Source organism: Aeromonas sp. ASNIH2, assembly GCF_002934795.1.
In the GTDB taxonomy this organism is placed as follows: domain Bacteria; phylum Pseudomonadota; class Gammaproteobacteria; order Enterobacterales; family Aeromonadaceae; genus Aeromonas; species Aeromonas caviae.
Genome location: NZ_CP026406.1, coordinates 1,872,501 through 2,092,500 on the forward strand (window position 1 = coordinate 1,872,501; position 220,000 = coordinate 2,092,500).

Sequence of the window (220,000 nt, forward strand, 5' to 3'; positions counted from 1 at the left end):
CACCAGCACGACCTTCGTCCAGCAGTTTGCGGAACATTTCAACGCCAGTACAGGTGGTCTTGGTGGTATCTTTGATACCCACGATTTCCACTTCTTCACCAACCTTGACGATACCGCGCTCTACACGACCGGTTACTACGGTACCACGGCCTGCGATGGAGAAGACGTCTTCGATAGGCATCAGGAACGGCTGGTCAATGGCACGCTCCGGCTCCGGAATGTAGGTGTCCAGGTGGCCAGCCAGTTCCAGGATCTTCTCTTCCCACTGAGCTTCGCCTTCCAGCGCTTTCAGTGCGGAACCACGGACTACCGGCAGGTCATCACCCGGGAAGTCGTACTCGGACAGCAGTTCGCGAACTTCCATCTCGACCAGTTCCAGCAGCTCTTCGTCATCTACCATGTCGCACTTGTTCATGAACACGATGATGTACGGAACGCCTACCTGACGACCCAGCAGGATGTGCTCACGAGTCTGCGGCATCGGGCCGTCAGTCGCTGCTACTACCAGGATTGCGCCGTCCATCTGGGCAGCACCGGTGATCATGTTTTTAACGTAGTCGGCGTGACCCGGGCAATCTACGTGGGCGTAGTGGCGGGTTGCAGTGTCGTATTCTACGTGGGAGGTGTTGATGGTGATACCACGCTCACGCTCTTCCGGTGCCTTGTCGATCTGGTCGAAGGCGAAAGCTTTACCACCGAAGTGCTTGGCCAGCACGTTGGTGATGGCGGCGGTCAGGGTGGTTTTACCGTGGTCAACGTGGCCGATGGTGCCGACGTTTACGTGCGGTTTATTACGCTCAAATTTTTCTTTAGACACGACGTAGTCCTTCTAGGTTAAACCCGCCTACCGTCGTAGGCGGGGAATCTTAAATTACTTGGATTTGCGCTCTTCGATCACGGCCTGGGCGACGTTGGTCGGGGCATCGTGATACTTGGCGAATTCCATGGCGTAGGAAGCACGACCCTGGGTAGCAGAACGCAGGGAGGTGGCGTAACCGAACATTTCGGCCAGCGGCACCAGCGCACGTACGATCTTGCCGGACGGGCCATCTTCCATGCCTTCGATCAGGCCGCGACGACGGTTCAGGTCACCGATCACGTCGCCCATGTAGTCTTCCGGAGTCTCGACTTCGACCTTCATGATCGGTTCGAGCAGTACCGGGTTGGCCTTCATGAAGCCAGCCTTGAACGCCAGAGAAGCAGCGATCTTGAACGCCAGTTCGGAAGAGTCGACATCGTGGTAGGAACCGAAGTGCAGACGCACACCCAGATCCATTACCGGATAGCCTGCCAGCGGGCCGGACTTCAGCTGCTCGCGGATACCCTTGTCAACACCCGGGATGAATTCGCCCGGAATCACGCCACCCTTGATGTCGTTGACGAATTCGTAGGCTTTGCCTTCTTCCAGCGGGTACATGTCGATAACGACGTGACCGTACTGACCACGACCACCGGACTGCTTGGCATGCTTGCCTTCGATGTCCTTGACGGTGTTGCGGATGGTTTCACGGTAGGCAACCTGCGGCTTACCTACGTTGGCTTCTACCTTGAACTCGCGACGCATACGGTCAACGATGATGTCCAGGTGCAGCTCACCCATACCGGCGATGATGGTTTGACCAGATTCTTCGTCGGTCCATACGCGGAAGGACGGATCTTCCTGAGCCAGACGGCCCAGAGCCAGACCCATCTTCTCCTGGTCAGCCTTGGATTTCGGCTCAACGGCGATGGAGATTACCGGCTCCGGGAATTCCATACGCTCCAGGATGATCGGTGCGCTTTCGTCACACAGGGTATCACCGGTGGTGACGTCCTTCAGGCCGATGGCAGCAGCGATGTCGCCTGCGCGAACTTCTTTGATCTCTTCACGCTTGTTGGCATGCATCTGAACAATACGGCCGAAACGCTCGCGCTTCTCTTTAACGGAGTTCAGCACGGAGTCACCGGAGTTGACCACACCGGAGTAAACACGGAAGAAGGTCAGGTTGCCCACGAACGGGTCGGTAGCAATCTTGAATGCCAGAGCAGAGAACGGCTCGTCATCGGAAGCGTGACGCTCGTCCTTGGTCTCGCCATCCAGCTTCAGACCGTCGATAGCAGCAACGTCGGTCGGAGCCGGCAGATACTCGACCACGGCATCCAGCATGGCCTGTACGCCCTTGTTCTTGAACGCGGAGCCACAGGTAACCAGGATGATTTCGTTGTTCAGAACACGCTGACGCAGAGCTTTCTTGATCTCTTCTTCAGTCAGTTCTTCACCACCCAGGTATTTTTCCATCAGGTCTTCAGACGCTTCAGCAGCGGCTTCAACCAGGTTCATGCGCATTTCTTGCGCCTGTTCCAGCAGCTCGGCCGGGACGTCTTCGTAGTCGAAGGATACGCCCTGGTCAGCTTCGCTCCAGTTGATGGCTTTCATCTTGACCAGGTCGATAACGCCCTTGAAGTTCTCTTCGGAACCGATGTTCAGTTGCAGAGGAACCGGGTTACCTTTCAGACGGGTCTTGATGTGCTCAACGCAGCGCAGGAAGTTAGCACCGGTACGGTCCATCTTGTTGACGAACGCGATACGGGGAACCTTGTACTTGTTAGCCTGACGCCATACGGTTTCAGACTGGGGCTGTACGCCACCTACGGCACAGTACACCATCACGGCGCCATCCAGAACACGCATGGAACGCTCTACTTCGATAGTAAAGTCAACGTGGCCCGGGGTATCGATGATGTTGATACGGTGCGGTTGGAACTGTTTACCCATACCGGACCAGAAAGCGGTGGTCGCGGCGGAGGTGATGGTGATACCACGCTCTTGTTCCTGTTCCATCCAGTCCATGGTGGCGGCGCCATCGTGAACTTCACCGATCTTGTGACTTACACCGGTGTAAAACAGAACGCGCTCGGTAGTAGTAGTCTTACCGGCGTCGATGTGAGCGGAGATACCGATATTACGATAACGCTCAATGGGGGTTGTACGAGCCATTGTCATCCTCTTACTAGGGCGCTTGTCCCCAGATAATTAAAGGTGCGCAGAGTCATAAGACCCTGCGCAAGCGGATTACCAGCGGAAGTGAGCGAAGGCCTTGTTCGCTTCAGCCATACGGTGAACGTCTTCACGTTTCTTGACAGACGAACCCTTATTGTCAGCGGCATCCAGCAGCTCGCCAGCCAAACGCTGAGCCATTGATTTTTCACCACGTTTACGAGCGGCATCAACCAACCAGCGCATTGCCAGAGCATTGCGACGTACCGGACGAACTTCTACCGGCACCTGATAGGTTGCACCACCGACGCGACGAGATTTAACCTCGACCGCCGGACGAATGTTGTCCAGAGCGACTTCGAACAGGGCCAGGTGCTCTTTGCCAGATTTGGTGGCAATGATGTCCAGGGCGCCATAAACGATGGCTTCTGCAACAGATTTCTTACCGTCAACCATTACTACGTTGACAAATTTAGCCAGCAGCTCAGATCCGAACTTGGGATCCGGCAGGATTTTACGCTGACCAACAACACGACGTCTTGGCATTTCAAATTCTCCGTAACTTCAGGGGTTACCCAAAACTAGAAAGTTATCTAACTAGAAACGAATTAACGTTTGGCCTTACTTAACGGAGAACCATTAAGCTTTCGGACGCTTCACGCCGTACTTGGAGCGAGCCTGCTTACGGTCTTTAACACCGGCACAGTCCAACGCACCACGAACGGTGTGATAACGAACACCTGGCAAGTCTTTTACACGACCGCCACGGATCAGAACAACAGAGTGCTCTTGCAGGTTGTGACCTTCACCACCGATGTAGGAGGTGACTTCGAAGCCGTTGGTCAGACGTACACGGCATACTTTACGCAGTGCAGAGTTAGGCTTCTTCGGGGTGGTGGTGTATACACGGGTGCATACGCCACGCTTCTGAGGGCACGCTTCCAGCGCCGGCACGTTGCTTTTCACAACGAGCTTGATGCGTGGCTTGCGAACCAACTGGTTAATAGTTGCCATCAAAAGGCTCCTGATAATGACTTCATAAACGTGTGAAAAATCCTCCCCGCAGATACGGGGACGCGAAATTTTATGCCCTGTTGTCTGGGGAGTCAAGATTTATACAATTTGCACACCGAAATGGCAAATGACAGTCGAATGACATTATGCTAAGCAACTGAGATAAAAAGGAAAAACCAAACCTAAGCGCCCCAGGTCTGCGGTGATCCGTGCTCGGCGATCAACCTGATCAAACCCGGCATATCGAGTTCCATACCGATCCCGGGTGACAAACCTCTCGCTTGCAGGTCTTCCTTCATGACGTACAGGGGGACCTCTGCCAAGCGCTCGCACCACCCGGGGGCAGCAGCCGCCATCACGGCATCCTGCATCAACACCACCAGATCCCCTTCCATGCGGTAACGCAACGCCAACTCGAGATCCTGGCTCATGAAGGGAGAGTTCAATATCAGCTGTATCACGGGCACCTCAGAAGCAGATGTGGGTGGTGAAACCCGCCCAGCTACGGCGAATTTCCGCAGGAGAGAGCGGAATAACTGGGATTAGCAGATCCGCCGCCGTCAGTCCTCGCTCAGCCAGTGACACCGCACAGACATAGACCTCCTCGATGTCATACAGCTCCAGCATCTTGAAGGTCGGGGCGTAGTGACGCTGCAATATGGCGTGTGGTGATTGCTCCCTCACCAGTTGCATCACGCCATCCCCCACCAGAAAGAGTGCCAAGGACTCCGTCAATGCAGAGGTTGCCAGCAGAGCATCCAGCCCCTCCCGACCACTCGCCAAACCATGGGGACCACGCCGTGAGATAAACGCTATTCTGGTCATTTTGTCCCCCTAGAACTGAACGAAGCGATCAGCGGTCAGTGCGGCTTCCGCCAACTGACCGAGCCCGCTCAGGCAGAATGGCGCTTCCAGATTGAAATGCTCCCGTCCCATTCCCTTGGCCTCCTGCTCATCCAGCACGCCACGGCGCATGGCCGCAGCCACACACACATCGATGCGGATACCCTGCTGGATGGCCAACTCGCGCCACAGTGCCACCAGGTCGGTCTCATCGCTGGCTGGCGCATGGAGGCCATTGGCATTGCACACCCCCTCCTGATAGAAGAAGAGGTGGGACAAGCGGTGTCCCTGCTCGACCAGACTCAGGGCAAAACGATAGGCCGTGCTGGCCGTCTGGGTGCCATAGGCGGGCCCGGTGACCAGCAGAGCAAAATTCAGACTCATGATCGCACTCCTGCACAGCGGTGCATCCATTCTACCTCACAGACGCAAAAGCCCCTCCTGGGAGGGGCTTTTCCAATGAAACAGGCTCAGACGTAAGCGATGGCTTCGACTTCGACCAGTACATCCTTGGGCAGACGAGCAACTTCCACGCAGGAACGTGCCGGGGCGGACTCGCCAAAGTAGCGGGCATACACCTGGTTGAAGGCCACAAAGTTGTTCATGTCACTCAGGAAGCAGGTGGTCTTCAGCACCTTGCTGGTATCGGCCCCTGCGGCTTTCAAGACGGCAACCAGATTCTTCATCACCTGCTCTGCCTGAGCCTCGATGCCACCGGCAACGATGTCCATGGTGGCCGGATCGAGCGGGATCTGCCCGGAGGTAAAGACCAGCTCACCCAGCTTGGTAGCCTGGACATAAGGGCCAATTGCGGCAGGCGCCTTGTCGGTTGCAATCACTTCTTTAGCCATTGTTATCTATCCCCTATCTATGGCGCTTACTCGCTCTCTTCTTCACCCTGCTTGCGCTGTCGGATGTAGAGATACACGGTATGTTTGGAAATATTCAGCTTGTCGGCGACCAGGTTGATCGAATCCTTGATATCAAATATGCCCTTCTCGAACAACTGGGTCACGATAAAACGGTTCTTGGCATTGTTGGCCACGGAGGGATCACGATTGATCTCGTCGATGGTGTTGTCCACCGTCTGGGCAACCAGCTCTTCGACGCTGTTGGCGAAGGTCTCCGGCGATTGCCGCTCCACCTGCTGTGGTGTCGGGAAGAATTCGGCCACGAACTCGTGGAAAGGCGCATTGATGTGCAAATTGATGCAGATAAGGCCGATCACCTGCTTGTCGCGGTTACGGATGGCGATGGTGCTCGACTTCATCAAGGCACCGGTCCGACTGCGGGCAAAATAACTCTGGGTGTGATCCTGACCCGTGCTCTCGATGTCCTTGAGCATCCGCAGGGCGAGATCGGTGATCGGCGCCCCCAGAGTTCGACCCGTATTGAAACCATTCGCGATTTGGATCACGGACTCATGCAGATTTTCCAGGGAGTGGAGCACCACCTCGCAGTGCTTGCCGAACAGATCGGCCAGGCCTTCGATAAGGCCCCCATATGAACGCAACAGCTCCCTGTCTTCGTCTGTAAAAGCGCGACCGCTCAGTTGCTCTTCGGGAAGCAGTACTTCCTCGATACCGACAGCCATGTTCTACCCCTGTAATACCCATTCAACTTTCCCGAGTTTTCAGTTGCGACGGGGCAATGTCAACTTTTTTTGATTTTTTGCTCTATAACCTTGCACTGGATCATCCCCCTGCCCCAGCCCAGTGCATGCTGGGCGCCGGATGGGAAATAAAAAAAGGGCCCCTAGAAGGGGCCCTTTTCGATCACTGCAGCGGAAGATTACTCTTCGTCAAAACTGCCGGCTGCGTTGAGCAGATCCGCCAGGTTTTGCTGAGCTTCATCGGCAGTCACCTGCGGCACACCGACAGCACGGGCTGCGGCGGCACGCTGGTTGATGCGGCTGTGGTGGTAGGCAAAGCCGGTACCAGCCGGGATCAGACGACCCACGATCACGTTCTCTTTCAGGCCGCGCAGTTCATCACGCTTGCCACCAACGGCTGCTTCGGTCAGCACGCGGGTGGTCTCCTGGAAGGAAGCTGCGGAGATGAAGGACTCGGTGCTCAGAGATGCCTTGGTAATACCCATCAGGATATGACGGTAGGTAGCCGGGGTCTTCCCTTCGGCAACCAGTTTACGGTTGGCAATCTTCACACGGGCCACTTCAACCTGCTCACCTTCGATCAGGTCGGTGTCGCCAGCGCTCAGGATCTCGCACTTGCGAAGCATCTGACGCACGATGACTTCGATGTGTTTGTCGTTGATCTTAACGCCTTGCAGACGGTAAACGTCCTGCACTTCGTTGGCGATGTAGTTGGCGACCGGGCTGATACCGCGCAGACGCAGGATGTCGTGAGCAGACTCGGGACCGTCCGCCAGCACTTCACCCTTCTCAACTTTTTCACCTTCGAACACGTTGAGGTGACGCCATTTCGGAATCATCTCTTCATAGATCTCGCCACCATCGGTCGGGGTGATGACCAGACGGCGTTTGCCCTTGGTCTCTTTCCCGAAGGAGATGGTACCGGAGATCTCGGCCAAGATGGCCGGCTCTTTCGGCTGACGTGCTTCGAACAGATCCGCAACGCGCGGCAGACCACCGGTGATGTCCTTGGTACCGCTGGACTCTTGCGGGATACGCGCAACCGCGTCACCCACGCCCACGTTGGCACCATCTTCCAGGTTCACGATCGCCTTGCCCGGCAGGAAGTACTGGGCGGGAACGTCGGTGCCCGGGATCATCACATCCTTGCCGTTCAGATCGACCAGTTTCACGGTCGGACGCATCTCTTTACCGGCGCTCGGACGCTCGTTGACATCCAGCACGACGATGGAAGAGAGACCAGTCAGCTCGTCGGTCTGACGAGTGATGGTCACACCGTCGATCATGTGTTCGAAGTGCAGGCGACCCGCTACTTCGGTGATGATCGGGTGGGTGTGCGGGTCCCAGTTCGCGACGGTATCACCGGCGTTCACCGCTTCGCCATCCTTCACTTCCAGCACGGAACCGTAAGGCAGCTTGTGGCTTTCCTTGGTACGGCCCATCTCGTCCATGATGGTCAGCTCGGTAGAACGGGAGGTAATAACCAGCTTGTCAGAGTTGTTCAGAACGAACTTGGCGTTCTGCAACTTGATGCTACCGGTGTTCTTCACCTGGATGCTGCTCTCGGCAGCCGCTCGGGATGCGGCACCACCGATGTGGAAGGTACGCATCGTCAGCTGGGTGCCCGGTTCACCGATGGACTGAGCGGCGATAACACCGACAGCCTCACCCTTGTTAACCAGGTGACCACGGGCCAGATCACGGCCGTAGCAGTGAGCACAGTTACCGAAGTCGGTCTCACAGGTGATGGCAGAACGTACCTTCACGCGGTCGACGGAGTTGCGCTCCAGCAGGTCACACAGCTGCTCGTCGAGCAGGGTGTTGCGCGCTACCAGCACTTCATCCTCGGTACCCGGCTTGATCACGTCTTCGGCCACCACACGACCCAACACGCGCTCACGCAGCGGCTCGACCACGTCGCCACCCTCGATCAGCGGAGTCATCCACAGACCGTCGGTAGTGCCGCAATCGTCCTCGGTGATCACCATGTCCTGGGCCACGTCAACCAGACGACGGGTCAGGTAACCGGAGTTCGCTGTCTTCAGCGCGGTATCCGCCAGACCTTTACGAGCACCGTGAGTGGAGATGAAGTACTGCAGTACGTTCAGACCTTCGCGGAAGTTCGCCACGATCGGCGTTTCGATGATGGAGCCATCCGGCTTCGCCATCAGGCCACGCATACCGGCCAGCTGACGGATCTGGGCGGCGGAACCCCGCGCACCAGAGTCGGCCATCATGAAGATGCTGTTGAAGGAGGCTTGCTCTTCCTCATCGCCCAGGGAGTTGACGTTACGCTCCTTGGAAAGGTTGTCCATCATGGCCTTGGAGACGCGATCGTTCGCGCTGGCCCAGATATCGATAACCTTGTTGTAGCGTTCGCCCGCGGTCACCAGACCGGACAGGAACTGGTCCTGGATCTCGGCAACTTCAGCTTCTGCAGCAGCGATGATGTCTTTCTTGGCATCCGGGATGACCATGTCATCGATACCAACAGAGGCACCGGACAGGGCCGCGTAGTGGAAACCGGTATACATCAGCTGGTCAGCGAAGATGACGGTATCCTTCAGGCCCTGCTTGCGATAGCAGGTGTTCAGCAGACGGGAGATGAGCTTTTTGCCCAGCGCCTTGTTGGAGACGCACTTGATCCAGTTCTGCGGGTTGGCGTCCAGGTCAGCCTGCTCTGCAGCAGTCAGTACCTTCGGCTCGTCGATCAGAGCGTATTCCATGCCTTTGGGCAGGATCAGGCTCAAGATCGCACGACCAACGGTGGTATTCTTCATCTCGGTCTTGGCAACCAGCTCACCGGCTTCGTTCTTCACGTACTCGGTGATGCGGCACTTGACGCGAGCATGCAGGTCGGCCAGACCGGCACGGTAGACCTTCTCGGCCTCTTTCGGGCCGGACAGCACCATACCTTCGCCCTTGGCGTTGATACGGGCACGGGTCATGTAGTACAGACCCAAGACCACGTCCTGGGAAGGAACGATGATCGGCTCACCGGAGGCAGGCGACAGGATGTTGTTGGTGGACATCATCAGGGCGCGCGCTTCCAGCTGGGCTTCCAGGGTCAGCGGTACGTGGACCGCCATCTGGTCACCGTCGAAGTCCGCGTTATAGGCGGCACAGACGAGCGGGTGCAGCTGGATGGCCTTGCCTTCGATCAGGGTCGGTTCAAACGCCTGGATACCCAGACGGTGCAGGGTCGGTGCACGGTTCAGCAGAACCGGGTGTTCGCGGATCACTTCGTCCAGGATGTCCCAGACGACGGCTTCTTCGCGCTCCACCATCTTCTTGGCGGCCTTGATGGTGGTCGCCAGACCGCGGGATTCCAGCTTGCCGTAGATGAAGGGCTTGAACAGCTCAAGTGCCATCTTCTTCGGCAGACCGCACTGATGCAGACGCAGGGTCGGACCTACGGTGATAACGGAACGACCGGAGTAGTCGACACGCTTACCCAGCAGGTTCTGACGGAAACGACCTTGCTTACCCTTGATCATGTCGGCCAGGGATTTCAGCGGGCGCTTGTTGGAACCGGTGATGGCACGACCACGACGGCCGTTGTCCAGCAGGGCATCCACGGACTCTTGCAGCATGCGCTTTTCGTTGCGCACGATGATGTCCGGCGCAGCCAGATCCAGCAGACGCTTCAAGCGGTTGTTACGGTTGATCACGCGACGGTACAGATCGTTCAGATCGGAGGTCGCGAAACGACCGCCGTCCAGCGGTACCAGCGGACGCAGGTCCGGCGGCAGCACGGGCAGCACTGTCATGATCATCCACTCCGGCTTGTTGCCGGATTGCAGGAAGGCTTCCATCAGCTTCAGACGCTTGGTGGTCTTCTTGCGCTTGGTCTCGGAGTTGGTCTGATCCAGCTCCTCACGCATGGCTTTGACTTCACCTTCCAGATCGATGGCGCGCAGCAGGGCCAGAATGGCCTCGGCACCCATCTTGGCGTCGAATTCGTCGCCCCACTCTTCCAGTGCGTCCAGATAGTTCTCTTCGGAGAGCATCTGGCTGCGCTCGAGGTTGGTCATGCCGGGTTCGATCACTACATAGGATTCGAAATACAGCACGCGCTCGATGTCACGCAGGGTCATGTCCAGCAGCAGACCGATACGGGACGGCAGGGACTTCAGGAACCAGATGTGGGCAGTCGGGCTGGCCAGCTCGATGTGGCCCATGCGCTCACGACGGACCTTGGTCTGGGTCACTTCTACACCGCACTTCTCGCAGATCACACCACGGTGTTTCAGGCGCTTGTACTTGCCGCACAGACACTCGTAGTCCTTCACCGGTCCGAAGATACGGGCGCAGAACAGACCATCACGCTCCGGCTTGAAAGTCCGGTAGTTGATGGTCTCAGGCTTTTTGACCTCACCGAATGACCAGGAGCGGATCATGTCAGGAGAGGCCAGACCGATCTTGATACTGTCAAACTCTTCGGTCTTGGTCTGAGCCTTCAAAAACTTGAGTAAGTCTTTCACGTGTTTCCCCTGTCAGGAGTCTAACCTCGGCGCCCCGGCTGCCGAAACAGCGGGGCGCCCACGTCAATTCTCGAACAATAAGAGCGAGCTCTTACTCTTCGTCCAGCTCGATGTTGATACCCAGAGAGCGGATTTCCTTCAGCAATACGTTGAAGGATTCGGGCATGCCCGGCTCCATACGGTGGTCGCCATCCACGATGTTCTTGTACATCTTGGTACGGCCGTTCACATCGTCAGACTTGACGGTCAGCATCTCCTGCAGGGTATATGCCGCACCGTAAGCCTCCAGGGCCCACACTTCCATCTCACCGAACCGCTGACCACCGAACTGCGCCTTACCACCCAGCGGCTGCTGGGTAACCAAGCTGTAGGAACCGGTAGAACGCGCGTGCATCTTGTCGTCTACCAGGTGGTTCAGCTTCAGCATGTACATGTAACCCACGGTGACCTTGCGCTCGAAGGCGTTACCGGTACGACCGTCGAACAGGGAGATCTGACCGGATTCCGGCAGATCGGCCAGCTTCAGCAAGGCTTTGATTTCGCGCTCTTTGGCACCATCAAAGACAGGTGTAGCCACCGGCAGACCTTTACGCAGGTTACCCACCAGGGTACGCACGTCGTCGTCAGACAGTTCAGCAATGTTCACTTGCTGGGAGTCCTTCTCGCCCAGGTCATAGACCTGTTGCAGGAACTCGCGCATCTCGTGCAGCTCGCGCTGTTCTTTGATCATGCGGTCGATCTTCTCGCCGATGCCCTTGGCCGCGAGGCCCAGGTGCACTTCGAGGATCTGACCGATGTTCATACGAGACGGTACACCCAGCGGGTTCAGTACGATGTCGACCGGACGGCCGTACTCGTCATGGGGCATATCCTCGACCGGACAGATCTTGGAAATAACACCCTTGTTACCGTGACGGCCCGCCATCTTGTCACCCGGCTGGATGCGACGCTTGACGGCCAGATAGACCTTGACGATCTTCAGTACGCCCGGCGCCAGGTCATCGCCCTGGATGATCTTGCGACGCTTGTTCTCGAATTTCTTGTCGAACTCGGCCTTCAGCTCAACGTGCTGTTCAGCGATCTGCTCCAGCTCGATTTGCTTGGCTTCATCTTCGATGGCCAGCTCAAACCACTTGGAACGATCGAGCTTGTTCAGACGATCTTCGCTGTAACCGGCAGCCAGCAGCAGGTTGCGGGAACGGCCGAAAATGCCGTCTTCCAGGATCTTGAACTCTTCGGTCAAGTCCTTCTTCGCTTCCTTCAGCTGCATCTCTTCGATTTCTTTGGCGCGCTTGTCTTTTTCCACGCCATCGCGGGTAAAGACCTGCACGTCAACCACGGTACCGTACACACCGTTTGGTACACGCAGGGAAGAGTCCTTCACGTCGGACGCCTTCTCACCGAAGATGGCGCGCAGCAGCTTCTCTTCCGGAGTCAGCTGGGTTTCACCTTTCGGAGTCACCTTGCCGACCAGGATATCGCCGCCCTTCACTTCGGCACCCACGTAGACGATACCGGACTCGTCCAGCTTGGACAGTGCGGCTTCACCCACGTTCGGGATGTCAGCAGTGATCTCTTCCGGACCCAGCTTGGTGTCACGGGAGATACAGGCCAGTTCCTGGATGTGAATGGTGGTCAGGCGATCTTCCTGAACAACACGCTCGTTCACCAGGATCGAGTCTTCGAAGTTGTAACCGTTCCACGGCATGAACGCGACGCGCAGGTTCTGACCCAGCGCCAGTTCACCGAGATCGGTGGACGGGCCGTCAGCCAGTACGTCGCCAGCCATCACCGGCTCACCCAACATCACGCACGGACGCTGGTTGATACAGGTGTTCTGGTTGGAACGGGTGTATTTGGTCAGGCTGTAGATGTCGATGCCGGCTTCGCCAGGCAGCAGCTCATCTTCGTTGACCTTGATAACGATACGGGAGGCATCGACATAGTCGATCATGCCGCCACGCTTGGCCACTACGGTCACACCGGAGTCAACGGCCACTGCGCGTTCCATACCGGTACCAACCAGCGGCTTGTCGGCGCGCAGGGTCGGTACAGCCTGACGTTGCATGTTTGAACCCATCAATGCGCGGTTCGCGTCATCGTGTTCCAGGAACGGGATCAGGGCCGCTGCCACAGAGACGATCTGTTGCGGGCTCACGTCCATGTACTGGATCTGGTCGGCGTTCATAAAGGTGGATTCACCTTTGTGACGGCACGGGATCAATTCATCTTTCAGACGGCCATCTTCGGTGGTCGCGGCGTTGGCCTGTGCGATCACGTACTTGCCTTCTTCAATCGCAGACAGGTAATCCACTTCGTCGGTGATCACACCGTCGATCACCTTGCGGTACGGGGTTTCGAGGAAACCGTACTCATTGGTGCGGGAATACACGGATAGCGAGTTGATCAGACCGATGTTCGGACCTTCCGGCGTTTCGATGGGGCACAGACGACCGTAGTGGGTCGGGTGTACGTCTCGAACTTCGAAACCGGCACGCTCACGGGTCAGACCGCCCGGGCCCAGCGCGGAGATACGGCGCTTGTGGGTCACTTCGGACAGCGGGTTGTTCTGGTCCATGAACTGGGACAGCTGGCTGGAACCGAAGAACTCTTTGACCGCGGCGGAGATCGGTTTGGCGTTGATCAGATCCTGCGGCATCAGGGTGTCCAGATCGCCCAGAGACAGGCGCTCCTTCACCGCACGCTCGACACGGACCAGACCGACACGGAACTGGTTCTCGGCCATTTCACCGACGGAACGAATACGACGGTTACCAAGGTGGTCGATATCGTCCACTTCGTCGTTACCGTTACGGATGTCGATCAGGCGCTTCATGACCTCGACGATATCGTCCTTGGTCAGCACGCCAACGCCAGTCTCGTCTTCACGACCCAAACGGCGGTTGAACTTCATCCGACCTACGGTAGAAAGGTCGTAACGCTCGGAAGAGAAGAACAGGTTCTCGAACAGCTGCTCGGCCGCTTCGCGAGTGGGCGGCTCGCCCGGACGCATCATGCGATAGATCTCGACCAGGGCTTCCAGGCGGCTGGAGCTGGAGTCGATACGCAGGGTCTCGGACATGTAGGCACCGTGATCCAGTTCGTTGGTGAACAGAACCTCGAAGTGCTTGAAGCCGGCTTGGGACAGGTTGGCAACCGCTTCCAGGCTCAGCGCCTGGTTGGCAGTGACAACCATTTCACCAGTCTGCGGGTGCGCGTAGTTCTTGGCTGCAACTTTGCCAACAACATACTCTACCGGCACCTCGATCTGGGTGATGCCGTCTTTTTCCAGCTGACGGATGTGACGGGCAGTGACACGACGACCGGTTTCAACCACCACGGCGCCATTGGCAATGATGTCGAAGGTCGCGGTCTCGCCACGCAGGCGCTCGGGCACCAGATCCATCATCAACTTGCCATCCTTGACTTCGAAACCGATGGTCTCGAAGAAGGTGGCCAGGATTTCTTCGGAACTGAAGTCCAGGGCGCGCAGAATAATGGAGGCTGGCAGTTTACGACGACGGTCGATACGGACAAACAGGTTGTCTTTCGCATCGAACTCGAAGTCCAGCCAGGAGCCACGGTAGGGGATAACGCGAGCGTTATAAAGCACCTTACCGGATGAATGTGTTTTGCCTTTATCGTGGTCGAAGAAGACGCCCGGGCTGCGGTGCAGCTGGGAGACGATGACCCGCTCGGTACCATTGATGACAAAGGTGCCGTTTTCGGTCATGAGCGGGATTTCGCCCATGTAAACTTCTTGTTCCTTGATGTCTTTGACGGTGCCGGCAGCTGCTTCACGGTCGTACAGAACCATACGAAGCTTGACACGCAGCGGCGCGGAGTAGGTCACTCCACGGATCTGGCATTCTTTTACGTCAAATACCGGCTCACCCAGGCGATAGCTGACATACTGAAGCTCAGCACTACCGGAGTAACTGGTGATCGGGAAAACGCTACGGAAGGCGGCTTCTAGGCCGTACTCACCTTCCGGGTCAGCCTCGATGAACTGCTTGAAGGAGTCCAGCTGAATGGACAACAGATAAGGCGTGTCCAGTACCTGGTCTCGCTTACCGAAGTCCTTACGTATGCGTTTTTTTTCGGTATAAGAGTAAACCATAGGGTTCCTCAGCTCGCTGATAAGTGACCCACTCTGTCCCCACGGGACAGCTCTGTCTCAACACCGTTTTGTGTTGGCCCGGACAATGAGGCGGTCCGGATTGCTGGTGCACCGAGAGTCGTGAACGGTGTGAAATACTCTCAGTCTACAGCGCAAAAAGGCTGGTGAATAAAGATTCACCAGCCTTAGCCTGTTTTATCAGGCTAATCTACATAAATGCAGATTATTTGATCTCAACAGAAGCACCGGCAGCTTCCAGCTCTTTCTTCAGAGCTTCAGCTTCGTCCTTGGACACGGCTTCTTTCAGATTGGTCGGAGCAGCTTCTACCAGGTCCTTGGCTTCTTTCAGGCCCAGACCGGTAGCGCCACGAACGGCCTTGATGACGGCAACTTTGTTGGCGCCAGCAGCAGTCAGAACTACGTCGAACTCGGTCTTCTCTTCTACTGCTTCAGCAGCAGCCGGGCCGGCCATGACGGCAGCAGCGGCAGAAACACCGAACTTCTCTTCCATAGCTTCGATCAGCTCAACAACTTCCATTACGGACATGGAAGCAACGGCTTCGATGATTTGGTCTTTAGTGATAGACATGACAAAAATTCCTGATGTTGAATAAACTCAAACAGCCTAGATAGGCGAGAATCAAGCAGCAGCTTGTTTCTGGTCGCGAACAGCAGCGATAGTACGAACCAGCTTGCCAGCAGAGGCTTCCTTCATGGTAGCCATCAACTTCGCAATTGCTTCTTCGTAAGTCGGCAGCGTGGCCAGACGATCAATTTGTGCTGCGGCGATAAACTCACCGTTAAAAGCGCCAGCCTTGATTTCGAACTTTTGGTTCGCTTTGGCAAACTCTTTGAACAGACGAGCGGCAGCGCCCGGGTGTTCGTTAGAGAAAGCAATCAAGGTAGGACCGGTAAATGCGTCGTTCAGGCACTCGTATTCGGTACCTTCTACCGCGCGACGCAGCAGGGTGTTACGCACAACGCGCATGTACACACCAGCTTCACGAGCGGTCTTACGCAGGACGGTCATCTTGTCTACAGTGACGCCGCGAGAATCGGCTACAACTGCAGAAAGAGCGCCTTTGGCAGCTTCGTTGACTTCAGCAACAATTGCCTTTTTGTCTTCGAGTCCCAATGCCATTGGCTTAACTCCTGGATTGAATCCGGGTCTGTTGACCCAGTACTGACACATCCCCCCTACCTTTACAACAGAGGGGAACGATGCGGTAGCAGGATTCCAGAAGAGAAAGAATCTTTCTCGCTGGGTTTCCGGCACCGTCTACGCAGGAAGAATTAAGGCTTTGCGGCCTCCTGCGGTCTTGGACGGAGGTCGAAACCCCCAACCAATCAAGGCGCAAAATTATAGATTAAATTTTGCGCCTTGTAAAACCCATCAATTAGGCCTGAGCTTCCAGGGAAGCTTGGTCTACGGCAACACCGGCACCCATGGTGGTGGAGATGCTGACTTTCTTGATGAATACACCCTTGGCGGAGGACGGCTTGGCCTTCTTCAAGGCAACCAGCAGCGCTTCCAGGTTTTCTTTCAGCTGAACTTCGTTGAAAGAGACCTTGCCCAGAGTGGTATGAATGATACCGTTCTTGTCGTTACGGTAACGAACCTGACCAGCCTTGGCGTTCTTGACGGCTTCGGCTACGTTCGGAGTGACGGTACCCACTTTCGGGTTCGGCATCAGACCGCGCGGGCCCAGGATTTGACCCAGTTGACCAACAACACGCATGGCATCCGGGGATGCGATGACGACGTCGAAGTTCATCTCGCCTTTCTTGACCAGCTCGGCCAGGTCGTCCATACCAACCAGTTCAGCACCGGCAGCCTTGGCGGCTTCGGCGTTGGCACCCTGGGTGAACACGGCGACACGGATGTCACGACCGGTACCGTGCGGCAGTACAGTTGCACCACGTACGTTCTGATCGGATTTACGAGCATCGATACCCAGGTTAACGGCAACGTCAACGCTTTCAACGAACTTGGCAGTAGCCAGTTCTTTCAGCAGGGCAATGGCTTCGTTGATGGAGTACTCTTTGGTACCGTCAACTTTTTCGCGAATAACGCGCATACGCTTGGACAGTTTAGCCATTGTCTTACTCCTCCACTACCAGGCCCATGGAACGAGCGGAACCGGCGATGCAACGTACTTTTGCATCCAGATCGGCACCAGTCATATCCGGCTCTTTGGTCTTGGCGATTTCTTGCAGCTGAGCCACAGTCACCTTACCAACCTTGTCTTTGTTCGGCTTGGCAGAACCAGACTGGATACCAGCGGCTTTCTTCAGCAGGAAGGAAGCGGGCGGAGTCTTGGTTTCGAAGGTGAAGGAACGGTCGCTGTAAACGGTGATCACGACCGGAGTCGGAGAACCTTTTTCCAGCTTTTCTGTACGGGCGTTGAACGCCTTACAGAATTCCATGATGTTCACGCCGTGCTGACCCAGAGCGGGACCAACGGGAGGGCTGGGGTTAGCACTGCCAGCCTTAACTTGCAGCTTGATATAAGCTGTGACTTTCTTAGCCATTACAAAAATACCTCAAAAATGGGTTCTAACGCCTCGGAGACATGCTCCTGCAAACGGCTCCCCAACAAATAAAGGGGCAGCGAATTATAGAGATAATCGCTGCCCCTGACAACCGTTAAACGTACAGAGATTAATCAGCCTTTTTCGACCTGACCAAAATCCAGTTCTACCGGCGTTGAGCGGCCGAAGATCAGTACGGAGACCTTCACGCGGCTCTTTTCGTAGTCCACCTCTTCAACGGTACCGTTGAAGTCGGCGAACGGACCATCGGCAACCCGGACCATCTCACCCGGTTCAAACAGGGTTTTCGGACGCGGCTTGTCGTGGGCATCTTGCAGACGATTGAGGATGGCATCCGCTTCCTTATCGGAGATAGGAGCAGGGCGATCGGAGGTACCGCCGATGAAACCCATTACACGTGGTACATTGCGTACCAGGTGCCATGTGGTTTCATCCATCACCATCTGGACCAGGACGTATCCCGGGAAAAATTTGCGCTCACTCTTGCGCTTCTGGCCAGCACGCATCTCGACCACTTCTTCGGTCGGGACCAGCACTTCACCAAACAGCTCTTCCATGCCATGCATCTTGATATGTTCACGCAGGGATTTGGCAACACGGCCTTCGTAGCCGGAAAATGCCTGCACGACATACCATCTCATACGCTGTTCACGTTGTTCAGTCATGGCTTATCCTTACACACCGGTAATCAGGTTGACCAACCAGACCAAGGCGCCGTCCAACACGAACAGCAGCAGCCCCATCACGGCAGTCACCGCCAGCACAATCAGGGTTGTCTGAATGGCTTCCTGACGGGTCGGCCATACGACCTTGCGGACTTCCAGGCGAGACTCACGGGCAAACGCCAGTGTTGCCTTGCCCTTGGTGGTTTGCAGGGCCACTGCACCGGCAGCAGCGATGACAACGACCACACCCAGGGCGCGGACGGCAGCAATAACGTCGCTCAGCAGGTAATTGCCCACTACAGCGGCCGCCAGGATGATGAAAACCAGGCCCCAAAGCAGGGTATCCTTGCTTCCGCCCTGACCCTCAGAACTAACACTCATACAACCCACCTGTATCTGACGTAACCAAAGACACAAAAGCCCCGTACGAGACGAGGTATATGGCAGGGGCGGCAGGACTCGAACCCGCAACCATCGGTTTTGGAGACCGCTGTTCTACCAATTCGAACTACGCCCCTGCATAAGAAAGCCCCTATTATAGGGGCTTTGCTTTATTTATGTAAGCCAAGATTAAGCGATAACTTTGGCTACAACCCCAGCACCTACGGTACGGCCACCTTCACGGATGGCGAAACGCAGGCCGTCGTCCATCGCGATCGGCGCAATCAGGGTAACAACCATCTTGATGTTGTCGCCCGGCATGACCATCTCTACGCCTTCCGGCAGTTCGATGGTACCGGTCACGTCGGTAGTACGGAAGTAGAACTGCGGACGGTAGCCCTTGAAGAACGGGGTATGACGACCACCTTCTTCCTTGGACAGCACGTACACTTCAGATTCAAACTTGGTGTGCGGCTTGATGGTGCCCGGCTTGGCCAGTACCTGACCACGCTCTACGTCTTCACGCTTCACGCCACGCAGCAGTGCGCCAACGTTCTCACCTGCACGACCTTCGTCCAGCAGTTTGCGGAACATTTCAACGCCGGTACAGGTGGTCTTGGTGGTATCTTTGATACCAACGATTTCCACTTCTTCACCAACTTTGACGATACCGCGCTCTACACGACCGGTTACTACGGTACCACGGCCTGCGATGGAGAAGACGTCTTCGATAGGCATCAGGAACGGCTGGTCAATGGCACGCTCCGGCTCCGGAATGTAGGTGTCCAGGTGGCCAGCCAGTTCCAGGATCTTCTCTTCCCACTGAGCTTCGCCTTCCAGCGCTTTCAGTGCGGAACCACGGACTACCGGCAGGTCATCACCCGGGAAGTCGTACTCGGACAGCAGTTCGCGAACTTCCATCTCGACCAGTTCCAGCAGCTCTTCGTCATCTACCATGTCGCACTTGTTCATGAACACGATGATGTACGGAACGCCTACCTGACGACCCAGCAGGATGTGCTCACGAGTCTGCGGCATCGGGCCGTCAGTCGCTGCTACTACCAGGATTGCGCCGTCCATCTGGGCAGCACCGGTGATCATGTTTTTAACGTAGTCGGCGTGACCCGGGCAATCTACGTGGGCGTAGTGGCGGGTTGCAGTGTCGTATTCTACGTGGGAGGTGTTGATGGTGATACCACGCTCACGCTCTTCCGGTGCCTTGTCGATCTGGTCGAAGGCGAAAGCTTTACCACCGAAGTGCTTGGCCAGCACGTTGGTGATGGCGGCGGTCAGGGTGGTTTTACCGTGGTCAACGTGGCCGATGGTACCCACGTTAACGTGCGGTTTATTACGCTCAAATTTTTCTTTAGACATGATCGTCCCTCTAAACTAACGCTGAGTACGCGGTGGCAAGCTAACCACAGAACAGTTTATATGATGGATTTGAATCAAGGGGAGTAGAGAGGTTGGTGCTGACAGGCTGGTTCGATTGCCGAACTCACCCTAAGGTGTGGCTCTCAGAATTACCTGAGCCATATCAGCATCTTGGAGCGGGCAGCGGGAATCGAACCCGCATCATCAGCTTGGAAGGCTGAGGTAATAGCCATTATACGATGCCCGCATTTCTCTAACCCAAAGAACTCAAACCGCAGAGAAATATGGTGGAGGGAGAAGGATTCGAACCTTCGAAGGCAGAGCCGTCAGATTTACAGTCTGATCCCTTTGGCCGCTCGGGAACCCCTCCAGTTGCATAAATGCCACAACGGTAATTCTGCTTGCACCCGTTGTTTTTGTCGCTTTTGCTGGGCAAATAGACGACAGACATCCAAGCGTCGCGCATTTTATGGTAAGGATTTTGGGGATGCAACCATTGCACCTTGCAAAATGTGCATTTATGCCGGGATCCAGGCAAAAAAACGCTCCTTCTCCGTCCCGACCGGACGCGTCCCTTGTCGCTCCCGATCCCTTGGTGTATGGTCGCCCTGCCCAAGAAACAGTGATGACACCATGACGACAGAGCATAACCCCTATTTGCAATTCACCCGCGAACAATGGGCGTTATTGCGCGATGCGGTCCCCCTGACCCTGACCGAGCACGATCTGCAGACCCTGCGCGGGATCAACGAGAAGGTGTCATTGCGGGAAGTGGAAGAGATCTATCTGCCCCTCTCCCGTCTCCTCAATCTCTACGTCAAGGCCAAGCAGCGCCGCAGCCGGGTGTTGGAACAGTTTCTCGGTCAGTCCCGCGGCAAGGGCACCTATATCATCAGTATCGCCGGCAGCGTGGCGGGGGGAAAGAGCACCACGGCCCGTATCCTTCAGGCACTGCTGGAGCGCTGGCCGGAGCACCCCAGGGTGGAGCTGGTCACCACCGACGGCTTCCTGTTTCCCAACAAGGAGCTGGAAGCCCGTGGCCTGATGCGCCGCAAGGGGTTCCCCGAGTCTTATGACATCCGCCATCTGGTGGAGTTTGTCGCCAATATCCGCGCCGGCCACGAGAAGGTCGAGGCCCCCGTCTACTCCCACCTCATCTATGACATCCTGCCCGACGAGAAGAAGGTGGTGGAGCAGCCGGACATCCTGATCCTGGAAGGGCTCAATGTGCTGCAAAGCGGCATGGACTATCCCCAGGACCCTCATCGCGTGTTCGTGTCGGACTTCGTCGACTTCTCCATCTATGTGGATGCTGACGCCGAGCTGCTGCGCACCTGGTACATCGATCGTTTTCTCAAATTCCGCAGCGGCGCCTTCTCGGATCCCGACTCCTATTTCCACCACTACGCCAAGCTGGCCGAGAGCGAGGCGACCGAGATCGCCAACAACATCTGGCTGGATATCAACTACCTGAACCTGCAAGAGAACATCTTGCCGACCCGGGAGCGGGCCAACCTCATCCTCACCAAGGGCAACGAGCACGCCATCGAGCAGATCAAGCTGCGCAAGTGACCACTGTCGCAGTGCATACATGAAAGAGGGGGCCCGCAGGCCCCCTCTTTCATTCAGTCCTCATGAGCGTACGAGGTCAGTCACCCCGCCGCAGGGAGAGTTCCCCTCCCAGATAGAGCTTGAGCCCCTCTTCCGTCTCCAGACGCAGGGCTCCGCGTTCGTCGATCCCCCGGGCAATCCCGCGGATCACCTGCTCTCCCATCAGCAGCTTCACCGGCTGGCCGGCGAAGTGGTCAAGCCGATTCCAGCTCTCGACGAAACTCGCCAGTCCCGTCTGTTCGAAGGTCTGCATGGCCTGCTGCAGGTGCAGCAGCACGCAGGCGGCCAGCTCGTTGCGATCCACCAGCTCGGGCTGGATATGGCGCAGCTCGGACCAGGCCTGATCGATCTTCTCCCCCTCCCGACTCGGCATCGCCAGATTGAGGCCGACCCCGATCACCAGATGGCAGCTGGCACCCGCACTGCCGCTCATCTCCACCAGGATGCCCGCCAGCTTGCGGCCCTGGTAATAGAGGTCGTTCGGCCACTTGAGCTCCACCCCGGGATAACCGAGGGACTCCAGCGCCTCGACCACCGCCACGCCGACCGCGAGACTCAGTCCCATGGCGGCCGCCATGCCCTGCTCAAGCCGCCAGTACATGCTCAGGATCAGCTGGCAACCGAAGGGAGAAACCCAGGGTTTGCCACGACGTCCCCGCCCGGCGGTCTGGCACTCGGCCAGACAGCTTTCCCCGGAGCTCAGGGTGTTGACCCGCTCCAGCAGGTACTGGTTGGTGGAGTCGATGACAGGGAAGCAGTGCACCGGTGCCATCGGTGCCTCTGCCTGCAGCCGCCCCTCGTCATAGAGGGCCATGGGCACCGCCAGCCGATAGCCCTTGCCGGTCAGGCTGAAGAGATCCAGCCCCAGATCCTTGAGCGCGGCCATGTGCTTGCTCACCGCCGCCCGGCTGATGCCAAGGCGCTCGCCCAGCTGCTCGCCGGAATGAAACTGGCCGTCGCTGAGCAGGGTGATCAGGGTCTGTCTGACGGGGGTCAGGGTCATGCCAGTACCTCGTCGAGCCAGGTTTCACCGCTGCGCCCCATGAAGCGCACCTCGTGTTCCAGCACCACACCGAACTGGTGCTCCACGCTGTCGCGGACATGGGCAGCCAGCGCGATGAGCTCCATGGCGCTGGCGCCCCCCAGATTGACCAGCACCAGCGCCTGCTCCTGATGCACGGCGGCACGACCGATGGCAAACCCCTTGAGACCGCACTGATCGATGAGCCAGCCAGCCGCCAGCTTGGCCTGCCCTTCTGCCGCAGGGTAGCAGGGCATCTGCGGGTATTGCTGTTTCAGGGTCTCGGCCAGGGCGGCGGGCACCACAGGGTTTTTGAAGAAACTGCCCGCGTTGCCCAGCACCGCCGGATCCGGCAGCTTGGCCATGCGGGTGGCACAGACGGTGTCGAAAATGGCCTGTGGCGAAGGGGCATCCCCCAGCGCCGCCAGCGGGCCATAACCGGCGACCGGGCGCCATGCCTTGGGCAGGCGCAGACCGACGGCGATGATGAAGTGGGAGTCCTGATAGTCGTGCTTGAAGATGCTGTCACGGTAACCGAACCGGCAGTCGGCCGCCGCGATGCGCTCAACCTCGCCACTCTGCCAGTTGAACGCCTCCACGTAGGCACAGACGCTGGCCAGCTCGACCCCGTAGGCACCGATGTTCTGTACCGGGGCCGCCCCGACCGTCCCGGGAATGAGTGCCAGGTTCTCCAGCCCGTGCCAGCCCTGTTGCAGGGCGTGACATACCAGCTCGTGCCAGTTTTCACCTGCCGCCACGTGTAGCAGCCAGTGCTCGGACTCCTCGTGCAGCGTGATCCCTTTCAGGCCGTTGTGGACCACCAGACCGGCAAAGTCATCGCAGAACAGGATGTTGCTTCCTCCTCCCAGCACCAGGCGCGGCAAGGTGGCCAACTCCGGGTTGGTCCGCAGTTGCGCGAGATCATCCGGCCGGGTCACATCGGCCAGCCAGAGGCAGTGTGCGTCCAGGCCCATAGTATTGAGGGTCGACAGGGAGGCGTGGGGGGTGAGTTTCATCTGTGTGTTCCGACAAGGACAAGGGCGCAGTTTACCCCAGATCCCCCGGGACAAAAAACCCGGACACTTTTCGGACTCAGGGCTCTGGAGTAGAGTAACCCCTTCATCCCGCTGAGGAAGCATGCATGAACAATCAATTCGCCGTCATCGGCCTGGGCCTGTTTGGCAGCGCCTTGTGCGAAGAGTTGCAGCGCCAGAATGCCGAGGTACTGGCCATCGACATCGACGAGAGCAAGACCCGCCAGATAGCCACCCTCTGCAACCACGTCATCGTGGCCGATGCCACCGACGAGGCCACGGTCGCCGAACTGGGCCTGGCGAATTTCGACATCGTCTTTGTCGCCATCGGCGACAACCTGGAGACCAGCATTCTGACCACGCTGGTGCTGAAAGAGGCGGGCGTGAAGAAGGTCTGGGTCAAGGCCCGCGACAAGTTCCACGCCAAGATCCTGCAGAAGGTGGGCGCGGACAAGGTGATCAACCCGGAGTGGGACATGGGCCGCCGGGTGGCCCAGAGCATGCTGGACAACCGGCTGTTCGACTACCTGGAGCTGGGTCACGACATGGTGCTGACCGAGTTCGTGATCGGCTTGCAGCAAAACACCCGCACCCTGGCCGACTTGCGCCTGCTGCAGCAAAGCGATTTCCAGCTGTTGGCCATCAAGCGGGGTGAGGTGCTCCACAACGTCCTGACCGGCAAGATGGAGCTGCAACTCGGTGACATCCTGATTCTGGCCGGCAACAAGCACGCCATCGATCACTGGCTCGACACCCTATGATCAACTGGCGCAGCAACTACGCCTTCACCCTGCATCGGGAAGACAACTCCCGCTGGAGCGAGGCCAAGCTCATCCTGGGCAGTTTCCTCATCATCCTGCTGGTTGGCACCCTGTTTCTGGTCCAGCCCTCCAGCCACAAGGGTGAGGTCACCGTCATCAACGCCCTGTTCACCGCCACCTCCGCCATCAGCGTGACCGGCCTCGGGGTGGTGGATACCGGTACCGCCTTCACCCTGCAGGGGCAGATCATCCTGTTGATATTGATGGAGATTGGTGGTCTCGGCCAGATGACCATGACACTGCTGCTCATCGCCATGTTCAGCAAGCGGGTCGGGCTGCGCCAGCAGGTGCTGGCCAAGGAGGCACTGGGCCAGGAGGGATCCGTCAACATCGTCCAGCTGGTGAAACGCATCGTCCTGTTCGCCCTGATTGCCCAGCTGATCGGCACCGCCATCATGGCCATTCGCTGGGTGCCCGACATGGGCTGGGGTCACGGCCTCTACGTCAGCTTCTTCCACGCGGTGTCGGCTTTCAACAACGCCGGCTTCTCGCTGTTTGCCAACAACCTCATGGACTACCGGGATGACCCCGTCATCAGCCTGACCATACCGGCCCTGCTGATCCTGGGGGGGGTAGGCTTCACCGTCATCGTCGACCTGGTGCGCAACCGCCGCTGGCGCAAGCTGAAACTGCACAGCAAGCTGATGCTGCTGATGACCCCTGCCCTGCTGCTGCTGGGGACCCTGATGTTCTGGCTGCTGGAGCACAACAACCCGGGCACCCTGGGCAACGCCTCCTTCGGGAGCCAGTGGCTGGCAGCCTTCTTCCAGTCGGCCACCGCGCGCACGGCGGGCTTCAACACGGTGGATATCGGCCAGATGGTACCGGCCTCCCTGCTGTTCATGATGATGCTGATGTTCATCGGTGCCGGGGCAACCTCCACCGGGGGCGGTATCAAGGTCACCACCTTTGCCGTCGTTCTGCTGGCGACCCGGGCGTTTCTGACCAAGCGCCCCCATGTCACCGCCTTCGGCCGCACCCTGTCACCCCAGATAGTGACCCGCTCCCTGGCCATCATCATCGTCAGTACCATGGTGCTGATGCTGGCGATGTTCCTGTTGATGCTCACGGAGTCGCAATCATTCGACAAGATCATGTTCGAGACCATCTCGGCCTTTGCCACCGTGGGACTGTCCACCGGCATCACCGCTTCTCTGAGCGAACCGGGCAAACTGATCCTGGTGCTGGTGATGATCTGCGGCCGTCTGGGGCCCCTCACCCTGGCCATCATGCTGGCCCGCCCGGTGGAGACCCGCATCCGTTATCCGGAAGAGAGCGTCTACACGGGGTAAGCCGCTCCATCCATGCAAAGAGGGGCCACTGGCCCCTCTTCTTATTTTTATGTGATCACGGCGCTCGCCAGCCTCAGGCAGCCTTGCCCCTGGTCGTCCCCTTACCAGTGCACTTTCCAGGACTCTTCCCCGCACGAGCACTCTTGCCCGTGCTCGTGCGGGGGCGTGCGGCGGTGGACCCAGTCCGCTTGCGGCGGGCAAAGCGTTGCTTGCTGTCACCGGGCGCCGCCTTGGGCAGCGCGCTGAAGCTGGCGCCGGAATCCTGCCGCGCCCCCTCGATCAGGCCGTTGAGCTGCTCGGTGAGCGGCCCCATGAACTGCTGGTAGCTGCCGTGACGTTCGGCGATCTGACCCAGACTCTGCTCCCACAGTGCCGTCATGTCCGGTGTCGTGGCGGTCGTGGGCAGCGCCTGGACCAGGGCTCGCCCGGTCGGGGTGGCCTTGATGCTCTTGCCCTGGCGCACCAGGAAGCGGCGCTTGAACAGCAGATCGATGATCCCGGCCCGGGTCGCCTCGGTGCCGAGGCCATCGGTCTCCCGCAGGGTCTTGCGGATCTCGGGATCTTGCACATAACGGGCGATGCCGGTCATGGCGGCCAGCAGGGTGGCATCGGTAAACGGCTTGGGGGGCTGGGTCATCTTCTCCAGCAGCTCCCCCCGCTCGCACAGCAGTTCCTCCCCCTCTTTCAGGGCAGGCAGGGTTCCCGCCTCCTCCTCGTCATCCTCTTCCACTCCGAGCAGCGCCTTCCAGCCCGCCTTGAGGATGCGGCGCGCCTTGGCCTGGAACAGCCCTCCGGCGATGCGCAGCAACACCTTGCTGTCGTTGTACTCGAACGGTGGGTAGAACTGCAGCAGATACTGGCGGGCAATCAGGCCGTAAAGCTTCGCCTCGTCGGCCCCCAGGCTCCCCTCGTTCCCCCTCTTCTCGGTGGGAATGATGGCGTGGTGGGCATCCACCTTGCTGTCGTTCCACGCCTTGCTGCGGATCCTGCCATCCGCTTCGGCGACCGCCCTGGCCAGCGCAGGGGCCGTGCTGGCGATGGCCTCCCGCACCTGGCCGGCCCGGTTGAAGTGCTCGCTCGGCAGATGGCGGCTGTCGGATCTGGGATAGGTGATGAGCTTGTGCCGCTCGTAGAGGCTCTGGCAGATATCCAGCACCCGCTTGGCATCCATGCCAAAGCGCTTGGCCGCGTCGATCTGCAGGCTGGAGAGGTTGTAGGGGAGCGGCGCCGCCTGCTTGCGCGCCTGCTCCTCCACCGCCTCCACCCGGGCGGGTTGCCCCTGGATCCGCTCCACCACCTTGGCGGCCAGCGCCCGGTTGAGCACCCGTCCCTCCTCATCCTGCCAGGGCAGACAGGCCTCCGATGGCAGCCACCTGGCGGTGAAGCGTTCGTTGCCCTGGGTCAACAGATGGGCCATCACCTCGTAGAACGGCTTGGGAACGAAGGCCTCGATCTCGAGATCCCGACGCACCACCAGACCGAGCAAGGGGGTCTGTACCCGACCCACCGACAGCAGTTCGCTGCAGCCCCCCTTGCGGCCAAGCAGGGTATAGGCCCGGGTCATGTTGATGCCATAGAGCCAGTCGGCACGGCTACGGGCCAGCGCCGACACCGCCAGCGGCACGAACTCCTTGTTGTCTCTGAGCTTGTCGAGGGCGCGGCGCACGGCGGGGGGATTGAGATCGCTGATGAGGCAGCGCTGAACCGGTTTGGTCTTGGGATAGCCGAGAAAGTCGATCACCTCGTCCACCAGCAGTTGCCCTTCCCTGTCCGGGTCACCGGCGTTGACCACGCAGTCCGCCTGTTTGATGAGCCCCTTGATGACGGCCAGCTGGGCCTTGGTCTTGGGTTTGGCCACCAGCTGCCACTGGGTCGGGACAATGGGAAGGGATTCCATGCGCCACTGCTTGTAGGCGGCATCGTAGGCATCGGGCTCGGCCTGCTCCAGCAGGTGGCCGATGCACCAGGTCACCACGTCTCCCTGCGCCGTCTCGATGAAACCATCCCCCTTCTTGTGCGGTTTGGGGAGGACATCGGCGATGGCGCGGCCAAGGCTGGGTTTCTCGGCGATAAAGAGTCGCATGATGGATACACCTGAATACTGTATATGTGAACAGTATACAATCCTCTCACCGCAAACCCCAAGCCCCGGGGTTGTGCGCGGCCTCCCCGCCCCGGCTTGGGCATCGCCCCCATCACAGGACATCCCGCTCCCGTTGAAGGGTAAAAGTGCGATTAAAATTCAAAAAAGCATGTCCAAACAAAAAATAAAACCAAAAATTACTTACATGTCGAAATAAAAATCATGACCGAGGTCAACCCTTTGAATCTTGGGACTACTACTATATTGGTAATACCCGAATTCGAAGGACACCGTCACCATGCTTGGAAAACTGTTGAGAAAGACCTGGTTCTGGCTTCTGCTGCTCGGGGCCCTGCTGGGGGTCGCTGCACTGGGCGTCACCGTCACCGTGCTGCACAAGACCAGCTCCACCGAGTTCTGCGTCTCCTGCCACTCCATGCAGACCCCGCTGGCCGAGTATCAGGGCAGCGTCCACTTCCAGAACGTGAAGGGCATCCGCGCCGAGTGCGCAGACTGCCACATTCCGGGTGATCCTACCTCCTATCTGTGGACCAAGATCCGCGCCGTGAAGGACATCTATCACGAGGCGCTCGGCACCCTCGACACCCCTGAGAAATACGAGGCTCACAAGCTGCGCATGGCGCAGTCGGTGTGGGACGAGCTGAAAGCCAACGACTCCGCCACCTGCCGCAGCTGCCACAGCTACGCGGCGATGGACATCCTGGCCCAGCGCCCCAACGCCCGTGCCGAGCACCCGGTCGCCATCAAGGAGGGCCAGACCTGCATCGACTGCCACCGCGGCGTCGCCCACATCATGCCCGACATGAGCGGCCTGGCCGCCGCCGGTGCCAGCGAGCTGGCGCAAGCCGCCGCCCAGACCCCGGCCACCGTCACCACCCGCTATGCCATCGCCACCACCCCGCTCTATCTGGATGCCAGCGCCAAGACCGACGAAGGCACCCTGATGCCCTCCACCCAGGTGGAAGTACTGGCCAACGACAACGGTCGCGCCCAGGTGCGCATCGACGGTTGGCAGCAGGATGGGGTGAGCGAGGTGTTCTACGCCGCTCCCGGCAAGCGCATCCTGAGCACCCTGCTCGGCGACAAGGCCAAGGCGCAGCTCACCACCGGCAAGAGCGAAACCGACAGCGCCACCAACCTCACCTGGCATCAAGTCAGCCTGACCGCCTGGGTGGATCAGAGCCAGCTCATCGGCGATCAGGGCAAGCTGTGGCAGTACGCCTCCACCCTGATGTCCAACAACTGTACCGGCTGCCACGGCCTCACCGCACTGGATCACTTCAACGCCAACCAGTGGATCGGCGTCATCAAGGGGATGGAATCACGCACCTCCCTGACCCCGGAACAGGCACGCATGTTGACCCAATACGTCCAGAAACATGCCAGTGACATGAACGCGGCGCACTAAGGCTGGCACAGAGGAAATCGTCATGACTTTTTTTACCGATAAGCAAACCAATCTCTCCCGCCGCAACCTGCTCAAGGGGCTGGGCGCCTGCGCCGCCCTGCCGCTGCTGGCCGGCGTCTTCCCGAAGAGCGCGCTGGCCCAGGCCATCAGCACGGCGCTTGAACAGTTTCCGACCCTGGTGCCGGCCCAGAAAGGCATCCTGACCGGCGCCCACTGGGGAGCTTTCGAAGCCATCGTCGAAGAGGGCCGCATGGTACGGGTCCAGCCGGTGGCCGATGATCCGGCCCCCAACGATCTCATCGACATGGCGCCGTTCCAGGTCCACGCCAAAAACCGCATCAAGTACCCCATGGTGCGCAAGAGCTGGCTGGAACAGGGTCCGGGCGCCAAGCCCGAGCTGCGTGGCGCCGACGAGTGGGTGCGGGTGAGCTGGGAGAAAGCCATTGAACTGGTGGCCGGCGAGATAGGCCGGGTGCAGAGCGACTTCGGCCCGCAGGCGATCCACGCCGGTTCCTACGGCTGGAAGAGCGTCGGCATGTTCCACAACAGCCGCACCCTGTTGCACCGCCTGATGAACCTGGCGGGCGGCTTCACCGGCTATGCCGGCGACTACTCCGCCGGCGCCGCCCAGGTGATCATGTCCCACGTGATGGGCTCCATCGAGGTGTATGAGCAGCAGACCGCCTGGCCGAACGTCATCGAGCACGCCGAACTGGTGGTGCTGTGGGGGGTCAACGCCCAGGTGACCCTGAAGAACAGCTGGAACATGCCGGATCACGAGGGGCAGGCCGGCTTCAAGGCGCTGAAAGAGAAAGGCACCCGGGTCATCAGCATCGATCCCGTCTACAACGAGACCGCCAAGCAGGCCAATGCCGAGTGGATTGCCCCGAACGCCTATACCGACGTGGCCATGATGCTGGGGGTGGCCCACACCCTCTACAGCGAGAAGAAGCACGATCAGGCCTTCCTCGATCGCTACACCGTGGGCTTCGACACCTTCCTCGCCTACCTGCTCGGCAAGGAGGACGGCCAGCCCAAGAGCGCCGAGTGGGCGAGCGCCATCTGCGGCGTCGAGGCCAAGGTGATTCGCCAGCTGGCCCTCGACATGGCCGCCAAGCGCACCATGATCATGGCCGGTTGGGGCATGCAGCGTCAGCACCACGGGGAGCAGCCCAACTGGATGCTGGTCACTCTGGCCGCCATGCTGGGCCAGATCGGCCTGCCGGGGGGCGGCTACGGCTTCAGTTACCACTACTCCTCCGGTGGCAGCCCCACCGCCAAGGGCGGCATTCTGGCGGGCATCTCCGCTGGCAGCGCACCGAAGAACAGCCCGGCCCCCATCCCGGTGGCCCGCATCGCCGACTGCCTCGCCAACCCGGGCAAGACCATCGACTTCAACGGCCGCAAGGTGACCTATCCGGACATCAAGCTGGTCTACGTGGCGGGCGGCAACCCCTTCCACCACCATCAGGACACCAACAACCTGCTGCAGGCCTGGCGCAAACCCCAGACCGTGATCGTCCACGAGCCCTACTGGACGGCGACTGCCAAGCACGCCGACATCGTCCTGCCGGCCACCACCAGCTACGAGCGCAACGACCTGGAGATGGGGGGCGACTACTCCCAGCGCTACGTCTTCCCCATGCACCAGTGCGTCCCCCCCCAGTTTGAAGCCCGCAACGACTTCGACATCTTCAGCGCCATCGCCGCCAAGCTGGGCGTGCAGGAGCAGTACACCGAAGGGAAGGACGAGATGCTTTGGCTCAAGCAGATGTACGACGGCATGGCGGCCCAGGCTCGCGGTGCCCGGGTGGCGCTGCCGTCGTTCAACATGTTCTGGGAGGCCAACAACTACATCCGCTTCCCGATCCCGGAGGCCAACCGCCAGTGGATCCGTCACGCCGATTTTCGCGAGAACCCGCTGCTCAACCCGCTCGGTACCCCGTCCGGCAAGATCGAGATCTTCTCCAACACGGTGGCGGGGATGGATTATGCCGACTGCGCCGGTCATCCCAAGTGGTATGAGCCCAAGGAGTGGGTGAAGAGCGAGGTGGCGGCGCGCTATCCGCTGTCGCTCAACACCTCCCACCCGACCCAGCGGTTGCACTCCCAGCTCGACAACACCCCGCTGCGGGACAAGTTCGCCATCGCCGATCGGGAGGCGATCCTGATCCATCCGGACGACGCCAAAGCACGCGGCATCCAGGATGGCGATCTGGTGCGGGCCTTCAACGAGCGCGGCCAGATCCTGGTGGGTGCCCTGCTCTCCGCCGATATCCGGCCCGGGGTAGTGCGGGTGTGTGAAGGGGCCTGGTACGATCCGGCCAAGCCGGGCGAAGCGGGCAGCATCTGCAAGAACGGCAACGTCAACTGCCTCACCTTCGACGAGGGCTCGTCCAGTCTGGCCCAGGGCAACTGCGGCCACATGGCCCAATTGCAGATAGAGAAGTATATCGGGCCAGTGCTAGCCAACACGGCGCACGAGGTACCGGCCAACGGCTGAGGCGGTTGCATGTAGACAAAACGGCGCCATAGAGGCGCCGTTTTTATTCCGGGCTGGCAAGGATGACCCTCGGCAGCCATGGGGAGGCGCGGGTAATCCCCCTGCGGGGAGGCTGAATCGGCTCACGGGCCCCCTGAGGGGCCTGATCACCCTGCATAAATTTAACTTATGGCTTTTCCCATAATGATCCGATGCTTGCTTATACACATGGCCAACTGCTCCGGGGCAGCCCTGCCCACCCCAGATCCCGTCCCGCACGCCTCCTGCCCGTTCACCCTCAGGCCCCTCCGTTCCCGCCAATAAAGACGGCGCCCGAAGGCGCCGTCTTTATTCTCTGGAATGAAAGGTGTGCGGGAGGAGCATCAGAAGTCTCCTTCCACCATGTACTCTTCGGCACACTCCACCAGCTGGGGCCAGAGATCTTCCGGCACCCAGGCCTCTGGGTCATCCTCGTCACCGTCATACTGGCTCCAGAAGAAGGCACGCAGCCCGCTTGCGAAATCGTCGCTCAACTCCGCCAGTTCGGAGAGGGGCCCCAGCCAGGCAATACGGCGCAGGCCGGAGGCGAGATCGTTGATGGCATCCATCAGGGTGCGATCATCCAGGCTCTGCTCCACCAGCAGGGTGAAGCGCTCGCGGGCGCTCTCGGTCTGATCCTCGTCCAGCTCGCCCACGTCGGCCAGCAGGTCGACAAAGTCCTCCAGCAGGAACTGGATCAGGGCATCCCTGTCCTCGAACCACTGGATCTGGGCCCCCTTGGTGCCCAGCACCGAGGCATCGAACGAATCATCGAGATGGCACAAAGCCCAAGGATCGTCAGTCATTGCTACCCTTCCTACACCTGAAACAAGAGACGTATCTTATGCCGGGTGCCGCACCCTTGCCAGCACGGCGGCACAAAAGGGGCCCCCGACGGGGAGCTCCGTCACTCGACCCTTGCCACCTTGGGCAGGGAGAGGGAAGCGGCGAGCCCCCCCAGCTCGGCCCGCCCCATGATGAGGCTGCCGCGATAGGCTTCCGCGAGATCCGAGACGATGTTGAGGCCAAGGCCCGAGCCCGGCACCTTCTCGTCGAGGCGCACCCCCCGCAGCACCGCCTTGGCGATCTGATCCTCGCTCATGCCGGGACCGTCGTCCTCGATGCGCAGGGTGATCCAGCCCCCCAGCTCGGCGCTGGAGATGCGCAGCTCGCTGGCGGACCACTTGAAGGCGTTCTCCAGCAGGTTGCCCACCATCTCGTCGAAGTCCTGCTCCTCCACCCCGACCGCTAGATTGACCGGCACCTGCAAGTCCACCGTCTTGCCGGGATAGAGGCGGGAGAAGGCGCGGCAGATGTACTCCACCCGGGCCCGCACCGGGGTCGACACCCCGAGGATCTTGGCGGCGCCGGTCACCCGCGCCTTGCCGAGGTGGTAGTCGATGTGGCGCTGGATCTGGTCGAGCTGCTCGCCGAGGGCGGCCTGATCCTCCGGCGGCAACTGGGTCACCTGGTTGCGCATGATGCTGAGCGGCGTCTTGAGGGCGTGGGCCAGGTTGCCGGTGTGGGAGCGGGCTCGTTGCAGCAGCTCGCCATAGTGGTGCAGCAGGCGGTTGATGTCCTCCACCAGCGGCTGGATCTCCAGGGGGTAGCGCAGCCGGAACCCCTCCTGATGACCCTGATGGACGCGGCTCAGCTCGCGGCGCAGCAGGTGCAGCGGGCGCAGGCCGTAGAGGATCTGGAACATAAAGCCGAGCACCAGGCCGGTGGCGGCTAAGCCGAGGCCGAGGAACAGGCTGATACGGGTCTTCTTCAGGGTCTGGGTCAGGGCGCTGCTGTCCTTGGCCATCACCAGGGTGAAGACCCGATCAGACCCCGGCAGCAGCACGGTACGGGTCATGATGAGCAGGGGCTCCTTGTTGGGCCCCTTGCCGACGAAGAGGTCCGGATCGCCGAAGGCCGACTTCAGGCCGTGGGCGCTCAAATGGGCATCCCACAGGGAGCGGGAGCGACTGACCACCGTCTCCCCCAGCTCCAGTTGCCAGTAGTAGCCGGAGTAGGGCTGGCGATAACGGGGGTCGGCCATGGGCTCGGTGACCACCGGCATGCCGTCCGGCTGGATCTCGAGGCGGGAGAGCAGATCGTAGAGCTGCAGGCGCAGGCCATCGGCCTCCGCCTCCTGCCAGTAGTTGCGCATCATGGTCTGCAGGCTGAAGCCGGTGGCGAACAGGAAGAGACCGCACCAGACCATGGCGATCACCACCAGCCGACCTCGCAGGGTGCGTACCAACCTCATTCAACCCACCCCGCCATCGGTTGCGATGGGTGTCATTCGTTGATCCGGTAACCGAGGCCGCGCACCGTCTCGATGAGATCGGCGTGGGTCTTCTTGCGAATGCGGCCGATGAACACTTCTACGGTGTTGGAGTCGCGATCGAAATCCTGAGCATAGATGTGGTCGATCAGCTCGCTGCGCGACACCACCTTGCCCCTGTGCTGCATCAGGTAGCCCAGCACCCGGAACTCGTGGGCGGTGAGCTTGATGGGGGTCCCTTCGTACCACACCTGGGAAGCCGCCATATCGAGACGCACGCCACCGATCTCGAGGATGGAGCTGGCGTTCCCCGCCGCCCGGCGCACCAGCGCCTGCACCCTCGCCACCAGCTCCGCCACCTGGAAGGGCTTGGTGAGGTAGTCGTCCGCCCCGGCGTTGAGCCCTTCAATCTTCTCGTGCAACTGGCCACGGGCGGTCAGCACCAGCACCGGGGTGTCCATCCCCTTGCTGCGCCACTCCTTCAGTACGCTCAGGCCGTCGCGACCGGGCAGGCCGAGATCCAGGATGATGGCGTCATAGGGTTCGGTCTCGCCGAGAAAGCCCGCCTCGTTGCCATCGTGGCAGAGATCGGTGACGAAACCGGACAGACGCAGCTGCTCCGCCAGCTGGCCCGCGAGGATCTTTTCATCTTCAACTATCAGAATGCGCATACATGGGTATCCAAAACAGGGTTGTGCCGGCACCGGCAACGGTTGGGGGGACGAACCGGATGACGGTAGGTTCGCGGACTCACGCCGTTACTCCTCTTCCGGAGGCGGGCGCGGAGCGAACAGGCGCTCCAGATGGTGACCCTTGAGCCACACCATCTCCAGGTTGTCAGCCCGGTAGCCCACCTTGATGACGCTGTTCTCCTCGTCGATGAGCCTGAGCTCGTAGAGCCAGACGCCATCCTCCTCACCCAGATCGACCCGCAGCACCCGCACCGGCAGGCGGGAGGCCACCGCCATCAACTCATGAAAAGGACGGACCCGCCCCTCGCTGACCGCCTGTTGCAGCAAGGCCTCGTTCGGCTGGGCCGCCTGAACCAGCATCGGCAGCAGCAATCCAAGCAGGGGCAGCGCGCTATTCATGGGTGATTCATCTCTCAAAACCTAACATAATGCCGTTTCATGTACAGGATCTTTAGCGGCAACCAATTGAAATAGATATAAAAAAGGCTTCGTTTGTGATCTGATTTTATCGCCAAACAAAATCAACACGCGCGAAGCCTATGACTATTATCAACGCTAATTACTATCTGGAGCAACTCTTGGCTCCCGCCGCACTCGAGCGCATTGCTCGGCTCTGCAAGTTTTGTCTGCGTCAGCGTGCCATTACCCCAGCCATGCTCGTACCTGCACTGCTGCGGGCCATGGGAGGCGACCAGGTCAATGACATTGCCGGTTTACACCGCCATTTCAATGCCTTGCAACTGGTAAACACCCATCAGGTTTCTTACAAACCGTTTCACAATCAGCTGCGCAAAGAGAGCTTTGCCCTGTTTATGAAAGCCCTGGTCGAGCGGGCCATCGCCTTGCGTATCGACCATCAACTCAAAGCAGCCTCCCTCGGCGCGTTCAAGCAGGTGTTACTGCACGATGGCACCTCCTTTGCGGTGCATCGGCGCCTTGCTGCTGATTTTCCCGGCCGGTTCAAGACCATCAGTCCGGCAGCTATCGAGTGCCATATGACCATGTCACTGTCGGAGCAGAGCCCGTTGTGCATGAGTGTGTCTGCCGATACCGCAGGGGAACGGCAATTTCTGCCTGAAGCCCACTCGCTGACCAACTGCCTGCTGCTGGCTGACGCAGGTTACATTGACAGGGCTTGGTTTGAGCAGGTGAACGACGCTGGCGGATTTTATCTGGTGCGCGGCACGAAAAGCCTGAACCCCAAGATAATCCAAGCCTGGCGCGGTGATGGACGGGAAGTACCCAAGCTGGCGGGACTATCTCTGAGAGAGGCCGGACGGCGACGCTGTCGGGCCGAGGTACTGGATATGGTGGTGAAGTCCGGCCAGGTCGAGTACCGGTTGATCCGGCGCTGGTTTGCTGAGGAAAAGCGGTTCTGTCTGTGGATGACGAACCTACCGCGAGCAGCATGGTCAGCAGAGCAGGTGATGAGCCTGTATCGCTGCCGTTGGCAGGTGGAGTTGTTATTTAAAGAGTGGAAATCGCACAACCGGCTCAAGGGGTTTGTGACGGGCGAGAAAGCGATTGCCGAGGGGTTGGTGTGGACGAGCCTGCTGTCGCTGGTGATGAAGAGACGGGTCGCGCAGAGTGTGATGAGTGGGGCGCTATCGATGCTGAAAGCGTCGAAGAACAGTGCGACGTGGTGGCTACCGCTATTGGAAGCAGTGGCCCATAGGGCGCTGACAGAAATAAGGGAAAGATTGGAATGGGCTGCCGATTATTTGGCCAAGAACGCCTGCCGAACCAAGCAGAGAAAGTCGATACAGAACAGGACCTTGGAAGGCGTTTTAAATGGACTCGCCGCTTAAGGTCCTGTACATGAATGCCGTTTATAGTGTGCCAGCCATGAATCCGGAATGAATATGATCCCACGCAGTATCCTGCTGATCTTGTGCCTCTTTTCCACCTTTGGCTGGGCGGCGCAGACACGTCTCGACATGGCCGGACTGGTCAAGTTGTTGCTGGCACAAGGGTATCACGACATTCGGGAAGTGGAGCTGGAAGGGGACAAATTCGAGGTCGATACCCTGAATGCCGACGATCAGCGCGTCCAGTTGCAGGTCGATGCCAACACCGGCGAGATCACCAAAAAAGAGGCCGAATAGGCCTCTTTTGCTATGGGCGTGACGGCTGTTGCGCCGCCCCCCTCCCGGCTACTTGCGCTCGCCTGCGCCAGGTGCGCAGCAGCTTCTCCCGACGGGGCCACAGCAGGGCGCAGGCCAGCACCAGATAGATGAGCGGCTCCTGCCACCCGCTCTTGACCGACCACCAGTAGTGTACCGGCACCAGCAGAGCCACCCCGTAGATCCAGTTGTGCAGCTTCTGCCAGGCCGGCCCCATGCGTCGCAACAGGGCCGGGATCGAGGTGATGCCGAGCGCCAGCAACAGCAGCAGCGCCACCATGCCCACCACTATGTAGCTGCGCTTCACCAGCTCGCCGCCAATCAGCCCCCAGTCGAACTGCAGATCCAGCCCCAGCCAGACCATGAAGTGCAGGGACGCCCAGGCGGCGCACCAGAGCCCGAGGGGGCGGCGCAACTTGATGAGCTGCCCCTGGCGCCAGCGCTTGGCGAGCGGCGACACCAGCAGGGTCAGCAACAGCAGGTGGAGGGCCCCCTTGCCAAGGTAATGGGTCAGCCCCTGGACCGGATCCCCCCCCAGCAGCCCGGCTGGCACGGCATAGCCCAGCCAGAGCAGAAAGCCAAGCGAACCAAGGTGCACCAGCGCCCGCAAGCCGTTGATATGGGCTGTTTTCAGTCTCGGCGTCATATTGCAGTTCCCGTCATGTTTTTCCCGCTTCTCATCCCCTCTCCCACCAGGGGAGAAGGAGGCAAGAGATCAGTCGGGCAGCGCGTCAGTCTCAATACCATTTACGCAGATCCATCCCCTGATAGAGGGACGCCACCTCGTCGCCGTAGCCATTGAACATCAGGGTCGGCTGGCGCTTGGCCCCGAAAATGCCCCCCTCGCCGATGAAACGCTCGCTCGCCTGGCTCCAGCGCGGGTGATCCACGTTCGGGTTGACGTTGGCGTAGAAGCCATATTCGTTGGGGGCCAGCAGGTTCCAGGTGGTGGGGGGCATCTCCTCCACCAGGCGGATGGAGACGATGCTCTTGATGCTCTTGAAGCCGTACTTCCAGGGCACCACCAGCCGGATGGGAGCCCCGTTCTGGGCGGGCAGGGTCTTGCCATAGAGCCCCATGACGAGGAAGGAGAGGGGGTGCATGGCCTCGTCGAGGCGCAAGCCCTCCACATAGGGATAATCGATGCCGCCCCCCAGGGCACGGGAGGCCTGCCCCGGCAACTGTTCCGGATCATAGAGCGTCTCGAAGGCCACGAACTTGGCGCGACTGGTGGGCTCGGCACGGCGGATCAGATCCGCCAGCGCAATGCCGCTCCAGGGCAATACCATGGACCAGGCCTCCACGCAGCGCAGCCGATAGATGCGCTCCTCCAGCGTGCTCTTGTTGATGAGATCCCACACATCCAGGGTGAAGGGTTTGGCCACCTCCCCTTCCACCTTCAGGGTCCAGGGCTCGGGCCTGAGGTAATGGCCGTTGCGGGCCGGGTCCCCCTTGTCGGTCCCCAGCTCGTAGAAATTGTTGTGGGTGGTGGCCTTCTCCTCCGGGGTGAGGATCAATCCCTCTGGCCGGGTCGCGGCACGGATGTCGAGGGGTCTGGTGGGGGCCACGGTGGCCGGCTTGTCCGGTGCGAAGAGATCCAGCAGGCTGGCCTTCACCGGAAACGCCAGGGTGGCGGCACCGACGCCCAGGCCCAGCCCTTTCAGGATGCGGCGACGATCCTGATAGACGGTTTCCGGCGTGACATCCTGTTCGGTGGGGTGATGAGAAGTACGGCGCTTGATCAACATGAAAAAACTCCCGGGACGATGAGGTTGACAACCATAAGACCCGCCCCGGCCGAGTTTTATTTCACACAGAATTACATGAGTTGGTAAAGGGGCAGTGCCTTGGCCATGGTACCGGCCAGGAAGAGCACTACGAACACCAGCAGAGGAACGATCACGTTTGGCACCATTAGACTCACTCCATGAGCAGGACAGGGCCTCTAACTATGGAACAAGGTCTGCGGCGCCTCCAATGAATTTTTTTCGCGAGCGCAAGCGTATTCCAGAGTTGCAAAGAGTGATCGGGATCACACACAATCCGGCCCCCGCTTGCTGCCGCTCTACCGCGGAGTAGGCTGCCTCCTTTTCCGGATTCAACCACTGAGAGTCACGCCATGAGCCCACTGTTCGCCATCGCCATCACGACCGGGATCCTCTCCGCCGTCTGGGGTGGACTGGCCGCCGCACTCGGTCTCATCTCCTGGGTCGGCTTCCTCGGCTGCACCAGCTACTTCGCCTCGAGTAGCGGTTACAAGGCGCTGTTGCAGACCCTGCTGTGCAACACCACCGGCATGCTGTGGGCACTCCTGCTGATCCACGGGGAGACCTGGTGGGGGGCCGGCATGGCGGGTTATCTGATGACAGGGGTGGTGGCCACCCTGATGTGCGTGCAGGCCAGGCAGCAGTGGCTCGCCTACATTCCCGGCACCTTCGCCGGTTGCTGTGCCACCTTCGGCGCCGCAGGCGAGTGGCGGCTCATTCTGCCCTCCCTCATCATCGGCGCCCTGTTTGGCTATCTGATGAAGGCGAGCGGCCTCTGGCTCTCCCAGAAGACTCTCTCTACCAGCGGTGTCAGCGACCCGGCCTGAGGCCGATTCTGTCGGAAACCAGAGGGGCGGCCCGTCATCGACGGCCGCCCCTCTGTCATTTATCCCTTCGACTTGAAGTTGGCCGCCTCGATGCCGTGCCGATTCAGCAGCTTGTAGAAGTCGGTGCGGTTTCTCCCCGCCATGTTGGCCGCCAGGGTCACATTGCCTTCCGTGGTGCGCAGCAGCCGGATCAGGTACTCCTTTTCAAACTCGGCCCGCGCCTCGTTGAACGAGGGAATGCCGCCACCGCCGCCACTCAGGGCCGACTCCACCATGGCCGCACCGATCACCGGGCTGCAGCAGAGGCTCGCGAGCTGCTCCACCACCCCGCAGAGCTGGCGCACGTTGCCCGGCCAGGCCGCGGCGGCCAGCAGGGCCAGCGCCTCAGGCGAGAAGCCGAGGGCGGCGCAATCGGGGTGACGGTTGCGGTAATCGTCCAGCGCCTGACGGGCCAGCAGGGGGATGTCCTCGCTGCGGGCGCTCAGAGGCGGCAGAGTGATGTTGGCCACGTTGAGGCGGTAGAAGAGATCCTCGCGAAAACGCCCCTCTTCCATGGCGGTCACCAGATCCTGATGGCTGGAGCTGATGACCCGCACCTCGGGGGTGCCCTGACCATACTCCGCCAGCACCTGGAGCAACTTGGCCTGGAGTGACTCCGACAGATCCCCTATCTCGTCGAGGAAGAGGGTGCCGCCTTTGGCCTCGGCAAACAGGCCGGACTGGCCATCCTCGCCAAACAGCTGCAAGTCCAGCGCGGACCAGGGCAGAGCCGCACAGTTGATGGTATGCAGCGGCTTGTCGCGGCGGTGGCTGGCCTGGTGCAGCACCTGGGTCATCACCCCCTTGCCGGCGCCGGAGGGGCCCAGGATCAGCACGGGCACGTCCATGGTGGCGATGCTGCTCGCCTGGATCAGCAACTGCTCCATCTGCGGGTTGCGGGTCTGGATGAGGGACTGCCACTCCTGCTGCTGCTTCGGACGGGTCAGGCTGAGAGCATGTTCTATGGTGACCAGCAGCTCGTCCTTGTCGATGGGCTTGGTGAGGAAGCTGAATACCCCGGAGCGGGTCGCCTGGATGGCGTCGGGAATGGTGCCGTGGGCGGTCATGATGATCACCGGCATGCCGAGCCACTGGGACTGGATCCGCTCGAACAGCGCCAGCCCGTCCATGCCCCCCATGCGCAGATCGCTCAGCACCAGGTCGGCCCGTTGCTGGCGCAGCCTGTCCAGCGCTCCTTCGGCGCTGTCGGCGGTATCCACCTCGTAACCCTGGCTGCGCAGGCGCATGCTCATCAGCTTGAGCAGGCTGGCATCATCGTCCACCAGCAGAATACGGCTCATGCTCTCACCCCCTCTTGGCGAAAAACGCGGTCATTATGGCGCGGTCCGGAGCTGTCATGGCTGACCTCCCCCATTGAGCTTACGCTGGTTGAGCTGCTCGTCGATGGCGGAGAGCTGCTCTATCTGCTGGCGCAGACGCTTAACCTCCTGACTCTGATCGTCGCGGCGGCTGTCTCGCACCAGCAGCTCCTCCCCGAGGGCGATCCAGCTGCGCAGGAAGGCCTGGGCATCGAGACCGAGCTCCGGCAACAGAGCCTTCAGCTGATCCAGCCCGGCCCGGCGGCTGGCCACCGATTCGGACGGGTGGGTGTTGACCATGGCCAGGCTGACCCGGCTCTCGAGGTCGGTGGCGCCGGCCAGTCGCTGGCGCTCCTGCATCCGCTGCTGGGGATGGCTGGCCAGCAGCCAGTCCGAGTATTGCAGGCGCACCTGCATCTCCTTGTTGGCAAACTCCATCCGCCTGGCGATCGCCTCCTGGGAAGGCTCGGTGAGGCTGGTAGAAGGCAGCAGGGAACAGCCAGCGAGCAGGCCTATCATCAATACGGGAATCACAAATCGTTTCATCTTGAATGTCACTTCAGATCCTGGTGGGGAACAGGCACCTGCCCGCTCCTCTCAATATTCGGTGTCAAGGCGCCACCCGCACCTGCGGGGTCGCCGCCACGCCCGTCAGCTCGGGCGCACGTTCAAATCCAGCCGGAAACAGACATCCGCCTGGGCATCCTCGATGAGTCTGAGCTCGCCGCCCAGGCTCATGGCAGACTCACGGGCAATGGAGAGGCCCATGCCGGAGCCTTTCAGCAATCCCTGGCGCACTATGCTGCCCTGTTCAAAGGGCTCGAAGATGCGCTCCCGCTCGTCTGGCGGGATGACAGGCCCTTCGTTGGCCACCTCCAGCCAGCCGCCGCCCGCTCCCGCCCCGGCGCGGATCCAGATCTGTCCGCCCCTGGCGCCATAGCTGACCGCGTTGGAAAATAGATTGTCGAGGATGAGTCGCAGGCGGTAGGGCTCTGCCCGCAGGCTGATGGGCTCGGGCGGCAAGTGTACACTGATTTGCTTGGATTCCAGCGCGAGCCGGTACTCTTCGGACAAGTCTGACAACAAGGGCGCCAGGGGCACCTCGGACAGGGTGAACACCTCCTGCTGGCTGAGGCGATTGAAGTCGAGCAGCCGCTCGATCAGGGTCTGCAGACGGCGGCTGTTCTCCTCCAGCATCTGGCAGATCTCCTGCTGATCCCCGTTGAGGGGCCCCACCAGCTGCTCCGAGAGCAGATCAGCCCCCTCCCGCAGCACGGCAAGGGGGGTTTTCAGCTCGTGGGATACGTGGCGCAGGAACTGGTATTTCTGCTGTTCCAACTCCTTGAGCTTGTCGTGCAGCCAGCTGATCCGCTCCCCCAGCAGCACCAGTTCGGCCGGGCCATCCACCGGGCGCTGATCCGGCTCGACACCGGCGCCCAAACTCAGGATCCGCGACTCAATCTGACGTACCGGGTGGATGATGAGGTAGGTAAAGAGCAACACCAGCAGCAGGCTGAGCCCGGCCACGAAGCCGCTGACCCACCAGATCTGCTGTTTCAGCTCCACGATGGCGCCCCGCATGCGGGTCACGTGATCATCCACCTGGCTGCGGGTGACCACCTCCAGTTGCTGGTTCAGTTCGTTGAAGTCGGTGAAACGGGGGCTGGTCGCCTCCTGCCTGGCCTTGCGCAGATCCTGCAGGCCGTCGAGCCAGACCAGCGTCGCCTCGAGATCTCCGTAGACCTCGGCATCCGGAATGGAGTCCTGATGGGTCGCGAGCAGTTCCCGGTAGCGCACCAGCTGCTGCCGATAACTGGCCAGGATGCGGTCATCACCCAGGACCGCATAGCGGCGCAGGGTGCGCTCCAGATCGATGGCCTGGGTGGAGAGCAGCGTCGCCCGGCGAGTGTCCCGCACCGCACGTTCCATCTCGTCGCTGGTGAGCTGGCCCAGGTGGGAGAGAGCCTGACTGTCGTGCCAGATCATGCCCCCCAGGGGCATCAGCACCAGCACGAAGCCCATCAGTACTACCTGGAGCAGGGAGCGGGGCCGAACCTTGGTCATCTTCTGCGGTCTCGATTCGTCATGGGGGAGCCAGCATATCCGCACTGCCCCAAAAAGCAAAACCGGCCATAAAGCCGGTTTGATTGCTCACCGAGGCCGGATTCACGCCAGGCCGACGGACGCCACACAGATGACAATGATCATGGCAAGGGCCCCTGACGCGGCCAACAGTGCCCATTTCATTTCTACGCTCATGCAAACCTCCTTTCTGCCAATCAGCGTTGGATCACAACAGATAACGACATGTTAATTCATAGTGAATCCCATAACCGTGAGCTGCGTATATATTTCAGACGAGCCCAACCCAAGGAATGGAAAGCATGTTTTACCTCTGTAGCATTGGATCCAATATCGACCCCGCCCTGCACGTCAGTCAGGTCGTCGCCGAATTGCTGGCCCGCTTTGGTCGCCTTCACCTGAGTTCCGTCATCCAGACCAAGCCCGTGGGCATGCATTCGCGCCACGACTTCCTCAACTGCCTGTTCGTCGTCCAGAGCGACCTCTCCCCCGTCCAGCTCAAGGCCGAGTTTGTCACCATGGAGCTGGCCCATGGCCGGGATCGCAGCAACCCCCTGTGCAAGGTGGCGGACAGGCCACTGGACATCGACATACTGGCCTGCGGCGAACGGGATGACTTCGCCGAGGCCGGGGTGGATGCCTACCTGGGGGATCTGCTGGCGGAGATGTATCAGGGCGGCAGTGTGGACTCCGGCAAGGTGACCCTCGGCCTGCCGGGCAGCAAGGTGTTTGCGAAGCAGCGCATCGGCCAGGCCCCCATCCATCTCTGCCAGCAAGACGAGGCCCTGCTTCCCGGCAACGGCCACCCCGGCCCCCCTTCCCGGCACGCCGCCATCCGGCACCCTTGAGCCGTTCACACACATGAGGCGCCCAAAGGCGCCTCATGTCATGGCGGCCCGCCTTGCCCTAGATGACGGCGAGGGCGCGCCCCCCGTCCACCCGGATGCTGGCCCCGGTCATGTAGTCGTTCTTCATCAGCATCTGTACCGCCTGCCAGATGGGCTCCAGACCCCCTTCCCGTGCCAGCGGCGTCTTCGCCAGCACCTGCTGGCGCCAGTCATCCCCGTGCTCGTCGAGAAACAGGATGGGGCCAGGCTCTATGGTGTTGACCCGCACGGCGGGTGCCAGTTCGCGGGCAAAGCTCATGGCCAGGGAATGGGCTCCCGCCTTGGTGGCCACGTAGGCGGCAAACTGGGGCGCCGGGGCATGGATGTAGATATCGGTGATGTGGATGATGCCCCCGTTGGGCTGGCGGGCAAGGGCGGGGGCCAGCGCCCGGTTGAGCTGGAAGGGAGCCGCCATGTGTACCCGGTAGAACTGATCAAACTGGGCCAGCTGCACCGCAGGATCCGCCGCCTGGGGCTCGAAGGCGGAGGCATTGTGGATGATCAGGGCAAGATCCTCATGGGCCGCCAGCGCCGTCACCACTGCGCCCACCTCCTCTTCCCGGGTGAAGTCCGCCTGTACCAGCTCGACGCCCACGTCTCGCAGACGATCCAGCTCGGGCCGTTCGCTGCGATAGCTGCCCGTCACCTGCCAGCCAGCGGCCACCAGCTGCTCGCACAGATAGAATCCCAGGCGACGGCCACAGCCCGTTACCAATGCACGCATACCCTCTCCTTGTGGTTGTCGCCCTCCCCGATCCATGCAGGATCGCACGGAGGGCCCATTCATCGGCCATGACCTATCGATGTCCGAGGCAAAACCCATTGGCCCCCTGTCACGGTCACCGGGCATAGTGGCCCCATCGACCCCCATGGAGCCACCATCATGCTACAAATTCGCGATCATATGCAGCCATTGACCCACTCACTGCACCCCTGCCTCGGTCTGGCCGAGGCGCTGGACAGACTCCATCGGGCAAACCTGGGGGGCCTGCCGGTACTGGATGACCATCAGCACCTCGTCGGATTTCTCTCCGAGCAGGATTGCATTCCCGCCCTGCTCACGGGCAGCTATCACTGCGACACCCGTACTCTGGTCGAAGATCTGATGAGCCGGACCCCGCTGTTCGTCTCTCCTGATGACAACATCGTGGATCTCGCCCGCCAGATGGCCGGGGCCAGACCCAAGGTCTATCCGGTAATGGAGGGAGGCAAGGTGACGGGCATCATCAGCCGTCGTCAGGTGATGCAGGCCCTCAACACCCAGATGAAACAGTGTCAGGCAACCTGAGTCAGGCCACCTCGCACACGTTTCATGCCGACTACCCTCCCGCCCACAGCCGGCGAGTGGCTGGTCCATCCCGCCCGACTCTGCCACGGGGCGGCCTGTCGAGGCAGCGCCGCCCTCCTCCCACCGGCACCGTTCGTTTGTCCCCTCCCCATTTCAGGGTTTGCCATCCGTGGTCGTCTCTAGTTAGATAGGTGCCGGTCACAGTCCCTGCCGGATGCGACCCCGTCCCGAGTGCTCAGGAGATGTAACGTGCGACGCTTGCTCGTATTCTGCTTTCTGCTGCCCTGCTGGCTGTCAGCTAGGGAGTTGGTCATTGGTGGCATCCAGGAGCCCCCTCTCAAGTGGCTGGATGCACAAGGACACCCTCGCGGGCTGGATGTGGATCTCGTCACCGCCATCTTCGGCACGCTCCATACCCCCATCAGGATTGAGCTCATCGATTCGGGAGCCAGGCTCACCCGCAATGCCGAAAGCGGCTTCTATGATCTGCTGCTGGCCCACTCCTACAAACCGGAGCGGGAGGCCTATCTGCTCTACCCCAAACAGGCCCATATGCTCCATAGCTGGCACTTCTTCATACGCAAGGAGTCCGCAGGCCTGATCCACTATGACCATCTGACGGATCTCAAACCCTGGCGTATCGGTGTCACCCGGGATTTCTCCTATACCCCCGAGCTCGCGGCAGCCATGACAGACCCGAGCTATCACTTCCAGGAGATCCCCATCAACCAGCTGCAACTGCGAAAACTCATTGCCGGTCGTATCGACGTGGTGCCCATGTCCCTGGTCACCGCCTTCACCCAGATAAGAGAGGAGGGACTGGAAGGCAAGCTCGACTACCTGCCAAAACCCCTCAAGACCAGCCCCTACTTCAATGCCTGGACCCGTTCCCGGGCCGATGCCGACACCCCGGCCCTGATGGCCGCCTATGATGCCGAATTGCTGCACATGAAGCGGGACGGCCGGCTCAAGGCCCTCTACGACAAATATGGCATCCCCTATATCGAACCCTGACCCACCGGTCAGGGTGTCATTGCCCACAGGGTCGAGTTCTGCTGCGCGAACAGGGTCTCGCACGGGAGAGGGATCTCTACGCCCCCCTCAGACCACCCGACTCAAGGCTTCACATCCCGCAGGATCGGGTTTTGCAGCGAAATCAGCGTCTCGGTGGACTGGATCTCGTCGATGGTCTGGATCTTGTGGATCAGTGCCGTCTGCAACTCGTCGATGGAGCGGGTCATCACCTTCATGAAGATGCTGTAGTGGCCGGTGGTGTAGTAGGCCTCCACCACCTCGTCCAGCGCCTGCAGTTTGGCCAGGGCCGACGGGTAATCCTTGGCGCTCTTGAGGTTGATCCCGATGAAGCAGCAGACGTCGTAGCCCAGCTTCTTGGGGTTCACCTGCACCCGCGTTCCCTCGATGATGCCCGCCTGCTTCATCTTCTCTACCCGCACGTGGATGGTGCCCGGGCTCACCAGCAGTTGTTTGGCCAGCTCGGCGTAAGGCAGGCGCGCATTCTCCATCAGGGCGGTGAGGATGGCCTGATCGAGATTATCGATCCGATAATTTTCTGACACTTTTTTGCGCTCCTTTTAATGATTCATCATTAATTTATGGCTTATTTTGAAGAAAAAAACACACAAAGCCTATTTCAATTATCGAATATTGAATTTAGTCGGCATTATGTTGAAGAATCACCGCATTCAACGGATTCACGACAGGTAATTCAGCATGAAACAGCACTACATCCGCAGCCAACAGCAGATCAGCTTCGTCAAAGAGATGTTCTCCCGCCAACTCGCACTGCAACTCGGCCTGATGGAGGTACAAGCCCCCATTCTGAGCCGGGTCGGTGACGGCACCCAGGACAACCTCTCCGGCTGCGAGCATGCAGTGCAGGTCAAGGTGAAAACCCTGCCGGAGCACAGCTATGAAGTGGTCCACTCCCTGGCCAAGTGGAAGCGCCAGACCCTGGGTCGCTTCGGTTTCGGCCCGGGTGAAGGCATCTACACCCACATGAAGGCACTGCGTCCGGACGAGGATCGTCTCAGCCCCATTCACTCCGTCTACGTCGACCAGTGGGACTGGGAGAAGGTGATGCCGGGCGAGCGCCGGGATCTGGCCTATCTGCAGGAGACGGTGCGCAGCATCTGGGCCGCCATCAAGGCCACCGAGCGCGCGGTCTGTGCCGAGCACGACCTGACCCCCTTCCTGCCGGCGGATATCCAGTTCCTGCACAGTGAAGAGCTGCTGACCCGCTACCCGGACCTCGATGCCAAGGGACGCGAGCGCGCCATCGCCAAAGAGCTGGGAGCGGTCTTCCTCATCGGTATCGGTGGCGCCCTCTCCCACGGCGAACGCCACGACGTGCGAGCCCCGGACTACGACGACTGGAGCAGCGAGAGCGAGCTGGGGCTGGCGGGTCTGAACGGTGACATCCTGGTGTGGAACCCGGTGCTGGAAGACAGCTTCGAGATCTCCTCCATGGGGATCCGGGTGGACGCAGAGGCGCTGCGCCGCCAGCTCGCCATCACCGGGGATGAGGATCGCCTGCAATATGACTGGCATCAGGATCTGCTGGCAGCACGCATGCCGCAAACCATCGGCGGCGGCATCGGCCAATCCCGTCTGGCCATGCTGCTGCTGCAAAAAGAGCACATCGGTCAGGTCCAGGTCGGCGTCTGGCCATCTGAAATGAAAGCTGCCATCCCAGGCATGCTGTAACGAATTGATTTGATTGCATCTGTCCTCCTATCGCGGCAACACGGCGCGGGACAGACGCGATAGCGAAGCTGGTCAGCCGGGGTGGAGAGCGTATCCCGACTGACTGTAAGGCGGGCATGGTCGCTGACTGTGCCTGCCGACCCTGGGGCTTGCCCCTGCGATCCGCTCAACCAACGTCAGATCGCATCGAATACATTCCTCCCGGCAATCTTCGGATTGCCGTTTTTTTATGCAGGAAATCGGTACTCGAAACCGGCCCCGATCTGGCGCTGCCGCGGCAGCACCGCCTTCCGTTTGCCGGTGCAGTGGCAGGCAAACAACCGCTCCACCGCCTCTTCCTGCAGATAGGCTCCGAGCACCACCGCCCGCTCTGGGCCGGAAAACTTCAGATGCAGGCCGCCGATGACGGCGTGGATCCGCTCATCGCCACACACCTCCTTGGCCCACTCGATGATGTTCTCGGCCCCGGCGTGACCACAGCCGATGAAGACTATCAGACCCTGCTCGCTCTTGTAGACCAGCGCCGAATCATCGCTGATGAGGTCTTTCTCCACTCGCCCGCCCCGCACCATGTAACCAAGCAAGGAGGGTTTGGCCTGCTCCCGTCGCAGTATGGATCCCAGGAACACCAGCCGCTCGGACAGCCATACCGGCTCGGCCGAACAGTGAGGGAGCAGCCCTCTCGTCGCCAGTTGTCGCGGATCCAGGTCGCCCGAGAGGCGGTAGAGGTTGTAGCGTCGGGGCAGCAACGGCAGGAAGTAGCCCCGCTCATTGAACACATCCGGACAAGCGATCAATGGAATGGGATCGGAATAGATGGGCAGGGAGCCGATGCCTCCCACATGGTCGTAATGACCGTGAGAGCGCACCACATGGGTGAGAGAGGCGAGATCGATCCCCATCACGGCGGCGTTGTGGCACAGCGCCCGGCCACGGCCGCTGTCGAACAGCACCCTGAGGCCGTCACACTCCAGCAGCAGCGCCAACCCTCGCTCGGGCAGACAGCCAGGCAGATGAACGTCGTCATCCACCAGCACGGAAAACGTCAGCATCTCAATCCCTCAGAAAACAAAACGCAGGCACGAGGCCTGCGTTTTTCATCGACAATCCCATTACTGGGTCATGGTGAGGCCGTTGCTGTCGGCCCCCAGCCGCAGTGTCTTGCCCGGGATGACCCGACCGCTGAGCAGGGCCTGGGCCAGCGGGTTCTCGACCTTCTGCTGGATCGCCCGCTTGAGAGGGCGCGCCCCGTAGACGGGATCGAACCCGGCATGAACCAGCTTGGTCAGCAGCTCCTCGCTCACCTCCACCTCGAAGCCCTGGGACTCCAGACGGCTCATCAGGCTCTTGAGCTGGATGCGGGCGATGGACTTGATGTGCTCCTCACCGAGCGGGTGGAACACCACGGTCTCGTCGATCCGGTTGATGAACTCCGGGCGGAAGCTGCGGGTCAGCACCTCCATCAGCATGGCCTTCATCTCGTCGTAATCCTTCTCGGAGTGGTGCTCCTGGATGAGATCAGACCCGAGGTTGGAGGTCATGATCACCACGGTGTTGCGGAAGTCCACGGTACGCCCCTGACCGTCGGTCAGGCGGCCATCGTCCAGCACCTGCAACAGGATGTTGAACACGTCCGGGTGGGCCTTCTCCACCTCGTCCAGCAGGATCACCGAGTAGGGGCGACGGCGCACCGCCTCGGTGAGATACCCCCCTTCCTCGTAACCCACGTATCCCGGAGGCGCCCCCACCAGACGGGCCACGCTGTGTTTCTCCATGAACTCGGACATGTCGATCCGCACCATGGCGTCCTGGGTATCGAACAGGAACTCCGCCAGCGCCTTGCACAGCTCGGTCTTGCCCACCCCGGTGGGGCCGAGGAAGAGGAAGGAGCCGATGGGGCGGTTCGGGTCGGACAGCCCGGCACGAGAGCGGCGAATGGCGTTGGAGACGGCGTCCACCGCCTCTTCCTGGCCGATCACCCTGCTGTGCAGCTGATCCTCCATCCGCAGCAGCTTCTCCCGTTCCCCTTCCAGCATGCGGGCCACCGGAATGCCGGTCCAGCGGGCCAGGACGTCGGCGATCTCCACGTCGGTGACCCGGTTGCGCAGCAGGCTGGTCTCCTGCATCTCGGCCTGGGTGGCGAGATCCAGCTGTTTCTCCAGTTCAGGGATGCGGCCGTACTGCAACTCGGACATGCGGCCCAAGTCCCCTGCGCGGCGCGCCACCTCGAGATCCTGACGGGCCTGCTCCAGTGCCGCCTTGATGTGCTGGGTCCCGGCGAGGGCAGCCTTCTCGGCCTTCCACACCTCTTCCAGCTCGTTGTATTCCCGCTCTTTTTCCGTCAGCTCCTGATTGAGCAGATCGAGGCGCTTGCGGCTGGCGTCATCGTCCTCCTTCATCAGCGCCTGCTGCTCCAGCTTGAGCTGGATGATGCGCCGCTCGAGCCGGTCCAGGGATTCCGGCTTGGAGTCGATCTGGAGCCGGATGCTGGCCGCCGCCTCGTCGATGAGGTCGATGGCCTTGTCAGGCAGCTGGCGATCCGCGATGTAGCGGTGGGAGAGCTGGGCCGCCGCGACGATGGCGGGGTCGGTGATCTGCACATGGTGGTGCAGCTCGTAGCGCTCCTTCAGGCCACGCAGGATGGCGATGGTGTCCTCCACCGAGGGCTCCTCCACCAGCACCTTCTGGAAACGGCGCTCCAGCGCGGCATCCTTCTCCACGTACTGCCTGTACTCATCGAGGGTGGTGGCCCCGACGCAGTGCAGCTCGCCGCGGGCCAGGGCGGGCTTGAGCATGTTGCCCGCATCCATGGCACCCTCGCCCTTGCCGGCGCCGACCATGGTGTGCAGCTCGTCCACGAAGAGGATGACGCTGCCCTCCTCCTTGGCGAGATCGTTCAGGACAGCCTTGAGGCGTTCCTCGAACTCGCCGCGATACTTGGCACCGGCCACCAGGGCCCCCATGTCGAGCGACAGCACCCGCTTGTTCTTGAGCCCTTCCGGCACTTCGCCATTGATGATGCGCTGGGCCAGCCCCTCGACGATGGCGGTCTTGCCGACGCCGGGGGCACCGATCAGCACCGGGTTGTTCTTGGTGCGGCGTTGCAGCACCTGGATGGTGCGGCGAATTTCGTCATCCCGGCCGATCACCGGGTCGAGCTTGCCGAGTTCTGCCCGCTCGGTGAGATCGATGGTGTACTTCTCCAGCGCCTGGCGATTCTCCTCGGCGTTGGCATCCTCCACCTTCTTGCCGCCACGGACCTTGTCGATGGCTGCCTCGAGTTTTTCCTTGGTCAGCCCCTGGGCACGCAGCAGCTCGCCCAGCGTCCCCTTCTCGTCCAGGGCCGCCAGCACGAACAGCTCGGACGAGATGAACTGATCCTTGCGCTGCTGGGCCAGCTTGTCGCAGACGTTGAGCAGGCGGCCGAGGCCGTTGGAGAGCTGTACGTCCCCTTCCACCCCGCTGACGCGGGGCAGGCGATCCAGCTCCTCGCCGAGGCGCGAGCGCAGGGTATTGATGTCGAGCCCGGTCAGGGTGAGCAGCGGACGAATGGATCCGCCGTCCTGATTGAGCAAGGCGCTCATCAGATGGACGGGTTCGATGAATTGGTGGTCACGACCCAGTGCAAGAGACTGGGCATCGGAAATGGCAATCTGGAATTTGCTGGTCAGGCGATCGAGGCGCATTGCACTCCCCCTTCAAGACAGACGCCGCATGCGCGGCAACAACATCGCTTTCTGACAAGGAAGATGTGGTCTTGAAGGGCAATTTCAAGGGGTGGCTGTTTATTTTTTCCTCAATAGTGGTGACCGGGGGAAAACGACCTCGCAATGGCAGCCTGCACCCTGAGCCTGCTCGGCAGCAAGACATGGTCGCGGAGGGCCATCACCAGAGAGTGAGGAGGCGCTTGCGGCCACTCGCGAGCGCCTCTTCGGCTATTTTTCCAGCCACACAAGGGAGGCCATGCGACCCGTCTGTCCATCGCGGCGATAGGAGTAGAAGCGCTCGCTGTCGTTGAAGGTGCAGTATTCGCCGCCATAGATGGCGGTGACACCGGCGCGGGCGAGGCGCAGTCGGGCCAGCTGGTAGATATCCGCCAGCCATTTCCCTTCGTTGAGGGATGGCACGAATGCAGTCGCCGCTTCCGCCTGCTCCGTCATGAAGGCCTCACGCACTTCGCCACCCACTTCGAACGCGGCGGGACCGATGGCCGGGCCCAGCCAGGCCAGGATCTCGCCAGGCTCGCAGCCCATGGCGGCGATGCTTGCCTCCAATACGCCCCCCTGCAGTCCGCGCCAACCGGCATGGGCCGCCGCCACTACGGTGCCTGCCCGATCGCAGAACAGCACCGGCAGGCAGTCGGCAGTCATCACGATGCAGGCCTGCCCCGCCTCATGAGCACAGGCGGCATCGGCATCCGGTACGCGCTCATAACGGTCGCTCACCGGATGGACGGCGATGCCATGTACCTGGTTGAGCCAGTTGAGAGTGCCGGGGATCCCCGCCACCTGCTGCAGCCGGGCGCGGTTGGCCTCGACCCTGGCCGGTTCATCGCCCACATGGGCCCCGAGGTTCAGGCCGGCAAAGACCCCTTCGCTGATGCCGCCGTCCCGGGTGGTCGAGAGAGCCCTGACATTGCCCGGCGCGGGCCAGTCGGGTGCGATCCAGTTCATCTGTGGCTCCTTTCGTTCATATGAAAACGGGGCCCCTTGGCTGCAACCAGTCAAGGGGCCCCGCGTCAGATCATGGAGGGCAGATTACGGCAGGAATCGTCGCAAGGCCGCCCCCGGGATCAGTTCCAGACCAGATCGTCCGGATTGGCCAGGGTATCCGCCCGCAGCACTTCCATCAGCGCCACCATGTCCTGCGGCGTGGGGGAGTGCCACTCCATCACTTCACCCGTGATGGGGTGCGCCAGCTTCAGCATGGTGGCGTGCAGCGCCTGACGGTGGAAAGCGCGCAGGGCCTCGGTCAGTTCGGGGGTGGCGTTGCGCAGCAGACGCAGACGACCGCCGTAGGCGGGATCCCCCACCAGCGGATGCTTGATGTGGGCCATGTGGACACGGATCTGGTGGGTACGGCCGGTCTCCAGCCGCAACCGCAGACGGGTGTGACCACGGAACTTCTCGTGCACCCGGTAGTGGGTGACGGACTCGCGCCCGTTGGGCACTACGGCCATGTGGGTCCGCTGGGTCGGGTGACGACCGATGGGGGCATCGACGGTGCCGCCGGCGGTCATGTGACCGATGGCAATCGCCTCGTACTCACGGGTGATCTGGCGTGCCTGCAGGGCTTCCACCAGGTGGGTCTGGGCGGGAATGGTCTTGGCCACCACCATCAGCCCCGTGGTGTCTTTGTCCAGACGGTGCACGATACCGGCGCGGGGGACCTCGGCGATGCCGGGGTAGCGGTGCAGCAGGGCATTGAGCACGGTGCCGTCCGGCGTACCGGCGCCCGGGTGAACCACCAGGCCGGCCGGCTTGTCGATCACCAGGATGTGTTCATCTTCATAGACGATGTTCAGCTCGATGTTCTGGGCATCCCAGCGGGTGTCGTCTGCCAGTTCCACATTCACATGTACCTGCTGCCCGGCCACCACTTTCTCGCGCGGGGTATTGGCAACCTGACCGTCCAGGGTCACTCTGTCCTGTAAAATCCACTCCTTGATGCGGGTCCGGGAGTAGTCGGGAAACAATTCGGCCAGGGCCTGGTCGAGTCGTTGCCCGAATTGGTGATCCTGAAATTCGCCTGTCAGTTCAATATGCTGGCTCATGTATGGTCTCTTGAGCGGGGGTATCAATTCGAAATAATCCGGGTATTCTAGCTTTTCTTTTAGCCAAGCATAACGGATACTTTGCCAATTTCGTGGAAATGGACCGGATGTTGTTGATGGGAAAGAAGTCTCACCTGCTGATGTCGCTCGCCTTGGTCGCTACTCTGATCACTGGCTGTTCCAGCACCAAACCCAAGGTTCCCGACGAACCGCCGGAAGTTCTGTACCAGAAAGCCCGCATCAAACTGGATACCGGCAACTACCTCAATGCCATCGAACTGCTGGAAGCGCTGGACTCTCGTTACCCGTTCGGTGCCTACTCCAACCAGGTTCAGCTCGATCTCATCTATGCCTACTACAAGCAGGATGATACCGCCCAGGCGATCGCCAACATCGACCGTTTTATCCGCCTGAACCCGGCGCACAAGAACATCGATTACGTCTTCTATATGCGCGGCCTGACCAACATGGCGGCGGATTACAACTTCTTCCAGGATTTCCTCGGCATCAATCGGGATGACAAGGACCCCTCCTACGCCCGTCAGGCCTTCCAGGACTTCAAGACCCTGCTGCAGAACTACCCCAACAGCAGCTATGCAGCAGATGCCCGTGCCCGCATGATCGGCCTGAAGAACCGTCTTGCCCGCTATGACCTGGGGGTAGCCGAGTACTACGTCAAGCGTGACGCCCTGATCGCCGCCGCCAACCGCGCCAAGCTGATCGTCGAGACCTATCCCGACACGGTGGAAACCGAGAAGGCACTGGAAATCATGGTCAACGCCTATGACACCCTGAAGATGCCGACCCTGGCCCAGCATGCCCGCGAAGTGCTTGCCAAGAACTACCCGGACAACCGTCTCGGTCGCGGCTGAGTAGCGAACGAACAATGAAAAACCGGAGCCACTGGCTCCGGTTTTTTTATGGCCGACGGCGGCACTCCGGGGTCACTGGTGCTTACCCTGCTGCTTGGCCCGCATGATGTTGATGATCTCGATGTCGGTATCCAGCATCCCCTCCCTGGAGAGGCGACCCAGGTTGGCGATGGTCTGGTCCACATCGTCCGAGACGATCCCCTCGCTCTGGGGCACGCGCAGGTTGTTGATGGCCATCAGCGAGGATTTCACCGCCGCCGAGGTGGAGGTGGAGACCTTCATGGAGCAGGCGCTGCCGGCGCCGTCGCAGATGATGCCGGAAACATCCCCAATCATGTTGTTGATGCAGTGGCTGATCTGCTCGAACTGGCCCCCCAGCAGCCAGGTGATGGCGGCCCCCGATCCCATGGCGGCGGTACTGGCGGCACACAGGGCGGAGAGCTTGTTCTGGTAGGCCTTGATGTAGATGGCCACCAGGTGGCTCATCACCAGGGCACGGGCCAGCTGCTCGTCATCGGCCTTGAGGAAGCGGGCGGCGGCGACCACCGGCATGGTGGCGGCAATGCCCTGGTTGCCGGAACCGGAGTTGGACATGGCGGGCAGCATGGCGCCATCCATCCGCGCATCGGAGGCGGCAGACGACAGGCGCATGGCCAGGGTCATCAGATCGTCGGAAAGCAGCTTGCGTTCCACCTGGTCGGTGAGGATCTTGCCGATACGCAGGCCATAGCCCTGCAGCCCTTCGTCCGCCAGCGCCTGGTTCATGGTGGCCGCCTCGCGGATGAAGTCGATCTCGGCCGGCGGCACCTCCAGGGCAAAGGCCACGATCTCCTTCAGGGTCATGGCGGGCTTGTCGGCCTTGGCTGGCTGGATCTGCACTCCGGGGGCGCTGTCCTGCACCATCAACACCTCGCCATCCTTCTCCATCAGCACGATGCGGGTGTGGTCGGTACAGATCACCACCCGGGCGCTGTGCCCCTCCACTTCGGCCAGCACCTCGGCGTAGAGCACGTCGGGCACATCCTTCACATCCACCTCTATGGTGGGCAGCAGCCCCTTGGCCGCCTCGACCTGATCCGGCGTGAGGCTCTTGAGCACCTCCAGCCCGGCATCCGGGTTGCCACCGGTGATGCCGACGGCGGCGGCCACCGGCAGGCCGATCATGCCGGTGCCGGGCACGCCGACCCCCATGCCGTTCTTGAACAGATTGCCGCTGACCCAGACGCGGGTGCGAGTCGGTACCTGCCCCAGCAGCTTGCGGCAGTTGGCCGCCGCCAAGGCGACCGACATGGGCTCGGTGCAGCCGAGGGCCGGCACCACTTCACGCTTGAGCAGGGTAATAAAGTCGGTCCATTGTGCGTTCATTGCGATGTGTCTCATGTTCATGACGCCCGCGTGCGGGCTCGTCATTGTTGTTCGGCCAGTTCCGCCTTGTGATTGCGGATATGCAGGTAAACGGTATGGCGGGAGATGCCGAGCAGCTCGGCCACCAGTTGGGCGGCATCCTTGATCTCGAAGATGCCCATGTCGTAGAGCCGGTGCACGATCGCCTTGTTGCGCACGCTGCTGCCCAGCCCGGGATCCCTGTCCACCTTGGCGATCACCTGCGCCACCAGATCATCCACCGAGCTGGCGAAGGTCTCGGTGCCGTGGGCTGGGGGCACTGCGGGCGGGGCAAAGGTGTCGAGCAGGCTGCCAAGGGGCGTGTCCAGGCTGAAATTCACGCACAGCATACCGATGGGTTTGCCCTCGCGGTTGCTGATGGTGATGGACGAAGACTTCAGCAGGGTGCCCTCCCGGGTGCGGGAGAAATAGCTGCTCCACTGGCTGCCGGCGGCACTGTGCAACTTGTCGAGCGCAAAATCGGTGACCGGCGCTCCCTCCTGGCGGCCGGTGATGTGGCCGTTGGCAATCTTAATGACGGAGGCGTGCAGACTGTCAAAGGCGTGCAGCACCACCTCGCAGCCCGGGCCAAACAGGGCGGACAGCGCCGCCACCGCAGGCTCGAAGCTGGCGATCAGATGGCGCTCTTCATCGGTCAGTGTGCTGGTGTCGCGCAAGGGAGCTACCTCGGTCATGGGGTCATCCGGTCAACGTTGGGTAAGGATATTCAAAGCGGACTCAAATAAAATTGAGCAAATCCGCTTTTTGCGCGGGCATTATGCCCGACTGGTGAGACAACACCACAAAATGTGAGCAAAATCACGACTGAAATGAAAAAAAGGCCCCATGAGAGGCCTTCAAGGTGGTTTTTTGGTGCTTTTGCTCAACTTTAATTGAGCCAGGGCTCGTCAGTCAGTCCGGACAGGCAGGCACCACCGCCTGTCTGTTCCCTGCCACGGTCATCCACTCTGGTCATAAAAAAAGGGGGCCGAAGCCCCCTTTTTGTCTCATCCGGTCAACGCTTACAGCGCCTTCAGGATGGCCTCGACGCTGGCCTTGGCATCGCCAAACAGCATCTGGGTGTTCTCCTTGAAGAACAGCGGGTTCTGGACACCGGCGTAGCCAGTGTTCATGGAGCGCTTGAAGCCGATGACGTTCTGCGCCTTCCACACTTCCAGCACCGGCATGCCGGCGATGGGGCTGCCCGGATCTTCCATGGCGGCCGGGTTGACGGTGTCGTTGGCACCGATCACCAGCACCACGTCGGTGTCGGCGAAGTCATCGTTGATCTCGTCCATTTCCAGCACGATGTCATAGGGGACTTTCGCTTCCGCCAGCAGCACGTTCATGTGACCAGGCAGACGACCGGCCACCGGGTGGATGCCGAAGCGCACCTTGACGCCGCGATCACGCAGCTTCTGGGTGATCTCGGCCACCGGGTACTGGGCCTGCGCCACCGCCATGCCGTAGCCCGGGGTGATGATGACGGAGCTGGCGTTCTTCAGCATGTCGGCCACGTCTTCGGCGTTGGTCTCGCGGTATTCGCCCAGCTCCTGCTCGGCGGTGGAGGCCACGCCGTCGGAGCCGAAGCCACCGGCGATCACGGAGATGAAGGAGCGGTTCATCGCCTTGCACATGATGTAGGAAAGGATGGCACCGGAGGAACCCACCAGGGCACCGGTGACGATCAGCAGGTCATTGGAAAGCATGAAGCCCGCCGCCGCCGCCGCCCAACCGGAGTAGGAGTTCAGCATGGAGACCACCACCGGCATGTCCGCACCACCGATGGAGGCGACCAGGTGCCAGCCGAAGGCGAAGGCGATCAGGGTCATCACCAGCAGGGCGAAGGTGGAGCCACCGGCGTTGACGAAGTGGATCATCAGCGCGATGGAGACCACCACTGCCAGCAGGTTCAGCTTGTGGCGGTGCGGCAGCATCAGCGGCTTGGAAGAGATGAGGCCACGCAGCTTGCCGAACGCCACCACGGAACCGGTGAAGGTCACGGCACCGATGAAGACGCCCAGGAACACTTCCACCAGGTGGATGTTCAGCATGGCGCCGGAGAGGTGCTCGACCTGGGCGACGCTTGCCGCCTGCTCGAACGCCGCCCGGGCGGCTGCCAGGGTCGCATCCAGGTTGGAACCGACGGAGACCACCACTTCAGCGGGGGCGGAGGGGTGCAGATCGATGAAGCTGTTGAAGCCCACCAGCACCGCTGCCATGCCCACGAAGCTGTGCAGCACGGCCACCAGCTCGGGCATCTCGGTCATCTCGACCTTGAGGGCCAGACGCACGCCGATGGCGCCACCGATGGCCATGGCCAGGATGATCCAGTGGACGCCACTGGTTTCCGGGTTGAAGACGGTGGCGAGCAGGGCGATGGCCATCCCCGCGATACCGAACAGGTTGCCATGCTTGGCCGTTTCTTGCTTCGACAGTCCCGCGAGACTGAGGATGAAGAGCACGGCGGCAACGATATAGGATGCTGTTACCAGTCCTTGAGACACGTTAAACCCCCTTAATCCTTACGGAACATCTTCAGCATGCGCTGAGTGACGGTGAAGCCACCGAAGATGTTGATACTGGCAATCAGCACGGCGACAAAGGCCAGCACGGTGACCAGGGTCGACCCTTGTCCAATCTGCAACAGCGCACCGACCACGATGATGCCGGAGATGGCATTGGTGACCGACATCAGCGGCGTGTGCAGGGCGTGAGAGACGTTCCACACCACGTAGTAACCGACCACGCAGGCCAGGATGAAGACGGTGAAGTGGGAGAGGAAGGCGGCAGGCGCTACGGCGGCCACCCAACCGAAGGCGGCGATGCCGAGGGCACCGAACACGAACTTCTTGTTGGAGGGCTTGGCCTCTTCCTTCTTGGCGGCCGGTTTGGCGGCAGCGGGTTTCTGCGGGGCAGCAGAGACGGAGATGGCGGGGGGCGGGAAGGTCACTTCACCGGCCTGGACCACCGTCATGTTGCGCTGCACCACGTCTTCGAAGTCGATGGCGACGTTGCCGTCCTTCTCCTTGCACATCAGCTTCATCAGGTTCACCAGGTTGGTGCCGTAGAGCTGGGAGGATTGGGCAGGCAGGCGGCCCGGCAGATCGGTGTAACCGATCACCTTGACGCCGTTGTCGGTGACATGCAGTTCACCCGGTACCGTGTATTCGCAGTTGCCGCCGGCCTGGGCCGCCATGTCCACGATGACGGAGCCCGGCTTCATGCTGTCCACCATTTCCTTGGTGATGAGCTTGGGTGCCGGCTTGCCCGGGATCAGGGCGGTAGTGATGATGATGTCCACTTCCTTGGCCTGCTGGGCGAACAGCTCCATCTCGGCCTTGATGAACTCTTCGCTCATCACCTTGGCGTAACCGTCGCTGGAAGCGCCATCTTCGCCGCCGAAGTCCAGCTTGAGGAATTCCCCACCCATGGACTCGATCTGCTCGGCCACTTCCAGACGGGTATCGAAGGCACGCACGATGGCACCGAGGGAACCGGCGGTCCCGATGGCGGCCAGACCGGCCACACCGGCACCGATGACCAGCACCTTGGCGGGCGGAACTTTACCGGCGGCGGTGATCTGGCCGGTGAAGAAGCGACCGAACTGGTGCGCGGCTTCCACGACGGCGCGATAGCCACCGATGTTGGCCATGGAAGAGAGGGCGTCGAGGGACTGGGCACGGGAGATCCGCGGCACCATGTCCATCGCCATCACATTGATGTTGCGCTCGGAAAGCTTCTTGACCAGCTCGGGGTTCTGGGCGGGCCAGATGAAGCTCACCAGGGTGGCACCATCCTTAATTTGTGCGATTTCGGCCTCGGTCGGCGCGTTGACCTTGAAGACAAGGTCGGCTTGCCAGACGTTCGGTACCACGCTGGCACCGGCAGCCTCGAAGGCGGCATCATCGAAGCTGGCTCGCAGGCCGGCACCGGCCTCGATGGCAACCTCGAAGCCGAGCTTTTTCAGCTGCTCGACAGTGGCCGGGGTCGCTGCGACCCGGGTCTCACCGGCGAGACTCTCTCTCGGTATTCCAATCTGCATGACTATTCCCTGATGGTTAATAAACAATCATCGCCAAGTCTCTCATGTCTGAGGGGACAAGGCATGATCAAAGTGCAGGTCACGGGCCCTTTGTTATGAAAATCAGCAGGCTTCACCTCGACCTCCTGTCACGGTCAGGCCCCCGCTTTTCAGGCGCGAGGGTGATTAGTATCAAATTTTGGAGTTTTATTACAACCACGGCCCCGGGCGGGCGGGTACAGAATTCAGCCCATCCCGGACCATGATTAAAAAAAACAAACCAAATTAGGGGCTTATACCAGCAAAAAGCGCTAAAAAAAGTGATCCAACCAGTCAAAAAAAATGTTTAACCCGGCCTCTACCTTAGCGTTTTTTGTTCTTACGAAATCTGCCGTTGGCTCATCTGATGAGATGAAAAGGGAAAAAGTAACCATTTTGCAACGATCAGGGGGCCGCGTCCCCGCCTGCTGGCGGGTTCGGGCCCCCTGGTGCAACCGGGCCTGCGGCCCGTTTCAGGCGCGCTCTGCTTACCAGGCCGCCTCATAAATATGCCGGCTCTGGGCCAGGTCGATGTCGCCGTGCTCACCCAGGGCGGTCATGCCGTGCTCTTCGAGCTTGGCCAGCAGGGCGTCGATCCGGGCGTCGGCCACGTAATCCCGCAGCCGGGTCTTGATCCCCATCCGCTCGAAGAAGTCGCGGGTGGCGGCGATGGCACCGTCGATACGCTCCTCGTCACTGCCGCTGCGCAGATCCCAGACCCGCTCGGCGTATTGCAGCAGCTTGGCGCGCTTCTGCTCGCGCTTGGCCTGCAGCAGGGCGGGCAGCACCACCGCCAGGGTCTGGGCGTGGTCCAGACCGTGCAGGGCGGTGATCTCGTGGCCCAGCATGTGGGTGGCCCAGTCCTGGGGCACGCCGGCTCCGATCAGGCCGTTCAGTGCCAGGGTGGCGCTCCACATGATGTTGGCACGCACGTCGTAGTTTTCCGGCTCCACCAGCGCCTTGGGCCCCTCTTCCGCCAGGGTCAGCAGCAGCCCTTCTGCAAAGCGATCCTGCACCTTGGCATCCACCGGGTAGGTGAGGTACTGCTCCAGGGTGTGGATGAAGGCATCCACCACCCCATTGGCCACCTGACGGGCCGGCAGGGTATAGGTGAGCACGGGGTCGAGCACGGCGAAGCGCGGCATCACGAAGGGCGAGAAGAAGTGCTGCTTGTCCCCTGTGCTCTTGCGGGTGATGACGGCGCCCATGTTCATCTCGGAACCGGTGGCTGGCAGGGTCAGCACGCTGCCCAGGGGAATGGCGGAGGCCACCTCGCCGCCGACGGTCTCGAGGATGTGCCAGGGGTCCTTGGCCAGGTCGTAGTGGGCCGCCGCCGCGATGAACTTGGTGCCGTCCAGCACGGAGCCGCCACCCACTGCCAGCAGGAAGTCGACCTTCTCGGCGCGGGCCAGTTCGACGGCGCCCATCAGGGTCTCGTAGGTGGGGTTGGGCTCGATGCCGCCAAATTCAAACAGGGTCAGGCCGGCCAGCTCGCTGCGGATCTGGTCCAGCAGGCCGCTGCGCACCACGCTGCCACCGCCGTAGGTGACGAGGATGCGGGCGTCGCTGGGGATCTGGCCGCGCAGCTGGGCCACCTGGCCCTTGCCGAACAGCACCTTGGTGGGGGTGTGCAGGATGAAGTTGTTCATGGGATCTCCCGGGGTGGTCGTAGTCGGTAAGGTATGGGTTGCATTTTTCTCTTATAACCCCCTACCATCAAGGGAGCTTTCTGCCGATTTCTTGCCTATTTCTACTGAGCCTGGATAAATGAGTACAAATCAGCCCATCGCGGCGACCCACCAGTCCGCCCTCGCCAGCCGACTCGCCGCCCTGGCACCCCACCCGGGGATCACCGCCGCCCCCGTGCCCGGCGTGCACCTCATCTACACCACGGAGCATCACGACCGCATCCCGGTGCTCTACCGCCCGCGCATGATCATCATCCTGCAGGGGCACAAGGTGGGCTATCTCTCGGACTTCACCTTCCGCTACGACCCCGAGCACTACCTGATGATGACCCTGCCGCTGCCCTGCGAGTGCGAGTGCTTCGCCTCCCCCGAATCCCCTCTGGTGGGGCTCTCGGTGGAGATCGACGTGGCGGCGCTGCAGGCCCTGCTGCTGGAGATGGGGGACGCGGCCCCCGCCCCGGCGGAGCCGGGTCGCGGCGTCGTCTCCGTGCCCCTCTCCGAGACCATGCTCTGCGCGGTGGAGCGCCTCATCGACGTGATGGACAAACCGCTCCACGCCCGGGTGCTGGGGCCCCAGATAGTGCGCGAGATCCTGTTCCACGCCCTGCACGAAGGGGGTGCCCCCGCCCTGCTGGCCATGGCCAGCCGTCACAGCCAGGTGAGCCAGATAGCCCGGGTGCTGCGTATCATGGAGCAGCGCTTTACCGAGAACCTGACGGTGGAGGAGCTGGCCCGGGAGGCGAACATGAGCATCTCGGCCTTCCACCACCACTTCAAGGCGGCCACCGCCACCTCGCCCCTGCAGTACATCAAGACCCTGCGCCTGCACCGGGCGCGGCTGATGATGCTGCACGACGGCCTCAAGGCCGGGGTGGCGGCGGACAAGGTAGGCTACGAGAGCGGCTCCCAGTTCAGCCGCGAATACAAACGCTTCTTTGGCAACACCCCGAGCGAACACGCGGCACGCTTCCGCTCGGGACAACTGCGTATCGTGGAGGGATGACATGCGCACACTGATCCTGCTCGTTCTGACCCTGCTGGCCACCGCCTGCACCGGCATTCCACCGGGGCACCAGGTGGTCAAGCCCTTCCAGCTCGACCGCTACCTGGGCACCTGGTACGAGGTGGCCCGCCTCGATCACGGTTTCGAGCGCGGCCTGAACCGGGTCACCGCCACCTACAGCCTGCGGGATGACGGCGGTGTCAGGGTGATCAACCGGGGGCAGGACGAACAGGGGGAATGGCGCGAGGCCGAGGGGCGCGCCTACTTCGTGGGCGACAGCGACGAGGGGCGCCTCAAGGTGAGCTTCTTCGGCCCCTTCTACGGCAGCTACAACGTGCTGGCGACGGACTATGACCTCTCCCTGGTGAGCAGTTACAACCTCCAGTACCTCTGGATCCTCTCCCGCACGCCCCATCCCCCCAAAGAGAAGGTAGAGGCCCTGGTCGAGCGGGCCCGGGGGCTCGGCTTTGCCACCGACCGGCTGATCTGGGTCAGCCAGGATCCGGCGGGGAACGCCCCATGAGGATCTTCCAGGCCACCCCCGGGGACATTCCCCGGGTCACCCCCCTGTTCGTGGAATACCGGGCGTTCTACCGGCTGCCTGCCCGGCCCGAGGCCGCCGAAGCCTTCCTGCTGGAGCGCTGCACCGCCGGGGAGTCGGTGCTCTTCGTGGCCCAGAGCGAGGCGGGAGAGGTGCTGGGATTTGCCCACCTCTACCCTTGTTCTGCTCCCTCGCCCTGAAGCCCATCTGGCTGCTGTACGATCTGTTCGTGGCGCCGGCGGCCCGCCAGCAGGGGGTGGCCCAGGCGCTGCTGGCGCGGGCCGATCGCCACGGCCAGGAGACGGGCGCCGCCTTCCTGATGCTGAGCACCGCCACCGACAACCGGCAGGCTCAGGCCCTCTACGAAGGGCACGTCTACCAGCGGGACAACGAGTTCTACAGCTACATCAAGCCTCTCTGAGCCTCTGCCTGCGCCCGTTGCAGGGCCAGGACCCGGCATTATTCAGCGGGTGCATGGCGAAATAATATCCATACACAGGATGAATAAAGGCGACCCCAGGGTCGCCTTTGTCACATCCGGGTCGCAGCCTAGAGCCGGAAGCGCCCGATCTCCTGCTCCAGCCGCTCGGTAAGAGACTTGAGCTGGGCCGCCTGGGCGGCCTCTTCGCCAGCCTGGGCCGCCAGCGCCTGGGAGACGTGGCGGATATTCTCGGTGTTGCGGCTGATCTCGCCGGTCACCGAGGTCTGCTCCTCGGCCGCCGCCGCGATCTGGGTCGCCATGTCGCTGATGGCGCCGATGGCCTCGTTGATCCTGCCCAGGCTGAGATTCGCCGCTTCGGCGTCCTCCACGCTGGTGCCCGCCAGCTGGCGACTGGTCTCCATGCCGCCCACCGCCTTGCGGGTGGTCTGCTGCAGCACCTCGATCATCTGCTGGATCTCGGCGGTGGAGTCGTGGGTGCGGCGCGACAGCACCCGCACCTCGTCCGCCACCACGGCAAAGCCGCGCCCCTGCTCCCCGGCCCGGGCCGCCTCGATGGCGGCGTTCAGGGCCAGCAGGTTGGTCTGCTCGGCGATGCCGCTGATGGTGGCCAGAATGCCGCTGATCTGCTGGGCGTGGCCATCCAGCTCGTGGATGGTCTGGCTGGCGTCGGAAACCTCCCCCGCCAGCCCCGTGATGCTGCGCTGGCTCTGGCCGACCTGGGACTGGCCGGCCACCGCGAGGCGCACCGCATCGCCGGCGGTGTTGGCGGCAAACTCGGCGTTGCCGGCGATCTCCTGGGTGGCGGAGGCCATCTCGGTTACCGCGGTCGCCACCATGACGATCTCGTCCTGCTGCTGGCGCACCCGCTGGCTGCGGGCCTCGGCCCCCGCCGCCTGGGTGCGGGACTGGGCCGCCAGCTCGACGGTGACGTCCCGCAACCGGCTGACGATGCCGTGCAGTCGCGCCACGAACTGGTTGAAGTTCTGGGCCAGCTGCCCCACCTCATCCTGGCTGCGGGTGGCGATCTGCACCGTGAGATCCCCCTCCCCGTGGGCGATGTCGGCGAGCGCCCTGGAGACCCGCCCCAGATCCGCGAACAGGTAGTTGAACATGGCGATGAGCAGGGCACCGAACACCAGCAGCAGCACCAGGGTCAGCCCCACCAGTTGCCACAGCAGGGAGGCGAGCGGCGCCTCCAGCACCTCCTTGTACATCACCATGGCGAGCAGCCAGTCGGTGCCGGGCACGCCTTGCACCGAGAGCAGCACCTCACGCCCGTTCAGGTTGGCGCCGTGCAGCTCGCCGTCGCGGCTCCACGCATCCAGCGCCGCCCCGGTGAGACCGGGATCCAGCTCCGCCACCTGCTTGAGCGCCAGCTCCTTGTTCGGGTGGCCGACGATGAGGCCGGTGCGATCGAGCAGCATGGCGTAGCCCTCTCCCTGCACCTTCATGGCCAGCACCTCGTCGATGAGGGCGTCGAGGGAGAGATCCGCCCCGGCCACCCCGATCACCCGGCCCTGATGGCTCACCGGCTCGGCCAGGGTCACCACCATCTGCTGCATGGTCACGCTGACATAGGGCGGCGTGACGATGAGCTTGCCCGCCTTGTCGGCGTTCTGGTACCAGGGGCGGGCCCTGGGGTCATAGTTGGCGGTGTTGAGGGCGGGATCGTGGCGGGTCATCTCCCCCTGCGCCGAACCAAAATAGGTGAGGCCGAAATCGCCGGAGGTGCGGGTCTGCAACAGGTGGGGCACCAGGGCCGTGTCGGGGTCGCGCGCAATGACGGCGGCCAGGGCGTCGACCGCGTGCTTGCGATCCGCCAGCCAGTTGCCGATGGCCACCGAGTGGGCGTGGCCGTAGTTGACCGCCTCGCTCTGGATGGCGTCAAGGGTGCGGGATTTGAGGGTGTGGAAGGCGACAATACCGAGCAGGGCTGCCATCAGCAGCACTACCCCCAGGCTGGCCGCGAGCAGCTTGCCGCGCAACGAGAGAGTCATGACAACGAATCCTTGTGGTAGCCGGGGGCCGGGAATACCCCCATCTTGGTAGTTCTATCGGCACAATGATGAACGGTCTTTAGTGAATCCTGATATTTTTTCATCTATCAACAACAGAACACACTACCAGCAACAGACTGCTCACTATTCCATGCTGACACCCGCAGGCACCACAAGGCCGCCCTAAGGCGGCCATGAGGTCATATCGCGGATGACGGGCAGGCACCGGCAGAGCAGGCCAGCACCCGCTGACCTGTCTCTTGAGGGCGGCTTCAGGCGTCTGCAAAGAGGGTTGGCGGGCAGGGTTGAGCATCCATCAGGAACCGAGTTGGTGCTCCCCCTGTTGCCCCCCTCTCGGCAACGTGGGCTGTGCTAGATTGGGTATCCCGTTTTCAAGGAGAACCCGCTGCCATGCCACGAAATATCGAGATCAAAGCCCGCATAGCCGGGGTCGATGACCTTATCCCCAGAGCCGCGGCCATCGCCGACAAGGGCCCCGTCGACATCGCCCAGGACGATACCTTCTTTCGCTGTGAATCGGGCCGCTTCAAATTGCGGACGCTCTCCCCGTCGGCAGGCCAGCTCATCTTCTACCGCAGGCCTGATCAACAGGGTCCGAAGGAGAGCTACTACCACATCACGCCAACGAACGAGCCGGACAAGCTGCGGGAAACGCTCACCCTGGCTTGCGGCCAGATTGGCAGAGTGCGAAAACAGCGGACCCTGTTTCTGGTGGGCAGAACCCGGATCCATCTCGACCGGGTTGAAGGGCTGGGTCACTTCCTCGAACTGGAAGTGGTGCTGGAAGATGACGAGCCGCTCGAGGTGGGGATGCAGGAAGCTCACGACATCATGGCGCGTCTCGGTATCGAACCCTCCCGGTTGATCGAAGGCGCCTATCTGGATCTCCTGCTGCAACGACAACCCTGAGGGATTCGCAACAACAAGGCCGCCCGAAGGCGCAATGCTGTTCACTTAAGCGGAGCCGCATTGCGATTTACCGGAAAACGGGTCTTTGATATCTTCACCGCCCTGGGTCTCGATGGCCTGGGGCGTTTTTCTATGAACATGACGCCTATGCAGCCCCGCAACTCCGCCAACCTCCGTGGCGTATGGGCTGGCGATAACGCGCCCGCCATCACTGCCATCTGGTTCGCGATGAACTGACAGGCAAACTTAAAGCTCACCTCATTGGGCGCTCGCTGATGGGCTACGGCGGCCTGGCTGGCCTCCCGCCTGACCAGATTGTATCCAAGCAGCAATCCCCACAGCTCCTGATAGACCAAGTTCACTTTCTTGCTTCTCAGCGTGATGGCGTTGTGCTGCATCGCGCTTTTGATATCCCGGTATCCCAGCTCGATTTCCCAGCGCTCGTGGTACAGGGTCGCCACCTGAGCTGCACTGAATCGCGCCACGGGCAGGGAGGTAAAGACCGTTTTCTCCTTGCCTGCCACCTCATAGGTCACTGCGCGAACTTGCCAGTGTGTCGGCAACGCCGGGTTTTTCTTGCTAGCCTGAGGCGAGACCGTCATTTGCAACAGACGGTCACCGTCGCCATAGCGCTCAAGTTCCGTGTATACCAGCCCCTTGCGTTCCGGGATGAGCCAGTGACGGTCGGTGTCTTCGGCCTGAATACGCAGCAACAGGTCGGCACCGAAGAAGCCTTTATCCAGCAGGGTCACTGACTTGTCCGGCAATGAGTGAATGAACTCGCTGGCCAGGGGGATTTCCCCTTTGCGGTACGGGCTGATGGCCGCGTTGGCAATGACATGCGAGCGGACATTCATGAGCGTGACCAACCGCAGCATCGGGTAGGGTGTCTGCCGGTTGGTTGAGGTGTTACCCGAGCCGAAATGTGCTCTGAGTTCAGGCATATCCTGGGTTCGGAACAGGGCCCCATCGATGGCAAAGACCTGTAAACCGTGCCAATGGTCTTCAGGATAACGTTCCCGCCCCCACACATCGGCGCACTGTTTGAACAGCCACTCGAGCGGCTGTTTGCCGAGTCGCTGACGGGCCTGAGACAGGGCACTGTCCGCGAGCAAGGCATCATTGGCCAACCCTTCTGCACAGATGTTGAGGCGCCGAGCGACCTCGGAGATGGGCTCATTGCGGAAAAAGGCCATCCCCACGACGAGCCACAAGACCATATCAGAAGGTAAGCGGCGTCGGCGGATAGTGGCCTTTTCAGACAAGGCGGCAGCGGCAGTAATCCATTCGTCGGGAATATGGTCGGCAAAAATGGCCAGCCGAGCCAGCATGTCGCCAGATGCCTCAACAACATCGTTCAGATCGTTTGCAATAGACATAAAAAATCCGGAACTAGTGATTGGTTCCGGATTGTCCTACAGCAGAAGGATCGGTCAATGGATCCTTAACTGATCAGCATTGCGCCCGAAGGCGGCCTTTTACTGTCCGGCAGCTGGGTTATTTGACCCGCGCCAGCGCCGTGTTGATCCTCAGGTTGGTCGCCTCCAGCCCCGGCTGCTGGCCGTAGAAGTCGAACGCCAGCTCGACCCCGGGGCGAAACAGCAGGCAGTGGGTGGAGCCGCCGAAGTGGAACATGCCGAGCTGCTCCCCCTTCGCGATCCGCTGCCCCGGCTGCACCGTCACCTCGCAGCTCGACACCTCCGCCATGCCCACCGGCACCACGCACATCAGGCCGATTTTGGGGTTGTCCGCCTCGATGAAGATGAGTGCCCGGGTCGCCACCGCGGTGAGGAAGGGCTGGGACTGGTTCAGGGCGCTGGGGTCGGGCCCCGCCGGGCTGTCGAAACCCTGGTGGCGGTTGGCCAGGTAGTAGCTGCCGTTGACCAACTTGACCGAGCGCACCGTGCCGCTCACCGGGCTGTGCCAGCGGTGATAGCTGAGGGCGCTGAGGAAGGCCTGATAGAGGGTGCCCCCTCGAACGCGGCGGCGCGCGGGTCGAAGTCCAGCAGGTTGTCCAGGGAATAGGGCTGCCCCTTGAGCAAGAAGGCGTCCTGCCGCCTTAACCCGGTCACCACCTGCAGCGGGGCCGACTCGCAGGCGTTGGCGATCACGCTGTCATCGTCCGGGGCCGTCACCGGCCGCACGCCGGGGCAGAAGCGGCGGGTGAAGAAGTCGTCCCAGCTGGCGAAGCCCTCGTATTCCTCTCCCGGCGCGGTGTGGAAGATCCCCTCGAAGCGCTCTGGGGTGGGGTTGTCGCCGGCCCCGAGCGCCCCCTGCGCCACCTTGACCATCTCCCGTTTCGCCACGTCACCCAGCCAGGGGACGATCAGGGTCTGGCGATCCAGGGGGCTCACCGACTCCGTCAGCACATAGCGGGACGCGGGACCTTGCAGGAAATCGGCCCAGTAGCCGAGGATCTTGCGCAGTTGCTGGTTCACCAGCGCATTGGCGAAGAAGTCGTACCCGGCGGCCGTCGCCATGGGCCAGTTGAGCAGGGCATTGATGGGGAATCCGATCAGCCCGGCGGGCTCCTGGGTCTGCACATCCTGATAGGCTTCCGGGGCCGTGGTCATGATGCCGTTGAGCAGCTGCAGGAACTCATCGAAGCTGCGCACCTGGACCTGACCGAGCGGCGTGCTGTGCTCGTGCTGCCACGCCTCGTCAAACATCCCCTGGGCCTGCTGATGCAGGAGGGGATCCTGCTCCACCAGCGCCTTCAATCCGGCGATCGGGGCCACCAGCGGGCGAGGCTGGCGGGTGACCGCCTGACGCAGCCGCTGTACCCAGCGCGCCACATGGGACTGATCCCGGGGGACCCAGCCACCGGCATGGGCATGGGGGGGACGCGTATCCACTGCCTTGTTCATCGCTCTCTCCTTGTTGAAGCGCCTTGGGCCCGCCGGATGCGATGCGCCTGAGGGCGCCATCTTGCAGGAAGCAAGGTGTAGCACAGGGGAAAAGCGGCCTCCATTGGCAGAAATGGCAGCGGCGAAGCGGGGAAAAAGAGGCTAACGGAGGCGGTGGCAAACGCCGGAAATGCGAAAGGCCAGCTCAATGAGCTGGCCTTTCTTAAAAATGGCAGGGGCGGCAGGACTCGAACCCGCAACCATCGGTTTTGGAGACCGCTGTTCTACCAATTGGAACTACGCCCCTGCAACAAACGAGGCGTAGTATACAAAGCGGGTTTCAAAGGTAAAGGCTTTTTTTCTCACTTTCGATGCGATCGAACAAATGACGAGCAAATCCCCGCAATTCCAACAAGGAGCGGGGGTAAGCTGCTGTATTTGCAGCCCCGACGGGGTAGGAATGGGACACAAATGGGGGTAGGGTGAAACCAGGCTCAGGGAGGCTGCCCATGCTCAATTACCGACTGCTGCAACAGCTTGCGCCCCTCAACTTCCGGGATGAGCGCAAGACGGAGACCCTGGCCGACTATCTGGACAGAGTCTCTCCCCTGGTGCCCTCCATTCCCTCCAATGTGCTCGCCCAGTGGATTTACCGTCATTGGCGCGGTTTTGAATCCAACTGGAGCTTTATCGATCTCGCCAGCCACCAGTTCGAGTGCGAGCACTGGCCCACCGCGCAGATTATCGAGCAGATAGACTCCCGCCACATGGAGGTGATCGATCGCTGGGGCGAGATGCTGCGCAGCAACCGCTACGTGCGCCGCTCCTGGCTCGGCGATGACATGCTGCGCCGAGGCACCTGGTCCGAGCCCATCATAGTGCTAGCATCGGAGGCGGGCAGCAGCTACCCGGACGGTCACCCCCTGCCCCATCCCTACTGCCTGCTGGAGGGGCACCACAGGCTCGGCTACCTGCGCAGCATGGCCGCCGATGGCGCCCCCTTGCAGGCGCAGCACGCACTCTGGATTTGTCGACCCGTTCGCAACACTTAAACGTTTTTCCGGCCAAATCCTGCCTCTGAAATAAATTTTTGACAATTCAAAAACCAGCCCTATAATCGGTGCGGTTTTGAAAAAGGTCGGGACAGGACAATGCCGTTTTTGATGAAAAAAGCAGCCTTGCAGACGGGTGGAGCGCACCAGAGCGGCCCCGTTGTTTCCGGTTCCCGTCCCACAGATCCCCCGTTTTTTTTGAAAAGAGCCCCTGTTTCAGGGGCTTTTTTTTGTGCCGGAAAAACCTTCATTGATGCCAAAGGGAATGCAGACGATGACCAATCCACTCTATAACAAACACGTCATCTCCATCTCGGACCTGACCCGGTCCGACATGGAACTGGTGGTCGCCACCGCACAGCGGTTGAAGGCCGAACCCGACAGCCGCCTGCTGAAAGACAAGCTGGTCGCCAGTTGCTTCTTCGAAGCCTCCACCCGCACCCGTCTCTCCTTCGAGACCGCGGTCCAGCGCCTGGGCGGCAACATCATCGGCTTCGCCGACGGCGGCAACACCAGCGCCAAGAAGGGCGAGACTCTGGCCGACTCCATCAAGATCATCAGCTCCTACACCGATGCGGTGGTGATGCGCCACCCGAAGGAAGGGGCAGCCCGTCTGGCCTCCGAGTTCTCCCGGGTGCCGGTCATCAACGGCGGTGACGGCTCCAACCAGCATCCCACCCAGACCCTGCTCGACCTCTTCTCCATCCACGAGACCCAAGGCAAGCTGGACGGCCTCAACGTCGCCTTCGTCGGTGACCTGAAGTACGGCCGCACCGTCCACTCCCTGGCCCAGGCCCTGAGCCTGTTCAACTGCCGCTTCTTCTTCATCTCCCCGGAGGCGCTGGCCATGCCGGACTACCTCTGCGAGGAGCTGGAAGAGAAAGGCATCCGCTTCAGCGTGCACGAGACCATGGAAGAGGTGATGCCGGAGCTCGACATCCTCTACATGACCCGCGTCCAGAAGGAGCGCTTCGACGAGACCGAGTACAAGCACATGGCCGCCAAGTTCGTGCTGGAGCTGGCGACCCTGGAAGGGGCCAAGCCCACCATGAAGATCCTCCATCCCCTGCCCCGGGTTGACGAGATCGAGGTCGCCGTCGACAAGACCCCCCACGCCTACTACTTCCAGCAGGCGGAGAACGGGGTCTATGCCCGCCAGGCACTGCTGGCACTGGTACTGAACAAAACCGTCTAAGGGAAAGGGGAACATCATGTCCGAGAAGAACCAACTGCAAGTCGAAGCCATCCGTCACGGCTCCGTCATCGACCACGTCCCCGCCGGCCAGGGCATCAAGATCCTCAAGCTGTTCCAGCTGATCGAGACCCAGGAGCGGATCACCGTCGGCTTCAACCTCAAATCCGGCGCCCTCGGCAAGAAGGATCTCATCAAGATCGAGAACACCCGTCTGACCGAGCAGCAGGCCAACCAGCTCGCCCTGTTCGCCCCCAAGGCCACCGTCAACATCATCGAAGACTTCGTGGTGGTGAAGAAGCACCAACTGGCGCTGCCGGAGTTCATCGAAGGGGTCTTCCACTGCCCCAACTCCAACTGCATCTCCCACAACGAACCGGTGGAGAGCTACTTCCGGGTGCGCGAGGTGAAGGGGGCGGTGCGGATGAAGTGCAAATACTGCGAGAAGTCCTTCACCCAGGACATCGTCAGCGAACGCTACTGATTTCCTGCCGACAAAGGATATCCATGTGGGCCCCATTGGGCCCATTTTTGAACCCTGTCACATCACTTATTCCCCCTTTGGTTATAATTTGCCATCCCGTAATGGATATACCTCGCTCATCCCCTGCTTGAGTGCTCCTCATTAGTGTTTTTCGCTATGAAAAGCCGGAACGACAGACTGGGCGAGACCGCCATCGCTCATCGCCAAAGGAAGTCGCCATGGTCAACACCCTCAGCCGCCCAGCAGAACCAGAGTCCGACCTGGCCCAGCTCGACGCCTGCCGCCAGATCATCGGCCAGCACTGCTACAGCACCCAGGAGGAGATCCGCCGCGAGCTCTCCGCCCGCGGTTTTGCGGACATCAGCCAGTCCACCATCTCCCGCCTGCTGCGCCGTCTCGGGGTCGCCAAGGCCCAGAACGCCAACGGCAAGAAGGTCTACACCCTGGTGGACGAGCAGCTGGAGCCCGCCGGCAGCACCCGCTCCATCCACGACATGGTGCGCGCCGTGGTCCACAACCAGCAGATGGTGCTGGTGCATACCACCCCGGGGGCCGCTACCGTGGTGGCTCGCCTGCTGGATCGCAACGCCAATCCCGAGATCCTGGGGGCCGTGGCCGGCAACGACGTGGTACTGATCGCCCCGCGCCACATCAGCCGAACCCGCCAGGCTCACGCTGCCGTGGTGCGCACCCTGGAAAACGCCCGCTGACCCCTGCTGGATGCCAGAAGGCGACCCCGGGGTCGCCTTTTTGTTGCCCGCGCGGCAAGGAATCAGACCACGGAAGAGCCCGGGCGCCCCGCCTTGCCAGCCATAAAAAACGGGAGCCCCAGGCTCCCGTTGTTGTCCCTATGTCTGTCGGCATTCATACCAGCACGGCGCCCAGGCTCAGGCAGAGCACGATCAGCACAGTCAGCATGCCGAGCAGCGGGGCCACCCACTTCAGCCAGCGCACATAGGGCACCTTGGCGATGGCCAGTCCCCCCATGACCACGGCGGAGGTCGGGGTCACCAGGTTCACCAGGCCGGAAGCGGACTGATAGGCGGTGACCACCAGCTCGCGGCCCACGTTGGCGAAGTCGGCGAGCGGCGCCATGATCGGCATGGTCAGCACCGCCAGACCGGAGGAGGACGGCACCAGGAAGGAGAGCACCACTTCCAGCACGAACATCACGTTGATGAAGACGATGGTGGAGAGGCCGGTCACTATCCCCTCTGCACTGTGCAAAATGGTGTGGGTGATCATGCCGTTGTCCATCACCACCACGATACCGCGGGCGATACCGATGATGAGGGCCACGCCGAGCAGGTCACGAGCACCGTCGATGAAGTTGGAGGTCAGCTCCTCCTCGCTCATGCGGGAGATGACGCCGACGATGATGGCGGCAGCCAGGAAGACGCCGGAGATCTGCGCCATCCACCAGCCCAGCACGGCCACCCCGTAGATCATCACGGCAAAGGCGGCGACGAAGATACCCAGCACGATCTTGCGGGTGGTGGTGAACTCCAGCATCTGGTCGCTCTTGTTGCCGAGGAAGTGGGCACGGTTCTCTTCCCACTTGTCGGCCACCAGGGACTTGCTGGGATCGCTTCGCACCATCTTGGCGTAACGCATCACATAGGCCACGCAGATCAGCCAGCCGGCCACCAGCATGGCGACCCGCAACCAGATGCCGTCGGTGAAGGAGATGCCGGCCGCGTTGGCGGCGATCACGGTGGCGAACGGGTTGATGGTGGAGCCCAGGGTACCGATACCGGCCCCCAGCAGCACGGTCGCGGCAGCGACCACGGGGTCGAAGCGGGCGGCCATCATTACCGGCACCAGCAGGGTGTAGAACGGCAGAGACTCTTCCGCCATGCCGTAGATGGTGCCCCCTGCGGCGAACAGCGCCATCAGGATCGGGATCATCCACTCTTCACGGCCACGCAGGCGATCGGTGACGCGCTCGATACCAGCATCGATGGCACCTGTCTTGGTCACGATGCCAAGGAAGCCACCGATGATCAGGATGAAGAGGGAGACGTCGATGGCGCCAGCCTCATAGGTGTCGTGGTTGTAGAGACCGTCGATGGGTGCCAGCAGCACGTCGACAATCCCCTGGGGATTGGCATCCACCAGTTTGTAGGTACCGGCCACCGGCACTTCCTTGCCGAGGGCCTCGTTCATGGTCATCTCGTATTTGCCGGCCGGCACTATCCAGCTCAGGGCGGCCACCAGGGCGATCAGCACAAACAGTATCGTGTAGGCTGACGGGAACTTGAATTTGGTCATGGTCCAGCTTCCTTCTGTGGGTGTGGTATCCATGCAGGCTGCGGGTCGTAGGGTTGGAGGTATTATGCCGCTGTCACATGGTTGAAAAGCCGGGGGTCACCCCCCGGCACCACTGACGACGTCAGTCGCCCAGCGTAGCCACCATCACTGCCTTGATGGTGTGCATCCGGTTTTCCGCCTCGTCGAACACGATGCTGTGCTCGGATTCGAACACGTCCTCGGTCACTTCCAGGCCCTTCATGCCATATTTGTCGGCCACTTCCTTGCCCATGGTGGTCTCGTCGTTGTGGAACGCCGGCAGGCAGTGCATGAACTTCACATCCGGGTTCTTGGTCGCGTTGATGACGTCCATGTTGACCTGATACGGGGTCATCAGTTTGACCCGTTGATCCCAGGCTTCCTTCGCTTCGCCCATGGAGACCCAGACGTCGGTGTAGAGGAAGTCGGCACCCAGCACACCCTCTTTCACGTCTTCGGTCAGGTGGATGCGCGCACCGGTCTCTTCGGCGATGAGGCGGCAGGTGGCAACCAGCTCCTCTTCCGGCCAGAAGGCTTTCGGCGCCACCAGGCGGATGTCCATGCCCATCTTGGCGGCACCCACCATCAGGGAGTTGCCCATGTTGTTGCGGGCGTCACCCAGGTAGGCGAACTTGATCTGATCCAGACGTTTGCCCTTGCCGTGCTCCAGCATGGTCATGAAGTCCGCCAGGATCTGGGTCGGGTGGAATTCGTTGGTCAGGCCGTTCCAGACCGGCACACCGGCGTGGGCCCCCAGCTCTTCGACGATCTCCTGGCCGTAGCCGCGGTATTCGATGCCGTCATACATGCGGCCCAGCACCCGGGCGGTGTCCTTCATGGACTCCTTGTGACCGATTTGGGAACCGCTCGGGCCGAGGTAGGAGACCTGGGCACCCTGGTCGAAGGCCGCCACTTCGAACGCACAGCGGGTGCGGGTGGAGGTCTTCTCGAAGATCAGGGCAATGTTCTTGCCGACCAGATGCTTGCGCTCATAGCCACCGTATTTGGCTTTCTTCAGGTCGATGGCCAGATCGATCATGTATTGGATTTCGCGAGGGGTGAAGTCCAGCAGTTTCAGGAAGTTACGGTTACGCAGATTAAAAGCCATGATGAGTTCTCTCTATATTTGTGTCAGACCAATTCGGGCAGTGTTATTGACTACGCAGTGATTCAACGACTCAGGCATTCACGGTATGGGTGGCGACGATATTGGTGCCGGCTTCCCCCTTGAGGATGGCCAGGCCATCTTCCAGGGAGCCGATGCCGACCATGCCGCCGGTCGCTTTGACAAATTCACAGGAGGCTTCAACTTTCGGCCCCATGGAGCCGGCATCGAACTTGACGCCGGCCAGCTCGTCCGGGCTGGTGACCCGCAGCGGACGCTGGGTCGGCTTGCCCCAGTCCAGGTAGACGGCATCGGCATCGGTCAGGATCAGCAGGGCGTCGGCCTTGATCTGCTTGGCCAGATAGGCGGCAGACATGTCCTTGTCGATGACGGCTTCGATGCCGGTCAGGCTCTGGCCATCCCAGGTCACCGGGATGCCACCACCACCGGTACAGATGATGAGGTGGCCCTGGGCGATCAGGGTTTCGATGGCGTCGCCTTCGACGATGCGCTGGGGCAGCGGGGACGGCACCACGCGGCGGAAGAACTTGCCGTCTGCCTTGACCGACCACTGCTTCTCGGCAGCCAGGGCGCGGGCCTCCACTTCTTCATAAACCGGGCCGATAAACTTGGTCGGGTTGGCAAACGCCGGATCCTGGGGATCGACCTGCACCTGGGTCAGCAGGGCGGTGACGTTGCGGCTCGGCATCAGGTTCTTCAACTCCTGGATCAGCATGTAACCGATCATGCCCTGGGACTCGGCACCCAGCACATCCAGGGGATAGGGGGAGACCTTGGTGTAGGCGCTGTTCTGCAAGGCCAGCAGGCCGACTTGCGGGCCGTTGCCGTGCACCAGCACCACGTTGTAATCCTCGGCGATGCGGGCGATGGTCTTGGCGGCGGTGGCGATGTTCTTGCGCTGGATGTCGGCTTCCAGAGGTTCGCCTCGGCGGAGCAGGGCATTGCCCCCCAGGGCGACGACGACAGTTGGTTTTTTCATGGGTGTTACTCTCGAATTCGGGTGTGTGTGGCGCCAGCCTCTGCCGGCGCCACGCCGTCTTGTCAGATGCCGTCACGTTCCATCGGGCAGCTCATGCAGCGGGCGCCGCCGCGGCCACGTCCCAGCTCTTCACCCGGGATGGGCAGCACAGTGATGCCGGCCTTGTCGTACTTCTCGTTGGTGTAGGTGTTGCGCTCGTAACCCACCACCACGCCGGGGCGCACGGTCAGCACGTTGTTGGCGTCGTTCCACTGCTCCCGCTCGGCCTCGAAGCTGTCGCCGCCGGTGGTGATGAGCCTGAGCTGATCCACCCCCAGCGCCTTCTCGATGGCGGTCACGAAGTAACCCTCTTCCTTGATGTTCATCCCGGTGGCACCGCCCGGGGTCAGGCTCCAGCAGTTCACATCCTTGCGGATGACTTCCGGATAGACGGAGAAGGTGTCGACATCCATGTGGGTCATGACGGTGTCGAGGTGCATGCAGCTACGGTGTTTCGGCAGCTCCATGGCGATGACCTGCTTGGCCTGACCGTGCTTGAACAGGCTGCGGGCCAGATGCTCCACCCCTTGCGGCGTGGTGCGCTCGGACATGCCGATGAGCACGGCGCCACGGCCGATGACCAGAACGTCGCCCCCTTCGATGGTGGAGTTGTCGTAGTCGCGCTCCTCGTCACCGAAGTACTTGATGAACTCCTGACCGGCAAACTGCGGGTGCCAGCGGTAGATGGCCTTCACGTGGTTGGTCTCGCGACGACGGGCAGCCTTGGCCATGGGGTTGATGGAGACGCCGCCATAGACCCAGCAGGAGGTGTCGCGGGTGAAGAGGTGGTTGGGCAGCGGTTCGATGATGAAATCGGTCGGGGCATGCATGCCGACCACCATGTTGACGCCGCTGTAGGGCATCTCGGAGTAGGTGAGGCCGCCGGAGAGGATGCGGGCCAGCTCGCGGTGAGGCATGTCCGCCAGGAAGCAGCGCACGTCGTTGGCCAGGGCAGTGCCGAGGCGATAGTCGGAGACCTGGTGTTGCAGCAGCCAGGCTTTGGCTTCCGGCACGTCCAGGGTTTCCGCCAGCAGATTGGTCAGGAGGAAGACTTCGACATTCTGATCGCGCAGTACCTGAGCGAATTTGTCGTGCTCCTGACCGGCACGTTCCACGGACAGGACGTCGTCAAACAGCAGATCCTGGCAGTTGGAAGGGGTCAGACGCTTCAGACTGAGGTTGGGGCGGTGCAACATGACACGGCGCAACTGGCCAACTTCAGAACCTACATAAAATTTGCTCATGATGATATTCCGTCTAGCAGTGGTCCCTGCGAGTGATTGAATAGATTCCTTCTATTCAGGCTCGTGGCTAAGGCGGGATATTCTTTATGTAGGGTACTCGGCTTGTGTTCTATCCTGCCCTTGCCTTTCGACGCAGAGATTAGGTCTGGCAACTCCACCAAACTTGGACATTGATCACATTCACCCGAGACTGCATAAATTCAGAAGTTAATTTATGATGGAGTTTACATATCTGACATTTCCCTCACCCTCCATCCGGCATAAATACGCAATAAATCCCCAATATATTCCACAAAGAACGCAATTCAATTCATCCATGATATCCACAAATGGATAGTCACCAATAAAAAATATCAAATAAATCATTACATTAAAATCAAATTGCTCATTTTTTGAATAAACTTCACCCACCTTTGAATTTATCCTCGCTTATCATCCCGTTTGCTCTCACATAAATAATCACCTGCTCCTTTATCGCTGAATAATCCATCTATTGTCCCAGATCATGGCGGCCTGCCCGGGCCAGATGGCGAGCCTCATCGCCAAGTCGTGTGCACTATCTCTTTTATATGGATATGCATTTTGCACGCATCCTGATGGCGACTTTTTCACCGACCGGAGTGCAACCGGGATTCAAAGTTTTTTCATTAGTTGAATTTTTTCAGTAACCTTGCGCCGATTTCGGGTTCGCCTTAACTCAAAAAGTGATGCTTGTCACATTCGTTCCCGTCACCAAGGAGATAACCATGAAGATCCCGTCGCTGTTTCTGCTCGTCGCCCTGGTCTTGCCCATGACACCGGCCCTGGTGCATGCCCAGGGAGCCCCCGCCATGCCGCTGGTGGTCTGTCACGTTGACCAGGCACCCCAGATGCTGGTACCCGCCTACCTATGCCAATGGCACGGTGGCAGCCAGCATCCCTGACCCTCTCGCCCAAGGGGAGGCGATCTCCTCTTGGGTCATCTCAGCTTTCCCTCCTTTACCTCCTTTATCTCCTGAATGGGATCCGGACCACGCCACCTGCATCATGCCCGTTGCCCTCCTCCACCCTAATCTGCGATCGACACTGACCGGCCTCCCCGGATTCTGAACCGCAGTTAAACGCCTTGTGAGACATTCGCCATCGACTGCGTAAGTAAAGTGCCAACAAAATTCTCGCCATAGTCGGAAGATACGCGTAAAAAAACAGCATGATAGATCATTAACATCATGATTTTAAAAAAGATAACTTCATTATCCTTTCGCGGGAAACCAGTTTGAATAAAACGTTTCCTGATTACCCATGACCCTCAGCCAGCTTCAAGAGCCGATATGGCATCGGAGGGCTTGCCACGACTGCATGCCCCAATTCTACCAACATGCTATTGAGGTCAAAACGATGATTAAACCGGAAGCAGTATTCCGCAAGATGCCTTGGTAAATGCTTCGCTCCGAGCGTATGGCAACTGCCCCGCAGCGAGTTTTTCACATTTCCTATCATCGTGTTTACCCAGTTGAATGCCGGATGATCCAGCCAGTCCAGGTTGCCCCCGGTGACAACTCCCAGGTGCTCACAATTGGCCTCCTTGACCGCTTTGAAACAGGCCAATCCATCGGATATCACCGCGCTACCACTGGCAATATGCCGTTTTGCCCAATCAGCAACGGACTTGGTTTTGAAACCATCGACCACCGTCATCCGCATCTTGATTGGATGTCCTTCCTTGTTCAGGGCCACTGCTGCCACAAACGGCGTCTTGCCTGCCGCGCCCCGACCCCGTTTGCCACCACGGCGCTCGCCACCCCAGTAGACATCATCGAGCTGAATGATGCCGCTGATGGGCTGCTTGTCATCGGACTCTTTCATGGCTTGCAGCAGCTTGTGCTTGAGCATCCAGGCGGTGTCATATTTGACGCCCAACTGGCGCTTTAGCTCCATCGCTGACAAGCCTGTTTTGGTTTGTGACAACAGGTGCATTGCCAGAAACCACTTGGTCAGTGGGAGCTTGGTGTTTGCGAAAATCGTGTTTCCAGTCAATGACATCTGGTGACGGCAGTGATTGCATTGCCACACACGTGGCCGCCTTCTCAGGCGACAACAGGTCTTGTTGGCACATTCAGGGCAGACAAAGCCGTTAGGAAAACGCCAAGTGAACAGCGCGTTTTCGCACTGAGCCTCAGTGCCATAGTCCTTGAGAAACTCAAACAGGCTGTAGCCTTTCTGGAATTGGATTTTGCTTTTGGCCATGATCTCGCACCTCGATAACTGTACGTAAGATCAGTATAGTTCGTGGTAACTGACTGCTAATCATGGGTAATCAGGAAACGTTTTTCAGCATGTCATTGTCGCCCTGCGCGAAATCCTTATAGTTACTCCTGCACGGACGCAATGAAGTCGGTCAGGAAGACTGGCTGCCAGGGTTGGGCAAATGGACTCACCACAGGATGTGGTAAAGGACACCTCCCAGGACGGAGAAAGTGCGACGGGAACGGATGACTCGTCAGGCCATGATGGCTAAAGGACACCCCAAAGGATTGGGAAGGGGAAACCTAAAGGAAGAGGTATAGTCAGGGATTGCAGGGAGCTACTTCGTTCAAGGATATGAGCGATAAGACTATCGGGGGCGACGCAAGTCGCCCCCATCTTTTTTGGGTATTTTTCACGTCTGCCCGCTGATGGGTCACCCCGGCCACGGTACTGCTGGCCACGATACCCGGGACTCGCCCAGCCGGCGCTATTCCAGCCGGAAGTGCCCCACTATCTCCCGCAGCCTGTCATAGGTGCGCTGCATGGCGTTTGAGCTGTCCACGGTGCGCTCGCCATTCCCCTTGAGCTGGGTGATCACCTCGGCGATGGCACTCATGTTGCGATTGATCTCCTCGGCGACGGCACTCTGCTCCTCCGCGGCCGTGGCGATATGGCTGATGAGATCGTTGATCTCCACCACTTCTCCCGCCATCAGATCCAGTGACGCATTCACCTTGCTGGTGTTTTCCGCCGCATCCTGGCAGCTCTGCCGGGTGTTGCCCATGGCAGCCACCACGGTCTGGGTGCCCCGTTGCAGCCGGGTCAGCATGGTCTGGATCTCGGCAGTGCTCTTCTGGGTGCGTCCCGCCAGAGAGCGCACTTCGTCCGCCACCACCGCAAACCCCCGCCCCTGCTCACCAGCCCGGGCCGCCTCGATGGCGGCGTTGAGGGCCAGCAAGTTGGTCTGCTCTGCGATGCCACCGATGACCCCGAGAATCGAGCCTATCTGCTGCACATCCTGCTGCATGGCTTCGATGGAGTGTGCCGTGGTCTCCACCTCCGTCACCAGCGCAGTGACGCTGGCCATGGCCTGATCCACCACCTGACGCGACTGGTTGGCCAGTTGCTGGCTCTGGCCGGTCAGCTGGGCAGTATTGGCCGCGCTCTCCGATACCGAGACGGCAGTACGGCTCATCTCATTGATGGCGGTGACCACCTGTTCGGTCTCCCGCACATGCTCCGCCAGCAGGCCCTGGGCTGACCCCGTCTGCCTCGCCAATGCCGATATCCCTTCATTGAGCTGGCCGCTCGCTTGTCTCACCTCCCCCATCATGCCCTGCAACTGCTCGATGAAACGGTTGATGCCCGCCGAGATCTGGCCGAGATCATCCTTGCTGGTCACCGTGAGCCGGCGGGTCAGATCCCCATTGCCCTGGGAGAGCTCCTGTACCAGGTCGCGCAGGGAGAGGATGGGTCTATAGGCCAGGTTGAGGGCCACCATGGAGAGGGCCAGTACCAGTGCCGCCACCCCGAGCAGGGCCAGGGTGATCTTGCCGTTGAGCGCCTGGGTCATGGCACGGATATAGTCGAGATCCACATAACCGGTCAGGGTCCACTCGCTGCCGCGAATATCCAGCTTGTTGGGGCGGCTCTCGCTCTCTCCCTGGGGCTTGCTGCTGTAGAGCACCTGTCCCTGACTGTCGGTGAGGGAGAAGTAACGCCCCTCGCCGCTTACCTTGGTCAGCAGCGTCTTGAATTCGCTCATGTCGAGGTAGTAGAGGTAGGCGGAGTCTGCACCGCGCGGCACCAGGATGGAGATGACGGGTTTGCCGTCCAGCTGCTCCAGCGGGCTGACGGTGATCTGGTCGTTGGCGGCGGGGATCAGCTTGCGCAGGGCGTCAACCCTGACCTTGTCGTCGATGACCCCGTTCGCGTCGAATGCCATGTCGCCAATGAGCTTGACGATGTTGTGAAAGCCGGTCTCCTGCAGCGCCTTCTTGACGCTGGTCACCCCAAGGTTGAGGTTGGCGGCCAGCAGCACCTTCTGGTTGATGTCACCCGCCAGCTTCTCCCTGACCAGGGTGATCTGCTCGTTGATGTTCTGGGTGGCCTGGGTGCGGATGTAGCCGCTGATGAAATGGTTGACGCTGAACCAGGCGGTACCGATGGTGACCAGAATGGCGAGCAGCAACAGCACGTTGATTTTGACTTTGAATGCCATGGTATGGGTCCCTCCAAAGAGAAAGGGCCGGGATGACCCGGCCCTCCCTGCCAATGCTTACTTCTTCTTGGCGTACTTCATGGAGTCCAGGGCTACCGCCAGGATGATGATGCCGCCCTTGATGATGAACTGCCAGTAAGGGCTGACCCCGATATAGGTCAAGCCATAGTTGATCAGGGTGAAGATAAGTACGCCGGTGATCACACCCGCGACCGTTCCCACCCCGCCGGCAAATGACACGCCGCCCACCACGCACGCCGCGATGGCATCCAGCTCGTACATGAAGCCGAGGTTGTTGGTGGCGCTACCGATCCGGCCCGCTTCCAGCATGCCGCCGAAGGCGTAGAAGACCCCTGCCAACGCGTAGATCATTACCAGATTGACCGCCACATTGACGCCGGAGACCTTGGCCGCTTCCGGGTTGCCGCCGATGGCAAAGATATTTTTGCCAAAGCGGGTCTTGTTCCACAGCACCCAGACAAAGACGCTGGCGATGGCCGCATAGAAGGTGAGATAGGAGAGCTTGAATCCTCCTATCCGGATAAACCCTTGAGCGAAGCTGGAAAAGCGGGGATCAAACCCGGCCACCGGCGAGGCCCCTACCGAGTCAAAGTAGAGGGAGTTGATACCGTAGACGATGATCATGGTGCCTAGGGTGGTAATGAACGGGGTGACGTTCAGGTAGGCCACAATGAGACCGTTGACCAGACCAATCAGGGCACCCACCACACACACCAGCAGGATCACCGCAGGAATGGGCACCTCCCCCAGCGTCGGGAACACCTTGTTGACGTTGGTCAGGGCCTGCAACATGGTTGCCGCAATGAGTGCCGCCAGACCGACCTGACGACCGGCCGAGAGATCCGTCCCCTGGGTGATGATGATACCCGCCACCCCCAGCGCGATGATGACCCGCACCGAGGACTGGGTAAGGATATTGCTGAAGTTGGTGAGGCTCAGGAAGGAGGGCTCCTGGATCACGATGACCATGAGCAGCACCAGCAGCACCAGATAGATGGCGTTTTCCTTGAGCGCCTGCATCAGATTGAAATTTTTAGCCGACTCCATAAATGTCTTCCTGTCTCTAGAGGTACAGAGATGCCAGGCGCAGTATCTCGCTCTGGTCAGTTTCTTTGGTATTGACGATCCCGGCGACCCGGCCATTGCTCATCACCATGATGCGGTCGGTGATCCCCAGCAATTCCGGCATCTCTGACGAGATGATGATGATCCCCTTCTCCTTCTTCGCCAGCTCCAGGATGAGCTGGTAGATCTCGAACTTGGCCCCGACGTCGATGCCGCGGGTGGGCTCGTCGAGCATCAGGATCTCCGGCTGGGTCAGCAGCCAGCGACCGATGATCACCTTCTGCTGGTTGCCACCGGAGAGGGAGCCGATCTGGGTCTGCTGGGTCGGTGTCTTGACCCGCATGGAGTCGATGACCCACTGGGTATCGCTCTTCATCTTGTTGTCGCTGAGCAGCCCCATGGATCCCTTGTAGTTGTCCATGTTGGCGATCAGGGAGTTGAAGGCGATGTCGAGGCGTGAATAAATCCCGGTAGAGCGGCGCTCCTCGGTCACCAGGGCGAAGCCGTTCTGGATCGCCTCGTGGGCGTTGTGGTTCGCCACCTCTTTGCCGTGCAGCTTGATGGTCCCTTCGCTGCGATCGCGGATGCCGAACAGGGTCTCCACGATGTCGGTGCGCTTGGCCCCCACCAGACCGGCGATGCCGAGGATCTCCCCCTTGTGCAGGTTGAAGGTCACGTCCTTGATGGAAGGCTGGTTCTTGGCCGTCAGGTGCTCGACCTCGAGGATCACCTCTTTGGGCTGGTTGGTTTTTTCCGGGAAGCGCTGGGTGAGCTCGCGGCCGACCATCATGCCGATGATCTGATCCATGGTCATGCCCTTGAGGGGCTGGGTCGCCACCCACTGGCCATCCCGCAATATGGTGATCTCGTCACAGAGCTGGAAGATCTCTTCCATCTTGTGGGAGATGTAGACGATGCCGCACCCCTTCTCCTTGAGCTTGTTGATGATCTTGAAGAGGTGGTTGACCTCTTTCTCGGTCAGGGAGGAGGTGGGTTCGTCCATGATGACGATCTTGGCGTCATAGGAGAATGCCTTGGCAATCTCGATCATCTGCATCTGGGAAACCGACAGGGTGCCGACCTTGACCCTGGGGTCGATGTCGATGTCCAGCTCCTCGAAGATATGCTTGGTGTCCTGATACATCTTGCCGTGGTCGACAAACAGTCCCTTGGTGGGATAGCGGCCGAGCCACATGTTGTCCATCACGGTGCGTTGCAGTACCAGGTTCAGCTCCTGGTGCACCATGGAAACGCCATTCTCCAGCGCCTCTTTGGACGAGGTGAAGTTGATCTCCTGTCCCTTGAAGAAGATCTTGCCCTGATCCTTCTCGTAGATGCCGAACAGGCACTTGAGCAGCGTGGACTTCCCTGCGCCATTCTCGCCCATCAACGCATGCACAGAATGAGGACGGACCCGTAAATTGACATTATCGAGTGCCTTGACGCCAGGAAAGCTCTTACTGACGTCAATCATCTCCAACAGCCATTCTGATTGTTGCCGTGTTGTCATATCAGCCATCACATCTGGTTGAAAAGAGGGCAAGGGGATCTCCCTTGCCCTGAGGGGAGGAATTACTCGAATTGGGACAGGTTGTCTTTGTCTACGCCCACGTAGGCAACGCGGACGACCTTGTTGTCGATCTTCCAGTTGGTGCCTTCACCGGCCGGCTTACCTTCGGCCAGGTTCTTGGTCAGCTCGAAGGTGGCCTTGGCCTGGTTGGCCGCATCGTTCAGCACGGTACCGGCCATGGCACCGCTCTTGACCATGGCCAGGGCTTCCGGCAGGGCGTCAACACCGAACACCGGGATGGCGGTCTTGCCCTGGGCCTTCAGGGATTCCACGGCGCCCATCGCCATGCCGTCGTTATTGGCGATGACCACTTCGATCTTGTTGGCGTTCGGACCGGAGATCCAGGCGTCCATCTTGTCCTTGGCCATGGCGGTATCCCACATACCGGTATCCATGTGCAGTTGCTCGGTCTTGATGCCGCCATCGTTCAGAGTCTTGACGACGTAGGTGGTGCGGGCTTCTGCATCCGGGTGGCCAGGCTCACCCTTGAGCAGCACGAACTGGATGACGCCATCCTTGTTCAGATCCCACTCGGGGTGCGCTTTCCAGTGCTTGGCGATCAGCTGGCCCTGGATGATGCCGGACTCCTTGGAGTCGGTGCCAACGTAGTAGGCCTTGTCATAGCTGGCCAGGTCGGCCGCGCTCGGTTCCTTGTTGTAGAAGACCACGGGGATCTCGTCCGCACGGGCTTTCTCAATCACGACAGGGGCCGCCGCCGGGTCAACCAGGTTGATGGCCAGAGCCTTCACGCCCTTGGCCAGCAGCACGTCGATCTGGTCGTTCTGCTTGGACTGGTCGTTCTGGGAGTCGTTCATCAGCAGTTCCACACCCGGGGTGGCCGCCGCTTCTTTCTCGATGGCCTTGCGTACCACGGCCATGAAGTTGTCGTCGTACTTGTAGACGGTGACCCCGATACGGGTATCGGCCTGGGCTTGGGCTCCCGCCATCAGTCCCATCAGCAAGGTGGCAACTGTCGTGAGTTTTTTCATTGTTATGCTCCGATCTCTATCTGTTTTTTGTAGGGAATGCTGTACACCGTTTGAGCTGGCGCCAGCCTAATGTAATCAGTTTGTTGTGAGGCGGTCTGTGATCCTGGCAACAAAATGAAAACGTTTACACTCTGTTACATAGCCGTAATATTGTTAAAAATTAAATAGTTACGTGAGAAACCGCCTTTGGGTCTCGCCATCTCGCGACGACGGGTCCGGCTAGCTCAGACGGCAGTGCCACTGATAACGCCCCGGCAACAGCCAGAACTCGGGCCGCACGCTCTGGCTCCAGGAGTCGTCGCCTCCCACCCCCATGTGGAAGCCATCGAGGCACAGGTGCGTGCCCCCCAGAGCCACCAGATCGGTCTGGTGACGGGCTTCGGCCAGCTGCTGCTGACTGTAGCGGCTGACGCTGAAGTGGAAGCGCCCCTCCACCGCCAGATCCCCCAGTTGCAGTGCGCGGGTATCGCAGCGCAGTCCGTTGTCGGTGGGGAAGACATAAGGGGTGTGCAACGCCTCGATGGGCAATTGCCAGCGACCGAGATCGGCGGCGATCCGGCGATCCGGGTAATTCTCGTGGGGGCCAAGCCCCAGCCAGCTCACCGGGGCACCTTCGGCCGGTTCATCAGCCAGCCAGAGCCGGGCACCGATGCGCGGCAGGGAGGGCATATCGGCGGCCACCTCCACCTCGATGACGAGGTGCATGGCGCCCTCCCCGTCCATCCTGTGATGCCAGCGGGTCAGGATCTTCGGCTCGTCACCCACGAAGTAGCCGTGGTGCGCAGTGATAAGACCCAGCTCCGGACTCGCCTCCAGGCCGAGACAGCGGTGCTGCAGATCATTGAGTCCGGCCTCCTGCCAGCGGGCAATCCAGGCGTTGGGATCGGCGTGATCCGCCTCGCTGGTGCCGATATCGTTGTCGAGCGGCGCCCGATAGAAATGATCGGCGATGGCGTCGCGCAGCCGCTCGCGGCCCTGCTTCTGCCAGCTGACGATGCGACCACTGGCCTTGTCGAGCTGCCACAGGGAATCTGCGGCGCCAAGCACCCAGTGATCGCGCTGCTCGGTCAGGCTGACCGCCGGGCAGGCCGACGGCAGCGCCAGGGGCGCGGGCAACAAGCATTGCTGGCGAGCCACCTCGTGACCCGCTCCGGCCCAGGCCGTGGCGGTGGGCTGCACGATGGCGAGATCCAGCCAGGCGAGCGCCCCCGGCGCAAAGGCCGGCAGTTGCTCCAGCAGGGTCAGCGTCACGCTCCCCCGGGGGGCCAGCTCGAGCGGGCATTCACCCTGGCTCACCACCACGCCGTCTTCACACAGACGCCACTGCAGGCGTTCGTTGTCCGTCTCGCGGAACAGGTATTCGCTGCGGATCTCCACCGTCAGCGGCTGGCGACCCTGCAGGGTCAGAACAAAGGGCTGCTGGGCACGCCGGGCTTCAAACAAGGAGGGATGGGGGGTGCGATCGGGGAACAGCAGGCCGTTGCAGCAGAACTGGCGATCGTTGGGAGTGTCGCCGAAATCGCCACCATAGGCCCAGAAATGGCGGCCATCGTCGGTCTGCTTGTCCAGCCCCTGATCGACCCAGTCCCAGACAAACCCACCCTGCAGCCGCGGATGATCGCGAAATGCCTGCCAGTAATGGGCATAGCCCCCCAGGCTGTTGCCCATGGCGTGGGCGTATTCGCACAGGATCAGCGGCCGGGTCTCTTCCGGCAGGCCGATCCACTTGGCCAGCGCCCACTTGGGCACCGCCGGGAAGGGTTGATCCTGATGGGTACGGGCATACATGGGGCAGATGATGTCGGTGGCCGGGGTGTCGGCCCCGCCCCCTTCGTACTGCACCGGACGGCTGGGATCCGCCCCCTTCACCCAGCGATACATGGCGTCGTGGGCCGGGCCATAACCGGATTCGTTCCCCAGGGACCAGATGATGATGCAGGGGTGGTTGAAGTCCCGGGCCACCATGCGGGTAACACGCTCCAGGAAGGCGTTGCTCCAGGCGGGATCCCGCGCCAGCCGCCCCATGGGGGTCATGCCGTGGGTCTCCAGGTTCGCCTCGTCCACCACATAGAGGCCGAGCCGGTCGCACAGGCGATAGAGCTCGGGGTGATTGGGATAGTGGGAGCAGCGCACCGCGTTGAAGTTGTGCCGCTTCATCAGCAGCAGATCCTGCTCCATGTCGGCCGGGGTCACCACGTGACCCGTGGCGGGATGGTGTTCATGGCGATTGGCACCACGAATGAGCAGGGGTTGGCCGTTGACCCGCAGCAGGCCGCCACGGATCTCCACCGCCCGAAAGCCCACGTCATGGGCCTCGCTCTCGAGGACGCTTCCCTGCTCGTCCAGCAGGGTCAGGGTCAGGCGATAGAGGTACGGGGTCTCGGCGCTCCACTTGTGTGGCGCCGTTACCGTCAGCCACAGCTCGGCGCGATCGTCATACACCCCTTTCTCGTCGATGGCCTGGGTGCCGATCCGCTGGCGCAGGGTCGCCACCCGCTCGTCGCCATCATAGAGGTTGGCCTCCACCGACAGACCGGCTCCGTTGGCCGCCTGCAATTCAACCTTGAGGCGGGCATCCCGGTAGCAGGCGTCGAGCTCGGGCGTCACCCGGATATCCATCAGATGACGGGCCGGTTTGTGCAGCAGGCTGACGGAGCGGAAGATGCCGCTCATGCGCCACATGTCCTGATCTTCCAGATAGGAGCCGTCAGACCAGCGCAGCACCAGGACGGCGAGCCGGTTGGCCCCGGCCTGAAGGAAGGGGGTCAGATCGAATTCCGCCGGCAGCCGGCTGTCCTGGGAGTAACCGACCCAGCGGCCGTTGCAGAAGAGGTGAAACGCGCTGTCCACCCCGTCGAAGATGATCCGGGTCTGCCCCTCGGCCAGCCAGTTCGCAGCAACGGTGAACTCGCGGGAGTAGCAACCGGTGGGGTTCTCGGCAGGCACCCGGGGCGGGTCGCAGGGAAAGGGGTACTTGATGTTGGTGTAGATGGGCACATCCGTGACGGGCCGCGCCCCCGGGTAGGCCGCAGCCAGTTGCCAGTTGCCCGGCACCTTGATGGGGCAGGCATCCGGCAGATCCTCCACCAGCCACTGCTCCGGCACCCGCTCCGGGGCCTCGAACCAGGAGAACTGCCACTCGCCGTCCAGCAGCAGGCGGGAAGGTGACAACCCCCCTATCCTGGCTTCCCCTTCACTGCGCCAACTGGACAAGGGGGTATGGGCTGGCAACCGGTTCACGGCGGTGATCCCCTGGGTCTGCCAATCCTGACGGGCCACTATCTCCCTGAGCATGCTTCACTTCTCCCTGCATTCACGCTGAAAACCACTGCAGTGTAGGAGAGTTTTGCCCGGTGATCGGCGATCCCGCTCACACAGATGTAAACGATTACACTCATTTTGTTAAGTAAAACGAAGTAAAAATCGGATAAATCCGGGTAAATAACCCCACGGGGGAAAAGCGGACCTTCGGAAGGGCAAAAGATGCCCGGGAGTGTGAAACCGGGAGGCAATGGCCGAACCAGCTGAGCAAGCCATGGCAAAGACCCGACACCACGCCCCCCTCGCTCCATCAGGTGCTGGAGCGCCTCAACCCGGTTCCGGGCACACAGCCCGGTCTCTCGAAGGAGTGTGCAGAGGCCACGAGAGCCCCTGCCCGGCGCAGAGAAAAGCCATGGTGAGCGTCTGGCAGGTTCCGGCAGGAAGTGAGGCTCGGCAGGCCGGGGGAGAGGGGCTCGTGACAGACGAGCGGGAAGAGCTGCCAAGTTCAGCAGGCAGGGAGTGTGAGGGGACGGTTGTCACTCCTCAGACAGTCCTTTATGGTCTGCGCTAGCCATGCTCTGAGCTATCTATCGTCTGAGCTATGGGGGCGCTTTATATGCTGCAGTACGGGTTCGCCAGGTGCAGCGCTTGCGCCGACGGGGAGCAAGCGCTGCGATCAGGACCTGACGGGAGCGACCGAATGGCGGTTGATCAGGGTGGGGGTATAGATGCGGCTCTGCACCGATTCGCTCTCCCCTGCGGCGAGTTGCAGCGCCAGCTTGGCCGCCTGGGCCGCCATCAGCTCAATGGGATAGCGCATGGTGGAGAGCTTGGGCCTCAGGTATCTGGCGTAGATGATGTCATCGAAGCCCACCACAGACACCTCTTCCGGCACCTTGAGGCCGTTGTCCGCCAGCACAGAGATGGCCCCTGCCGCCATGGCGTCGTTGTAGGCCACCACCGCCGTGATGGGCAACCCCTTGGCCAGCAGGTTGAGCATGGCGCGCTCGCCCCCCTCTTCATTGGGCATGCCGCTCTCCACCAGCTCGGGATCGGCGAAGACCTCCGCCTCCGCCAGGGCATCCTGATAGCCCTGGTGGCGCAACAGCGCATCCTCGATGGCGTGATCCGAGCTCAGGAAGGCGATATGGCGGTGGCCGAGATCCAGCAGATGACGGGTGGCGGTCGCCGCACCCTGGCGGTTGTTGAGGGCGATGCAGCGCCCCCTCAGACTCGGAATGTCGCGGTTGATCAGCACCATGCCGGGGGCGCGCAGGGCGTAGTCGACCAGCTCCTCGTCGCCGAGCGCCTTGCTGTGCACCACCAGTGCCTCGCAGCGTTTGCCGATGAGCAGCTCGATGGCCTCCCGCTCCTGCTGGGCGCGGTGAAAACCATTACCCATCAACAGATGCAAGCCCTGCTCCACCGCCACCGCCGCGACCCCTTTGACCAGGGCGCCGAAGAAGGGATCCGCCACGTCGCCCACCACCACTCCCATGGTGTCACAGGTCTGGCTGACCAGGGCCCGCGCGTTGGCGTTGGGGGTATAGCCCAGCTCGGCCATGGCCTTCAGCACCACCTCGCGGGAGGCGGCACTGGCCTTGGGTGAGTTGTTCATCACCCGTGAAACCGTTGCCACTGACACATTGGCCAAACGGGCGACATCCTTGATGGTGCTCATGCTGTTTTCACTTATTTCACGCTGCAACTGGCCGCATTATACCGTTCAATGTCACTGATAACAGGGGGAAAAATCAGAACTTGCCACATTGGTCGATGAAAACAAGTGTAATCGTTTACACATATTTGTTAAGCAGCTCACAGTTTGCCCGTCAGCCCCTCGGCTAGACTCCTGCTCAGGCTTTCCTGATGCGAGGAGTTGAGGGTGGAACAACGGATGAAAGTACTGGTCACCGGCGGTTGCGGCTACATCGGCAGCCACACCTGTCTGGCCCTGCAGGCCGCAGGCATGGAGCCCGTGGTGGTGGACAACCTCTGCAACAGCAAGGCGAGCGTCCTGACCCGTGTCGCCGCCATCAGCGGGCGCGAGCCCCGCTTCTACGAAGGGGACATCCGTGACCCGGCCCTGCTGGATTGCATCTTCAGGGAGCAGCACATCGACGCCGTGATCCACTTCGCCGCCCTCAAGGCGGTCGGCGAGTCGACCCGCATCCCGCTGGACTACTACGAGAACAACCTGAGCGGCACCCTGGTATTGCTGCAGGCGATGAAACAGGCCGGGGTACGCAATCTGGTGTTCAGCTCGTCGGCCACCGTCTACGGCGATCCCGCCAGCACCCCGATCCGGGAGGATTTCCCCCGCAGCGCCACCAACCCCTATGGCCGATCCAAGCTGATCATCGAGGAGATCCTCGAGGATCTGCAGCGGGCCGAGCCCCACTGGAGCATGACCCTGCTGCGCTATTTCAACCCCGTCGGCGCCCACGAGTCCGGCACCCTGGGGGAGGATCCCCAGGGCATCCCCAACAATCTGATGCCGTTTTTGACCCAGGTCGCCATCGGCAGGCGCGACTGCCTCTCGGTCTTTGGTAACGATTACCCAACCATCGACGGCACCGGGGTGCGCGACTACATCCATGTGATGGATCTCGCCGAAGGGCACGTCAAGGCTCTGGAACACTGCGCCGGACGGGGCGGTGTCCACGCCTACAACCTGGGCACGGGCCAGGGCCAGAGCGTGTTGCAGATGGTCGCGGCGTTCGAGGCCGCCTGCGGTCGGCCCCTTCCCTACCGGATCGAGCCACGGCGCCCCGGCGACATCGCCGAGTGCTGGGCCGATCCCGCCAAGGCCGCTCGGGAACTGGACTGGCACGCCAGCCGGGATCTCGCCGCCATGTGCGCCGACAGCTGGCGCTGGCAGTCCGCCAACCCCAATGGTTACGAGGCGTAGGCCCTGGCCTGCGCCTTCGGATGTATTCAACTCACACACTGGAGTGATGATGTTCAACCCCGTTGATCACCCCCACCGCCGCTTCAACCCGCTCACCGGCCAGTACGTGCTGGTCTCCCCTCACAGGGCCAAGCGCCCCTGGCAAGGCCAGGTCGAGAAGGTGAGCCTGGCGCCGAGCCAGGCCCATGACCCCGACTGCTTCCTCTGTGCGGGCAACACCCGGGTGACCGGCGATATCAACCCCGACTATCAGGGCACCTTCGTCTTTACCAACGACTTCGCCGCCCTGATGCAGGACACCCCGGCCGCTGACGCGGCGCCGGATCCCCTGCTGAAGCTGGAAGCCGCCCGGGGCACCAGCCGGGTCATCTGCTTCTCGCCGGATCACGGCAAGACCCTGCCCGAGCTGCCCCTGCCCGCCATCGAAGGGGTGATCACCACCTGGATGGACCAGGTGGCCGAGCTCTCTGACCAGTGGGAATGGGTCCAAGTCTTTGAAAACAAGGGCGCCGTCATGGGCTGCTCCAACCCTCACCCTCACGGCCAGCTCTGGGGCAGCGACTTCCTGCCCAACGAGATTGCCAGGGAAGAGGCGCACCAGCGCGCCTGGCTGGCCGAACACGGCCGCCCCCTGCTGCTGGACTATGTAGAGCGGGAGCTGGCGGATCGCTCCCGCATCGTGGTGGAGACCGCCCACTGGCTGGCGGTGGTGCCCTTCTGGGCGGCCTGGCCGTTCGAGACCCTGCTGCTGCCCAAGGCCCATGTCCCCTCCATGCTGGATCTCACCCGGGAACAGCAACAGGATCTGGCCATCGCGCTCAAGGAGCTCACCAGCCGCTACGACAACCTGTTCCAGTGCAGCTTCCCCTACTCCATGGGCTGGCACTTCGCCCCGCCCCGTTCCGACTGCCCCGAGGCGTGGCAACTGCACGCCCACTTCTATCCGCCCCTGCTGCGCTCCGCCACGGTGCGCAAATTCATGGTGGGCTTCGAGATGCTGGCCGAAACCCAGCGCGATCTCACCCCGGAACAGGCGGCGGAACGGCTGCGCGCCCTCAGTCCCATCCACTACAACGACCAGAACCAGTCCAACGAGGAGGCCCTATGACCCCGAGCCAGCGCGTCAGCGCCGTGTTTGCCGAGCAGTTTGAGCAACAACCCGACCTGCTGGTACGGGCTCCAGGCCGCGTCAACCTCATCGGCGAGCACACCGACTACAACGACGGCTTCGTGCTACCCTGCGCCATCGACTACGAGACCTGCGTCGCCATCGGCCTGCGCGGCGACAACCTGGTCGAAGTGATCGCCGCCGACTACGACAACCAGCGCGACCGGTTCAGTCTCGATCAACCCATCGAGCACCACCCCAGCCAGCGCTGGAGCGACTATATCCGCGGCGTGGTGACACACCTGCAGGCACGGGGCCACGCCCTGCGTGGCCTCAATCTGGTGGTCTCCGGCAACGTGCCCCAGGGGACGGGTCTCTCCTCCTCTGCTTCCCTGGAGGTGGCCATCGGCCAGGCCTTCAAGGAGGCCCAGGAACTGGCCATCAGCCAGGCGGAAATCGCCCTCAACGGCCAGCAGGCGGAGAACCAGTTCGTCGGCTGCAACTGCGGCATCATGGATCAGATGATCTCCGCGAGCGGCAAGCAGGATCACGCCCTGCTGCTCGATTGCCGTTCCCTGGAGACCCGGCTCATCCCCATGCCCACCGATCTGGCGGTGCTCATCGTCAACTCCAACGTGCGCCGCGGCCTGGTGGACAGCGAATACAACACCCGTCGCCAGCAGTGCGAAACCGCCGCCCGTCACTACGGGGTCAAGGCCCTGCGGGATCTTGACCTGGCCACGCTGGAAGCGGGCAAGGCCGGGCTGGACGAGGCCTGCTATCGCCGTGCCCGCCACGTGGTCGGCGAGAACGCCCGCACTCTGGCGGCGGCCGATGCGCTGGCACAGGGCGATCTGGTGCGCCTCGGCGAGCTGATGGGCCAGTCCCACGCCGCCATGCGCGATGACTTCGAGATCACCGTGCCTCCCATCGACGGCCTGGTGGAGATCATCAAGGCCCGGATCGGCAGCGAAGGCGGTGTGCGCATGACCGGCGGCGGTTTTGGCGGCTGCGTGGTCGCCCTGCTGCGCCCCGAGAAGGTGGCCGAGGTGATCGCCGTGGTGGAGGCGGAATACCCGGCCCGTTTCGGCCTCAAGGCGGACTGCTACGTCTGCCGTGCCAGCGCAGGGGCCGGCAGACTGTAACGCACGCCTGACAACGGGTGACGCCCCCTGCCCGGCACTCGCGACGCCGACAGGGGGCGACGGGATCACGACGGGGAACCGCAAACCATGATGAGATTCGAGCTGGAAAACGAGGAGGGACTGCGGCTGCGCGGTCTCGCATACGGGGCCACCCTCACCTCCCTCACCCTGCCGGTGGCGGGAGAGCGGCGGGAGGTGCTGCTGGGTTGCGCCGACGAGGCCTACCTCACCCAGCAAGTATGGCTGGGGGCCGTGGCGGGGCGCTTTGCCAACCGCATCGGCGGCGCCCGCCTTGAGCGGGAAGGCCAGTGCTGGACGCTGGACGCCAACCAGGGGGCCAACTGCCTGCACGGCGGGCGCGACGGTTTCCATCGCCGCACCTGGCAGATCAAGGAGCAGGAGGCGGACAGGGTCAAGCTGGCGCTCCTCTCCCGGGCGGGGGATCAGGGCTTTCCCGGCAATCTGAGGGTGAGCCTGGAGTATCGGCTGGAGCAGTGCGATCTGGTGGTCGACTTCTGCGCCAGCACGGACGCCCCCAGCCCGGTCAGCCTCACCAGCCACGCCTACTTCAACCTGGATGGCGGTGGCGACATCCGCCACCACACCATCAGCCTAAACGCCGACCGCTACCTGCCCACGGATGACCAGAGCCTGCCGCTGGCCATCGCCCCGGTGGAAGGCCCCTTCGATCTGCGCGCCCCCCGCCCCATCGGCCAGGCGTGGCTGGACCACCCCCAGCAGCAGTTGGCCAAGGGGTACGATCATGCATTTCTGCTCAACAATAGCGATTTTGAGCCTGTTGATGAGCCGTTTGGTGGATCCAATCAGCCATGGGCCGCCCGGGTGATCTCGGGGGATGGCAAGCTGACCATGGCGGTCTACACCAATCAGCCCTCCCTGCAGTTCTACAGCGGCAACTGGCTGACCGGCACACCGGATCGTCAGGGCCGACCCTACCGGGATTACGACGGCTTCTGCCTGGAGGCCCAGCAATTGCCCGACAGCCCGAACCGGCCCGCCCTCGGCGATCCCTGGTTGCTGCCGGGGCAGCGTTATCGCCACCAGACCCGTTATCGCTTTATTCCTGCCCCCTGACAGCCCCGCTCGGGCAGACGAAGGGGCCCGGGCACGCCACCACGTCATGGCGGCCCCGATGGCACCGCCGAATCAGCCGGGGTGAGGCCCGCCGCAGGGCACGTCGCTCCTCATTGCACACCAGCCAAGGAACCGCACCGTGATGGATGACAACTACCTCGCCGCCCCCGACCGCTACCAGCGCCAGCCCTACCGACCGGCGGGCCGCCACGGCCTGCGCCTGCCCGGCATCGGTCTGGGCCTTTGGCACAACTTCGGCGCCGGAAGCGATCCCGCCACCGCGAAGGCCATGGTGCATCAGGCGTTCGATCTGGGGATCACCCACTTCGATCTCGCCAACAACTACGGGCCGCCGCCGGGATCTGCCGAACTGACCTTCGGCACGCTGCTCAAGAGGAGCCTGGCTCCCTATCGGGACGAGCTCATCATCGCCAGCAAGGCGGGCTACGTGATGTGGGACGGCCCCTACGGCGATGGCGGCAGCGCCAAGTACCTCTTCGCCAGCCTGCACCAGAGCCTGCGCCGTCTGGGCCTCGACTACGTGGACATCTTCTATCACCACAGGCCGGATCCCCGCACCCCGCTCGAGGAGACCTGCCAGGCCCTGGCCCTGATGGTGCGCCAGGGCAAGGCGCTCTACATCGGCCTCTCCAACTACCCGGCCCCGCTCGCGGCCAAGGCTGCCGCCCAGCTGGCGGAGCTCGGCACCCCCTGCCTGGTCAACCAGCTCAAATACTCCCTGTTCCAACGCGATATTGAGCCCGACACCCTGCCAGCCTGTCGGGAGCACGGCATGGGGGTGGTCGCCTTCTCGCCCCTGGCGGGGGGGCTGCTGAGCGATCGCTACCTGGCGGGCATTCCCGCGGATTCCCGCGCCGCCAGTGCCAGCCCCTTCCTCACGGCGGACCAGATCACCGAGGAGAAGCTCGCCACCGTCCGCGCCCTGCATGCACTGGCCCTGCAACGGGGTCAGTCCCTGTCGCAACTCGCACTGCAATGGGTGCTGCGCGACCCCGTGGTGAGCTGCGCCCTGATTGGCGCCAGCCATCCCCAACAGATAACGAGCGCCGTCGACGCCCTGGGGCAGCCCCCTCTGGACGATGATCTTCAACAGAAAATCCTGTCCATACTGGCCTGACAGCACAAAGAGATCATAAAACAGATCTCAACAGGCGTGACTGACCTGTCAGAACGTGACGGGACAGTCATGGCTTCTGACAGCATGCGGCAAGCCGCGCCCTGCATGGTCCGCCAGCGCCCTTTCCCGGCCGGAACAGGGCGCTGAAATCCCCAATATTCACTGGTTGCCCGCGCGATTTTCCGCCATCATTGGCCGCCCCGACCCGTTCGGGGTTGATTTTATCCAGACCCCATAACCAAGAGATCTGCACCATGACCGAATCCTACGCCCTGTTCGTCGCCTTTGTGCTGGGCATAGTGGAAGGCCTGACCGAGTTCCTCCCCGTCTCCTCCACCGGCCACATGATCATCGTCGGCCACCTCCTCGGGTTTGAAGGACCCAAGGCCGCCACCTTCGAGGTGGTGATCCAGCTCGGCTCCATCCTGGCAGTGGTCGTCATGTTCTGGCGCCGCCTGTTCGGACTCATCGGCATTCACTTCGGTCAGAAACCCACCCCGGGCCACGCGACCCTCTCCCTGGTGCACGTCATCCTCGGCATGCTGCCCGCCGTGGTCGTCGGGCTGGCTATCCACAGCTGGATCAAGGCCAATCTGTTCGGGCCGGAAACCGTGATGTATGCCCTGGTGGCCGGTGGCATCCTGCTCATCATCGCCGAAAAGTTCCGCCCCGCCGTGACCGCGGAGACCCTGGACGACATCAGCTACAAGCAGGCATTCGGCATCGGCCTGTTCCAGTGCCTGGCACTCTGGCCCGGTTTCTCCCGCTCCGGCGCCACCATCAGCGGCGGCATGCTGATGGGCATCAGCCGCCACGCGGCAGCAGAATTCTCCTTCATCATGGCGGTACCCATGATGATCGCGGCCAGCGGCCTGGATCTCTACAAGAGCCGCGATTTCCTCTCCATGGCGGACTTCCCCATGTTTGCGGTGGGCTTCGTCACCGCCTTCGTGGTGGCCATGGTCGCCATCAAGACCTTCCTGGCGCTGATCCGTCGTCTCGACTTCATCCCGTTCGCCATCTACCGCTTCCTGCTGGCCTTCGTCGTCTACCTGGTCTTCGTGGCCTGATGGGCTTCGCCGCCAAGCAACACAAAAGGGACCCGAGGGTCCCTTTTTTCATGCCGTGATACCGCCTCAGTCGCGCGGCAGCCCGCGATCACCGGGCAGCCGTGACCCAACTCAATAGAGGTGCTGGCTGATGCCGTTGAGCAGCCGTGACAACCCCTTGGTGAACTGCACGGGGGCATCCTGCACCGTGTAGCAGAGGCAGCCGTCCGGGGTACGGGGGCTGTGGGCGTGGCTGGCGTCACGCCAGATGAAGTCCCCCGCCTGATAGCGGGTGTCGCCATCCTCGATGGTGCCCGCCAGCAGCAGGGTCAGCTCATATCCCTTGTGGGTGTGCTCCGGGATCCGCCCCCCCGCCTCGATGTGGAGCAGGTTGGCCCGCGCCCCCATCTCGTCCAGGGGCAGGCTGACCTGGCGGATGGCCCCGAGATGACGCCACCTGGGGGCATGATGCCGTGCCAATGCCCTCGGCAGCCGATAACTGTGACCCGCCACCCTGAGCTCTGGCCTCGGGCTCTCGGGAAGGGCGAGCGCCACCTCCGTCGCCACCGGCTGTTGCAGTATGCCCGCCAGCATGGCATCGAATCCGGCGGGCAGCGCCTCGTCCGGCGCGTCAGGGGCGAGATGCTGGCACGCCAGCGCCTCTTCAAATTCCTTCACCCGGGCGGCGCACTCGGGGCAGAACTCGCAATGGGCGGAGACACCGACGGCCAGCGGCAGAGGCAGCTCGTCGGCGGCGAAGGCGCGCAGCATGGGTTCAGTCGGATGGGTCTTAATCATGGCCTTGCTCCACTTGTTCCTTCAGTTTCTGTAGTGCCAGCCGCAGCCGGGACTTGATGGTGCCAAGGGGCACGCCGAGCCGGTCGGCCAGCTCCTGCTGGGAGAGCTCCTGCAGATAGATGCCGCGCACCACCTGCTGCTGCGGCTCCGGCAGCGTGGCGACATAGTGGGCCATCTGACGGGTCAGCACCGCGTCTTCACCGCCGCTCAGGTGCTCCTCTTCGGCCCGGAACTCCAGCAGCGGCCAGATCTCCTCGGCGCAGAGCTCCTCCTTGCTGGCGCGGCGGCGACGCAGCATGTCAAAGCTCTGGTTGCGCATCACTGTGTAGATCCAGGTGGTGGCGGCGCCCTTGTCGGGGTGATAGAGCCGTGCCTTCTGCCAGACCAGCAGCATGGTCTCCTGCACCAGTTCCATGGCGTTGGCTTCGCTGCCGAGGTGGCGCAGCCCGTAGCTGCGGATGCGCGGCGCGAAGTGGTGGAACAGGGTGGCGAAGGCAGCCTTGTCGGCCCGCTCGGCCACCCGGACCAGCAAAGATGTGAGGTCGCCGTCTGGGTTGTCCATGGGGGGCGATGTCCTGCGTGGAGCCGATTGTGGTTGGCCAGTATATGCCATTGCGCCATCCCTCGCGTGTGGTGTTCACCCCCAATACGGTGAGCGAGGAAAATGGATCACCGGGAAGGGGAATTCAATGGCTCGCGACCAGCAGACCGCTCAGCAGGGAGAGAGTGGGCTGGTTGTCCTTGGCCGCCACCAGCCACTGTTTTTGCTCCACCGGGATGGGCAGCACCTCCAGCCAGCGCTGGGCGACCCAGCTCGCATCCTCCCAGTCCGGCTCCGGATAGAGGGCCGCGTACTCCGGATAGTCGTTGAACACATCCTGCAACGCCTTGGCCAGGGAGTGCTGATCCGCCTGGAGCCTGCCGCTCTGCCAGGGGGGCAGGGGCTCCACCTCGCCGACCCGCAGACCGTCCTCTTCCTGCCAGAGATCCGTGATGCGCACCCGCTCCACCCCGAGCACCGTGATGCCGAGCAAACCATCGGGCAGCAGATCGAAATCGATGATGCGCACCCGGGTGGCGATGGGGTACATGTTGCGCAGCGCGTCGGGCTGGCGGGGGTCCAGCATGCAGAGCGCGAACTCCCGCTCCCGGGACTCGGCGATCATGCGCTGGTATCTGGGCTCGAAGATGCGCAGCGGCATAATGCCGCCCGGCAGCAGGTGAGCGGAGAGTGGAAACAGTACCAGTGTCATGGGAATCATCCTCCAACGGCGTCCTCAAAGGATACGACCGCCACGGGAAGCGGGATCATTCAGATCGAATCGGTATAAATAACCCTGTCATAATCAGGGGAAAATAGCCTGGGCAAGCCGTTTCGTTATGCAGTAGAAATGGATAACCACCACTTATCCAAATCAATATCCTGCAATGTGGTGGAAAACGCAGTGAAATATCCGCCACACCTACGGGTGCGGGCCGTTCCTATAGTTTTCTCGGCCCGATGCGGGTAAAATTCACGCCCTTATCCAGTCAGTCACTTTTCGACGCGCAACCTCGGTGGTCAGTTATGAAAGAGCATATTCATCATCTACTTGAACAAACGGTAGCCAATCTCAAGTCCGCAGGCGTCCTGCCCGCCGACCTGGAAGCCCGGGTGCAAGTAGACCGATGCAAGGAGAAGGCTCACGGCGACCTGGCCACCAACCTGGCCATGCTGCTGGCCAAACCGGCCCGCAAGAATCCCCGCGAGCTGGCCGCTGCCATCATCGAGCACCTGCCTGCCTCCGATCTGATCGCCAAGGTCGAGATCGCCGGCCCCGGCTTCATCAACTTCTTCTTCGACCCGAGCTGGCTGGCCGGTCAGGTGGAAGCCATGGTGACCTCCGACAACGCCAACGTGAAGCTGCCGGCGCCGCAGACCGTGGTGGTGGACTACTCCGCCCCCAACGTGGCCAAGGAGATGGCGGTGCACCACATCCGCTCCACCGTGCTCGGTGACGTGGCCGCCCGCGCCCTCGAATTCCTGGGCCACAAGGTGGTGCGTGCCAACCACATCGGCGACTGGGGCACCCAGTTCGGCATGCTGATCGCCTATCTGGAGAAGATGGCCAACGAGCACGCCTCCGACATGGAGCTCAAGGACCTGGAAGCCTTCTACACCCAGGCCAAGCGTCACTACGACGAAGACGAAGCCTTCGCCGAGCGCGCCCGCAACTACGTGGTGAAACTGCAAGGTGGCGATGAGTACTGCCGCACCATGTGGAAGAAGCTGGTCGACATGACCATGGAGCAGAACCAGCGCAACTACGACCGTCTGAACATCTCCCTGTCCAACAAGGACATCATGGGCGAGTCCATGTACAACGACATGCTGCCGCAGATCGTTGCCGACCTGAAAGCCAAGGGGCTGGCAGTCGAGAGCGAAGGGGCCACCGTGGTCTTCCTGGACGAGTTCAAGAACAAGGATGGCGAGCCCATGGGCGTCATCATCCAGAAGAGCGACGGCGGTTTCCTCTACACCACCACCGACATCGCCTGCGCCAAATACCGTTACGAGAACCTGGGCGCCGACCGGGTCATGTACTTCATCGACTCCCGTCAGCACCAGCACCTGATGCAGGCCTGGACCATCACCCGCAAGGCGGGCTATGTGCCGGAATCCGTGCCCCTCGAGCACCACGCCTTCGGCATGATGCTGGGCAAGGACGGCCGTCCCTACAAGACCCGCTCCGGCGGCACCGTCAAGCTGGTTGACCTGCTGAACGAAGCGGAAGAGCGCGCCAGCGCCCTGCTGGAGAGCCGCAACAGCGACCTCTCTGCCGAAGAGAAGGCCCAGGTGGTGCACGCCATCGCTATGGGCGCGGTCAAGTATGCGGATCTCTCCAAGAACCGCACCACCGACTACATCTTCGACTGGGATCTGATGCTCTCCTTTGAAGGCAACACGGCGCCGTACCTGCAATACGCCTACACCCGTATCCAGTCCATCTTCCGCAAGGCTGGCGTCGATGCCGATACCCTGAGCGGCAAGGTGGTCCTGAGCGAAGACGCCGAAGAGACCCTGGCCCAGAAGCTGATCCAGTTCTCCGACGCGGTCAACGGCGTGGCGGACAAGGGGATGCCGCACCTTCTGTGCACATATCTCTATGAATTGTCTGGCAACTTTATGACCTTCTACGAAGCCTGCCCGATCAACAAGGACGGCGTGGACGAGGCGACCCGCCAGAGCCGTCTGCTGTTGTGCGCCGCCACCGCCAAGGTGCTCAAGCTGGGCCTGGGCGTGCTGGGCATCCACACCCTGGAGCGCATGTAATAGATGGCGACCCGGGATTACGTCGGCAACAGCCCGAGACGACGGGCGGGTGGCCGTAACATCAAGAAAGCGGCCCCTCGCCGCTTTCCTGTTATCCCGGCACTGCTGGCCGGGGCCCTGGTCGTCGGTTTTGGCGCCTTCCTCTACCTCATCAACGGCAAGGGCGCCGATGCCCCCACCATCGAAGAGCAGGTGAAGGCCAACAAACCCAAGGCACAGGGCAATACCCTGCCCCAGGAGAAGTGGAGCTACATCGAGCGGCTGGAGAACAAGCAGGTGGACATCATAGAGCCGCCGCCCCAGCCGGGCGTGCTGCCGCCCCCGCCTGCCGAGACCATGACCCTGCAACCGGAGAAGCTGCCCAAGCCGGTCGCGACCGACATTCCCCAGCCGGGAACCCCCATAGGTCAGGTGAAGCCCTATCAGCCGCAACCGGTGCAGCCGGCCACCGGCGCCCCGGTCGCCAGCGCCCGGGAGCAGGTGATCGACCAGAAGGCCGAGCGTGAGCGGATGGAGCGGGAGATCCGCGCCGAACTGGAGCGGGAGCGTGCCGAGGCCGCCAGAGCCAAGGCGGCGACCCAGACTGCACAGACCGCAGCCGCCGACGGCGGTCGCTACATGATGCAGTGTGCCGCCCTGCGCTCCCAGGATTCCGCAGAATCCCTCAAGGCGCGCATCGCCTTCACCGCCGGGCTCTCTTCAAGCCTGCAGGTGGTGAACGGGGCCGGTGGCGCCGTCTACAAGGTGATGGTGGGCCCCTTCAACGGCAAGGCGGCGGCCGATGCGGCCAACCGCAAGCTGCAGGGCTCGGGCATCAGCGGCTGCATCCCCAAGAAGGGGTGATCGCCGCGTCCATGCACAGGGCCGGGTGGCAACACCCGGCCCTGTTTCTTTTGGCGCCATCCCGCGCCCACCCGATCCCTCCCCCGCGATCCGTACTCGGCACAGGCTTGAAAAGCCGTTTTGCCATCCCCATCTTTTCCTCCATGCACAGTCAGGCCGTCATTCGGCTCAAGCGAGGTAAGTAAAGTGACTACCATAGTTTCAGTTCGCCGCAACGGTCAGGTCGTCATCGGTGGCGATGGCCAGGTTTCTCTTGGCAACACCGTCATGAAGGGCAACGCCCGCAAGGTTCATCGCCTCTACAACGGCAAGGTACTGGCTGGTTTCGCCGGCGGCACCGCCGACGCCTTCACCCTGCTCGAGCGCTTCGAAGCCAAACTGCAGGCCCATCAGGGCAACCTGGAGCGCGCCGCCGTGGCGCTGGCCAAGGACTGGCGCACCGATCGCGCCCTGCGCCGCCTCGAGGCGCTGCTGGCCGTCGCCGACGAGCACAAATCCTTCATCATCACCGGCAACGGTGACGTGGTGCAGCCGGAGCACGATCTCATCGCCATCGGCAGCGGCGGCAACTTCGCCCAGTCCGCCGCCATCGCCCTGCTGGAGAACACCGAGCTCGACGCCAAGAGCATTGTCGAGAAGTCCCTCAAGATTGCGGGCGACATCTGCGTCTTCACCAACGGCAACCACACCATCGAAGTGCTGGATTATTCAGCTAAATAAGCCGGCGAAATAGGGCCGCCAAATAAGGCCGTCAGCCAAACCCCATTTTCCAAGGGGTGGGCCCTGCCCGCCCCGGATACAGGAACGCCATCATGTCCGAGATGACCCCGAGAGAAATCGTCCACGAGCTGGACAGACACATCATTGGTCAGGCCGACGCCAAGCGCGCGGTCGCCGTCGCCCTGCGCAACCGCTGGCGCCGGATGCAGCTCTCCGAGGAGATGCGCCACGAGGTGACCCCGAAGAACATTCTGATGATCGGCCCGACCGGCGTCGGCAAGACCGAGATCGCCCGTCGCCTGGCCAAGCTGGCCAACGCCCCCTTCATCAAGGTGGAAGCGACCAAGTTCACCGAAGTGGGCTATGTGGGCAAGGAAGTGGACAGCATCATCCGCGATCTGACCGATGTCGCCATCAAGCTGGTGCGCGAGACCGAGATGGAGAAGATGAAATACCGCGCCGAGGAAGCCGCCGAAGAGCGCATCCTCGACGCCCTGCTGCCCAACCCGCGCAACAGCTGGGGTGAGGAAGAGAAAGCCGACAACTCCAACACCCGCCAGATCTTCCGCAAGAAACTGCGGGAAGGTCAGCTGGATGACAAGGAAATCGAGCTGGATCTGGCCGCCTCCCCCATGGGTGTCGAAATCATGACCCCGCCGGGCATGGAAGAGATGGCCAACCAGTTGCAGGGGCTGTTCCAGAACCTGGGCCAGAACCAGAAGAAGAAGCGCAAAATCAAGGTCAAGGAGGCCATGAAGGCGCTGATCGAAGAGGAAGCAGCCCGCCTGGTCAACCCGGAAGAGCTGAAGCAGAAGGCCATCGCCTCCGTCGAGAACAATGGCATCGTCTTCCTCGACGAGATCGACAAGATCTGCAAGCGCGGCGAGAGCTCGGGCCCGGACGTTTCCCGTGAAGGGGTTCAGCGCGACCTGCTGCCGCTGGTCGAGGGCTGCACCGTCAACACCAAGCACGGCATGGTCAAGACCGATCACATCCTGTTTGTCGCCTCCGGTGCCTTCCAGATCGCCAAGCCGTCCGACCTCATCCCCGAGCTGCAGGGTCGTCTGCCGATCCGGGTCGAGCTGACCGCCCTGACCACCGAAGACTTCGAGCGCATCCTGACCGAGCCGAACGCCTCCCTGACCGATCAGTACAAGGCACTGATGGCCACCGAAGGGGTCAACATCGAGTTCACCCAGGATGGTATCCGCCGTCTGGCCGAAGCGGCCTGGCAGGTCAACGAGCGCACCGAGAACATCGGCGCCCGTCGTCTGCACACCGTGATGGAGCGGCTGATGGAAGACATCTCCTACGACGCCTCCGAGAAGTCAGGCGAGACCTTCGTCATCAACACCGACTACGTCAACGCCCACCTCGGCAAGCTGATTGAAGACGAGGATCTGAGCCGCTTCATTCTGTAACAGGTTGATCGATAACGAGGAGCTGAGCGGTTTACTATCCTGCTCAATCCCATAGCAAGACGCCTCCCCTGTTGAGGCGTCTTCGTTTTCAGCGTTCTCCCGACTCGCAGCCGTCCCGGGCCACATCACCCTGCACGGCACGCTCCCCCCTTCCCGCCAGCCAGAGCGCACTCATCAGCAGCAAGGCCGTCAGGGCGAAGGTGACCCGGGTGGCAAACGCCAGCTCGTCCGCCGTCGCGAGGGCGAGATCGGGCCGCCCCGCCAGGGCGGCGAACAGGCCCCCCAGCCCCGCCGCCCCCGTCAACTGGCCCAGGTTGCGCGACAGGGTCAGCAGCCCGGCCACGGCGCCCCGGCTCGCCCCCTCCGTCTCCCCCACCACGGCGCTGTTGTTGGCGGTCTGGAACAGGGCATAACCGGCGGTGAGCAGCAGGATGGGCAGCAGGTAGCCGAGGGGCCCGAGCGCCCTGTCCAGCAGGGCCAGCAAGACGGCGGCCACCACCATGAGCCCCATGCCGAGGCGCACCACAGGGGTCGCCCCCACCCTGTCCACCAGCCAGCCGGCAGGCATGCCGGACAGCGCCGCCAGCAGGGGGCCCATGGAGATCATCAGCCCCACCGTCCCCATGTCGAGGGCAAAGGCGCCGTGCAGGTAGAAAGGACCGATCAGCAGCGTCGCCACCATGACGCTGGCCACCAGCGCACTGGCGATGATCCCGCCTCTTCGCCTGGACGCCCCCAGCAGCGCCAGGGGCAGCAGAGGGCGACGGGCGCCCGAGTCGGCACGCACGAAGAGCGCCATGGCGACGAGCGCCCCTATCCCCGGCCAGGCCCCGAGCGGGCTGCCCCGGGTCAGTGCCAGCCCGTAGCAGAGCAGCGCCGTCACCAGCAGCAACAGACTGGTGAGCGGGAGGCCTCCCTCGGCAGAGCCCGCCTCATCCCGGGGCAGGTCGCGCCAGGCACACCCCAGGGCCAGCAACGCCAGGGGGAGCAGCAGCAGGAAGGGTGCCTGCCAGCCAAATCCGCCGATCAACAGGCCGCCAAAGGAGGGGCCGAGCGCCGTGCCGCAGGCCGACAGGGTGCCGAGCAATCCCATGCTCCAGCCCCGTCGGGCTGGCGGCACCAGCTCTCCTGCCATGGCCAGCGAGAGCACCAGCATGCAGGCCGCACCCGCCCCTTGCAGGGTGCGAGCGGCAATGAGCCAGCCAATGGAAGGGGCCAGGGCGCACAGCAGGGAAGCCAGCGCAAAGACCCCGGTCCCCCAGAGCAGCAGGCGACGCCGCCCCAGACGATCCCCGAGTCGGCCCGCCACCACCGTCAGACTGGTGATCCCAAGCAGGTAGGCCACCAGCACCCATTGCAGGCTGGCGAAGGGCACGCCGAAGTCCTGCCCCAGGGCAGGCAGCACCAGGTTGGCCATGCTGCCCGCCAGCATGGGCAGCAGGGTGGCGAGCCCGAGCCCCACGAGGCCAAGACGGCGCGTCACGGGAGGGGGAACAAGAAGTGGTGTGGACATGGCAGTCTCTCCGGCAAGTGATGATGCACTCAGGCTAGCGGGGGAGATGACAAGGCGGAAGACGCACGGATTGCAGCTTATAGTTGCATCAGACGCCATATGAAGAGACGGCAACTCGCGTATCATGAAGGGGTCGGCCCGTCAGGCGCCGCCTGCGAGGAGACGACCATGACCCCGGATTTCAACCTGCTGATCACCCTGGATGCCCTGCTGGAAGAGGGCAGTGTGGCGGGCGCCGCCAGACGGCTAGGCCTGAGTGCTTCCGCCATGAGCCGGGCCCTGGCAAGGCTGCGGGAGACCACGGGGGATCCGCTGCTGGTGCGGGCGGGACGCGGCCTGATCCCCACCCCCCGGGCGCAGATCCTGCGGGATGAGGTCGCCCGCCTGGTTCAGGAGACCCGGGCCGTGCTGCGCCCCCAGCAGGAAGTAGACCCGGCGAGCCTGGAGCGCACCTTCCGCCTGAGATCCAGCGACGGCTTCGTGGAGGCGGTGGGCCCCGCCCTGCTGGCGCGCCTCGCCGTCGAGGCCCCCGGGGTGCGGCTGCACTTTCTGGCCAAACCCGACAAGGAGAGCGGCCCCCTGCGCCGTGGCGAGCTGGACTTCGAGACCGGGGTGATCGGCGCCACCACGGCCCCTGAGCTGCGCACCCAGGCCCTGTTCCAGGACCACTTCGTCGCCGTGGTGCACCCGGACCACCCCCTCTGCGACGGCACCCTGACCGTGGCGCGCTATGCCGCCGCGCGCCACGTGCTGGTCTCCCGCCGGGGCCAGCCTCACAGCCCCATCGACGAGATCCTCGCAGGCCAGGGGAGGCGGCGCACCATCACTACCCTGGTTCCCGGGTTTGCGACGGCGCTGGCCCTGGTCAGGGAGAGCAATCTGGTGGCGACGGTGCCGCACCTGCACTGCGCCAGCCTGCTCGGCGATCTGGTCACCCTGCCCCTGCCCTTCGCTCTGCCAGGGATCCGGGTCGCCCTGCTCTGGCACCCCAGTCAGGATGCCGATCCGGGCCACCGCTGGCTGCGCGCCCTGATACGGGACACCTGTGCCCGGCCCCCCTATCACACCGGGGCCACCGACACCCCCTGATCCGGGTCAGGCAGCTCCCGGCTCCATCACCAGCCTCTTGTGGCCCGGGCACCCGCATCCGGGGCCTGAAGCGCCTTTCACCACCCCGTCACACCGACATGCCCGTGGCTTGGGCACAAGCGGTGGATCCTTCCCCCTGCCGGACGGGGATCACGGCCCCTCAGAGCGGGGCGGATCACATTGCGGGCAAAAAGATCCTGCCACCCGCTTCCGCATTTTTTATACGGTCGTATAATTGCGTACAAAATGCATACACAAGGAGCGCCAGCCAGATGCACCCCACCCGTCAGAAACTGCTCGATACCGGCCTCGCCATCGCCACCGAGAAGGGGCTGCGCGGCCTGACGGTGCGCGAGCTGGCGGCGGCGGCCGAGGTGAACCTCGGCTCCTTCGTCTATCACTTCGGCAACCGCGACGCCTTTATCGACGAGCTGGTCGAGCTCTGGTACGCCCCCCTCTATGACGAGCTCAAGGCGGTGGCAGCCAAAGGCTCCTACCCCTCTGCCATCGCCATGTTCGAGGCGACCATGGAGGCGCTGATCGGGCTGGTGGCGCGCCAGCGCGGCTTCATCAACCACCTGTTTGGCGATGCGCTGGCGGGGGAAGGGGCGGCCCAGCGCTTTCTGCTCAGCCTGCCGCGCCGCCATCCCCTGCTGCTGATCGAACAGGTACGGATGGCACAGGCGGAAGGGTCGCTGGTCGCGGGTCACCCGCTCCAGCTGATGATCTTCATCATGGGGTCGGTCGGCCTGCCGCTGGTGATCGCCGGCAGCGGTCGCCAGCTCGGCTGGCTGCCCGAACAGGCCGCCCCCTTTCTCAGCCAGATAGACAACCCCGAGGCCGCCAGACAGCGGCTGGTATGGGCCCTGCGCGGCCTGCGCCCCACCGACATGAAAGAAGGAGAAACGGCATGAAACAACGCATCGCGATGCTAGCTCTGCTGCTGGCCGTTCTTGGTGGTGACCTCTGGTGGCAGACCCATCCTCAAGGAGAAGCAGCATGAAACAACGCATTGCAATCGTGGCCCTGCTGCTAACTGTTATCGGTGGCTACCTCTGGTGGCAGGGGCGCCCGGCCGACGGCTCCATCCTCTACGGCAACGTCGATATTCGCGACGTCAATCTGGCCTTTCGGGTCGGCGGCCGCGTCGATCAGGTGCTGGTCGATGAGGGAGATAGCGTAAAAGCCGGTCAACTGCTGGCCCGCCTCGATCCGGCTCCCCTCACCCACAGCCGCGACAGCGCCTTGGCCAATCTGGCTGCACTCACTGCCGCCAACGCCCTGATGCACAAAGGCTATCGCAGCGAAGAGACCGACCGCGCCCGGGCCGCACTGGCCGCCGCCGAGGCCGCTGCGCTGGAGGCCGACCAGCAGTGGCGCCGCCAGAGCGCATTGGCCGCCACCGGCGCCATCTCCCGCGGTCAGCTCGATACTGCCCGCTCCCAGCGGGATCAGACCCAGGCGCAGGTGCGCTCGGCACGCGAACAGCTCGCCCAGCTCGAAACCGGCTACCGCCCGGAGGAAATCGCCCAGTCCGATGCCCAGCTGGAAGGGGCCAAAGCGGCGCTCGCCAGTGCCGAACTGGCGCTGGCAGATGCCAGCCTGACCGCCCCCAGCGACGGCATCATCATCAGTCGCGCCATCGAGAACGGCAGCATGGTGCAGAGCGGAGTGACCGCCTTCAACCTCTCCCTGACCGCGCCAGTCTGGGTGCGCGCCTATGTGGAGGAGCCCTGGCTCGGCCACTTCCCGAGCGGCGCCAAAGTGACCCTCAACACCGACTCGCGGCCGGATCAGCCCTATCACGGGGTGGTGGGTTTTGTCTCGCCCACCGCCGAGTTCACCCCGAAATCGGTGGAAACCCCGGACCTGCGCACCCACCTCGTCTACCGGCTGCGCATCGTGGTGCAGGATCCCGACCCGGCCCTGCGCCAGGGGATGCCGGTCACCATCAGGCTGGCTCCATGAGCTGCGCCATCTCCCTCGAGGGGCTCACCAAATGCTTTGGCGAGCGGGTCGCCCTCAACGCCATCTCGGCCACCATTCCGGCCGGTGGCATTACCGGACTGGTGGGCCCCGACGGCGCGGGCAAGAGCACTTTGCTGCGCCTGCTGGCCGGTCTGCTGATCCCCGAAGCGGGCACCATCCGGGTGCTGGGGCTGGACCCGGTGAGCGAGGGGGATCTGTTGCGTCAGCGCCTCGGCTACATGCCCCAGCAGTTCGGCCTCTACGAGGATCTCAGCGTGCTGGAGAACCTCACCCTCTACGCTGACTTGCGCGGCGTACTGGAGCTCGAACGCACACCCACCTTCGCGCGGCTGCTCGCCTTCACCGACCTTGCCCGCTTCACCACGCGACCGGCAGGCAAGCTCTCTGGCGGGATGAAGCAGAAGCTCGGGCTGGCCTGCGCCCTGCTCGGCACCCCGGATGTGCTGCTGCTCGACGAACCCGGGGTCGGGGTCGATCCCATCTCCCGCCGCGCCCTCTGGCAGATGGTGCGCGAGCTGGCCAAGGGGGGGATGACGGTGCTCTGGAGTACCGCCTATCTCGATGAGGCGGAGCTGTGCGACCACGTGCTGCTGATGGCGGATGGCGAGGTGCGCACCAGCGGCACGCCGGCCGATCTGATGGGGGCCATGGCCAGCCGCTGCTGGCTACTGGAGGCGGGGCAACTGGATGGCCGCGAGCGGCGCGCCCTGCTGCGCCGGGCACTGGCTCACCCGGCGGTGATGGATGGCGCGGTGGCGGGGGAGCGGGTTCGCCTGCTGCTGCACCCGGGCATGACGCCCCCACCGCTGGCAGAGCTGCATCTCGCCAACGGCGCCTTTCAACCGGCCCAGCCCCGGTTGGAGGATGCCTTTATCGACCTGCTCGGCGGCGGCCCCGGCGGGGAGTCGAGTCTGGCAACCGGGATGCGCGAAGCGGAACTGCCGCAGGGGGTCTCCCCCGAGGCGGTGATCGAGGCGCGCCACCTCACCAAGCGCTTCGGCGATTTTGCCGCCACCGATGACGTCAGCTTTGCGGTGCGCCGCGGCGAGATCTTCGGCCTGCTCGGCCCCAACGGGGCGGGCAAGTCCACCACCTTCAAGATGGAGTGCGGCCTGCTGCGCCCGAGCGAGGGACAGGCGCTGGTGACCGGCATCGATCTGGCCCACAGCCCCTCGGCAGCGCGCCAGCGTCTCGGCTACATGGCGCAGAAGTTCTCCCTCTACAAGCAGCTCACCGTGGCCCAGAACCTCTCCTTCTTCGCCGGTATCTACGGCCTGTTCGGCCGCCACCAGCAGACGCGGATCGACGCCATGGTGACTGCCTTTGCCCTCACCCCCTGGCTCGATCAGAAGGCGGAATCCCTGCCGCTCGGCCTGCGCCAGCGCTTGTCGCTGGCCTGCGCCCTGCTGCACGAGCCACCGCTGCTGTTTCTCGACGAGCCCACCTCCGGGGTCGATCCGGTGACCCGGCGCGAGTTCTGGTCGCACATCAACGCGCTGGCCGACCACGGCGTCACCGTGCTGGTCACCACCCACTTTATGGATGAGGCGGAGTATTGCGACCGCATTGCCCTCATCTATCGCGGCAAGCTGCTGGCCCTCGGCACCCCGGACGATCTCAAGGGGCTGGCCGCCAAAGAGGCGGCGACCTCTTTGCCAACCGGCTCCTTGCCGACCTGTTCTTTGCCAACAATGGAAGAGGCCTTTATCACCCTGGTCGAGCGGGCCAGCGAGGAGGACGCATGAGCATCAACCGTCGGCGACTGCTGGCCCTCTGCCGCAAGGAGACGCTGCAAATCGTCCGAGATCCGAGCAGCATCCTCATCGCCTTCATCATGCCGGTGGTGCTGCTGGTGGTGATGGGTTACGCCATCAATCTGGATGTGGACCATCTGCGCATCGGCATCTGGCGTACCGATAGCGGCGCCCCGGCGGTGCGGCTGGAGCAGGCCCTGCGCGGCTCAACCGCGCTGGAGATCCACAGCGGCCCGAGCAAGGAGTCCCTGCTCGCCAGTCTGGCCCGTGGCGAGATCCGCGGCCTGCTGGTGATCGATGACGGCTTCTCCCGCGCGCTGGCCGGTCAGGACAATGGCACGCCGCAGGCGCTGCTGCTGACCGACGGCTCCGAGCCCAACACCGCCAACTTCGTCACCAACTATGTGCAGGGGATCTGGCAGGGGTGGCTCGCTGGCGAGGGGGTCGCCATGCCGGTGTCGATAGAGAGCCGCGCCTGGTTCAACCCGGCGCTGGTGAGCCGCAACTTTCTGGTGCCGGGCTCCATTGCGGTGGTGATGACCATCATAGGCGCCCTGCTCACCTCGCTGGTGGTGGCGCGGGAGTGGGAGCGCGGCACCATGGAGGCGCTGCTCGCCACCCCGGTCACCAAGGGGGAGCTGCTGCTCTCCAAGCTGTTGCCCTACTACGGCCTTGGCATCATCGCCATGCTGCTCTGCCTGCTCTTCTCGGTGGCGGTGATGGCGGTGCCGTGGCGCGGCTCCCTGCTGCTGCTCTTTCTGGTCACCAGCGTCTTTCTCGGCAGCGCCCTCGGACTCGGGCTGTTTCTCTCCACCGTGATGCGCAGCCAGTTCAACGCCGCGCAGGCGGCGCTGATCGCCGCCTTTCTGCCCGCCGTGATGCTGTCGGGCTTCGTGTTCGAGATCGCCAGCATGCCACCGCTGCTGCGAGCCATCACTCACCTCATTCCGGCCCGCTACTTCGCCAGCTCCCTGCAGACCCTCTATCAGGCGGGCAGCGTCTTCTCGATCCTGCTGGTCAACGGTTTCTGTCTGCTGCTGCTGGCCGGTTTCTGGCTGGCCCTGACCGCCCGCAAGACGCGGCGCACTCTGGAGTAACCCATGCTGATCCGACTCTGGTGGCTGATCCGAAAAGAGCTGCAGGCCCTGATGGGCAATACTCAGGGGCGCTTTCTGCTCATCATGCCGGTGCTGCTGCAAACCGCCCTCTTCCCGTTCGCCGCCACTCTGGAGGTGACCGGCAACACGCTGGCCATCTACAACCAGGATGGCGGAGCCCAGAGCCGCGAGCTGCTGGAGCGCCTCACCCATATGCCCGCCTTCACCACCATCATCCCGGTGCAAGGCGAGGCGGGCATGACCGAGGCCATCACCGGGCAACAGGCGCTGCTCGGGCTGATTATTCCGGGGGATTTCTCGCGCCGGCTGGCGCGGGGCGAACCGGCCAAGGTGCAGCTGATTATCGACGGCCGCCGCTCCAACGGCGGTCAGGTGGCGGCGGGCTACATCAGTCAGGTGATCGCCCGCTGGCAAAGTGAGGGCAAGGGGCAACCCGAGCTGGCGGTACGCAACCTCTACAACCCCAACGTCGAGTTCCACTGGCATATCCTGCCGGCACTGGTGGCCATCATCACCACCACCGGCTGTCTGATTGTCACCGCCCTCTCGGTGGCGCGGGAGCGGGAGGAGGGCACCTTCGATCAGCTGCTGGTCTCGCCCCTCACCGCAGGCTGGATCATGGCGGGCAAGGCGGTGCCCGGCATCATGGTGGCGGTGGGACAAGGGTGCATAGTCGCGCTGGCCGCCCGTTTTGTCTTCAACCTCCCCTTTGCCGGCAGCCTCAGCCTGCTGATGGCGGGCATGGTCTGCTACGGGCTGGCACTGGCCGGGATCGGGCTCTTCATCTCGTCGTTCTGCTCGACCCAGCAGCAGGCCTTTCTCGGGGTCTTCTCCTTCACCGTCCCGGCGGTGATCCTCTCGGGCTACATCTCGCCGGTGGAGAACATGCCCCAGGTGTTCCAGTGGCTGGCGGCCATCGACCCCCTCACCCACTTCATCGTGCTGCTCAAGGGGGTCTTCCTCAAGGGGTTCGACTGGTCGGCCGCCTGGCCCCTGCTCTGGCCGCTGCTCGCCATCGCCGGCGTCACCCTGTCGCTGGCGCTCGCCATGTTCCGCCGCCATATTGCCTGACGCGCCACCTTGTTCAGCTGATGCCGGTCTCGCCCAGTGCGAGACCGGCCTTTTTCCGACATAAGTTTTCACTCCCCGGCAGTTGGTAAACCGGGCTTACCCTCCACCATCCCTCACCCCGAGCTAACGCAGAAATCATTAACTGGTATACCTATTTTTGTATAGTACTGAATTTTCTCGAATTACCCCTGAGGAGATATATAAATAGACACTTGATTTGCATCAATCGTCTGCCCCTGCCGACTGGGTAGCCTAGCCTCAGAATGATGTTTTATTACTCCAAACTTGAGGCAACTATGAGCAAAATCAGACTGGTCGTTGTGGGCAACGGCATGGTGGGGCACCGCTTCATCGAAGAGCTGATCGAGCGGGCCGATCCGGGCCGCTACGAGATCACCGTCTTCGGTGCAGAATCCCGTCCCGCCTACGATCGCGTCCATCTCTCCTCCTACTTCTCCCATCACACCAGCGAAGATCTCTCCCTCGTCAAACCCGGCTTCTACGACAAGCACGGCATTCGGTTGCTGCTCGGCGAAGCGGTGAAAAAAATCGACAGGACCAACCGCGAAGTGCACTCCAACAAGGGCACTGTGGTCGGGTACGACAAGCTGGTGCTGGCCACCGGCTCCTACCCCTGGGTGCCGCCCATTGCGGGCAGCCAGCACCACGAGTGCTTCGTCTATCGCACCATCGAGGATCTCAAAGCCATCCGCAGCGCGGCCAAGAGCGGCAAGAGCGGGGTGGTGATCGGGGGCGGCCTGCTTGGCCTCGAAGCTGCCGGCGCCCTCAAGGCGCTGGGTCTCGAGACCCATGTGGTGGAGTTTGCTCCGGTACTGATGGCCGAGCAGCTCGACGGTCAGGGCGGCCAGCTGCTGCGCCGCAAGATTGAATCCATGGGCGTGCAGGTACACACCAGCAAGAGCACCAGCGAGATCCTGATGCATGGCGGCGAGCAGGCGAAACACCGCCTCGCCTTCGCCGACGGCAGCCAGCTGGAAGTGGACGTGGTGGTCTTCTCCACCGGCATCCGCCCGCAAGACACCCTCGGTCGCTACGGCGATCTCGCCATCGCCGAGCGCGGCGGCATCGTCATCGACGATCACTGCCTCACCTCCGATTCCGACATCTATGCCATCGGCGAGTGCGCCGCCTGGCAGGGTCGCTTCTTCGGCCTGGTGGCACCGGGCTACAAGATGGCCCAGATCACCGTCGACCACCTGCAGGGCGGCGACAGCCGCTTCGAAGGGGCGGACATGAGCGCCAAGCTCAAGCTGCTCGGCGTCTCCGTCGGCTCCATCGGCGATGCCCACGGCCGCACCCCGGGCAGCCACAGCTATGTGTTCCAGGACGACCAGGCCGGCGTCTACAAGAAGATAGTGGTGAGCGAAGACAACAGCCGATTGCTCGGCGCCGTGCTGGTGGGTGACGTGGAGGATTACGGCAACCTGCTGCAGATGATGCTCAACGCCCTGCCGCTGCCGAGCCACCCGGACACCCTGATCCTGCCCGCCTACGCCGGTGCCAAGCCGACCCTGGGGGTGGATGCCCTGCCGGAAAGCGCCCAGATCTGCTCCTGCTTCGACGTCTCCAAGGGCGACATCGCCAAGGCGGTGGCCGAGGGCCACACCACCCTGGCAGCCATCAAGCAGCAGACCAAGGCCGGTACCGGCTGCGGCGGCTGCGTGCCGCTCATCAGTCAGGTGCTCAACGCCGAGCTGGTGAAACAGGGCATCGAGGTCAACAACCACCTCTGCGCCCACTTCCCCCACTCCCGTCAGGAGCTGTTCCACCTGGTCAAGGTGGAGGGGATCAAGAGCTTCGACGAGCTGCTGGCCAAACATGGCCAGGGCCATGGCTGCGAGGTGTGCAAACCGACGGTCGGCTCCATCCTCGCCTCCTGCTGGAACGAGCATGTGCTGAGCCCGCGCAACACCCCTCTGCAGGACACCAACGACATCTTCCTCGGCAACATGCAAAAGGACGGGACCTACTCCGTCATCCCGCGCATGGCCGGTGGCGAGGTGACCCCGAAAGGGCTGCTGGCGGTGGCCGAAGTGGCCCGCGACTACAAGCTCTACACCAAGATCACCGGCGCCCAGCGCATCGGCCTGTTCGGGGCCCAGAAGGATGATCTGCCCGCCATCTGGCGCAAGCTGCTGGCAGCGGGCTTCGAGACCGGTCAGGCCTACGCCAAGGCGCTGCGCATGGCCAAGACCTGCGTCGGCAGCACCTGGTGCCGCTTCGGCGTGCAGGACAGCGTCGGCCTCGGGGTCTTCCTCGAGAACCGCTACAAGGGCATTCGTACCCCCCACAAGATGAAGTTCGGCGTCTCCGGCTGCACCCGTGAATGTGCGGAAGCACAGGGCAAGGATGTCGGCATCATCGCCACCGACGCGGGCTGGAACCTCTATGTAGGCGGCAACGGCGGCATGAAACCGCGCCACGCCGATCTGCTGGCGTCTGACCTCGACCGCGAGACCCTGATCAAGCTGATCGACCGCTTTATGATGTTTTACGTCACCAGCGCCGACAAACTGCAGCGCACCTCGGTCTGGCTCGGCAACCTGGAAGGGGGCGTCGACTATCTGCGCGAGGTGATCGTCGATGACAAGCTGGGGCTGGCCGAGACGCTAGAGCGCGATATCCAGACCCTCATCGACAGCTACGAGTGCGAATGGTCGCGCACCCTCAACGAAGAGGAAGCGCTCAAGCGTTTCAGCCACTTCATCAACAGCGACAAGCGCGATCCGGACGTCCAGTTCGTCGCCGAGCGCGACCAGCACAGACCCGCCACTCCGGCCGAGCGCATCCCCGTCTACCAGATCGAGGTGGAAACCAAATGATGAAACTTGCCTGCCAACTCAACGACATCCTGCCGGGAACCGGTGTCTGCGCACTCATTGAGGGTCGCCAGATTGCCCTGTTCCGCCCGAGCGCGGCCGCCGAGGTGTTCGCCATCGACAACCGGGATCCCTTCTTCGCCGCCAACGTGCTGTCGCGGGGCCTGATCTGCGAACACGACGGCGATCTCTGGGTCGCCAGCCCGCTCAAGAAGCAGCGCTTTCGCCTGAGCGATGGCCACTGTTTCGACAACCCCGCCATGTCGGTGCAGAGCTATCCCGTTGAAGTACGCGACCAGCAGGTCTGGGTCGCCGTCTGATGTCGACAACCCCCAGATCTATGTCGGTACGGGGATACCCCGTTGAAGTGCGCGACCAGCAGGTCTGGGTCGCCGTCTAACACCAGACCCCACCCCGGCCCTCCCCTTCACAGGGGAGGGAGCAAAAAGCCCCTCCCCCTTGACAAGGGGGAGGCAGGGAGGGGGTTAAAAAACAGTCAGGGCTGCCCGCGGGCGGCCCTCTTGAAGGAAACAAAGATGTATACCGAAACCATCAACAAGTGCGCCACCAACGCGGCCCGCATCAACCGCTTCGAGCGCAGCGACAAGCTCGGCTTCTGGCTCAGCTCCGCCATGGCGGGGGCCTATGTGGGCCTCGGCATCATCCTCATCTTCACCCTCGGCAATCTGGTGGATCCCGCCATCCGGCCGCTGGTGATGGGGGCCACCTTCGGCATCGCCCTGACGCTGGTGATCATCGCCGGCTCCGAGCTGTTCACCGGCCACGCCATGTTCCTCACCTTCGGGGTGAAGACGGGCAAGATCACCATGGCCGACCTGCTGCGCATCCTGCCGCAGACCTGGGTGGGCAACCTGATTGGCTCCATCGTGGTGGCGCTCATCTACTCCTACGGCGGCAGCCTGCTGCCGGATGCGGGCAGTCTGGCGCACAAGGTGGCGCTGGCCAAAACCCAGGCCCCGGCGCTGACCCTGTTTATGAAGGGGATCCTCTGCAACTGGCTGGTCTGCCTCGCCATCTGGATGGCGCTGCGCACCGAGGGTGCCGCCAAGTTCATCGCCATCTGGTGGTGCCTGCTCGCCTTCATCGCCTCCGGCTACGAGCACTCGGTCGCCAACATGACCCTGTTTGCCCTCTCCTGGTTCGGTGCCCACTCCGAGGCCTACACCCTGGGCGGCATCGGCCACAACCTGCTGTGGGTAACCCTGGGCAACACCGTCTCCGGCGCCCTCTTCATGGGCCTCGGCTACTGGTATGCCACCCCCAAGGCCGAGCGCCCGGTCGCGCTGAGCGAGACCACCACCACTGCCAGCCAGACCCAAACCGCCTGATCAGGAGGCCCCATGGACTACTTGCCCATCTTTTGCCGACTCGACAACAAACCCGTGCTGCTGGTCGGCGGCGGCGAGGTAGCAGAGCGCAAGGCGCGCCTGCTGCTGGATGCCGGAGCCCAGCTCACCGTGGTCGCGCCCGATCTCGACCCCGAGCTGGCGGAACTGGCTGCCAACGGGACCATCGAGTGGCTGGCCGGTGAATTTGCGCCGCAGCAACTGGCGGGCAAGTGGCTGGTGGTAGCCGCTACAGATCGGCGCGAGGTGAATGCGCTGGTCTACCAGAGCGCCAATCAGGCGCGGATCTTTGCCAACGTGGTGGATGACCCGAAACGCTCCAGCTTCATCATGCCGTCGATCATCGACCGCTCGCCGCTGATGGTGGCCATCTCCTCCGGCGGCAAGGCCCCGGTGCTGGCCCGACTGCTGCGGGAGAAACTCGAAGCCCTGCTGCCCCAGCATCTGGGTGCCGTCGCGGCCTTCGCCGGCAGCCTGCGGGAGCGGGTCAAGACGCGCTTCGCCAGCATGGGCGAGCGGCGCCGCTTCTGGGAACGGCTGCTCGGGGCGGATCGGCTCGGTCAGGCGCTGGCTCGGGGGGATAGCGCCTCTGCCCACCAGCTGGCCGACAATCTGTTTGCCGACGAAAGCCAGAGCGCTGGCGAGGTGGTGCTGGTCGGTGCCGGCCCTGGCGATCCGGGTCTGCTCACCCTGCACGCCCTGCGCCAGATGCAGCAGGCGGACGTGGTGGTCTATGACCGGCTGGTCTCCGACGAGGTGATGGCGCTGGTGCGCCGCGACGCCAAACGCATCTTCGTCGGCAAGCAGGCGGGCAACCACTGCGTGCCGCAGGAGGGGATCAACCAGCTGTTGCTGGAGGAGGCGAAGAAGGGACAGCGGGTGGTGCGGCTGAAGGGGGGCGACCCCTTTATCTTCGGCCGTGGCGGCGAGGAGCTGGAGACACTGGTCGGCACTGGCATCGGCTTTCAGGTGGTGCCGGGGATCACGGCGGCCAGCGGCTGCGCCGCCTACGCCGGCATTCCGCTGACCCACCGCGACCACGCCCAGAGCGTGCGCTTCGTCACCGCCCACGGCAAGGGGGGTGCCCGGGATCTCGACTGGCCGCTGCTGGCCAAAGATCGGCAAACGCTGGTCTTCTACATGGGGCTCTCATCCTGCACCACCATCCGTGAACAGCTGCTGGCCCACGGCAAGGCAGGCGACACCCCGGTGGCGCTGATCGAGCGCGGCACCCAGCCCTGCCAGCGGGTCATTCGCGGCACCCTTGATGAGCTGCCCGAGCTGGCGGTAGGGGTCGAGAGTCCGGCGCTGATCATGGTGGGCTCGGTGGTGACCCTGGCCGACCAGCTTGCCTGGTTCGGGCAAGGAGGCGCCACAGACGTGGCCCTGGCCTCGGCCTGATCGCTGCATCCATTCCAACGCCACCCTCGGGTGGCGTTTCTTTTTCTGCATTTACTGTCATAACCTCTTGTTTTGAGTCTGGTATCCTATGGGGTGTGTCAGCCGGACCACCGAATTCAGGAATTCTGCTTCATGTCCCTCCCCCCCAAGAACAGCGCCAAACAGCGTGAACACGACAGAGCCCGCATCCTCACGCTGCTGCTGGCCGATGACGCCCTCACCGAGAGCCTGCTCGACCCGCAAGGGGAGCAGGACGCAGAGCTTCGGGACCAGACCAGCGAGCTGACCCGGCTGGTCAACAGCCTGCCCGCCGCCGATATCGCCGATGCGCTGGAATCCCTGCCGCCGGACGAGCGCCATGTGCTGTGGCAGCAGGTGGATGCAGACAAGCACGGCCAGATCCTGGTGGAGGCGTCGGAGACGGTGTGGGACAGCCTCATCAGCGGCATGAGCGACAAAGAACTCCTGCACGCCCTGAGCACCCTCGACATCGACGACCAGATCTACCTGGGTCAGTACCTGCCCCGCAACCTGATGGGACGGCTGCTCACCTCCATGGCGCCGATGGACAGGGACAAGGTGCGCGAGGTGATCCGCTACGGCAAGCACACGGTCGGCGCCATGATGGACTTCGAGCTCATCACGGTCCGGCCCGACGTGACCCTGGCCACCGTCCAGCGCTATCTGCGCCTGCGCGGCCAGATCCCCGAGAACACCGACAAGCTGTTCGTCACCGATCGGCGCAACCGGCTGCAGGGGGAGCTGCCCCTCACCGCCGTGCTGCTGCACAAGCCCGAAACCCTGGTGAGCAACGCGATGGAGAAGGATCCGGTCACCTTCGATCCGGAAGACAACGACGAGGCCGCCGCCCGCACCTTCGAGCGGGACGACCTGGTCTCCGCCGCCGTGGTGGATGCCAGGGGCAAGCTGATGGGACGGCTCACCGTCGCCGAGGTGGTGGACCTGGTCTATGAAGAGAGCGACACCGACCTGCGCCGCATGGGGGGGATCAGCGAGGAAGAAGACGTGTTCGCCCCCGTCTCCAAGGCGGTCAAGACCCGCTGGGCCTGGCTCGCCATCAACCTCTGCACCGCCTTCGTGGCGTCGCGGGTGATCGGCCTGTTCGAGCACACCATCTCCCAGCTGGTGGCGCTGGCGGCCCTGATGCCCATCGTCGCCGGCATCGGCGGCAACACCGGCAACCAGACCATCACCATGATAGTGCGGGCGCTGGCGCTGCAGCATATCCAGACCGGCAATGTCTCCTTCCTGCTGTGGCGCGAGCTGGGGGTGGCCCTGATCAACGGCCTGGTGTGGGGCGGCACCATGGGGGTGGCCACCTACATCCTCTATCAGGATGCGGCGCTGGGCGCGGTGATGACGCTCGCCATGATGCTCAACCTGCTGGTGGCGGCCCTGATGGGGGTCATCATCCCCATGACCATGAGTCGGCTGGGGCGCGACCCGGCGGTGGGGGCCAGCGTGATGATCACCGCCATCACCGACACCGGCGGCTTCTTCATCTTCCTGGGGCTGGCGACCCTGTTTCTGCTCTAGGGCCCGAGGCTGACCGTCTGCGGCGCCTGCCATGGCGCGGGGCCGCTTTCGCGCAAAAACGGTATTTCCCGCCACTGGGCAAGGAATAGTCGTTGAAATGCCAACCCCACTCCTTATACTGGATCCACCTGTTTCCAGCGGTGGATCTGACACAATGGAATACAACACTTCAGAACTGTGCGACATCTATCAGGACATGGTGGATGTACTCGAACCCATGCTCTGCTCCTTCGGCGGCCGCGCCTCTTTCGGCGGCGTCATCACCACGGTCAAGTGCTTCGAATCGAACGGTCTTATCCGTGAACTGGTCAAGGAGAACGGCGTTGGTCGCGTGCTGTTGATCGACGGTGGCGGCTCCATGCGTCGTGCCCTGATCGACAGCGAGATCGCCACCACGGCGGCGGAAAATGAGTGGGAAGGGATCGTCTGCTACGGTTGCGTCCGTGAGGTCGATATCCTGGAAGATCTCGACATCGGCATTCAGGCCCTGGCGGCCATTCCGGTGGGCGCCGACAGCAAGGATATCGGGGAAACCGATCTGCCGGTCAACTTCGGCGGCGTCACCTTCCTGCCGGATGACCACCTCTATGCCGATACCACAGGGGTGATCCTCTCCCCCGATGCCCTCGACATCGAGTAAACAGCGCTGAGTGATAATGGGAGCCCTGGCTCCCATTTTTTATGCCCGCTGATGGCGGAAAAGACGCAAAAAAAGAGGGCCAGTAAACTACTGGCCCCTTAACTGGAAGCAATGTGAGCAATGTCGTGCCTTCACAAGAAGTCCATCACGTTGGAACAAATGAAGTCTTTCCCGGAAAACAAGCTAACAATAATCATTCTCATTTAACTGTGCAAGCCTTATTTGTGAAGATCACAAAAAAATTGACCACCCATGGGGGTGGTCAATCTCATCAGGCTTGTCGCGTAGCAGCTTGCAGGCCAGCCAATCCGGCCTCCCCCACCAGCTTGCGGCTGAGATAGCGCAGCAGCACACCGTAAAGCGGCACAAACAACCCCAGACTTATCAGCAACTTGAATACGTAATCTACGGTCGCGATCTCGACCCAGTGCTCGGCCATGAAGGGATCTGTGCTGCGCCAGAAGGCGATGCTGAAGAAGGCGATGGTATCCACCAGATTGCCGAACAGGGTGGAGGCCGCCGGTGCCACCCACCAGGCTTTCAGCAGGCGCAGGCGGTTGAACACCACCACATCCATGAACTGGCCCACCAGATAGGCCATAAAGCTGGCTAACGCGATCCGGGCAACAAAGAGATTGAACTCTGCCAGATTGCCCACCCCCTGGAAGCTCCCTTCGAAGAAGAGCACCGAGAGTACGTAGGACACGGTCAATGCCGGCAGCATCACGGTCTGGATGATCTTGCGCGCCAGGCCTGCGCCGAAGATCCGCACCGTCAGATCGGTGGCCAGGAAAATGAACGGGAAGCTGAAGGCACCCCAGGTGGTGTGGAAGCCAAAGATGGTGATCGGCAGCTGCACCAGGTAGTTGCTGCTGGCAATGATCAGGATGTGGAACAATGAGAGACGCATCAGTGCCGTCTGGTACTGAGCCGGAGTCAGGTTCATATTGTGACCTTTTTGGTTAATGGGGTTAGGGAACCCATATCGCCACCATGGCGATAATCAAGGGGCGAGATTATACGCCCCCAAATTGATAGTTCAATCTTTATGCGGTTATCTCAAGGGATTGACTCGCATCGCACGCCAAGCTCACTCCCGGGACTGCCGAGCCAGCCAGAGCAGCGCCTCCGCGCCGTCCGGCTGCACCGCCGCCAGCCAGCAGCCACTGTAATGTTCGTACTCGAGCCGAAAGCGGCTGCCTTCAAACTCCAGCAGCCAGCTGTGGCGATCCGCCCCCCACTCCCGCTCGAGTGCCGCCAGCTCCCACTCCTGCAACAGGGCCTCGGCCAGAGTCGGGAAGCTGTCCCAGTCAAGGCCCGGGCAGGTCAGCATCACCACCCCGGCTTCCCTGTCTGTCTGCGTGATACGCCAGTTCATCTGCGGCTCCTCAACTGCTGCACGAGAGCTCGCCCCCGCAATACCAGCCCGGATGCGGGGTGGCGAGATCCTCGTATTCGGGTTGGTCATCATAGGGGTGCTGCAGGGCCGCAAACAGCCGCTCGAACGGCGCCATGTCGCCCCGTTCAGCCGCCTCTATCACCTGCTGGGCCAGGGCGTTGCGCAGCACATACTTGGGATTGACCGCGTCCATCTGCCCCTTGCGCACACCATCCACGCTCCCTTCCCGGGCGAGGCGTGCCCGATAGGCCTCAAGCCACCCCTGCCAGACGGCAGGATCGGGCAACAGGGCCAGCAGGCTGGCGGGCCAGTCACCCTGAGCGGTCAATTCCCCCAGCCGTCGCAGGAAGAGGTGGTAATCCACCTTGTGCGCCGCCAGCAGCCGGAACAACTCGCGGAACAGCGCCGGATCGTCGTCTTCCCACACCGCCAGCCCCAGCTTGGCGCGCATCAGCTCGGAGTAGTGCAACATCAGCTGGTGCTCGTACTGGGCCAGGGCCGACGCGAGCGCGTCGCCATCCACATGGCCGGCCAGCGCCTGTGCCAGCTTCTGCAGGTTCCAGTATCCGACCGCAGGCTGCTGATCCAGCGCATAGCGACCATCCGGATCCGAGTGGTTGCAGACGAAGTCCGGCACATAGGCGTCGATGAAACCGTAGGGGCCGTAATCCAGGGTCAGCCCGAGCAGGGACATGTTGTCGGTGTTCATCACCCCGTGACAGAACCCCGCCGCCTGCCACTTGGCGATGAGCCGCGCGGTGCGGCGCACTACTTCGGCAAACAGCTCGGCGCCATCGGCCAGCTCGGGGAAGTGGTAACGCCGCGCATAGTCGATGAGGGCGGGGATCTTTTCCCCCTGCCCGCTCCAGGCGAAATACTCGAAGTGACCGAAGCGCAGATGGCTCGGCGCGGTGCGCAGCACGGTCGCCCCGCTCTCCACCTGCTCCCGGTAGACAGGCTCGTCACTGCCCAGCAGCACCAGAGCCCGGGTGGTGGGAATGCCGAGGGCATGCAGCGCCTCGGAAGCCAGGTACTCGCGAATGCTGGATCGCAGCACGGCACGGCCGTCGCCGAAGCGGGAGAATGGCGTCTTGCCCGCCCCTTTGAGGTGCAGGTCCCAGCGGCTGCCATCCGGCGCCAGCTGCTCCCCCAGCAGCAGGGCGCGGCCATCCCCGAGGCGCGGGCTGTAACCGCCGAACTGGTGGCCCGCATAGACCTGGGCCACCGGCTGCATGCCCGGCAGAGGCTGCCCCTGGCCGCAACAGGCGAGCCACTGCGCCTCGCTCACCCCCCCGAGCCCCAGCTCACCAAGCAGCGCACGGTTCAGATGCAGCAATCTGGGGCCATGCAGCGGCTGCAGGGCAACAGGCTCGCAAGCCCAGGGGAGTTCGGTGGCAAAAGTGTTGATCAACTTCATGGTGATGGGGGTTGTCCCTGCGTATGCTCGTGTCACTCTTTATACCGCCGTTGGCTCGTCGAGGCTAACAGGCGATCACGATTATTCATTTCAAGGAGAAGACGATGCAAAAGTGGGTCTATACCCTGCCCCTGCTGGCGCTTGCCTGGGGCCATCAGGCCAAGGCGGCCGACATAGACGCAGGCAAGGCCAAATCCGTGGTCTGTGCCGCCTGTCATGGCGCGGATGGCAAGGCGAGCGTCCCGACCTACCCCCACCTCGCGGGCCAGAACCAGGCCTATTTGCTCAAGCAGATGAAGGCGTTCAAGGAGGGTTCCCGTACCGAGCCACTGATGGTTCCCTTCATGGCGATGCTGACCGAGGCGGACATGGAGAATCTGGCGGCCTATTACGCCAACCTCAAATAATGCATGGCGCCGACCAACGGGCGCCTTTCCACTGTTTGTTGTGCCAGCCTACCGGCCTGGGCCTGCTGCGGTCGATGACAAGGTCTACCAGGGCCGACCCTACCGGCGGCAGTAGTCGATGATCAGGTCCATAAAGGCCTCACCGAAGCGCTCCAGCTTGCGGTGACCGACACCGTTGACCGCCAGCATTTCCTCCTCGGTCATCGGCATGAGCTGCGCCATCTCCACCAGAGTCGCATCGTTGAACACCACATAGGGCGGCACCTCTTCATCCTCGGCGATCTGCTTGCGCAGGGCGCGCAGCTCCTTGAACAGCCGCTTGTCGTAGTTGGCGTTGTCGAGCAGCCCGTTGCGCTTCTCCTTGCGGCTGGAGATGGGCTGCAGGCGGGGGACTGCCAGTTCCAGCTTCATCTCGCCACGCAGCACGGGTCGAGCCGCTTCGGTCAGCTGCAACACCAGATTGCGGGTGATGTTCTGGGTCAGCAACCCCTTGTGGATCAGCTGGCGGATGACGCTCATCCAGTATTCGTGGCTCTGATCCTTGCCGATGCCGTAGGTCGACAGCTTGTCGTGACCGTGATCCTTGATGCGCTGGTTCAGCGATCCGCGCAGCACCTCCACCACATAACCCACCCCGAAATTCTGTCCCACCCGCCAGACACAGGAGAGCGCCTTCTGGGCGTCTTCGGTGCCGTCATAACTCTGGGGCGGATCGAGGCAGATGTCGCAGTTGCCGCACGGCTTGTCGTTGTACTCGCCGAAGTAGTTGAGCAGCACCTGACGGCGGCAGGTCTGCGCCTCGGCGAAGGCCGCCATCACGTTGAGCTTGTACTGCTCCACCTGCAACTGCTGGGGGTTTTCGATGTTGTCGAGCAGCCGGCGCACCCTACCGATGTCGGCGGGATCGTAGAGCAGCAGCGCCTCCGCGGGAGTGCCGTCACGCCCGGCGCGGCCGGTTTCCTGATAGTAGGATTCGATGTTCTTCGGGATGTCGTAGTGCACCACGAAGCGCACGTTGGGCTTGTCGATGCCCATGCCGAACGCCACCGTCGCCACCACGATCTCGATGTCATCCTTGAGGAAGGCTTCCTGGGTCTGCTGGCGCAGCTCCAGCGGCAGCCCTGCATGATAGGGTGCCGCCTTGCAGCCGTGGCGGGAGAGCCGCTCGGCCACCTCCTCCACCCGGTTGCGGCTGGAGCAGTAGACGATACCGCAGTTGCCCTTCTGGCTCTGCACGTAGCGCAGCAGCTGCTCGGCCGCCTTGAACTTTTCCACCAGGCTGTAGCGGATATTGGGCCGATCGAAGCTGGCGGTGTGGATGAAGGGATCGTTCAGTTCCAGCCGGTGCAGCATGTCGCTGCGGGTCGCCTCGTCGGCGGTGGCGGTGAGCGCCACCACGGGCACCTGGGGGAACCACTGCTTGAGCCGTCCCAGCGCCGCATATTCCGGCCGAAAATCGTGCCCCCACTGGGAGACGCAGTGCGCCTCGTCGATGGCGAACAGGCCGAGGGGCAGCTCCGCCAACCGGTCCATGAACTCGTGCTGCAGCAAACGCTCGGGGGACACATAAACCAGCTTGATCTCGCCCCGGCGCATGGCGGCAAAGTTCTGGATCATCTCCTCCCGGCTCAGAGCCGAGTTGATGTAGACCGCCGCCACGCCGTTGGCACGCAGGGTGTCGACCTGATCCTTCATCAGCGAGATGAGGGGGGAGACCACCACCCCGAGCCCGGGTCGCAGCAGCGCCGGGATCTGGTAGCAGAGCGACTTGCCGCCGCCGGTGGGTTTGAGCACCAAGGCATCGCGCCCCGCCACTATCTGCTCGATGATCTCGAGCTGGCCCGGCCGAAACTGCTGATAGCCAAACACCGCCTGCAACAGGGCAAGGGGATTCTCTGGCTGAGGGTCAGGCAGGGTTTCGGCAATGACGGTCATGGGCTCTCCTTTGGGGTCGCCATTCTAAAGCAGCCGCCGCCCACAATAAACCTGCCATTGCGAGTGTTAAGGAAGTGTTGCAGGCTGGCTGGAGTTTTTACTCGGCTTTGATGACAGGGCGGACTCAAGGAATGAAACAGATGCTCAAGAAGATGGCGCTCAGTGGCATAGCCAACCTGTTCGCCGAAAAAATGCCCTTCAACAAGCTGATCGGCATGCAAGTCACCCACTACGACTTCGACAAGGTGGAGCTGCGCATCAAGATGGAACAGAAGCTCATCGGCAACCCTTTCCACAACATACTGCACGGCGGCGTCACCGCCAGCCTGCTCGATGTGGCGGGCGGCATGATAGTCGCCGCCTCCTGCATCGACGAGTTGGAGGACTTCTCCCCCAGCTATCTCAAGGAGCGCTTCTCGCGACTTGGCACCATCGATCTGCGGGTGGACTATCTTCGTCCCGGTCGCGGCAACGAGTTCATCGCCACCGCCCACATCATCCGGGCAGGCAGCAAGGTCGCAGTCGCCCGCATGGAGCTGCACAACGAAGAGGGCACTCACATCGCCTTCGGCACGGGGACCTACCTCGTCGGCTAATGGTTTTTATTGCATAAAAAGTGCGCTTCTAAGCTGATTTTAATCATTAGAATTCTCACCCCCTCTTCCGCTCAGGGTCCATACTGAAAGTCGGGATTCTGTGCAGAGGGAGGATTGCAGACGATGAGCGCGATACTGGCTACCCAACCATCCAGAGCCTTGCTGACACGACTTGAGGCCATGCGCGAAGAAGTGCAGACCCCAGAGTGCCGTCACTGGTTGGAACAGGAGCTGGAGGGGTATTCTCTCTGTTCACCCCTGCCCTGGTATCGCATCATTGCCTGTCGGCAACGCGGTCACTTCCTGAATCTGAAGACGGGAAAATATCTGACTTGCCATATCGGCAGCCAAACGCTAAGCCAACGCGACCTGGCCCAAGTTCAGTTCATCTATGCCCGTGAACCCGCCGCCCACTATTTACTGCGTCACAATTCCCATATCGAGCCCTGGCCGGAATCGCTGCTGGAAGCGTATCGAGAGCAGCTGATCCCTGGTCATCTCTGCCTGCAAGCCTGGCATGAGCCCGTGTCTTCGCTGCGTTCACAACTGATGGAGGGAATAGCACATTTCATTAGTGAGTACCCCAAGCATGCGGCCCTGCAAACCCAACACGGTTTCAAGGCATTGCGGCATCAACACTGGCATATCTGAATGAGCGCCTGGGGCGCAAGGAGGGCACCATCGACAAGACCCACAACGAGATTGTCACAATCTAGAGTGCCGGAGTCAGGATCAGACTCCACCAGTGGGGCCACCGAGCGGTGGCCCTTTTAGTTGGGCAAATGAGGGAGATCGGAGCAGCTGCAGCAATCGACAATGGAAATGTCAGCTTTTCTTCAACAGACCAAATGCGAAAAGGCCGCTCATTGAGCGGCCTTTTCAAATGTGGTCGGTGTGAGAGGATTCGAACCTCCGACCCCTTCGTCCCGAACGAAGTGCGCTACCAAGCTGCGCTACACACCGATGTCTGCGGGGCGAGAATTTACCGAAAGCCCCGACCCGACACAAGCCTTTTTTTGCATTCACTCTAAAAAAACGGCTTTACGCTCAATAATTCAGCGAGTCGCAGCAAAAATCGCCACAAGGCATCTTTCCGCCTGCCTTCAGCCCTGTCGAGGCAACCTGAACTCGGTCGGCCCCAGCAAACGCCGGCTCCAATCCGCCACCACTCCATGTTCCAGCCAATGAGCCGCATGCTGGCGCCAATTGGGAGAGAGCGCCGGGTTCTCCAGCAGCAGTTGCAGGTCTTCCTTGTTGCGAACCTGGTTGAACAGGATGTCGGCGGTGCGCTTCACCGTCAGCTCAGGGTAGGGTCTGTCCACCAGTGTCAGCTCCCCCTGCGGCTCCACCCTTCCCTCTTCCAGCACCCGCAGCAGCCAGCCACAGCGGCCACTCAGCTGCATCACCTGGGAGAGCTGGCCATAGCCAAAGCGCTGGTTGAGCTTGAAACAGGGGGATCTGGGCTGGCTTATCTGGATCAGCGCCTCTCCAAGTCGATAGACATCGCCGATGCAGGCCTGCGCCTCGGTCAGCCCCAGACCAGAGAGATTCTCGCCAAAGGCAGCAGGCAGCCAGGGTGTGCGTGGTACAGGCAGCCCCAGCGCGGTTTGCCAAGTCTTCCACCAGGCGTAGTGCTCCGCCGGGTAATGGTGCAGGGCCCGATCCGGGCCGCCATGATGGCGTCTGTCGCTCTGCTCATCCCCGCGAAGGCCGAGGAAATCGCACCACAGAGGGGCGTCGGCAGGCTGCTTGTGGATGGCACTGATGAGGCCGGGGGCCTGCTCTGGGTTCAGTTCGGCGCTCTGGCCGATGAAGAGGGAGATCCGCATTCCATTCTCCTGACGGATGGGGGAATGCGGATCTTATCACGGGGCAGGTCAGGCAACTGCCTGCATCTGGGTGGTCATGGCGATCTCGGCGCGACGGCGTTTCTCCGCCCGGGCCATCAGATACCAGCTACCGAAGGTGAACAGGGATACCGACAGCAGGATCAGACTCGCGATGGCGTTGATCTCGGGCTTCACGCCGAGGCGCACCGCCGAGAACACTTCCATCGGCAGGGTGGTCGAACCCGGGCCGGAGACGAAGCTCGCCAGCACCAGGTCATCCAGCGACAGGGCAAACGACATCATGCCACCCGCCGCCAGCGACGGGGCGATCATCGGGATGGTGATCAGGAAGAACACCTTCCAAGGCTTGGCTCCCAGGTCCATGGCCGCCTCCTCGATGGAGAGATCCAGCTCCCGCAGCCGCGCCGACACCACGATCGCCACATAGGCGGTACAGAAGGTGGTATGTGCTATCCAGATGGTCAGCATGCCCCGCTCCGCGGGCCAACCCACCAGCTGGGCCATGGCCACGAACAGCAGCAGCAGGGAGAGACCGGTGATCACCTCGGGCATCACCAGCGGCGCCGTCACCATGCCGCCGAACAGGGTCCGGCCACGGAAGTGAGGGATCCGGGTCAGCACGAAGGCCGCCACCGTCCCCAGCGCCACCGCCGCGATGGCGGTGTAGAAGGCGATCTCCAGGGAGCGGAACACGGACCCGATCAACTGTTTGTTGTCGAGCAGGCCGAAGTACCACTTGAGCGACCAGCCTCCCCACACCGTCACCAGCTTGGAGGCGTTGAAGGAGTAGATGACCATGATGATCATGGGCAGGTAGATGAACAGCAGACCCAGCCATAGCATCAGCTTGGCAAAACCGAAACGTCTCATGCCTTGCCCTCCAGCTCTTTGGCCTGGTTGCGGTTGAACAGGATGATGGGAATGATCAGCACCGCCAGCATCACCACCGCCAGGGCGGAGGCCACCGGCCAGTCACGGTTGTTGAAGAACTCCTGCCACAACACCTTGCCGATCATCAGGGTCTCCGGACCACCCAGCATCTCGGGGATGACGAACTCGCCCACCACCGGGATGAAGACCAGCATGCAACCGGCGATGATGCCGTTCTTGGAGAGTGGCACCGTGATCTGCCAGAACCGGGTCAGGTTGCGGGCACCCAGGTCGGAGGCCGCCTCCAGCAGGCTCTGGTCGTGCTTGACCAGGTTGGCGTAGAGCGGCAGCACCATGAACGGCAGGTAGGAGTATACGATGCCGATATAGACCGCCAGGTTGGTATTGAGGATCTGCAGCGGTTCGTCGATCACCCCGATGCCCAGCAGGACGCTGTTGAGCAGGCCGTTGTTGCTGAGGATCCCCATCCAGGCGTATACCCGGATCAGGATCGCCGTCCAGGTCGGCATCATGATGAGCAGCAACAGAACGGTCTGAGTCTCCTTGTTGGCCCGCGAAATGGCGTAAGCCATGGGATAACCGATCAACAGGCAGAGCAGGGTGCTGACCAGGGCTATCTTGAGGGACCCCAGATAAGCCGCGATGTAGAGCTCATCCTCCTGCAGCAGCAGGTAGTTGCCCAGGTTGAGCAGTATGGTGAGCTGATTGTCTGCCCAGCTCACCACGTCCGTGTAGGGCGGGATGGCCACGTCCGCTTCGGCGAAGCTGATCTTCACGACAATGATGAAGGGCAGCAGAAAGAAGAGGAACAGCCAGAAGAAGGGGATGCCGATGACCAGCTGCCGCCCTCCCACCTGTTTGAGTCGTCTCAATGCCTTCATGATTGCAGCACCACGCCGCTGTCATCTTCCCAGTAGAGGAACACCTGGTCATCCCAGGTCGGCCGTTTGCCGTGGCGTTCGGCATTGGCGATGAAAGCCTGAACGATTTTGCCCGAGGGCAACTGGATGTGATACACGGAATGGCCGCCCAGATAGGCGATGTCATAAACCTCGCCCTTGGTCCAGTTGAAGTCCGGATGCTCGATCTCTTCCGGCTTTTGCAGGCTCATCAGCAGTTTTTCCGGACGCAGGGCATAGGTGACCTTCTTGTTCTCCGCCCGGGAGCTGATGCCGTGACCCACATAGATGGGCTGCTCCAGATCCGCACAGGCGATGATGGCGTGGTCCTGCTCATCCTCCACCAGCAGGCCGTCAAACAGGTTGACGTTGCCGATGAACTCGCACACCAGCCGGCTGGCCGGGGTCTCGTAGATATCCATCGGGCTGCCGATCTGCTCGATGCAACCGAGGTGCATGATGGCGATCCGCTCGGCCATGGTCATGGCTTCTTCCTGATCGTGGGTCACCATGACGCAGGTCACGCCCACCCGCTCGATGATCTCGACCAGCTCGAGCTGCATGGTGGAGCGCAGCTTCTTGTCCAGCGCCCCCATGGGCTCGTCCAGCAGCAGCAGCTTGGGACGCTTGGCCAGGGAACGGGCCAGGGCCACCCGCTGACGCTGACCACCGGAGAGCTGGTGCGGCTTGCGGCGGGCGTACTGGGTCATCTGCACCAGCTTGAGCATCTCTTCCACCCGGGCATCGATCTCCGCCTTGGGCAGGCCATCCTGCTTGAGGCCGAAGGCGATGTTCTGGGCCACCGTCATGTGGGGGAACAGGGCGTAGGACTGGAACATCATGTTGATGGGGCGTTCATAGGGCGGCATGTCGGTAATGTCGACGCCGTCGAGGAACAGCCGTCCTTCCGTGGGTCGCTCGAACCCGGCCAGCATCCGCAGCAAGGTGGACTTGCCGGAGCCGGACCCACCCAGCAGGGCGAAGATCTCGCCCTTGTTGATGTTGAGGGACACGTTGTCGACCGCCAGCGTTTCGTCGAACTGCTTGCTTACCCTGTCTATTTTGACCAGCACTTCTTTACGCTGCTGGCTGCCCTCGAGGGCTTTCTTGTAGGCACTGGAGGCTATCGCCATTACCAAACTCCCAAAGGTGATACCGGCCGGGGCCGATCCATCAATACAATCTGGCGCCCCGGGATGGGCGCCAAGGTTAGGTTCCGGACTTGATCTTGGTCCAACTCCGGGTGATCAGGCGCTGCACCGAGCGGGGATGTGTTTCCTGCACATAGAGCCGCTCAAGCACCGCCTGTGGGGGGTAGACTGAGGCATCCTCGCGGACGGCCTTGTCCATGAACTCTCCCGCCTTGCTGTTCGGGTTCGCGTAACCCACGTAGTCGCTCACCTTGGCGATGACTTCAGGCTCGAGAATGTAGTTGATCAGGGCGTGGGCCTCTTTGACGTTGGTGGCATCGGCCGGGATCGCCATCATATCGAACCAGAGGTTGCCTCCCTCCTTGGGGATGCTGTAGGCAATCTTGATCCCCTTGCCCGCCTCCTCGGCCCGGGACGCCGCCTGCAGGATGTCGCCGGAGAAACCCGCCGCCACGCAGATGTTGCCGTTGGCGAGGTCACCGATGTACTTGGAAGAGTGGAAGTAGGCCACGTAGGGGCGCACCTTGAGCAGCTGCTCTTCGGCCCGCTTGATATCCGCCGGCTCATGGCTGTTGGGGTTGAGCCCCAGGTAGTTGAGGGCAGCCGGGATCATCTCGTCCGCCGAATCGAGGAAGGCCACGCCGCACTGGGAGAGCTTCTTCATGTTTTCCGGCTCGAAGATGGTCGCCCAGGAGTCAATCTTGTCGACACCCAGTACTTCCTTGATCTTGTCGACGTTGTAACCGATGCCGTTGGTGCCCCAGAGGTAGGGCACGGCGTACTGATGGCCCGGATCCACCTTCTCGAGCTGCCTGAGCAGCAAGGGATCCAGGTTGCTCAGGTTTGGCAGCAGGGTGAGGTCCAGCTTCTGGAAGGCCCCCGCCTTGATCTGCTTGGCCAGGAAATTGTTGGAGGGCACGACCAGATCGTAGCCGGTGCGTCCGGTCAGCAGCTTGCCTTCCAGCGTCTCGTTGGAGTCAAACACGTCGTAGACGGTCTTGATCCCGGTCTTCTGCTGAAAGTCACTGAGGGTGGTCTCGCCGATATAATCGGACCAGTTGTAAAAATGAACCACAGGGGCTGCCTGGGTCAGATTTGCAAACCCCAGGGTCAGGGCCAGCGTTGCCATCTTGGTCATGTGCACTTATCAGTCCTCATTTGTGTGATTTTGCCAGTCGCGCATCCATACGCGCCGTCCAACCTGTCGGGTGGTCACCACCCTCCCGGCCGAACTGCGGACCGGGAGGGGTACTCGTCACTCTTACTTGCCTGACTTGATCTTGGTCCAGCTGCGGGTCATCAGACGCTGCACCTTGGCCGGCAGATCCGGGAAGGTGTAGATCTTCTTGAGGGTATCCGGCGTCGGGTAGATACCCGGGTCGGTACGGATCGCCTCGTCCACCAGCGGCGTGGCCGCCTTGTTGCCGTTCGGGAACTGCACCACGTTGGTGATGTTCGCGATCACGTCCGGCTTCATCAGGTAATTGATGAAGGTGTGGGCCGCCTCGACGTTCTTGGCATCCGCCGGGATGGCGATCATGTCGAAGAAGCTGCCTGCCCCCTCTTTCGGAATGGTGTAAGTCAGGCTGACACCGTTCTTGGCCTCGGCGGCGCGCGCCTTGGACTGCTGCAGGTCACCGGAGTAACCGACCGCCACGCACAGGTTGCCGTTGGCCAGATCCGAAATGTACTTGGAGGAGTGGAAATAGGCGGTATAGGGACGGATGGAGAGGAACAGCTCCTCTGCCTTCTTCAGCTCATCCGGCTTCTGGCTGTCCGGCTTGAAGCCCAGGTATTGCAGGGCGGCCGGCAGCATTTCGGTCGGCGAGTCGAGGAAGGAGACACCGCACTCCTTCAGCTTGGCCATGTTCTCCGGCTTGAACACCAGATCCCAGGAGTCCACCGGGGCATCGGCCCCCAGCACGGCCTTCACCTTCTCGGCGTTGTAGGCATAGCCGATGGTGCCCCACAGGTAAGGGATGGAGTATTGGTTGCCCGGATCGCTCGGTTCGAGCGCCTTGAGCAGGTCGACGTCCAGGTTCTGCCAGTTGGAGAGTTTGGACTTGTCCAGCTTCTGGAAGACACCTGCCTTGATCTGCTTGGCCAGGAAGGGGTTGGACGGTACGACGATGTCATAGCCCGACTTGCCTGCCAGCAACTTGGCTTCCAGCACTTCGTTGCTGTCGAACACGTCGTAGACCACCTTGATGCCCGTCTCCTTCTGGAAGTTTTCCAGCGTATCCGGCGCGATGTAGTCGCTCCAGTTGTAGACGTGCAGCACCTTCTCGTCGGCCATCGCCCCGGTACTCATCATGACCAGCGCCACGGAAGCAGCCATCATTCCCTTTTTAAAAGACATAGTCCTTGTCTCCTAAGCAAATTGTATGCGTAAGCCAACCTGCCCGGTTCCCGCCTATTCCCGCAGCTTTGCAGCCGTCAGGTCCAGACTGAGCCTGGCCAGTTTGACCAATTCATCCACCTGTTCCTCGGTGATCACCAAGGGGGGCGATATGATCATGGTATCGCCGACAGCCCTCATCACCAAGCCATTGTTAAAACAGAACTCCCGACAGGTCATCCCGGCATGGAGCTCGGCCGGGAAGCGACGTTTCGTCTGCTTGTCCTGCACTATTTCCAGCGCGGCGACCAGGCCTTTTCCACGGGTTTCCCCCACCAGCGGATGGTCCGCCAGCTCAGCCCAGCGGCGCTGCAAATAGGGGCCGATACTATCATGAACTCGCTTAACTATGCTCTCCCTTTGCATAAGCTGGATGTTGGCAATGGCCACGGCGCAGGCGACCGGATGGCCGGAATAGGTGAAGCCATGGTTGAACTCGCCCCCCTCTTCCACCAGCACCCTGGCAACCCTGTCCCCCACCATCACGGCGCCCATCGGCAGATAGCCGGAGGTAATGCCCTTGGCCAGGCACATGAGGTCGGGTTTGATGCCAAAACCTTCACTGGCAAACCAGTGACCGGTGCGGCCAAAGCCGCAGATCACCTCGTCGGCGATAAGCAGGATGCCGTACTGGTCGCAGATGCGCTGGATCTCGGGCCAGTAGCTCTCGGGCGGAATGATGACCCCCCCGCACCCTGGATAGGCTCGCCGATGAAGGCGGCTACCTTGTCCACCCCCAGTGCCAGGATCTTCTCTTCCAGCTGGCGGGCACGGGCCAGACCGAACTCGTGGGCGCTCATGCCCTCTCCCTCAACGAAGTGATAGGGCTGGTCGATGTGTACTATGCCGGGAATGGGCAAGCCGCCCTGGGCGTGCATCCCCTTCATGCCCCCCAGACTGGCCCCCGCCACGGTGGAGCCGTGATAGGCATTGTGGCGGCTGATTATCACCTGCTTGTCAGGTTGTCCCTTGCTGGCCCAGTAGTGGCGCACCATACGCAGCACGGTGTCGTTGCACTCCGAGCCCGAGCCGGTGAAGAAGACGTGGTTGAGGTGGGAAGGCGTGATCTCGGCCAGCAGGGTTGCCAGCTCGGCAGCAGGAGGGTGGCTGGTCTGGAAGAAGAGGTTGTAGTAGGGCAGCTGCTGCATCTGGCGAGTGGCGGCATCTACCAGCTCCTGACGGCCGTAGCCCATGTTGACGCACCACAGACCTGCCATCCCGTCCAGAATGCGCTTGCCTTCGGAGTCTTCCAGATAGACGCCTTCGGCCTTGGTGATGATGCGACTGCCCTTCTTGTTCAGGGCCTGAAAATCGGTAAACGGATGCAGATGATGGCTGGCTTCCAGTTGCTGCCACTCACGGGTGGTGTGCTGCATTGCTTGCTCCTCGGTTCCTTCGATTCGGCGAATCTTGTCGCCATTCATGAGGGCACGGGTGGCCTGCCCGGTCACTGCCATTCACGGGGCTGGCACTCTCTTGCCTGCTCGATGCCTTTCCATGGGGCGAACATCGTCGCCAGTTGATTGCAGGTGACCCCCCTCTCCATTGCGAGAGCGGGCCTCACCTTTACTCGGTGCCTTCCGGGTCGCGGGCGCCCCCGCCAGACGGGCCTTCGGCCCCTTGCTTGCGATATGACGGGGAGAGGCCTCGCCTCCCCCGGGGACAGATCAGACGTTCAGCAGCAGGAATTCCCGTTCCCAGCGGCTGATCACGCCGAAATAGGTCTCGTACTCCTTGCGTTTGACGGCCACAAAGGCGCGGATGAAGCGCTCCCCCAGCATGTCCTTGATGGGTTCACACTGCTCCAGGTGGCTCAGCGATTCCTCCAGCGAGCGGGGCAGGCTGTAGGGCAGGTCATAGGCACTCGCCTTCATCTCCTGCATGGGTTCGAGCTTCTCCAGCATGCCGAGGTAGCCGCAGGCCAGGGTGGCGGCCAGGGCCAGATACGGGTTGGCATCGGCCCCGGCGAAGCGGTTCTCGACCCGGCGTGCACTCGGTTCGGAGAAGGGGACCCGCAGGCCGCAGGTGCGGTTTTCCACACCCCACTGCACGTTGCGCGGCGCACTCTCGCCAAAGGTGAGGCGGCGGTAGGAGTTGACGTTCGGCGCCAGCAGGGCGGTCACTGCCGGGGTGTATTTCTGCAGGCCGGCGATGAAGTGCATGAACAGATCGGAGTTGCCCCCTTCGCTGGTACCAAACAGGTTGTTGCCATCCATGTCTTCCAGGCTCTGGTGGATATGCATGGCGGAACCCGGTTCGTTGCTCATGGGCTTGGCCATGAAGGTGGCATAGATGCCGTGGCGATGGGCGGCCTCGCGCATGGTGCGCTTGAACAGAAACACCTGGTCGGCGAGATCGATGGCATCCCCGTGCAGGAAGTTGATCTCCATCTGGGCGGCACCGGATTCGTGGATCAGGGTGTCCACCTCCAGCTCCTGGGCCTCGCAGTAGTCGTACATGTCCTCGAAGATGGGGTCGAATTCGTTCACCGCATCGATGCTGAACGACTGGCGGGCCGTTTCCGGGCGGCCGTTGCGGCCCACCGGCGGCACCAGTGGATAGTCGGGATCTTCGTTGCGGGTCACCAGGTAGAACTCCAGCTCCGGCGCCACCACCGGCTTCCAGCCCTGCTTCTCGTAGAATGACAGAACCCGGCGCAGCACGGAGCGGGGAGCGATGTCGATGAGCTTGCCGTTGACGTCAAAGCAGTCGTGGATCACCTGGGCGGTGGGCTCCAGCGCCCAGGGTACGAAACGAATGGTGTTGGGATCGGGATAGAGCTGCATGTCCCGCTCCAGCGGGTCTATCATGCTGTCGTCATCCGGGTACTCGCCAGTCACCGTCTGGGTGAAGATGACCTCGGGCAGCCGCATGCCCCCCTCGCGCAGAAACTTGTTGGCTGGAATGATCTTGCCTCGGGCATTGCCGGTGAAATCCGGAAACAGGCACTCCACTTCCGTGATGCGATTGCTCTCCATCCAGCCCTTGATACTGTCCATGTTAAACCCCGACTTTACGGTTGCCATTGTCAAGGGTGTCTAATATAAGGAACACCCTTGTTAAGAAAATGTAATCGACCACACCATAAAAGCCCGTGATAAAGGCCTTTGTCAAGCAACGGTGTTTAAAAAACTATAAACAACGGCCTGTATAATGACCAGCGCGGCACCAAATACTAAACACTTTGTGTCACGATCAGCCCACTGCAAGCTCGATGCCAACGGCGGCGGGATCTCGTTCGATACTCAGTCAGACCCTGTCGGAGAAGGCCCATTTCTTTGCAAGGGCGCACACTCCTTATCCAATTTCCTTTGCATGTCTGCATTTTTTTGGTACAAGGCCCGCCCTGATTTGCACTCTCCTGCATGGATTTGGTGCAAAACGGGATACAAGGGCTTGGTCTGACGACAGACAGCCCCCATCAATGGGTAACATTGGGAAACTGACTGGTAGCAAACCGTATGTGTGATTTCATGACAGAAGACCAACTGACCTTCTACAAAGGCCAGATCGAGCGACAAATCCTTGAGCTCGAAGAACGTCTCAACTCCCAGGCCAGCCAGGCTATCGCCACCGATACCAACGAGATGGCGGATGAAATTGACCGTGCCAGTGTCGAGGAGGCCCGTCGCCTGGAGCTGAACCGCATCGAGCACGACAAGTTGCACCTGCGCAAGCTGAAAGGGGCGTTGAAGCGGATCAATGAAGGGGATTTCGGCTATTGCGAATCCTGTGGCGACGAGATCTCTCTCAAGCGGCTGCAGGCCCGTCCCGAGTCCCGCTTCTGTGTTGAATGCCAGAGCACCAAGGAATTCAACGACACTCACGTGTTCCGTCGCGTCGCCTGATGCGGCGAACAAGCCCGGCCTCGGTACGAGCCGGGCACAGGGCAAGCCATGCCCGAAGATGACGCGGCCGGGTGATCCCCGGCCCCTTTCACAGCAAGAGCGTGACAACTTCTGTTAGACTCCGGGCAAGTCCCGGATCCTACAGGAGATCAAAGCGTGAAATGGCTCATCAGGCTGTGCTTGTGCCTGCCATTGCTGGCACAAGCACAGACGCTCACCGTCAAGGTCCCCAGCCGACCGATCAACGATCTCGACAACGAATACCAGCTCAAGCTGCTGGAACTGGCGCTCAACCACGCCGGGCAGCCCTACAAGCTGGAGCGGGTCGACCTCAATCTCAACCAGTACAGCCTCCAGCAGGCGCTTGCCAAGGGCAAGGTCATCAATGTGTTCTGGATGGGTACCTCCAGCGCGCTGGAATCCTCCCTCACCGCAGTACCAATCCCGCTGTTTCGTGGCCTGGAAGGGCTGCGCCTCTCCTTCATCCACGCCGATGCCCAGGAGCGGTTCAACCAGATCAACACCCTGGCAGACCTCAAGAAACTGAAAGCCGCACAGGGGGTGGGCTGGGCCGACAACAAGATCCTGGAACTGGCAGGCATTCCCACCTATGCCGGGCGCTACAGCAACCTGTTTCGCCTGATGAATGACGGCGACAAGCTGGACTTCTTCCCCCGTGGTCTGGTGGAAATCTTCGCCGAACGCAGCGAGCTGGCGGCACAATATCCCAACCTGGTGATCGATCAGCACCTGCTGATCCGCTACCCCTTCGCCGAGTTCTTCTTCGTCAGCCCGGAGTCGCCGAAGCTGGCCAAGGCGATCCAGACCGGCCTCGAGCGTGCCTATGCCGACGGCAGCTTCATGGCGTTCTTTCGGGAGAACCCCAAGATCCGCGAGGCCCTGGCCAGCGCGAATCTGGAGCAGAGAGTCACCATCGCCCTGCCCAATCCCGACATGACCCCCTTGCTCAAAAGCATTCCGGCCCAATATTGGGAATATCCACCGTCGCAGGAGTAAACGGACACGATATCTGGCGTTGAGAATATCCACCGCTGCGAGCATGAACGGACACGATATCCCGGCATTGGGAATATCCGCCGCCGGGAGCGTGATCAGCCGCGGGTCACCCCATCCGGTGGGCGCAGCCCGCCGCAGACGCACAGGAAATCGAGGCCACCCGGCCTCAATACGCGCACCAGGGAGGTGCCATGAAACGACTGGATGACTGGTTTCGCGACTACGGCCAGAGCCATCAACACCCCGTCAATGTGGCCATCCACAAGGTGGCAGTGCCAGGCATCTACCTCTGCATCCTGGCACTGCTCTGGTGCCTGCCCGCTGGTCCCCTGCCAGCGTCCCTCAACTGGGCGGGGCTGGTGGCCATCCCGGTGCTGGGCTTCTACCTGCGGCTGTCGTTGACGATCTTTACGGGGATGACGGCGCTGACCGCCCTGGGGCTGGCCTTCTGCCACGTCTGGCAGGGGCCGCTGCTGTGGCCTGCCCTCATCGGGTTCGTGCTGTTCTGGATAGCCCAGTTCGTCGGTCACCATATCGAGGGGAAACGCCCCTCCTTTCTCACCGACCTGCAATTTCTGCTGGTAGGCCCCGCCTGGGTGCTGGCCAGCCTCTATCGTCGTTTGGGCATCCCTTTCTGAGGGAGGCCAACAGGAGAGACCATGAGACATCTTCAGACCCTTGCTCGCACCCTGCCCCTGCTGCTGGGGGCACTGATGGCCGGCCCGGTGCTGGCCGACAAGGCAGATCCCGTCGGCGAGGTGAGCACCGCCTTCAAGCTGCTCGGACCCAACCACAAGATCCTGGTGGAGGCGTTCGACGACCCGAAAATCGCCGGTGTAGCCTGCTATCTGGCCCGCCCCAAGACCGGCGGCGTCAAGGGTGGACTCGGGCTGGCGGAAGATCCCTCCCACGCCTCCCTCTCCTGCCACCAGATCGGCCCCATCACCCTGCCCGCCAAGCTGAAGGCGGGGGAAGAGGTGTTTGATGTCAGCACCTCGCTGGTGTTCAAGGAGCAGAAGGTGGTGCGTTTTTACGATGAGAAGCGCAATGCCCTTGTCTATCTGACTTACAGCACCAAGTTGGTGGATGGTTCGTACAAGAGTGCAGTGAGTGCCGTCCCCATCATGCCCTGGGGTTGAAACAGCACCACTTATCCCGTGATGACGGTCACTATTTGTTGTAATTTAACCACATCATTATCTACGGAGAGCGCACCATGAGAGTCGCCGTTTTCAGTACCAAGAGCTACGACAAGGAACATTTCCACCAGGCCAACGCCCAGTACGGTTTCGATCTGGAGTTCTTCGACGTGCGGCTGGAGGCCAAGACGGCCCGTCTCGCCCACGGCTTCCCCGTGGTCTGCCTGTTCGTCAACGATGATGCCGACCGCGAAGTGCTGACCGAGCTGGCGCAGTACGGCACCAGGGTCATCGCCCTGCGCTGCGCCGGTTACAACAACGTGGATCTGGCCGCCGCCAAGGAGCTGGGACTCAAGGTGGTGCGGGTGCCTGCCTACTCCCCCGAGGCCGTTGCCGAACATGCGGTGGGCCTGATGATGACCCTCAACCGCCGCATCCATAAGGCGTATCAGCGCACCCGGGACGCCAACTTCTCCCTGGAGGGGCTGGTGGGCTTCAACATGCATGGCCGCACCGCCGGCATCATAGGCACTGGCAAGATCGGCATCGCCACCTTGCGCATCCTCAAGGGGTTCGGCATGCGCCTGCTGGTGAGCGATCCCTATCCGAACCAGGCGGCCATCGATCTGGGCGCCGAGTACGTGGATCTCGACACCCTATTCCGTCAGTCCGATGTCATCAGCCTGCACTGCCCCCTGTTCAAGGAGAACTATCACCTGCTGAACAAGGAGGCCTTCGCCAAGATGAAGGACGGGGTGATGATCATCAACACCAGCCGGGGCGGCCTGCTCGACTCCAACGCCGCCATCGAGGCCCTCAAGACTGCCCGCATCGGCGCCCTGGGGCTGGACGTCTACGAGGAGGAGGAAGACCTCTTCTTCGAGGACAAGTCCAACGAGGTGATCACCGACGACGTCTTCCGCCGCCTGTCTGCCTGCCACAACGTGCTGTTCACCGGTCACCAGGCCTTCCTGACCCGGGAGGCGCTGCACGCCATCGCCGACACCACCCTCAGCAACATCCAGGCCATCGAGAGCCAGGGCCGCTCTGACAACGAAGTGGAGTGATCCCTGAGGCGTTGTCGCCACGCCATTGATCCCGCCGCCGGGTTGTGAGACCCGGCGGCATCGGGTAGGCTACCAGCCCTTTTTTGTACAGGAGTCTGGCCAGCATGTTCATCGGATTTGATTACGGTACCTCCAACTGTGCCGTCGCCGTGATGGAACAGGGCAGCCCCAGGCTGCTGACCCTCTCCGGTTCCCATTACCTTCCCTCCACCCTGCACGCCCCCCACCGGGACGCCATCGCAGGCCTCCTGGCCGAAGGGCTGGCCCCCGTCCAGCAGAGCGAATACCTCAAGCTGCGCGGTCCCGTGGTGACCCGGGCCCAGGCGGTGCGCCGCCAGATGCGCGAAGAGGGACTCATCGACGAGCTGAGCTTCGGCGGTGCGGCGCTGGCGCGCTATCTGGAAGAGCCGGACGAGGGCTACTACATCAAGTCCCCCAAATCCTTTCTCGGGGCCTATGGCCTCAAGGCTCCCCAGATCGCCCTGTTCGAGGACATCGTCTGCGCCATGATGCTGCACGTGCGCCGGGAGACGGAGCAGCAGACGGGCAGCACCATCCGCCAGGCGGTGATCGGCCGACCGGTCAACTTCCAGGGACTGGCGGGGGAAGAGAGCAACCGCCAGGCCATCGCCATCCTGAGCGAGGCGGCACGCCTCGCTGGGTTCGAGCGGGTGGAGTTCCTCTATGAGCCGGTGGCCGCCGGCTTCGAGTTCGAAGCGCGCCTCACCGAGGATGCGGTGGTGCTGGTGGTGGACATCGGGGGCGGGACCACCGACTGCTCCGTACTGCGCATGGGCCCGAGCCACCGTGACCAGCTGGATCGCAGCGGCGATCTGCTCGGTCACAGCGGCCAGCGCATCGGGGGCAACGACTTCGACATCCGCCTGACCGTGGAGGGCATGATGCCGCTGCTCGGCATGCACGAGACCCTCAAGACCGGCAAGCCGCTGCCCCATCCCCTGTTCTGGGACGCCGCCGCCATCAATGACGTCAGTGCCCAGAGCCGTTTCTACAGCCTGGATACCGCCCGCCAGTTGCAGGATCTCCAGCTCGACAGCCAGCCAGGCAGCAAGCTCCCGCGCCTCGCCAGCCTGCGGGCCCACAAGCTGAGCCATCAACTGGTGTGGCGCGCCGAGCAGGGCAAAATCGCCCTCTCCGACCACGAGCACAATCACCAGACCCTGAACGAGCTGGAAAAAGGGCTGGAGGCGGCACTCACCCGCCCCCAGCTGGCCAGTGCTTCCGCCCCCTTGCTGGAGAAGATTGGCGAGCTGATGGACGAGGCTATCCTGGCGGCAGGCGTGCAGCCTGACCGGGTCTTCGTCACCGGCGGCAGTGCCCGCTCCCCCCTCATCAAGGCCTTCATCCAGCAGAAACTGCCCAAGGTACCGCTGGAGGGGGGTGATGACTTCGGTTCGGTGGCCTCGGGCCTCGCCCGCTATGCCGAGCGCCTGTTTGCGGACTGAGACGGCCAGGGGAGCCATGGGCAACCGGTAGACAGGTTCGCTCGGGGCGGGTGTTGCCATTTGCCGACACCCCCTCTTCCCCCGGGGCGACAGAAGCGGTCGGGCTCCTCCCCCCTCGCCCTGCCGCCTGGGCCCGGGGACGGGTATGCTTGTCATACCCACCACCGGAGCCCCTTCAATGCCCAGATACCTGCTACTGTTGCTCGCCCTGCTTCTGCTCAGCGCCTGCAGCAGTGCTCCCCGCTTTGCCTCGCAAGACCTGCAACACCATCACTGGGTGCTCGATCGGCTGGATGGCCAGGCCATCGCCAGCCGCCGCAGCAATCCCCCCGACATCGAGATCGGTGAGCACTTCACCGTCAACGGCATCGCCGGTTGCAACCGCTACTTCGGCCAGGGTCACCTCAAGGGGAACAAGCTCTGGGTCACCAGCCTCGGCAGCACCGCCATGGCCTGTCCCCCCGAACTCGATCTGATAGAGCAGGCCGTGCTCGCCACCCTGACGGAGGGGGCCACACTGAGCGGTTCCACCCAGACCCTGATCCTCCAGGGAAAACGGCACCGTTTGGAATACAGACTGCAAGACTGGGTGTACTAGGGCTCACAAAACCGCTCGCCAGCAGGAACAACTGGCCAGGCTGTGGCACAATATGAGGCATTGTTAGCAATGGAGGCTGCCTCAGCCATGTCGATGGATCGCCTGTTTGGCAAGATCAAGCAACTGCCCACAATTCCGAAACTGCTGCACGAGCTGATGCAGAGTTTCAACGACGAGAATGCCCGCATCGACGAGATCGCGGCCAAGATCGCCATGGACCAGGTGATCAGCGTCAAGGTACTGCGGATGGCCAACTCCGCCGCCCTGCGCCGTGGCAATGAAATCACCTCCATCGAACAGGCGGTGATCCGCCTCGGTTTCAACCGCCTGCGCTCCGTGGTAGTCGCCTCCGGCATCATCAGCAGCTTCAAGGCCCCTCCCGGCTTTGACAAGCTCCACTTCTGGACCCAGACCTTCCAGGTCGCCACCATTGCCCGCACCCTGGCACAGCAGACCACCTCGGTGGATCCCGAGACCGCCTTCACCTGCGCCCTCATTCACAACATCGGCGAGCTGCTGATCCAGAGCACCCTGCCGGAAGAGGCGGGGCTCATCAATCTGGCCATCGAGAAAGGCAGCAGCCGGGTCGATGCCCAGCGGGAGATGCTGGGTTACGACTATGCCCAGCTCGGCGCAGAGCTGGCGCGGCGCTGGAACCTGTCGCCCGCCTTCGTGGATGCCATCGCCCAGCAGCTCGACCCCCTCTCCCACGATCCGGTCAGCAAGGAGGCCGTGCTCATCCGGCTCGCCGTCTTCGTCTCCTTCGCCTGGCAGGCCGGCGTACCGGCCCAGGCCATCATCGCCCGTTTCCCCAGAACCCTGGCTGACCAGCTGGGGCTGGATCCCGCCAGCCTGGCGGATCAGCTGGAGCAGCTCCACGAACAGGGCAACGCCCTGGCCGATTTGCTGACCCAGTAGATGTACAACGGCCGATCAGCAGGAGCCGGATCCCCGTCTCATTCTGGCGGAACAGCTCGAACACCTGCACGAGCAGGGCAACGCCCTTGCCGATTTGCTGACCCAATAGCGTCACGGCAGACCGCCCAGCCAAGCCGGAAGCACCGTCTCATTCTGGCCGGTCGTCACATACACACGCCCATGGACGGGATAAGATGGCCTGCGCCCATCCCCCATTCCTGAGCCTCTCTGACACAGTAGATACCATGACCCATCCCTTCCTGTTTCACCCCCAGGCGGCACCCTGGTTCAAAGAGAGTGCCGACACCCTGCAGCTCACCCTGTTCAGCGAGCTGGACGCCCCCATCCGCGAGGTGTGGCTGCGCCACGAGCCGGACAACGAGGAGTATCTGGTCGCCATGACGCCGGTCGCCACCCGGGACAGGCTTCAGGTCTGGCAGGTCGAACTGCCGCTGGCCAGGGGGCAGGAGATCCACCTCTACTGCTTCAAGTGCCTCACCGACGAGGAGCAGTGGTGGCTGCACGGGGCAGGCGTCAGCGCCGCCATGCCGCCGCGGGAGCAGCATTTCCGCTTCAACAGCCATCACCAGCCCCCGGCCTGGGTACAGGATCAGGTGTTCTACCAGATCTTCCCCGACCGCTTCTGCAACGGCGACCCGTCGCTGAGCGTCAAGCATCACGAGTACGAGTACAGGGGCAAGGCGGTCATCAGCAAGGCCTGGGGCGAGCCGGTCAGCCGCCACGAAGAGGGGCACGGCGCCTGTGAATTCTACGGCGGGGATCTGGCGGGCATCGACGCCAAGCTGCACTACCTGCAATCCCTGGGGGTGACGGCGCTCTACCTCAACCCCATCTTCGATTCGCCGAGCAACCACAAGTACGACACCCAGGACTACTTCAAGGTGGATGCGCACCTCGGTACCAATGCCCAGTTTGCCGAGCTGACCCGCAACCTGCACCAGCGCGGCATGCGGATCATCCTGGATGCGGTGGTCAACCACACCTCCACCGAGCACCCCTGGTTCTGCCCGCCGCTGGGCGCCCAGAGCAACCCGGACTCCCCCTGGCGCAGCTTCTACACCTTCGATCAGGAAGGGGATTATGTTAGCTGGAAAGGGATCCGCAGCCTGCCCAAGCTGGATTTCTCAAGTGAACAGGTGCAGGACGCCGTTTATCGGGCAGACAACGCCATTCTGCGCTACTGGATGCGCGCCCCCTACCAGATCGATGGCTGGCGCTTCGACGTCATCCACATGCTGGGGGAGCGGGGCACTGCCGAGGGCAATCGCGGCCATGTGCGCGCCATTCGCGGCGCGGTGAAGCAGGAGAATCCGGACGCCTACGTCCTCGGCGAGCACTTCTTCGAGGCGAGCCAGTGGCTGCAGGGGGATCAGGAGGATGGCGCGATGAACTACTACGGCTTCGCCCACCCCATCCGCGCTTTCCTGGCGGGGCAGGACATCGCCTATCACCCCATCAAGATCAGCGCCACCGAGCTGGATCACTGGCTCAAGCTGGCGCGGGCCCATATTCCGTTCAAGAACCAGCTGGCCCAGTTCAACCTGCTGGACAGCCACGACACCGCCCGCTTCCTGCACCTGCTGGGGGAAGACAAGCAGCGGATGCGACTCGCCGCCACCCTGCTCATCACCTACATCGGCGTGCCCTCCATCTACTACGGCGACGAGGTGGGGCTCTCCGGCGGCAACGACCCGGACTGCCGCCGCTGCTTCCCCTGGGATACCACCGACTGGGATCACGTGCTGCACGACCACTATCGCCGCCTGATCCAGCTGCGCCGCCAGCGCCCGGCCCTGCGTCGGGGAGACATCCAGACCCTCTACGCCGGCCCTCACAGCTATGTGTTCGCCCGTACCCTGCAAAGCGATCAGGTGGTGGTCGCCTGCAACCGCCACCCCACGGAGCCGCGCACCATCAGCCTGCCCCTGTGGCAGACCGCCAGCCCCGCCAGCCGCTTCACCGACGCCTTCAACGGCGACAAGTTCGAGGTGGTGCAGGGGGAGGTGCAGCTCACCATCCCGGCCAACTCGGCCAGGGTACTGCTGTCGAGCTGACCTGAGAGAGGATCAAGTAGATGGCGGGCTCTGTCCCGCCATTACTCCCGGTCATTATCAATTTCCGACCAGTAAAATTATTTACTACACGTCATTCTGACGTTCCTCGCGAATTCAACTTCGAAGTGCGACACTCGCCTATGCCGCCTGACAGTACTCTTCGAATACCTTGACAGGCTGCCTGAATCCGAGACATTTCCGAGGTCGTAGGTTGAGCCACTGCTCCGCTCTCCTGACATCCTCGTCCGTGACCTCTCTCAGGTCTGTTCCCTTTGGGATAAACTGCCTCAACAGCCCATTGCTGTTCTCGTTCAGACCGCGCTCCCACGAAGAGTAAGGGTGCGCAAAGTAAGTCTCGGCACCCAGCGCTTCCTCTATCGCCTTGTGTTCGGCAAACTCGCCGCCGTTGTCAAAGGTGATGGTATGCACCTGCTCGATGTAGGGCGTTAACATCTCGATTATCGCATCCCGCACCACCCCAGCCTGTTTGCTCGCGACCCGCTTGACCAGATAGAGCCGGCTCTTGCGCTCCACCAGGGTGACCAGTGCACCTGTGCCTTGCTTGCCCAGCACCGTGTCCGCCTCCCAATCACCGAGCCGCTCCCGGCTATCGACGATAGCCGGCCGTTCATCAATAGAGCGGGCTTCCTTGATGGGAGAACGCAGGCTGCTCGCCCCCTTGCGGTAGCGCTTGTGGCCCTGGCGCAGATGGCGGTACAACTGGCCACCCCGGGCTTTGTCGGCGGCCACATGGCGGTATATCCACTCGTGACTCACCATGAGGCCTATCTGCTTGCCCACCGCGCTTATCTGCTCCGGGCTCCACCACCAGGCGAGTGTCAGCTCGACAAACTGGATGACATCGGCAGATAGCCGAGATTTGGCCGCACTGGCCCGTCGGTGGGTGGCGTGCTGATGCGCATTGTCTGGCTGGTAGCCCTGCGGCCCGGCGTTACGACGCAGCTCCCGGTAGAGGGTGGAGCGATGAACGCCAATGGCGCGTGCGGTGGCAAGGATGGACATCCCCTGTGCGCGAAGCACCGATAACTGGTATCGTTGCCCCTCGGTCAACTGCTGATAGCTCATGGTGATACGCGAATTCAACTTCGAAGTGCGACACTCGCCTATGCCGCCTGACGGTACTCTTCGAATACCTTGACAGGCTGCCTGAATCCGAGACATTTCCGAGGTCGTAGGTTGAGCCACTGCTCCGCTCTCCTGACATCCTCGTCCGTGACCTCTCTCAGGTCTGTTCCCTTTGGGATAAACTGCCTCAACAGCCCATTGCTGTTCTCGTTCAGACCGCGCTCCCACGAAGAGTAAGGGTGCGCAAAGTAAGTCTCGGCACCCAGCGCTTCCTCTATCGCCTTGTGTTCGGCAAACTCGCCGCCGTTGTCAAAGGTGATGGTATGCACCTGCTCGATGTAGGGCGTTAACATCTCGATTATCGCATCCCGCACCACCCCAGCCTGTTTGCTCGCGACCCGCTTGACCAGATAGAGCCGGCTCTTGCGCTCCACCAGGGTGACCAGTGCACCTGTGCCTTGCTTGCCCAGCACCGTGTCCGCCTCCCAATCACCGAGCCGCTCCCGGCTATCGACGATAGCCGGCCGTTCATCAATAGAGCGGGCTTCCTTGATGGGAGAACGCAGGCTGCTCGCCCCCTTGCGGTAGCGCTTGTGGCCCTGGCGCAGATGGCGGTACAACTGGCCACCCCGGGCTTTGTCGGCGGCCACATGGCGGTATATCCACTCGTGACTCACCATGAGGCCTATCTGCTTGCCCACCGCGCTTATCTGCTCCGGGCTCCACCACCAGGCGAGTGTCAGCTCGACAAACTGGATGACATCGGCAGATAGCCGAGATTTGGCCGCACTGGCCCGTCGGTGGGTGGCGTGCTGATGCGCATTGTCTGGCTGGTAGCCCTGCGGCCCGGCGTTACGACGCAGCTCCCGGTAGAGGGTGGAGCGATGAACGCCAATGGCGCGTGCGGTGGCAAGGATGGACATCCCCTGTGCGCGAAGCACCGATAACTGGTATCGTTGCCCCTCGGTCAACTGCTGATAGCTCATGGTGATACTGCTTTTACTTTGGCGAGCATAAGGGTACCACCAATCAGCAGTTGGCCACCTCTCGCCATTCATCCATGAGTGTCGCACTTATTATCTGAATTCCCGATACTGCTTTTACTTTGGCGAGCATAAGGGTACCACCAATCAGCAGTTGGCCACCTCTCGCCATTCATCCATGAGTGTCGCACTTATTATCTGAATTCCCGCCTCCTCCTTATGCCTTTAATCAGGCATCACTAAATACCTCGACATGTTCATAGGTGACACCATGAACTTTCATTGTTTCAAATATTTCCTTATAGAAACTTGAAGCAATTACCAGATTGCTGACATGCTGATTACGGATCTTCTCAAAATAACTCACTTTGAGATTCACACCAGGCAATATGCGATCGGCTTTATTCTTGTCACCATCAACGACAATGATATTCGTACTGTCCAAAATCTCTTTCTCAATCCCATTCAGAAGAATCACTGATGCAGAACCAGCCCCCCACCAGACAACGCTGTCTGCCTTTCTAAGAAAATCATTTACTCTGTCGCGAGATGCATCGCACCGCTGCTTGAATATTGAGAGATTATTGATATAAAAGGCTTTATCAAAGGCCACTTCAATTTCGTTGTAACGGGTATTTTCAGTCTTGACAAAAACGACCCTTAAACGGCGTTGTTGATCAAATCCGTCGCTGGATGGCCGTTCCCCAACCCGTTGATACCACTCAATTCACTGGCTGGCGAACAGGCATACCAAGCCCTATCAGCTTGTTCATCACCTTCACGCCAGCCAGGATTTCGCCCACCTGGGCGTTGTAGTTCCGCAGGCTCAGCGTTGGCCCGATGAGTTGCTTGAACCGGTACATGGCGGTCTCGGCTATCGAGCGCTGGTGATAGCCGGAGTCTTTCTTCCATTGCTTCAGTTCACCGGCCTTGAGCGCCGTCACCGCCTCGTTGCGGGGATGGCCTTCCTCCCACGGTGCCGCATTTTTTCTCGGCGGTATGGTGGCTTTCGCCCCCTTCTTCTTCAGTAGCGCATGACAGGCCTTGGTGTCATACGCACCATCGGCGCTGACCTGTTTTATCTTGCGTCGTAAGGGGTTGAGCAACGTCGGTAACACCTCGTTATCCGCCACCGTCTCCAGGCTGACTTCGGCAGCGATGACCGCATGGGTTGTGGCATCCACCGCCAAGTGGAGCTTGCGCCACACTCGTCGCTTCTCCTTGCCGTGTTTGCGAATTTTCCATTCGCCTTCGCCATAGACCTTGAGGCCGGTGGCATCAATGACCAAGTGAGCCACCGGGCCTTGGCTGGGGACGCGGTACTTGATGTCGACGGTCTTGGCGCGCTTGCTGATACAGCTATAGTCCGGCGACTGCAAAGGCACCGCCATCAGTTGGAACAACGAGTTAATGAAGCCTTCTAGCGCCCGCAGCGGCAACTTGAACAAGCCTTTTAGCATCAGGGCCGTCTCAATGGCGGTGTCACTGTAGTGGAAACCTCTCCCTCGGCGGCCATGGTGGACCAGGCAATGCCACTGCTTAATGGCTTGTTCGTCCATCCAGATGGTCAACGAACCGCGTTGCACCAAGGCTTGGTTGTACTGCTGCCAGTTGCTGATCTTGTGCTTGGACTTGCCCATCTGATGCTCTCGGAGACTGCGCTACAGGATCAGATCACCGAGATGACAGATAGTTCCCCGATTTGAGCAACAAGGCCCCCTTAAACTGCCATTCTCAACACGGTGATATATTATTTTAAGTTTGTTGTCACGGGCCAAAACTTGCATGAAGTAGATATTATAGTAGAAGAGGTGCTGTACATGAAAACCACCAAAATCAGGAACTTCAATGACGATTCTTCCGGCATCATTCAACGTTTCCGTCATCAATTTAAAGATTGAGAAGGGGTCTTCAAAATGCTCAAATACATGCATAAGATAGTAACCATCTACCTTGTCCGGAACATGGCCAGCATTAAAATAACCCTTTATAACGTTAAGCCCCAAGCCCTTCGCAATATCGGCTTGGGGGCCGGGCTCAATTCCTGTTACATTGGAGAATCCGCTCTCGTTCAGTTTTTTCAGCAAATATCCTTCTGAACAGCCAATCTCCAGTATATTTTCATCTTTGCCAAAATGACTTGTTATGGTATCAATCATACCGTCATATTTAGAGGCGCCGATATTATTCAGCGGAGAAATATATAGATAGTTGTCATATATTTCCGTTAGTTCTTCCGATGATAATTTCTTGGATGCAAACCCCACCAGACAATCTTTGCAGGCACTGACCTGCAATTCCGACACCTTTACCGGAAAATCACCTGAGTATGCAGATAAAACGGCTGGCATCTTGCGTTCAAGGAAAACCAATGTGTTATCACTGTGACAATATGGACATCTCATGATCCTCTCCTAACGATGTGATCAGGATTGATGAAACAAAGTTGAACGATCGCAATATCTATGGATTCTCATCCATCACATCATGCAACGAAATACCTATTCTCAAAGACGACTACGCCTGCGCAGAACCCCTGCATCCATAAGCTTTCTAGCCAAGGGCTCGACTCGCCAAAACGGTACTTCGATGATCTCGGCAATCTCAAAAAGGCTCAGATGACCATCGCTGTAAGCCAGCAGGTTCATCATGTCCTTTACCTGTGCACCGGACTCACGTGTTGATAGATTCGGATAGAGGCCACGACGCCCCAATTGGGGCTCACCCAATACGGTAGCCTCACAGTATTCATCCAACTCCAGACACTCGATCGCCCGCCGCAACGCTAGGAAACTATCCGCCAGCCCCCGCGGCGTGACCAGAGTAAGATCGTCCAAAGAGGTGTGGTATTCGGAATAACAACCGTACTTGCTGCGCATCATGGTGGTGACTGGCAAGTCTATGCCAGGAGCACATAGCTGACGTTCGTTGGAACCCCGATCAAGATAGCTATACGCCATATAATCAGGTGCGATATGGCCCAACACATGGCGTCCTATGCGATCAGCTATAGAATTCCCCTGTCTGGATGGTAAGAATGAGTAACACCTTTCATCCCCCATACATGTCAGATTAAAACCAGCCAACGTATGAGACTTGAGGTGCTCCAGATGGCGAGAGAGATAAACGATAGACCCGATTGTCTCAGGAACAAGCATCAATCGATAGCTGTAGCGTCGCTTAGGCAAGGAGGCCAGCCAGGCCATCAAAAACACTCCGACACCTGGGCCGGACAACTCGTTGTTGGCCATGGAGGGGTGGCAAACATAGCTGGATAACAAGATTTCCTGCTCACTCTCCCCCGGTAGCACCCACTCGGCATAAGTCAGTGAGCCCGGTTGCAAGCTGGTATCGATCACAACCTCATAATTTCCTTCGGGTAACGCTTCCCGCACATTGTGGGGTAAACAAAAGCCCCAACGGCGCTGATAATAAGACGTGACATAGGGGATGGCATCCGGTAACTCAGGCAAGGAGTGCAAGTGAGGTTGTAATTCTGCTAAAGGGAGAGTACAGCGTACCGGTTCTGAGTAACCCACCAAATGCAAGCTACTATCATTGAAATCAACCACCTTGTGCCCATCAGGTCCCAAGATGTAAGCCTCTCTGACATTCCACTCATCCGGCACTGTCCAATCAAAAAATGTGCTTCCGCTGGCAACTTCATGGATCTGCAATTCAGGTAAACAATGTTCGCGAAACAGGGCCAATGTTTTTCTTACACCATCGCCTGTCAAGCTGCGATTGAGCGGAAACAGCAAGGAAAGCAAACGATGCAGCTGTTCGCCAAGCTGATCCTGGTCAGCCCAGTCTGTAGGCAAATAACAACTGTCATGATTCGGCATCATTCAACCCCCTCAATTAGCTCAACAATATGTCCCAAGGGACTGAGAAAAAACTGGACATGAGAGCCCCCAAAAGCGATCGCTGGCTGGCTGGGCCCAAGGGGCAGGTGGCGCTGTGTGCGTAGCCGTTCGGCGCTCGCCTGCAGGTTGCTCACCCGATAGGCAAGGTGGTTGATGACGTTGCGCCGGGTCTTGAGCACCTGGGCGACCGGGCTCTCCTCGCTGGCCGGGGAGACCAGCTCGTAGCAGAGGCCATGGTCGTCATGTACGAACTGCACCCAGACCCGTTGCAGCGGATCTTCCACCGCAACCGAGAAGCGGCTCAACCCCAGCACGTCGCGGCAATAGGCCACACCGCTCGCCAGGTCCGGCACCACCAGTCCGATGTGATCAAACTGCATGGGGTTCTCCTCCCGCCCGGATCAGGGCGTATGGGGCTGCCGCCAGCAACTCGCTGGCAGCCAGGATGAAGTCGCGGCACGACACCGCCCAGACCGGCACCCGCTGGCACAGCGTCTGGCGCCAGGCACCCCGCTCCTGCAGCAGGGCCACCAGCCGGGAGAGGTCGATTTCGCTGGCCAGCGACAGGTCGCGCACATAGTAATCCGCCTGCCACTCCCGCACGCGGCTATCGACGCGCACCTGACCCGCAAACATCTTGTGATAGCGGTAGGAGACGACCAGCCGCTGCTCCACGTAGTGGGTGAAGGTGATGCGGTCGGGGTGGCAACCCAGCCCCAGCAGCCAGCCGTCCTGTTCCGCCAGCCAGCCGAACGGGCTCTCCTGACCGAAGCAGTCGTGACACTCCCGCGCCACCAGCGCAGGACCCTGCGGGCCGCTGATCGCCATACTGAAGACGGGATCACGCGTGCGGACCACCCCTTCTCGCTGGCGGAACAGCTCCGTCATCAAGCCCACCTTGCTCGGGGTCTGCACAGGGTCGAAGCACTCGTCCGCCATCGGGCTGTAGCTGAAGGTCGGCACCAGCAGGTGTCCGCCCAGCCACTGCTCCAGGCATGTCCAGAAGGCCGCGATGCCTGCGGCGTTGCCCATGCCGGCAAACTGGGCCACCACCATGGCATCCGAGTGCACCATCAGGGCGCCGCCTCTGGGGATCCCCAGCTCGGTCAGCGCCTGCTCGAGTGCCTGTTTCACACGGCAACCCCTTTGCGCAGCAGGGCTTGCTGGATGTCGGCCAGACTCTTCAACTCGGCCAGTTCGTGCGGCTCGAACCGCACGGCATAGTGCTGCTCGACCAGCAGCAGCAGGTTGAAGTGACCCAGAGAATCCCACTCGGGAAAGCTGCCGAGGGCAGACTGTGCATTGACACTGGCCTGGGGGAACTGCTGGTGTGCCAGCGCGATAAGGTCATTCATTGGCATAGAACTCCAAAAACGGGAGAGAAAGAGAACAGAGATCAAGCGTGAGGAACAGCTCGTCCGCCAGCGGCAGCAACCCCGCTGGAGTGGTTATCGGCCGGGTTGGCAGGCTCGCCAGAAAATCCCGCGCCGGCTGGTTGCGGGTGGTGGCAACCAGGCTGATGACCAGCTCGGTCACGCCTTGCGCCCGCAGATGGTTTGCCAGTTGCGCCAGCAGCCAGTATTCAAAGCCGCGACCCAGCACCCGGCAGCTGATGGCCAAGGTATCCAGCAGCGCCCTGCCCTCCTCGAGCGGGCGCACCACCAGCAGGGCCGTCATGCCGTGATCGGCGAATCGGTCTCGCAGACTGGCCAGCCAGACGTCGCCTCCCTCGCTGGCCAGCCGGGCCAGCTCCGCCGCCTGATAGCGGCGGCCGGAGAGGTTGAACTGATTGGTCTTCTGGCTGAGCTGTTCGGCTCGCAACTGGTTGCCCGGGGAGAGCATCTGCCAGTCGGCCTGCAGCGCCAATTGCCGCAGAAAGGCGTGCTCGTCGCCCAATTGCCGGCGCACAGCCTCGGCCTCGGCCTGGGCCTGATAGGAGTGCTGCCGCAGGCCGTCATCCCGGCTCTGGTGGCGACTGCACAGGGCCGGCAGCGTCAGCAGGGCATCCGGCCAGCTCCAGAGATCGGCCGGCGGGGTCATCACCATCACCTCGGGGCAGTTGGCTTGCACCTCGGCCCGCTCCAGCTCGCTGTCATCCCAGAAGACCAGGCTGTCCAGCCCGACATTGAGGCGCGTGGCCAGCCGCCGCAACCCCTGGGACTTTGGCTCCCAACCGATCTCGGCGGCGGCGATCTGCGCCCGTGTCAGCACCATGCCGGGATGCTCGTCAAACAGCCGCCACACATCGTCCGCCAGATTCTTGGAGCAGAGCGCCAGCACTATGCCCTGCCCGTGCCAGTGGCTGGCCGCCTGCTGGAAGGCTTGGTAGAGCCGGCCCATCCCGTCCTGCCCCAGCAGGACGCCGCCGACACCGTCTTCGCCGACCACGCCGCCCCACAGGGTATTGTCGCAGTCGAGCACCAGCACCTTGTGGGCGGGTTGCTGCAACCGCTGCAGCAAGGGAAGAATCCACTGCGCCAGGCTGGCCAGACCGGCCATGGAGAAGGGGCAGGACATCAGATAGAGGTTGCGCCGATCGAAGCAGTGCTGGCGGCCATGCTGTTGCAGCCAGAGCGGCAGGTGCAGGTCGTCCAAGCCGGGTTGCTGCAGGCGCAGGCGGGCCATCTGCTGCTCGAACGCACCGGCCAGCACAGCGAGCACTGCAGGGGCCGGGCCATAGACACAGAGCGGGGCATGGCTGCAGGCCCCCACCAGCAGGTGATCCTGCGGGCGGCGCTGCAGATGCTGCAACAGAGGCTGGCAGAGCGCGTCGACGAAGGCGGCAACCGCCAGTTGCTGCTTGTCCAGTGCCAGACGACCCCACTCCTGCAGGGTCCGGGCGGGCACCAGATCTTCCCACAACCAGATGATGATGTGGGTCCCGGCCGCGGCATCGGCACTCTGGTGCATCAGGGTCTGCAACCACTGGCCATGGGGGGTCACCTGCACTTCGCCGTATTCAGCCAGGGGTCGCCAGGCGATGTTGCCCGGCATCAAGAACGAACTGCCACTGAGATGAATCGATGTCATGGCTTCTCCCACTCCGCTGTCGGCACCATCCAAGTTTTAATAACTTTGCTTGATCGTCTTTGATCTTCTAGAAAAATAAAAGCCTTTTCAGTCATTTATATCAGTAGTTGATGCTGACATAGGGGACTTCGGTCACATCCCACGCCTGCTTGAGGTAGACGGTGAGCACGAAGAAGAAGTTGGCCAGCAGATTGGCGAAGCGATAGAGGATGGGATCGAAGCGCACGCCGCTCTCTTCCAGGCGCACCAGCAGACGCACCACCTTCTTGCTGCCACAGCGGCACAGGTGCAGGGTGGGAATGGGCTGGGGCCCCTGGGGCAGCACGAAGCCGGTCACCCGGCCGCGACTCGTCTCGTTGTAGTGATCGTACCGTCCCTTCAGCCAGTCCAGATCCTCCTCGAAGATGCCGAGCCGTCCCCGCACCGAGCCGTTGAGGTTGTAGATGAGCCGCTGCAGGGTCGCCAGATCCGCCATCACGGGCCGGGTATCCTCATCCGGCATCAGATGAGAGAGCACGGCCCCCACCTGGCAGCAGAGCTCGTCGGTGGCGATCTCGTAGTCGCACTGGAACTGGGTTTCGAAGATGAAGGGGTAGCAGAGCTCGCGCTTGTCTCTTGGCTTCTTGGGGTTCATGGCATCGCCGGGCTGGGGAAAAGGGCAGTGTGCCAGCCCGGGGACGGGCTGGCAAACACCCCGCCCCCGCCGGCATCACGGGGGCGTCGCCAGACTAGCCGGTCGCCATCTGCTGGCCAAGCAGCCTCATGGCTTCCAGCATCCGCTGGTTGAAGCCCATGAAGCCTGCCCCCTGGGTCGCCCCGTCCTGACCCCGCGCCGCCAGCACGGTGGGCGTCAGCGCCTCCTGCTGGGAAGGGGGCAGCAGGGCGTCGGCCTGCTGCTGCAACCGGCTGAGCCTCGGCAGGTAGTCCGCCAGGGGCTTGAGGCTCTCCTGCAGAGAACTGGCCCCCTGGTAGGTCTGACTCAACTTGGCCGATTGCTTGAGCTTGAGGGAGTAGGAGACCAGCTGGCTGTCATCCAGTTGCAGCCCGTTCAGCCCGTCCGCCAGGGTCTTACCGTCGCCCCCCTTGAAGAACTGCCCGGCCAGCTCGTCCAGCCCCTTGACCAGGGTGCCGATGGCATCCATCTCAGCACTGTCGAGATCCCCCTCCAGGGAGAAGTCGAAGCTCTGGCTCGACTTGAGGCTGAACTGGCTGCCACCCCCATCGCTCTGGGACTTGAACTGCCAGCTGTCGCTGAAGCGCAGCATCACCTTGTCCCCATCCCGTGTCTCGATCTCGAGGAGGGCCTGCTGGCGGCTGGCCATCCTGGCATCCCCCAGATCCGTGGTCGACACCTTGCCAAAGAACTCCTTCTCGAACTCGTCGAGCCCCTTCTGGATCAGCTTGTAGCTCTGATCCATGCCGGTCTTGATGTCCTCGTTGTCCGCCCAGTCACCGAGCTGCTTCCTGGCGTCACCGAAGCCCTTGTCCACCCCCTTGCGGGCCTGCTCCATCATCTTGGTCAGGTCGTCGTCGGACTTGCCGTCGGCACGGGCCGCGCCAATCCGCCCGGTGACGAACTGCAACACGTTGTCCGCCACCGACTGGAAATCGAACAGGGTCTCCGGGGTGATCTCCTGCGGCTCCTGCACCTTGGGTGCCTTGTAGCCCTGGCCGTTGATCTCCAGCGCAAATTGCAGCGCCTGCTGGATCAGCACCTGGGCCCATTTCGGGGGCTTGTTCAGGGAGACCTCATCCCCCTTGTCCGCCGCTTTCGACTCCGTCTGTTGAGGCGATTTGGGAGAAATGCCCACTCCCTTGGGTTGGGCTGCGCCCATGCCATCAATTTGCATCATTACTCTCCCGCCTATAGTGGTGGATCGGTTATCGGCCCGACTGGCCACTTCTTGACCACAAAAAACTTGGACAATCCGCAACGGCCTTTTAAAATCCCCACCCTTTGGTTGGCTGCGGCCTTCCCCCGGTCTTTCCCCGGCTCAGCCCGGTGCATGCGAGGTATCCATGACTCAATCCCAGCCCTCTTCCGCCGACGCCCAGGGCAGACGGACTCCTGCCGACTACCAGACCCAGCTCGACGAGAAGCGCGATCGCCTCACCCAGCTGTTCGCCCCCTTCAATCCGCCCGCGCTGGAGCTGCACGCCTCTCCCGCCGAGCACTACCGGATGCGCGCCGAGTTCCGCATCTGGCACGAGGGGGATGACCTCTTCCACTGCATGTATGCACCGGCCACCAAGGAGATCATCCGGGTCGACAGCTTCCCCACCGCCAGCCTGCTCATCAACCGGCTGATGCCTGTGCTGCTGGCCGGGCTGCGCCCGCACCCCGTGCTGCGCAAGAAGCTGTTCCAGATCGACTACCTCTCTACCCAGTCCGGCCAGATCTGCGTCAGCCTGCTCTACCACCGCAAGCTGGAGAACGAGTGGCAGCCGGCCGCCGAGGCGCTGCAGGCCGACCTGCGTGCCAAGGGGTTCGAGCTGCAACTGATTGGCCGCGCCCACAAGCAGAAGATCTGCCTCGGGGATGACTTCGTCATCGAACGCCTGACCGTGCAGGGGCGCGAGCTGGTCTACAAACAGGTGGAAAACAGCTTCACCCAGCCCAACGCCGCCATCAACGAGCAGATGCTGGGCTGGGCCCTGGACGTGACCAAAGAGAGCGAGGGGGACCTGCTGGAGCTCTACTGCGGCAACGGCAACTTCTCCATCGCTCTGGCGCAGAACTTTCGCAAGGTGCTGGCCACCGAGATCGCCAAGCCGAGCGTGGACTCCGCCCAGTTCAACATCGCCGCCAACGGTGTCGACAACCTGATCATCCTGCGCATGTCGGCGGAGGAGTTCACCATGGCGATGCGCGGTGAGCGGGAGTTCAACCGCCTCAAGGGGGTCGATCTTGGCGCCTACCGGTGCAACACCATCTTCGTCGACCCGCCCCGGGCCGGTCTGGACGACGCCACCGTCAAGCTGGTGCAGGATTACGACAACATCCTCTACATCTCCTGCAACCCCGAGACACTGCAGGCCAACATGGCCGTGCTCGGTGAAACCCACGAGATCGCCCGCTTCGCCCTGTTCGACCAGTTCCCCTGGACCCACCACATGGAAGCCGGGGTGTACCTGAAGCGCAAGGGCGGCTGATCCGGGCTGTTCCCCGGCTGCTCCATGGCAGCCGGAGCCGCTATGGCCACTGAAGGGCGCGGATCCTGCCTCATCGCGCTGCCCCGACCCGCCACGGGACAAGTGGGGGCGGCCCGATACCAACCGATTCATCCTGTCCCCCCTTCTCCCCCGGGAGAAGGGGCAAAAACCCCCGCATTGATTAGTTATCCCGGTGCAGAGCGCGGACGCAGCCGTTATGCTGGCGACACGCCCACTCACGCCATGACCGGGGAACCACGCCACCATGCCACGCGTTCTGTTTGTTGAAGACGATCCCGAGATAGGCCAGCTCATCAGCAGCTGGCTCGGTCGCCACGACATCGAGGTGCTGCTGGAGACCCGGGGTGACCGGGCACTCGACAGGGCCCTGGCCGAGCAGCCGGATCTGGTGCTGCTCGACATCATGCTGCCGGGGCAGGATGGCCTCTCCCTGTGCCGGGATCTGCGCCCGCGCTTTGCCGGCCCCATCGTCATGCTCACCTCGCTCGACAGCGACATGAACCAGATCCTGAGCCTGGAGCTGGGGGCCAACGACTACATCCTCAAGACCACGCCCCCCCCGGTGCTGCTGGCCCGGCTACGAGTCCAATTCCGCCAGCAGGGGCAGAGCCAGCAGGCCGTGGTCCCCGCCGCCCCGCCCCAGCGCCTGCAGTTCGGCCGCCTCCAGATAGACGGCCCGGGTCGGGACGTGCGCCTCGATGGGGAGAGCATTCCCCTCTCCACCGCCGATTTCGACCTCCTGTGGGAGCTGGCCTGCCACGCGGGCCAGATCCTGGGGCGGGAGGCGCTGTTTCGCAGCCTGCGGGGGCGCGACTACGACGGCCAGGATCGCAGCATGGACGTGGCCATCTCCCGTCTGCGCCGCCGGCTCGGGGATGACAGCAACAACCCGACCCGCATCAAGACGGTGCGCCAAAAGGGTTATCTACTCGTACCCCAGGCCTGGGAATGAGCTGGTGTCTCACACGCCTGCACACCAGAAGCCAGGGAATGACAGCAACAACTCGCTCTGGATCAAGACGGTGCGCCAGAAAGGTTACCTGCTGGTGCCCCAGGCCTGGGAATAAGCCCCGCCGAATGACCTTGATGCACTCAGCGCCCTTCTCCCCTTGCGGGAGAAGGGTTGGGGATGAGGGGCAACAAGGCAATGTCCAGACGCAATCCAGGCAAGAGGAGAGCCCCGATGCGACGCCTGTTTATCCAGTTCTATCTGCTGCTGATAGGCTGCTTCACCCTCGCCATTCTGCTCATCGGGCTGGTCTATCAGGTCAGCGCCGAGCGGGCGGGGGACCGTTATCTGGAGCGGATGATGCAGGGCTCCCTCGGCCTGCTCACTGGCGAGCTGGCCCGGCTGCCGCCGGAACACTGGGCCACCCGCACCGGCGAGCAGAGCCGCCAGCTCAATCTGCCGCTGCAGATCGGCGTCCTCGCCAACCAGCCCCTGGCCAGCGAGGATCAGGCCTTCCTCGAGGCGGGCAACATCGTCATCGTCGAAGAGGATGACACCTTCCTGCAGCGCATCCCGAACACCGACAAGGTGCTGATCGTCGGCCCCGTCCCCTACCTCTCCTACCTGCACGAGCTGCACTGGGTGGACGTGGGGCTGCTGCTGCTCATCGGCCTTTCCCTCGGCCTGCCCATCCTGCTCTGGCTGCGCCCCCACTGGCGCGGCCTGCAACAGCTCGAACAGACCGCCCGCCGGGTCGGCGACGGGGATCTCTCCTGTCGCACCGGTTTGCCGCCCGGCAGCAGCCTGGGCCGGGTCGGCCGCACCTTCGACCAGATGGCGGAGCAGTTGCAGGCCATGCTGGCCAGTCGCAAGCAGTTGACCGACGCCATCGCCCACGAGCTGCGCTCCCCCCTGGTGCGGCTGCGCTATCGCCTCGCCATGCTGGCCGAGCCTCCCTCACCCGAGGAGCAGCAGGGACTGGAGCGGGACCTCGGCTCCCTCGATGCCCTCATCGAGGAGATGCTCACCTATGCCAGGCTCGATCGCCCCGAACTGCCGCTGCAATGCAGCGATCTGGAGCTCGGCAGCTGGGCCGGCAGCCGCCTGGCCGACTGGCAGGCCCTGCGACCGGACAAGCGGCTCGACTTCGTGCGCCCGGCCATGGCTCTGCCCTGGCGCGGCGACACCCGATTGCTGGACCGGGCGCTGGAGAACCTCATCGGCAACGCCCTGCGCCATGCCACCAGCCAGGCAAGCCTCTGCATAGCGCGACAGGGGGACGACTATCTGCTGGAGGTCGCCGACGATGGCCCCGGCATCGATCCCGCGCTGGCCCCGCAAATCTTCGAGCCCTTCGTGCGCCTGGATCAGAGCCGGGACAGACGCACCGGCGGCGCCGGGCTGGGGTTGGCCATCGTGCGCAGCATCGCCCACCACCACGGCGGCGAGGTGCAACTGCTGCCAAGCAGCAGCGGTGCCCGTTTCTGCCTGACCCTGCCCGTACATTTGGATACAAACCGTCACCAGTCGCTCACTGAACCGCAGGTCGAACAGCCCTAGGATGAAGTCATGGAGAAACGCTCCATGTCATCAAACCGAATGAGGAACTGGAATATGAACAAGCTGATCCCCCTGACTCTGGCCGCTGTCTTCGCCCTGACCTCCGGCTTCACCATGGCTGCCACCCCGACCAAGGCCGCCGCTCCCCACGCCACCCAGACCAAGGTCGTGAAAAAGCATCACAAGGCTGCCCACGCCAAGGCGCCGGCCGTCAAGGTTGCCCCCAAGACCAAGTAAGCCGCCCGCTTCCGCCATGAAAAAGGGGCCCCCGACAGGGGGCCCCTTCTGTTTTTTACGCGCTTGCCGTGACTCAACCCAGCATGTAATCCGCCGGCAGTTCGATGCGGGCCACCCCGGAGGCAACCGCCGCCAGTGCCACCGCACGGGCAACCCGCGGCAGCAGGCGGGCGTCCATGGGCTTGGGAATGACGTAGTCCTTGCCGAAGGCGAGTTCACTCACGCCAGCAGCGGTCAGCACCTCGGCGGGCACCGGCTCCTTGGCCAGAGCCCGGATCGCCTCCACTGCCGCAATCTTCATGGCATCGTTGATGCGGCTGGCACGGGCGTCGAGGGCGCCGCGGAAGATGAAGGGGAAGCAGAGCACGTTGTTGATCTGGTTCGGGTAGTCCGAGCGGCCGGTTCCCATGATGAGATCCCCGCGCACTCCGTGAGCCAGGGCAGGCTTGATCTCGGGGTCCGGGTTGGAACAGGCGAAGATCACCGGGTTGGGGGCCATCAGGGCCACCGCCTCGGCAGGCAGTACGTCCGGGCCGGAGACGCCGACGAAGACGTCAGCCCCGTCGATCACCTCCATCAGGGTACGCAGGGGGGTGTCGTTGGCGAAACGCTGCTTGTACTGGTTGAGATCGGTGCGGCCGCTGTGGATCACACCCTGGCGGTCCAGCATGAAGATGTTGTGCGGCGCAGCCCCGCACTTGATCAGCAGATCCATGCAGGCGGTGGCGGCGGCACCGGCGCCCATGCAGACGATGCGGCTGGTGCCAATCTCCTTGCCCTGTACTTCCAGCGCGTTGAGCAGCCCGGCGGCGGTGACGATGGCGGTACCGTGCTGGTCATCGTGGAACACCGGGATGTCGCAGCGGGCGATCAGCGCCTCTTCAATCTCGAAGCACTCGGGGGCCTTGATGTCTTCCAGGTTGATGCCGCCGAAGGTGTCGGCGATGGCGGCCACCGTATCGATGAACTGGGCGCTGGTCTCGTGCTTCACCTCGATGTCGATGGCGTCGATGCCGGCAAAGCGCTTGAACAGCAGGGCCTTGCCCTCCATCACCGGCTTGGAGGCCAGCGGGCCCAGATTGCCCAGCCCCAGGATGGCGGTGCCGTTGGAGATGACGGCCACCAGATTGCCCTTGCCGGTGTAGCGGTAGGCATCGGCCGGATTGGCGGCGATCTCGCGTACCGGTTCGGCAACGCCCGGGCTGTAGGCCAGCGCCAGATCGCGAGCGGTCTCGGCGGGCTTGGTGAGGGCGATGGCGATTTTGCCCGGAACGGGTTGGGCGTGGTAGTCGAGTGCTTGTTGGCGGAGATCGTGCTGCTGATCGGACATGGGGGACCCCGATACGGAAATGAATGAGTGATGCGTTGGCTCGCCAGCGGGCGAGGGCTGAGGATCATAAAGAAATCCCCCGCCCTTTCACAGCATAAAATATCGCTGGATAGCAATGACAGGCTAATCAGTAGCATGTCATGCCACCCAAAACTACCCAATTAGTTATAGATTCGATTTCAATCCATGACTGGAATGCCGGCTTTTGCCTCTGCCTGCCGGGCGATGGCCTCCGTCATCCCCTGGAAGATGAAGAGGTGAAACGGCAGCATGGCAAGCCAGTAGGCCAGCCCCCATGCCCCCTGCGGATGCCAGTGGGCCGTCACCCGCAGCCGGGTCAGGCCGGACTCCAGGGGCTGGATGTTGAACTCCAGCCGACCGACGCCGGGGGCCTTCATGTTGAACAGCAGATCCAGCCTGCGTCCTTCATCCACCCCGAGGATCTGCCAGGAGTCCAGCATGTCCCCCTTCACGAAGCGATCCGGGTTGGTGCGTCCCCGGGTCCGGGCCGGGCCGCCGATCAGATGATCCATCCATTCGCGCACCACCCACAGCTCGTTCATGTAGAAGTAGCGCTGCTCACCCCCCAGCTGCTGCAACACCTGCCACACCACCTCGGGGGCGGCGAGGCAATCCGCCTCCCCGCTGGCGGTGCGGTCGTAGAAGCCATACTCGGGATGACGCCAGCGCAGACCAAGGGGCGTCTCCTCCCCGTGCTGCTCGGCACCGAGCCTCTGCTCCAGCGCCAGGCTCTCCGCCAGCGCCTCATCGAAGCTGAGCAGATGCTGGGGCAGCAGGGCGCGCAAGGGGCCGTCATCCGCCGGGATGTCGTGCTTGAGCCCCCCCACCAGCGCCTTGGCGATGGGCTGGGGAACCGAGGTGGCGAACTGCAGCCACCAGGCGGAGAGCCGGGGGCTCAAAAAGGGGATCGGAATGATGGGGCAGCGTTTGCCGATATGGGCGGCGAATTTCTGGAGCTGCCGCTGGTAGCTGAGCAGCTCGGGGCCCGCCGCATTGAAGATCTGGCCATCCACCCCGTCGGCTTCCACCAGCCCGCCCAGATAGTGCAAGAGGTTGGAGAGGGCGATGGGGGGCGTGCGGGAACGCACCCACTTGGGCGTCACCATCATGGGCAGGTTGTACACCAGATCCCGCATCACCTCGAACGCCGCCGAGCCGGGGCCTATGATGATGCCGGCACGCAGCTCTACCGTGGGTACCCCTGCGCTGCGAAACAGCTCCCCACAGTAGCGCCGGGAGTTGAGGTGGCGACTGTTGCAGGGCTCGGGCTGGATGGCGCCGAGATAGACGATGCGGCGCACCCCGGCGGCACGGGCGGCAGCAGCGAAGTTCTTCACTCCCTGCTGCTCCAGCCGGTGAAAACCGGCCCCCGCCCCCATGGCGTGTACCAGATAGAAGACGGTGTCGACCCCCGCCAGCGCAGGGGGCAGAGTGGCAGGCTTGAGGCTGTCGGCGAGGCGAAACGCCACCCCCTCCGGCAGACGGCAGGGACGACGGGCCCCGGCGATGACCCTGTACCCCAGACCCTGCAGATGGGGCACCAGGTAGGATCCTATGTACCCGGCAGCTCCCATCACCAGACATGTACGCATCGGCTCTTCTCCCTTGGTTGAGCCAACACCATAGGGCAAAGCGGGGAATTACAGAATGGCGGCCAATAAAAAAGGCACCCGATGGGCGCCTTTTTCAGAATTCTTCAGAAGCAAGATTACTTCTTGGAGGTCAAGCCACCGAAACGCTTGTTGAACTTGTCTACGCGGCCGCCGCTAGAAACTTCTTTCTGCTTGCCGGTGTAGAACGGGTGGCACTCGGAGCACACGTCCAGGTTCAGATCTTTACCGATGGTAGAGAAGGTGTTGATGACGTTACCGCAAGAGCACTTGGCGGTGATGGCTACGTAGTCAGGATGGATACCAGCTTTCATGGACAACCTCAATTATCAGGCCGTGTCGCCATCCGATCTCTTGTCGGACACCACACGATTGTTGAACACAGTTTCAAAGGCTGCGAATAATATAGGAAACGCCTGAGATCAGGCAAGTGGCTTCGCAGAAAAAATAGGCAACCCCTGGTGAATTCTTCCCAAACGCTGGATCTGGTTCGTGTGGCTGTGCCGGTGCCGTTACGCCGTCATTTCGACTATCTCTCTCCCCTGCCCTTGCCTGCCCCCGGTTGCCGGGTCGAGATCCCGTTCGGCCCGCAGACCCTGGTCGGTCTGGTGGTGGATCACCCGACCGAGAGCCAGGTCCCCCGCAACAAATTAAAGCCCTTGAAGAGGGTGCTCGACAGCGCCCCCGTGCTGGGGCCCGACATCCTGGCGCTGATGGCCTGGAGCGCCGGTTACTACCAGCATCCGCTGGGGGAAGTGCTGCCCCATGCCCTGCCGGTGCTGGTGCGCAAGGGGGAGCCCGCCGCCTATCGGGAGCTGGAGTTCTGGTTTGCTACCGATGCGGGCATGGCCATCGACCTCAACGAGCTCAAGCGGGCGGCCAAGCAGCAGCAGGCCCTCGCCTTGCTGCGCAAGGGGCCGCAGACCCCCTCCGCCCTCAAACAGGAGGAGATCCAGAGCGCGGCCCTCACCGCGCTGGAGAAGAAGGGACTGCTGGAGAAGCGCTCGCTGGAGCCGAGCCATGATGGCGACTGGGCCACCCGCTTCGAGCCGGGTGAGGGGCTGCGCCTCAACGGCGAGCAGGCGCTGGCGGTGGCCGCCGTCACCAGCCAGAGCAACAAGTTCGGTGCCTTCCTGCTGGACGGCATCACGGGCTCCGGCAAGACCGAGGTTTACCTCAGCATCCTCGAGCCCCTGCTCAAGGCGGGCAAGCAGGCGCTGGTGATGGTGCCGGAAATCGGCCTCACCCCCCAGACCATCAACCGCTTTCGCCGCCGCTTCAACGTGCCCGTGGTGGCGATGAACTCCGCCATGAACGACAGGGAGCGGCTCGATGCCTGGCTGGCCTGCCGCGACGGTGGTGCCGCCATTCTGATCGGCACCCGATCCGCGGTGTTCACGCCGTTCAAGGACCTCGGCATCATCATCATCGACGAGGAGCACGACGGCTCCTTCAAGCAACAGGACGGCTTTCGCTACCACGCCCGGGATCTGGCGGTGATGCGGGCCCATCGCGCCGGCATTCCCATCCTGCTTGGATCTGCCACCCCGTCGCTGGAGACGCTGCACAACGCCCGTAGCGGCAAGTATCACCACCTCAGCCTGACCCGGCGCGCCGGCAACGCCCAGACCGCTCGCCAGGTGATCCTCGACATCAAGAACGCGCGGCTGCAGGCCGGGCTCTCCCCCCAGCTGGAGCAGCTGATGGCCGAACACCTGGCGGCGGGCAACCAGGTGATGCTGTTTCTCAACCGCCGGGGCTATGCGCCGGCACTCATCTGCCACCAGTGCGGCTGGAGTGCCGCCTGCGAGCGCTGTGACGCCTGGTACACCTGGCACCAGGCCGGTCGGCGGCTGCACTGCCACCACTGCGACAGCGTGCGCCCGCTGCCCCACCACTGTCCCGAGTGTGGCAGCAACGAGCTCATCGGCTCCGGGGTCGGCACCGAACAGCTGGAGCAGCTGCTCGGCACCGTGTTCCCGCAATATCCGGTGGTGCGCATCGACCGGGACAACACCCGCCGCAAGGGGGAACTCGAAACCCACCTCGGCGACATCAAGGCGGGCAAGTACAAGATCCTGATCGGCACCCAGATGCTGGCCAAGGGCCACCACTTCCCGGACGTGACGCTAGTGGGCCTGCTGGATGTGGATGGCGCCCTGTTCAGCGCCGATTTTCGCGCTGCCGAGAAACTGGCCCAGCTCTACACCCAGGTGGCGGGCCGGGCTGGTCGTGCCAGCAAACCCGGGTTGGTGGTGCTGCAGAGCCACCATCCCGAACACGCCCTGCTGCAGGATCTGACCCAGAACGGCTATGGCCACTTCGCCGACACGGCGCTGAAAGAGCGCCGCCTGCTGGGGCTGCCACCGTTCAGCCATCAGGGGCTGTTTCGGGCCGAGGCCAACGGCCGCGACGAGGTACAGCTGTTCCTCAGTCGCCTCGCCGATACCCTGCGCAGCGCCCGCTATCCCCAGGTGCAGGTGCTGGGGCCCATCAGCGGCTTCATGGAGCGCAAGGCGGGCAAGTTTCGCATGCAGCTACTGGTGCAGGGGCCCAGCCGGGCACCGCTGGCCCAGTTGCTCGACTGGGCAGTGAAGGAGCTGGAGGGGTGGCACGAGACCAAGCGGGTGCGCTGGAGTCTGGATATCGACCCCACGGAACTGAACTAGCGCGGCTCTGCCAGCACGGCCTCCGCCAACACCCTGGCCTGTTCCAAAGCCAGGGGCTGCTGATAGCTGTGGGCCATCACCACGGCCCCTTCCAGCAGCAGGCATAATCCGGTGGCCTGCACCTCGGTGCATTCGAGGGCCTCCCTGACCCAGTTCAGCAACGCCCGCTTGTGGGCCACCACCAGCTTGCGCACCGGATGGCGAGGATCGGAGAACTCGGCGCTCGCGTTGATGAAGTTGCAGCCGTAGAAGTCACTGCGACCAAACCAGTCCGCAAAGCCATCGAGCAGCGCCAGCAACCTGGCCTCCCGCCCCGACACCCCATCCATCCTGGCATCGAGCAGGGCAAAGAACTCCGCATCCCGCGCCATGAGCACGGCTTCGATCAAGGCATCCTTGGTGGGGAAGTGGCGATAGAGGGTACGTTTGGTACTGCCCGCCTCGGCCCAGATGCGATCGATGCCTGTGGCGTGAAAGCCGTGACGATTGAACAGCCGATAGGCTGTCGTCATCAGCTGTTGCCGTTTGTCGCTCATGGTGACTTTCCTCTTGAAGTACACCGATCTGTCTACCTAATGTCGCAGGCTGGATCAAGTGATCCGGCACAGACAAGGAGACAGGAGATGGAAACAAGACGATGGCGAAGTGCCTGGCTGGCAGGGCTCGGTGCCTGCCTGGCCATAATGTTGCTCGGCTGGCTGGACATGAGCTGGCAGTCGACCCTGTTGATGGCACCGTTCGGGGCAAGCTGTGTGCTGCTCTTCTCCCTGCCGGACAGTCCGCTGGCCCGTCCGCAGAACGTGCTGGGAGGCCACCTGTTATCGGCCACCGTGGGGTTGGTGGTGCAATTGCTACCGCTACCGATGGAACTCAAGCTGGCGCTGGGTGTGGGCCTGTCCATTGCACTCATGCAGGGACTGGGGCTGATCCACCCCCCTGCCGGAGCCAATCCACTGTTGATCCTGCTCACCACCCAGTCCTGGCCTTTCCTCTGGCAAACAGTGCTACCCGGCGCCTTGCTGCTGATCATGGTGAGTCATTGCGCCAGGCGGCTGCAAACGTCACGGCTCACACCCACATAAACAACGAGGGGGCCTTGGCCCCCTCGTTGTTTAATAGCAAGGCAAAGATGGCTTATTCGGCGACCTGGGAGACCCCGGTCAGGCGCACCTCGACCCGGCGATCCGGGGCCAGGCAGGCGATCATCTGCGCCTTGGCGCCATCCGGGCAGCTGCCCCCGGTCACGGGCGAAGACTCTCCCCGCCCTTCGGCACGCACCTTGTCGGCAAACAATCCCTTGGCGATGAGATAATCCGCCACCGTGCGGGCACGCTGTTCGGAGAGGGACTGGTTGTAGGCCTCCGAGCCGATGCGGTCGGTATGACCGATCACCGTCGCCACCCCGTCTTTCGGATTGGCCGCCAGGATCTGGGCAAACAGGTTGTCGAGGGCCTGGCTGGCGGCTGGCTTCAGGGTCGCCTTGTTGAACTCGAACAGCACATCGGAATCCAGGCTGAACTGTTTCTCCACCAGCACGGGGGCCGGGGCGGGCGCAGGTTCGGGCGCAGGCGTTGGTGCCACCGGCTCGTCGCCGATCTGGCCGAAGCGATAGAGCATACCGACCGACAGCAGGCCGTTGTCCATCTCGATGCCTGACTCGTCGAGGGAAGTCTTGCCAAGGGGTGTGGTGTACTGGTATTCGAGGCGGGCGGCCCAATCCTTGTCGATGGCGTATTCGACCCCCAGCGCCCCGACAAAGGCGGCACCATGATATTTGTTGCCCTCATGGGATTCGGAGAGGCTGCTGGTGCCATCGCTGGCCCTGACGTTGAGTGAGCTCTCGGTCCAGGCATAGGCCCCCCCGAGACGGCCGTAGATATCCAGTGCCGAGGTTGCAGGCAGGATGATCTTCATGGTGGCCTGCACCATCTGGGCCTTGGCCTCGCCATCGAGTGCGAAATCAACTCCGTTGCCCGAGTAGTGCTTGTCCACCTGATACTTGCCGAGCCAGTCATAGCCGAGCTCAACCGCCACGTTTCTGTTCACCTGATAACCGGCAAACAGCCCCAGACCGAGATCATCGCTGTTCTCGTTCACCTTGGTCGCATCGAACAGCTCTTCGACCTGAGCGTTGTAATCCACCCCGTAATAATTTGACCAGCCGGCCTTGCCGCCGACATACCAGGTGTTGTCCTGGGCGGCAGCCTGCACCGTCCCTGTTGCCATCAAAGCGCCGATCAGGACGGCGAGCATAGATCTGTTCATGGATGAGCCCCTGCAATGAATTGTTATGACGCGGCTGCGTCTCTCTTCCCTGACGGGGCCCTGAACCCATGCCCCGCATTCAGATTATCCCATCTGCAACCAGCCTCAAACGACCAGGGACTCAGGAGTGTGATATTGGCGACATTATCAGCCACCGTGCCCCCAATCATGGGGGCCGGCGCGTTGCCCATAAAAAAACGAAGAGCCGGGCTCTTCGTTTTTCATCTGGCAAGGGGATGGCCCCCGCTCACTGACTGCCCTGGCTCGCCAGGAACAGCCGGTAGGCGGGATCCTCGCTCACCTCTTTCCAGCCGTAGCCAATCTCGTGCAGGTAATCGTGGAAAGCCGCCACGTCCTCGTCCGGCAGCTCGAAGGCACAGAGCACCCGGCCGTAGTCGGCGCCGTGGTTGCGGTAGTGGAACAGGCTGATGTTCCAGCGACAGCCCAGGGTCTCCAGGAAGCGCATCAGGGCCCCCGGCTGCTCCGGGAACTTGAAGCTGTAGAGACGCTCACCGAGGGGCCGGGCCGGGCGGCCGCCAATCATGTAGCGCACGTGGTTCTTGGCCAGCTCGCTCTCGGTCATGTTGACCACCGGGTAGCCATTGCCGCCGAGCTGATCGATGATCTGGCCCAGCTCCTCGTCACCGCCGGTGAGGCGCACCGAAACGAACAGCGACGCCTGCTCGGCATCGGCGTAGCGGTAGTTGAACTCGGTCACCATGCGGGGCCCCAGCTGACGGCAGAAGTCGAGGAAGGCCCCCTTGCGCTCGGGGATGGTCACCGCCAGCATGCCCTCGCGCTTCTCACCGATCTCGCAGCGCTCGGAGACGTAGCGCAGGCTGTGGAAGTTGACGTTGGCGCCGGACAGAATGGCCGCCATCCGACCACCCTTGACCTGCTCGCGCTCGCTGTAAGCCTTGAGTCCCGCCAGGGACAAGGCCCCCGACGGCTCGGCGATGGCGCGGCAGTCATCGAAGATGTCTTTCAGTGCGGCGCAGATCTGATCGTTGGAGACGGTCACCACCTCGTCCAGATATTGGTTGCACAGGCGGAAGGTCTCCTCGCCGATGCGCTTGACCGCCACCCCGTCTGCAAACAGGGAGACCCGCTCCAAATTGACCGGCTCGCCGGCCGCCAGCGCCGCCTTGAGGCAGGCGGACCCCTCCGCCTCCACCCCGATCACCTTCACATCCGGCAGCAGCTGCTTGATGTAGACCGCCACCCCGGCGGCCAGGCCGCCGCCCCCCACCGGCACGAAGACGTGGGTGAGGTGAGTGTCCTGCTCCAGCAGCTCCTTGCCGATGGTGCCCTGGCCCGCGATCACCTCGACGTCGTCGAACGGCGGGATCAGGGTGTAGCCCTCCAACTCGGCGAGTCGGCGGCTCTCGCCGTAGGCCTCATCGAAGCTGTTGCCAAACAGCATGACGTTGCCGCCCTGACGGCGCACCGCGTCGATCTTGATGTCCGGCGTGGTCTTGGGCATCACGATGATCGCCTTGATGCCGAGCTTGGCGGCCGACAGGGCGACCCCCTGGGCGTGATTGCCGGCAGAGGCGGCGATGACGCCGCGTTCTTTCTGCTCCTGGGTCAGGGTGGCGATCTTGTGGTAGGCGCCGCGCAGCTTGAAGGAGTGAACCGGTTGCAGATCCTCCCGCTTCAGGCTGACGTGATTGCCGAGCCGCTCGGAGAGTTTCTTCAGGGTTTGCAAAGGGGTGACCCTCGCCGCCTCGTAGACGGGGGAGAGCAGTACCTTGCGTAGATAATCCGCCGCAGAGACCATGGTTTATACCCCCGTCTCGTGGCGAAGGGCGCGCAATGCGCCCATATCATGACAGTTCATCCTCTCACTCCCCCAGCAGGGTGCGATCGCGCACCGCGCCCTTGTCGGCGCTGGTGGCGAACATGGCGTAGGCGCGCAGGGCAAAGGAGACCTCGCGCTGACGATCGACCGGCTTCCAGCCACGGGCAGAGACGGCGGCGCGACGGGCAGCCAGCACGCTGTCGGCCACCTCCAGCACCATGCTACGGGCCGGGATGTCGATGTTGATGATGTCGCCATCCTCCACCAGACCGATAGTGCCACCGGAGGCCGCCTCCGGGGAGACGTGGCCGATGGAGAGACCCGAGGTACCGCCGGAGAAGCGACCGTCAGTGATGAGGGCGCATGCCTTGCCCAATCCCATCGACTTGAGATAGGTGGTGGGGTAGAGCATCTCCTGCATGCCGGGGCCCCCTTTCGGGCCCTCGTAGCGGATCACCACCACTTCACCGGCTTTCACCGTGCCGTCCAGAATGCCGCTCACCGCGCTCTCCTGGCTCTCGAATACCCGGGCCGGGCCGCGGAAGGTGAGGTTCTCCTCGTCCACCCCGGCGGTCTTGACGATGGCCCCGTTGAGGGCGAGGTTGCCAGCGAGGACCGCCAGGCCACCTTCCTGGCTGTAGGCGTGATCGAAGGAGCGGATGCACCCCTCGGCGCGGTCCAGATCCAGCTCGGGCCAGCGGCAATCCTGACTGAACGCCTTGGTGGTACGGATGCCGGCAGGGCCTGCACGGTAGAAGTCGTGAACCCCCTTGTCATGGCTGCGGCTGACGTCATATTCGGCCAGCAGCTCCACCAAGGAGGTGCCCAGCACATTGCGGGTATCCCCGTGCACCAGGCCCGCTTTTTCCAGCTGACCCAGGATGGCGACCACGCCGCCGGCGCGGTGCACGTCTTCCATGTGGTACTTCTGGGTGGAGGGCGCCACCTTGCACAGCTGGGGCACCTTGCGGGACATGCGGTCGATGTCGGCCATGGTGAAGTCGACACCCGCCTCCTGGGCTGCCGCCAGCAGGTGCAGCACGGTGTTGGTGGAGCCGCCCATGGCGATGTCGAGCGCCATGGCGTTCTCGAACGCCGCCTTGGTGGCGATGTTGCGCGGCAGGGCGCTCTCGTCATCCTGCTGGTAGTAGCGATTCGCCAGGGCCACGATGCGCTGACCCGCCAGCTTGAACAGCTGCTCGCGATCGGCGTGGGTTGCCAGCAGGGAGCCGTTGCCCGGCTGGGAGAGACCCAGTGCCTCGGTCAGGCAGTTCATGGAGTTGGCGGTGAACATGCCGGAGCAGGAGCCGCAGGTGGGGCAGGCGCTGCGCTCGATCTGATCGCTCTGGGCGTCGGAGACCTTGGGGTCGGCGCCCTGGATCATGGCGTCCACCAGATCCAGCTTGATGATCTGGTCGGAGAGCTTGGTCTTGCCCGCTTCCATGGGGCCGCCGGAGACAAAAATGACCGGGATATTGATGCGCAGGGCAGCCATCAGCATCCCCGGGGTGATCTTGTCGCAGTTGGAGATGCAGACCATGGCGTCGGCGCAGTGGGCGTTGACCATGTACTCCACCGAGTCTGCGATGAGTTCGCGGGACGGCAGGGAATAGAGCATGCCGCCGTGGCCCATGGCGATGCCGTCATCCACGGCGATGGTGTTGAATTCCTTCGCGACCCCGCCAGCCGCCTCGATCTCGCGGGCGACCAGCTGGCCCAGATCCTTGAGGTGGACGTGGCCCGGCACGAACTGGGTGAAAGAGTTGACCACGGCGATGATGGGCTTGCCGAAATCCTGATCGGTCATGCCGGTGGCACGCCAGAGGGCGCGGGCCCCGGCCATGTTACGTCCGTGGGTGGTGGTGGCGGATCTCAACTTCGGCATTGTCTCTACTCCCTGAATGCCCCTGGGGCGCATTGTCTTTCAACATGAATGTGTGATTCGCGGATCGGGAATCGATCCTGGTGAAGGCACCTCGGGGAGCCTTCACCGGAAGCGACTCGGGGAGGCGTGACGCCTCCCCGCTCTCATCAGTCGTTGACCGGCGTCAGCCAGCCCCACTTGTCTTCGGTCTTGCCGTTGAACAGGCCGAAGAAGGCGTTCTGCAACTGCTCGGTCACCGGGCCACGGCAACCGGCGCCCACCTTCATCCGATCCACCGAGCGCACCGGGGTCACCTCGGCCGCCGTGCCGGTCATGAAGATTTCGTCTGCGACGTACAGCGCTTCACGGGGCAGCGCCTGCTCGCGTACCTCGTAACCCAAGTCGCGCGCCAGCGTCATGATGGTGTCGCGGGTGATGCCGGGCAGGATGGCGGCGGTGGCGGGCGGGGTGAACAGCACGCCGTTCTTCACCAGAAACAGGTTCTCCCCCGCCCCTTCGCTCAGATAGCCGTTCACATCCAGCGCCAGCCCCTCGGCGAAGCCGTTGCGCTTGGCCTCGCGGCTGATGAGCTGGGAAGAGAGATAGTTGCCCCCCGCCTTGGCACCGGTCGGGATGGTGTTGGGAGCGAGCCGGTTCCAGGAGGTGACGCACACATCCACCCCGTTTTTCAGCCCCTCTTCTCCGAGGTAGGCGCCCCAGGGCAGGGCCGCGACCATGAGGTCGGCCTTGGCATCCAGCGGCGGATGCAGCCCCAGCCCCACGTTGCCGACAAAGGCCAGCGGGCGCAGGTAGCCGCTCTTCAGGCCGTTCTCGCGCACCACGGTGCGGCAGGCTTCATTCACTTCGGTCTCGCTGTAGGGGACGTCCATCCAGTAGATCTTGGCGGAGTCGAACAGGCGTCGGGTGTGCTCCTGCAGGCGGAAGATGCAGGTCCCCTTGGGAGTGTCATAGGCCCGCACCCCCTCGAACACCGAGGAGCCGTAGTGCAGGGCATGGCTCATGACATGCACCTGGGCATCCTGCCAGGGGACCAGCTTGCCGTTGAACCAGATGTATTGGGGGTGGGCGGCGGATTGGGAAGGCTGTGACATTGGCTTGGCTCCTTAAGCTCTGATCCGGGGTTGCTGTTCCAGTGCATCGACCCGGGAGACATCCACCAGCTTGACCAGCTGGCACCACAACTGCTGGATGGGACGTACCGATTCGACAGTAACCGTGATCCGCAGCTGTTGGCAATCCTGCTCCATGTTGAGGGCGCAGAGATTGAAACCGCGGTGACGGACCACCCGCAGCACCCGTTCCATCACTTCGGGTCTGGGTTGGGCATGGATTTCCAGGGTGCTGGTATTGAGCTGGTTCATGGGCGTTGCTCCATCATCTTGTGGTTGGCGACTCCTGGCGGAACCAGGGGCCAGACATTTTCTTCCTCTGAAATAGCCACATGCAGCAGATAGGCACTCTCGCTCGCCAGCAGGCGATCCAGTGCCGGACCTATCTCTTCCTTGCATGTGATGGTCTCGCCGGGAATGCCGAAGGCGGCAGCCAGGGCGACGAAATCGGGGTTGTCGGACAGATTGGTCTCGCTGTAGCGACCGTCGAAGAACAGCTCCTGCCATTGGCGCACCATGCCGAGGCGCTGGTTGTCCAGCAGCACCATCTTCACCTTTAGCCGGGCCCGGCGGATGGTGCCGAGCTCCTGCACGTTCATCATGAAGGAGCCGTCCCCGCTCACCAGCACCACCTCGTCATCGGGGCGCGACATCTTGGCGCCGATGGCGGCGGGCAGGCCGAAGCCCATGGTGCCGAGGCCGGCACTGGAGAGGTGGTTGCGCGGGCTGGTGAAACGCATGTGCTGGGCCACCCACATCTGGTGCTGACCCACGTCGCAGGCCACCACGCTGGTGTCAGGCAGCTGGCTTGAAAGCTCTTTGAGCAGAGCCGGGGCGTAGATGGCCTGACCCGGATGGTCGTAGCGGAAGGCGTATTCCCGAGCCATGGTGGCGCAGTGCTCGCGCCAGGGGTCGAGGGTCAGCGTCATCGCCAGGGCGGGCAGCACACGCTTGAGATCCGTGGTGATCCCCACATCGGCGGCGCGGCGCTTGCCGAACTCGGCGGCGTCCACATCCAGGTGGATCACCTTCGCCTCGGGGGCAAATTCCTCCAGCTTGCCGGTCACCCGATCATCGAAACGGGCGCCTACCACCACCAGCAGATCGCACTGCTGTACCGCCAGGTTGGCGGCCTTGGTACCGTGCATGCCGAGCATGCCCAGATAAACGGGGCTGTCGGGGTCGAGGGCACCTATCCCCTTGAGGGTGGTGACCGCCGGCATCCCCGTGGTGGCGGCAAAGTCGCGCAGCTGCTGCTCGGCATTGGCCATGCCCACCCCACCACCGACGTAGAGTACCGGACGCTCGGCACCGGCCAGCAGGGTGCGGGCGGCCGTCAGCTCGGCCTGATTCAGGGGCTCGGGTTCCTCCACGGCAAACAGCGGGCTTTGAGAAGGAACGGCGGCCAGCTGCACATCCTTGGGCAGGTCGATGAGCACGGGACCCGGACGCCCTTCGGTGGCGATGGCGAAGGCTTCGGCAATGACCCGTCCCAGATCCGCCGGGTCCGTCACCATGAAGGAGTGCTTGGTGCAGGAAAGGGACATGCCGAGCACGTCCACTTCCTGAAAGGCATCGGTACCGACGGCGGCGCAGGGCACCTGGCCGCTGATGGCCACCAGCGGTACCGAATCGAGCAGTGCCTCCGCGAGGCCGGTGACCAGGTTGGTGGCGCCGGGGCCAGAGGTAGCGATGCAGACCCCCACCTGACCGGAAGCGCGGGCATAACCCACCGCAGCCATGGCGGCACCCTGCTCGTGGCGGCAGAGCTGATGGGCCAGGCCACCGTCATACAGGGCGTCGTAGACCGGCATGATGGCTCCGCCCGGGTAACCAAACACCTGGGTCACACCCTGTTTCTTGAGAGCCTGTACCAAAAACTGCGCGCCGTTCATGTGGAAAATCCTGTCCTTTGGTCGAAAAAAAAACCCCCGGGCCGTGAGGCTCGGGGGTCGCTTGTTTCGTTCTGTCCGGTGGTGGGTCTATCCCTTGTTCCGTGCAGCCAAACGAGCCCCGAGCGGTGAGATAATAATCACCACTAGGACCACAATAATGCTGACGAAACGGGAGGCCATGTTCATAGTTACAACCGGAAATCCTGTGAAATGGGAGCGGAGCTTGCCGCGAATGGCTATTAGAACTAGCACGGTGATTTTTATTGGGCAAGCACTTTTTACCTGACAAGACTCTGATTTTGACTGCTCTGAAACCTGACGACTGGAAAAAAAAACTAATAAAAAACGGTTAACCAGCATTTACATCAAACCAAGGACGGTATTTATGTCATTAGCTGTTGTTTATAGCCGTGCCAGCCTGGGGATAGCGGCGCCGCAAGTCACTGTGGAAGTGCACCTCTCCAACGGCCTGCCCGCCTTCAACATGGTGGGGTTGCCGGAAACCTCGGTGAAAGAGTCGCGGGATCGGGTGCGCAGCGCCCTGCTCAACGGCAATTTCGAATTTCCGGCCAAGCACATCACGGTCAACCTGGCCCCTGCGGATCTGCCCAAGGAGGGGGGCCGTTTCGACCTGGCCATCGCCATCGGCATTCTCGCAGCATCCAAGCAGATACCCGCAAAATACCTGCTCGATCACGAATTTTTAGGGGAATTGGCCCTGACGGGCGAGATCCGCCCCGTGCTTGGGGTGCTCCCCTCGGTGCTCGCCTGCCGCGACGCGGGGCGCACCCTGCTGGTCCCACGGGAGAACGGTCCGGAGGCTTCCCTCATACAGGATGCCGAGGTGCGCACCGCCCACCAGCTGCTGGCGGTCACCGCCTGGCTGGCGGGCCAGTACGAACTACCGCTGCCGGAACCCCAGAGCGCGGAGACCCTGCCCGACGTGCCGGATCTGCAGGACGTGATCGGTCAGTCCCAAGCGAAGCGGGCGCTGGAGATCGCCGCAGCCGGCAGCCACAACCTGCTGTTCATCGGCCCCCCCGGCACCGGCAAGAGCATGTTGGCCAGCCGCTTGCCCGGCATTCTGCCGCCGCTCAGCGAACAAGAAGCGCAGCAGACCGCCGCCATCCACTCCATCGGCGGCCTAACCCCCCGCGCCGGCCACTGGCACCACAGGCCGTATCGCACGCCCCATCACAGCGCCTCGGCGGTGGCGCTGGTGGGCGGGGGTACCCATCCCAGGCCTGGAGAAATTTCCCTCGCCCACAACGGGGTACTGTTTCTGGATGAACTGCCGGAGTTCGAGCGCAAGGTGCTCGACTCCCTTCGCGAGCCGCTGGAGACCGGGCACATCACCATCAGTCGTGCCGCCCGCCAGGTGGATTTTCCCGCCCGCTTCCAGCTGGTGGGTGCCATGAATCCCAGCCCCTGCGGCCATTATGGCGACGGCCAGACCCGCTCCAGCCCGGATCAGATCTTGCGCTATCTGGGCAAGCTCTCCGGCCCCTTTCTCGATCGGTTCGATCTGACGGTAGAGGTCCCGCTCTTGCCCAGGGGGAGCCTGACCGGCAAGGCGGAGCGGGGGGAATCGAGCCAGCAGATACGCGAACGGGTGCTGGGGGCGCGAGAGCGCATGCTGAGTCGCAGCGGAAAACTCAACAATCTGCTGGATAGTCGTGAAATCGAAGATGTTTGCAGATTATCGCCACAGGATGCCGAGTTTCTGGAGGGTGCAATCCAGAAGCTGGGGCTCAGCATCCGGGCCTGGCACCGCATCCTGCGGGTATCGCGCACCATCGCCGATCTGGCGGGACACGCCACCATCGAGAGAGCGCATCTGATCGAAGCCCTGGGCTATCGTGCCATGGACAGGCTGTTGTCACGGCTGCGCGGGGGCCAGTGAGAGGGGGAACGGCAGCAGCCACCTCCCGACCCGGAAAGGGCGCCACCATGGTCTAGTCGTGGGCCGGCTGATATTATGGCAACAGATCTGACCACTTGGTTGCCATCCACCGATACGAAGACGGATTCCACCATGCCCAACAAGCTGATAGAGCGACTGCGCGGCAGCCTCTCGACCCTGCTCTATTTCATCAACACCCTGTTCTGGTTTGTCCCCGTCCTGCTGCTTGGCCTCATCAAGCTGCTGCTGCCCTTCAAGGGGGCGCGACGTCTCTGCAACACCCTCCTGGACGGCTGCGCCACCCACTGGATAGGTTTTAACAATCTGATCCAGAAAACCATCATCAACACCCCTTTCGATGTGGTCGGAGTGGACAAAGGGCGCCGGAATGAGTGGTATATGGTGATTGCCAACCATCAATCCTGGGTCGACATACTGATACTGCAGCGGATTTTTAATCAAAAAATCCCCTTCCTGAAGTTTTTCCTCAAGAAAGAACTGATTTGGGTACCTTTTCTCGGTCTGGCATGGTGGGCACTCGACTTCCCCTTCATGCGACGTTATTCCCGCAAGTTCCTGGAAAAACACCCGCATCTGAAGGGAAAAGACATAGAGACCACGCGAAAGGCCTGTGCCAAATTCCGCCACATTCCGGTGAGCGTGATGAATTTCGTCGAGGGCACCCGCTTCACCGCCAGCAAGCACGACAAACAGGGCGCTCCCTATCGTCACCTGCTGCACCCGAGGGCGGGTGGCGTCGCCTTCACCCTGGCGGCCATGGGGGATCAGCTGCACAAACTGGTGGATGTCACCATCGCCTATCCAGGCGGCATCCCCAGCTACTGGGACTTCATGTGCGGTCGAGTCAGGGAGATCAAGGTTCGGGTCCGCTTTCTGCCGATCGAACGCAATCTGGTGGGGGATTACTTCAATGACCCCGAGTTCCAACAAGAGTTTCAGCAGTGGCTGAACGGGATCTGGTGCGAGAAAGACCAGACCCTGGGCCAGCTACTGGCGGACAAGACGCAGTAAGACACTCATGTTAAGCCTGCTCCCCGGCCCCCTGGTGCTGCTCATCAGCACCGGCCTGGCCATATTGTTTACCGCCCTGTGCGCCAGCCTGATCCTGCTGGTGTCCCTGGCCAAGCTGCTGCTCCCCGTGCCGGCCTTCGGTCGTGCCTGCAGTCGCCTCAACAACCGTTTCATGCGCCTGTGGCTCGGCTGCAACGCCCTGGTGATCCGCCTCACCACCCGCATCGACTGGCAGGTGGAGGACGACACCCGGCTACGCAAGGATGGCTGGTATCTCATCATCAGCAACCACCTGAGCTGGACCGACATCGTCGTGCTGGGCCATCTCTTCCGCGACCGGCTGCCGGTGCCCAAGTTCTTCATGAAGCACGAGCTCATCTACATCCCGCTGCTGGGGCTCGCCTGCTGGGGGCTGGACATGCCCTTTATGCGCCGCTATTCGAGAGAGTTTCTGCTGCGCAATCCGCACCTGCGGGGCAAGGACATCGAGACCACCCGCAACGCCTGCGAGAAGTTTCGCCACATCCCCACCACCGTCATCAACTTCGTGGAGGGGACCCGCTTCACCGAACAGAAGCGTGACGCCTCCCGCTCCCGCTTTCGCCACCTGATGCCGCCCAAGGCGGCCGGGCTCGCCTTCACCCTGGCGGCCATGGGCGATCAGTTCGACAGCCTGATCAACGTCACCATCAGCTACCCGGACAACACCGAGACCCCCTTCAAGGACTTCCTGATGGGGCGGATGAAGCGCATCCGGGTGCGGATCGAGGAGCTGCCGGTGGACGAGCAACTGGTAGGGGATTACTTCAACGACAAGCAGTTCAAGCGCGGCTTCCAGGAGTGGCTGAACCAGCGCTGGCAGGAGAAGGACGAAATACTGGAAGGCTGGCAGCGGGCTCAGGCGCCCATCCCATTGACCGCCAAGGAGAGCGCCGACGCCAGTTCGGGCAGCTGATCCTCGCTGAACACGGCGATGCCGTGGCGGCGCAGCAGGGCGGTGGTCTTGCCCTCGCCCGCCACCGAGACCCCTTCGAAGCGGCCGTTGTAGATACGGCCGCTGCCGCAGGAGGGGCTCCCCTCTTTCAGCAGGGCGAAGCGAATGCCCTGCTGCTGGCAGAGCGCCAGCGCCAGGGCGGCGCCGCGATCGAACTCGGTCGTCACATCCAGCCCGCTTTCGGTGACTACAGACTCACCCTGCCGCTCGGCGGGTGGTCGCGGGGTCGGCAGCCCCCCCGCCACCTCGGGACAGAAGGCCAGCACCCGCCCCTCGGCGCCCAACTCGGCCAGCCAGTCGCTGATGATGCCCTTGCTGCGGCCGTCGTAGCGCACCGGCTGGCCCAGTAGACAGGAGCTGACTAAGATTTTTTCCTTCACACCTGTGCCTTATGAATTTTATTAAAGCCAACCCACCCGGTACTTTTTGCTGTTTCAACAATGAAATCCATATCTATTAGATCGCCATCGGGCAGTAGCTCTTCACTAATTTCTATAGAGCCATAAAAGCACTGTTCATGGTCTGCCCATCCGACAGCAGCAAGAGTGTAAACTTGCATTCCTTCATGCAAACGAAGCCCTGAAAATGGTGCGAAAGGCAAGTTAAGCTCTTTGGAACCACTGCAAAAACAGGTCTTATCTACATCCCGCACAATTAATGAAAGCTTCACTTTGTAATTCATAGCAATAGCGCTCTCTTCATGCCTCAGCCCCGTTCATCACCTGATCGAACATCACGCAGCAGGGGCTCTCCAGCCGGTAGAGAATGGCGGGCCGCTGCTTGCCGGTACGCTTGCGGCCGGTGTCCGTCAGGATGTCGGCCCGGTGGATCCGCTTGCGAAACGCCGCCGTGTTCATGGGGGTCTGCAGGATGATCTCGAAGGCGCGCTGCACCTCGGAGAGGGTGAACTCCGACCCCAGCAGGTGCAGCGGCAAGGTGCTGTAACGGCTCTTGATGCGCAGCCGCTCCAGCCCCATGGCGATGAGCTGGGGATGGTCGAAGGCGAGTTGCAGGTTGGGCAGGTCATCCAGAGGGTGCCAGCAGCCGCGCACGGCGCCGGCCTCGGGCTCCGCCAGGCACAGGTAGACGAGGGTGGTGGACCAACCCCGGGGATCCCGCTCCAGGTTGCCGAGGGTGCAGACCTGCTCGCTGTAGCACTGCGCCAGCCCCCACTGCGCCAGCAGGCGGTGGCGGGCGGCATCCAGATCCCGATCCCGGGTCTCGTCGATGCGCAGGGCCGGCAGCTGCCAGCAGTGGGCAAAGGGGGGGCGATCCCGGGTTTCGAGGAGCAGTTCGAGCCGCTCCTCGCGCAACCGCAGCACCACCATATCCAGACTCATTCTCGGCATCCTGGTCGACATGCTCGCCTTCTAATAATGTTTGGTAGATAATATCACAAGAATATTATGTGCAGGAGTCACCCATGGGAACCATCGCCAGCCTGGATATTGATGCGCAGAAGGGGTTTACTCCGCTCTGTCCGAACGAGCTGCCCGTCGCAGGCGGGGATGATATTGTGGCGGCGCTCAACGCCCAGGCCGCCCTCGCCACCCTGCGAGTCGGCAGCAAGGACGCCCACCCCGCGAACGCTGCCTGGGTCGTGAGCGAGCCGGCCGCCATGCTGCAACCGCTGGATCTGCCCAACGCCGACCTCACCTGGCCGGCCCATTGCGTGCCGGGCACCCCTGGCTTCGAGCTGCTCGACGGCCTGCCCGCCCCCATCGACTACGACTTCTTCGTCTGGAAGGGGGTCGAGCCGGATCTGCACCCCTATGGCGCCTGCTACCACGACCTCGCCGAGCGTCGCAGCACCGGGCTCATCGAGTTCCTGCAGGCCCGCGGCGTCGCGACCGTGCTGGTCGGCGGCCTCGCCACCGACTACTGCGTCAAGACCAGCGTGCTGCAACTGCTCCGCGCCGGCTTCCGGGTCATCGTCCACCTCGATGCCTGCCGCGGTATCGCCCCCGAGACGATCGCCCAGGCCCGTGCCCAGATGATCGAGGCCGGCGCCGAGCTGGCCCAGACCCTGGCCGATGTACAACGCCTGCTGGACGCCTGATATGCCCCCGATCCTCAACAGCCTGCTCGACACCGATGCCTACAAGCTGCACATGCAGCAGGCTGTGTTCCATCGCTACCCGGATGCCGAGGTGGTGGCCGAATTCCACAGCCGCAACGAAGAGGATCTGCTGCCCATGATGGGCGAGATCGAGGAGCAGCTGCGCCTCGCCGGCTCCCTGCGGCTGACCCGACCCGAGCTCGATTTTCTGGCCGAGCGCCCCTTCTTCACCCCGGATTATCTGGATCACCTGCGCCGCAAGCCGCTGGATGCCTCCCTGCTCAAGGTGTTCGAGCAGGATGGCCGCATCAATGTGCGGGTCGAAGGGCCCTGGCAGGACGTCATCCTGTGGGAGATCCCGGTGCTCGCCATCATCAGCGAGATGCGCAACCGCTTCCGCTACCCCCAGTTCGGCGTCAGCCAGGCACTGGAGCGGCTCGACCAGAAGATCGACAAGCTGGAACGGGAGCTGAGCCGGGAGGAGATGACCGAGTTCAACCTCATCGACTTCGGCACCCGCCGCCGCTTCTCCCATGCGGTGCAGGATGCCGTGGTGGGCCGCCTCCAGGATCGGCTGCCGGCGTTTCGCGGCACCAGCAACTACCAGCTGGCCCAGAAATACCGGCTGCCGGCGGTGGGCACCCAGGCCCACGAGTGGTTCCAGGCTCACCAGCAACTCGGCTTCCCGCTGGAACTCAGCCAGCGCGCGGCCCTCACCAGCTGGCTGGACGAGTTCACCAACCACCTCGGCATCGCCCTGACCGACTGCATCACCATGGATGCCTTCCTGCGCGACTTCGACTTCGAGCTGGCGAGCCGATATCAGGGGTTGCGCCACGACTCCGGTGACCCCGTGGTCTGGGGCGAGAAGGCCATCAGCCACTACCAGCGCCTCGGTATCGATCCCGCCACCAAGACGCTGGTCTTCTCCGACGGCCTCGACCTCGACCAGGCAGTCCGGCTGTTCCGCCACTTCAGTGGTCGCATCAACACCAGCTTCGGCATCGGCACCAAGCTCACCTGCGATCTGCCAGGCGTCACCCCGATGAACATCGTCTTCAAGCTGATGGAGTGCAACGGCGGCCCGGTCGCCAAGATCTCCGACAGCCCGGGCAAGACCCTGTGCCGGGACGCGGACTTCATCCGCAACCTCAAGCAGGCCTTCCACGTCGGGGTATAAGACGCCTTTTTGAGTGTCCCATCTTGCGCACTGCGCCGATGGCCCCCTACCATGACTCACCTGAAAGGTCCGGCCCCCGTCGGACCTTTCGCTTGTTCGAACGCCAGACCACAAGGAACCACTCATGACCTCCAGATGGATATTCGCCCTCACCACCCTGCTCGCCAGCCTGAGCGCCGTCGCCGCCGAACCGCTGCGGGTCTCCGCCATCCCGGACGAAGCCCCCACCGAGCTGCAGCGCAAGTTTGCCCCCCTGGGTGACTACCTGGCCGAGAAAACAGGCCGCGAGGTGGTGTTCGTGCCGGTCAACGACTACGCCGCCGTGGTCGAGGCGCTGGCCGCCGGCAAGCTGGACATGGCCTGGCTCGGGGGCTTCACCTATGTGCAGGCACACCGCCGTGCCGACAAGGTGGTACCCCTGGTGCAGCGTCAGGAAGATGCCCAGTTCACCTCCAAGTTCATCGCCAATGCCGACAGCGGCATCAAGACCCTGGCCGACACCAAGGGCAAGGACTTCGCGTTCGGCTCCCCCTCCTCCACCTCCGGTCACCTGATGCCACGCCACTTCCTGGCCGAGCAGGGCATCAACCCGGAACGTGACTTCGCCCACGTCGCCTTCTCCGGCGCCCACGACGCCACCGTCGCCTGGGTCGCCTCCGGCAAGGTGCCGGCCGGTGCGCTCAACGCCTCCGTGTGGGAGAAACTGGTGGAAGAGGGCAAGGTCGACACCACCAAGGTCAAGGTGATCTGGACCACCCCGACCTACTTTGACTACAACTGGACAGTACGCGGTGATATGGATCCGGCCCTGCAAGAGAAGATCAAGCAAGCCTTCCTCAGCCTGGATCCGGCGGTGCCCGCCCAGGCCGAGATCCTCAAGCTGCAACGCGCTACCCGCTTCATCGAGACCAAGCCCGAGAATTACCTGGGCATCGAAGCCGCCGCCACCCAGGCCGGCCTGCTGAAGTGATCGCCGTCGCGCTGGACGGGGAAGGATTGCGGCTCGGCCAGAGCCGCATCCTGCAGCCGTTCAACCTGCAGATAACGGCAGGCGAGTGCGTGGCCATCATAGGGCCGAGCGGCGCGGGCAAGACCAGCCTGCTGCGGCTGCTCGGCACCGAGCTGCGCGGCGAAGGCAGGCTCACCCTCTGGGACCAGGATCCCTGGACCCTCTCCACCCGGGACCGCCAGCGGCTGCGCAGCCGGATCGGCATGGTCTGGCAGCAACCGCCGCTGCCCGCCTCCCAGCAGGTGGTGACCGCCGTGCTGGCCGGCCGGCTCGGTCAGTGGTCCCTCGGCCGTTCCTTACTCTCCCTGCTGCGCCCCTGCGACCCCGAAGGCGCGCTAGCCGAGCTGGCGCGCCTCGGCCTCGCCGACAAGTGGCAACAGCGCTGCGGCGAGCTCTCCGGTGGCCAGTTGCAGCGGGTCGGCATCGCACGGGTGCTCTATCAGCAGCCGGATCTGATCCTGGCGGACGAGCCCGTCTCCGCCCTCGATCCCGTGCTCGCCCAAGGCAGCCTGGATGCCCTGCTGGCACAGGCCCGCGCCCGGGGCAGCACACTCATCGCCAACCTGCATGCGGTCGAGCTGGCGCTCGGCCGTTTCCCCCGCATCATCGGCCTGCGGGAGGGGCGAGTGCTGTTCGACTGTCCGGCGGCGGCCGTCACCCCGGCCATGCTGGCCGAGCTCTACGCCGGTGATGACGAGGCGGCGGCGTGTTCAATTTGACTAGCCGCTGGCGCCATCCCCTGCCCTGGTTGCTGCTGCTCATCGGCTACAGCCTGTGGCAACAGGCCGACGGCTGGCTCGGCCTGTTCGACGGCCAGAGCTGGCGGCAGATGGGCAACTTCCTCGTCACCAGCTGGCCGCCCCGCATGGATCGGGACTTCCTCGTCCTGACCCTGACCGCGACCCTGGAGAGTCTGGCGGTGGCGACATTGGGACTGGCGGGCGCCCTGCTGCTCGGCGTGCCGTTCGCCCTGCTCGGCTCCCGCGCCCTGTCGCTGGCCGAACTGGGGCCGGTGCCCAGCCCGCTGCGCGGCGCCTTGCGGGCCCTCTCGCGCCTCGTCGCCATCGTGCTGCGCAGCCTGCCCGAGCTCATCTGGGCGCTGCTGTTCGTGCGTCTGTCGGGGCTCGGGCCGCTCGCCGCCATCCTGGCCATCGCCGTCAGCTACGGCGGCATGCTGGCCAAGGTCTACAACGAGATCATGGAGAGCGGTGCCCAGCAACCGGCCCGCGCCCTGCTGCTGGGCGGTAGCGGCCGGCTGCAGGCGCTCTGGTACGGCGTGCTGCCTGCGGTGCGTCAGGAACTGCTCTCCTACACCGTCTACCGCTGGGAGTGCGCCCTGCGCGCCTCCGTCATCATGGGCTTCGTCGGCGCCGGCGGGCTCGGTCAGCAGCTCGAACTCTCCCTGCGCATGTTTGCCGGTGGCGAGGTGGTGACCCTGCTGCTGGCCTTCATCCTGCTGGTGACGCTCGCGGATGGCCTCAGCGCCTGGCTGCGCCACAGCCGCTCCCCCGGCCTGCTGTTGCTGATCTGCCTGGGGCTGGCCGCTGTCCTCGCGCTGTATCAGCTCGACTGGCGCATGCTGAGCTTCTCACTGGGGGGCCTGGGCACCTTCCTGGGGGAGTTTTTGCGACCGGACTGGTCATGGCCCTTCCTCAAGACAGTGGCTATGGGCCTGCTCGATACGGTGCAGATGGCGCTGCTAAGCACCCTCTTCAGCGCCCTGCTGGCCCTGCCGCTGGCCTGCCTCGCGCGCCACTGCTGGCCGCTGCGGCTGCTGTTCAACCTGCTGCGCTCCGTGCCCGAACTCATCTTCGCCAGCCTGCTGGTGATCGCGGTCGGACTGGGGCCGGTGGCGGGCATACTGGCGCTGACCCTGCACACCACCGGGGTGCTGGCGCGGTTGTTCGTGGAGACCCTGGAGAACGCGGATCCCGCCCCTCGCCTCGCCTTGCAGCTGAGCGGGGCCGGCCCTACGGCCTGCTTCTGGTACGGGGTGTTCCCCCTGGTGGCGCGCCAGTGGCTGGCCTACAGCCTCTATCGCGGCGAGATGAACCTGAGGGCCGCCACCATACTCGGCGTGGTTGGCGCCGGCGGCCTGGGACAGCAGCTCTATGTCTCGCTCAGCCTGTTCCGCTACGACCAGACCGCCACCCTGCTGCTGGCCATACTGCTGCTGGTCTGGCTGGCGGAGGCCCTCAGCCGCCGCACCCGTTTGCCTCGCCCGGCCCCCAGCCAGCGGGATTGCCAGATCTGAGGCCCGCCTTACATGGCCCTGATAAACAAAAAGCCCGCCGGTTTGCACCGGCGGGCCTTTTTTCACGAGGTCAGTCTGGATCAGTCTTTCTTCGCCAGCAGGAATTGCACCAGCTGGTTGAACTGTTCCTGGGAGGTGATGGATTCGATTTTCACCATGTACTTGCCGTTCACCAGGAAGGCCGGCACGCCGCGCACGTTGTAGCTCTCGGTGTTGCGGTCGAACTGGGAGACCATGCCGGAGACGGCGAAGCTGTCGACAGCACCGTCGAACTCCTCGGCCGGCACGCCGTTGTCCACGAAGATCTGCTTCACGTCACCACGGCTCTGGGGGATCTGGCGCTGGGTGTGGATCTTGTCGAAGATGGCCGGGGTCAGCTTGCCTTCCACGTTCAGCAGATTGGCGACGGCGTAGGCACGCTGCATCTCGGGACCCATTTCACGGCCCAGGAAGGCCACCGGGTTCTTCTTCATCGGCACGCCTTCCGGCAGGCTCTTCTTCAGATCCTCGGCAATCGGCTCGAACTTGGCGCAGTGCGGGCAGAAATAGGAGAAGAACTCCATCACTTCCGGCTGGGCGCTGCCGGTCTGGCTGACCACGTCATAGTTGACACCTTCCTTGAATTGCGGGGCGGCGTGAACCATGGGGATCATCAGCATGGCAGCGAGGAAAAATAGTACTTTTTTCATGACGTTTCCTGTTAAGGGATCACTGTGAGGCACGCCCGGCGAACCGAAGCAGTCCAAGCCTATTGCCTCACCCTCGTGCCGTCAATGGCAAAGGCAGACAGGCGGGACCGCCATCCCGCCTCCCACGGGCACCTTGCCGCTGTGGCAATGGTGCGGGCGACACCACCAGCGGACGCCCCGTGGCGTGGCGATCTGCCGGGTTCACGCCCCTACCACTGCGGCATCAGGCTGAGCGGCGGGGCCTTCAATGCCTCGAGCTGATCATGCAGGGTCGCAATCTGCTGGCGCCAGTAGTGTTCGGTGTTGAACCAGGAGAAGTGGCGGGGGAAGGCGGGATCTTCCCAGCGTCTTGCCAGCCAGGCCATGTAGTGGACGATGCGCATGGCACGCAGCGGCTCGATGAGCGCCAGCTCCCGCGGGTCGAACTCCATGAACTCCTCATACCCCGCCAGCAGGGTATCGAGCTGGATCTGCTGCTCATGACGCTCCCCGTTCAGCATCATCCAGAGATCCTGGATGGCGGGGCCGGTGCGGCAATCGTCGAGGTCGACAAACAGGGGGCCGTCACGCCACAGGATGTTGCCCGGGTGGCAGTCCCCATGCAGGGAGATGCGCGCCACGTCCAGGGTCATGGCGTCGCATACGTGCCGGATCAGCTCGTCCAGCACCCCGAAGAAGGACTTGGCCAGCCCGCTCGGCAACCACTCGCCTGCCGCCAGCAACTGACGCGGCTCGTGCAGCATGCTCTCCACATCCAGCGGAACCCGGTGATGAAAGGCATGGCTGGCACCGACGCTGTGAATGCGACCGAGGTAACGCCCCACCCACTCCAGCTGGTCCAGGTTGTCCACCTCGAACTGACGCCCCCCGACGCTCTGCCAGATGGCAAACGGGTAGCCCTGATGCTCCAGCAGGGTCTCGCCGGCAAAGGCAATGGGAGCGGCGACCGGGATCTCAGCTTCACAGAGGCGAGCGGCAAACGCGTGCTCTTCTAGGATCTGTGCCCGGCTCCAGCGACCGGGACGGTAGAACTTCACCACGTAGCGACGGCGATCCTCATCCTGGAACTGATAGACGCGGTTCTCGTAACTGTTGAGCTCGATAAGGCCGGAGTCGATGCGCAAGCCGCTGAGATCGATGGCATCCATGATGAGATCGGGATTGAGGTCGGAATAGTTGAAACGCATGTCATCCACCATAGAAAAGGGGCGCTGTTGCGCCCCATTCTATCACCACTGTCTGCCGTTTCCGTGCATGGCGGTGCGCCTTGCCGTCACAACCTGCTGATAAACTTGCTCGGTTGGCGCAAGGTCCCCTTGCTGTCATCCGGCGCCGCGCCTTCCCGCTTGAGCACGAACTGGACGTCCAGAGTGGGGCGCTTCAGGTTGAAGGGATCCACCGCCAGGCTCACCGGCAGGGTATAGATCTCGCCCGCCTTCAGTGTCACCTCGCGGGGTCCGAACCACTGGTACTCCGGCAGCCCTTCCACGTCCAGCCGGTAGGTCTGGGAGTTCAGGGTCTTGTTGAGGATCTTCAGGGTATAGGTGTTCTCGATGAGCCCCTCGCTGTTTTCCCGGAACAGCTGGTTGCGATCCCGCAGGATGTCGAGCCCCATGGGCATGATGGACATGGCGTTATAGACGAAAACCCCCAGCATGACGACCATCACCAGGCCATAGCCAATCAGCTTGGGCCGCGCCACCTGGGTTTCACTGTGGGCCAGCTTGTGCTCGGTGGTGTAACTGATGAGCCCTTTCGGATACCCCATCCGCTCCATGGTCTGGTCGCAGGCGTCGACACAGGCGCCGCAGTTGATGCACTCGTACTGCAGACCGTCACGGATGTCGATGCCGGTCGGGCAGACCTGCACGCAGAGGTCGCAGTCGATGCAGTCCCCCAGCCCCAGAGCCTTGGGATCGGCCTTGCGACCACGGGCACCGCGGGTCTCGCCACGCTGGCTGTCATAGCCGACGATGTAGGTGTCCTTGTCGAACATGGCGGACTGGAAGCGGGCATAGGGGCACATGTGGATACACATGATGGCGCGCATCCAGCCGGCGTTGCCATAGGTGCAGGCGGCGAAGAACAGCACCCAGAAGATGACCCAGCCTCCCGCCTGCAGGGTGAAGAAATCGGGCACCAGGTGGAAGACATCCTGGAAGTAGGCGACGAAGGTCAGCCCCGTGCCCAGCGACAGCAGGATCCAGGCCAGGTGCTTGGCGCCCTTACGGGCCAGCTTCTCGCCGCTCCAGGGCGCCGCATCCAGCTTGCGACGCTTGTTGGCGGCCCCTTCCAGCTTCTCCTCGAACCAGATGAACAGGAAGGTCCACACCGTCTGGGGACAGAGGTAGCCGCACCAGACCCGGCCCAGGAAGGTGGTCACAAAGAAGAGTGCGAAGGCCGCGATCATGAAGACCCAGGCCAGCAGGGTGAGATCCTGCGGCCAGATGGTGGCACCGAAGATATGGAACTGCTGGTGCTCCAGATCGAACAGCACCGCCTGACGGCCGTCATAACGCAGCCAGGGCAGGAGGACAAAGAGCGCGACGAAGAACCAGCCCATGGCCTTGCGCACCCGCTGCCAGTAGCCGGTCTGGGAGCGGACATAGATGCGGTTGCCGGGGTTGAACCTGTCATCTCCCGCCTTGAAGGTGTTGGGATTGAAAGTCCCGGTGACGTCACCGGTCACATCCTTGATGTCGATCTTGTCCTTGTCGGCCATTGCAACACATCGCTCCACTCATATTGTTATGAAAGCGATTATATCTTAAACAACCTGCTAATTGTGTGGGTTAAATGTATCTATAGTTCGAGTCCCGTCGCAATTTCAGGCAACAAAAAAGGCCCATAGCCAGTTGACTATGCGCCTTTTCACAGATTCTCTTGAAACCTTTCTCTGATGGCGATGTGACGCCCGGATTACTTGATGCCGCGGGCCTTGAGCAGGGCTTCCTTGAAGTCGGGCACGTGATCCTTGGCCAGCCCCGGGATCATCGCCTGCTTGTCGGATTCCCGCATCTTGAGGTGGTAGATCAGCATGTCGTCGGTCAGTGCGGACAGCGGACCGTCAAATCCCGCTTCCTCGGCCAGTTTGGCAACAAACTGCACCAGGCTGAGATCCTGCTCCTTGATCCAGGCAGGCTGCAGCAGTTCCAGCAGCTCTTCGATACGATGACATTGCATAGACGACCTCTTTAATCTGTCTTGTGAAACTCAGGCAACCTTACCCATCAAGGCTACTTCGATACGATCCCGGCCATTATGCTTGGCCTGATAGAGCGCCGCATCCGCTTTCTGGATAAGCTCGGCAATGGAGTGATGCTGATCCGGCACCAGGGTCGCCACCCCGAAGCTGCAACTGACCCGCCCCGAGACCCGGGATTTGTGGTGGGGAATGCCGAGGGCTCGCAACGAGGTACGCACCTGCTCGGCGATCTGCATTGCCCCCTGCAAGGTGGTGCAGGGCAGCAGCAGGGCGAACTCCTCTCCGCCGTAACGGGCAGCGAGATCGTCTTCCCGCCGCAGCACTTCGGCCAGCAGGCTCGCCACCTGTTGCAGGCACTGGTCCCCCACCTGATGACCATAGTGATCATTGAACTGCTTGAAGTAGTCCACATCCACCAGCACCAGAGAGAGAGGCGCCCTGGCACGGTGGCAGCGACGCCAGGCGCGCGCCAGGGAGTCGTCGAGATGGGCCCGGTTGGCGATACCGGTCAGACCGTCGAGGCGGGACGTGAGCTTGAGGTGCTCGGAGACCGCCTTCAGCTCGGCCACCAGATCCGCATTGGAAAAACTGTGGTAGAGAGAGGCCACCTGATCCCGCCGCAGGCGCCGCAGCAGGGTCGGCAGAAAGACGAACAGATACCCCGCCAGCATGCAGGAGACGATACGCTCCTGGGTGTTGCCGCCACTGAGCTCGAACAACATGGCAAACCCGAGGGGCAGCACGGCCCCATAGAGGGTACGACGGCTGCCGAACAGCATGATGGCACTGCCGGTCAGGATCAGGCTGGAGAGCATCATCATGGCGGCACGATAGGTGTCGGGCAGCTTGTCCATGTAGAGCAGCACGCCCAGTGCCCAGACGATGGAGGTGATGGTCACCCCGACAAAGAGCTCGCGCTCGAGCACCGGCAGCGGAAGCTCCGCCAGCCTGGGCTGGCGCCAGCGCAGATGCCACCAGCGCCCCAGCAACAGCAGCAGGACCAGACCGAGCCAGCCCAGCGACTCGCTGGCCGGCAGGTAATCGTGGAACAGCAGGCTCCAGCTGATCGCCAGCAGCCCCAGGCAAGGCAGGCTGAAGGAGGCATGGGTATAGAGCTGGACCATGATGGCCCGCCGCACCTGATATTTCACACTCTGTGTCAACTGGGTACTCCCTGTACAAGAGCCGCACAGTTTAACACTCCCCTTTCCTGCTCAACAATCAATCGACCGCTATTAAGCTGCCACTCAGCGCGTCCTCTCCCGCACAGGCCCCGACAGTCCCTTTTCTGCAGGGTCGAATGGCGCAACCCTCCCTCACCCTTTCTCCAGCTCGTCGAGGATGGGGCACTGGGGATTCGCATCTCCGTGACAGCAGCTCACCACCTCCTCGAGGGCGCTGAGCATGGCTTGCAAACCGGCGATGCGGGAGCGCAGATCGACGATTTTCTCCTGGGCCAGCTTCTTCACCTGGGCACTGGTTCTGTGCTCGTCCCGATAGAGCGCCAGCAGCTCCTGGCACTCCTCCAGATTGAAGCCGGTCTCCCGCGCCCGCTTGACGAAGCGCAACTCCCGCAGGGAGGCATCCGTATAACTGCGATACCCGTTGTCGCTGCGCACTGGTGACGAGATGAGGCCGATGCTCTCGTAGTAGCGGATGGTCTTGGCGGTCAGGCCGGTGGCCTTGGCGACCTTGCTGATGTTCATGAATGACTCCTTTGGGATTCAGATGCACGCAGGCTGCCCGCCCGGGGCTGCCAGCGCTTCAATAACAGGGAATTGCTCAAGACGGTGATACTGCTCAAGGCCATGGCCGCCCCCGCCAGCTCGGGGCTGAGGTAACCCAGCGCCGCCAGCGGAATACCGATGATGTTGAACACGAAGGCCCAGAACAGGTTCTGCTGGATGGTGCGCCAGGTGGCCGCCGAGATGTCGATGGCATCGGCCACCAGCCGCGGGTCAGATCGCATGAGGGTGATGGAGGCGGTCTCCATCGCCACGTCGGAGCCGGAGCCCATGGCGATACCCACATCCGCCGCCGCCAGCGCCGGGGCGTCGTTCACCCCGTCTCCCACCATCGCGACCAGCCCGCTGGTTTGCGCCCGCAGCGCCTCGACTTTTTCCACCTTGCCGGCCGGCAGCACGGAGTCAAAGGCCCCGTCCAGCCCCAGCTTGGCGGCGATATGGGCCACCGGCGCCGGCGCATCACCGCTCACCAGCCAGCTGGCGATGCCGCGCTGACGCAGGGTGGCGATGGCATCCGGACTCTCGGGGCGCAGGGTATCGGCCAGCGCCGCAATGCCCGCTACCACGCCGTCGATGGCCACCCAGACCCGGGTCGCGCCGTCGGCAGGCGGTATATCCTGCGCGGGCACCTCAATGCCGAGCTGGGCCAGCAAAGAGCCATTGCCGATGGCGACCGTGTGACTATCAACCTGACCGACAATACCGGCACCGACCCGCACCTCCACCGCTTCCGGCTGGGGCAGCGTAGCCTCCTTGCCGACCGCCTCGCGCATGGCCAGCGCCAGCGGGTGTTCGCTCGCCTGCTGCAGGGCGGCAGTGAGGCGCAGTTGCTCGTCGTTGCCGCTCCAGCTGGCCAGCACAGGCCTGCCCTGAGTGAGCGTACCGGTTTTGTCGAAGATGAGCGCCTTGATGGCGTGGGCCTTCTGCAGGGTATCCACGTCTTTTATCAGAATGCCGTGGCGCGCCGCCACCCCGGTACCGGTGACGATGGCCGCTGGCGTCGCCAGCCCCAGCGCACAGGGACAGGCGATCACCAGCACGGCTACCGCCGCCAGCAGGGCCTGACCGAAGTCGCTGGTGATGGCGTACCACACCAGCAGGGTGAACAGGGCGATGGCCATCACCACCGGCACGAACACGGCGGAGACCTTGTCCACCAGTTGTTGCAGCGGCGCCTTGCCCATCTGGGCGTTCTCCACCAGGGCGATGATCTTGCTGAGGCTGGAGTCCTCCCCCACCGTGGTGGCTTCAATTTCCAGCACGCCGGAGCGGTTGATGGCGCCGCCCAGCACCTTGTCGCCCTCGCCGCGCGGCACCGGCAGGCTCTCGCCGGTGAGGATCGACTCGTCCAGCTCGCTCTCGCCGCTCGCGATTCTGCCGTCCACCGGCACCCGATCCCCCACCAGCACCTGCAGCCTGTCGCCGCGCAGCACCTCGTCGATGGCGACGCTCTGCCAGCGCTCGCCGCGCCAGACGGTGGCGGTTTCCGGCCGCAGCGCCATCAACTCGCGAATGGCGGACTGGGTACTGCGTCTGGCCCGAGCCTCCAGCAGTTTTCCCAACGAAATCAGGGTAATGATGATGGCGCTCGCCTCGAAATAGAGCTTGCCGCTGGCGGCCATCCCCAACGTCAGCAGCAGATAGAGGCTGTAGAAGTAGGCGGCACTGGTACCGGTGGCCACCAGCACATCCATGTTGGCGGAGCGGTTCTTGATGGCGAGCCAGGCGCCGCGATAGAAGCGGGCCCCGATCCAGAACTGCACCGGGGTGGCGAGCACCAGCTCCAGCCAGGCGGGCAGATGCCAGGGCAGCAGACCAGCCATGGCCAGCATCCCCGCCAGCAGCGGCAGGGTCAGCAGGGCCGAGACGATGACCCGGGTTTGCGCCTGATGGGCGCTGGCGGCCTCCTGCGCTTCCCGCTCCAGCAACTGCTGGCGGCGGCCGCTGGCCGAGCCCTGCGCCAGTTGGGCGCCAAAGCCGAGGGCCTCGATCTGCTCGCGCAGGGCCGCGGGCGTCAGCATCCCGGGGACCAGCACGATACGAGCCTGCTCGATGGAGAAGTTGACGTCGACGGAGATGACGCCGGGCAGCGCCGCCAGCGTCTTGTTCAGGCGGGCCGAGCAACCGGCACAGGTCATGCCGGTGATTTGAAACAGGATGGTCTCACTGCCGTAGTCATAACCCTGCGCCTTGATGCTCTCCAGTACCGCCGGCAGACGGTCGGGGCTGGTCAGCTCGATAGCCGCCTGCTCCAGCGCGAAGTTGACGGTGACCGATACCCCGTCGAGCTTGTTGAGGGCGGTCGTGATGCGGCCGGCGCAGTTGGCGCAGCTCATGCCGCTCAGCGGCAACTGCAGATGAATGGGTGATTGAAGATGAGTGCTCATGTTGTTCCTCCCCGGAACCCGTCGGCACCACAAAACGCCGACTGGCAAACCCTAACCTTTACTGTAAGGGTAAGCTCAAGCCACATGATCCACTTTTTGCAGATGAAAAAACGGCGCCCGTTTGCTGCCAGAGAACAAACGGGCGCCGCCTTCAACTATTGCGCGGTATACGCGGCGACTCAGATACCGTACTGGGCTCGGTAAGCCTTCATGGCGGCCAGTTGCGCCGCCAGCTCCGGCTGTTCGGCCTGCTTCTCTTCCAGATACTGGATCAAGTCGCTCATCTGGATGATGGCGGTGATGTGAGCGCCGTAGTCACGCTCCACTTCCTGAATGGCGGAGAGCTCGCCCTTGCCCTTCTCCTGACGATCCAGCGCGATCAGCACGCCAGCCAGGGAGGCACCGTTGGCCTGGATCAGATCCATGGATTCGCGTATGGCGGTGCCGGCAGTGATGACATCGTCCACCAGCATGATGCGCCCCTTGAGCGGGCTGCCCACCAGATTGCCACCCTCGCCGTGATCCTTGGCCTCCTTGCGGTTGAAGCACCAGGGCACGTCCACGTCGTGCTGCTCCACCAGCTGCACCGCGGTGGCGGAGGCGATGGGGATCCCCTTGTAGGCCGGGCCAAACAGCACGTCGAACTCAATGCCGGCATCCATCAGGGCGGCGGCATAGAAGCGGCCGAGACGGGCCAGATCGCGGCCGCTGTTGAACAGGCCGGCGTTGAAGAAGTAGGGGCTTTTACGACCGGATTTCAGGGTAAATTCACCGAATTTGAGGACCTGCTTCTCCAGGGCGAACTCGATAAATTGACGCTGGTAGGCTTTCATTCTGGCTCCTTGCTTGGCTTGTCGTTTACTTGTGTGGGGGTATAAAAAAACGCGGACAGTGCCGCGTTTGCAGGATCTGTTGACGCTTCGTCACAGCCGCGACGGAGTCGGTTTTTGCGCAGAACTAGGCATGAGATGCGAAGTTTGGTAATCCAAACGAGGCATCGAATAACGACGTTATGCACAAAAACAGACCCGTCCCTACGGGTTGCGTGGCAAAGGATGCCATGCGTTGTTGCAGGACTTGCCAAGGGAATAACCATTGGCGGCATCCTGCGCCTAGCCTGGCATCCTTTGACACTGCAACGCGACTTGTGCCGAAACATCAACAGGTCCTGGTATCAGGAAAGCGACTGCTTCTGCAGCGCAATGATGTCGGCAATACCGCCCTTGGCGAGGGCCAGCATGGCCAGCAGCTCCTCGTGGGTGAAGGGTTCGGCCTCCGCGGTGCCCTGCACCTCGATGATGCGACCATCTTCGGTCATCACCACGTTCATGTCGGTCTCGGCGGCGGAGTCCTCGATGTACTCCAGATCGCAGATTGCCTCCCCTTCGAACATGCCGACGGAGACGGCTGCGATCATCTGCTTGAGCGGGCTCTGTTTGATCAGCCCCTTCTCCACCATCCAGTTCAGCGCATCCACCAGCGCCACGCAGGCACCGGTGATGGCGGCGGTACGGGTACCGCCGTCGGCTTGCAACACGTCGCAGTCAACGGTAATGGTGTGCTCGCCCAGGGCACTCAAGTCTACCGCCGCGCGCAGGGAGCGGGCGATCAGACGGGAGATCTCCAGGGTGCGGCCGCTCTGCTTGCCGGAGGCCGCTTCGCGGTTCATCCGGGAGTGGGTGGAGCGCGGCAGCATGCCGTACTCGGCAGTGACCCACCCCTGCCCCTTGCCTTTGAGGAAGCGCGGCACGCTGGTGTCGACGCTGGCGGTGCAGAGCACGCGGGTGTGGCCGAATTCCACCAGCACGGACCCTTCAGCATGCTTGGTGAAGTGGCGGGTGATGGTTACCGGACGCACCTGGGCGGCGCTGCGATCGCTGGGACGGGACATGGGACTGACCTCTGGGCTGGCTGAATTGGCGCAGGAGTATAAGCGATCGCTACTCAAATATCAGCCGCTAAAACCACCTCGTCGGCTGACGGAGCAGGCCTGGCTGAGTATACTGGCCGCACACTTCATCAAGCCCGGAACAATCAATGATTCACAGCATGACCGCCTACGCCCGCAAGGAACTCAAGGGCGACTGGGGCACAGCCGTTTGGGAAATTCGTTCGGTCAACCAGCGCTATCTGGAGACCTACATTCGCCTGCCGGAACAACTGCGCAGCCTGGAGCCGGTTCTGCGTGAGCGCTTCCGCGCCAAGCTGCAGCGCGGCAAGGTGGAGTGCAACCTGCGCTTCGAGGCCGCCCAGGCCGCCGCCAGCCAGCTGCACATCAATGAAGAACTGGCCAAACTCATCATCGAGAGCGCCAACTGGGTGATGAAAGAGGCGGGCCAGGGTCAGCTCAATCCGGTGGACGTGCTGCGCTGGCCGGGGGTCATGGCTGCCGCCGAGCAGGACATGGACGTGGTCGCCACCGAGCTGATGGCCGGCTTCGACCTGACCATGGAAGACTTCCTCGCCTCACGCGCCAGCGAAGGGGCCAACCTCAAGGCGCTGATCGAACAGCGTCTGGCCGGCATCCAGGTAGAAGTGAAGAAGGTGCGCGAGCACCTGCCGCAGATCATCGAGTGGCAGCGCCAGAAGCTCACCGACCGGCTGGCCGAAGCCAAGGTGGAGCTGGATCCTGCCCGCATCGAGCAGGAGATCGTGCTGCTGGCCCAGAAGATCGACGTGGCCGAAGAGCTGGATCGCCTGGAGATGCACATCAGCGAAACCAACAAGATCATGAAGAAGGGTGGCGCCTGTGGCCGTCGCCTCGACTTCATGATGCAGGAGTTCAACCGCGAGTCGAACACCCTCGGCTCCAAGTCGATCAACGCCGAGGTGACCCAGTCCGCCGTCGAGCTGAAGGTCCTCATCGAGCAGATGCGCGAGCAGATCCAAAACATCGAGTGATCTCCCTCATCGATGCACCAGCCCCCGCCACCCGGGGGCTTTTTTATGCTCGTTTCCCGCAGCGCTCAGCCGCTTGACTGATGGCAACCCCTAGCAAAGGGAGTCCGACATGTACCATCACGCAAAGAGGGTCTGCCATGCAGACCCTCTCCTTCTTTTCTATGCATCCCCCACCCGCGCAGGCTAGACCGGTGACTTCAGCCTTCGGCTGCGCAGCAGCAGGGGGAGCTGGTAGAGCACCAGAGCGCCCAGCACCAGGCCGGCGCCGGCCAGCTTGGCGGGGCCCAGGGGTTCGTCATAGAAGAGGGTGCTTAAGATCAGGGTCCAGACCGGTTCGAGCAGCATCAGCAGGGCGGCGTGGGCCGTGGTCATCCGGCTCAGGGCGTGGGTGAGCAGCCAGTAACGCAATGTGGTGGCGATCAGGACGCTGGCCGCAAACCAGCCCCAGATACCAGTGCCGATGCTGGCGGGCCACTGCTCGGTCAGCAGGGAGAGCAGGGTGCCGAGCAGTCCGGTCACCGCCAACTGGATGCAGGTGAGCCAGGTAGGAGGGATGGACTGGGCGAAGTGGCGGTGCACCGCGAGCTGGACCCCCAGAGTGGCGGCCGCCGCCAGAAACCAGAACAGGGAGAGCGACACGCCCCAGTGGGTGCTGCTGGAGAGCAGCAGCAGACCCGCGACGGCCACGGGCAGAGTCAGCCAGTAGTGACGGCCGGGTCTGGCCTTGAAGGCGGCCCAGGCGGCGAGCGGCGCCATCAGGGTGGCCACGCTCATGATGAAGGCGCCACTGCCGAGCGCATCGCTCTGGCTGATGGCGGTAACCCAAAACAGCAGGCTGGCCCCGAGCAAAGTGCCGCACCCGGCGGCGCGCAGCAGTTGTGAGCCACTGGGGGGCGGCTCGCGCAACCAGGCGAGCGGCAACAGCAGCAGGGCGGCCAGCAGGAAGCGGCTGCCGATAAAGGCGGCGGTGGGCAGTTCACGAATCGCCTCTTTCGAGAAGAGCCAGCCAGCGGCGGCCAGCAGGGTGACCAGTATCATCAACAGCAGGGGAGCGCGGTTCATCGGAGCATCACAGGGTCAGGGGCAAAGGGCAGAGCATAAAGGAAAGAGGCGCGGATTGTCTCCCGGGGTTTGGCAGACATGCTGGCGGGGCGGCCACCACGCCACCCCGCCTCAGTCGTCACTTTCCAGGCTGGCGAGGCAATGGGAGAGGGTGCGCGCCAGCGCCCCCTGATTGCGCAGCACCACGGCCCGGGCGTGTTCCCCCATCTCGCGGCGGGCGCCCACATCGGCGAGCAAGGCGTTCACCTTGTCGCCGAGCGCCTCTGCATCCGCCACCACGGCGGCGCCCCTCTGGGCCACCAGCTGGCGGGTGATGTCGCTGAAGTTGAAATAGACGGGGCCAGTCAGGCAGGGTTTGCCCAGCGCCGCCGGTTCCAGCAGGTTGTGACCGCCCACGGGCACCAGGCTGCCACCGACAAAGGCGAGATCCGCCGCCGCCAGCATCAGCGGCAGCTCGCCCATGGTGTCACCCAGGTAGATCTTGTCGCTCTCGCCGACCGCACTGCCCGCCGTGCGCCGCACGCAACCGTAGGGGGAGCACAGCTCTGCCACCCGATCGAAACGCTCGGGATGGCGCGGCACCAGGATCAGCAGGGCGGAGGGATGGGCCTTGAGCACCCGATCGAAGGCGGCCAGCACCTGCTCGTCTTCCCCCTGGTGGGTACTGGCGGCGATCCAGACAGGTCGTGCCTCCCCCAGTTGCTGGCGCAGGGCACGGCCCCTGGCCTGCACCTCGTCGCCAAACTGGATGTCGAACTTGATGGATCCGGTCACCGCTAGCCGGTTACGCGCTATGCCCAGCCGATGGAAGCGATCCGCATCGTCCTGATGCTGGCACAGCAGGTGGGTCAGCGGGCGGCTCAGGGCATCGAAGGCCCCCTGGAAACGACCATAGCGCTGACAGGATCGCTCCGAGAGGCGGGCATTGAGGATGGTCACTGGCAGGTGCCGTGCCTCGCAGGCCGCCAGCCAGTTCGGCCACAGTTCGGTCTCCATCACCCAGAGGGCGCGGGGCTTGACGGTGCTCAGAAACGCCGAGACGGCCCAGGGATAGTCGAGAGGCGCATAGCGGTGCACCACCAGCTCCCCGAGCTTGGCCGCCTGTTCGGCGCCGGTGCGGGTGGTGGTGGTGAGCAGGATGGGCAGCTCGGGGCGCTCGGCCTTGAGGGCGCGAATGAAGGGGGTGATGGCCAGGGTCTCCCCCACGCTCACCGCATGGATCCAGAGGGGAGCCTCCTGTCCGGTCGGCGGCAATCGTCCCAGATGCTCGGCCCAGCGCGCCCCGAAGCCGGGCTTGCCTTTTTTGGGCTTGTAGAGCGCCAGCAGCGCCAGGGGCAACCCCAGGTGGATCAGCAGGTTGTAGAGCAACCGGTAGATCATGCTAGCTATTACCTGGTTCAGCAGCAGAGGATTCCGCCGGATGCCGCACTATGGTCAGATCTGCCGTTTCACCACGCTCCAGCCGATTTCCCGCCTCGATGACCTGTTCCGGCATCAGCTCGATCAGGCACTTGAGGTGGCCGAACTTGCAGGTGCGCTTGAAGCAGGGGCGGCACTCGATGTCGGTGTGGACGATCTCGACCCTGTCCGCCAGCGGTGGGGTATAGAGGGGCGAGGTGGAGCCATAGACGCCGATCAGCGGCCGGTTGAGGGCGGCCGCCACGTGCATCAGGCCCGAGTCGTTGGCAATGACCCGACCGGCCAGCGCCATCAGGTCGATCGCCTCGTGCAGGCTGGTCTTGCCCGCCAGCACGTGGCAGTTGGGGCGCGACAGGGGGTTGATCCGATCGCGGATGGTGTTGGCCACGTCCACGTCCTTGCCCGAACCGAAGATCCACACCTGCCATCCCTCGTCGAGGTGCTTTTGCGCCACCACGGCGTAGTGCCCTTCCGGCCAACGTTTGGCCGGGCCGAACTCGGCCCCCGGACAGAGCACCAGCACAGGGCGGGCACGATTCAGGCCGAGCCGCTCCAGCGCCTTGCCCTGGTTGATGAGATCCACGTGCAGGGAGGGATGGGGAATAGCGGGAATGTCGTCCCGACTCTTCATCTGTCCCTTGGGGTAGGCCAGAGCCACATAGCCTTCCACCATCAGCGGAAAGGCCTGCTTGTTGCTGCGCATGTCGTTGAGCAGACCGAAGCGGTGCTCCCCCTTCCAGCCGGTGCGCACCGGGATCCTGGCAAACCAGGGGATGAGGGCCGACTTCATGGAGTTGGGCTGGATGATGGCCTGATCGTACTGCTCGGCGGCCAGCTGCTTGCCAAGGCGGCGGCGTGCCCCCAGCTTGAAGTCACCGTGGCCAAGCGGCATGGGGATGGCCTTGTCCACCTCGGGCATGCGCTCCAGCAGCGCAACGCACCAGGCCGGCGCCATCACATGGAGCTCGCTGCCCGGGTGGTTGCTCTTGAGCGCCTTGTAGAGGCTCTGGGACATCACCATGTCGCCGACCCAGGAGGGGCCGATCACCAATATCTTCATCGCGCGTCTTCTCTCGGGACTGGCCCGGCTGTTGATCGTTACTGGGCGAGATTATGCCCCAAGAAAGGCCGAAGAAATAACAGAAGATACCCGTCTGCTCCCGCAAAACGCCTACCTGGCAGGATCTGCTCCCCCGCGCATCCCTCCTGAGGCCCTCTTCCACCCGGACACGGCGTGCCCTGGGCCACCGACTGCCGGGTAGCAGAGATCCCCCTTCCCCCGCATTCAAAAGCGGGCACACCGGGCCCTCGGGTCATGCCCCGCGCGGGGTTTTAGGCTAGAATGGGCGCCAATCCGAGCATGACCCGCCCGCCGGGCACCAATAAGAGTCCCTTGCCTGTGAAAAAACCGACCCTGGCGGCCGTCCTGATCGTCAAGAACGAAGCCGACAACCTCCGCGCCTGCCTCGCCTCCCTCGAAGGCCTGGCGGATGAAATCGTCATTCTCGACTCCGGCAGTCAGGATGACACCCCGGCCATCGCCGCCGAATTTGGCGCCCGCTTCTTCGTCAACACCACCTGGCCCGGTTTCGGCCGTCAGCGCCGCCTCGCCCAGTCCCATGTCCAGTCGGAGTGGGTGCTGTGGCTGGACGCGGACGAGCGGCTCACCCCGGAACTCAGGGAAGCCATCCAGGGTGTCATGGCCAACCCGGCCAGCGACACCATCTACTCCATCCCGCGCCTCTCCTGGGTGTTCGGCCGCTTCATCCGCCACAGCGGCTGGTACCCGGATCGGGTGCTGCGCCTCTACCCCAAGGCGCTGACCGGCTACAACGAGGCGCTGGTACACGAGAAGGTGGAGGTGCGCGCCAACATGAAGATCGTCAACCTGCAGGGCGACCTCCTCCACTACACCTACCGGGATCTGGAACACTACCTGGTCAAATCCGCCGGCTACGCCCGCGCATGGGCCGATCAGCGCACCGCCCGCGGCAAGAAGGGATCCCTCGGCCAGGGGCTGGTCCACGCCGTCGGCTGCTTCCTCAAGATGTACCTGCTCAAGGCCGGTTTCCTCGACGGCAAGCAGGGCCTGCTGCTGGCCATCCTCTCCGCCCACTCCACCTTCGTCAAATACGCCGATCTCTGGGTTCGCCAGCAGCCCCAGCAGCCGAAATAGGGCATCGCGCCTCAAACATCCCATTAATCACTCACCCCTTGTTCCAGCGGGACAAGGGGCAAACCCTATTGCCATGGAGCGGGCGCAGCCCTCGCGGGGCCGCTCACGGCGCAAACCCGGGCGCCACGGACGAAAACTGGCCGCTATAAGCCGAATGCATGGATATTGGTAACATGACCCGACTCCGGCTTATACCGACAGATTTTCCCTGCCCGGGGCCCGGGCAGGCCCGTCAAGGGGGCTGTCGGGGACCACGCCCGGTAGGCCGGTCTACCAGCAGGGCTCATCCCCATACAAGACAGGGCCCCGCGGGGCCCTGTCTGTATGTTCTGTGTGCGCTCTCAGCGCTCGGCGCGCCAGAAGGGCGGCGCCCAGCGGGCGATCTCTGCCGCCATGGCCTTGGGATCGAGCTGGCTCATGTCCTCCGGGTGGTCGCTGTCTTCCGGCGGGCTGAAGGGCAGATGGCGCCCCTCGCCATTGAGCGGCCGCCAGCGCAGCGGCGTCGCCGAACGGTGTGCCGGGAAGAAACCGACGGTCGGCACGTCCATGGCCGCGGCGATGTGCAGGGGCCCAGTGCTGCCCGCCACGAACAGGGCAGCGTTGGCCATCACCTGGCAGAACTTCGGCAACCCCTCGTCGGAGCGATAGATCCAGCCGTTGCCCCCATGGGCCAGCAATTCGGCCGCCAACTGCTCCGCCTTCCCCTCCTCCCCCGGCCCTGCCGTCAACACGCACTGCAACTCGGGGCAGGCCTGGTTGAGCTTGATGATGAGGCGCGAGTACTGCTCGATGGAGAGGTTGTTGGCCGAGCCACCGCTGCCCGCATGCACCATCAGCCAGGGGCGGCTGGCGTCGAGCCTGAGACGGGCGGCGACCTGCTCGCGCACCTGCAGCAGGCTCTCGGGGTCGAAGTCGAGGTAGGGGCCCTGTGGCTCCACCACGGTCTGATGCTGATCGGCGAGGAAGCGGCGCACCAGATCCAGGTTGTATTCGTACTCCGGCTTCTGGGAGCGGGAGCGGCGCTGCACCAGGCGCTGGTTGTAGAGTACCTGGGCCAGCTTGGTGGCGGGGGCCAGCCGGTAGGGAATGTGCGCCTTCCACACCAGCTTGGCATTGCGGGTGTTGGAGAAGAGGCAGATGGAGGCATCGAAGGCGGCCGCCTTGATGCGCGCCAGCAGGGCGCGTTGCTGCTCCTTGTCGGCCCGGGCGCCCGGATCCAGGATGATCTCGTCGATCCAGGGGCAGAGGCGGGCCAAGGGCGCCGTGTAGGCGGGAACCAGGGCAGTCACATGACACTCCATGGAGCGCTTGAGCATGGCAAAGCTCGGCCACGCCAGCATGAAGTCACCAATCTTGTCATTGCGGACTACCAGAATACGTTTCATAAAAAATCCCTATGCTCCCTGTCACCAGCGAAGGAGGCTTGATGCGCGATGCGGGTATTCTTGCCTGATGCAGGGCGATTCTCAAGCGAAGACGCCACGGGGCCTTGATTTGTGCGACCCCGGCCGCCGATCAGCGCCAGAAATCCGCGCCATCCCGGTCGCGACAAACCGGCAACAGCCCCTATAATGCGACCAGTTTTCCGGTTTCAGGAATCAGCAGCATGACCAACAAGGTAATCTATCCCGGCACCTTCGATCCCATCACCAACGGCCATACCGATCTCATTGGCCGCGCCGCCAGACTGTTCGACGAGGTGGTGGTCGGAGTGGCCAACAGCCCGAGCAAACGGCCGCTGTTCGATCTCGAGGAGCGCGTTCAGCTGGCCAGGCAGGTGACGGCTCACCTGCCCAACGTCAAGGTGGTGGGCTTCTCCGGCCTGCTGGTGGATTTTGCCAGGGAGCAGCAGGCCAACGTGCTGATCCGCGGCCTGCGCGCCGTCTCCGACTTCGAATACGAGTTCCAGCTCGCCAACATGAACCGTCGCCTGATGCCCACCCTGGAGAGCGTCTTCCTCACCCCGGCGGAGGAGAACTCCTTCATCTCCTCCACCCTGGTGAAGGAGGTGGCGCTGCACGGAGGTGACATCCACCAATTCGTCGACCCCCTGGTGGCTCAGGCCATTGCCGCCAAGCAGCAGCGCTAATCCCCTCCCCTGATGGGCAGAAACGAACAAGGGCTACCCGCGGGTAGCCCTGGTTGCATCAACGCACTGCACGCCTAGCTGTGGGCAAACTGCTGGCGGATCGCCAGCTCCAGCTGATCGAGCCACTCGTAACGGCGCCGGTACATGGCCCGCTTCTTGGAGGCGATCTCCTCCAGCGGCTTGCGCACAACGGGTTGCAGCCGCACGAAGTTGGCGTCCTGATCGAGGGCGCCAAACTCCTGCCACAGCTCGTCGTAGTCCGCCTGCAGGCAGGCTTTCTTCTTCTTGCTGTACCGTCTTGCCTGGAAGATGTGGGCCTCCATGCGCACCGCACAGACCCGGTGGGCGCCCATGGCCCCGGCCAGCGCCATCACCAGCATCACCACCAGCGACTTGGGTCTCAGACCCTGACCCGCCCGGGTCAATGCCCGCACCTGCTCCTGGGGCTGCTCGACACAGGGCTCTGGCCCCTGCACCGACCCGATCACCAGGGCCAACTCCTGTTCGTTGCCCGCCAGGGAGAAGGCACAGCTGTAGAGTCGCTCCCCCCGCGCGTTGACGATGGAGAGCGCCAGCTCCGCCTCCCGGCGGAAGGTGCCGTCGTGACGCAGCACGATGCGCCAGCCGCCATCGGGATAATGGCCCAGCACTATCCCCTCCCCCAGATAGAGCGGGTCGATGAGCTCGGGGTACAGGCCCAGCAGCAGGCGGTAGTGATCCTCCACCATCTTGACCCGCTGGTTCACCGTCGAGCAGGCGAAGCGATAGGGGCGCATCGGCTTGTCGAGCAGCTCGGGGTGGCGGGCGGGAAGCGCCCGCAGGGGGGCGCTCTGGAACAGCTCGAACACCCGGTTCAACTGCGCACGGTAGAGCAGACTGCGCAGCAAAAACTTGCCGCGATTGAAGGTCTTGCGGGCGCTGTCTTCGGGATAGAGGAAGCGGGCCATATCGTGGGCACAATAGTGCCCCTGCCGGGATAAATGTTCCCAGTCTATTGATTTAGCTGTCATTTTATTACCTCGCAGCCTGAACTGGCGAGATAGTAGTCATGGGCTGACGCCGCTTCAACAGACTGGAAATACTCTCTTACAACTTGGCCGGTTCCGGCTCAAAAATCCCACTTTCAGCGTTGGCAGTGGGAGCAGAACACCGTGGTTCGCTGGCCCATCTTCACCTCGGTGAGCAGGGTGTGGCAGTGGAAACAGGGCTGGCCGCCACGACCGTAAACCTGCAGCTGCTGGACGAAATAGCCCGGCTTGCCGTCGGCGCTGGTGAAATCCTTGAGGGTGGTGCCCCCCTGGTGAATGGCTTCGGCCAGCACCCGCTTGATCTCGCTCACCAGGGTGCCCAGCCGCTCGGCGCTGATGTTGCCCGCCGCCCGCCTGGGATGAATGCCGGCGGCATAGAGCGCCTCGTTGGCGTAGATGTTGCCCACCCCGACCACCACATGGTTGTCCATCAGGAACTGCTTGATGGCGGTGCTGCGCCCCTTCGCCCGCTCCCGCAGGTAATCGGCATGGAAGGCATCGGTGAGGGGTTCCGGCCCCAGCTTGGCGAGCAGGGCATGGGCCTCGGCCGGTTCGCGGGTCCACAGCAGGGCGCCAAAACGGCGCGGATCGTTGAGCCGCAGCAGCTTGCCGTTGGCCAGCTCGATATCCACGTGATCGTGCTTCTCGGCCGGGGTGCCGATGTCCAGCACCCGCAGGCTGCCGGACATCCCGAGATGCAGGATGGCGGTGCCGAAGTCGGTCTCCAGCAACAGGTATTTGGCGCGGCGGCTGACGCGGTGGATGACGAGATCCACCAGCTCCTGGATCTCGCCGGGCACGGGCCAGCGCAGGCGGCCGTCCCGCACCACCACGCGGGTCACCTTGATGCCGGTAAGCCAGGGGGAGATGCCCTGGCGGCTGACTTCGACTTCCGGTAATTCAGGCATGGGCGATCTCTCGTTCAGGGAATGGGACGCATCAGGTCACGGTATTGCGCCTGACTCAAGCTGAGCCAGGTCGAGGAGGGCAGCAGGGCGGCAAACTTGCCGTCGTCCTGATAGAGCCCGACTTCCACCGGATCGCTCTGTCCGGCGATCCAGACCTTGAGGGTCACCGGGGTGCCGCGCACGGGCTCGCCGGGGGGCAGCAGCCAGCCTTGCCACGCCTCGATGCGGGCCGCCAGCTGGGTGCTGCCAAGCCCCAGATCCGGCGCGCTGCGCCAGCCCTGGCCGATACGCTCTATCTGCCAGCTCGGCCCCTGCCAGGTCAGCACCACGGCACTCTCCGGCAACAGCGGACGCGCGCGTTTGGCACTGTTCTCCTGCTGGGCCTGCTCCAGCCGGTGCAACAGGGTAATGACGATCAACACGACCACGATGATCACGTTGTTCCAGCCTTTGCGGCTCAGTTTGAACATGGCTAGCCTCCCTTCGAATCGGCAGTGTACTGAATTCCAGCCATAAAAAAACCCGGCACGAGGCCGGGTTTTTGCAGCGAAACCAAGTAATTACTTGATTTTGCCTTCTTTGTAGATCACATGCTGACGAATCACGGGATCAAATTTCTTGATCTCCATTTTTTCGGGCATGGTGCGCTTGTTCTTGGTAGTGGTATAGAAGTGACCAGTACCGGCGCTGGAGTTCAGGCGAATCTTATCGCGAATACCTTTAGCCATGATCTAATTCCTTATACCTTAACGCCGCTGGCACGCAGTTCAGCCAGAACCACTTCAACGCCGCGCTTGTCGATGATACGCATGCCTTTTGCGGATACGCGCAGGCTCACGAAGCGTTTTTCACTCTCAACCCAGAAACGGTGAGTGTGCAGGTTCGGCAGGAAACGACGCTTGGTAGCGTTGTTAGCGTGCGAACGGTTGTTACCAACTGCCGGGCGCTTGCCGGTTACTTGGCATACTCTAGACATGTCAGTCTCTCCAAATCTTACTTCATTGCTCGAGCAAATATCTGCCCCGCTGGCCTTCGATTGCGGGGCAAACAGAAGGCGGCATTTTATACAGCATCCGTGATCAAAGATCAACTAATACAGTGCCAGAGCCCAGTCACAACCAACCACGCTCTGCGAAAGAAACCGTGATGCCATCACCGATCACCAGGTGATCAAGCACTCTGATATCGACCAGGGCCAGGGCGGCCAGGATCCGATCCGTGATCTGGCGGTCCGCCCGACTGGGCTCGGCCACGCCGGACGGGTGATTATGCGCCAGAATCACGGCGGCTGCATTATGTTTGAGCGCGATCTGCACGATTTCTCTGGGCCAGACGCTCGCCGAGTCGAGGGTGCCGTAAAAAAGTTCGACAAACCGGATGACCCTGTGCTGGTTGTCGAGCAGCAGCAGGGCGAACACCTCCCGCCCCCGATCCCGCAACTGGGCTTGCAGAAAGTCACGGGTAAGCCCGGGCGAGGTGAGCGCCTCTCCCCGTTGCAACTGTTCGACCAGATGGCGCCGCCCCATCTCCAGTACCGCCTGCAACTGGGCATACTTGGCAGGTCCCAGCCCGTGAGCGCCACAAAAATCCTGCTGCTCGGCTCCCAGCAGTGCCCGCAGGGAACCAAACTGCTGCAACAACTGGCGAGAGAGATCCACCGCACTCAACCCACTGACCCCGGTGCGCAGGAAGATGGCCAGCAGTTCGGCATCGGAGAGCGCCGTCGCCCCTCGGCGCAGCAGCTTTTCCCTCGGGCGCTCCTCTTCCGGCCACTCCTTGATGCTCATTTGTCTCTCCCTACATGGCTATTGAGAGAAAACATAGCAAAGAATCCCGCGAGCCCGACCACAACTCCCCCATGTCAGCCTCTGTCGCCACCCATTGCCTGTGCTATCTTAGCCGACCAGTCAGAGTGAGCCGGAAGAGAAGCAGCAGATGAGATTGGCCGATAAACGCATCCTGTTGGGTGTCAGTGGCGGGATCGCCGCCTACAAGAGTGCCGAACTGGTACGTCGCCTGAAAGATCAGGGGGCCGAGGTGCGAGTGGTGATGACCCGCTCCGCCAAGGAGTTCATCACCCCGCTGACCCTGCAAGCCGTCTCAGGCCACCCGGTGGCCGACAGTCTGCTGGACCCGGCTGCCGAGGCGGGCATGGGCCACATCGAGCTGGCCAAGTGGGCCGATCTGGTGCTGATCGCCCCCGCCAGCGCCAATCTGATGGCCCGCATGGCCGCCGGCATGGCGGACGAGCTGCTCACCACCCTCTGCCTGGCCACCCCGGCGACTGTCGCCCTGGCGCCAGCCATGAACCAGCAGATGTACCGCAACGCCGCCACCCAGGCCAACCTCCAGACCCTCGCCGAGCGCGGCATTCAGCTGTGGGGGCCGGATTCCGGCAGCCAGGCCTGCGGCGATGTGGGCCCGGGCCGGATGCTGGATCCCCTGGAACTGGTGGAACGCTGCTGCCAGCAGCTCGCCGCCGAGCCACTCCTGGCAGGCGTCAGGCTGCTGCTCACTGCCGGGCCGACCCGCGAGGCGCTGGATCCGGTGCGCTATATCAGCAACCACAGCTCCGGCAAGATGGGCTACGCCATCGCCCGCGCCGCGCGCGAAGCGGGCGCGGAGGTGACCCTGGTGAGCGGCCCGGTGGCACTGGCCACCCCGGTCGGCGTTACCCGCATCGATGTGGAGAGTGCCCTGCAGATGCACGAAGCGGTGATGAGCCAGGTCGGTGAGTGCGACCTCTTTATCGGCTGCGCTGCCGTCGCCGACTACCGTCCCGCCCAGGTGGCCGAGCAAAAGATCAAGAAGACCGGCGACAACGACCAGATGCAGCTGACCCTGGTCAAAAACCCCGACATCATCGCCGATGTGGGGGCGTTGTCAGACAAACCATTCACCGTCGGATTTGCCGCCGAAACCGTGGATGTGGAACAATACGCCCTCGACAAACTTCGACGTAAGCGGCTGGACATGATCGCCGCCAACGATGTGTCCCGTGCAGGCCAGGGCTTCAATGCCGATGACAACGCCCTGACCGTCTTCTGGCAAGGGGGTCAAGCCGCCCTGCCCCTGGCCGATAAGCTGACGCTCGCCCGTCATCTTGTCGCCCTGATTGCACGCCATTATCGACCCTGAGCCCATTGAACATGCCGGGAGCCCCAGGCTCCTGCAGTACCACCCGATCGCCAGGCGATCCAATTGAAAAAGATTCATGACGACACAAATTGAACTGAAAATCCTGGATGCCCGCATCGGCACCGACTTCCCGCTGCCCGCCTACGCCACACCGGGCTCCGCTGGCATGGACTTGCGCGCCCTGCTGGATGCCCCGCTGACCCTGGCCCCGGGCGACACCACTCTGGTGCCGACCGGGCTGGCCATTCACATCCAGGATCCGGGTCTGTGCGCCACCATCCTGCCCCGCTCCGGCCTCGGCCATAAGCACGGCATCGTGCTGGGCAACCTGGTCGGCCTCATCGACTCCGACTACCAGGGTCAGTTGATGGTCTCGGTCTGGAACCGTGGCAACGACAGCTTCACCATGCAGCCTGGCGAGCGCATCGCCCAGCTGGTGATCCTGCCGGTGGTACAGGCCAGCTTCCAGTTGGTCGACGAATTCAATCAGAGTGAACGGGGTGAAGGCGGGTTTGGTTCTTCTGGTCGCCAATAACAAGACCACACGACCCCCTGGGGCACGTGCCAAATAATAGAATCAAGCCATTGTTTTTTTAGGGGAATCCATGGCAAGCAGTAACCAGAAACAGAGTCGGCGCGATCAGATCCTGCAGGCACTCGCCCACATGCTGGAAACCAGCCCGGGCCAGCGCATCACCACGGCACGCCTCGCGGCCGAGGTGGGCGTGTCCGAGGCGGCCCTCTACCGGCATTTTCCCAGCAAGGCGAGGATGTTCGAAGGGCTGATCGACTTTATCGAGGATTCCCTGCTGTCACGGGTCAACCTGATCATGGCCGAAGAGAAGGACACCATGGCCCGCTGCCATCACATACTGCAGCTGCTGCTGGTATTCGCCGAGCGCAACCCCGGCATCACCCGCATTCTCAATGGCGATGCCCTGCTGGGCGAACACGATCGGCTGCGGGATCGCATCAGCATCCTGTTCGACAAGCTGGAGACCCAGATCAAGCAGGTACTGCGCGAGAAACGGCTGCGGGAAGGCCAGGGCTTCCAGCTCGACGAGACCATGCTGGCCAACCTGCTGCTGGCCTATACCGAGGGCCGCATCAGCCAGTTCGTCCGCTCGGAGTTCAAAATCAAGCCCACTGCCGGCTTTGAAGATCAGTGGCAGTTTATCCGCAGCCAGCTGCTGCAAAGCTGAGTGCGTACATTCGATGCGCTCCTGCGCCAGCAGGGTTGTGACAAAGCGGGAGGCCTTGGCCTCCCTTGCTTTTTGTGGCACAAAAGAAGAGACAAGCACCAGATGCGACCCAGCTTGTCGCGCTCAAGTGTTAGATTCATCTGCCATAAATCTTCACACCAACAGGACATCCTATGGAACCCGAGATCATTACCGAAGCACAGACCTGGCTGACCAACAACCAGGGACTGATCATCGAGTATGCGGTCAACATCGCCGCCGCCCTGATCACCCTGCTGGTCGGTTACATTGCAGCCAACCTTCTCAGCGGTGGCGTGGTCAAGGTGATGCAGACCCGCAAGCTGGACACCACCGTCACCCACTTCGTCGGCAGCATCCTCAAATACACCATCCTGGTGTTCGTGGTGATCGCCGCCCTGGGCCGGGTCGGGGTGCAGACCGCCTCCTTCGTCGCCATTATCGGTGCCGCCGGTCTGGCCATCGGTCTGGCGCTGCAGGGCTCTCTCTCCAACTTTGCCGCCGGTTTCCTGCTCATCATCTTCCGCCCCATCAAGGCAGGGGAATTTATCGAGGTGGCAGGTACCAATGGCGTTGTGCAATCGGTCCAGCTCTTCACCACCACCCTCACCTCGGGTGACAACAAGATGGTGGTAGTGCCGAACTCCGCCATCCTCAACGGCACCATCGTCAACTACTCGCGCATGGATACCCGCCGCGTCGACATGACCTTCGGCATCGGCTACGGCTCCGACCTGCGCAAGGCCAAACAGATCCTGGAGCGGCTGGTGAGCGAAGAGCCCCGCATCCTGAAGGAGCCGGCAGCCACCATTGCCGTTGCCGCGCTGGCCGACTCCTCAGTCAACATCGTGGTGCGTCCCTGGGTCAAGACCGGTGATTACTGGGGTGTCTGGTTCGACTTCCACGAGAAGGTGAAGCTCACCTTCGACGCCGAGGGCATCGAGATCCCCTTCCCCCAGCGTGTGGTCCACATGCAAAAGACGGCGGATTGATCCTCGGTGTGCGTTCTCCAGTGCCAGCCTTCGGGCTGGCACTGTCGTTTCTGCCTTGCTGTGACATGAAAAAAACCGGCCACAGGCCGGTCTTGCGCACCAGATAGCACTGCGTTCTCACCCCAGCCGACGTGCGACCCGGTTGAGCAGGGGCTGCATCAGCACATAGCCCCCCAGCACGGCTCCGATCACCGCCAACACGCGGATCTCCAGCGTCGGCGCCGCATTGGCCAGCGTCAGGGTCAGCAAACCGATGAGGCCGGTGGCGATCAGGCTCAGGGCAAACAGGGATAACAGGGCTTTCATCTCGATCTCCTCATTCCACACCATTGATTCCATACCTTGGCCATCCCTGGGAGATCTCGTCCATTCGGCTCATATGGTAGCCAGCGTCAGTTGTCCACCATTTGCGCCTGCTCAAAAAACCGTCCGATGAGCGTCTGTTGAATACCCTTTGATCTGTCACGCCAGCTTTCCAGAGCCACGGCCGCGCTCCCCTTGAAATGAAAGCCTTTTCAACCCGAACAAGCATGCGCAAACGCAAGATCCCGGGGTACTGGGTGACTCATAATCGCACTGTTTTGGTTGTACACTCCCTCGTTGCAGACAATTGGTAATGCTCTGTTACACGGGGCGCACGGAGTGCCCGGTATAATGCTCGCATAATAAGGTTTGGCGGGAGCCTTGCCTGCAAGGTTCAAACACAACTTGGAAGACTGATAATCCTATGAAAAATATCAATCCAACCCGGACCCAGGCCTGGCAGGCACTGGAAGCCCATTTTGCAGCCAACAAGGAGATGCGTCTCAAGGATCTGTTCGCACAGGATCCCAAGCGTTTTGACAAGTTCTCCCTCACCTTCGGTGGCGACATCCTGGTCGACTACTCCAAGAACCTGATCACCGAAGAGACCCTCAAGCTGCTGGTGAACCTGGCTGGCGAGACCGATCTGCGCAGCGCCATCGACGCCATGTTCAACGGCGACAAGATCAACATGACCGAAGGGCGCGCCGTACTGCACACCGCCCTGCGCAACCGCTCCGACCGTCCCATCGAGGTTGACGGCAAGGACGTGATGCCGGAAGTGAACGCCGTACTGGCCAAGATGAAGGGCTTCTGCGAGAAGGTCATCGGTGGCGAGTGGAAGGGCTATACCGGCAAGGCCATCCAGCACGTGGTCAACATCGGCATTGGTGGCTCCGATCTGGGCCCCGTCATGATCACCGAGGCCCTGCGCCCCTACAAGAATCACCTGGAGATGCACTTCGTCTCCAACGTCGACGGCACCCACATCGCCGAGACGCTCAAGAAGATCGATCCGGAAACCACCCTGTTCCTGGTCGCCTCAAAGACCTTCACCACCCAGGAGACCATGACCAACGCCCTGACCGCCCGCGACTGGTTCCTCGGTCATGCCGGTGACAAGGCCCACGTTGCCAAGCACTTCGCCGCCCTCTCGACCAACGGCAAGGCCGTGGCCGAGTTCGGCATCGACACCGACAACATGTTCGAGTTCTGGGACTGGGTCGGCGGCCGCTACTCCTCCTGGTCCGCCATCGGCATGCCCATCGCCCTCTCCCTCGGCTTCGAGCACTTCGAGGCCCTGCTGCAAGGCGCCTTCGAGATGGACATGCACTTCGCCACTGCCGCCTATGAACAGAACGTGCCCGTACTGCTGGCCCTGATCGGCCTGTGGTACAACAACTTCCATGGTGCCGAGTCCGAAGCTATCCTGCCGTACGATCAGTACATGCATCGCTTCCCTGCCTACTTCCAGCAAGGCAACATGGAGTCCAACGGCAAGTACGTGGACCGCGACGGCAATCCGGTGGACTACCAGACCGGCCCCATCATCTGGGGTGAGCCGGGTACCAACGGCCAACACGCCTTCTACCAGTTGATCCATCAGGGCACCAAGCTGATCCCCTGCGACTTCCTGGCGCCGGCCATCAGCCATAACCCCATCGGTGACCACCATCCGAAGCTCCTGGCCAACTTCTTCGCCCAGACCGAGGCCCTGGCCTTCGGCAAGAGCAAGGAAGCGGTGGAGGCCGAGTTCCTGGCCGCCGGCAAGACCCTGGAGCAGGTCAAGGATCTGGTGCCGTTCAAGGTGTTCGAAGGCAACCGCCCGACCAACTCCATCCTGTTCAAGCAGCTGACTCCGAAAACCCTCGGCTCCCTGATCGCCATGTACGAGCACAAGATCTTCGTACAGGGCGCAATCTGGAACATCTTCTCCTTCGACCAGTGGGGTGTGGAGCTGGGCAAACAGCTGGCCAACAAGATCCTGCCGGAGCTGGGCACCGATGAAGCCGTCACCAGCCACGACGGCTCCACCAACGGCCTGATCAACACCTGGAAAGCCTGGAAGGCCTGATTGCTCCCGCCCTCCAGAATGCAAAAGCCCCGCTCGATGAGCGGGGCTTTTTTATAGGCTTCAATCTGTCTGTTTGCATCATCCGGACGACAGGCCAGGTGTCTAAGCCAGCCAGTAACGGGGATCGTCATCCCCGCCCCTTCCGATGCCGCTCAGCGAAGGCTTAACCGCCGACGGCAATACGCTTCATGTCCTTCATGTAACCACGCAGGGTCTGGCCGATCTTCTCGATCGGGTGGTTGCGGGTCGCTTCGTTGGCAGCCAGCAAGGCCAGGTTGTCCACCGCCTTGCTCTCGGCACGGGCACTGCCCAGGTCCCCTGCTTGCAGGGTCGGCATGAAGTGCTCGCGCAGCAGCGGCACGGCGGCGTTGGCGAACAGGTAGTTGCCGTACTCCGCGGTATCGGAGATGACCACGTTCATTTCGTACAGACGCTTGCGGGCGACGGTGTTGGCGATCAGCGGCAGCTCGTGCAGAGACTCGTAGTAGGCGGACTCTTCATAGATGCCGGAGGCCACCATGGTTTCGAACGCCAGCTCGACACCCGCCTTGACCATGGCCACCATGACCACGCCATTATCGAAGTACTCCTGCTCGGCGATCTTGCCAGCATAGGCAGGGGCATTCTCGAAGGCGGACTTGCCAGTCTCTTCGCGCCAGCCGAACAGCTTGGCATCGTCTTCGGCCCAGTCAGCCATCATGCCGCGGGAGAACTCGCCGGCGATGATGTCATCCATGTGCTTCTCGAACAGCGGACGCATCAGGGTGCGCAGTTGCTCGGAGAGCTCGAAGGCACGCAGCTTGGCCGGGTTGGAGAGACGGTCCATCATCAGGCTGATGCCGCCCTGCTTCAGGGCCTCGGTGATGGTCTCCCAGCCGAACTGGATCAGCTTGCCGGCATAGGCCGGGTCAGTGCCCTCGGCAACCAGCTTGTCGTAGCAGAGCAGGGAACCGGCCTGCAGCATGCCGCACAGAATGGTCTGCTCGCCCATCAGATCGGATTTCACTTCCGCGACGAAGGAAGATTCCAGCACGCCGGCACGGTCGCCACCGGTAGCAGAGGCCCACGCCTTGGCAATGGCCATGCCCTCACCCTGGGGATCGTTCTCCGGGTGGACGGCGATCAGGGTTGGTACGCCGAAACCACGCTTGTACTCTTCACGCACTTCGGTGCCCGGGCATTTGGGTGCAACCATCACTACGGTGATGTCGGCACGGATCTGCTGACCCTCTTCCACCACGTTGAAGCCGTGGGAGTAGCCCAGAGCGGCGCCCTGCTTCATCAGCGGCATCACGGTTTTGACGACGTCGGAGTGCTGCTTGTCCGGAGTCAGGTTCAGCACCAGATCGGCGGTCGGGATCAGATCTTCATAGGTGCCGACCACGAAGCCGTTGTCGGTGGCCTTCTGCCAGGAGGCGCGCTTCTCGGTGATGGCGGCCTTGCGCAGGGCGTAGGAGATGTCCAGCCCGGAGTCGCGCATGTTCAGACCCTGGTTCAGGCCCTGGGCGCCACAGCCCACAATCACCACCTTCTTGCCTTTCAGCACGTTGCAGCCGTCCGCGAACTCTTCGCGCTGCATGAAACGACACTTGCCCAGCTGGGCCAACTGCTGACGCAGGTTCAAGGTGTTGAAATAGTTAGCCATGGTGATTGCTCCGTTCGATTGATTCCATGCCGGATAGCGGCGTTGTCGAAACCACTATAGCGCGGGACACTTATTGCCTGAACTGATATATTCGAAACAGTACGTTGCAGGAATTGAAATGTGATTTCCCGCAATCTCCCGCCGCCGAGCCATCGTGCTACAGGGCGCCTGACAACGCCGCAGGAATAAAAAGATGGACCTTCGCAATCTCGAACTGTTTCTCCACCTCGCCGACTCCCTCCACTTCGGCAAAAGCGCCGATGCCATGGCGGTCAGCCCCTCCACCCTGAGCCGCGCCATCCAGCGACTGGAACAGGAGACCGGCTGCGTGCTGTTCGAGCGGGACAACCGCTCGGTGCGGCTCACCCCTGCTGGTGACAAGCTGCGGGAGTTTGGCGGTGCCTTGCTGCAGGAGTGGCGCCAACTCAAACAGGAGCTCAAGCGCAGCGACGAGCCGCTGCAAGGGCGGCTGCGGGTGTTCTGCTCGGTCACCGCCAGCTACTTTCTGCTGCCCGAGGTACTGGAACGCTTTCGTCGCCGTTATCCCCAGCTGGAGATCAAGCTGGAGACCGGCGACCCTGCACTGGCAGTGGACAAGATCCTGGCTGACGAAGCCGATCTCGCCATCGCAGCGAGGCCGGATGCGCTCTCGTCCAAGCTGGAATTCGCCAGCCTGCAACAAGTCCCTCTGGTGTTCATCGCCCCCCGCAATGCCCCCCAGCAGGGTCAGTGGTTCCCCGAGGGCGAACCTGACTGGGAGCGCCTGCCGCTGATCCTCTCCGAACAGGGGCTGGCCCGAAAGCGCTGTGATCAATGGTTTCGCAACAAGGGGATAGCTCCCAACATCTATGCAGAAGTGGCGGGCAACGAGGGCATCGTCGCCATGGTGGCCCTCGGCTTCGGTGTGGGTGTCGTGCCTGCCGCCGTCATCGATCACAGCCCCATGGGGGACAAGGTGCGTGTGGTCGAGCCCAAACCGGCGCTCAAGGCGTTCGACGTCGGCATCGCCGTGCTCAAGAAGCGGCTGGAAGAGCCGCTGATCCGCGCCTTCTGGGACACTGCACGCGGCCAGGGAGGCCTTCGCTGATCCGGCAGGCGTCAGAGCCACAGTGAGTGTCAAATGTATCAGTATGAAAGTGGGGGAGAAGAGGGGACACTGGCCGGCACCATCCAGCCACCATCAAGGAATAGAGCGTGAGCCAGCATCTTGTCGAAATCCGCAGTGCCATCCTGTTCGCAGAATATCTGCAAAGCCTCGGGGTCCAGCGCCATGAACTCGATCGGGAGCAGGAGATCTATCTCCAGGACAGGCACCTCGCCACGGTTCAATGCATTCAGGGGGAGCTGCGCTTTTATCTGCGCGCCAGCGCACTAGCCAGATCGTGATCCGCAATCGGTCACAGAACCCGCACGCAAAGCGTATTAGACTGGCACCATCCGTCCCCCTCGCCCCGGGGGCCACCACGAGGAGTGCCCATGAAACAAAGCGGCCTGGATCGGCTCTTCAAACCTCACTCGATCGCCGTCATCGGCGCCTCCTGTGATCCGCAGAAGGCAGGCCATGTGGTCATCCGGCACCTGCTGGCGGGTCAGTTCCAGGGCCCCATACTACCCGTGGCCCCCCGCAGCCAGGCCGTCGCTGGCGTGCTCGCCTATCCGGACATAGAGAGCCTTCCCCTCTCCCCCGATCTCGCCATCGTCTGTACCCGGCGCGAACGGGTACTGCCGCTCATCGAGGAGCTCGGCAAGAAAGGAACCGGAGCCGCCATCATACTGGCCGCCCAGTTCTCCACTGACGAGCGCCTGCGGCTCAAGCATCTGTGCCAGCAATACGGCATCCGGCTGCTCGGCCCCAACAGCATGGGCATGCTGCTCCCCGGGCAGGGTATCAACGCCAGCTTTTCCCCCATTGCAGCGACTCCGGGACAGGTGGCGTTTCTCTCCCAGTCGGCAGCGGTCAGCACCACCATCCTGGATTGGGCCAAGCAGCGCGAAATCGGCTTCTCGGCCTTCATCTCCCTGGGCGATCATTGCGACATCGACTTTGGCCAACTGCTGGATCAGCTCTCCCGGGACGGGACGACCCGCGCCATCCTGATCTACATGGACAAGCTGCACGATGCCAGGCACTTTCTCTCCGCCGCCCGTGCCGCCTCGCGCAACAAACCCATCCTGATCCTCAAGAGCGGTCGGCACGACCCGGCCAACGGTCTCGACAATGTCTATGATGCCGCCATCCGCCGGGCTGGCATGCTGCGCGTCCGGGATACCCACGAACTGTTTGCCACTGTCGAGACCCTGAGCCACTCCCTGACCCTCAAGGGGGAGCGGCTCGCCATCCTCTCCAACGGGCGCGGTCTCGCCAACATGGCCGCAGACGTACTGCTGTCTCGGGGAGGCAAGCTGGCGATGCCACCCCTCGACATCGGCAGCGATGCAGATATCGAGGCCTACAAGAGTGCACTCGAGACGCTGCTCCAAGGGGACAGTGCCGATGCCATCCTGCTGATCCATGCACCGTCCCTCACCGCCCGAGGTGTCACCCTCGCCAGCAACCTGATCGACTTCATCAAGCAGCATCCCAGGGCCAGACGATTCAACATACTGACCAACTGGGCAGGCGAATACTCCGCCCAAGAGGGGAGACGCCTGTTCAACGAGGCGGGCATCCCGACCTATCGCACCCCGGAAAGCGCCGTCACGGCCTTCATGCACATGGTGGAATATCGCCGCAACCAGAAACAGTTGATGGAAACACCGGCCTCCCTGCAGGGCGACAGGCTCGATGTCGAGCGCTGCCAGCAGCTCCTTGGGCAAGCGCTGGACCGCCAGCAGCGGGTGCTGGACACCCACCTGGCCCATCCCATCTTGCAGGCAGCCGGGCTATCCACCCTCGCGACCTGGATCGTTTCCGATGCCATCGAGGCCGCACTGACTGCAGAACAGATTGGCTACCCCGTAGCGGTGAAGCTGCGATCTCCCGACATCGCCCACAAATCCGATGTACACGGTGTCATGCTGAACCTGCGCACCTCGGCGGAAGTCGCCCAGGCGGCGGATGCCATTCTGGACAGGGTACGTCAGCATGATCCTGGCGCCCGCATAGAAGGGCTGCTGGTACAACGCATGGCACGCCGCAGCGGGGGTCTGGAGCTACGGATCCGCTTGCAGCAGGATCCGGTCTTCGGCCCCGTCATCCTGCTCGGGGAATCCGGCGCCGAGCCCCGCGACATGGTCGCGGCTCTTCCTCCCCTCAACCAGGCACTGGCTCGCTACCAGATCATTGGTGCCCTCAAGGATGGCAAGATCCGCGAGCAGGCCAGTCCGGTACGGCTCGATATCGACGCCCTCGGCCAGGTGCTGTGCCAGCTCTCCGAGCTGCTGCTGGCCTTCCCCGAGATACAAGAACTGGATCTGCACCCGCTGCAGGCCTGTGGCGAAGAGATGGTGATCCTGGATGCCCGGCTCGTCTTGGCAGAGCGAGGGCAACAAGTGCTGCCACTGGCCATTCGCCCCTATCCCACCGAGCTGGAAGAGGGTGCCTGGCTGAAAGATCAGAGTCATGTGCTGCTGCGCCCCATCCGCCCCGAAGACGAGCCCGCCCACAAGCAGTTCGTGCGGCAGGTGTCTGATGAAGACAGGTACAAACGCTTTTTCGCCGATGTGGGGGAGCTGGGGCATGAGGAGCTGGCCCGCATGACCCAGATCGATTATGACCGGGAAATGGCCTTCGTCGCCGTGGGTCAGGACGGCCCTTTCAGCCAGCAGATCCTGGGAGTGGTGCGAGCCATTGCCAGCCCGGATCAATCGGATGCGGAGTTTGCCATCCTGGTCCGCTCAGACTTGAAAGGGCTCGGACTCGGCAAGTTGATGATGGAAAAGATCGTGCGCTATGCCAGAGAGCGTGGCATAGGCCAGCTCTCTGGCATGACCATGCCCAGCAATCGCGGCATGATCAATCTGGCCAAACGGCTCGGTTTCAAGATCGATATTCAGCTGGAAGATGGGATAGTCAACATGGAGCTGCCCTGTGCTGATCAGGTTGTATAACGATACAATCGTGGTGGTAAATTAACCAGATATGGACGGATAACGTGAATTTCAGGCAATAAAAAACCCCGCTCGAGTGAGCGGGGTTTCTTGTATTGGGTGCCTGGCAGTGTCCTACTCTCGCATGGCGAATGCCACACTACCATCGGCGCTACAGCGTTTCACTTCTGAGTTCGGCATGGGGTCAGGTGGTTCCACTGCGCTATTGCCGCCAGGCAAAATCTTAATCCAGAAAGCTGACGTGAATAACGACTTTGCTAGTTGCTTGTCATTATCACTGAATTTGTAAGTAGTTCACTCATTCGCTACAAGGCCAGAAACACTTCTTGGGTGTTGTATGGTTAAGCCTCACGGGTAATTAGTATGGGTTAGCTCAACGTATCGCTACGCTTACACACCCCACCTATCAACGTTGTGGTCTCCAACGGCCCTTTAGGACCCTCAAGGGGTCAGGGATGACTCATCTCAGGGCTCGCTTCCCGCTTAGATGCTTTCAGCGGTTATCGATTCCGAACTTAGCTACCGGGCAGTGCCACTGGCGTGACAACCCGAACACCAGAGGTTCGTTCACTCCGGTCCTCTCGTACTAGGAGCAACTCCCTTCAATCATCCAACGCCCACGGCAGATAGGGACCGAACTGTCTCACGACGTTCTGAACCCAGCTCGCGTACCACTTTAAATGGCGAACAGCCATACCCTTGGGACCGACTTCAGCCCCAGGATGTGATGAGCCGACATCGAGGTGCCAAACACCGCCGTCGATATGAACTCTTGGGCGGTATCAGCCTGTTATCCCCGGAGTACCTTTTATCCGTTGAGCGATGGCCCTTCCATTCAGAACCACCGGATCACTATGACCTACTTTCGTACCTGCTCGACCTGTCCGTCTCGCAGTTAAGCTGGCTTATGCCATTGCACTAACCTCCTGATGTCCGACCAGGATTAGCCAACCTTCGTGCTCCTCCG

198 protein-coding genes, 5 tRNA genes, 2 rRNA genes and 2 pseudogenes (2 of these 207 only partly in view) are annotated in these 220,000 nt (G+C 62.2%); 82 read left to right on the forward strand and 125 right to left on the reverse strand.

What is annotated here, in order from left to right; translation table 11 throughout:
• The 21 genes from tuf (C3F36_RS08730) to C3F36_RS08830 form a co-directional block, all read right to left on the reverse strand.
• Positions 1-817 carry the 5' portion of an elongation factor Tu gene (gene tuf / locus C3F36_RS08730; RefSeq protein WP_005306325.1) on the reverse strand. Its footprint begins 368 nt before the window's first position, so the window shows 817 of its 1,185 coding nt (coding positions 1-817); the start codon lies at positions 815-817; its stop codon lies off the left edge, out of view.
• Between the two features lie 54 nt (positions 818-871).
• Positions 872-2,977 carry an elongation factor G gene (fusA, locus tag C3F36_RS08735; RefSeq protein WP_010675948.1) on the reverse strand — a complete coding sequence of 702 codons (2,106 nt, stop codon included), beginning with the start codon at positions 2,975-2,977 and terminating at the stop codon, positions 872-874.
• Positions 2,978-3,052: 75 nt separating this feature from the next.
• On the reverse strand, positions 3,053-3,523 hold the full coding sequence (gene rpsG, locus C3F36_RS08740; RefSeq protein WP_010675949.1) for a 30S ribosomal protein S7: 471 nt from the start codon (positions 3,521-3,523) through the stop codon (positions 3,053-3,055).
• A 93-nt stretch (positions 3,524-3,616) separates the two neighbouring features.
• On the reverse strand, positions 3,617-3,991 hold the full coding sequence (gene rpsL, locus C3F36_RS08745; RefSeq protein WP_005306278.1) for a 30S ribosomal protein S12: 375 nt from the start codon (positions 3,989-3,991) through the stop codon (positions 3,617-3,619).
• Positions 3,992-4,173: 182 nt separating this feature from the next.
• Entirely contained in the window at positions 4,174-4,452 is a 279-nt protein-coding gene (tusB, locus tag C3F36_RS08750; protein ID WP_041214282.1) for a sulfurtransferase complex subunit TusB, read from the reverse strand.
• A 7-nt stretch (positions 4,453-4,459) separates the two neighbouring features.
• Positions 4,460-4,816 carry a sulfurtransferase complex subunit TusC gene (gene tusC, locus C3F36_RS08755; RefSeq protein ID WP_104454914.1) on the reverse strand — a complete coding sequence of 119 codons (357 nt, stop codon included), beginning with the start codon at positions 4,814-4,816 and terminating at the stop codon, positions 4,460-4,462.
• Between the two features lie 9 nt (positions 4,817-4,825).
• Positions 4,826-5,218: a sulfurtransferase complex subunit TusD gene (gene tusD / locus C3F36_RS08760; protein WP_010675952.1), complete on the reverse strand. Its 393-nt coding sequence runs from the start codon at positions 5,216-5,218 to the stop codon at positions 4,826-4,828.
• A gap of 86 nt (positions 5,219-5,304) precedes the next feature.
• Complete coding sequence (locus tag C3F36_RS08765) at positions 5,305-5,685, reverse strand: RidA family protein (RefSeq protein ID WP_010675953.1); 381 nt, start codon at positions 5,683-5,685, stop codon at positions 5,305-5,307.
• A gap of 26 nt (positions 5,686-5,711) precedes the next feature.
• On the reverse strand, positions 5,712-6,428 hold the full coding sequence (locus C3F36_RS08770; RefSeq protein WP_010675954.1) for a helix-turn-helix transcriptional regulator: 717 nt from the start codon (positions 6,426-6,428) through the stop codon (positions 5,712-5,714).
• Between the two features lie 197 nt (positions 6,429-6,625).
• The gene (rpoC, locus tag C3F36_RS08775; RefSeq protein WP_010675955.1) at positions 6,626-10,930 is read right to left on the reverse strand and encodes a DNA-directed RNA polymerase subunit beta'; all 4,305 of its coding nucleotides are present in this window, start codon (positions 10,928-10,930) and stop codon (positions 6,626-6,628) included.
• A 91-nt stretch (positions 10,931-11,021) separates the two neighbouring features.
• Complete coding sequence (gene rpoB, locus C3F36_RS08780) at positions 11,022-15,050, reverse strand: DNA-directed RNA polymerase subunit beta (RefSeq protein ID WP_010675956.1); 4,029 nt, start codon at positions 15,048-15,050, stop codon at positions 11,022-11,024.
• A gap of 223 nt (positions 15,051-15,273) precedes the next feature.
• Positions 15,274-15,639, reverse strand: a complete 366-nt coding sequence (rplL, locus tag C3F36_RS08785; RefSeq protein WP_010675957.1) for a 50S ribosomal protein L7/L12 — start codon at positions 15,637-15,639, stop codon at positions 15,274-15,276.
• Between the two features lie 51 nt (positions 15,640-15,690).
• Complete coding sequence (gene rplJ, locus C3F36_RS08790; protein ID WP_005339895.1) at positions 15,691-16,191, reverse strand: 50S ribosomal protein L10; 501 nt, start codon at positions 16,189-16,191, stop codon at positions 15,691-15,693.
• Between the two features lie 256 nt (positions 16,192-16,447).
• The gene (gene rplA, locus C3F36_RS08795; RefSeq protein WP_010675958.1) at positions 16,448-17,149 is read right to left on the reverse strand and encodes a 50S ribosomal protein L1; all 702 of its coding nucleotides are present in this window, start codon (positions 17,147-17,149) and stop codon (positions 16,448-16,450) included.
• A gap of 4 nt (positions 17,150-17,153) precedes the next feature.
• The gene (gene rplK, locus C3F36_RS08800) at positions 17,154-17,582 is read right to left on the reverse strand and encodes a 50S ribosomal protein L11 (RefSeq protein WP_005306313.1); all 429 of its coding nucleotides are present in this window, start codon (positions 17,580-17,582) and stop codon (positions 17,154-17,156) included.
• A gap of 134 nt (positions 17,583-17,716) precedes the next feature.
• Entirely contained in the window at positions 17,717-18,268 is a 552-nt protein-coding gene (gene nusG / locus C3F36_RS08805; RefSeq protein ID WP_010675959.1) for a transcription termination/antitermination protein NusG, read from the reverse strand.
• A 9-nt stretch (positions 18,269-18,277) separates the two neighbouring features.
• The gene (gene secE, locus C3F36_RS08810) at positions 18,278-18,649 is read right to left on the reverse strand and encodes a preprotein translocase subunit SecE (protein WP_010675960.1); all 372 of its coding nucleotides are present in this window, start codon (positions 18,647-18,649) and stop codon (positions 18,278-18,280) included.
• Positions 18,650-18,709: 60 nt separating this feature from the next.
• Positions 18,710-18,786 (reverse strand) — tRNA-Trp (locus tag C3F36_RS08815).
• Between the two features lie 52 nt (positions 18,787-18,838).
• Positions 18,839-20,023 carry an elongation factor Tu gene (gene tuf, locus C3F36_RS08820; protein ID WP_005306325.1) on the reverse strand — a complete coding sequence of 395 codons (1,185 nt, stop codon included), beginning with the start codon at positions 20,021-20,023 and terminating at the stop codon, positions 18,839-18,841.
• Positions 20,024-20,195: 172 nt separating this feature from the next.
• Positions 20,196-20,270: transfer RNA gene (locus tag C3F36_RS08825), tRNA-Gly, on the reverse strand.
• 38 nt (positions 20,271-20,308) lie between these two features.
• Positions 20,309-20,393 (reverse strand) — tRNA-Tyr (locus C3F36_RS08830).
• A 263-nt stretch (positions 20,394-20,656) separates the two neighbouring features.
• On the opposite strand from C3F36_RS08830, the gene coaA reads away from it, so the two are divergent.
• On the forward strand, positions 20,657-21,595 hold the full coding sequence (gene coaA, locus C3F36_RS08835) for a type I pantothenate kinase (RefSeq protein WP_104454915.1): 939 nt from the start codon (positions 20,657-20,659) through the stop codon (positions 21,593-21,595).
• A gap of 76 nt (positions 21,596-21,671) precedes the next feature.
• On the opposite strand, the gene birA is transcribed toward coaA, so the two are convergent.
• Positions 21,672-22,637, reverse strand: coding sequence for a bifunctional biotin--[acetyl-CoA-carboxylase] ligase/biotin operon repressor BirA (gene birA / locus C3F36_RS08840; protein ID WP_042864793.1), 966 nt, complete (start codon positions 22,635-22,637; stop codon positions 21,672-21,674).
• On the reverse strand, positions 22,634-23,671 hold the full coding sequence (gene murB / locus C3F36_RS08845) for a UDP-N-acetylmuramate dehydrogenase (protein WP_010675964.1): 1,038 nt from the start codon (positions 23,669-23,671) through the stop codon (positions 22,634-22,636). The genes birA and murB overlap by 4 nt, the downstream gene beginning before the upstream one ends.
• Positions 23,672-23,796: 125 nt before the next feature.
• On the opposite strand from murB, the gene C3F36_RS08850 reads away from it, so the two are divergent.
• Positions 23,797-24,450, forward strand: a complete 654-nt coding sequence (locus C3F36_RS08850) for a potassium channel family protein (protein ID WP_010675965.1) — start codon at positions 23,797-23,799, stop codon at positions 24,448-24,450.
• Positions 24,447-25,802 (forward strand): TrkH family potassium uptake protein, encoded by a 1,356-nt coding sequence (locus C3F36_RS08855; RefSeq protein WP_104454916.1) that lies wholly within the window; start codon positions 24,447-24,449, stop codon positions 25,800-25,802. The genes C3F36_RS08850 and C3F36_RS08855 overlap by 4 nt, the downstream gene beginning before the upstream one ends.
• 73 nt (positions 25,803-25,875) lie before the next feature.
• On the opposite strand, the gene C3F36_RS08860 is transcribed toward C3F36_RS08855, so the two are convergent.
• Positions 25,876-27,885: a DNA topoisomerase III gene (locus C3F36_RS08860; protein WP_104454917.1), complete on the reverse strand. Its 2,010-nt coding sequence runs from the start codon at positions 27,883-27,885 to the stop codon at positions 25,876-25,878.
• Positions 27,886-28,183: 298 nt separating this feature from the next.
• On the opposite strand from C3F36_RS08860, the gene C3F36_RS08865 reads away from it, so the two are divergent.
• Positions 28,184-29,314 carry a NapC/NirT family cytochrome c gene (locus C3F36_RS08865; protein ID WP_104454918.1) on the forward strand — a complete coding sequence of 377 codons (1,131 nt, stop codon included), beginning with the start codon at positions 28,184-28,186 and terminating at the stop codon, positions 29,312-29,314.
• 22 nt (positions 29,315-29,336) lie between these two features.
• Positions 29,337-31,817, forward strand: coding sequence for a trimethylamine-N-oxide reductase TorA (gene torA, locus C3F36_RS08870; RefSeq protein WP_104454919.1), 2,481 nt, complete (start codon positions 29,337-29,339; stop codon positions 31,815-31,817).
• A gap of 362 nt (positions 31,818-32,179) precedes the next feature.
• On the opposite strand, the gene C3F36_RS08875 is transcribed toward torA, so the two are convergent.
• From C3F36_RS08875 to C3F36_RS08890, 4 genes are all read right to left on the reverse strand, one after another.
• Complete coding sequence (locus C3F36_RS08875; protein ID WP_010675970.1) at positions 32,180-32,641, reverse strand: hypothetical protein; 462 nt, start codon at positions 32,639-32,641, stop codon at positions 32,180-32,182.
• Positions 32,642-32,742: 101 nt separating this feature from the next.
• Positions 32,743-34,089, reverse strand: coding sequence for a sensor histidine kinase (locus tag C3F36_RS08880; protein WP_104454920.1), 1,347 nt, complete (start codon positions 34,087-34,089; stop codon positions 32,743-32,745).
• A 32-nt stretch (positions 34,090-34,121) separates the two neighbouring features.
• A complete protein-coding gene (locus C3F36_RS08885) occupies positions 34,122-34,778 on the reverse strand; it encodes a response regulator transcription factor (protein ID WP_005332666.1) in 657 nt (218 codons plus the stop codon).
• Positions 34,779-34,865: 87 nt separating this feature from the next.
• Positions 34,866-35,198 (reverse strand): PepSY domain-containing protein, encoded by a 333-nt coding sequence (locus tag C3F36_RS08890; RefSeq protein ID WP_041211926.1) that lies wholly within the window; start codon positions 35,196-35,198, stop codon positions 34,866-34,868.
• Between the two features lie 140 nt (positions 35,199-35,338).
• Between C3F36_RS08890 and C3F36_RS08895 the strand changes: the two genes are divergently transcribed.
• Entirely contained in the window at positions 35,339-36,607 is a 1,269-nt protein-coding gene (locus C3F36_RS08895; RefSeq protein ID WP_104454921.1) for an IS4-like element ISApu1 family transposase, read from the forward strand.
• Positions 36,608-36,655: 48 nt separating this feature from the next.
• Positions 36,656-36,904 carry a PepSY domain-containing protein gene (locus C3F36_RS08900; RefSeq protein ID WP_010675973.1) on the forward strand — a complete coding sequence of 83 codons (249 nt, stop codon included), beginning with the start codon at positions 36,656-36,658 and terminating at the stop codon, positions 36,902-36,904.
• 10 nt (positions 36,905-36,914) lie between these two features.
• Here the strand turns inward: C3F36_RS08900 and C3F36_RS08905 are convergent, their stop codons facing one another.
• Positions 36,915-37,568, reverse strand: coding sequence for a protein-methionine-sulfoxide reductase heme-binding subunit MsrQ (locus C3F36_RS08905; protein ID WP_104454922.1), 654 nt, complete (start codon positions 37,566-37,568; stop codon positions 36,915-36,917).
• 91 nt (positions 37,569-37,659) lie between these two features.
• On the reverse strand, positions 37,660-38,670 hold the full coding sequence (msrP, locus tag C3F36_RS08910; RefSeq protein WP_104454923.1) for a protein-methionine-sulfoxide reductase catalytic subunit MsrP: 1,011 nt from the start codon (positions 38,668-38,670) through the stop codon (positions 37,660-37,662).
• 371 nt (positions 38,671-39,041) lie between these two features.
• On the opposite strand from msrP, the gene C3F36_RS08920 reads away from it, so the two are divergent.
• Positions 39,042-39,515: a DUF1097 domain-containing protein gene (locus C3F36_RS08920; protein WP_104454924.1), complete on the forward strand. Its 474-nt coding sequence runs from the start codon at positions 39,042-39,044 to the stop codon at positions 39,513-39,515.
• A gap of 59 nt (positions 39,516-39,574) precedes the next feature.
• Here C3F36_RS08920 and C3F36_RS08925 read toward each other — a convergent pair whose 3' ends face one another.
• The 4 genes from C3F36_RS08925 to cydH form a co-directional block, all read right to left on the reverse strand.
• Positions 39,575-40,855 (reverse strand): sigma 54-interacting transcriptional regulator, encoded by a 1,281-nt coding sequence (locus tag C3F36_RS08925; protein ID WP_045522793.1) that lies wholly within the window; start codon positions 40,853-40,855, stop codon positions 39,575-39,577.
• Between the two features lie 54 nt (positions 40,856-40,909).
• Positions 40,910-41,419 carry a hypothetical protein gene (locus C3F36_RS08930; RefSeq protein ID WP_039039694.1) on the reverse strand — a complete coding sequence of 170 codons (510 nt, stop codon included), beginning with the start codon at positions 41,417-41,419 and terminating at the stop codon, positions 40,910-40,912.
• A 105-nt stretch (positions 41,420-41,524) separates the two neighbouring features.
• Positions 41,525-42,937, reverse strand: a complete 1,413-nt coding sequence (locus C3F36_RS08935; protein WP_010675980.1) for a sensor histidine kinase — start codon at positions 42,935-42,937, stop codon at positions 41,525-41,527.
• 102 nt (positions 42,938-43,039) lie between these two features.
• Positions 43,040-43,132, reverse strand: coding sequence for a cytochrome bd-I oxidase subunit CydH (gene cydH / locus C3F36_RS08940; RefSeq protein WP_010675981.1), 93 nt, complete (start codon positions 43,130-43,132; stop codon positions 43,040-43,042).
• Positions 43,133-43,257: 125 nt separating this feature from the next.
• Between cydH and folK the strand changes: the two genes are divergently transcribed.
• Positions 43,258-43,803: a 2-amino-4-hydroxy-6-hydroxymethyldihydropteridine diphosphokinase gene (folK, locus tag C3F36_RS08945; protein WP_104454925.1), complete on the forward strand. Its 546-nt coding sequence runs from the start codon at positions 43,258-43,260 to the stop codon at positions 43,801-43,803.
• A 58-nt stretch (positions 43,804-43,861) separates the two neighbouring features.
• Here the strand turns inward: folK and C3F36_RS08950 are convergent, their stop codons facing one another.
• Entirely contained in the window at positions 43,862-44,566 is a 705-nt protein-coding gene (locus tag C3F36_RS08950; RefSeq protein WP_039039618.1) for an SDR family oxidoreductase, read from the reverse strand.
• 159 nt (positions 44,567-44,725) lie between these two features.
• Here C3F36_RS08950 and C3F36_RS08955 point away from each other — a divergent pair, with 159 nt between their 5' ends.
• Positions 44,726-45,130 carry a CBS domain-containing protein gene (locus C3F36_RS08955; RefSeq protein WP_104454926.1) on the forward strand — a complete coding sequence of 135 codons (405 nt, stop codon included), beginning with the start codon at positions 44,726-44,728 and terminating at the stop codon, positions 45,128-45,130.
• 258 nt (positions 45,131-45,388) lie between these two features.
• On the forward strand, positions 45,389-46,144 hold the full coding sequence (locus C3F36_RS08960) for a substrate-binding periplasmic protein (RefSeq protein ID WP_234922631.1): 756 nt from the start codon (positions 45,389-45,391) through the stop codon (positions 46,142-46,144).
• A gap of 101 nt (positions 46,145-46,245) precedes the next feature.
• Here C3F36_RS08960 and asnC read toward each other — a convergent pair whose 3' ends face one another.
• Positions 46,246-46,707, reverse strand: a complete 462-nt coding sequence (gene asnC / locus C3F36_RS08965; protein ID WP_104454927.1) for a transcriptional regulator AsnC — start codon at positions 46,705-46,707, stop codon at positions 46,246-46,248.
• 154 nt (positions 46,708-46,861) lie between these two features.
• On the opposite strand from asnC, the gene asnA reads away from it, so the two are divergent.
• Positions 46,862-47,854, forward strand: a complete 993-nt coding sequence (gene asnA / locus C3F36_RS08970) for an aspartate--ammonia ligase (protein WP_103243873.1) — start codon at positions 46,862-46,864, stop codon at positions 47,852-47,854.
• Positions 47,855-48,081: 227 nt separating this feature from the next.
• Here asnA and C3F36_RS08975 read toward each other — a convergent pair whose 3' ends face one another.
• The 4 genes from C3F36_RS08975 to rluD form a co-directional block, all read right to left on the reverse strand.
• A complete protein-coding gene (locus tag C3F36_RS08975) occupies positions 48,082-48,906 on the reverse strand; it encodes an MBL fold metallo-hydrolase (protein ID WP_104454928.1) in 825 nt (274 codons plus the stop codon).
• 60 nt (positions 48,907-48,966) lie between these two features.
• Positions 48,967-51,540, reverse strand: a complete 2,574-nt coding sequence (gene clpB / locus C3F36_RS08980; protein ID WP_039039623.1) for an ATP-dependent chaperone ClpB — start codon at positions 51,538-51,540, stop codon at positions 48,967-48,969.
• 249 nt (positions 51,541-51,789) lie between these two features.
• On the reverse strand, positions 51,790-52,527 hold the full coding sequence (gene pgeF, locus C3F36_RS08985) for a peptidoglycan editing factor PgeF (protein ID WP_104454929.1): 738 nt from the start codon (positions 52,525-52,527) through the stop codon (positions 51,790-51,792).
• A 119-nt stretch (positions 52,528-52,646) separates the two neighbouring features.
• Positions 52,647-53,627, reverse strand: coding sequence for a 23S rRNA pseudouridine(1911/1915/1917) synthase RluD (gene rluD / locus C3F36_RS08990; protein ID WP_042864780.1), 981 nt, complete (start codon positions 53,625-53,627; stop codon positions 52,647-52,649).
• Positions 53,628-53,743: 116 nt separating this feature from the next.
• Here rluD and C3F36_RS08995 point away from each other — a divergent pair, with 116 nt between their 5' ends.
• Positions 53,744-54,499 (forward strand): outer membrane protein assembly factor BamD, encoded by a 756-nt coding sequence (locus C3F36_RS08995; RefSeq protein WP_039039695.1) that lies wholly within the window; start codon positions 53,744-53,746, stop codon positions 54,497-54,499.
• Between the two features lie 72 nt (positions 54,500-54,571).
• Here the strand turns inward: C3F36_RS08995 and C3F36_RS09000 are convergent, their stop codons facing one another.
• From C3F36_RS09000 to yqhD, 5 genes are all read right to left on the reverse strand, one after another.
• Positions 54,572-55,879 (reverse strand): L-cysteine desulfidase family protein, encoded by a 1,308-nt coding sequence (locus C3F36_RS09000; protein ID WP_199769682.1) that lies wholly within the window; start codon positions 55,877-55,879, stop codon positions 54,572-54,574.
• Positions 55,880-55,905: 26 nt separating this feature from the next.
• Positions 55,906-56,577 (reverse strand): helix-turn-helix transcriptional regulator, encoded by a 672-nt coding sequence (locus C3F36_RS09005; protein WP_104454931.1) that lies wholly within the window; start codon positions 56,575-56,577, stop codon positions 55,906-55,908.
• Positions 56,578-56,904: 327 nt separating this feature from the next.
• Positions 56,905-58,389 (reverse strand): Re/Si-specific NAD(P)(+) transhydrogenase subunit beta, encoded by a 1,485-nt coding sequence (gene pntB / locus C3F36_RS09010; RefSeq protein ID WP_010675995.1) that lies wholly within the window; start codon positions 58,387-58,389, stop codon positions 56,905-56,907.
• An 11-nt stretch (positions 58,390-58,400) separates the two neighbouring features.
• Positions 58,401-59,927 carry a Re/Si-specific NAD(P)(+) transhydrogenase subunit alpha gene (locus C3F36_RS09015; protein WP_010675996.1) on the reverse strand — a complete coding sequence of 509 codons (1,527 nt, stop codon included), beginning with the start codon at positions 59,925-59,927 and terminating at the stop codon, positions 58,401-58,403.
• Between the two features lie 506 nt (positions 59,928-60,433).
• Entirely contained in the window at positions 60,434-61,594 is a 1,161-nt protein-coding gene (gene yqhD, locus C3F36_RS09020; protein ID WP_043153942.1) for an alcohol dehydrogenase, read from the reverse strand.
• 118 nt (positions 61,595-61,712) lie between these two features.
• Here yqhD and C3F36_RS09025 point away from each other — a divergent pair, with 118 nt between their 5' ends.
• The 4 genes from C3F36_RS09025 to C3F36_RS23585 are packed head-to-tail and all read left to right on the forward strand — an operon-like array spanning position 61,713 to position 63,598.
• Positions 61,713-62,636, forward strand: a complete 924-nt coding sequence (locus C3F36_RS09025; protein WP_104454932.1) for an AraC family transcriptional regulator — start codon at positions 61,713-61,715, stop codon at positions 62,634-62,636.
• 1 nt (position 62,637) lies between these two features.
• Positions 62,638-63,159, forward strand: a complete 522-nt coding sequence (locus tag C3F36_RS09030; protein WP_039039627.1) for a lipocalin family protein — start codon at positions 62,638-62,640, stop codon at positions 63,157-63,159.
• Positions 63,156-63,377 carry a hypothetical protein gene (locus tag C3F36_RS23580; RefSeq protein ID WP_199769683.1) on the forward strand — a complete coding sequence of 74 codons (222 nt, stop codon included), beginning with the start codon at positions 63,156-63,158 and terminating at the stop codon, positions 63,375-63,377. Before C3F36_RS09030 ends, C3F36_RS23580 begins: the two co-directional genes overlap by 4 nt.
• Positions 63,356-63,598: a GNAT family N-acetyltransferase gene (locus C3F36_RS23585; protein WP_199769684.1), complete on the forward strand. Its 243-nt coding sequence runs from the start codon at positions 63,356-63,358 to the stop codon at positions 63,596-63,598. Before C3F36_RS23580 ends, C3F36_RS23585 begins: the two co-directional genes overlap by 22 nt.
• Positions 63,599-63,726: 128 nt before the next feature.
• Here C3F36_RS23585 and C3F36_RS09040 read toward each other — a convergent pair whose 3' ends face one another.
• A complete protein-coding gene (locus C3F36_RS09040; RefSeq protein ID WP_104454933.1) occupies positions 63,727-65,616 on the reverse strand; it encodes a methyl-accepting chemotaxis protein in 1,890 nt (629 codons plus the stop codon).
• 411 nt (positions 65,617-66,027) lie between these two features.
• Between C3F36_RS09040 and C3F36_RS09045 the strand changes: the two genes are divergently transcribed.
• Positions 66,028-66,546, forward strand: a complete 519-nt coding sequence (locus C3F36_RS09045; RefSeq protein ID WP_039039630.1) for a class IV adenylate cyclase — start codon at positions 66,028-66,030, stop codon at positions 66,544-66,546.
• Positions 66,547-66,587: 41 nt separating this feature from the next.
• Here the strand turns inward: C3F36_RS09045 and C3F36_RS09050 are convergent, their stop codons facing one another.
• The 3 genes and pseudogenes from C3F36_RS09050 to C3F36_RS09060 form a co-directional block, all read right to left on the reverse strand.
• A complete protein-coding gene (locus tag C3F36_RS09050) occupies positions 66,588-67,925 on the reverse strand; it encodes an IS4-like element ISAeme15 family transposase (protein ID WP_104454934.1) in 1,338 nt (445 codons plus the stop codon).
• 118 nt (positions 67,926-68,043) lie between these two features.
• A pseudogene (locus C3F36_RS24095) lies at positions 68,044-69,413 on the reverse strand (phosphatidylserine decarboxylase family protein).
• A 209-nt stretch (positions 69,414-69,622) separates the two neighbouring features.
• Positions 69,623-69,699 (reverse strand) — tRNA-Trp (locus tag C3F36_RS09060).
• 202 nt (positions 69,700-69,901) lie between these two features.
• Here C3F36_RS09060 and C3F36_RS09065 point away from each other — a divergent pair.
• The 4 genes from C3F36_RS09065 (at position 69,902) to C3F36_RS09080 (ending at position 72,830) form a co-directional block, all read left to right on the forward strand.
• Positions 69,902-70,444: a hypothetical protein gene (locus C3F36_RS09065; RefSeq protein WP_104454935.1), complete on the forward strand. Its 543-nt coding sequence runs from the start codon at positions 69,902-69,904 to the stop codon at positions 70,442-70,444.
• Positions 70,445-70,718: 274 nt separating this feature from the next.
• Positions 70,719-71,639 carry an aspartate carbamoyltransferase gene (gene pyrB, locus C3F36_RS09070; protein ID WP_199769685.1) on the forward strand — a complete coding sequence of 307 codons (921 nt, stop codon included), beginning with the start codon at positions 70,719-70,721 and terminating at the stop codon, positions 71,637-71,639.
• 16 nt (positions 71,640-71,655) lie between these two features.
• Positions 71,656-72,120: an aspartate carbamoyltransferase regulatory subunit gene (gene pyrI / locus C3F36_RS09075; RefSeq protein WP_010676006.1), complete on the forward strand. Its 465-nt coding sequence runs from the start codon at positions 71,656-71,658 to the stop codon at positions 72,118-72,120.
• Positions 72,121-72,338: 218 nt separating this feature from the next.
• Positions 72,339-72,830, forward strand: coding sequence for an arginine repressor (locus C3F36_RS09080; RefSeq protein ID WP_039039633.1), 492 nt, complete (start codon positions 72,339-72,341; stop codon positions 72,828-72,830).
• 154 nt (positions 72,831-72,984) lie between these two features.
• Here C3F36_RS09080 and C3F36_RS09085 read toward each other — a convergent pair whose 3' ends face one another.
• The 4 genes from C3F36_RS09085 to arcA form a co-directional block, all read right to left on the reverse strand.
• Positions 72,985-74,391, reverse strand: coding sequence for a YfcC family protein (locus tag C3F36_RS09085; RefSeq protein WP_104454937.1), 1,407 nt, complete (start codon positions 74,389-74,391; stop codon positions 72,985-72,987).
• A gap of 121 nt (positions 74,392-74,512) precedes the next feature.
• Positions 74,513-75,517, reverse strand: coding sequence for an ornithine carbamoyltransferase (argF, locus tag C3F36_RS09090; protein WP_010676009.1), 1,005 nt, complete (start codon positions 75,515-75,517; stop codon positions 74,513-74,515).
• A 70-nt stretch (positions 75,518-75,587) separates the two neighbouring features.
• A complete protein-coding gene (locus tag C3F36_RS09095; protein ID WP_104454938.1) occupies positions 75,588-76,514 on the reverse strand; it encodes a carbamate kinase in 927 nt (308 codons plus the stop codon).
• Between the two features lie 62 nt (positions 76,515-76,576).
• On the reverse strand, positions 76,577-77,797 hold the full coding sequence (gene arcA / locus C3F36_RS09100) for an arginine deiminase (protein ID WP_010676011.1): 1,221 nt from the start codon (positions 77,795-77,797) through the stop codon (positions 76,577-76,579).
• A 746-nt stretch (positions 77,798-78,543) separates the two neighbouring features.
• Between arcA and C3F36_RS23590 the strand changes: the two genes are divergently transcribed.
• Positions 78,544-78,720: a hypothetical protein gene (locus C3F36_RS23590; RefSeq protein WP_134997205.1), complete on the forward strand. Its 177-nt coding sequence runs from the start codon at positions 78,544-78,546 to the stop codon at positions 78,718-78,720.
• A 352-nt stretch (positions 78,721-79,072) separates the two neighbouring features.
• On the opposite strand, the gene C3F36_RS09105 is transcribed toward C3F36_RS23590, so the two are convergent.
• The 7 genes from C3F36_RS09105 to C3F36_RS09135 form a co-directional block, all read right to left on the reverse strand.
• Complete coding sequence (locus C3F36_RS09105; protein WP_043851557.1) at positions 79,073-80,023, reverse strand: IS1595-like element ISKpn3 family transposase; 951 nt, start codon at positions 80,021-80,023, stop codon at positions 79,073-79,075.
• A 487-nt stretch (positions 80,024-80,510) separates the two neighbouring features.
• A complete protein-coding gene (locus C3F36_RS09110; protein ID WP_104454939.1) occupies positions 80,511-82,244 on the reverse strand; it encodes a methyl-accepting chemotaxis protein in 1,734 nt (577 codons plus the stop codon).
• Between the two features lie 57 nt (positions 82,245-82,301).
• Complete coding sequence (mglC, locus tag C3F36_RS09115) at positions 82,302-83,312, reverse strand: galactose/methyl galactoside ABC transporter permease MglC (RefSeq protein ID WP_005342585.1); 1,011 nt, start codon at positions 83,310-83,312, stop codon at positions 82,302-82,304.
• Between the two features lie 16 nt (positions 83,313-83,328).
• Entirely contained in the window at positions 83,329-84,849 is a 1,521-nt protein-coding gene (gene mglA / locus C3F36_RS09120) for a galactose/methyl galactoside ABC transporter ATP-binding protein MglA (protein ID WP_104454940.1), read from the reverse strand.
• 53 nt (positions 84,850-84,902) lie between these two features.
• Entirely contained in the window at positions 84,903-85,889 is a 987-nt protein-coding gene (gene mglB, locus C3F36_RS09125) for a galactose/glucose ABC transporter substrate-binding protein MglB (protein WP_010676016.1), read from the reverse strand.
• Positions 85,890-86,108: 219 nt separating this feature from the next.
• A complete protein-coding gene (locus C3F36_RS09130; RefSeq protein ID WP_104454941.1) occupies positions 86,109-89,183 on the reverse strand; it encodes a beta-galactosidase in 3,075 nt (1,024 codons plus the stop codon).
• A gap of 643 nt (positions 89,184-89,826) precedes the next feature.
• On the reverse strand, positions 89,827-90,831 hold the full coding sequence (locus C3F36_RS09135) for a substrate-binding domain-containing protein (RefSeq protein ID WP_010676018.1): 1,005 nt from the start codon (positions 90,829-90,831) through the stop codon (positions 89,827-89,829).
• 216 nt (positions 90,832-91,047) lie between these two features.
• Between C3F36_RS09135 and galE the strand changes: the two genes are divergently transcribed.
• The 6 genes from galE (at position 91,048) to bacA (ending at position 97,617) form a co-directional block, all read left to right on the forward strand.
• Positions 91,048-92,061, forward strand: a complete 1,014-nt coding sequence (gene galE / locus C3F36_RS09140; protein WP_104454942.1) for a UDP-glucose 4-epimerase GalE — start codon at positions 91,048-91,050, stop codon at positions 92,059-92,061.
• A gap of 49 nt (positions 92,062-92,110) precedes the next feature.
• Positions 92,111-93,169, forward strand: a complete 1,059-nt coding sequence (locus C3F36_RS09145) for a UDP-glucose--hexose-1-phosphate uridylyltransferase (protein WP_039039638.1) — start codon at positions 92,111-92,113, stop codon at positions 93,167-93,169.
• On the forward strand, positions 93,166-94,314 hold the full coding sequence (galK, locus tag C3F36_RS09150; RefSeq protein WP_104454943.1) for a galactokinase: 1,149 nt from the start codon (positions 93,166-93,168) through the stop codon (positions 94,312-94,314). Before C3F36_RS09145 ends, galK begins: the two co-directional genes overlap by 4 nt.
• Positions 94,315-94,341: 27 nt before the next feature.
• A complete protein-coding gene (gene galM, locus C3F36_RS09155; protein WP_267893460.1) occupies positions 94,342-95,409 on the forward strand; it encodes a galactose-1-epimerase in 1,068 nt (355 codons plus the stop codon).
• A gap of 142 nt (positions 95,410-95,551) precedes the next feature.
• The gene (locus C3F36_RS09160; RefSeq protein WP_104454945.1) at positions 95,552-96,547 is read left to right on the forward strand and encodes an aldo/keto reductase; all 996 of its coding nucleotides are present in this window, start codon (positions 95,552-95,554) and stop codon (positions 96,545-96,547) included.
• Positions 96,548-96,801: 254 nt separating this feature from the next.
• The gene (bacA, locus tag C3F36_RS09165) at positions 96,802-97,617 is read left to right on the forward strand and encodes an undecaprenyl-diphosphate phosphatase (protein WP_010676024.1); all 816 of its coding nucleotides are present in this window, start codon (positions 96,802-96,804) and stop codon (positions 97,615-97,617) included.
• Positions 97,618-97,728: 111 nt separating this feature from the next.
• On the opposite strand, the gene C3F36_RS09170 is transcribed toward bacA, so the two are convergent.
• The 3 genes from C3F36_RS09170 to C3F36_RS09180 form a co-directional block, all read right to left on the reverse strand.
• Positions 97,729-98,394, reverse strand: coding sequence for a ChrR family anti-sigma-E factor (locus tag C3F36_RS09170; RefSeq protein ID WP_104454946.1), 666 nt, complete (start codon positions 98,392-98,394; stop codon positions 97,729-97,731).
• Positions 98,387-98,956 carry a sigma-70 family RNA polymerase sigma factor gene (locus tag C3F36_RS09175; RefSeq protein ID WP_010676026.1) on the reverse strand — a complete coding sequence of 190 codons (570 nt, stop codon included), beginning with the start codon at positions 98,954-98,956 and terminating at the stop codon, positions 98,387-98,389. The genes C3F36_RS09170 and C3F36_RS09175 overlap by 8 nt, the downstream gene beginning before the upstream one ends.
• Before the next feature lie 124 nt (positions 98,957-99,080).
• Complete coding sequence (locus C3F36_RS09180) at positions 99,081-99,647, reverse strand: LON peptidase substrate-binding domain-containing protein (RefSeq protein WP_010676027.1); 567 nt, start codon at positions 99,645-99,647, stop codon at positions 99,081-99,083.
• 314 nt (positions 99,648-99,961) lie between these two features.
• Here C3F36_RS09180 and argS point away from each other — a divergent pair, with 314 nt between their 5' ends.
• From argS to hslU, 4 genes are all read left to right on the forward strand, one after another.
• Positions 99,962-101,707 carry an arginine--tRNA ligase gene (argS, locus tag C3F36_RS09185; RefSeq protein WP_010676028.1) on the forward strand — a complete coding sequence of 582 codons (1,746 nt, stop codon included), beginning with the start codon at positions 99,962-99,964 and terminating at the stop codon, positions 101,705-101,707.
• Between the two features lie 3 nt (positions 101,708-101,710).
• Positions 101,711-102,550 carry an SPOR domain-containing protein gene (locus C3F36_RS09190; RefSeq protein WP_104454947.1) on the forward strand — a complete coding sequence of 280 codons (840 nt, stop codon included), beginning with the start codon at positions 101,711-101,713 and terminating at the stop codon, positions 102,548-102,550.
• Between the two features lie 186 nt (positions 102,551-102,736).
• On the forward strand, positions 102,737-103,270 hold the full coding sequence (gene hslV / locus C3F36_RS09195; RefSeq protein ID WP_005306539.1) for an ATP-dependent protease subunit HslV: 534 nt from the start codon (positions 102,737-102,739) through the stop codon (positions 103,268-103,270).
• A 92-nt stretch (positions 103,271-103,362) separates the two neighbouring features.
• Positions 103,363-104,691, forward strand: a complete 1,329-nt coding sequence (gene hslU, locus C3F36_RS09200; protein ID WP_010676031.1) for an HslU--HslV peptidase ATPase subunit — start codon at positions 103,363-103,365, stop codon at positions 104,689-104,691.
• Positions 104,692-104,779: 88 nt separating this feature from the next.
• Here the strand turns inward: hslU and C3F36_RS09205 are convergent, their stop codons facing one another.
• Complete coding sequence (locus tag C3F36_RS09205) at positions 104,780-106,204, reverse strand: MFS transporter (RefSeq protein WP_104454948.1); 1,425 nt, start codon at positions 106,202-106,204, stop codon at positions 104,780-104,782.
• A gap of 168 nt (positions 106,205-106,372) precedes the next feature.
• On the opposite strand from C3F36_RS09205, the gene C3F36_RS09210 reads away from it, so the two are divergent.
• The 12 genes from C3F36_RS09210 to rraA all read left to right on the forward strand — a co-directional run bounded on the left by C3F36_RS09210 (position 106,373) and on the right by rraA (position 121,030).
• Entirely contained in the window at positions 106,373-107,293 is a 921-nt protein-coding gene (locus C3F36_RS09210) for a LysR family transcriptional regulator (RefSeq protein ID WP_010676033.1), read from the forward strand.
• A 272-nt stretch (positions 107,294-107,565) separates the two neighbouring features.
• Positions 107,566-108,207: a TetR/AcrR family transcriptional regulator gene (locus C3F36_RS09215; protein ID WP_010676034.1), complete on the forward strand. Its 642-nt coding sequence runs from the start codon at positions 107,566-107,568 to the stop codon at positions 108,205-108,207.
• A gap of 85 nt (positions 108,208-108,292) precedes the next feature.
• On the forward strand, positions 108,293-109,261 hold the full coding sequence (gene hlyD, locus C3F36_RS09220; protein ID WP_104454949.1) for a secretion protein HlyD: 969 nt from the start codon (positions 108,293-108,295) through the stop codon (positions 109,259-109,261).
• A complete protein-coding gene (locus tag C3F36_RS09225) occupies positions 109,258-111,027 on the forward strand; it encodes an ATP-binding cassette domain-containing protein (RefSeq protein ID WP_104454950.1) in 1,770 nt (589 codons plus the stop codon). The genes hlyD and C3F36_RS09225 overlap by 4 nt, the downstream gene beginning before the upstream one ends.
• Positions 111,024-112,133: an ABC transporter permease gene (locus C3F36_RS09230; protein WP_104454951.1), complete on the forward strand. Its 1,110-nt coding sequence runs from the start codon at positions 111,024-111,026 to the stop codon at positions 112,131-112,133. Before C3F36_RS09225 ends, C3F36_RS09230 begins: the two co-directional genes overlap by 4 nt.
• Before the next feature lie 3 nt (positions 112,134-112,136).
• Complete coding sequence (locus C3F36_RS09235; RefSeq protein WP_053288012.1) at positions 112,137-113,225, forward strand: ABC transporter permease; 1,089 nt, start codon at positions 112,137-112,139, stop codon at positions 113,223-113,225.
• 296 nt (positions 113,226-113,521) lie between these two features.
• The gene (gene nirB / locus C3F36_RS09240; protein ID WP_199769686.1) at positions 113,522-116,068 is read left to right on the forward strand and encodes a nitrite reductase large subunit NirB; all 2,547 of its coding nucleotides are present in this window, start codon (positions 113,522-113,524) and stop codon (positions 116,066-116,068) included.
• Complete coding sequence (gene nirD / locus C3F36_RS09245; protein ID WP_042016469.1) at positions 116,068-116,385, forward strand: nitrite reductase small subunit NirD; 318 nt, start codon at positions 116,068-116,070, stop codon at positions 116,383-116,385. Before nirB ends, nirD begins: the two co-directional genes overlap by 1 nt.
• A 216-nt stretch (positions 116,386-116,601) precedes the next feature.
• On the forward strand, positions 116,602-117,414 hold the full coding sequence (nirC, locus tag C3F36_RS09250) for a nitrite transporter NirC (RefSeq protein ID WP_104454953.1): 813 nt from the start codon (positions 116,602-116,604) through the stop codon (positions 117,412-117,414).
• A gap of 12 nt (positions 117,415-117,426) precedes the next feature.
• Entirely contained in the window at positions 117,427-118,833 is a 1,407-nt protein-coding gene (cysG, locus tag C3F36_RS09255) for a siroheme synthase CysG (RefSeq protein WP_104454954.1), read from the forward strand.
• Positions 118,834-118,965: 132 nt separating this feature from the next.
• Positions 118,966-120,390, forward strand: a complete 1,425-nt coding sequence (mgtE, locus tag C3F36_RS09260; protein ID WP_162726541.1) for a magnesium transporter — start codon at positions 118,966-118,968, stop codon at positions 120,388-120,390.
• Between the two features lie 154 nt (positions 120,391-120,544).
• Positions 120,545-121,030, forward strand: a complete 486-nt coding sequence (gene rraA, locus C3F36_RS09265) for a ribonuclease E activity regulator RraA (RefSeq protein ID WP_010676045.1) — start codon at positions 120,545-120,547, stop codon at positions 121,028-121,030.
• 271 nt (positions 121,031-121,301) lie between these two features.
• Here the strand turns inward: rraA and C3F36_RS09270 are convergent, their stop codons facing one another.
• From C3F36_RS09270 to C3F36_RS09280, 3 genes are all read right to left on the reverse strand, one after another.
• Complete coding sequence (locus tag C3F36_RS09270) at positions 121,302-121,976, reverse strand: 7-cyano-7-deazaguanine/7-aminomethyl-7-deazaguanine transporter (RefSeq protein WP_010676046.1); 675 nt, start codon at positions 121,974-121,976, stop codon at positions 121,302-121,304.
• Between the two features lie 144 nt (positions 121,977-122,120).
• Complete coding sequence (locus C3F36_RS09275; protein ID WP_052815792.1) at positions 122,121-122,408, reverse strand: DUF3630 family protein; 288 nt, start codon at positions 122,406-122,408, stop codon at positions 122,121-122,123.
• Positions 122,409-122,418: 10 nt separating this feature from the next.
• Positions 122,419-123,846, reverse strand: coding sequence for a protein adenylyltransferase SelO (locus C3F36_RS09280; protein WP_104454956.1), 1,428 nt, complete (start codon positions 123,844-123,846; stop codon positions 122,419-122,421).
• 104 nt (positions 123,847-123,950) lie between these two features.
• Between C3F36_RS09280 and C3F36_RS09285 the strand changes: the two genes are divergently transcribed.
• On the forward strand, positions 123,951-124,253 hold the full coding sequence (locus C3F36_RS09285) for a c-type cytochrome (protein WP_041211966.1): 303 nt from the start codon (positions 123,951-123,953) through the stop codon (positions 124,251-124,253).
• 99 nt (positions 124,254-124,352) lie between these two features.
• Here the strand turns inward: C3F36_RS09285 and recQ are convergent, their stop codons facing one another.
• Positions 124,353-126,188: an ATP-dependent DNA helicase RecQ gene (gene recQ / locus C3F36_RS09290; RefSeq protein ID WP_039039660.1), complete on the reverse strand. Its 1,836-nt coding sequence runs from the start codon at positions 126,186-126,188 to the stop codon at positions 124,353-124,355.
• A 131-nt stretch (positions 126,189-126,319) separates the two neighbouring features.
• Between recQ and C3F36_RS09295 the strand changes: the two genes are divergently transcribed.
• Complete coding sequence (locus C3F36_RS09295) at positions 126,320-126,784, forward strand: thioesterase family protein (RefSeq protein WP_039039661.1); 465 nt, start codon at positions 126,320-126,322, stop codon at positions 126,782-126,784.
• A 123-nt stretch (positions 126,785-126,907) separates the two neighbouring features.
• Positions 126,908-127,435, forward strand: a complete 528-nt coding sequence (locus tag C3F36_RS09300) for an AbiTii domain-containing protein (RefSeq protein WP_041211968.1) — start codon at positions 126,908-126,910, stop codon at positions 127,433-127,435.
• Between the two features lie 235 nt (positions 127,436-127,670).
• On the opposite strand, the gene C3F36_RS09305 is transcribed toward C3F36_RS09300, so the two are convergent.
• The 9 genes and pseudogenes from C3F36_RS09305 to C3F36_RS09345 all read right to left on the reverse strand — a co-directional run bounded on the left by C3F36_RS09305 (position 127,671) and on the right by C3F36_RS09345 (position 136,972).
• Positions 127,671-127,747 (reverse strand) — tRNA-Pro (locus C3F36_RS09305).
• 140 nt (positions 127,748-127,887) lie between these two features.
• Complete coding sequence (locus tag C3F36_RS09310; RefSeq protein WP_104454957.1) at positions 127,888-128,613, reverse strand: MOSC domain-containing protein; 726 nt, start codon at positions 128,611-128,613, stop codon at positions 127,888-127,890.
• Between the two features lie 48 nt (positions 128,614-128,661).
• Complete coding sequence (locus tag C3F36_RS09315; protein WP_010676054.1) at positions 128,662-129,504, reverse strand: ABC transporter permease subunit; 843 nt, start codon at positions 129,502-129,504, stop codon at positions 128,662-128,664.
• Positions 129,501-130,406, reverse strand: a complete 906-nt coding sequence (locus tag C3F36_RS09320; RefSeq protein WP_010676055.1) for an ABC transporter permease subunit — start codon at positions 130,404-130,406, stop codon at positions 129,501-129,503. The genes C3F36_RS09315 and C3F36_RS09320 overlap by 4 nt, the downstream gene beginning before the upstream one ends.
• Entirely contained in the window at positions 130,403-131,557 is a 1,155-nt protein-coding gene (gene potA, locus C3F36_RS09325) for a polyamine ABC transporter ATP-binding protein (protein ID WP_104454958.1), read from the reverse strand. Before potA ends, C3F36_RS09320 begins: the two co-directional genes overlap by 4 nt.
• Before the next feature lie 76 nt (positions 131,558-131,633).
• Entirely contained in the window at positions 131,634-132,713 is a 1,080-nt protein-coding gene (locus tag C3F36_RS09330) for a polyamine ABC transporter substrate-binding protein (RefSeq protein WP_442778396.1), read from the reverse strand.
• A gap of 123 nt (positions 132,714-132,836) precedes the next feature.
• The gene (locus tag C3F36_RS09335) at positions 132,837-133,934 is read right to left on the reverse strand and encodes a polyamine ABC transporter substrate-binding protein (protein ID WP_039039663.1); all 1,098 of its coding nucleotides are present in this window, start codon (positions 133,932-133,934) and stop codon (positions 132,837-132,839) included.
• 54 nt (positions 133,935-133,988) lie between these two features.
• Positions 133,989-135,430: pseudogene (locus tag C3F36_RS09340) on the reverse strand (aspartate aminotransferase family protein).
• Between the two features lie 210 nt (positions 135,431-135,640).
• The gene (locus C3F36_RS09345; protein ID WP_010676060.1) at positions 135,641-136,972 is read right to left on the reverse strand and encodes a glutamine synthetase family protein; all 1,332 of its coding nucleotides are present in this window, start codon (positions 136,970-136,972) and stop codon (positions 135,641-135,643) included.
• 462 nt (positions 136,973-137,434) lie between these two features.
• Between C3F36_RS09345 and C3F36_RS09350 the strand changes: the two genes are divergently transcribed.
• From C3F36_RS09350 to malZ, 9 genes are all read left to right on the forward strand, one after another.
• The gene (locus C3F36_RS09350; protein ID WP_010676061.1) at positions 137,435-137,821 is read left to right on the forward strand and encodes a TraR/DksA family transcriptional regulator; all 387 of its coding nucleotides are present in this window, start codon (positions 137,435-137,437) and stop codon (positions 137,819-137,821) included.
• A 156-nt stretch (positions 137,822-137,977) separates the two neighbouring features.
• Complete coding sequence (locus C3F36_RS09355; protein ID WP_010676062.1) at positions 137,978-138,838, forward strand: hypothetical protein; 861 nt, start codon at positions 137,978-137,980, stop codon at positions 138,836-138,838.
• Positions 138,839-139,029: 191 nt separating this feature from the next.
• Positions 139,030-139,476, forward strand: a complete 447-nt coding sequence (locus C3F36_RS09360) for an Mpo1 family 2-hydroxy fatty acid dioxygenase (protein ID WP_104454960.1) — start codon at positions 139,030-139,032, stop codon at positions 139,474-139,476.
• A gap of 21 nt (positions 139,477-139,497) precedes the next feature.
• Positions 139,498-139,977, forward strand: coding sequence for a CreA family protein (locus C3F36_RS09365; RefSeq protein ID WP_041214236.1), 480 nt, complete (start codon positions 139,498-139,500; stop codon positions 139,975-139,977).
• A gap of 77 nt (positions 139,978-140,054) precedes the next feature.
• The gene (locus C3F36_RS09370) at positions 140,055-141,044 is read left to right on the forward strand and encodes a 2-hydroxyacid dehydrogenase (RefSeq protein ID WP_042864752.1); all 990 of its coding nucleotides are present in this window, start codon (positions 140,055-140,057) and stop codon (positions 141,042-141,044) included.
• Positions 141,045-141,148: 104 nt separating this feature from the next.
• Positions 141,149-142,510 (forward strand): molecular chaperone, encoded by a 1,362-nt coding sequence (yegD, locus tag C3F36_RS09375; protein WP_104454961.1) that lies wholly within the window; start codon positions 141,149-141,151, stop codon positions 142,508-142,510.
• A 178-nt stretch (positions 142,511-142,688) separates the two neighbouring features.
• Positions 142,689-143,108 (forward strand): META domain-containing protein, encoded by a 420-nt coding sequence (locus C3F36_RS09380; protein ID WP_010676067.1) that lies wholly within the window; start codon positions 142,689-142,691, stop codon positions 143,106-143,108.
• A 69-nt stretch (positions 143,109-143,177) separates the two neighbouring features.
• Positions 143,178-144,026, forward strand: coding sequence for an HDOD domain-containing protein (locus tag C3F36_RS09385; protein ID WP_039039670.1), 849 nt, complete (start codon positions 143,178-143,180; stop codon positions 144,024-144,026).
• Positions 144,027-144,271: 245 nt separating this feature from the next.
• Positions 144,272-146,101, forward strand: a complete 1,830-nt coding sequence (malZ, locus tag C3F36_RS09390) for a maltodextrin glucosidase (protein ID WP_029314873.1) — start codon at positions 144,272-144,274, stop codon at positions 146,099-146,101.
• A 138-nt stretch (positions 146,102-146,239) separates the two neighbouring features.
• Here the strand turns inward: malZ and C3F36_RS09395 are convergent, their stop codons facing one another.
• From C3F36_RS09395 to C3F36_RS09450, 12 genes are all read right to left on the reverse strand, one after another.
• Positions 146,240-147,187, reverse strand: a complete 948-nt coding sequence (locus C3F36_RS09395) for an IS30-like element ISAs2 family transposase (protein WP_104454191.1) — start codon at positions 147,185-147,187, stop codon at positions 146,240-146,242.
• Positions 147,188-147,225: 38 nt separating this feature from the next.
• A complete protein-coding gene (locus tag C3F36_RS09400; RefSeq protein ID WP_019706001.1) occupies positions 147,226-148,173 on the reverse strand; it encodes an IS30-like element ISAs2 family transposase in 948 nt (315 codons plus the stop codon).
• Positions 148,174-148,399: 226 nt separating this feature from the next.
• On the reverse strand, positions 148,400-148,783 hold the full coding sequence (locus tag C3F36_RS09405; RefSeq protein ID WP_233759735.1) for a hypothetical protein: 384 nt from the start codon (positions 148,781-148,783) through the stop codon (positions 148,400-148,402).
• 109 nt (positions 148,784-148,892) lie between these two features.
• Positions 148,893-149,810, reverse strand: a complete 918-nt coding sequence (locus C3F36_RS09410) for an IS5 family transposase (protein WP_104454370.1) — start codon at positions 149,808-149,810, stop codon at positions 148,893-148,895.
• 21 nt (positions 149,811-149,831) lie between these two features.
• Positions 149,832-150,575: a class I SAM-dependent methyltransferase gene (locus tag C3F36_RS09415; RefSeq protein ID WP_233759736.1), complete on the reverse strand. Its 744-nt coding sequence runs from the start codon at positions 150,573-150,575 to the stop codon at positions 149,832-149,834.
• Between the two features lie 102 nt (positions 150,576-150,677).
• A complete protein-coding gene (locus tag C3F36_RS09420) occupies positions 150,678-152,018 on the reverse strand; it encodes a DUF4910 domain-containing protein (protein ID WP_104454963.1) in 1,341 nt (446 codons plus the stop codon).
• Positions 152,015-152,416, reverse strand: coding sequence for a VOC family protein (locus C3F36_RS09425; RefSeq protein WP_104454964.1), 402 nt, complete (start codon positions 152,414-152,416; stop codon positions 152,015-152,017). Before C3F36_RS09425 ends, C3F36_RS09420 begins: the two co-directional genes overlap by 4 nt.
• Positions 152,406-153,170 carry an AAC(3) family N-acetyltransferase gene (locus C3F36_RS09430; RefSeq protein WP_104454965.1) on the reverse strand — a complete coding sequence of 255 codons (765 nt, stop codon included), beginning with the start codon at positions 153,168-153,170 and terminating at the stop codon, positions 152,406-152,408. Before C3F36_RS09430 ends, C3F36_RS09425 begins: the two co-directional genes overlap by 11 nt.
• Positions 153,167-153,391, reverse strand: coding sequence for an acyl carrier protein (locus C3F36_RS09435; RefSeq protein WP_024945539.1), 225 nt, complete (start codon positions 153,389-153,391; stop codon positions 153,167-153,169). The genes C3F36_RS09430 and C3F36_RS09435 overlap by 4 nt, the downstream gene beginning before the upstream one ends.
• Complete coding sequence (locus tag C3F36_RS09440) at positions 153,384-155,066, reverse strand: HAD-IIIC family phosphatase (RefSeq protein ID WP_104454966.1); 1,683 nt, start codon at positions 155,064-155,066, stop codon at positions 153,384-153,386. The genes C3F36_RS09435 and C3F36_RS09440 overlap by 8 nt, the downstream gene beginning before the upstream one ends.
• Before the next feature lie 100 nt (positions 155,067-155,166).
• Positions 155,167-155,700, reverse strand: a complete 534-nt coding sequence (locus tag C3F36_RS09445; RefSeq protein ID WP_104454967.1) for an ATP--cob(I)alamin adenosyltransferase — start codon at positions 155,698-155,700, stop codon at positions 155,167-155,169.
• Positions 155,701-155,794: 94 nt separating this feature from the next.
• Positions 155,795-156,916, reverse strand: coding sequence for a DUF5610 domain-containing protein (locus C3F36_RS09450; RefSeq protein WP_104454968.1), 1,122 nt, complete (start codon positions 156,914-156,916; stop codon positions 155,795-155,797).
• 169 nt (positions 156,917-157,085) lie between these two features.
• On the opposite strand from C3F36_RS09450, the gene trmA reads away from it, so the two are divergent.
• The 4 genes from trmA to C3F36_RS09475 all read left to right on the forward strand — a co-directional run bounded on the left by trmA (position 157,086) and on the right by C3F36_RS09475 (position 160,986).
• Positions 157,086-158,219 (forward strand): tRNA (uridine(54)-C5)-methyltransferase TrmA, encoded by a 1,134-nt coding sequence (trmA, locus tag C3F36_RS09455; RefSeq protein WP_052815783.1) that lies wholly within the window; start codon positions 157,086-157,088, stop codon positions 158,217-158,219.
• Positions 158,220-158,484: 265 nt separating this feature from the next.
• Positions 158,485-159,192 (forward strand): two-component system response regulator RstA, encoded by a 708-nt coding sequence (gene rstA, locus C3F36_RS09460; RefSeq protein ID WP_010676073.1) that lies wholly within the window; start codon positions 158,485-158,487, stop codon positions 159,190-159,192.
• 231 nt (positions 159,193-159,423) lie between these two features.
• Positions 159,424-160,749 carry a two-component system sensor histidine kinase RstB gene (rstB, locus tag C3F36_RS09470; RefSeq protein WP_104454969.1) on the forward strand — a complete coding sequence of 442 codons (1,326 nt, stop codon included), beginning with the start codon at positions 159,424-159,426 and terminating at the stop codon, positions 160,747-160,749.
• A 54-nt stretch (positions 160,750-160,803) separates the two neighbouring features.
• Positions 160,804-160,986: a hypothetical protein gene (locus tag C3F36_RS09475; protein ID WP_010676075.1), complete on the forward strand. Its 183-nt coding sequence runs from the start codon at positions 160,804-160,806 to the stop codon at positions 160,984-160,986.
• A gap of 73 nt (positions 160,987-161,059) precedes the next feature.
• Here the strand turns inward: C3F36_RS09475 and C3F36_RS09480 are convergent, their stop codons facing one another.
• From C3F36_RS09480 to rpmE, 3 genes are all read right to left on the reverse strand, one after another.
• Positions 161,060-162,316: a malic enzyme-like NAD(P)-binding protein gene (locus C3F36_RS09480; RefSeq protein WP_103243917.1), complete on the reverse strand. Its 1,257-nt coding sequence runs from the start codon at positions 162,314-162,316 to the stop codon at positions 161,060-161,062.
• 179 nt (positions 162,317-162,495) lie between these two features.
• Positions 162,496-163,929: a DUF2867 domain-containing protein gene (locus C3F36_RS09485; protein WP_104454971.1), complete on the reverse strand. Its 1,434-nt coding sequence runs from the start codon at positions 163,927-163,929 to the stop codon at positions 162,496-162,498.
• A 116-nt stretch (positions 163,930-164,045) separates the two neighbouring features.
• Positions 164,046-164,261 (reverse strand): 50S ribosomal protein L31, encoded by a 216-nt coding sequence (gene rpmE, locus C3F36_RS09490; RefSeq protein WP_010676078.1) that lies wholly within the window; start codon positions 164,259-164,261, stop codon positions 164,046-164,048.
• A gap of 147 nt (positions 164,262-164,408) precedes the next feature.
• Between rpmE and priA the strand changes: the two genes are divergently transcribed.
• Positions 164,409-166,616, forward strand: a complete 2,208-nt coding sequence (gene priA / locus C3F36_RS09495; protein WP_104454972.1) for a primosomal protein N' — start codon at positions 164,409-164,411, stop codon at positions 166,614-166,616.
• Here the strand turns inward: priA and C3F36_RS09500 are convergent.
• Complete coding sequence (locus C3F36_RS09500; protein ID WP_039039676.1) at positions 166,613-167,152, reverse strand: TetR/AcrR family transcriptional regulator; 540 nt, start codon at positions 167,150-167,152, stop codon at positions 166,613-166,615. The two genes, priA and C3F36_RS09500, sit on opposite strands and share 4 nt — an antisense overlap.
• Positions 167,153-167,239: 87 nt before the next feature.
• Here C3F36_RS09500 and C3F36_RS09505 point away from each other — a divergent pair, with 87 nt between their 5' ends.
• Complete coding sequence (locus tag C3F36_RS09505; protein WP_010676081.1) at positions 167,240-167,698, forward strand: HPP family protein; 459 nt, start codon at positions 167,240-167,242, stop codon at positions 167,696-167,698.
• A 52-nt stretch (positions 167,699-167,750) separates the two neighbouring features.
• On the opposite strand, the gene ompA is transcribed toward C3F36_RS09505, so the two are convergent.
• The 6 genes from ompA to ilvG form a co-directional block, all read right to left on the reverse strand.
• Positions 167,751-168,881, reverse strand: a complete 1,131-nt coding sequence (gene ompA / locus C3F36_RS09510) for a porin OmpA (protein ID WP_048209598.1) — start codon at positions 168,879-168,881, stop codon at positions 167,751-167,753.
• Between the two features lie 247 nt (positions 168,882-169,128).
• Positions 169,129-170,661, reverse strand: a complete 1,533-nt coding sequence (gene ilvA / locus C3F36_RS09515; RefSeq protein WP_041211987.1) for a threonine ammonia-lyase, biosynthetic — start codon at positions 170,659-170,661, stop codon at positions 169,129-169,131.
• 64 nt (positions 170,662-170,725) lie between these two features.
• Positions 170,726-172,567, reverse strand: a complete 1,842-nt coding sequence (gene ilvD, locus C3F36_RS09520) for a dihydroxy-acid dehydratase (RefSeq protein ID WP_104454973.1) — start codon at positions 172,565-172,567, stop codon at positions 170,726-170,728.
• Positions 172,568-172,713: 146 nt separating this feature from the next.
• Positions 172,714-173,658, reverse strand: a complete 945-nt coding sequence (locus C3F36_RS09525; RefSeq protein WP_052815778.1) for a branched-chain amino acid transaminase — start codon at positions 173,656-173,658, stop codon at positions 172,714-172,716.
• Positions 173,659-173,670: 12 nt separating this feature from the next.
• Positions 173,671-173,928, reverse strand: coding sequence for an acetolactate synthase 2 small subunit (gene ilvM, locus C3F36_RS09530; RefSeq protein WP_052815777.1), 258 nt, complete (start codon positions 173,926-173,928; stop codon positions 173,671-173,673).
• Positions 173,925-175,571, reverse strand: coding sequence for an acetolactate synthase 2 catalytic subunit (gene ilvG, locus C3F36_RS09535; RefSeq protein WP_052815776.1), 1,647 nt, complete (start codon positions 175,569-175,571; stop codon positions 173,925-173,927). Before ilvG ends, ilvM begins: the two co-directional genes overlap by 4 nt.
• 385 nt (positions 175,572-175,956) lie before the next feature.
• Here ilvG and C3F36_RS09545 point away from each other — a divergent pair, with 385 nt between their 5' ends.
• The 3 genes from C3F36_RS09545 (at position 175,957) to C3F36_RS09555 (ending at position 179,461) form a co-directional block, all read left to right on the forward strand.
• Positions 175,957-177,474 (forward strand): YifB family Mg chelatase-like AAA ATPase, encoded by a 1,518-nt coding sequence (locus C3F36_RS09545; protein ID WP_052815775.1) that lies wholly within the window; start codon positions 175,957-175,959, stop codon positions 177,472-177,474.
• 132 nt (positions 177,475-177,606) lie between these two features.
• Positions 177,607-178,506 carry an acyltransferase gene (locus tag C3F36_RS09550; protein WP_104454974.1) on the forward strand — a complete coding sequence of 300 codons (900 nt, stop codon included), beginning with the start codon at positions 177,607-177,609 and terminating at the stop codon, positions 178,504-178,506.
• A gap of 7 nt (positions 178,507-178,513) precedes the next feature.
• A complete protein-coding gene (locus C3F36_RS09555; RefSeq protein WP_052815773.1) occupies positions 178,514-179,461 on the forward strand; it encodes an acyltransferase in 948 nt (315 codons plus the stop codon).
• On the opposite strand, the gene C3F36_RS09560 is transcribed toward C3F36_RS09555, so the two are convergent.
• From C3F36_RS09560 to C3F36_RS09570, 3 genes are read right to left on the reverse strand one after another with little or no spacing between them, the layout of a single operon-like run.
• Positions 179,404-179,880: a DUF523 domain-containing protein gene (locus C3F36_RS09560; RefSeq protein WP_104454975.1), complete on the reverse strand. Its 477-nt coding sequence runs from the start codon at positions 179,878-179,880 to the stop codon at positions 179,404-179,406. The genes C3F36_RS09555 and C3F36_RS09560 overlap by 58 nt on opposite strands.
• The gene (locus tag C3F36_RS23255; RefSeq protein ID WP_143236902.1) at positions 179,877-180,182 is read right to left on the reverse strand and encodes a hypothetical protein; all 306 of its coding nucleotides are present in this window, start codon (positions 180,180-180,182) and stop codon (positions 179,877-179,879) included. The genes C3F36_RS09560 and C3F36_RS23255 overlap by 4 nt, the downstream gene beginning before the upstream one ends.
• Before the next feature lie 16 nt (positions 180,183-180,198).
• Entirely contained in the window at positions 180,199-180,849 is a 651-nt protein-coding gene (locus tag C3F36_RS09570) for an NUDIX hydrolase (RefSeq protein ID WP_104454977.1), read from the reverse strand.
• Between the two features lie 74 nt (positions 180,850-180,923).
• On the opposite strand from C3F36_RS09570, the gene C3F36_RS09575 reads away from it, so the two are divergent.
• The 5 genes from C3F36_RS09575 to phnE all read left to right on the forward strand — a co-directional run bounded on the left by C3F36_RS09575 (position 180,924) and on the right by phnE (position 186,002).
• Positions 180,924-181,559, forward strand: coding sequence for a nicotinamidase (locus C3F36_RS09575; protein WP_043153394.1), 636 nt, complete (start codon positions 180,924-180,926; stop codon positions 181,557-181,559).
• A gap of 1 nt (position 181,560) precedes the next feature.
• Positions 181,561-182,739 (forward strand): nicotinate phosphoribosyltransferase, encoded by a 1,179-nt coding sequence (gene pncB, locus C3F36_RS09580; protein ID WP_104454978.1) that lies wholly within the window; start codon positions 181,561-181,563, stop codon positions 182,737-182,739.
• A gap of 124 nt (positions 182,740-182,863) precedes the next feature.
• Entirely contained in the window at positions 182,864-183,709 is an 846-nt protein-coding gene (locus tag C3F36_RS09585; protein WP_043153390.1) for a putative selenate ABC transporter substrate-binding protein, read from the forward strand.
• Positions 183,706-184,467, forward strand: coding sequence for a phosphonate ABC transporter ATP-binding protein (locus C3F36_RS09590; protein ID WP_043153387.1), 762 nt, complete (start codon positions 183,706-183,708; stop codon positions 184,465-184,467). The genes C3F36_RS09585 and C3F36_RS09590 overlap by 4 nt, the downstream gene beginning before the upstream one ends.
• On the forward strand, positions 184,455-186,002 hold the full coding sequence (gene phnE, locus C3F36_RS09595; protein WP_104454979.1) for a phosphonate ABC transporter, permease protein PhnE: 1,548 nt from the start codon (positions 184,455-184,457) through the stop codon (positions 186,000-186,002). Before C3F36_RS09590 ends, phnE begins: the two co-directional genes overlap by 13 nt.
• An 80-nt stretch (positions 186,003-186,082) precedes the next feature.
• Here phnE and C3F36_RS09600 read toward each other — a convergent pair whose 3' ends face one another.
• The 9 genes from C3F36_RS09600 to rph form a co-directional block, all read right to left on the reverse strand.
• Complete coding sequence (locus tag C3F36_RS09600; RefSeq protein ID WP_053287991.1) at positions 186,083-186,691, reverse strand: thiol:disulfide interchange protein DsbA/DsbL; 609 nt, start codon at positions 186,689-186,691, stop codon at positions 186,083-186,085.
• A 209-nt stretch (positions 186,692-186,900) separates the two neighbouring features.
• Complete coding sequence (locus C3F36_RS09605) at positions 186,901-187,890, reverse strand: serine/threonine protein kinase (RefSeq protein ID WP_039039688.1); 990 nt, start codon at positions 187,888-187,890, stop codon at positions 186,901-186,903.
• A 74-nt stretch (positions 187,891-187,964) separates the two neighbouring features.
• A complete protein-coding gene (gene ccoG / locus C3F36_RS09610; RefSeq protein WP_010676097.1) occupies positions 187,965-189,413 on the reverse strand; it encodes a cytochrome c oxidase accessory protein CcoG in 1,449 nt (482 codons plus the stop codon).
• Between the two features lie 197 nt (positions 189,414-189,610).
• Positions 189,611-189,874 carry a YihD family protein gene (locus tag C3F36_RS09615; protein ID WP_010676098.1) on the reverse strand — a complete coding sequence of 88 codons (264 nt, stop codon included), beginning with the start codon at positions 189,872-189,874 and terminating at the stop codon, positions 189,611-189,613.
• Positions 189,875-189,904: 30 nt separating this feature from the next.
• Positions 189,905-191,059: a GGDEF domain-containing protein gene (locus tag C3F36_RS09620; protein WP_039039690.1), complete on the reverse strand. Its 1,155-nt coding sequence runs from the start codon at positions 191,057-191,059 to the stop codon at positions 189,905-189,907.
• A gap of 153 nt (positions 191,060-191,212) precedes the next feature.
• Positions 191,213-191,602 (reverse strand): Cu(I)-responsive transcriptional regulator, encoded by a 390-nt coding sequence (gene cueR / locus C3F36_RS09625; protein ID WP_010676100.1) that lies wholly within the window; start codon positions 191,600-191,602, stop codon positions 191,213-191,215.
• A complete protein-coding gene (locus tag C3F36_RS09630; RefSeq protein WP_104454980.1) occupies positions 191,599-194,028 on the reverse strand; it encodes a heavy metal translocating P-type ATPase in 2,430 nt (809 codons plus the stop codon). Before C3F36_RS09630 ends, cueR begins: the two co-directional genes overlap by 4 nt.
• Before the next feature lie 179 nt (positions 194,029-194,207).
• Positions 194,208-194,861, reverse strand: a complete 654-nt coding sequence (gene pyrE, locus C3F36_RS09635) for an orotate phosphoribosyltransferase (RefSeq protein ID WP_104454981.1) — start codon at positions 194,859-194,861, stop codon at positions 194,208-194,210.
• Positions 194,862-195,202: 341 nt separating this feature from the next.
• A complete protein-coding gene (rph, locus tag C3F36_RS09640; protein ID WP_041212002.1) occupies positions 195,203-195,919 on the reverse strand; it encodes a ribonuclease PH in 717 nt (238 codons plus the stop codon).
• Positions 195,920-196,065: 146 nt separating this feature from the next.
• Between rph and C3F36_RS09645 the strand changes: the two genes are divergently transcribed.
• On the forward strand, positions 196,066-196,929 hold the full coding sequence (locus C3F36_RS09645; RefSeq protein ID WP_010676104.1) for a YicC/YloC family endoribonuclease: 864 nt from the start codon (positions 196,066-196,068) through the stop codon (positions 196,927-196,929).
• Positions 196,930-197,112: 183 nt separating this feature from the next.
• On the opposite strand, the gene C3F36_RS09650 is transcribed toward C3F36_RS09645, so the two are convergent.
• From C3F36_RS09650 to waaF, 3 genes are all read right to left on the reverse strand, one after another.
• Positions 197,113-197,991, reverse strand: a complete 879-nt coding sequence (locus C3F36_RS09650) for a DMT family transporter (RefSeq protein ID WP_049636086.1) — start codon at positions 197,989-197,991, stop codon at positions 197,113-197,115.
• Between the two features lie 111 nt (positions 197,992-198,102).
• Positions 198,103-199,371, reverse strand: a complete 1,269-nt coding sequence (gene waaA, locus C3F36_RS09655; protein WP_104454982.1) for a lipid IV(A) 3-deoxy-D-manno-octulosonic acid transferase — start codon at positions 199,369-199,371, stop codon at positions 198,103-198,105.
• Between the two features lies 1 nt (position 199,372).
• On the reverse strand, positions 199,373-200,470 hold the full coding sequence (gene waaF, locus C3F36_RS09660) for a lipopolysaccharide heptosyltransferase II (RefSeq protein WP_104454983.1): 1,098 nt from the start codon (positions 200,468-200,470) through the stop codon (positions 199,373-199,375).
• A gap of 339 nt (positions 200,471-200,809) precedes the next feature.
• Between waaF and C3F36_RS09665 the strand changes: the two genes are divergently transcribed.
• Positions 200,810-201,586: a glycosyltransferase family 2 protein gene (locus C3F36_RS09665; protein ID WP_010676108.1), complete on the forward strand. Its 777-nt coding sequence runs from the start codon at positions 200,810-200,812 to the stop codon at positions 201,584-201,586.
• Positions 201,587-201,927: 341 nt separating this feature from the next.
• Here C3F36_RS09665 and C3F36_RS09670 read toward each other — a convergent pair whose 3' ends face one another.
• Positions 201,928-202,971, reverse strand: a complete 1,044-nt coding sequence (locus C3F36_RS09670; protein WP_041214218.1) for a glycosyltransferase family 9 protein — start codon at positions 202,969-202,971, stop codon at positions 201,928-201,930.
• Between the two features lie 221 nt (positions 202,972-203,192).
• Here C3F36_RS09670 and coaD point away from each other — a divergent pair, with 221 nt between their 5' ends.
• Positions 203,193-203,675: a pantetheine-phosphate adenylyltransferase gene (gene coaD / locus C3F36_RS09675; RefSeq protein WP_043153322.1), complete on the forward strand. Its 483-nt coding sequence runs from the start codon at positions 203,193-203,195 to the stop codon at positions 203,673-203,675.
• A 74-nt stretch (positions 203,676-203,749) separates the two neighbouring features.
• Here coaD and C3F36_RS09680 read toward each other — a convergent pair whose 3' ends face one another.
• The 6 genes from C3F36_RS09680 to radC form a co-directional block, all read right to left on the reverse strand.
• A complete protein-coding gene (locus C3F36_RS09680) occupies positions 203,750-204,622 on the reverse strand; it encodes a VirK/YbjX family protein (RefSeq protein WP_104454984.1) in 873 nt (290 codons plus the stop codon).
• A 176-nt stretch (positions 204,623-204,798) separates the two neighbouring features.
• Positions 204,799-205,611, reverse strand: a complete 813-nt coding sequence (mutM, locus tag C3F36_RS09685; RefSeq protein WP_049636089.1) for a bifunctional DNA-formamidopyrimidine glycosylase/DNA-(apurinic or apyrimidinic site) lyase — start codon at positions 205,609-205,611, stop codon at positions 204,799-204,801.
• 14 nt (positions 205,612-205,625) lie between these two features.
• Entirely contained in the window at positions 205,626-206,081 is a 456-nt protein-coding gene (locus C3F36_RS09690; protein ID WP_104454985.1) for a hypothetical protein, read from the reverse strand.
• Positions 206,082-206,171: 90 nt separating this feature from the next.
• Positions 206,172-206,339, reverse strand: a complete 168-nt coding sequence (rpmG, locus tag C3F36_RS09695) for a 50S ribosomal protein L33 (RefSeq protein WP_005323752.1) — start codon at positions 206,337-206,339, stop codon at positions 206,172-206,174.
• A gap of 11 nt (positions 206,340-206,350) precedes the next feature.
• Entirely contained in the window at positions 206,351-206,587 is a 237-nt protein-coding gene (rpmB, locus tag C3F36_RS09700) for a 50S ribosomal protein L28 (RefSeq protein ID WP_005307492.1), read from the reverse strand.
• A gap of 136 nt (positions 206,588-206,723) precedes the next feature.
• The gene (gene radC, locus C3F36_RS09705) at positions 206,724-207,398 is read right to left on the reverse strand and encodes a RadC family protein (RefSeq protein WP_104454986.1); all 675 of its coding nucleotides are present in this window, start codon (positions 207,396-207,398) and stop codon (positions 206,724-206,726) included.
• A gap of 148 nt (positions 207,399-207,546) precedes the next feature.
• Between radC and coaBC the strand changes: the two genes are divergently transcribed.
• The 4 genes from coaBC (at position 207,547) to C3F36_RS09725 (ending at position 210,961) form a co-directional block, all read left to right on the forward strand.
• Positions 207,547-208,749 (forward strand): bifunctional phosphopantothenoylcysteine decarboxylase/phosphopantothenate--cysteine ligase CoaBC, encoded by a 1,203-nt coding sequence (gene coaBC / locus C3F36_RS09710; RefSeq protein WP_104454987.1) that lies wholly within the window; start codon positions 207,547-207,549, stop codon positions 208,747-208,749.
• A 76-nt stretch (positions 208,750-208,825) separates the two neighbouring features.
• On the forward strand, positions 208,826-209,284 hold the full coding sequence (gene dut / locus C3F36_RS09715) for a dUTP diphosphatase (RefSeq protein ID WP_010676116.1): 459 nt from the start codon (positions 208,826-208,828) through the stop codon (positions 209,282-209,284).
• 70 nt (positions 209,285-209,354) lie between these two features.
• A complete protein-coding gene (gene slmA / locus C3F36_RS09720; RefSeq protein ID WP_010676117.1) occupies positions 209,355-209,951 on the forward strand; it encodes a nucleoid occlusion factor SlmA in 597 nt (198 codons plus the stop codon).
• Positions 209,952-210,124: 173 nt separating this feature from the next.
• Positions 210,125-210,961 carry a mechanosensitive ion channel domain-containing protein gene (locus C3F36_RS09725; RefSeq protein WP_039040993.1) on the forward strand — a complete coding sequence of 279 codons (837 nt, stop codon included), beginning with the start codon at positions 210,125-210,127 and terminating at the stop codon, positions 210,959-210,961.
• Between the two features lie 117 nt (positions 210,962-211,078).
• Here C3F36_RS09725 and C3F36_RS09730 read toward each other — a convergent pair whose 3' ends face one another.
• On the reverse strand, positions 211,079-211,267 hold the full coding sequence (locus tag C3F36_RS09730; protein WP_029314882.1) for a hypothetical protein: 189 nt from the start codon (positions 211,265-211,267) through the stop codon (positions 211,079-211,081).
• Between the two features lie 421 nt (positions 211,268-211,688).
• Between C3F36_RS09730 and pgi the strand changes: the two genes are divergently transcribed.
• On the forward strand, positions 211,689-213,338 hold the full coding sequence (pgi, locus tag C3F36_RS09735) for a glucose-6-phosphate isomerase (RefSeq protein ID WP_039040994.1): 1,650 nt from the start codon (positions 211,689-211,691) through the stop codon (positions 213,336-213,338).
• A gap of 163 nt (positions 213,339-213,501) precedes the next feature.
• On the opposite strand, the gene ilvC is transcribed toward pgi, so the two are convergent.
• A complete protein-coding gene (gene ilvC / locus C3F36_RS09740) occupies positions 213,502-214,983 on the reverse strand; it encodes a ketol-acid reductoisomerase (protein ID WP_104452096.1) in 1,482 nt (493 codons plus the stop codon).
• A gap of 193 nt (positions 214,984-215,176) precedes the next feature.
• On the opposite strand from ilvC, the gene ilvY reads away from it, so the two are divergent.
• From ilvY to C3F36_RS09755, 3 genes are all read left to right on the forward strand, one after another.
• Positions 215,177-216,070: an HTH-type transcriptional activator IlvY gene (gene ilvY, locus C3F36_RS09745; protein WP_104454988.1), complete on the forward strand. Its 894-nt coding sequence runs from the start codon at positions 215,177-215,179 to the stop codon at positions 216,068-216,070.
• 107 nt (positions 216,071-216,177) lie between these two features.
• Positions 216,178-216,369 (forward strand): hypothetical protein, encoded by a 192-nt coding sequence (locus C3F36_RS09750; RefSeq protein WP_010676124.1) that lies wholly within the window; start codon positions 216,178-216,180, stop codon positions 216,367-216,369.
• A 90-nt stretch (positions 216,370-216,459) separates the two neighbouring features.
• Complete coding sequence (locus tag C3F36_RS09755; protein WP_041212012.1) at positions 216,460-219,033, forward strand: bifunctional acetate--CoA ligase family protein/GNAT family N-acetyltransferase; 2,574 nt, start codon at positions 216,460-216,462, stop codon at positions 219,031-219,033.
• Positions 219,034-219,134: 101 nt separating this feature from the next.
• Here C3F36_RS09755 and rrf read toward each other — a convergent pair.
• Together rrf and C3F36_RS09765 are read right to left on the reverse strand one after the other, a co-directional pair.
• Positions 219,135-219,249: ribosomal RNA gene (rrf, locus tag C3F36_RS09760) — 5S ribosomal RNA — on the reverse strand.
• Positions 219,250-219,370: 121 nt separating this feature from the next.
• A 23S ribosomal RNA gene (locus C3F36_RS09765) occupies positions 219,371-220,000 on the reverse strand (it continues 2,259 nt past the right edge of the window).

Coding starts and splice junctions, on each gene's coding strand:
- C3F36_RS09445 (WP_104454967.1), bottom strand. CDS start 155,700: ATGAACCCCAAGAAGCCAAGAGACAAGCGCGAGCTCTGCTACCCCTTC.
- C3F36_RS09280 (WP_104454956.1), bottom strand. CDS start 123,846: ATGAAGTTGATCAACACTTTTGCCACCGAACTCCCCTGGGCTTGCGAG.
- ilvY (WP_104454988.1), top strand. CDS start 215,177: ATGGACCTTCGCAATCTCGAACTGTTTCTCCACCTCGCCGACTCCCTC.
- pyrB (WP_199769685.1), top strand. CDS start 70,719: ATGACCAATCCACTCTATAACAAACACGTCATCTCCATCTCGGACCTG.
- C3F36_RS09485 (WP_104454971.1), bottom strand. CDS start 163,929: ATGCGTACATGTCTGGTGATGGGAGCTGCCGGGTACATAGGATCCTAC.
- C3F36_RS09670 (WP_041214218.1), bottom strand. CDS start 202,971: ATGAAACGTATTCTGGTAGTCCGCAATGACAAGATTGGTGACTTCATG.
- C3F36_RS09310 (WP_104454957.1), bottom strand. CDS start 128,613: ATGCGGATCTCCCTCTTCATCGGCCAGAGCGCCGAACTGAACCCAGAG.
- C3F36_RS09205 (WP_104454948.1), bottom strand. CDS start 106,204: ATGTCCACACCACTTCTTGTTCCCCCTCCCGTGACGCGCCGTCTTGGC.
- C3F36_RS09480 (WP_103243917.1), bottom strand. CDS start 162,316: ATGTCCGATCAGCAGCACGATCTCCGCCAACAAGCACTCGACTACCAC.
- murB (WP_010675964.1), bottom strand. CDS start 23,671: ATGAAACTCACCCCCCACGCCTCCCTGTCGACCCTCAATACTATGGGC.
- rplL (WP_010675957.1), bottom strand. CDS start 15,639: ATGTCTATCACTAAAGACCAAATCATCGAAGCCGTTGCTTCCATGTCC.
- radC (WP_104454986.1), bottom strand. CDS start 207,398: ATGAGCATCAAGGAGTGGCCGGAAGAGGAGCGCCCGAGGGAAAAGCTG.
- C3F36_RS09175 (WP_010676026.1), bottom strand. CDS start 98,956: ATGGACAACCCAGACGGCGACCTCACATCTTTGCTGGTCCGGGTGGCC.
- rstA (WP_010676073.1), top strand. CDS start 158,485: ATGCCACGCGTTCTGTTTGTTGAAGACGATCCCGAGATAGGCCAGCTC.
- ilvG (WP_052815776.1), bottom strand. CDS start 175,571: ATGAACGGCGCGCAGTTTTTGGTACAGGCTCTCAAGAAACAGGGTGTG.
- C3F36_RS09345 (WP_010676060.1), bottom strand. CDS start 136,972: ATGGACAGTATCAAGGGCTGGATGGAGAGCAATCGCATCACGGAAGTG.
- C3F36_RS09270 (WP_010676046.1), bottom strand. CDS start 121,976: ATGAACCTGACTCCGGCTCAGTACCAGACGGCACTGATGCGTCTCTCA.
- hslU (WP_010676031.1), top strand. CDS start 103,363: ATGTCCGAGATGACCCCGAGAGAAATCGTCCACGAGCTGGACAGACAC.
- C3F36_RS09550 (WP_104454974.1), top strand. CDS start 177,607: ATGCCCAACAAGCTGATAGAGCGACTGCGCGGCAGCCTCTCGACCCTG.
- C3F36_RS09105 (WP_043851557.1), bottom strand. CDS start 80,023: ATGGCCAAAAGCAAAATCCAATTCCAGAAAGGCTACAGCCTGTTTGAG.
- C3F36_RS09365 (WP_041214236.1), top strand. CDS start 139,498: ATGAGACATCTTCAGACCCTTGCTCGCACCCTGCCCCTGCTGCTGGGG.
- arcA (WP_010676011.1), bottom strand. CDS start 77,797: ATGAGCAAATTTTATGTAGGTTCTGAAGTTGGCCAGTTGCGCCGTGTC.
- C3F36_RS09275 (WP_052815792.1), bottom strand. CDS start 122,408: ATGAACTGGCGTATCACGCAGACAGACAGGGAAGCCGGGGTGGTGATG.
- dut (WP_010676116.1), top strand. CDS start 208,826: ATGACGACACAAATTGAACTGAAAATCCTGGATGCCCGCATCGGCACC.
- C3F36_RS08865 (WP_104454918.1), top strand. CDS start 28,184: ATGCTTGGAAAACTGTTGAGAAAGACCTGGTTCTGGCTTCTGCTGCTC.
- C3F36_RS08900 (WP_010675973.1), top strand. CDS start 36,656: ATGAATATGATCCCACGCAGTATCCTGCTGATCTTGTGCCTCTTTTCC.
- C3F36_RS23580 (WP_199769683.1), top strand. CDS start 63,156: ATGAGGATCTTCCAGGCCACCCCCGGGGACATTCCCCGGGTCACCCCC.
- C3F36_RS08920 (WP_104454924.1), top strand. CDS start 39,042: ATGAGCCCACTGTTCGCCATCGCCATCACGACCGGGATCCTCTCCGCC.
- mglC (WP_005342585.1), bottom strand. CDS start 83,312: ATGGAGTCGGCTAAAAATTTCAATCTGATGCAGGCGCTCAAGGAAAAC.
- argF (WP_010676009.1), bottom strand. CDS start 75,517: ATGGCTTTTAATCTGCGTAACCGTAACTTCCTGAAACTGCTGGACTTC.
- C3F36_RS09320 (WP_010676055.1), bottom strand. CDS start 130,406: ATGAAGGCATTGAGACGACTCAAACAGGTGGGAGGGCGGCAGCTGGTC.
- C3F36_RS23255 (WP_143236902.1), bottom strand. CDS start 180,182: ATGAATTACAAAGTGAAGCTTTCATTAATTGTGCGGGATGTAGATAAG.
- C3F36_RS08850 (WP_010675965.1), top strand. CDS start 23,797: ATGAACAATCAATTCGCCGTCATCGGCCTGGGCCTGTTTGGCAGCGCC.
- C3F36_RS09025 (WP_104454932.1), top strand. CDS start 61,713: ATGAGTACAAATCAGCCCATCGCGGCGACCCACCAGTCCGCCCTCGCC.
- cydH (WP_010675981.1), bottom strand. CDS start 43,132: ATGAGCGTAGAAATGAAATGGGCACTGTTGGCCGCGTCAGGGGCCCTT.
- ompA (WP_048209598.1), bottom strand. CDS start 168,881: ATGAACAGATCTATGCTCGCCGTCCTGATCGGCGCTTTGATGGCAACA.
- cysG (WP_104454954.1), top strand. CDS start 117,427: ATGGACTACTTGCCCATCTTTTGCCGACTCGACAACAAACCCGTGCTG.
- coaA (WP_104454915.1), top strand. CDS start 20,657: ATGACGACAGAGCATAACCCCTATTTGCAATTCACCCGCGAACAATGG.
- C3F36_RS09350 (WP_010676061.1), top strand. CDS start 137,435: ATGTGTGATTTCATGACAGAAGACCAACTGACCTTCTACAAAGGCCAG.
- C3F36_RS08925 (WP_045522793.1), bottom strand. CDS start 40,855: ATGAGCCGTATTCTGCTGGTGGACGATGATGCCAGCCTGCTCAAGCTG.
- C3F36_RS09500 (WP_039039676.1), bottom strand. CDS start 167,152: ATGAGCGACAAACGGCAACAGCTGATGACGACAGCCTATCGGCTGTTC.
- C3F36_RS09015 (WP_010675996.1), bottom strand. CDS start 59,927: ATGCAGATTGGAATACCGAGAGAGAGTCTCGCCGGTGAGACCCGGGTC.
- C3F36_RS09130 (WP_104454941.1), bottom strand. CDS start 89,183: ATGCTCAGGGAGATAGTGGCCCGTCAGGATTGGCAGACCCAGGGGATC.
- hlyD (WP_104454949.1), top strand. CDS start 108,293: ATGAAACAACGCATTGCAATCGTGGCCCTGCTGCTAACTGTTATCGGT.
- mglA (WP_104454940.1), bottom strand. CDS start 84,849: ATGGCTGATATGACAACACGGCAACAATCAGAATGGCTGTTGGAGATG.
- mglB (WP_010676016.1), bottom strand. CDS start 85,889: ATGAAAAAACTCACGACAGTTGCCACCTTGCTGATGGGACTGATGGCG.
- C3F36_RS08895 (WP_104454921.1), top strand. CDS start 35,339: ATGACTATTATCAACGCTAATTACTATCTGGAGCAACTCTTGGCTCCC.
- C3F36_RS09040 (WP_104454933.1), bottom strand. CDS start 65,616: ATGACTCTCTCGTTGCGCGGCAAGCTGCTCGCGGCCAGCCTGGGGGTA.
- folK (WP_104454925.1), top strand. CDS start 43,258: ATGTTTTACCTCTGTAGCATTGGATCCAATATCGACCCCGCCCTGCAC.
- C3F36_RS09545 (WP_052815775.1), top strand. CDS start 175,957: ATGTCATTAGCTGTTGTTTATAGCCGTGCCAGCCTGGGGATAGCGGCG.
- C3F36_RS08930 (WP_039039694.1), bottom strand. CDS start 41,419: ATGAAACGATTTGTGATTCCCGTATTGATGATAGGCCTGCTCGCTGGC.
- C3F36_RS09645 (WP_010676104.1), top strand. CDS start 196,066: ATGATTCACAGCATGACCGCCTACGCCCGCAAGGAACTCAAGGGCGAC.
- argS (WP_010676028.1), top strand. CDS start 99,962: ATGAAAGAGCATATTCATCATCTACTTGAACAAACGGTAGCCAATCTC.
- C3F36_RS08950 (WP_039039618.1), bottom strand. CDS start 44,566: ATGCGTGCATTGGTAACGGGCTGTGGCCGTCGCCTGGGATTCTATCTG.
- rph (WP_041212002.1), bottom strand. CDS start 195,919: ATGTCCCGTCCCAGCGATCGCAGCGCCGCCCAGGTGCGTCCGGTAACC.
- ilvC (WP_104452096.1), bottom strand. CDS start 214,983: ATGGCTAACTATTTCAACACCTTGAACCTGCGTCAGCAGTTGGCCCAG.
- C3F36_RS09440 (WP_104454966.1), bottom strand. CDS start 155,066: ATGACATCGATTCATCTCAGTGGCAGTTCGTTCTTGATGCCGGGCAAC.
- pncB (WP_104454978.1), top strand. CDS start 181,561: ATGCCCCCGATCCTCAACAGCCTGCTCGACACCGATGCCTACAAGCTG.
- C3F36_RS09380 (WP_010676067.1), top strand. CDS start 142,689: ATGCCCAGATACCTGCTACTGTTGCTCGCCCTGCTTCTGCTCAGCGCC.
- C3F36_RS08890 (WP_041211926.1), bottom strand. CDS start 35,198: ATGAATAGCGCGCTGCCCCTGCTTGGATTGCTGCTGCCGATGCTGGTT.
- C3F36_RS08875 (WP_010675970.1), bottom strand. CDS start 32,641: ATGACTGACGATCCTTGGGCTTTGTGCCATCTCGATGATTCGTTCGAT.
- C3F36_RS09650 (WP_049636086.1), bottom strand. CDS start 197,991: ATGAACCGCGCTCCCCTGCTGTTGATGATACTGGTCACCCTGCTGGCC.
- nirD (WP_042016469.1), top strand. CDS start 116,068: ATGAAACTTGCCTGCCAACTCAACGACATCCTGCCGGGAACCGGTGTC.
- C3F36_RS09575 (WP_043153394.1), top strand. CDS start 180,924: ATGGGAACCATCGCCAGCCTGGATATTGATGCGCAGAAGGGGTTTACT.
- bacA (WP_010676024.1), top strand. CDS start 96,802: ATGACCGAATCCTACGCCCTGTTCGTCGCCTTTGTGCTGGGCATAGTG.
- mgtE (WP_162726541.1), top strand. CDS start 118,966: ATGTCCCTCCCCCCCAAGAACAGCGCCAAACAGCGTGAACACGACAGA.
- rplA (WP_010675958.1), bottom strand. CDS start 17,149: ATGGCTAAACTGTCCAAGCGTATGCGCGTTATTCGCGAAAAAGTTGAC.
- C3F36_RS09285 (WP_041211966.1), top strand. CDS start 123,951: ATGCAAAAGTGGGTCTATACCCTGCCCCTGCTGGCGCTTGCCTGGGGC.
- C3F36_RS09385 (WP_039039670.1), top strand. CDS start 143,178: ATGGAGGCTGCCTCAGCCATGTCGATGGATCGCCTGTTTGGCAAGATC.
- rstB (WP_104454969.1), top strand. CDS start 159,424: ATGCGACGCCTGTTTATCCAGTTCTATCTGCTGCTGATAGGCTGCTTC.
- rplK (WP_005306313.1), bottom strand. CDS start 17,582: ATGGCTAAGAAAGTCACAGCTTATATCAAGCTGCAAGTTAAGGCTGGC.
- waaF (WP_104454983.1), bottom strand. CDS start 200,470: ATGAAGATATTGGTGATCGGCCCCTCCTGGGTCGGCGACATGGTGATG.
- C3F36_RS09555 (WP_052815773.1), top strand. CDS start 178,514: ATGTTAAGCCTGCTCCCCGGCCCCCTGGTGCTGCTCATCAGCACCGGC.
- waaA (WP_104454982.1), bottom strand. CDS start 199,371: ATGATCTACCGGTTGCTCTACAACCTGCTGATCCACCTGGGGTTGCCC.
- clpB (WP_039039623.1), bottom strand. CDS start 51,540: ATGCGCCTCGATCGCCTGACCAGCAAATTCCAGATTGCCATTTCCGAT.
- C3F36_RS08905 (WP_104454922.1), bottom strand. CDS start 37,568: ATGACGCCGAGACTGAAAACAGCCCATATCAACGGCTTGCGGGCGCTG.
- pgeF (WP_104454929.1), bottom strand. CDS start 52,527: ATGAACTGGATCGCACCCGACTGGCCCGCGCCGGGCAATGTCAGGGCT.
- C3F36_RS09570 (WP_104454977.1), bottom strand. CDS start 180,849: ATGCCGAGAATGAGTCTGGATATGGTGGTGCTGCGGTTGCGCGAGGAG.
- C3F36_RS09215 (WP_010676034.1), top strand. CDS start 107,566: ATGCACCCCACCCGTCAGAAACTGCTCGATACCGGCCTCGCCATCGCC.
- rluD (WP_042864780.1), bottom strand. CDS start 53,627: ATGAGCCAGCATATTGAACTGACAGGCGAATTTCAGGATCACCAATTC.
- C3F36_RS08860 (WP_104454917.1), bottom strand. CDS start 27,885: ATGCGACTCTTTATCGCCGAGAAACCCAGCCTTGGCCGCGCCATCGCC.
- C3F36_RS09335 (WP_039039663.1), bottom strand. CDS start 133,934: ATGTCTTTTAAAAAGGGAATGATGGCTGCTTCCGTGGCGCTGGTCATG.
- C3F36_RS09030 (WP_039039627.1), top strand. CDS start 62,638: ATGCGCACACTGATCCTGCTCGTTCTGACCCTGCTGGCCACCGCCTGC.
- rplJ (WP_005339895.1), bottom strand. CDS start 16,191: ATGGCATTGGGACTCGAAGACAAAAAGGCAATTGTTGCTGAAGTCAAC.
- C3F36_RS09435 (WP_024945539.1), bottom strand. CDS start 153,391: ATGAATGACCTTATCGCGCTGGCACACCAGCAGTTCCCCCAGGCCAGT.
- C3F36_RS08770 (WP_010675954.1), bottom strand. CDS start 6,428: ATGGCTGTCGGTATCGAGGAAGTACTGCTTCCCGAAGAGCAACTGAGC.
- C3F36_RS09330 (WP_442778396.1), bottom strand. CDS start 132,713: ATGACCAAGATGGCAACGCTGGCCCTGACCCTGGGGTTTGCAAATCTG.
- slmA (WP_010676117.1), top strand. CDS start 209,355: ATGGCAAGCAGTAACCAGAAACAGAGTCGGCGCGATCAGATCCTGCAG.
- C3F36_RS09225 (WP_104454950.1), top strand. CDS start 109,258: ATGAGCTGCGCCATCTCCCTCGAGGGGCTCACCAAATGCTTTGGCGAG.
- C3F36_RS09110 (WP_104454939.1), bottom strand. CDS start 82,244: ATGGCATTCAAAGTCAAAATCAACGTGCTGTTGCTGCTCGCCATTCTG.
- C3F36_RS09585 (WP_043153390.1), top strand. CDS start 182,864: ATGACCTCCAGATGGATATTCGCCCTCACCACCCTGCTCGCCAGCCTG.
- C3F36_RS09190 (WP_104454947.1), top strand. CDS start 101,711: ATGGCGACCCGGGATTACGTCGGCAACAGCCCGAGACGACGGGCGGGT.
- nusG (WP_010675959.1), bottom strand. CDS start 18,268: ATGACTGAACAACGTGAACAGCGTATGAGATGGTATGTCGTGCAGGCA.
- C3F36_RS09170 (WP_104454946.1), bottom strand. CDS start 98,394: ATGATTAAGACCCATCCGACTGAACCCATGCTGCGCGCCTTCGCCGCC.
- ccoG (WP_010676097.1), bottom strand. CDS start 189,413: ATGGCCGACAAGGACAAGATCGACATCAAGGATGTGACCGGTGACGTC.
- malZ (WP_029314873.1), top strand. CDS start 144,272: ATGACCCATCCCTTCCTGTTTCACCCCCAGGCGGCACCCTGGTTCAAA.
- rpmE (WP_010676078.1), bottom strand. CDS start 164,261: ATGAAAGCTGGTATCCATCCTGACTACGTAGCCATCACCGCCAAGTGC.
- C3F36_RS09145 (WP_039039638.1), top strand. CDS start 92,111: ATGTTCAACCCCGTTGATCACCCCCACCGCCGCTTCAACCCGCTCACC.
- C3F36_RS09045 (WP_039039630.1), top strand. CDS start 66,028: ATGCCACGAAATATCGAGATCAAAGCCCGCATAGCCGGGGTCGATGAC.
- C3F36_RS09370 (WP_042864752.1), top strand. CDS start 140,055: ATGAGAGTCGCCGTTTTCAGTACCAAGAGCTACGACAAGGAACATTTC.
- C3F36_RS09450 (WP_104454968.1), bottom strand. CDS start 156,916: ATGCAAATTGATGGCATGGGCGCAGCCCAACCCAAGGGAGTGGGCATT.
- rpsG (WP_010675949.1), bottom strand. CDS start 3,523: ATGCCAAGACGTCGTGTTGTTGGTCAGCGTAAAATCCTGCCGGATCCC.
- mutM (WP_049636089.1), bottom strand. CDS start 205,611: ATGCCTGAATTACCGGAAGTCGAAGTCAGCCGCCAGGGCATCTCCCCC.
- pyrE (WP_104454981.1), bottom strand. CDS start 194,861: ATGAAAGCCTACCAGCGTCAATTTATCGAGTTCGCCCTGGAGAAGCAG.
- tusD (WP_010675952.1), bottom strand. CDS start 5,218: ATGAGTCTGAATTTTGCTCTGCTGGTCACCGGGCCCGCCTATGGCACC.
- pgi (WP_039040994.1), top strand. CDS start 211,689: ATGAAAAATATCAATCCAACCCGGACCCAGGCCTGGCAGGCACTGGAA.
- C3F36_RS09600 (WP_053287991.1), bottom strand. CDS start 186,691: ATGAAAAAAGTACTATTTTTCCTCGCTGCCATGCTGATGATCCCCATG.
- nirC (WP_104454953.1), top strand. CDS start 116,602: ATGTATACCGAAACCATCAACAAGTGCGCCACCAACGCGGCCCGCATC.
- secE (WP_010675960.1), bottom strand. CDS start 18,649: ATGAGTGTTAGTTCTGAGGGTCAGGGCGGAAGCAAGGATACCCTGCTT.
- coaBC (WP_104454987.1), top strand. CDS start 207,547: ATGAGATTGGCCGATAAACGCATCCTGTTGGGTGTCAGTGGCGGGATC.
- rpmB (WP_005307492.1), bottom strand. CDS start 206,587: ATGTCTAGAGTATGCCAAGTAACCGGCAAGCGCCCGGCAGTTGGTAAC.
- ilvD (WP_104454973.1), bottom strand. CDS start 172,567: ATGCCGAAGTTGAGATCCGCCACCACCACCCACGGACGTAACATGGCC.
- C3F36_RS09180 (WP_010676027.1), bottom strand. CDS start 99,647: ATGACACTGGTACTGTTTCCACTCTCCGCTCACCTGCTGCCGGGCGGC.
- C3F36_RS09095 (WP_104454938.1), bottom strand. CDS start 76,514: ATGAAAAAACCAACTGTCGTCGTCGCCCTGGGGGGCAATGCCCTGCTC.
- asnA (WP_103243873.1), top strand. CDS start 46,862: ATGAAACAGCACTACATCCGCAGCCAACAGCAGATCAGCTTCGTCAAA.
- recQ (WP_039039660.1), bottom strand. CDS start 126,188: ATGACCGTCATTGCCGAAACCCTGCCTGACCCTCAGCCAGAGAATCCC.
- pyrI (WP_010676006.1), top strand. CDS start 71,656: ATGTCCGAGAAGAACCAACTGCAAGTCGAAGCCATCCGTCACGGCTCC.
- galE (WP_104454942.1), top strand. CDS start 91,048: ATGAAAGTACTGGTCACCGGCGGTTGCGGCTACATCGGCAGCCACACC.
- C3F36_RS09410 (WP_104454370.1), bottom strand. CDS start 149,810: ATGGGCAAGTCCAAGCACAAGATCAGCAACTGGCAGCAGTACAACCAA.
- cueR (WP_010676100.1), bottom strand. CDS start 191,602: ATGAACATCAGCAAGGTCGCCAAGGCCACCGGCCTGACCGCCAAGACC.
- ilvM (WP_052815777.1), bottom strand. CDS start 173,928: ATGAACCAGCTCAATACCAGCACCCTGGAAATCCATGCCCAACCCAGA.
- C3F36_RS09230 (WP_104454951.1), top strand. CDS start 111,024: ATGAGCATCAACCGTCGGCGACTGCTGGCCCTCTGCCGCAAGGAGACG.
- C3F36_RS09080 (WP_039039633.1), top strand. CDS start 72,339: ATGGTCAACACCCTCAGCCGCCCAGCAGAACCAGAGTCCGACCTGGCC.
- C3F36_RS09505 (WP_010676081.1), top strand. CDS start 167,240: ATGGAAACAAGACGATGGCGAAGTGCCTGGCTGGCAGGGCTCGGTGCC.
- C3F36_RS09000 (WP_199769682.1), bottom strand. CDS start 55,879: ATGAGACACATCGCAATGAACGCACAATGGACCGACTTTATTACCCTG.
- rpsL (WP_005306278.1), bottom strand. CDS start 3,991: ATGGCAACTATTAACCAGTTGGTTCGCAAGCCACGCATCAAGCTCGTT.
- C3F36_RS08855 (WP_104454916.1), top strand. CDS start 24,447: ATGATCAACTGGCGCAGCAACTACGCCTTCACCCTGCATCGGGAAGAC.
- fusA (WP_010675948.1), bottom strand. CDS start 2,977: ATGGCTCGTACAACCCCCATTGAGCGTTATCGTAATATCGGTATCTCC.
- yqhD (WP_043153942.1), bottom strand. CDS start 61,594: ATGAACAACTTCATCCTGCACACCCCCACCAAGGTGCTGTTCGGCAAG.
- C3F36_RS09630 (WP_104454980.1), bottom strand. CDS start 194,028: ATGAGCACTCATCTTCAATCACCCATTCATCTGCAGTTGCCGCTGAGC.
- C3F36_RS09475 (WP_010676075.1), top strand. CDS start 160,804: ATGAACAAGCTGATCCCCCTGACTCTGGCCGCTGTCTTCGCCCTGACC.
- C3F36_RS09235 (WP_053288012.1), top strand. CDS start 112,137: ATGCTGATCCGACTCTGGTGGCTGATCCGAAAAGAGCTGCAGGCCCTG.
- coaD (WP_043153322.1), top strand. CDS start 203,193: ATGACCAACAAGGTAATCTATCCCGGCACCTTCGATCCCATCACCAAC.
- C3F36_RS08955 (WP_104454926.1), top strand. CDS start 44,726: ATGCTACAAATTCGCGATCATATGCAGCCATTGACCCACTCACTGCAC.
- C3F36_RS09730 (WP_029314882.1), bottom strand. CDS start 211,267: ATGAAAGCCCTGTTATCCCTGTTTGCCCTGAGCCTGATCGCCACCGGC.
- C3F36_RS09005 (WP_104454931.1), bottom strand. CDS start 56,577: ATGACCGAGGTAGCTCCCTTGCGCGACACCAGCACACTGACCGATGAA.
- C3F36_RS09160 (WP_104454945.1), top strand. CDS start 95,552: ATGGATGACAACTACCTCGCCGCCCCCGACCGCTACCAGCGCCAGCCC.
- nirB (WP_199769686.1), top strand. CDS start 113,522: ATGAGCAAAATCAGACTGGTCGTTGTGGGCAACGGCATGGTGGGGCAC.
- C3F36_RS09755 (WP_041212012.1), top strand. CDS start 216,460: ATGAAACAAAGCGGCCTGGATCGGCTCTTCAAACCTCACTCGATCGCC.
- C3F36_RS08995 (WP_039039695.1), top strand. CDS start 53,744: ATGGGAAAGAAGTCTCACCTGCTGATGTCGCTCGCCTTGGTCGCTACT.
- C3F36_RS09415 (WP_233759736.1), bottom strand. CDS start 150,575: ATGAGATGTCCATATTGTCACAGTGATAACACATTGGTTTTCCTTGAA.
- yegD (WP_104454961.1), top strand. CDS start 141,149: ATGTTCATCGGATTTGATTACGGTACCTCCAACTGTGCCGTCGCCGTG.
- rpoB (WP_010675956.1), bottom strand. CDS start 15,050: ATGGTTTACTCTTATACCGAAAAAAAACGCATACGTAAGGACTTCGGT.
- C3F36_RS08765 (WP_010675953.1), bottom strand. CDS start 5,685: ATGGCTAAAGAAGTGATTGCAACCGACAAGGCGCCTGCCGCAATTGGC.
- C3F36_RS08880 (WP_104454920.1), bottom strand. CDS start 34,089: ATGAGGTTGGTACGCACCCTGCGAGGTCGGCTGGTGGTGATCGCCATG.
- msrP (WP_104454923.1), bottom strand. CDS start 38,670: ATGTTGATCAAGCGCCGTACTTCTCATCACCCCACCGAACAGGATGTC.
- C3F36_RS09300 (WP_041211968.1), top strand. CDS start 126,908: ATGAGCGCGATACTGGCTACCCAACCATCCAGAGCCTTGCTGACACGA.
- trmA (WP_052815783.1), top strand. CDS start 157,086: ATGACTCAATCCCAGCCCTCTTCCGCCGACGCCCAGGGCAGACGGACT.
- C3F36_RS23590 (WP_134997205.1), top strand. CDS start 78,544: ATGAAGATCCCGTCGCTGTTTCTGCTCGTCGCCCTGGTCTTGCCCATG.
- C3F36_RS08885 (WP_005332666.1), bottom strand. CDS start 34,778: ATGCGCATTCTGATAGTTGAAGATGAAAAGATCCTCGCGGGCCAGCTG.
- C3F36_RS09135 (WP_010676018.1), bottom strand. CDS start 90,831: ATGAGCACCATCAAGGATGTCGCCCGTTTGGCCAATGTGTCAGTGGCA.
- C3F36_RS09605 (WP_039039688.1), bottom strand. CDS start 187,890: ATGGTGGATGACATGCGTTTCAACTATTCCGACCTCAATCCCGATCTC.
- C3F36_RS09395 (WP_104454191.1), bottom strand. CDS start 147,187: ATGAGCTATCAGCAGTTGACCGAGGGGCAACGATACCAGTTATCGGTG.
- C3F36_RS09690 (WP_104454985.1), bottom strand. CDS start 206,081: ATGTTCAAACTGAGCCGCAAAGGCTGGAACAACGTGATCATCGTGGTC.
- torA (WP_104454919.1), top strand. CDS start 29,337: ATGACTTTTTTTACCGATAAGCAAACCAATCTCTCCCGCCGCAACCTG.
- C3F36_RS09400 (WP_019706001.1), bottom strand. CDS start 148,173: ATGAGCTATCAGCAGTTGACCGAGGGGCAACGATACCAGTTATCGGTG.
- C3F36_RS09065 (WP_104454935.1), top strand. CDS start 69,902: ATGCTCAATTACCGACTGCTGCAACAGCTTGCGCCCCTCAACTTCCGG.
- C3F36_RS09420 (WP_104454963.1), bottom strand. CDS start 152,018: ATGATGCCGAATCATGACAGTTGTTATTTGCCTACAGACTGGGCTGAC.
- tuf (WP_005306325.1), bottom strand. CDS start 20,023: ATGTCTAAAGAAAAATTTGAGCGTAATAAACCGCACGTTAACGTGGGT.
- C3F36_RS09425 (WP_104454964.1), bottom strand. CDS start 152,416: ATGCAGTTTGATCACATCGGACTGGTGGTGCCGGACCTGGCGAGCGGT.
- tusC (WP_104454914.1), bottom strand. CDS start 4,816: ATGACCAGAATAGCGTTTATCTCACGGCGTGGTCCCCATGGTTTGGCG.
- birA (WP_042864793.1), bottom strand. CDS start 22,637: ATGACCCTGACCCCCGTCAGACAGACCCTGATCACCCTGCTCAGCGAC.
- potA (WP_104454958.1), bottom strand. CDS start 131,557: ATGGCGATAGCCTCCAGTGCCTACAAGAAAGCCCTCGAGGGCAGCCAG.
- C3F36_RS09725 (WP_039040993.1), top strand. CDS start 210,125: ATGGAACCCGAGATCATTACCGAAGCACAGACCTGGCTGACCAACAAC.
- rraA (WP_010676045.1), top strand. CDS start 120,545: ATGGAATACAACACTTCAGAACTGTGCGACATCTATCAGGACATGGTG.
- C3F36_RS09615 (WP_010676098.1), bottom strand. CDS start 189,874: ATGCAATGTCATCGTATCGAAGAGCTGCTGGAACTGCTGCAGCCTGCC.
- C3F36_RS08975 (WP_104454928.1), bottom strand. CDS start 48,906: ATGCTGACGTTTTCCGTGCTGGTGGATGACGACGTTCATCTGCCTGGC.
- C3F36_RS08935 (WP_010675980.1), bottom strand. CDS start 42,937: ATGACCAAGGTTCGGCCCCGCTCCCTGCTCCAGGTAGTACTGATGGGC.
- C3F36_RS09210 (WP_010676033.1), top strand. CDS start 106,373: ATGACCCCGGATTTCAACCTGCTGATCACCCTGGATGCCCTGCTGGAA.
- C3F36_RS09295 (WP_039039661.1), top strand. CDS start 126,320: ATGAAACAGATGCTCAAGAAGATGGCGCTCAGTGGCATAGCCAACCTG.
- C3F36_RS09085 (WP_104454937.1), bottom strand. CDS start 74,391: ATGACCAAATTCAAGTTCCCGTCAGCCTACACGATACTGTTTGTGCTG.
- C3F36_RS09050 (WP_104454934.1), bottom strand. CDS start 67,925: ATGTCTATTGCAAACGATCTGAACGATGTTGTTGAGGCATCTGGCGAC.
- rpmG (WP_005323752.1), bottom strand. CDS start 206,339: ATGGCTAAAGGTATTCGCGATAAGATTCGCCTGAACTCCAGCGCCGGT.
- C3F36_RS09680 (WP_104454984.1), bottom strand. CDS start 204,622: ATGGCCCGCTTCCTCTATCCCGAAGACAGCGCCCGCAAGACCTTCAAT.
- C3F36_RS09315 (WP_010676054.1), bottom strand. CDS start 129,504: ATGAGACGTTTCGGTTTTGCCAAGCTGATGCTATGGCTGGGTCTGCTG.
- galK (WP_104454943.1), top strand. CDS start 93,166: ATGACCCCGAGCCAGCGCGTCAGCGCCGTGTTTGCCGAGCAGTTTGAG.
- C3F36_RS09525 (WP_052815778.1), bottom strand. CDS start 173,658: ATGTCACAGCCTTCCCAATCCGCCGCCCACCCCCAATACATCTGGTTC.
- ilvA (WP_041211987.1), bottom strand. CDS start 170,661: ATGGTCTCTGCGGCGGATTATCTACGCAAGGTACTGCTCTCCCCCGTC.
- C3F36_RS09360 (WP_104454960.1), top strand. CDS start 139,030: ATGAAACGACTGGATGACTGGTTTCGCGACTACGGCCAGAGCCATCAA.